The organism is Pleurocapsa sp. PCC 7327, assembly GCF_000317025.1.
Classification (GTDB): Bacteria; Cyanobacteriota; Cyanobacteriia; order Cyanobacteriales; family Microcystaceae; genus Hydrococcus.
Genome location: NC_019689.1, coordinates 3,926,572 through 4,157,257 on the forward strand (window position 1 = coordinate 3,926,572; position 230,686 = coordinate 4,157,257).

Consider the following 230,686-nt stretch of genomic DNA (forward strand, 5'->3'; position numbering starts at 1 on the left):
TCAGCGTTTTGTTACTTACGACAATTGTCCGCTGCCATGAAAATTGAAATAGGCTCAATAATCAGCGCGATAGTTCTCATGCCGATTTTACAGGAGTGCGCGTACAGGGGATAGATACCTATGTTTAAAACCGTTTTGTTTCCCGTCGATCGAAGTCGAGAAGCCCGCGAGGCAGCCAAAACCGTTGTCAATATCGTCAAAACTTACAACAGCCGCTTGGTGTTACTTTCTGTCGTAGAAACAACCCCGGCAGGAGAAGCCCCACCCCATGGCGGCACGATGGCTTCGCCTGAAGAAGTTGCCAAATTGCTGCAAGCGGCACAGAAACTTTTTGCCGACCAAGGCATTGAAGCAGAAGTCATCGAACGGGAAGGTATGCCGTCTTTTACTATTTGCGACGTGGCCGATGAGATTAACGCAGATTTAATCGTGATGGGGTGTCGAGGACTGGGATTGACGGCAGAAGGGATGGCAGAAAGCGTTACCAATCGGGTCATTAATTTATCTCCCTGTCCGGTTTTGATCGTTCCATAAATATCATTGACTAGGAGTCATCAGGTAGAGACGCTTCCATTTCGCTACATCCGCCCTCAAAAGGCGGATCTTGTCTATGTAAGAGCTTGTCTATGTAAGAGTTAGAAGGAAGCGCTTTTCCTCGCTATCTTAATTGACTTATAGGCATTGTTATGTCTCCGAGCTTATCGCCCGCGATTCAAAGTTATACGCGAGCTAGATACTCGCGCTCTGAGATCGATTAAGACTGCTATATTGGCTCGAAGTTTATCTGTAACCGATTTATAGTTTGACTTATGTTATATTTGTATGAATATTTTCTTACTAACTAATATCTCAAAGATGGCTTTTTTGCTCTATTTCAGAAGAAATGGAATTTGTCCTAAAAGCCAGATTTCCTAATGAAGATTTAACCGTTAATTCCTATCGATCGAGCCGCAACAATAGTGACTGCACAAACATCCTTGACTCCCCAAACCCTAGAGGCTTTGCCGACAAAGCCTCTCGATTCCACTATCAATCGCCAAATGATAGCGATTCTCGACTTTGGCTCTCAATATTCTGAGTTAATAGCCCGTCGGATTCGCGAAACCAATGTCTATTCAGAAGTTCTATCCTATCGTACCAGTGCCGAACAACTGAGAAACTTAAGTCCTAAAGGAATTATTCTCTCTGGGGGTCCTAATTCGGTTTATGATGAGGGCGCGCCTCACTGCGATCCGCAAATCTGGCATCTAGGCATTCCTATTTTGGGCGTTTGCTACGGAATGCAACTAATGGTGCAACAGTTAGGCGGGAAGGTAGAACGAGCCAAGCGAGGGGAATACGGAAAGGCTTCTCTGTATATCGACGATCCGACCGACTTGCTGACCAATGTTGAAGATGGTTCGACGATGTGGATGAGCCACGGAGATTCTTGTACGATGCTGCCAGAAGGATTTGAAATTCTGGCGCATACTGAAAATACTGCCCGCGCCGCGATCGCTCACCACGAAAAGAAACTCTTCGGCGTTCAATTCCACCCGGAAGTAGTGCATTCCGTCGGCGGCATTGCCCTGATCCGCAATTTTGTCTACCATATCTGCGAATGCGAACCGACTTGGACGACAGAAGTCTTTGTCGAAGAATCAATTCGGGAGATCCGAGCCAAAGTTGGAGACAAGCGGGTATTGCTTGCGCTATCTGGCGGCGTAGATTCATCTACCCTAGCCTTTTTGCTCCATCGCGCCATCGGCGATCGCCTTACTTGCATGTTTATCGATCAGGGTTTCATGCGTAAAGGCGAGCCAGAACGATTGATGCAGATTTTCAACGAACAGTTCCACATTCCCGTCGAATACGTTAATGCTCGCGATCGCTTCCTTGCCCAACTTCAAGGCATAACCGATCCCGAAGAAAAGCGCCGCCGCATCGGTCACGAATTTATCAAAGTCTTTGAAGAAGAATCTCAACGTCTAGGTCCCTTTGATTATTTAGCTCAAGGCACGCTTTATCCCGACGTAATCGAGTCTGCCGACAGCAACGTCGATCCCAAAACCGGAGAACGAATAGCCGTCAAAATCAAAAGCCATCATAACGTCGGCGGCTTGCCGAAAAACCTTCGCTTTAAACTAATCGAACCGTTACGCAAACTCTTCAAAGATGAAGTCCGTAAGGTTGCCCGTGCTATTGGCTTGCCCGAAGAAATCGTCCGCCGCCATCCCTTTCCAGGACCCGGTTTAGCCATTCGGATTATTGGAGAAGTCACCGCCGAACGGTTAAACATTCTCCGCGATGCCGATTATATCGTCCGCGATGAAATTAGCAAGCGCGACATGTATCACGATTTTTGGCAAGCGTTTGCCGTCCTGCTTCCCATTCGTAGCGTTGGCGTAATGGGAGATAAACGAACTTACGCTCATCCTGTTGTCCTGCGCCTAATTACCAGCGAGGATGGCATGACGGCTGATTGGGCGCGAGTCCCTTACGATTTACTAGAAACCATCTCCAATCGAATAGTCAACGAGGTCAAGGGAGTCAATCGCGTCGTGTACGATATTACTTCTAAACCCCCCGGCACTATCGAGTGGGAGTAAGATTAAATCCGAGCGAAGGCTCGTAATATTCGTAAGGGAGGGTTTGAAAACCTTCCCTTATACGTTTTATGGTCATCGAAATGTAAAGTAATATGAAGTTAGAAGGCTATCGAGATGTTTCCAGATGCAGCAAACTGCTCTCAATCTGATTGCGATCGGCGTTTTTATCATAACCCTTTCTTCGTTATTGGGTCCCATTTTGAACATTTCACCCGTAATTCCAGCGGCGACGACTTTAGGGATTATGGGACTTGCTACTCTAGATAATCTCACTTGGAACGGCAAAGCAACTACTCTGTTCCTAGATCTTTTTTCCTCACCTCAACAGCGTCAGCGCGTCGTTCATCACGAAGCAGGTCATTTTCTCGTTGCTTACTTTTTAGGCATTCCCGTTGTAGGTTATACACTTAGCGCTTGGGAAGCTTTTAAGGAAGGACAGCCAGGATTGGGAGGGGTCGTTTTTGACACAAATTTATTAGAAAAGAGTGCGGATCTTAGAGAAGCGCCGATAATTCTAGAGCGGTTTTGTACGGTTTGGATGGCAGGAATTGCCGCAGAAACCATTGTATATGGCAATGTTGAAGGGGGAGAGAGCGATCGCGAGAATCTCAGAGAAGTTTTGAGATTCGTCGGTCTTCCCGAAAGCGTTTATCCCCAAAAAGAACGTTGGGCATATCTCCAGGCTAAAAGTCTTCTTGAAAAGCATCAGAAATCCTATGAAGCTTTAGTTCAGGCAATGGAAAAACGAGCTTCAGTCGAAGAATGTTTGCAGGCGATCGGACGGAATGCTCAGGGCTGAGTATGTCATCATAGCTCATAGGTAAGCTCGCTGCCTGTGGCGCCAAGCTTGAGGCGTAGTTCCATGATATTGGCGAAACTGACGGAAAAAATGACCGGGATTGAGATAACCTCTTGTTTCGGCAATCTGTTCTACTGAGTAGTTCGTATCCTCAAGCAAGGCTTCTGCTGCTACTATGCGCCGTTTAATAATCCAGCGATTGACTGTTTGCCCAGTTCGACGTTTTACTAAATCGGTTAAATAAGCTGGCGAATAACCAACTGCCTCAGATACATCGATTAAACCAATAGATTGATTATCGATGGCATTTCTAAACTGCGGGTGGCTGGCGCTGAAGAACGGGCTTTTGCCGCCTGGAGTAAAAACTACAGTCGGCAAATTAAACTCAAACTCAGCACGCAATTTGTTGAAGACACGGTGACACTTTTTAACGCGGTGATGCCTACCCTGACTTCTGGAGTGCTTTTCTGGTTTGCAATTCAGCTACTCGCCAAGGCTCAGACTGTAGGAGAAGCCGGATTTAGTGTTGGTACTTTTCTGGCTTTCGATACCGCGTTTAACACGTTTATCAAAGGGGCTACAGATGTCAGCAATACAATTATCGATGCTTTACAGGTCGTCCCGCAGTGGGAACGCGCCCAGCCAATTCTCAAAACTATACCTGAAGTGGAACTGAGCAAGGCAGATCCGGGTAAGCTCATCGGTAGAATTGCCCTAGAATACGTATCTTTTCGCTACCGAGAGGATGCTCCCTTAATTTTAGAGGACGTAAGCATTCATGCCGAACCAGGAGAGTTTATCGCGCTGGTCGGAGGATCTGGAAGCGGTAAATCGATCATATTCCGATTGTTATTGGAATTTGAGACTCCCGAAGACGGAAGCATCTATTACGATGGTCAAGACTTGTCTGGATTGGATGTTAGTGCAGTGCGCCGACAGTTGGGCGTTGTTTTGCAAACTGGAAAAATTATGTCCGGTTCCATTTTTGATAACCTCGCTGGTGGCGCTCAGATTACCCTGGATGAAGCCTGGGAAGCAGCCCGCATGAGCGGTTTTGCCGATGATATTGCCGCCATGCCAATGGGAATGCATACAGTGATTAGTGAAGGGGGTGGCAATCTCTCTGGAGGACAAAGACAGCGGCTTTCGATCGCTAAGGCTTTGGTCTTGAAGCCGCGCATTTTACTATTTGACGAGGCAACCAGCGCTTTGGATAACCGAACCCAAGCAATTATCAGCGAAAATTTAGATAAGCTGCAAGTCACCCGCATCGTCATCGCTCACCGACTTAGCACCATTCGCAACGCTCACCGCATTTACGTGTTACAGGCAGGCAGGATCGAACAGCAGGGGAGCTTTGAAGCGCTAGCTTCTCAGGAGGGACTGTTTGCTGATTTGATGTGAAGACAGATGGGATAGTTAGAGGATGTCCGAGGCGTACAAAATTTGACTATACTGCCTAGTTAATTTTACAATACCCCAGAACGCGGCTTTTTCCGCTCCCTCCTCGCTTCAATCTCTCGATTGAGGCGCTGGATATATTCGTGTACTATCCCTCTGGCTGTGGGTGAAACTTCATTCAAAATTGTCAGGTAATGCTTTTGCATTTGTATCAACTCGCAGTAGTTCTTAAGGCGAATTGGATGAACTTTCACGATTTTTTCTCCTCAAAGCCGTTTTCTGTCGCTGGTTTGCGCGATGTTATCGATTCGAGCCAACGAGTAGTTAAGCTCCCGTTTGTCTGCCAGCGTTAAAATACTCGAACGCAAAGCATCCTTTAAAGGTTCCGAAGAGAGCTGCGATCGGTAACATAAATAAATATTTGTTTATATTCAACGCTTAAATTGCTACCTGCGGGTAAATTTTCCGAAATTTGCGAGAACCGACATGAAGTCAGAGATCTAGCTCGAATTTCAGCAGAGCGAACTGAGAATTTTATAAGAACTTTATATATTTGTTTTTCTTCCGTAGAAGTAGTGAAACACGCGTTTAATCTCTCATTCAAGTTCAGTAGTAGTACAGATAATAACTAAAACATTGAAAAGTACGATATTCTGAGAACTTAATAAGAGGATGACAAACCATGGTATTGAGGAAAAAGGCAACAACTATTAAGCAAGTAGTAGCAGGTATTTTTTCCTTACTTTATTTAGGAGTAGGAGTTAATAATGAAGTGCTAGCTGTCGCCTTACAAAATCCTGGAGAATTTTCTCTTATTTTAAAAAGTGAAGAAGATCTGTATATAAATGCAGCCTATAATTATTTAGTAAAAGAAGGAAAGCTAACAGAAGCAAATTTAATCAAAAAAACACCCGATAACCAAATTAAAGTTGGCAAAGCTTATTGCTCTATGTTGAGCGCGGGAAAAACATTAAATGAAGTTGTCGATCGCTACAGATATCACATCCATGAGATGAAAATCGGTGAATCTAGAGAAAAAGAATTAATAAATTTAAACGATGCGTTATTAGCTTCAGCTATCACTTATCTTTGTCCTGAGTTTAATCCTTCTAATTAAAATATTCGATTGATTTCTTCATGATGTGTGGGATCCTCGTTACAAACAGCTTGATGCCAAAACTTGAGAATTTGCCTGGCAACTAACTGAGGATGGTAATAATGGAAAAAATGATAACCGTGGGGACATTCCCAAATGCGATCGCTTTCTTTCATCCAAGCTTTCCATCCTTTTAAAGCCATCGGATCGACAATGAGATCGTCTTGACTCCCGCAGACCATCAATGGGACAGATACTCCGCCAGGGGAAATCGTTGCTTGTTGGTAAAGAGAATGGGGTGAAGGAGAGAAATTTAAATCTTGTTCTAACAGTTTGATTAAATTTTGTGTGCAATTTCTCTCTTGATGACCAAACAAATTCTGAACCAATTTAGCAAGAATCATGTTACGAGTGCAAGGCAAAAGCTGATACATAACATAATAATGTGCTTGCCAGTTAATGGCGGGATTGACTCCTACAGCTAATAAAGTCAACGATTTAACCCTTTCTGGATATTGGCGAGTATAAAGCAATCCCAATAATCCGCTGGTACTATGACCGATTAAATGTATGGGTCTTTGGCAAGATTTTAAATAGTCGTGAAGCAGTACTAATGCAATATCTAAAGAACTCGGTTCGTCTGGGTTTTGGAAATATTCCCACTGTGCAATAGAGACTTGATGCGATAGATGGCGAATCAAAAAGCGATCGAAGCGTTGCAAGCTAGGGCTAATATTTATCCAAAGAGCATGGGGTTGTACGGACATACTAACTCTCCTCAAAAAGCTGAGATAGATTTTTGGCAGGATGACTTCTGCAACTCGAACAAGTTAGCGTATGAGATTTAAGTTCAAAATCCCGACAGTTTATCGCTTCCTCTGACAGAGCTATCAAAGGATTGACGGTACATTTTAAGCGATAGTCTCCCGTAAAAAAAACACAACGACTGCAAGGAATTTGGTGCATTTTTTTGAGATGCGCTATTCCCTCTTTAGCTGTTCTCCAAAAACTGAAAAATAGCGATCCAATTAAGAGCCAAGCAAAAGTGCCTAATAGTAGCTGTGGTATCATTAGCTAACACCTCTCGATCTATCTCAATAATGTATTTATTAGGGCGAGCATTGCTCGCCAAACTCTCTAGATTTCAAACTCGCTCTTTAATTGAGTCACCCATTGCTTGATTCGCTGTTCGGTTAGTTCGGATTGATTGTCTTCATCCAAAGCAAGTCCAACAAATTTTCCATTCTTGACGGCTTTAGATTCATTAAAATCATAACCATCTGTTAACCAATAGCCCACTGTTTTACCACCTAGAGAAGAAATTTTTTCTTCTAATATTCCCATGGCATCTTGAAAGTTATCGGCATAGCCAATTTGATCTCCCGTACCAAAATAGGCAACTTTTTTGCCACTAAAGTCGATCTCGTCTAACTCATCATAGTATCCACTCCAATCAGCTTGTAATTCTCCAATATCCCAAGTCGGACAAGCAATAATGATATTCTGATATTTATCAAAATCACTAGCTTCAACTTCCGCAATATCGTATAAAGTAACAACAGAGTCACCGCCAAAAGCTTCTTGAATCATTTCTGCTGCTGACTGAGTTTTTCCAGTGGTACTGCCATAGAAAAGACCAATTTTAGACATATTTTCTCCTATTAATTGTTTGGATCTTGACAAAAATATTTTGAATGGATAACTGATATCTTGTGTTCTAACGACTGACAAATCACTGGCATTTCTTGCCGACAATAAGGACAAAACCAGTAAATGCCCGTTCGGCTAATTTGACGGAGTAGCTTATCATTGCAACAAGGGCAATAATTCATAATTAGTCACTGCTCCTACAATTATTGAGAAATGGATTAATTCATCTCAGAAAAACTAAGTAATGGCTAATATCTTTAGGAAAATAAGAAAGGTATCACCAATCGTCGCTCCTTTTTCTTATTGCTACCTTTCTTAATAAATAATGGGTTAGGCTACGAGAAACTCCTAACCCCAAGATCGCAAGAGGAGGAAAATGCTATAAAATTAGATTAAGATAATTGAGATTAATTGTCAACTATTTTTTTCAAAAAAAAGATAGTTTGTTAACAAAAGAACAATTAGCTGTCAGCTATCAGTTGAAATTTTCTTGCTTAAATAACTTAATTTCGTCAAGAAATCAATTTGGTTCAAAACTAAAGTCTGTTGCAATTCAGTTTTGGCACTATTCTCAACAACCGCTCTTGTAAAGAAGACTAAATAGAAATTTCATATCAAGTCTGCTTGAATAGTCGTCAATAAGGTTGACGCTCCTGACATGGGGACGGGGAGACTTGATATCAGTCTATTTTAATAGATTTGAGCTTTGAGCCTAGAACTAAAGTTCTAGGCTTTGATGCCAAAGGTGCAAGATCTTAGTTAAACGGACTTTAGCCTCTCAGACCGAGAATTTATTCTCTGTTGCTAGATTTTTCCAGTTGCTATTGTTTGCAAAACTCCCAAATTATCTAACAGCAAATAAGCAAAAATTGCCCCACCAACACCCCCGACTAAAAACGCACCAGAAAATTGGCTCCATCCATCGACAGTCTTAAGAGAATCGGGGACGTTTGGAACAGAGGTTGAATAAGTTAATCTATCTTTTGATAACTCTTTTTTAAAAGAAACCGTGCCATAGATAGACAAACAAATTGTCATAATGACAATTAAGGTACAAGCAGAAATTAAACCGATTAAATTAGCTTGTTCCGTATCGCGTAGCGGTCCTAACTTAACAAAAGGACCGAGGATAAAATATCCGTGTGCCATGCCAATTTCTAATCCCCTAGCGAGAGTAGAAAGACCAGCCCGATAAATCGGTAAATTCTTCAGCAAAAAGAGCGTAAAATCGGAGGAATTCACTGGAGTTGAAAGATTGCCCGTATAGGGACTACCTGCAAGTTTAATTACCGTATCGCCCCTCTGAAAATCAAATCCTGCTGCTTCCCCTCTGGCACGAATAGCGTGCCAAATATGACCAAAAAGAAACAGAACTGCGAGAACGAAATGAAACGTTGCCAACCAACCGCGTGCCGAGATATTTCCAGTACTGGTTTCAATTATGCCAACAGATCCATAAAAGACTTCAGGATAGACGGTATTATTGACACTGACAAAGTAGGCGGCTAAAAATCCCATGTAAGCGATCGCGCCTAAACTATAAGATAGATAAGCTTCTCCAGAATAAATCAACACTCGACGCGCCCAAGCTAGCGGTTTCGTTGCAATATGCCAGAAGCCACCCAGGATGCAAAGCAAACCAACCCAGAAGTGACCCCCGACGACATCTTCAAGATTATCGACGGCTGCCATACCTTGGGCGCCCGATGCACTAAACAAATAGCCAAAAATCTTGATGGGATTAATCGTCGGGTTAGCAATCATTCGCACCTCGCCAGCAGCACCCGCCCAGGGGTCGAATAGTCCGCCCCAAAACATCGCTTTAAACACCAACAAAAATGCACCGATGCCGAGAAAAATGAGGTGAATACCAATGATGGTCGTCATTTTATCCCCATCTTTCCAATCGTAACCAAAAAATCCGGCAAAGGTGGGATTTTCCTCCAGCACGTCTGGTCCCAACAAGGCATGGTAGATGCCGCCAGCACCTAATACAGCCGAAGAAATTAGATGCAATACCCCGATGACAAAATAAGGATAGGTGTCAACAATTTCACCTCCTACACCTACCCCAAAGCCTAAAGTCGCTAGATGAGGCAATAATATTAACCCTTGTTCGTATATCGGCAAGTCAGGATTGTAGTGAGATATCTCGAATAGGGTCATCGCTCCTGCCCACAAAACAATTAAACCTGCATGAGCGACATGCGCTCCTAACAACTTACCCGATAAATCCACAAAACGGGCGTTTCCAGCCCACCAGCCCACATTGGGAATTCGCCCGCGATAGGGACTTTCCTCAATCACTGCCGTCATTTGTTTTAACCTCCTTCGTGTAAACTTCTGCGATTGGTAATAAATCTGCTTTTGTTAACGATTTAGCCCTCACCTTCGGAGAGGGGTGCCCATTAGGGCAGGGTGAGATAAAAGAGGATTTGACATTAATTCGTCGGTTCATAGTTAACCATCGTCGGATTGACTCGACCTTTCTGAAAATCGAAACCAGCCGCCCGCAAAGCGTGCCAAATATGTCCTTGCAGGAAAAAGAACGCTAACCAAAAATGAGCATTTGCCAGCCAAGTCCGCGATGAGACAACTTCAGGATTGTCGAGAGAAAAATAAGGAAAAAGACTCAACTTAACCGACAGTGGCGCACCGTAGAATACCTCTGGATAAACCGTCGTATTGATAGAAACAAAGTAAGCAGCAATAAACCCCATCAGTGCCAGCGCACCTAAACTATAGGAAAGGTAAGCCTCTCCCGACCACACAAACAGCCGATGCGTCCAGCGAAAAGGTTTAGTAACGATGTGCCAGATACCCCCAGTAATGCAGATTGCACCTATCCAGATATGACCGCCAATAACATCCTCTAAGTTATCAACGCCAGCAATCCAGTTTCTCTCAACCACGCCGAAGAGATAGCCAAAAATAACACTTGGATTGAGAGTGGGATTGGTGACTCCTCGCACGTTCTCAATTGCTGGGTCGTAGATGCCCCCAAAAAACATCGCTTTCGCTACCAATAGCAGCGCCCCCAATCCCAACAAGATTAGGTGAATGCCAAGAATAGTAGTCATCTTGTTGCTGTCTTTCCAGTCGTAACCAAAAAACGAAAATTGGGTTTCTAGATATTCTGGTCCAAACAAAACGTGAAAAATCCCGCCAAATCCTAAAAAGGCGGAGGAAATTAGATGTAACGAACCAATGACAAAGTAAGGATAAGTATCGACAATTTGCCCTTCTTCTCCAACACCGAAACCTAATGTAGTCAGGTGAGGAAGAAGGATTAATCCTTGCTCGTACATAGGTCGTGCGAGGTCAAAACGACTAATTTCAAATAGCGTCATCGCTCCCGCCCAGAAAACAATTAAACCTGCATGGGCAACGTGAGCGCCTAGCAATCGACCCGAAATATCGGCAAAACGAGCATTTCCCGCCCACCAGGGAATATCGTTATTAATCTGCTTCAGCAAGCGCGAACTCTCAGAAACTGCGGTCACGGCAATAGATCTCCTTTTCGGTATTAATTGAGAAATATAGTCAATAACTCTATTCTTCTAAGCTTATGGCATTCTATTAATTATTGAAAGTTATTTTCGTTTAAATTAGTAAAATTGATAAACTTAACTTTAATTAACAAGACAAATTAATAGCGCTAACTTCGATCGCGTAACAATTATCACAGATATCACAGAAGATGTCGGTTGTAAAAAGACGATCGAATTTACCTCTACGAGCGATCGCGCTCCTAGAAATTCTGATACCTTATTAAGAATAGTTACTAATAACTTTCGATTTCAATTGCAATAAGGCACAATCGATCGATGTAACTTAACCTTCTTGTTGAAGGTTTGTAACAAATTTAACCAAATTGGAGGTACACTCTTGCAGGCATACGGAAATCCCAATGTCAAATATGACTGGTGGGCTGGTAACGCCCGCTTTGCTAATCTTTCTGGTCTTTTTATCGCTGCCCATGCCGCACAAGCTGCTTTAATTGTCTTTTGGGCTGGGGCATTTACTCTCTTTGAAATCTCCAGATATTCTCCCGACGTACCGATGGGAGAACAAGGATTGATTCTTCTCCCTCACCTGGCGACTCTAGGCTGGGGTGTCGGTCAGGGAGGTCAGGTAGTTGATACCTATCCTTATTTTGTTGTAGGAGCAATACACCTCATTTCATCTGCCGTTCTTGGTGCAGGGGCACTATTCCACACGTTTAAAGGCGAAAGCGACTTAAAGCAAGCCTCTGGTAATGCGCGTAAATTCCACTTCGAGTGGAACGACCCCAAACAACTTGGTTTGATTTTGGGACATCATTTATTATTTCTCGGCGCAGGTGCCTTGCTGCTCGTTGCTAAAGCCATGTTTTGGGGCGGACTGTACGACTCCACCATCGGAGAAGTTCGCGTCGTCACCGACCCGACTCTCAACCCCTTAACTATCTACGGCTATCAGACCCATTTTGCATCAGTCAATAACCTGGAGGATTTAGTTGGCGGTCACATCTATGTCGGCATTCTTTTGATTGCTGGCGGGGTTTGGCATATCATTACTCCTCCTCTGGAATGGGCGAAGAAGCTATTAATTTTCTCTGGCGAGGCAATTCTGTCTTATTCTCTCGGCGGCATTGCTTTAGCTGGATTTGTAGCTGCCTACTTCTGTGCGGTCAATACTCTAGCCTATCCGCCCGAATTTTATGGTCCCGTTCTCCAAATCAAATTGGGAGTCGTCCCCTATTTCGCGGATACAGTGGACTTGCCTCTGGGCACTCATACGGCACGCTGTTGGCTAGCAAATGCTCATTTCTTCCTGGCATTTTTCTTCCTGCAAGGACATCTGTGGCACGCACTGCGGGCGATTGGATTCGACTTTAGACGAATTACTCAGGCGCTAGATAATATGGGAACTCCCCAAGCCGGTTCTCCTGTGGTTAGCAAGCCAGCATCTACTCCAGCCGCGGCTTCGGCTGAAGGTCGATAAGCAATTTTTCTCACATCCTAAGTCAAGGGGGCAAATTGCCCCCGTTTCTAGCAATCAATAAACAAGTACTAACGCGAGGAGGTATATACTTGTGACAACAACTGGAATGCGTGCATCCGGAGCGCGCGATTGGAGTTGGCTATCGGGTAATGCCCGTCTCATCGATCTGTCAGGGCAATTGCTGGGCGCGCATATCGCTCATGCTGGCTTGATTATGTTTTGGGCGGGTTCAGTTACTTTGATAGAAGTAACCAAGTTTGTTCCCGACAAAGCCATGTCCGACCAAGGATTAATTTTACTTCCCAATTTAGCCAGACTCGGTTGGGGAGTAGGTTCCGGTGGGGTGATTACAGACACCTATCCCTATTTCGTTATTGGAATTCTTCATTTAGTTGCCTCGGCAGTTTTAGGAGCAGGCGGTCTTTTTCACGTCTTTAGAGGACCATCTATCTTAAAAAATGGGGGAGCAAACGCTAAGAAATTTCACTATGAATGGAGCGATCCCAAGCAATTAAGCTTAATTTTAGGGCATCATCTCATTTTTCTCGGTATAGCGGCGCTTTTGTTTGTCGCCAAAGCGATGTTCTTTGGGGGAATTTACGATCCTGCTGTGGGAGAAGTTCGTCTTGTCGCTAACCCAACTATCGATCCGTTTACCATTTTCGGCTATCTCTTTGGTTTTGCCGATGGACGGTGGAATCCGCTAGGAATGGCGGCGGTCAATAATTTAGAAGATGTCATCGGCGGTCATATTTGGATCGGTGCGATGTGTATTGCTGGTGGTGCATGGCACATTACAACCGAACCTTTTAAGTGGATTAAAGGCATTTTTACTTTTAACGGACACGGAATTCTTTCCTACAGTCTCGCAGGAGTAGCGCTGATGGCGTTTACGTCTTGCTATTTTGTGGCTTTTAACGATACCGTCTTCCCACCTGTATTTTACGGTTCGGATCGCACTCAGTTTGCTTTCGTTCAGTTTGCACTGTGTCTCACTTTCTTGGGAGGTCACATTTGGCACGCTTTCAAAGCGCGATCGCAAGCTATCGATCTGCGCGATAACTTTTATGCGTTTCTGGCAGGTTTTCTCGGACTCGCTATCCTAGTTATCTCATTAGTGCTGCTTTCTTTTAGACCCTAACTATAGATTGTCTGTGCCTAGAAATCCTGATTTCTAGGCACAAATTGGCAAGATGTCATGAATAAAATCCAGGTTAATCTAGGCATTACCCAAGAAACGCTATTAATTTAATTTATTAATTATTTTATTAGCCGCCCTTCCCGCCAAGCTATAACCGTGCGATAGGCTCTGCCGCTGCCCAAAGGGCGATCGCGCTAAAAATTTCCTTAACCCAAACCCAGCATCTCGCACAACAACTAGATGAGAAGCTTTTTAAACAACAAAAAGGTTGTTTAAAGCAATGAGTACCGATTCTCTCTAAGTTTTGCGATCGAGATGTTAAATTAATCTCAAGATTTTCTAGAAAAATTATATAGCTTATTTAGAATTATTAGCAAGTAGTTGTTAAGTAAGGTCTGGCATGGACGACGACCCAAACAACCGACCCAGAAAATCGCACAAAAATCGCCACGGTTGGGAATTTACCTTCATAGAAGAAACCTTAGACATTGAATCCGAAACAAGTGAGTCGGTAGAACTTGCGCCGGAGTTTAGCGAGAGCAACTCAGCGGTCGAGCAAGTCTTTCCGTTAACGACCACCCAAGTCGGCGATCGCATGTGGATTGTAGGCTTTAGCGGCAAAGGTGGAATCAGTCGCCTGCTCAGTTTGGGATTGATTCCAGGAGCCGAAGTGGAGGTAATTAGTTGTACTCCAGGCGGATCGGTCATTGTCAAATTTCAGAACAATCGTCTCGGTTTAGGAGCAGGGATGGCAAATCGAGTCCTGGTTACGGATAATCCCGTTTTTAAAACTCGGAGGAAGGAACGTCAAATAAGTGCGGACACCAGTATCCACTTACAGGATCTACCAGTGGGGGCGAGAGGTCGCGTCGTCGGTTACGAGCAATCGGGTGGCGGCTATAAAAGAAAACTGCTGTCAATGGGACTGACACCGGGGATAGAATTTAAAGTCATTCGTCACGCTCCCCTGGGCGACCCCGTAGAAATCGAGGTGCGGGGTTTTAAACTCAGCCTTCGCAAACAAGAAGCCGATGCTTTGATTGTAGAGGAGGTAGACAATGCCTGAGACAAAGACCTTGACCATCGGACTGGCGGGCAATCCCAACTGCGGTAAAACGACCCTCTTTAACGCCTTAACGGGAGCCAATCAGCGAGTAGGTAACTGGCCGGGGGTAACGGTCGAACGCAAAGAAGGGAGCTATTGCTACAACGGCAACGCGATCGCGGTTGTTGACTTACCTGGGGTCTATTCCTTAGATGCAGAAGATGAAGAGACGAGTTTAGATGAATTGGTGGCGCGAGATTATCTTTTGTCTGGAGAAGCCGATTTAATCGTCAATATCGTTGATGCTTCTAACTTAGAGCGCAATCTTTACCTGACTACTCAGATGCTGGAAATGGGCGTGCCGATGGTAATCGCGCTTAATATGCTCGATGTTGCCAAAGAGCAAGGGATACGGATCGATCCGTCAGTGCTATCAGAGCGTTTAGGCTGTCCCGTTATCCCTACTGTCGCTTCGCGGGAAGAGGGCATAGAAATTCTCAAGGAAATCATCGCTCGCCAGGCGAACAATCCCAGCCGTCTCGAACGCTACGTTGCTTATCCAGCCGTCATCGAAGAAGCGATCGCTTCTCTAATTCCTTTGCTAATGGAATGCAGTCCTCAAGGGACAGTCGCACCGCGCTGGCAGGCTATCAAACTCCTGACCTACGATAATACAGCCATCCCCGCTGCCGGAGGCAGGGAGTTAGAAAAGCTAGTGGTGGAACACCGCCGCCAGATCCATCAAGTACTGGGAGAAGATATCGATATCATCATTGCCGATAGTCGCTATGGCTTTATCCATCAGATTGCGACAGGAGCGGTAGAACATCCCCAGGAAGCAAAAGCTCATGTTTCCGACCAAATCGATCGCGTTGTCCTCAATCGTTGGTTGGGCATTCCGATCTTTTTGTTCGTCATGTATTTGATGTTCCTGTTTACGATTAATATCAGCAGTGCTTTTATCGATTTCTTCGACATTGCAGCGGGGACGATTTTTGTCGATGGCTTCGGTACATTGCTAAGCAAAATCGGCACGCCAGAATGGTTGAAAGTTTTGCTAGCAGATGGGGCTGGCGGTGGCATTCAGACGGTTTCTACCTTTATTCCCGTCATCGGGTTCCTTTTCCTGTTCCTCTCCTTCCTAGAAGACTCCGGTTACATGGCGCGAGCGGCTTTTGTCATGGATCGATTCATGCGTTTTATCGGTCTTCCAGGCAAATCTTTCGTGCCGATGTTAGTGGGATTTGGTTGCAACGTGCCTGCGATTATGGCGACTCGTACCTTAGAAAATCAACGCGATCGCTTGATGACAATTGCCATGAATCCCTTCATGTCCTGCGGCGCGAGATTGCCCGTCTACGCGCTTTTTGCCGCCGCTTTCTTCCCCGTTGCCGGGCAAAATGTTGTCTTTGGTCTCTACTTGATTGGCATTGCGATCGCGATTCTTACGGGGTTAATCCTCAAAAATACCCTCTTCCAAGGACAAGCATCGCCTTTTATTATGGAACTGCCTCCTTACCATCTCCCCAGACTCAAAGGAGTACTCTTGCGTACCTGGGAGCGACTGAAAGCCTTTATGGTGCGGGCGGGGAAGGTCATTGTTTTAATGGTAATCGTACTGACCCTATTAGGTTCTATCGGGACTGACGGCTCCTTTGGCAACGATAATAGCGAAAAATCCCTTCTCAGTTCCATAAGCCGTTCGATTACGCCAGTTTTTGCTCCGATGGGATTAGAACCAGACAACTGGCCCGCCACCGTGGGAATTTTTACGGGGGTTTTGGCAAAAGAAGCAATGGTGGGAACTCTGAACTCAATTTATGGCAACCTGGCCCAACAGAATGCAATCGCGACCGGTCAAGCGCCTGAAGCAGAAACTTTCAACATCTGGGGCGGGATCGGCAAAGCTTTCGCTACAATTCCCACTAATTTAGCAGCAGTTCCTGCCCAGCTACTCGATCCCCTTGGTTTAAATATTGGCGACGTGCAAGATGTCAACGTGGCTGCCGAAGAGCAAGAAGTGGCAGTAGGAACCTTTGGCGCGATGGTGAAGCGTTTTGACGGAAAAGTAGGTGCTTTTGCCTATCTTTTGTTCGTACTGATGTATTTTCCCTGCGTTGCGGCGACTGGGACAGTCTATCAGGAAACCAACTTGCAGTGGACGCTATTTGTGGCGTTCTGGACGACGGGGTTGGCTTACTGGAGTGCGACGATGTTTTATCAAGTGGCAACTTTTTCGCAACATCCTGGTTTTTCTACAGCTTGGATCGTCGGACTGGCGGTCGTCATGGTCGGTACTATTGCTGCGCTGAGAATAGCGCGACCCCTTTGTTGGCCGATACCTCAAACTCAGAAACGCGAGCGATCGCTTGTCAGTCGTCGATAGCAAGACGCAAACTATGATTTTGACTGAAATTCAGGAATTTATCTGCCAGTCTCGCCAAGTTTCTTTGGCAGACATGAAACTTCATTTCCGCATGAATGAGGAGACTCTCCGACCAATGCTCAAAAAGCTGCTTAAAAAAGGACGAATTCGTCAGTTACCGATTCCCCAGAGATGCGATGGCTGTATTTGTTGCCATCTCGATACCTTGGAAGTTTACGAGTGGGTCGGCATAGACAAATAATCAGTAGACCGAAAAGTTTTGCGATCGCTCTAAAAGCTTCTAGTTTATCTAGTTCGGGAAAACACTAGCGTCAATATCCTAGTTATAGCAGTTTTCAGTTAGATGAGAAACGGGCATTGGTCGATGGAGGAAAGGGGAAGCCGACGCACACGCGGGAGCGAGCAACCCCCCTTATCAAGGGGGGATAGCGAAGCTTCTTTGAGCATCGAGGGGAAGGGGGAAAAAATACTGTATTCTATTCACTTGCCAATTGCTGTAACTGACAAAACTCAAATCGCCCTCACCCCAACCCCTCTCCCAGAGCGGGAGAAGGGCTTTCCACTTAAGACTTTGACCTGAAGTCCCTTCGCCCCTTGGGGGAGAAGGGATTTAGGGATGAGGGGACAAAGTCAACCGCCAGGAAATTAATTTCCTGGCTGATAGTATAAGTCCGTTAAAATGGACTGAAATAATCGTAGATAGTCATCTTTAGATGACTTTGGCTATTAGCCCCGAATTTATTCGAGGGCTTCCGTGTACTTTGTCAATAAAGCTTAAAAGCATGGCGAGCCGACTCAATTGGGTGAGATGATAGAATTAACGGCCCAATAGACCTTCCCCTGTCTCAACTATCCTTACGTGGATCGCTTCTTTAGGTTGATAGGACTTCCAGGAATGACTGTGGGGTCGTTGTGATGGCTAGTAGCAGTCGGAGGTCACGGGTGATGGGAGAGGAAGCCAGAACTCGAACGGTTAACTATCGCATCGTTCATTTCATGCCGGGACGAGTGCGCTTTCGCGTGCCCAGATTAGCAAGAGATCCCGACTATGCTCGTCGCTTGCAAAGATTAATCGAATCCGATTCCCACGTCACCCAGGTACGCCTACAATCTGCTGCCGCTTCCATCGCTATCCGCTATCAAACTCAATTGGCATCCGAAGCAAAGGTGAGAGAGCATTTAATTTGCCTGATTCAAGCCGCAGATGTAGATGAAGGTTGTCCGTCAGCCGCTCCCTCAACAGAGACGGAATCGGGCGATTGGTCTGAGTTAAAATTACCTGCCCTCGCTACTCTCCTGGCACTATGCAAAGAAGTATGGCGATTGCCCATTCCCCAATCGATGGTGTCTGCTTCGGTGGCTGTCGCCGGGTTGCCCGTTGCCAAACGAGCGACTCAGAGCCTTGTAGGGAAAAAAAAACTGAATATTGACTGCTTAGATTTAATTGCCCTCATCCTGTCATCGATGCAGGGGCGATGGCTGACTCCTGCTCTATTATTACTGCTGCACGAATTGGGCGATCTCATCCGCGATCGCACTGCCAACTCTTCTACCCGTCGAGCAGCCAACTTACTCTCTAGTATCGGTCATTTTGCCTGGGTAGAACGCAATGGCAAACAACAGGTTCCCATTGAAGAAGTGCGAGTCGGCGATACCGTTATCGTCTATCCCGGCGAACAAATTCCGGTTGACGGTCGAATCCTCAAGGGAACAGCCATAATCGACGAGCAAAAACTGACAGGCGAATCGATACCAGTCGTTAGGGAGACAAGACAATCGGTTTATGCCTCAACCCTGGTGCGCTCTGGCGAAATCTATATCCGGGCGGAACGAGTGGGCAACCAAACCCGTGCGGGAGCTAGCGTCGAGTTAATTCAGCAGGCTCCCGTTTACGACACGCGCATGGAAAATTATGCTGCCAACATTGCCGAGGTTGCCGTCCTTCCCGCCTTGTTCTTAGCCGGAGGCATTTGGGCAGTTACCCGCAATCCTGCTAGAGCCGCTTCTATCCTAACCCTGGACTTTGTGACGGGAATTCGGGTGTCTCTGCCGACAACTTTTTTAGCTGCCCTTAACCATGCTGCACGGCACGGGGTTTTAATTCGTAGCGGACGCGCCTTAGAGAAATTAGCCCAAGTCGATACCTTGGTCTTCGACAAAACGGGAACGCTGACTCAAGGCGATTTGCAAGTGGTCGGGGTAAAAGCGGTAACGGGCAGGATGTCAGAAATGAGAATCCTAGAACTGGCGGCAGCAGCAGAACAGCGCCTCACCCATCCCCTAGCGGAAGCGATCGCGCGCTATGCTCAGTTACAGAAAACACGGATTTTGCCGCGCGGCGAGTGGAATTACGAGCTAGGTTTGGGGATACGCGCAGAAATTGATGGCGAGACGGTTTTGGTTGGTAGCGCTCGCCTTCTCAAACAAGCCGGAATTCATCTAGACTGCTTCTGGGAAGACCATTCCTGCTTGCTGGAGGATTGCCAGAACTATCCCGATTGCCCGATTTCTGCCGATGCTTCTCTCATTTACGTCGCCAGTCAAGGTCAATTCCAAGGCACGATTCAATATGCCGATCCCCTCCGTCCTGAGAGCCAGCAGGTCATTCAAACCCTGCTAGACCAGTATGGCATGGAAGTATACGTGTTGACGGGAGATAACCCCAAACGCGCCTTGGCTGTCGCCTCTGCTTTGGGAATTCCCCCAACGCAAGTTTGTGCCGAGGCTTTCCCCGAACAGAAAGCCGAGATCGTCCGCCAGCTGCGCGACTCTGGCAAGACGGTTGCTTTTGTGGGGGACGGACTGAATGATTCGGTGGGGTTGGCTTATGCCGATGTCTCGATTTCCTTTGGCAATGCTTCAGAAGTGGCAAGGGAAACCGCCGACGTGGTATTGATGAATAACGATCTCAACGGTTTACTCGACGCGATCGCTATTGCTAGGGAAACCAAGCAAGTCATTGGACAAAATATTAATTTATCCGTCATTCCCAATGTAGCTGCCTTGTCGCTGGCTTCTACCGTCGGACTGCACCCGCTTGTGGCTACAGTCGTTCACAATGGTAGCGCGATCGCGGCTGGCTTAAATGGCTTGCGCCCTCTCCTACAACACCATTACAGCAATTGAGAGCGTTTTTGACGACTAACTGGCGGATTTAGCTGCTGTTATTTCTGCTGAGATTAGAGAACGAGCAAAACGATCTTTATTGTAATAATAATCGTTTTTATAAAAGATGAAGTTTTGTAGAGTGCGATCGCACAAGCCTAACTTCGCGATCGCCTATTCGGGGTTTCCCTAAATCGAGAAGCTATGATGCTCGCTTTTCAAGCCGTTCGGCAATCCAGACTTTGATGATTGATTGGCGGCTCACGCCGAGACGATTCGCCTCTCGATCGAGGGCATCGATCATCCAGACGGGAAAATCCACATTGACTCGTCGTTGCTCGTGTTCGGGACGACGCGCTTGACTGAGTTCGAGGAACTCGGTGATGTTTTCGTTGTTATCAAACTTCTCGTCAAACTCATTTGCTTTCATAAAGCTCAACCTCCTCTGTGCGAGCGCGTCGAACTGAAATAATGCGAATATTTTCTGCCCGATAAGTAATGATGGCCGACCAGTGCTTGCGTCCGATCTTGCCAATCACTAGAAATCGCGGCTCATCGATGACTTTCGCAGGGATCTCGATCCGGTCGAGGTCTTGAAAGATCGCCTGTGCCTCCTCAAATTCGAGCGGCTCTTGTTCTCGTCAAATTCAAAAGCTATACTGTATCTATATTATAAGCATACCAAAAATATAGTGTTTTTGCAACCTCTCTAAGTAGTAATTTACCGAGATCTAACGAGGTACGAAATGGGACTAGCTTTGCAATTGGAATACCTCGATTTGAGATAACAATTTCTTCTCCAAGTTCCACACGAGATACTAACTGAGAGAGATTTGTTTTGAGATTCCTCTTGCTATTTGAGAATTGATTTCAATTAACTCTTATGATACAGTTGAGACGAGCGAGTAATTGCTACTAATTATCAATTGCTGAGGAAAATTTGAGCGGCGATCGCTAGCTCTCCCTTCTGTCTTACCTTTGAATTGAAAGAATTTTATGGAGCAATGGGCTAATCTATTAGTGCAAGTAGCCAAACCCGTCGTCAAAACCTTAGTCTATGCTGGCACGAGTAGCTTGTTAGACAAGGTTCAAGCCGAAATCAAAAACGAGCAGCAAAATCAAGTAAGAAACCTACTGAATTTTCTAGGAATTGAAGATTTTATCGAGATTTTTAGGAAATTAAACGAATTTACTGATTCAGATGCCCAAGAGCAACGCTTAGAATCAGAAAATCTAGCGTTCCTGCAAATTGCCGAGCGATCGCGACAGACAATGCTCCAACTGCCGGAAATTTACAAAATCCTCGAACATTGGCCCCTGCGACTATTGCCCGCCCAACTACTTGACGCTTCTCATCCCAATGGTCTCCTTCCCCTGAGAATTTTCCTTTCCCCGCCACAGTTTCCCTCAGATAGATTAGAAGCGCGAGAAATCGAACAAAAATTAGCGCAACAACTGCGAGAATTTCTCAATCAATACTATCCCTTGCACAGTCAAGATCGACCCACAGAATTTTTAGACGGTGTTTGGAAGAGTCAAGGGGTTCGGGGAGAGTGTAGCGTTAAAGTGCTGTTTTGGATGCTTAGAGCGGCTCCTAGCTTAATTTTAGAATCAGAAGTAGAGGGAGATTTTCTTAACGTTCGCCTAGCTTATTGGAGTTCGCAACAGGAAAACTATTACTACAAAACACTCCTAAAACTCCCTTACAAATCCTTGTTAGAAGAGTCTGCCAAAAATCGCGCCAGAACGTGGAAAAATACGAGAAACCGACTGCTAGCGTTAGGAAAAAATGCCGAACAAGTCAAGCGTCTTGGCGGCGATAATGCAATTAACCTAGCCATTCTCGAAGAAGCGGAAGCTTTGCAAAGTGCGGGAATCGCGCTTGGGGAATTAAGATTCCTTTACCAATTGAATCGAAAAGATTGGGAAGATCTGTGTCAATTGCTAGGGATTTGTTACTGTTCGATCGCTGGATGGGTAGTCGATCTTCACTATCTTGTCAAAGATGATATTCCCCCCCGTTTCCCTGAGTGGCTGCCTCAATTAATCCAAGAGGCTTCTGGGCTACCTAGCTTTCAATCTGCCATCCAAGCAACAATCTCAATTTATCCCCAGATTTTAGAAGAGATCGGCAAAAATTGTCCCGAAACCATCCCAGAACTGACGTTACAGCTTGCTCGCAGTTCGATCCACCTTGGCGATCGCGATTTGGCAAAAGAGCAAATTAGTTACTCCCTCGCACGATGGCTACAGTTGCATCAATTGTCTCGACTCGAAGATCTCCAAGAGTCGGAAGCCATACCGCCAACGATGACGGGGAGAGACATTAACTATTTAAAAACTCTCAAATCCTGTCTGTCAGATATTGGCGACGAATGGGGGGGTGTTCGACTAGAAGAGCTTTTCAAGGCGATCGCACAGCAAGGCAATAACCATCAACTCAATCGACAAACCAGTTTTGTTCTGAGCCATACTTTTACGAAGTGGGAGGAGGATCCGCCATCAAAAGGCAGAGTATCTCCCATTAGCGCGGCGGACAAAGTCGCGTTCCTTGGCATTAGTGCTGATGGAAAATATCTAGTCAGTAGCGGTAATGACAAAACGGTTGAGTTGTGGCAGCACGAGCGAAAAAGTTGGCAACCTTATGTCAGTCAAACGCTGACGGGACAAGAAGGAGAAGTGTTGGCGTTCGCCCTCAACTGGGACGGACAGATCCTCGTCAGTAGCGAGAAAACCCAGCAGAGAAGCTACATCAAAATCTGGAATCTGCTAACGGGAAAACTTCAGCGAACGCTATTGGGTCACAAACAGCCAATTCGCGCCCTTGCCATCAGTCCTTGGGAAAACGGCAGCGATCGCTATTTTATTGCCAGTGGCAGCCATAAAATTAAACTTTGGGACTTACATACGGGAGAATCCTTTCAAACGCTTTTTGGACATCGAGCTTGGGTTTACGCGATCGCCCTGAGTGCCGACGGTCAGTTTCTTCTCAGTGGCAGTGAAGACAGAAGTATCAGAATTTGGCGACTGCCGACCGGAGAGTTAATCCGCACGCTGACAGGTCATCAAGGCAGCGTAAGAGCGCTGGCAATCGCGCCAGATGGACGAAGGTTTGTCAGTGGCAGCGACGATGGAACCATTAAATTGTGGGATTTGCCAGCAGGAAAACTGCTGCATACTTTTACAGGTCACTCAGGTGCAGTCAACGCTGTTGCCCTCAGTCCTCACGGTCAGCATCTCATCAGTGGCAGCGAGGACAAGACGATTCAGATTTGGGATTTTCAGACTGGGAAACGGCTTCAGACGCTCGCGGGTCATCGGAGAGCGGTTCGGGCGATCGCTGTCAGTCCCGATGGACAGACCTTAGCCAGTTGCAGTGAGGACAAGACGATTCGGATTTGGCAAGCTAAGTTAGACATTTTGTGCGATAACGAACTTCGCTCCGCGATCGCAGCTTCCTAAAATTAAATAGAACTTGCTATCGCTTATCTGCCCTGCGATTCGATAGTTTTTGTCAATCTTTCTATTGCGCTAGTCAGTCTTTCTTGAGACTGTAGGGCAGGATCTAGCGCTGGTTCTTCTTGTGCTGCTACTTCTTCTTGTCGTTTGAATCTGGTAATGGCGCGAATGGCTAAGAACAAGACAAAAGCAATAATAATAAAGTCAACGACTGCGCCAAGGAACCTACCAATGGCGATTCCTGGAGGAATGGTTATCGTTCTCCAGTCCGCTCCAGCCATTGCCGCAAGTGGATTAATCAATGGCATGATGATATCTTCTACAAAAGAGGTGATTATCTTGCCAAAAGCGCCGCCAATAATGACTGCGATCGCCAACTCGACCACGTTGCCTTTGAGCGCGAACTCCTGAAAATCTCTCATGAATCCGCCGACCCTTCTTCTTACCATAGTTTTATTCCTTAAATTCGTTAAGCTAAAGCTTAAACTATGAACCGACGAAGAAATAGACGATTTTTTAATTTAAATTGATTCGCGAATTTTATTGACATCCCAGACTCTCTCGCGTCGAGATGCCCGTGACGGGATTAACGCCATCGGCACGATCGCACAATAGCTTAACTTGGTAGCGATCGAGTACCGCCCCAGAAAAATCTGCCCCTGTAATCGTCGTGTCGTAGAAACGAGTCCGAGTAGCGATCGCATCGACAAAAATCGCATTGGTCAAATCGGCAAAATCTAAAGTCACCCGATCCATCAGAGAATTTGTCAGGTTCGCGCCCTTCAAATTAGCGCCCAAGAGGACTCCTTCAGTGAGAATCGTATTGGAGAGATCGGAATCCTCAAAATTAATGCCTCGCATATCGGCGGCAGCAAAAACCCCACCTGCCAGATCTTTGTGGGAAAAGTCTTGATTTGCCAGTTGAGCGTAGGTGTAGTTAACGGCTTTATCTTGCGCTAAGACGGGGCTAGCATCCAACAGTACCCACAATCCTGCTAGCAGCAACAGTCCTAGCAATTCTAGCAAACGCCAAATTAGGGTTCCGATCGTCATCGATCTAATTAGTTTCCGATTTCTTGAGGAAGCTGTCACCTACAAGCAACTGTTTGGCATCCGCTCCAAGGCGAATGGTTAAGTCAGAGTCGAGATCGCCTGTAGACGATGCTTCTACTTTACCGATCCCCAAGTTACTTTTCAAGATGCTCGCAGCTTCTAAATTTCCCGTTTGGGCGATAATTTCAGTTTTTCCCAACAGTTCTGGCGATCCCTCCGTCAAATAAACCTTTTGAAACTGTTTCTGAGCCAGATAGTCTAGAAAGCGATTGGCTAAACCAGGATCGTTCGTGGCATTTTGAATGGCAATTTTGACTTTATAGGGGTCGATCGCTGCTAGTGGAGATTGGGCGGCGCGATCGAAGTATTCATCTACAATGCGATCGCGTTCCTTGTCGGCAATAATCCAGTAACTCTCGGCATCGGATTTCTTTTGCTGGCTGAAACTTCCCGGCAGCATAACCATTCTGAGATTTTCTTCGTTTAAATCCCTCCCAAAACTGACTAAAGCAAGCATTTCTTCTAGAGAGAGATTGGTGTCGATCTGCTGTTGCAGGATGCGCATCGCCTGGGGAAGGCCAGGGAGTACGGAAGGATTGTAAAGGCGTTTTTTCAATGCCTTTAAAAAAATTTGCTGTCGCTGCACTCGTCCGAGATCGCCGCCGTCGCGATCGCTTCGAAACCTGACAAATTCTTCTGCCTGCTTGCCATTGAGCGTTTGCCAGCCTGTTTGCAAATCGACCTCCAGATTTTGCGCTGTATCTCGGTAGGACATCGAATAAGGCACGTACACCTCAACCCCGCCAACCCAATCGACCAATTCCCGCAACGCATCGGTCGTAATTCGCACGTAGCGATCGATCGCTACGTCGTTGAGCGATCGACTGACGACTCTGGCGGCTAAAGCAGAACCGCCATGCAGATTCGCCTGGTTGATTTTGGTAAAGCTAGCGTCGGGAACTTTCACGCGGCTATCCTTGGGAATCGATAGTAACCGTAGCGAGCGATCGCGGGGATCGACGCGCAGTAGCAGCATGGTATCGCTATAACCTGAAAAAGATTCTGGCGTGCCCTTGGGGGCATTGGGAACGCGATCGATCCCCATGACTAGAATATTGATGGGGCGTGACAAACTATGTTCCAGGAGCGCTCGCCAACTTTCATCGGGAGACGGATTGGTTGCTTTAGCTAGGGGAAATTTGGCGTTTTGGACGATGCGAACGAGATTGAGAGAGGAAGGACTCACTAAAGCGATCGAAGCCCCCACGATAGCAGAAACAGCTGCTATGAAGCTAACCATTCCTCCCCAGAGGATTCCTAGATAAAAGGGAGACAATCGCTTCGGTTTTTGAGGTGGAGTGGGATTTTTTTGTTTTTGCGATCGCGCACCAGAATTTCTAGGAAATCTTTCTACACTATTTCCCATGTTTACCTCACACCCCTTAGCCAGCCTGCTCGCAATGCTGGAATGATGACATTTAGATCGCTAGAAGCAAAAAATTCTGAAAAGTTCCGTTTGTTTGTCTTTTGTTATTGGTCATTCGTCATTTGTCATTTGTTAGTGGTTAGTAGTTTGTCTTCTTCCCCTGCTTCCTTGTCCCCCTATCTCCCTTGTCTCCCACCCTCCCCACACTTCTCTCTTAGAACGTGAGACGATAGACAAAGCGAGCAAAAGTTTCTCCAGCGATCGGAAATCGTCACAGGTTACACTGTTATTTATGTAACTTATTTCGATTGCGATCGCATCCTGCACTGCAACCTCACCCAGAGCAAGTCTTATACCGAGACTCGCTTTATTTTTCCCAAAATATTCCTCAGATAGACTAATTTTAGCTATTTTTCTCAAAAAATTATATGAGTGCTCAACAACAATCGACCAATCTAACTGTTGAAGAAGCTCTTACAATTCTCAAAGAATATAGTTGCGTTCAGCTTAAAGCAGTCGAGTCACAGGCTGATAGAGAGCAACTTCGTCAAGCGTTACTGCTAGTGACTAGCTTATCGGAATACGAAAATTTAGGCATTTGTGCCGATAATGCTAAAGAAGGTTTTGCCGCCCTATCCAGTTATTTAAAAGCGTTGGGTTATGACACAAATTTTGAACTCACTTCCATTCCTGAAACTCAAGGTGCAATTTATCTCAAATTCAATACACAAAAAATGTCTTATTACCTCGACTCCTATACAGGAAGCTATCGAGGAGTTCTCGTTTCTTGTCAATCCGAAAATGATACCCTAGTCGGAACTTACGGTCATTTTCCTTTGGATTTATTTAGTAATTATTGAGGAATTATGGTTCATCAAGAGCAGATTTCTCTCTCTACCAAACCGAATGGAGATATGCACGATCTGACCGATAAAGTCGATCGCATCGTGAAAAATTCAGGGATTAGAACGGGGATTGCTCATATTTTTAATATCGGCAGTACGGCTGCCATTGGCACAATTGAATTTGAACCAGGACTACAAAAAGATTTACCAGAAATCCTCAATAAACTCATCCCACCCAGTCGGGAATACGGACACGAACAAACTTGGCATGATGGCAACGGACATTCTCACCTGCAAGCAACAATCTTAAGTCCTTCTCTAACAGTTCCCGTGCGAAATGGAAGACTAGAATTGGGAACTTGGCAGCAAATTTTTCATCTGGAATGCGATGTAAAACCTCGTCAGCGTCAAATTATTGTCACGATTTATGGAGAATAATAAAACGCGAGTTCGACAGATTGGTTCGAGAGGCATTCAGAAATAGGGAAAGGGAAAAAGGCTTCGCCCCTGGGGGCAAGGTTAAAGGAGAAAGGGAAAACTTTTATATATTTTTCCCCTTTTCCCTAACGCGAAGCGTTCCCCCTTGCCTCGATCGCTTTAAAACACTATCATCAAACTCGCGTTAAAATATGCGCGTCTGGCGTCGCTCCTCGTACAATTCTCTAACCATCAATTCAAAACAGTAACATGTCGCAAACAGTCTGGATCGCAAGGCACGGAAATCGCTTAGATTTTGTCACTCCTGAATGGTTTAAAACAGCCAAACGCCCTTACGACCCACCTCTTTCTGAAGATGGAGTAGTCCAAGCCAGAGAACTCGGATGGCGACTGAAATGCGAGAATATTGCGCATATTTTTGCCTCGCCCTTTTTAAGAACGATACAAACAGCCAATCAAGTTGCAGAAATTCTGAATTTACCGATTAAAATAGAAGCCGGATTGAGTGAGTGGCTAAATCCCTATTGGATGACAGAATCACCAGAAATTCATCCACAAGAATTTTTAGCCGAACGCTACCACCGAATCGACTGGAGTTATACTTCGAGAGTAATTCCTCAATATCCAGAAAGCGAAGAAACTGTTTTAAAACGCGCGGCAGAAACAGCAAGAAAACTGGTAGCAGAATTTTCTGAAGATATTTTATTAGTCGCTCATGGAGCGTCAGTATTAGGAATGACAAGGGGATTGGTAAGCGGAAATCCAATCGTTAACGCCTCTCTTTGCTGTTTGGTGAAAATAGTACGCTGTCACGATGAATGGAAGATAGAATTGAACGGAGATACTTCCCATCTGAGTCAAACAGAAAGTCAAGTTCGATTTAACTGAGATCTTGCATCATTCTCAACAACTGTTCTTGTAATTTCTAACGAAGACCCGATAAGAATTTCAGCTCGATTAAAATCGAGCTGAGCTTTGAGGATCTCCTTAGCGCGATCGTCGCTGAAGTACAATCTCAAGTTCAATCGCTATCGAAAATTGGCAAAGACCCATTTCAAACAGAGGGGATCGAAGTATTTATTAAATCTTTTGAGCGTTTTTTATCAAATAGGACTTATTTATGGACTGTTACAACAGTACACCTCGTTTTAGCTCTAGGAATTCTCTATATTTTGTGGTCTAACAAGTTTAAAACAAGCCAAAACAAAAGAAATAGTTAATATTTATAACTTGGCAAAGCTTTTGCTCGAATGATTTTGTTAGAGCTTATTTATAAAGTAAAACTTAAGAGGTTAGATGACGCAACATAATTCGCGTCATCACAGTGTAAATAGCCGCTTAATTTATTTGAGGTAACTTCTCGTAATCTTTCCTTTTTGTAGGTAATGGTTCGTATTTGATTAAAGATGCGAGAATAGAGCAAACAATCGTTCTGATAGCAACTGATAACTGGTTAGAATTTACCTTACGCTACGCAGTTGATTACAAACAGAGCCAAGGCAAAATTCCCATCCTCGATAACTATTCAAACCACTCACTAATTTTAGAGGCATGACGAACGATCGCGAAGTCTATACAAGTGCTTGTACTGTTCCCAAAATTTTTGCGCTTTTGTTTAAAGTACGGAAATAGGAACCTAGCGTGCCAGAGAAACCGATCTCGACTAATCAGTACCAAATTATACAATCATGGTGTCAGGAAAAATAAGCTGAAGCTGAAGGCGAAGTTGATTCTGATGATGCCTCAGCCAGTTTATTCGGTCGATTACGACCTAATGCGATTTAAACAGTTAAAAAATAGTCAAATTTAGGAGGTTAATACGATGGCACTTGTTCGTTGGGAACCATTCCGGGAAATTGACGCCATACAACGGCAAATGAATCGCCTGTTCGACGAACTGCTGCCTATCACCAGAGAAGCGCCAGATGGTATCGCCTTTGTTCCTCCAGCAGAAATGGAAGAAACAGCCGATGCGATTCATCTGAAACTGGAAATTCCTGGTATAGATGCCAAAGACTTGAATGTCGAAGTTTCCGCAGAGGCAGTTAGTATTAGCGGGGAACGCAAGTCGGAAACCAAAACTGAAGAAAAAGGAGTAACCCGCACCGAATTCCGCTATGGCAAGTTCCAACGAGTCATTCCTCTCTCGACTCGCATTCAAAATGACAAGGTACAGGCTGAATACAAAGACGGCATCCTCAAACTGACCTTGCCCAAAGCAGAAGAAGAAAAAAGCAAAGTTGTGAAAGTTAATTTGGGCTAATGCTTCTTTAACCAAGTGAATCGCCTTAACTCAGAAAAGGAGGTTTCGATAGTCATTGAATTATAAAGGGCAATTTTGGCAAAATTCAGCTTATTTACTGCAATAGCATTGCCAATTGCCCTTTTTTAAACAGCCAGTAGAGGGAGTAATGCTCATGAGTTCAGCCTTTGAAAAACCCCCAGAAAAATGTGTTTCTGCTGCCTTTAAAGAAGAGAAAAAGCTAGAAGATGCTATTAAACGCTTGCTCGATCGCGGCGTTCCTAAAGACAATATTTCTATTGTCGGTCGCAACTTTCAATCGGAAGCTCGGATAACTGGTTTTCTCACCAAAAAAGATGTCATTTTAGATGGCATGACTACCGGAGCGATCTACGGTTCGCTGTTTGGTTCTTTACTCAGCCTAGTTACAGGGGTCGGCGTTTTATTCGTTCCCTTTCTGGGCGCTGTCGTAGCGGCGGGACCTTTGGGAGCAGCTTTGTTGGGAGCAACCAGCGGTGCCTTGTATGGTGCTTTGGGAGCCGGATTGGGTTCTGTGCTGATGTCCTTGGGAATGCCTCAAGATAAGGCGGCAATTTATCAAACGCGCCTGCAAGCGGGGGAGTTTTTGCTGGTGGTGGAAGTCCCAGCAGATAAATCAGGCGAAATCTTTTTGTTGTTGCAAGCGGCGGGAGGAGAAGAAGTCGCCATTACCGATATGCAAATTCCTCGTCAGCCCGAAGGGGAATTGACCAGTAAGGAGCAAATTTCGCCAGAAATGAGGGCAAGTCTCTCGGATGAAGCGCAATCAACCTTTGTGGAAACCTATAACCAAACTTTGGGCGAGTCAAAGGATAAAACCAATGCCCTCATTAAAGCTTGGGAAAGGATTAAACATCTGTTCGATCGCGATGAGACGGGCACCTATTCCAACCGTAAAGGCAACTAAGACGGGAAACCTCCTCAGACCCATACTGACCTGAATTCTTTTGCAATAGGATGCGATAGGAGGTGCCGATGGCTGGAAGCGAATTTAAAGACTATTACCAAGTTTTGGGAGTGAGTAAAACCGCCACAACGGAGGAAATTAAAAAAGCTTACCGCAAGTTAGCGCGAAAATATCACCCCGATCTCAATCCGGGTGACAAGGAAGCAGAGGCACGCTTTAAAGAAATTAACGAAGCCCACGAAATCCTATCCGATCCGGAAAAACGTCGAAAATACGACCAATTTGGTCAGTATTGGCAGCAAGCGGCTGTCGGTGCCCCGCCAACGGGTGGCGTTGGCTTTGAAGGCATAGATTTCGGTCAGTATGGTAGCTTTGATGACTTCATTAACGAACTGCTAGGGCGGTTTGGTCGAGGGGGCACCGGACGCAGGGTTTATACTTACCGCACGACTACAGGACCCCAAGGTTTTCGGGAATATGTTGATTTTGGCAGAGAAGATCCCTTCAGTCGGTTTACCGATATTCCTACCCAAGATACCGAAGCTGCAATCGCGCTCACCTTTTCCGAAGCTTTTCACGGCACTCAAAAACGCTTGCAAATCGGGGATGAAACGGTGACGGTTCGCATTCCCCCAGGAGCCAAATCGGGCAGTCGCCTTCGCATCAAGGGTAAGGGACAAATCAGTCCTTTTAGTCAGCAACGAGGCGATCTCTATTTAACCATCGAACTCCTACCCCATCATTTTTTTAGATTTGAAGGGGATAATATTACTTGTGAGATTCCCATTAGTCCAGAAGAGGCAGTACTAGGGGCGCAGATTGAGGTGCCGACTCCCGATGGCAAGGTGAAGCTGACTATCCCCCCTGGAGTAGACTCCGGACAGGCACTACGGTTGCGCGGCAAAGGCTGGCGCAATCCCAAAGGCGATCGCACCGATCTGATCGTGCGGATTAAAATTGTCACCCCCAAAGAGTTAAGCCCCAGGGAAAAAGAATGCTATGAAAAATTGCGAGAAACCAGTAGTTTCAATCCCCGTCGAACCTTAGCGGAGGTGCGCCTATGAGTGCCAATTTTAGTCTGTCTCGGATTGTCTGGTCTCCAGAAGGCGATCGCCTTTACAGTTTTGAGCAAGCTGCTTATCTTACCCAAACTTCTGTTTCCTTACTGGAAAGATTTGCTAGTCTAGGATTGATCGAACCCGTTGGCTCTATGCTGCATCGCCAGGATTTAATTCGAGTGGTAAAGTTGCAACGATTGCGTCGCGATTTAGGTTTAAATTTAGTGGGTGCAGCAATGGTTTTAGATATGGCGGAGGAAATCGCCCAACTCAAAGCCCAATTACGTGCCTATCGGATGGCATCTAAATAGATAGATTAATCAAGAGGAATTAAATCATGAACGAAGCCAATCAAAATCCATCCTCTGAAATCATCATCAGTCCTGAAACTGATGCCCTCGTCGAAAAAGAAATGGCAGACCAAAATGCCGACTTAAAACAAGAAACTAAAGCCCTGATTGAAGCGATTAAAAAACGCGCTCAGTCTGAAATTCAGACGGCTCAAGATCTGACTCGCGAAGGCTATTTAAATGCAGTTCGTCAAGCCAGAGAAGCGATCGAACAAACGCAACTGATCGATCCCGATCGCATCGAACAGTCGGTGCAACTGATTCAACAAGAAGCTCAAAAAAATTGGCAGTCGATTATGGATGAAATTCATCGTCTCGGCGATCGCCTCTCGGAAGCTGCCAAAGCGGCTTGGAGTGCCCTCACCCAACCCAAATCTTCTGATTCCTAGACACAACTATGATTGCGGAAATTGGGAAAACATTAATCGTCCTTGGTACTGGTATCCTGTTGCTAGGAGGCTTGCTCTGGCTCAGTGGCGGAACGCTCAAACACTTTCCCCTTGGTCGTTTACCAGGAGATATTTTGGTGCAAAACGAGCATTTTACCTTCTACTTTCCCTTGACCACTGGCATTCTCTTGAGCCTTGGCTTAAGCGTTTTACTCTGGTTAGGAAGATTCATTACCAGTCGTTAATGTCCCGAATCCTCCCATGGCTATGAAATATCCATCTTCACCAGACCGAGGCTGGAAATCTTGGTTTGAAAGAGATGCCATTGTAAATAATCTGGAGTTTTTCCAGAATTTTATCGTGGTATCTCTATGTATTGGCTTGTTTTGCGTCATGCTGATTCGGTTGGGTGAAATGTTTCTTTCCCTGTTGCAGCCGATTAATTTTCAAGCCATCACTTCCGATATTTTGTTTGTTCTCATCTTGGTAGAAATCTTTCGCCTGTTAATTATTTACCTCCAAGAACAGCGGATTTCCATTGGGGCGGCAGTTGAAGTTTCTTTGGTTTCCGCATTACGGGAAGTGATTTTGCAGGGAGTAGTGGACATTCCCCTCGATCGCTTATTGGGAGTCTGTGCTTTTTTAGTAGTCTTGGGTGGATTATTATATTTGCGAGTCTGGATGTTTCAGCGATTTGAAGCGATCGCGACTGTAAGGAGCGAACCTCTCGCGCAACCAAAAGCTCAAGACCGACCGGACGATCGGCACTTTCAATTGCGTCGTCGTTCGTCATCTATCGAGCAATATCCCTTTTAATTAACCCAACCAAGATGATTTATCTTCCCGTTACCCTGTTACTCTTTTTACTCTTCTTGCTCATCTTTCCCTTTATCTGGCTAGCGATCGCTATAGATGTAGTTGAAGTGGCGGTTGCTAAACTGGGCTTTTCTCCTGGTTTTGCCTTGCTCTTATTTGCTGCCGTTATTTTGGGCAGTACTATCAATATTCCCCTCTATGAGCGCGTCTCTCGCGTCTCCATCATGCCAGACTTGGCAGAACTCTGGATTGCCCGATTTTGGGGCATTCCCCTACGGAAAATAGAGCAAAAAACTATCGTTGCCTTAAACGTCGGTGGAGGACTGATTCCTACTTTGCTGGCACTCTACGAATTTACCCGCTCCAACCCTTGGTTGATTCTGGCAGTAAGCACGGTCGTCACCATAGTGAGCTACTATTCAGCCCAGATCGTTCCTGGGATCGGGATCCAAATGAATGCCCTCGCTGCTCCCCTCACCGCCGCCATGATGTCTCTCTTATTGACCAATGGGGATGGCGCAGCACCGATTGCTTTTGCTGGAGGGGTCTTAGGCACTTTAATTGGAGCCGATCTCCTCCATCTGCGAGAGATCGAACGCATGACTCCTGGCGTGCTGAGTATTGGCGGGGCCGGAGTATTTGATGGCATTGCCCTTTGTGGATTATTTGCCCTGTTGTTAACTTGATCGTTGATTTGAGGAGGAATTGAATATGTTCAACGTCATTCGCCGCAGTCAAATCGTTGGTTTAATGGCAATGGATAGTAGCACTGCCACCCGCTATGGTACTGTGGAAGAAGTTTGGATCGACGATAGCGGTCGAGTCGTCTACTTTGCTAGCGATGCAGGCTATACGCCATTTGAGCAAATTGCTACCATCGGGCCTGATGCCTTGCTCACCTACTCAGAATTAGCACTTGCACCACCGCCATCCCTGCGCCGCCTTCACCGGATGGCAATCCGCACGCCTTCTTTAAGTACTCCCTTGGGTTGGGTAGAGGATTTTCTCTTTGATTGGGAAACGGGCGATATTGCTGCTTATATCATAGTTGGGGAGATTGCAGCACCGTTTGGTGGTCGAGCGGTTTTATTTCCCGATGATGTGGAAGCGATCGATGCAGAAGTAATCGTGATTAAAGAGGAAGCCAGAGATCGTCTGCAAAGTGAATCGGAAGGATTACAAGGCTTTTTGAGCGAAAAATCTCAACAGGTGAAGAATTTGGTCAAACGCATGGGCGATCGCTTGGCAAAGCTCCTTTCTCCCCAGGAGCGACCGGAAGTTGTCCGCGTCAAAATCAAAGAAGTAAGGGATGAACTAGCTCAGTCGGGGCAACATGACAAAAATGCCTTAGAAGAAGCCAGTGAATTTTTGCAAGACAAATGGGAGGACTTTCAGCATAGCCTCAGTCGCACTGGAAAACGAATGAAACAAGCGATCGATTCAGCTTGGAAGCGATTAACCCATTCATCTTGAACCCAATAAAAATACTGGATAAGCAACAACTAGCAACCAACCTGCTTTTCTACTGATTCGCTGTTTCGGGATTGCTAGCAAAATGACCAATACTAATGCAAGTAGCATGGCGATCGAGGGCTTGTGTAAAAGTGTGGCATCAACAATGGAGAGAGGACGAATCATCGCCGCAGCACCGAGTGTCATGGTAACGTTATAGGCAAAAGAACCTACAACTCCAGCGACTACTACCTCTGTAACGCCCTTCCTAGCAGCAGACCAGCATAAAATTACGAGTTCAAAGGCAGTGGCAAACCCAATGAGAGTCAGGGATAGGGTCGTTTGCATTTCTTCAACATTGCTAATCTGGCGCACGGCTTCCACCAACATAACCGAACCAACTGCCATTGTCACTAAACCTACACCCACTAATAGTAATTCCGTTCCGAGGCGACTTTTTAGTTCTCCGCGATCAGAAAGTTCTTCGGCTGCTTCTTCTAAAACCCCTGTTTCTCCCATTGCTGGGGGTTTGCGTTCCACCATCCAGATAATGCCGATATAAAGGAGATAGAATGTCAGTAAAATTGCTCCTTCCAGGCGATTAACTCGACCATCCCAAATAAAGCCAACGGCTGCTACCCCAATCGGAAACCCAAACAGAGCATAGCGCATCGCTTGTTTGCCAAAGGGGAGAGGGGCGACAATTGCACCCACGCCCAACGCTACCAGATAGATAGCGATATTTGCTCCAATGACATCACCAAACGCGATCGCTGGAGCATCTTTCAAGGTGGCTGCAATAGTGGTTGCTAGTTCTTCTGGTTCTGCTCCTGCTAATAATAATGCTAAAGCAAAGTTACTCACCTGCAATCGCACGGCAGCTTCTCCTAAGTTTTTGACAAAAGTCTCTGCTCCCCAAACGATGGCAGCAACTCCGATAATAATAACCAATATCCAGAAAACGATCGGCAATGATTCTCCGAACAGCATCCAATGCATCGAAGAAGAACTCGTGGTTATATGGAAGAGTAATCGAAGCGTCAGTCATCACTTAAAATTAATGGCGAGCCACTAAATTTGTGGAGAGAATGAATTAGGATAAAGTTGCCTCTTCTAGACTCACAGAAGCTTCTGGCAAGTACAATCGCTCTTCGGTAGCATCATACTCGAATAACTCTGCATAGCGTCCCCAATCAACAGCCGTAGAAAACTGTCTTTCTGCCTCTTGATGGGGAAAATGTTCGTCCAGTAAATCTAAGAAAAAATCCGCACGCATCGACCCATTTTGTTTTTCTCGCAAAGATTGCACCATACTCACAATTATCGGTACATTAGCTAAAACTTGTTGCCTAAATAAGTCTTTACTGCGGAGAATGGTAGTAGTCGCAAAATCTTTACCAATTTCTGTCAGGGTAATATCCCCCTGAGCAACCTTAGCAAAACCGAGCAATACCGCTGCATCGACAATGGGCAGTAAATCATCAACTTCCAACTGTAACCGTTCCGCTAACTTGGGCAAATCCTCTTTGGCATCAGGTTTTTCTACCAATAACTCTAACAGACCGCTAATTCCTCCAGCCCTAGCGTGAGGCAGTGCTTGAGCAAAGGGAGAACGAGCAACTTTGGGAGGTGCAGCAGCAACCCCTGTCATTTCCTTTTCGGGATTGGTCATAATCGTATAAATATAGTCCACCAGTTGTTTGAAGCGATCGCTGTTGGTAGGATGGGGACGAGGCAAGTCAATTTTTACTTCTCCGCGAATCCTTCCAGGTTTCGAGCCTAAAATGACCACTCGATCTGCTAAAAATACTGCTTCTTCAATGTTATGAGTGACGATCGCGATGCTTTCAGACGGAAATTTTCCGTCATTCCAAAGGTCATCAATTTCCCCCCGCAGGTTTTCGGCAGTTAACACATCCAGCGCACTGAAGGGTTCATCCATAAATAAGACTTTTGGTTGCAGTACAAATGCTCTAGCAAAACCTACCCTCTGCTTCATCCCTCCAGAAATTTCCTTGGGATAGGCACTTTCAAAGCCGTCTAACCCCACGAGGTCGATTGCTTTTAGTGCCCTTTGTTGTCTTTCTGCTCGGCTAATACCCCGTGCTTCTAGACCTAATTCGACATTTTCTTGTACCGTCAACCAAGGCAATAAGGCAAAGCTTTGAAAGACCATTGCTACATCCTGGTTGGCTCCCCGCAACCGTTTGCCATTGCTAATAATCTGTCCGCTACTGGGAGGAATTAAACCTGCCATAATGCGTAAGAGGGTACTTTTGCCACTACCACTGCGCCCTAATAAGGCTACCACTTCGCCCCTTTGAACCGTAAAATTGATGCCTTCAAGAACCGTAAATTCGCCTTTGCCATCGGGTAGAGGAAAGCTTTTGTTAACTTGTTCGACGGCAATGAGGGTATTAGACACATTTCGAGCGATTACCATACTTCTCTCCCGATTAAACATGATATTTGGTTTCTGCTAGTTCATACAATCGTCGCCAAAAGATGCGATTGAGTCCAACCACATACAAACTCATCATGCCAACGCCGAGGGTAATTCTTGCCCAATCCCCTACTTCAGTTGCTTGGGCGATGTAACTTCCTAAGCCATTGGCAGTCAAAGTTGTTGAACCCCAAGAAACAATTTCTGAGACAATGCTAGCGTTCCATGCTCCCCCACTAGCAGTAATTCCCCCTGTCACCCAAGCCGAAAGAATGCCAGGAATAATTAATTTTTGCCATTTTTTCCAACCTTTTAACCCCACATCGTCTGCCATTTCTCGTAAATCGGTGGGGATACTTTGTGCGCCTGCAATAGAATTAAATAAAATGTACCACTGCGCTCCCAACGACATCAGTAAAACACTGCCCCAATTAATATCGATGTTGAACTTGATAAATAAGAGAGTAGCCAAGGGAAAAATAAAGTTAGCGGGGAAAGAAGCGAGGAATTGAACGACTGGTTGCAATAATCTGGCTAATTTTGGATTAAAACCAATTGCCACGCCAATGGGTGTCCAAATAAGGGTAGCAACAATAAGAAGAATTGTAACTCGTCCAAGGGTTAATAAGCCTAGTTCAAAGGCTGTAAAAACTTCTCCCGATCCGACGGTGGTTAAAATGAAGTGGAGTCCCGCAGCAATTAATCCGCCGACAATCAGCAGTAAGATAAAGTTATAAATGCGATCGCTCTGATTCTGCATCATAGGATCGACGACAATCGCAGAGCGTTGCGGAGTCAAACTTGCTAAAACACGGTTAATCGTATCAGTCAAGGGAGTCAAAGCTTTACCTACTAACCGAGGTATCCGTGCCGTTTGCAGTAAATCTAAAACCCAAGATTCGGGCGATTCGGCTGCCTGAGTTTGTTCTAGTCGAAATTTGTCCGACCAAGCGATAATCGGTCGCCAGAACAATTGATCTACCAAAATGATAATAATAGCAATGGTTAACAATGCCCAACCCAGGGCTGAGAGATTTTCCCGTGCGATCGCTTCTGCAACATAAGACCCTAAACCGGGTAAAGTATAGCTTTGGTTGAGAACGCTAATTGCTTCACTAGCAGCCACAAAAAACCAACCACCGCCAAAACTCATCATGGCATTCCACACTAACCCAATCGTGGCAGATGGGACTTCCAACTTGACAAATCTTTCCCAACCAGACAGATGATACAAAGTGACTGCTTCATCGAGTTCGCGAGGGATAGTCCGCAACGACTGATAGAAAGAAAAGGTCATATTCCAGACTTGGGATGTGAAAATCGCGAAAATAGAAGCAGCTTCTAACCCCAATAAACTGCCTTTAAATAAAGCAATAAAACCCGTTACCGTAATCGATAAAAATCCTAAGACAGGAACGGATTGCAAAATATCTAATAAAGGGATTAAAACTCGTTCCGCTCGACGACTGTGGGCGGCGATATATCCATAGACTAAAGTAAAAATAAAAGAGAAGAATAGGGCAATAAACATCCGCAGGGTAGAACGCCCCGCATAATAGGGTAAATTGCGTATATCGAGTTCAATACTGGGCACTACATCAGGTGGCTCGAAACTAACTAATGCTCCGGCACCAATCCGAGAAACGACGGCTAGTAGAACTAAAGTCCCGAAGATTACCGCTATATCTGCTAATCCAAAGGGAAAGCGTCGTAAAGCTTCTGGCGTGGGAAAGGTTTTCATAAAGGGCGATCGCGTTTATAAATCAAGAGGATGTCATTCGGCGAGGTCGATCCTACTTCTGCCAATAATAGCCCATATCCCTCCAGCCATATAGCTTGGCATAAGTTTTCCAGGGCAATTGAGCGGGAATGCGATCCCAAAGAGAACCTTTAAATCAAGTCAATTTGACAGCGAGTCGCTAGCTCAATTGAAGGGCAAACTGTTAAAAACAGTATAGAACCAGCAACATCAGTTCAAGTTAATTTTGGAAAATTAATATGTTCGATCTGTTTTCAGATACTGTAGCTCTGTCGCGCCTGCAATTCGCGCTCACTGCTATTTTTCATATGCTCTGGCCCGTTTTAACCACAGGAATGGGGATTTATCTGGTCATCATCGAGGGGTTATGGCTGAAAACTAAAAACCTCGATTATTACCACCATGCTCGCTTCTGGTCGAAGTTATATGTTTTAAACTTTGGCATTGGCGTTGCGTCGGGTTTACCCATGGCGTTTCAGTTTGGCTTGAACTGGGCGCCGTTTTCTGAATCGGTGGGAGATTTTTTCGGGACAGTGCTAGGCTTTGAAGCAACAATGGCATTCATGCTAGAAGCCAGTTTTCTCGGCATCATGCTCTTTGGATGGGAGCGAGTCCCGCCCCTGATTCATTGGCTATCTACCATATTGGTGGCATTTGGGGCAAACCTTTCGACGTTTTGGATTTTATCGGCGAATTCCTGGCTGCAAACGCCTGCGGGGGGAGAGTTTGTCAATGGCAAGTTTGTGGTTCAAGATTACTTTCAGGCGATCGCCAATCCCTTTATGGTCAATAGCTTTCTCCATATGTTCTTTGCTACTCTAGAAACCTCTCTGTTCGTCATCGGGGGAATCAGTGCTTGGTACGTACTCGATCGGCGTCACGCCGAGTTCTTTTCTCGCTCCCTGAAAGTCGTACTAGCCCTAGCGATCGCAGTTGCTCCCTTGCAAATTTTCGTGGGACACCTGAGTGCCGAACAAGTCTATCACTATCAGCCCGCTAAGTTAGCAGCAATGGAAGCTCAGTGGGAAACCATTCCGGCTGGACAAGCAGCAGATTGGAGTTTGGTAGCGCTTCCGAGCGAGAAAAACGAACAAAATCTTTGGGAAATCAAAATTCCCGGTGCATTGAGCTACTTACTGGAACTAAAACCTACCCTAGATGAGCCAGTCAAAGGCTTAAAAGAATGGGAACCCGCTAATCGCCCTCACCTGGTGGGTTTAATTTACTACTCCTTCCGCATTATGGTCGGCATTGGCTTATTCTTAGCTGGATTGATGCTGATGAGCGTGGTGCAATGGCTGCGGGGTAAGTTGTCAGCGATCGCCATTACCGAGCAAAAATGGTTAATGCGTGCCTGGATTTTTGCTGCGCCCCTAGGCTACATTGCTGTAGAAACGGGCTGGATCGTTCGCTGCGTGGGACGACAACCTTGGATTGTTTATGGGGAGTTGCGTACCGTCGATTCTGCCTCCCATCTCCCTGCCGGAGAAGTCTTATTCTCTTTGCTAGGCTTGAGTAGTATCTATATCGTCTTTTTGATTGCCGCCCTTTACTTTGGCAGTCGCATCATTCGCAAAGGTCCTAACCTAGAATTGCCAGCTCCGCAAGCGATTAGTCAGCCCATTCTCAGTCTGCAACCCGCGCAACACGAACGCGATCGCCGTCCGGCAGAAGCCCAGCAGGAAACTCAAGTATAGGAGGTAGCAATGGAACCCTTACAACCGTTACAACAGTTCCTCCCCCAAGTCTGGTTTTTCATTCTGGGACTGTTTCTTTTTCTCTACGTTTTACTCGACGGTTTTGATTTAGGAGTTGGCATTCTCTCTCTAACCGCTTCGAGTGAAGAACGCCGCAGTATTTTGATGACCAGTCTCGGCAACGTTTGGGATGCCAACGAAACCTGGTTAGTATTGATGGGAGGGTCGCTTTTTGGCGCATTTCCCTTAGCCTATGCCACAATTCTCAATGCACTGTACTTGCCTGTGGTTATTATGGTGGTCGGCTTGATTCTACGGGCAGTTTCTTTTGAGTTTCGGGAAAATGCCGATCGCAAGTGGCTCTGGAATGCCGCTTTCGGCGTGGGCAGCTTTTTGGCAGCCTTGGGGCAAGGATTTGCGCTGGGAAGCGTCTTTGAAGGCATTAAGGTAGATGCCGACGGACATTTTGCTGGGGGGATTTGGGATTGGTTAACCTGGCGATCGATTCTAGTCGCTCTTACTTTAATTCAAGGATACGTGTTGATTGGCTCCACCTATTTAATTCTCAAGACCACTGGGGAGTTGCAAAATACTCACTACAAAACGGCAACCATTGCTACTTGGACAACGTTAGCTGGGGCGATTTTTATCACCGTCAGCACGCCGATCTTTTCCGAACAAGCGCGATCTCAACTATTTAGCGCCCCACTGGTCTATATCTTCGCAGCCATTCCTATCTTGGGAATCTGCGCGATCGCATTGTTATTACGAAGTCTCAAACGAAGGGAAGAAAATACGCCTCTGATTTGGACTTTTGTAATCTTCGCCCTTTCATTCATCGGTTTGGGGTTTATCATCTTCCCCAATATTATTCCTCCTAGCGTCACGATTTACCAAGCAGCAGCATCTCCTAGTTCGCTTGTTTTTATGCTCACCTTCGTTGGCTTTTTGATTCCTATTTTGTTGGTCTACAACATCTACAACTACGTTGTATTCCGCGGCAAGATTGTCGGTGAATCCTATGGCGAGTCCTAGATCCTTATAGCGAGGTTCTCTTTAAATAACTAAATCACTATTTAGTTTTATTATAAATAAAGAAATCGATCTCCGCACGGGACAAAAACCCTGGTGGGTTTAGTAGGAAAAAGAAGGTCGGGTTCTAGTTGATTTCAATCTAAGCAATCTATTTCCAAGAGGTTTTTATGACATCTACTTCAGCTTCGGCGCGATCGCGCATTACTCATCTATCCCCGAAGGAATTTACTAAATTACCGAACCCGCCTCTGCTCATCGATGTCCGTAGCCGATGGGAATATGCCATCGGTCATGCCCCCACTGCTCTCAATCTCAGCTTACCGCGCCTACTCTTGGGAACGATGCCTCTGTTTCGCCGTTGGCTGCTGCCCCAGTGGTTTCGAGATTTATCCAAAGAGCGAGCGGTTGCCGTCATCTGCTTAACCTCTCACCGCAGTCTCATTGCAGCTAACGCTCTAGTCAAAGCAGGTTTTAGCCAAGTGTTTAATATTACTGGCGGCATGATGGAATGGCAGCGATTGGGGCTAGAGACTCGCACGGGCAAGTAATTTCACCCATCTCATCTAATCGATCGCGTTAACCGAGAGAAAGAACATGAAAAAATACTGGTTTTAGGCGGCGCTCTGGGCAGAGTCGAAACAGCGATCGCGCGATTTAATTATAGGAGTTAAATTTCTATGGCAGCGCACAAACAAACCACCTCAAACTGGTTAAAACGTCTGTTTGCCTGGGGCTTAGAGCAGAACTTAAATAATCGAACATAGTTAGACAATCCTAGACATAATTTTAGGCTATAAGCCGATTATGTCCAATTTATTAACGGTTACTGAAGCTGCTCAACTACTTGGCGTGTCTACCAAGACAATAAGGCGTTGGGAGAATGAAGAGAAAATCAAAGCAATTAGAACCGAAGGAGGACATAGACGCTTTGAAGTCTTTTCATTACTAGGTAATAAGCACGATGCTTCTTTAACAGTGGCTTATGCGCTTAGTTTCTAGCTCTGACCAGAAAGAAGACCTAAAAAGACAAGTGTTGGTGTTAGAAGCTTACTGTGCCGAGCATGGTTGGTCTTATGAAGTTAATGAACTACACCCGACCCGTCTACGACCTCAGTCGGGGTTTCTGTCGTCTCATCGTAGATGCTTGCTTGAACCCTCCACAAAATGTAGGGGTTGAAGTAGAGGCTTCTACTCCACGATTATAGAGGCTGGTTCCCAACCCCTTTGCATAATTAAGCATTACTTGAGCCGCAGCAACATCTCTATCGCAGATATAACCGCAGTTAGAGCATTGATGCACTCGTTCGCTCAATTCTTTTTTCTTTTTATGACCGCAAACCGGACAAGTTTGACTGGGTGCAACTTGATGAGTTGGAACTTCGACAAAAACCCCTTGACCCTCATCAAGTTTGTACTTAATTAGCGACAAGATATTTCCGATTCCAACATCTAACAAAGAGCGATTTAAACCAGTTTTTTGAGCTTTTCTTTTACTGCCTTTCTTAGCTCTAACGGTCATTCCTTTTATGTTGAGCTTTTCGGTCGCCACCAGGCTATTACGGCTGACTATCTGTGCGGCGACTTGATGTTGCCAATCTTCTCTCTGTCTGGCTACTTTTTGTTGAAGTTTACTAACTTGTTTTCTAGCTTTCCTCCATCTTTTCGATGCCTTGATTTTTTTCTTGAAATTTGGCGAACGTTTCTTTCTTAACTTCTTAGAAACTTTTCTAACTTTCTGTTGGATTGAACCTAGAAATCTAGGATTATCTATTATCGTGCCATCGCTACAAGCAACCCCATGATAAGTTCCAAAATCTAAACCAACTGAATTAATATCTGTTTCTCTAACTGGCTGACAATCGACCGTGATAGAAGCGTACCATTTTTCTTGCTTCCAGATAATTGTGCAAGTTGACGGGAGCCCCCAAGTCCTAGCTTTGCCTCGAAGGGGGATGGCTCCTAAATTAGTTAAAACTAGATAACCGTTTTCTCCATTTGTTGAAGCTTTCCAACCAGATTTACACGGATATGTCCAGCCTCGGTAATCACGAGATGACTTAAATTTTGGTCTACCCCCTAATTTCTGAAAAAAGCGTTTATAGGCAAAATCGACTCTTTTTACAGTCGCTTGTCAAGCATGGCTACCTAGCTCTTTATATTCCTGCCAACACTCTTTAAAAGCTGGCAGAACATTTTGCTGGTCGAAATAATTAATTGACTTTCCAAACCGCTCGTATTCTACCTTTCTTTGATAGAGGCAAGCATTGTACAGTTCCTTATGGAGCTTCCTCCAATAGTGGAGTTTTTTCTCCTGTTTTTTATTTGGATAGAGTCTAAATGTTACTCGCCTGATTGCCATGTATGTATCGACCAACTATACTAAGAATCTATTTGAGCGAATGTAAGATGTCAAAATAAAGCCTAGAAAAGGTTCTCACAGCGTTTTTAGTGTACGGTTACACTTTGTCTTGGTCACTCATTACCGTAGGAAAGTAATAACCCCTCCGATGTTGAAGAGGTTACGAGAAATGTTTTGGCAGGTCTGTAGAAAGATGGATTGCGAATTGATAGAATTCTCTGGTGAATCAGACCACGTACACGCCCTAGTAGATTTCCACCCTAAGAACTCTATTTCTGCTGTCGCTGGCTCTCTCAAAAGTTCTTCTGCTAGAACTATGAAAAAAGATTTTCCAGAAGAAGTCTCTAAATTTTATGATGGCGTTTCTTTTTGGTCTAATTCTTATTATGTCGCCTCAACTGGTGGCGCACCTATTGATAAGCTTAAAGAGTACATTAAGTCTCAGGAAAAGCCAGTAGATTAATTGGATGTTCCGCTTCGCTACACATCCGTGCTATCCTTCCCCAATTTCAGCGAAGCGAATTTGGGGACTGCCGCACTCTCGTTCATGGGGTAAACCAAGATTGTTCTCACGCCTTTAAGGTTTGGGTTTCGCAGCAAGTCGTCAACGATGGGAACGACGTAACTCAAGCTTTTGCCCGAACCCGTTCCTGTGGTTAGTACATAAGGTTGATTCTGTCGGGCGCAGCGAAAGGCACTTTCTTGATGATGATAGAAATTAAAATTAGGAAAATAAGATCGGCAATCGGGATGCAGGATTCCTTCAGAAACGAGAGTATCGATATCGGCACTCCGTTTGTAGGCGGGATTGATTTGGATGAGGGGATCTTTCCACAGTTGCCCTTGGTCGAGTTCGCTGGCGACAAACTCTCTGACTTTGCGATCGCGAATTTTGAGAAAACTTTCGAGGTAGCGGCGGTAGTCGCTAATTACTTCGTCTCGGAGGTTGAATATATCTAGCGTATCGCTTTTGGCTTCGGCTTTTTTCTCTTGAGGGTGGATGCTTGCTTGGTGTTTTTCTCTTCCCAAACGGCGATCGATCCAATCGACAGTTGTTGGGCAAGGGACTCGCTGACGGTATCGGGGTCGATAATGTCTCCGAACTTGTCAAAATCCCAATCCTGGGGAATGGCAGAAAATAAAGCCTCAAGCTGTTCGTTACTGAGAGATTCTACTTCTTGACAGTCGAGTTTGGCTATTCCCATTCCCATGAGAGTGCTAGTCGCCGCGATTGCTTTTTTGTCTTGTTTGAGTAAATCTTGCAACCTAAAAACTGCCATTTATTTCTGCCTATCTCCCTTTGTTCGAGCCAATTGCCAATAATTTTCGTCGAGATGTTCTAAAAACTGACAACTCGTTTTCGTCCCAGAAACCATCAAAGCGCGCATGGCGCGAGAACAACCGACGTAGAAGAGACGGCGCTGGGCATTGAGCGCGATCGCGATTTCTTGGGGCGGCAGATTCTCCTCTATTTGTGGAAACGTACTTTCCGATAGTCCGACGACGACAAAAGGAAATTCCAACCCTTTTGCCGAATGTAGCGTCATTGTCTTAATATAAGGCGCTCTCAGGTCGATTTCCTTGCTCCCGACAAACTTGGCTTTGAGTCCTAGCTGGGTTAGTCTTTGGGCATATTGTTTTGCTCCTTGAATACTGGGACATAGAATCGCGCTGCCGTGTAGGGGCAAGCGATATCTTTTGGCACAGGTAATAAAAAAGTCGCGAATTTTCAAGATTTCTTCTCGTTCGTCGTCTCCTTGCCAAACTAAAGGCAAATCGCCGTGGTGGGGCGAGGGATATTGGCGAACGCAGTCTTCATCCCCCGCTTCTGTACCTGCTAGGATTTGAGCGCAGGCAGCGCTAATCTGTTGGGTATTGCGATAGTTGCGTTTGAGTAAGAGAGTGCGTCCGGCAACTTTCAAGTCGGCGTGGATTTGCTTCCAGCTAAACCCTTTTTGATAAAGCGATTGAGAAGCGTCAGCCGTCAAATATACGCTGTCAACCGAGGGGATTAGAGATAAAAGAAATCGCAAGGCAACAGGAGAGAGATCTTGTGCCTCATCGATAATGACAGCTTGGTAAGGCGGTGTAAAATCAGAACAAGAGACGACAGCCAAAGCTTTTCGGCGCAGTTGTTCCCAAGTCAGCGCGCCGTTTTTTTCCATCAAATCAGTCCAGGTTTGATAGGCTGCCCAAATGGCTTCGCGGAGGTTGGCTTTGAGTGGAATGCCCCGTCCGTTGCGAGAGGTGTTTTGATAATCTTCTAAACTGTTAAGCCCTCTCGATTCGATAATTTCTAAAATTTCTTGTAGGAGATAGGTAAGTCCTAATTTTTCTAAACTTTGGCAGCGAACTTGCCGATCGAAAACGTTTTTAGCGGGAATTTCTACGGTTTTGAGCGCGATCGCCAAACAATCCAAACATTGCTCTTCGCTGGCAAAAACCGTCTTTCCATAGGTTTTGACATAGTAGACCTCCTGCAAAAGTGTTACGCGATCGCATAATTGGAGTGGGAAAGAAGTTCATAATTATAAATGCCAGCAATCAAATTAAATCTCAACCCAAACCGTCTTCTTCGGTTGCGATATCGACTTGAAAGAATTCTGAATATTTTTAGACTGCGATGAATATTTTCAATTACAATCCTTTCACTTGCTAACTTACGATTAAACTTCTTTTGCTCTAGACTTAACTGTTGATTGCGCTTTTTTTGTTGGGAATTCTACTGTTGGGATGAAGTTTCTGAATTCCTTGATATCCTTTATCAGCCAAACATTCTATCTGTTGTTCGATTCCTATTTTACTATTTTTCCAAATCTTAAAATCATGACTTTTTCCCTTCTCATGAGCAATACAAAGAATTTGTCTCGTTTTTGCGTCAGCTAAAACTTGCGATTTTATCGTGTGACACTTTTGCCGACCACTGTAGTAAGCTTTTTGTTTTTTTCGGTCTTTCTATTTCATGTTCTGCTACATCTACTACGACAATTTCAATTTCTGTATTTTGGGGTTGAACAGCTTTTTTCCCAGGCAGATTGAAAAGTCCCGATTTCATTAAAATATCTTCTACTTTTCTGGTGATTCGTAAAGCCGTTGTCTCGTTTATTCCCCAGCTAGTTCCGATATGAAAATAGGTGCGATACTCTCGCCAATATTCAAGAGTCATTAAGATTTGGTCTTCTGCGCTTAATTTATTTGGTCGTCCTGTTTTTTTTGTAAGACTTTTTCGGCTTCTAGAACTTTTACCATCTCTTTAAACGTCTCTGGATATACTCCACAAAGCCGTTTAAACTCTGTCGGTTTTAAATTTTTTACTTGAGAGTAAGTCATAACTCGAATTGTAATTTGGTTTTATTTTACCTAACTTACTCTGACTTTTGCTGGAGGTCTAGTATTTATAAACGAGCGAATCAACTGTCGCCACTTCTACGCCCATTGCTTCGGGAGAGTTTCCCAACAGTTGTTCGAGGAGTTGTTGGGAATAAGTCACCAGGGCATTGGTGTAGGTGGTAAAGAGAATGGGTTTTATTCCCCATTCCAACAAGGTTTTCACTCGATAGAGGGCGAGGGTAGATTTTCCCGTGCCGGGACCGCCTTTGACGAGTGTGGAACCGTTACTGCCAAAAGAGAGCAATTTCTCTTGTTCGGGGTCGAGTTTGAGCAGGAAAGCGCTGATATCGCCACTGAAAAAGCGATCGAGGTCTTCGGGTTGTGCCAGGAGATATTCGGGTTGATTTTGAATCTCTTCAATGGGGCGGGGAAAGAGATTGTCGAGGATGCGACTGAGAATTTTATCGGGAATAGCTAAAGCAATTAAATCGTCTTCAGTTTTGACTCGGCATAAATCGTCCCAATGCTGTTGGGGTATTTGCCATTGTTGAAGTTGCTCTTGGGTCAAGATAAAGGGAAGAGGGCGACTGGCGATTGGCGAGCTAGTTGGGATAGAGTTGGAAGCAGTAGAATCTTCCCAGTTTTCGATCGCACGAGGAGAGGCAACGGGAAGAGCGAAGGCAGGAACTTTGGTTTCATAGGTGCGATCGTCCCGCTTGCGAATGCTTAACAGCTTAACCCAACCATCTCCAAAGCTGTAAAAAAGCCGATAGTCGCCTAAACGAACGCGATAGACGTTTTGTTTGTATCCTTTGAGCTTTTTCGCGTCCCCTTGGGCAGAAATTGGGTCTTTTTCGAGAATTTTGATTTTTCCTGCCACTTTTTTGCTAATGGCGTGGGGCAGGTTGAGTAGTTCGTTGAGAAAGGTATCAGTAACCAATACAGCCCTGGCTGTCATGTCGCTTCGCTCCAATTTACAATTTGCAATTCACAACCGTCCTGTACGGAGCGAAGGGAGTAGGAGTGGGGAATTAAAGATTGTTCTGGTCATGATAGGGAAAACGCAAACGTTAATGTAGTTTTAGTATTCCCAAGAGATTTGAAGAACTATCAGATGGCTTGCAAATTTAAAACAAAACCGAGCAAGACATTTTCCCCCGATAAGGTAGCAGGATTGTCTAAAACTTCTTTATCTTGTCCGATACGATATTCAATAATTATTTCTGAGTTTTGGCGGCTGGTTTCTCCTCCGGTTGGCGGCATAATAATTAATTCTCCTGTCGCGGCGCGCTCGAATCTGAGGTCGCGATTTGCCGAACAAAGTTGATAAAATTGTTCGTCGCTAAGTCGAGCCGTAGGTGGAAAATTTAGAGTTATCGCTGTCATATTTTTTTCTACCCTCGATTAGCAAGTCGAATATTCAAATATTATTGAATCTCAATGGTCTGCTATTTCTAAAGACGCGATCGCAGTTCCTTGATCGTGATGAATCTTCTGATTTTTGACATAATCAACCGCTTGTTGGAGCTGTTTGCTCCCCAAAGAAAATCCCCCATATCCTTCTTGCCAGTATAACTTGTCAGCCGATAAATTCTGATTCCAATAATGAGAACTACTACCTTTAATTTTTTTAACGAATTCTGCGATCGCTAAATGGGGAGGAATTGAAGCCTCAAAGCTTAATTCTCTTAAAAGAGAATCGCTCGACCTTAACACCATTCCCAACAACCAATCGATTTCAATCGATTTCCGCTATCAGACAGAGAATTCATTCTCTGGCTGTCTAATCGATTTTAATCAATTTTCGCGATCGGAGTAACTGACGGTAGTAATCGGCGGCACTTAATTGGTTAGTCGCGATCGCATCTCGCAGCAATTGATTGCTGGGGTGCTGGAGAAATCCCGTTCCTAAGAAAATTAATGCCTCCTTGACTCCATCGCGCAGGCGATCGCGTACCCGTTCCCCGTGCTGAATGGCTTCTTGATGATAAAATTCCAACAGGCACTTGTCGGCATCATCTACTCCTTCCGGTAGGCGAGAACGGTGGAATAGGCGATAAAACAAGCCAAACTCGGCAAAATTCTCTCCTTCAAGAATCTGTTCCAGATCGAACTCGATGTAAGTCAAGCGCGTCATCAAGGAAGAATCTCGCAGCAACCGCTAGCGCAAACCATTAGTCACAATGCCCCAGAGGTGTTCGGTGCGGTTGAGATATTCCTGCATCAGCGCGTGGGCAGATAGTCGCGGATTGCCCGATGGAGGACGTTCTTCTAACTTCAACCGAGAACCGATAATATGGATGGGAGGCTTATCTTCTCCTGATGATGCTCGGTGAGAAATAGCGTAAGTTTGCCCGTCTACGACCTCAGCTTTTGCCTGGTAAACTAGATGGTAGCCCAACAGTTCCAACAAAGGCACTGCCCAATATTCCCTTGTCAGGCTAGTAGCCGCATCCCCGTCTTCGAGTCGCGATAATCGTCTCTTAAAAGCTGCCCAATATGCTTTGGCATCGCCCCAGGCACAAGCAATCTCGTCTTCTAACTTATCGGTTTTCTTTAAACCAAAGTCTGTTGGGGATTGTCCTTTAAAATCGCCAGAAGACAAATCCGCAGTCAAATCGGCAGCGATTAAATTTCCTTCGATATAAAGCATAACGATCCGCAATTTAAGTAATTAATCCGAATATCTTGGAACCCAAATGGAAGTCCGTTTAAACGGACTTAAGCCATGAGACAGAGAATTTATTCTCTGGCTCACAATTGAGATTTTATAAAGGTTGAAACAGGTAAACGCCGAGAATGTCCATCGGTAATTGAGGCTTGACGCGAACTTGTCCTTCTTGCGTCATTGCTCTTACTCGTCGATGGGATTGTAAGAGAGATTGCGATCGCGTTTGGGCAATTTGTTCTAATTGAGAATCTAAATCTGGCAGGTGCGACAGCAGCCGTTCGATCGCTATTCGCTTGCGCTGTAAGGGCAAATCGTCTACAGGTTCTACTCGTTGCAGAAGTGTTAAAACTTCATCGTCGGATAACCATTGAGGCTGAGAAGGCGAACCCGTAAAACCCACAACTAAACATTCCTCTGCTAGTAAGGTCGAATGCTTGTTGCTTTCTAATAAGTACCGCAGGCGCAGTAAGAGAATCGAGGTTGGTACGGCTACGGCATCGGTGACTGTCACTCCGCATCGCGCCGCCGTCGGAGATTCCCGGTTTTCTAAAGCGTCTTCGAGTAAATACCGCGCCAATCCTTCTACTAGCGGATGGTTGCGTCCTACATACTCAACTCCTTCTGGTGCGGGATGGGAAAAAGTAATGAGACGCGGTTGATTTCCCAATGTAGGAATTAAGCAATGAGGAATATTGGGCAAATACCAGCCGTTTTTCTGTTTGATTAGGTAAGCTTTCAAGCGATCGCAAGCTTGCTTGACAAACTGCTCTACATCTGCATCATTACCTAAAATCCGGTCGGATTCGAGTAATTCCCGTTCGACTTCTTCGGGTTTAATCGATCGCTGGGCAAAGCGAGTGCGGTTTTGCTTCTCTCGCTCCACTGCCCTGTCCCAGTTTTGATGTACGGTAGCGACAGGGGATTGAGTATCTTGCAGCAAATCGAACAGACTTAGCTGACAATTAGCGGGGACTTTCTCAAATAAAGACTTGAAGACGGCTTCCTGTACCGTGGCACTATCCATCGGCACGGGAACAGTAATTCCTAACGTGCGGTAAATGGTGACGGCTTTGCGGATCAAGACTTCCAATACTGCCCCATCGACGGGGTTATCTTGTCCGTAGAGCAAGATGCACTTGACAGTGGGCAAGGGTTGACCGTAGCGATCGATCCGTCCTTCTCGTTGTTCTAGACGATTTGGATTCCACGGTAAATCGTAGTGAATGGCTGCGGTAAAATGCTCTTGTAGGTTCACCCCTTCGCTCAAGCAATCCGTCGCTACCATTACCCGTTGGGGAGAGGCTTTTAATTCATCCAAGCGGATTTCTCGTTCGTCTTTCGAAAGTCCTCCAGTAATGGCAATGACTCGGACGTTGCTGCCTTTCTTCTTCTCTAGTTCATCTCTAAGCGATTGGGCGACGTAGTTAGCAGTGGCAATGTAGCGACACCAGACAATCGGGTTTAATCCTTCTTTGAGTAAGTCTTTAACAAGAGCAATAAGCTGTTGTAATTTAGCATCTTTGCTTCCTTTTAGTTGCTCGGCAGCTTTGACAAATTCTCTTAACTTCCGTTTTTGGGATTCTCCATAACTCTGTTGTCCTTGTTCGACAACGACAGTGGGGGACACGTCGATCGCCATTTCTTGCTCGGTAGGATTGTAAACGTAAGTCGCTGCTAATTCCTCGTCCAACTCCCCAGCTAAAGAATCTGCACCTGCACCTTTGCCACTCAGACGAGATAAAGTTGCGATCGCAGCGGCGGGAGATGACATCACGCACCGGATAATTGCCAGTGCCGACCAGTAGCGTCCTCGCCGTTGGGCCTAGCTGAGACTGGCATCGGCTGTGTTGACTAATCCTCGTGCCAAGTCATACACCTGCTCGAACAAGGCGCGATACTCAGCAGAGAGTTGGTAAGGGGATTCCGATGATTCTCGTTGCGGAAAAGGTGTGTCGTTGCCCAACCAATTTTTGACATCAGCCCGACGACGTTGAACGAAGTGACGCGCCAATTCGATACGTTGAGGTTCCGTTAAAGCATTCAAATCCAACTCTTCAAATTCGGGTTTGAGTAACCCTAAAATAGACGTGAAAGAAGCCTCGATGTCGCTATGGGGCGTAGCAGTGAGTAACACCAAATGGCGATCGCCTTTTTGGGCAATTTCTTTAACTAACTGATAGCGCTGCTGTTGGGTGGCGCGATCTCCCGTCGAACTCGCTGTATGCACCTCATCGACAATTATACAGTTGCGGAGGACATATAGACTTCCCCGTTCAAATTCCGAATTATTTGCTTATTTTCGCGGAATTTTTCCCGTAAAAACGATCTATATCCATCCGCACTTTTACCGAAACCCGAATTTTGGCGATCGCACCTTTGACACTTTCTACGGTAGGATTGCTGCGATAGATGCGATCGCTGTCATACTTAACCTCTTTTTGACAACTCACGCGCCTAATTTCACTTCATAAGACTGGTGGCAGCTTCTTGTCTAATGACACTGCTAGGATGTTCCAGCAGCATCTTGAAAGCAGTCTCCTTTTCAGGACTATCTGGTAGTTTTCTCAAGCTCCGAATAATTTCCATTGCTTGCCAGACATCAATTGAGTATGTCAGCGCACATTCAGCTAACGGAATCGCTGCCTTGGGATTTCGTAGATTTCCCAAAGTAATAATACATCCCATCCGGGCTTCGGAAATGGGATGTTTTAGACTCTGAATGAGTTTGTCTAAATAACTGTGTTGCTGCTGCCAGGACTCAATATTAATTCCGCAATTGGGACAAACTACTGCTGTTGCAGGAAGCTTGATGAAACAATTAGGACAGAAGAAAGTAACCATTATTCACTTTCTACACGAGAGAACGGGCACAATGAATCCAGATGACAACATACTGCAATTACTCCTAAATGATACTTTTAGCACCTTCGATCGCGTCCTGGCAGGTCTGAGAATGGAACTGAAATCCCAGGAAATCGGCATTGTTCGCTCGGTCGGTCACGGCATTGCCCGCGTATCGGGTTTGCCCGGGGTGCAGTCGGAAGAAGTCGTGCTGTTCGAGGGCGATGGGTTAGGCATGGTCTTCAACCTCGATCCCGACGAGGTAGGCATTATTTTACTCGACAAAAGCGATCGCTTGAAAGCTGGATGCGAGGTGCGCCGTACCGGACGGGTGCTAGACGTACCCGTAGGCGAGACGCTGCTGGGGCGGGTAATCGACCCGCTGGGTCGCCCGCTAGACGGACGGGGAACCGTGGGAGTGGCGCAACGCTATCCGGCAGAACGGCAAGCCCCTGCCATTCGCGATCGCGCTCCCGTCACCGTGCCCTTGCAAACGGGGCTGAAAGTCATAGATGCCTTGATTCCCATCGGTCGGGGACAGCGGGAACTGATTTTGGGCGATCGCCAGACGGGAAAAACCGCGATACTCCCGTACCATCCATTTGGGGTTGCAAGTGGTACTGAAAGAACGCGCCCGGGCGGAAAATGCTGGCTTCAAAGGGATTGACTGGGCGGCAGCCGAAAAGCAACAGCGATTGGGCGCGATCGTCTTTGGTTCGGATCGGGAATGTGCGGTCAGTTCAACGAACAAATTGCCCGCTACAGCGTCGAGTGCCTCAACCGTCTCGCTCCCCAGCCAGCCGAGCGAACTGTCTTAGTCGTCGGCACTCGGATCGTTGCGCCTCTGGAAGCGCGGGGAGTGGCGATTGCTGCTAGCTTTCCCATGCCCAGTTCTCTGGCAGGCATTACCCCAATGGTTCAAGAACTGTTACTATACCTCGAAGCCTGGCGCTCCCAAGAGCAAATCGGTCGTATTGTCCTCCTCTACAACCAGCCTCGCTCTAACACCGCTTGCGAACCTCACCTCCATCATTTATTCCCCCTCGATCGCGCCTGGTTGGATCATTTGCAGCAGGAGCGATGGCACTCCCGTACCTTACCCACCTTTACGATGGACTGGACTCAGTTATTGGCTGCGCTAATCCGCCAATATTTTTTGGGAGCATCCACTTTTGGAAGAAACACCCAATCAGACAGCAAGTAAACCATTAAGATAAGCACAACGAACAGAGAGGATGTGATTGACACTTTCAACATTCCACTGTGCGCCAGAAATTTTGATCCTTAAACCAATTTGTTTAATTGCAGATTCAACTGCCCCTGAACCGATAGAACATAATTGTTCAGCCTGATAATAGCTGTAATTGACAATGCGAGGGAGATGTTTTTCCAGATAAGCGATGAAATTTTTAGCTTGTTTACCTCGGCAATGATTAAATAGGGTCTTGGCCGCTTCTACCTGACCTTGCCACAACAGAGTTTCCGCAGCTTTGAGTCGCTTTAAAGAACCACCAACTTTATAAAGATTTTCCTTCAGGTGATACCAATCCAAAATTTCACAGCGAGAAAACTGGTCTTGTCCAAATTCTCTCACCAGATTCCAGACACCATCATGTCCATCTCCCAAGCAAACAAGAGGGTCTAACAACTGTTGGCTATTGACATAATCAATTAATGATTGGTTGTCATCAAAAAATGCACCATAGTAAATCCCTTGCAGACGAACGGTTTTATAGTCTCGCCAGTGGCAGCCTGCTTTCGGTTTACCCCTGAGTCGGACTTTTCCTCCATCTACGCTGACTTCTGAAACTGATTGTTTAGCAAGTGGTAGTTGAAAATCTTGTGACAGCACTAGTTGTTGTTGTGTTGAATGACCAACTTTTACTCCTGTCAATGCCTCAATCTCGATTTCTGCTTTTTGGTATGATTCGTTAGCTGATAACCTCAAACAGCACTTTTGAAGTAATGGACTTAGGCGAGTTCTTGGCTTTAAACCTAGTCTAATAAGCTGTTTGGCTTTTAATTTCAGTTCCCCTACTAGGCTTTTTATTTTCCTAGTTTTACCTACTTTTGTTCCAGTTTTTGTTCGATAAAAAAAGGGCTATTTCTGGGCTGACTAGTTCTAATACTTGACTGCGAACTGTTTTTTCTATGCCTTCAAGGTCTGTCAGCTTACTTTTGTCTGCTTCTTCATACAGCAGTGTTGACAATTCTTGTAAGCAGGCTTTGATCCGTTCTTGTTTCTCTTGGTTCATTGTCAGCGATCGCACAGGATTATTTCCCTTTACATTTTCCCATAAATGGTAAATCTTCCAAAACTGGATGCTCCCTATTTTTTCGTCTGCTTGTATCGCGCTTTCGCCGAATCGCTCAAGAGTGAAAACGCTAGCCGTCTCGCCTCGATGCAGGTAGCCGAGCAAAACATCGAAGAGCGACTGGCACGATTGAACGCTCAATTTCAGCACGAGCGTCAGACGCAATTACTCAAGAGATCCTGGAAATTGTCGCAGGGGCTGAAGCGATCGCGCAATCTTAATGATACTAATCATTAATTAGGAGCGCATGGCTGCTTCAACCAATTCGGGAACGGCTTGAATTTGCTCCTGAGTCACCATCAAGTTCGTAACTGCTCGCAGCGAGTGCGAACCAATGGCTAAAAGCGCGACTCCCTTCTCTTGAAGGTTCTGCGCTAAGGTTTCTGCTGGAATCGCTTTAGTTTGAAAAATAACAATATTGGTTTGCACATCTTCGGGATCGATCGCAATTCCATCAATTTGTTGCAATCCCTTCGCCAAAATCTTGGCGTTAACATGGTCTTCTAGCAATCGTTCTCGATGGTGTTTTAGCCCGTACAATGCCCCCGCCGCAATAATCCCTGCCTGCCTCATTCCGCCGCCAAACATCTTGCGAAACCGCCGCGCTCGTTTTATTAACTCTTTAGAACCTACCAATGCCGAACCTACGGGTGCTCCCAATCCTTTTGAGAAACAGACGCTGACGGTATCGAATGGCTTGGCATAATCGGCTTCTGAGATACTTGTTGCCGCGCAGGCATTCCACAAGCGCGCTCCGTCGAGGTGCAGCTTGAGATTGCGCTCTTGACAAATGTGAGCGATCGCTTCAATCTCGGATAAGGGAAAAATCCGCCCTCCCCCGCGATTGTGCGTATTTTCCAGGCACACCAACTTGGTCTTGGGAAAGTGATAGTTATCGGGACGCAACACCCTTTCTACATCAGTTGCCGAAAAGATCCCTTTATTGCCCTTAATTAACCGACACATTACCCCCGACAATGCGGCTGGCGCACCACCTTCATAGTAGTAAATATGGGCTTCAGACTCCAGAATAACCTCATCTCCCGGTTCGGTATGAACTCGCAAGGCGACTTGATTGGTCATGGTGCCAGAGGGCATATAAACCGCTTCTTCTTTGCCCAAGAGTTCGGCGACATAGGCTTCTAGGGCATTAACTGTTGGGTCGTCGCCAAAGACATCATCCCCAACCTCTGCCTTCGCCATTGCTTCGCGCATGGCGGGGGTGGGTTTGGTAATCGTGTCGCTTCTAAGGTCGATTATCATATTATTAAAATTCGTTGTTAGTCGTTCATTGTTAGTGGATAGTATTTCTACTTTCTACTAACCACTAACTACTTGATGGGTAGCCGACTGAAGAACAGAGGGATTAAGAACTTGATTGAGCTTGCCACTGCGATAGCCTTCCAAGTCTAGGGTAACGTAGACAAATCCATAGCTTTGAAAAGTCGATACCAGTTGAGGTAAGTCGGTAGTGAGAACAAACTCTTTGATTTGCTCTGGCAGTAATTCTATTCGGGCGGTATCGCCTTCGGAACGAACGCGCAGATTCTTCCAGCCTAACTTGCGCAAATAAACTTCTGCTCGACCGACTCGTTGCAGTTTGGCAATGGTGATTTCTTCGCCATAGGGAAAGCGAGAACTCAAACAGGGTTGGGCGGGTTTGTCCCACCAAGACAGTCCCAATTGCTTAGACAGTTGACGAACTTCTGCTTTAGCGATTCCTGCTTCTGCTAGGGGCGATCGCACGCCTCTTTCTTTTGCTGCTTGAATTCCCGGTCGATAGTCTTTGAGGTCGTCTGCATTGACTCCATCGACGACGTAGGGATAGCCTCGCTCTAGGGCAAGCGGTTTTAGGGTGTCGTGGAGTTCGCTTTTACAAAAGTAGCAACGGTTGACGGGGTTGGCAGTGTAGTTGGGATTTTCCATTTCGTGGGTTTCTACCAACTCGTGGCGAATGCCAATTTCATCCGCCTGGATTTGCGCGTCATCTAGTTCTTCTGGCAGCAGCGAGGGAGAAACTGCGGTTATGGCTAGAGCGCGATCGCCCAAGACATCATAGGCAATTTTAGCAACCAAGCTGCTATCGATACCCCCAGAATATGCGATTAACGCCCGCTCCATTTCGGCAAAAATAGCTTTGAGTCGTGCTAGCTTTCGTTCGAGCATTTTGGATCGATCGGCAGTTAGTCGGTATTTATAATCGATCTTATCTCTTTCGTCGAAACCAATGGCTAATAACTAATAACTAATTACTAACCAACGCTTAAATCGGCAAATGCAAGGTAAAACAGCTTCCTTTACCTTCTTCTGAAACTAGGGTGATATCGCCGTTGTGGAGTTGCGCCAGCTTGCGGGAAAGGGTTAATCCTAAACCAGTGCCTTTATGTTTGCGACTCAAAGGATTGTTAATTTGTTGAAACGGTTGAAATAGCTTTTCTCGATCGGCTGGCTCGATCCCAATACCAGTGTCGATTACGCAAAACTCCAGCCTATTTTCCTGGCGCTGAACTTTGAGCGTAACCGAACCAACTTCAGTAAACTTGATAGCATTAGAAAGCAAGTTGACTAAAATCTGCTTAATGCGACGGCGATCGGCGTGGCAAAAATCGACGCCGGGGCAGATTTCTAGTCGCAAGTCTAACCCTTGTTCTCTTGCTCGCGACTCTACCATAGAGAGGGAAGCGATACACAAATCCTCAACTGGTAATGTTTCTAGAAAAAGTTCTTCGCGATTGGCTTCAATTTTTGCAATATCTAAGAAATCATTGACTAAAGACAATAAGTGTTCGCCAGAAGCCGCAATAGCACTTACGTATTGCTGCTGTTTTGGATTGAGCGACCCATAAATTTCATCTTTTAACATGCGAGCAAAGCCTAAAATTCCCGTTAAAGGCGTGCGTAGCTCATGATTAATATGAGAGAGAAATTCACTTTTTGCTAGATTGGCAGCTTCAGATTGTTGCTTTTCTACTTCTAGGTTTTTAGCGCGTTCTTCCAGTTGTTTCAAGGTTTCTTGAGTTTGAGCGATATAGAGAGCGATCGCAATTTGTTCGGCAATAGATTTAAGAATATTAATTTCTTCAAACGTAAAAGTTTTTCTAGAAATCGATTTTTGTAGGGCTAAACATCCAAAAAGTTGTTCTTTAATAAAAATAGGAACGTTGGCGAAAGAAACTATTAGTTCGTTCAACTTGCAATTGAATTGGCCGACCTTACCTCGTTTTTTAAAGGTCGGTATTTTTAATTCTTCCCACAGAGATATGTTTAAAGTTGATAGAAGAGGAATTTTATCGCTACTGCACCATTCTTTTTCAATTTGACTGGTCTTTTCATCTAGTCGGAAAAGAACGACGCGATCGACCTGAAAGTTTTCACCTACTAAGGCAAGCGTTTCTGCTATGGCGATGTCTGGAGCGAGATTAGAGTTTAGTTTTCGCTCGATTTGCCAAAGTAATTCTTGTCGTAATTTCTGCTGTCGGATTTGCCGCTCTAACTGGGATTGAACGATTTCGATCGCGCATCGCTCGACTAGAAGGCGTACTAACTCTAATTGATGTTCGCTCCATTGACGATCGCGATCGCACGAATAGAGAAAAATTTCTCCTAAATAGGAATACTGATAGATGATGGGAACGAGTAAAAGCGAACGAATTCGCTCCGTTTTAACGGGATGTTGCACGAATAAAGGAAACAGGCAATCGCGATCGTAAAAAACGATCGGTCTGCCTTGGAGAAGTATCGGTTGATAATCGTCTACAATTCTCTGGGAGAGATCGAGCAAGTTGTCCGATACGAGTGTTGCTTGCGAGCGGTAGCAAAGTTTACTATTTTTCTCGCCATCAAAACACAACATCAAACAGTAACTAACCTCAAAGGTTTCGTTTAATAAATTGACTAGACTTTGAAGGCGTTCGTCTAAACCTTGGAGGTCTTCTGTTATTTCATCTGGCGAGTAACTTTTAGATTTTTTCTCAACTGGAGCCGCTTGCATTTTAGTCTTTTCTCGGTTAAAGATAAAGTTTTAAGAAGTTTGTGGAAGCGCGATCGAGAATTTCATTTTCACAAGTTCTTATTCTTCCGCTATGTAATTTAGAGTATTCTGGAGCCTTAAGCAAGAGAGTATTGCTTTAAAATTCTCGTCTGGAAAATATCAAGATTGCAATTGATAAAAGGAGTGCTGCATACAAAATTCCGTATATAGCGTTACTTACCAGTTCTTCAGAACTGGGCAACAAGCCATATACGGCTTGATTTTTGAGGTTTAATCGCTCAAGATCTGGCAGAACTAAGTAAATCGCTTTAGTAATCGATTCTACTGTGACATTTTTACTCAAGGCACCGAGTTTGAGTAAATTACTGCTAATATGTCCCATTAAATAGATGCCGAAGCTAAAAAGCGTTGCCAAAATCGAACTGGTAAACGTGCCAAAAAGTATGGCAACGGCAATAAGTAACGCTAATTCGACTAATAAAAACAGTTGGGATACCAGAATCGTGCTTAAGGGATAGGAAATTTTCGATAGGCTCAAAAGTGCTAAATAAATAACTGTCATGATGGCTAACATGACAGTCAATACAGCAGATAGTCCCAGGTGTTTGCCAAGAATTAATTCTGCTCGACTGAGAGGTTTTGGAATCAACACTAGGACGGTGCGCTTTTCAATTTCTTTGTTGATTAGTCCCGTACCAACGAAGATAGCGACAATAGCACCTAAAAGCGCCATAGCACCGAGTCCCAAATCTAGGAAAATTTTTTCGTGGGTGCCGACAGAAATTTCTGGCAACAAACGGAGGGCGATCGCGAGCAGCAGGGCAAAAAATCCCACAAAATAGAATATGCGATCGCGAATCGTCTCTCTAAACCCATTATTGGCAATCGTCCAGATTCTTGCTAAATTCATAGGAATTTAACCGACCTCTAACCCAATCGTTTTTGCGTTAATTAACTTTGCTTCTATCTTAATCCCAAAAGTAACGAGTTTTTGGGTTTGTCATGAAAAGTGAATTAGTTAAAGTTCAATTGAAGCCATTAGCAATTGTTTCGCTTAACGTTTTTTCGCTTGCATTAGGGATAAAAACTGAGCTGAGGCAAGCCCAGAGTTTCCTGCCACCCCATCATTAAGTTCAAGCATTGTACCGCTTGTCCCGACTGACCTTTAATTAAATTGTCAATAGCAGACAAAACAATGACGCGATCGGTGCGGGGATCGACTTCAATGCCGATGTAACAGAGATTTGTCCCGCAAGCCCACTTAGTTTGAGGATATACCCCAGTGGGCAATACTTTGATAAAGGGAGACGAGCGGTATGAGGCAGTATAGATCGTAATCAGATCTTCTCGAACCAATCCCGGATCTCGCATCGTCGCATAGACGGTTGACAGAATGCCCCGCACCATCGGAATCAGATGGGGAGTAAACTGGACTCTGAGCTCGTGTCCGGCTAACTCGCTGCAAATTTGCTCGATTTCCGGGGTATGGCGGTGCTTGGTCACGCCATAAGCCCCCAGAGAATTATATGCTTCTGCTAGCAATAAATTCGTTTTTGCCTGACGACCGCCGCCAGAAGTGCCGGATTTAGCGTCGATAATTGCCGTTTCTGGGACGATTAGCCCCTGTTTGAGCAAAGGAGCTAATGCTAGCAGACTGGCAGTGGGATAACAACCGGGACAGCCAATCAATTGCGCTTCTCGAATTTCGTCTCGATATAATTCTGGCAAGCCATAAACTGCCATAGCTGCCGTAGCGCGATCGCTGCGTTCTTTTTTGTACCAAGCGCTATAGGTTTCCAGATTGCTAAAGCGGTAGTCAGCCGATAAATCCAGGACTTTACAGCCTTTTTCGATCAGTGTAGGCGCTATCTCGCAAGCAAGACCGTTAGGTAAACCAAGAAAGACAACCTGGCAGCGAGAAGCAACCTTATCCAAATCGATCGGCTCGATGGTTAAATTGAAGCAGTGACCGAGATGGGGATAGAGTTCGGAATACGGCTTCCCAGCACTGCTATCGCCCCCAAGATAGACAATTTCTACCTTGGGATGATCCAGCAACAGCCGCACCAGTTGCACGCCACCGTATCCAGAAGCCCCGATAATTCCTACTGCGATTTTGTCTGAATCCCTCATAGTTCCGACTTCCTAGTCACCGCCCATATAGTTTAGCGTTGGCTGCATTTTAGTATCAAATCAAAACTTAAAATCGAAATTTTTTGATAAGGTTTAGCGATCTTGGCACAAGTGAGAACGCTTGGTAAATTTGGGGGTATTCGACCAGTTTCTTGCCTCAAAAGCGATTTGCCAACGAGAAGCGACACTAACCACCTGTGACGTTCGTCACTGCGCTTTTTCCATCTCAATGTTTGCGACTCTCTACTAATTGATCCGCCTCCTAGAGCTACAATCAGAGGTAGAAATCTCGAACAACCTTCAGTTTTTGGTATAGCAGACCCATTATTAACTCTCCTGCTTCCTAAAACTGATAACTGATTACTGACAGCTGATAATAGTGGAAGCGCTTCAAAACATCCCCATTGAATTCGACCCCATCGACGCAGCGATCGCAGACATCAAAGCGGGGCGTATGGTCGTCGTTGTTGACGACGAAAACCGAGAGAACGAAGGCGATCTCATCTGTGCTGCCCAGTTCGCCACGCCGCAGACGATCAATTTTATGGCAGTGGAAGCGCGGGGACTGATCTGTCTGGCGATGACGGGAGAACGCCTAGACCAACTAGACTTACCCCTGATGGTCACCAAAAATACCGATAGCAATCAAACCGCCTTTACCGTCAGTATCGACGCTGCCCCTCATTTGGGAGTATCTACGGGAATTTCGGCAGAAGACCGCGCCCGCACCATTCAAGTAGCTATCAATCCGGCAACGCGCCCGGAGGATCTGACTCGTCCCGGTCATATCTTTCCCATCCGTGCTAAGGAAGGGGGTGTCTTGAAACGGGCAGGACATACCGAAGCGGCAGTGGATTTGGCAAGACTGGCGGGGCTGTACCCGGCAGGAGTCATCTGCGAAATCCAAAACTCCGATGGTTCGATGGCGCGATTGCCCCAGCTATTCGAGTATGCCAAGAAGCACGATCTAAAACTGATTAGCATTGCCGATTTAATTAGCTATCGTCTCAAACACGATCGCTTTGTCTATCGAGAAGCGGTGTGTCAATTTCCCAGTCAGTTCGGCACTTTCGTGCTTTATGCCTATCGCAATACCCTAGACGGGACGGAACACGTTGCGATCGTCAAAGGCGATTCGTCTCAATTTCAAGACCATCCGGTAATGGTGCGGATGCATTCGGAATGTTTGACGGGCGATGCCTTGGGATCGCTGCGCTGCGACTGTCGCATGCAATTACACGCCGCCCTAAAAATGATCGAGAATGCTGGTTTGGGCGTAGTCGTCTACCTGCGGCAGGAAGGACGCGGCATTGGCTTGATTAATAAGCTGAAGGCGTATTCCCTGCAAGATTTGGGCTTAGATACGGTGGAGGCTAACGAGCGCCTCGGCTTTCCAGCAGATTTGCGCGATTATGGTATGGGAGCGCAAATGCTCAACGATCTGGGCGTGAAAAAAATTCGCCTGATCACCAATAATCCTCGAAAAATTGCCGGGTTGAAGGGGTATGGGTTGGAAGTGGTAGAACGAGTGCCCCTACTAATTGAGGCTAATGATTATAATTCTGGTTATTTAGCCACCAAAGCCCAAAAGTTAGGTCATTTGCTATTGCAAACCTATCTAATTACAGTAGCGATCGAGTGGGAACCGGAAGTGCGATCGATCGCACAACGGTATGAAAGGCTAGAAAAATTGCGCTATTTAAGCCAATCGGCGCAGTTGGTGCTACAAGAAGAAGTCAGACCAGTCGCGATCGCGCTGTTTGGCAATCCTTCTCTTATTTTTCACTTAGGTTTCGATCGCGCTCATCTCGTCGCCCCAAATTGGTACAAAAATAGCCGTCATCCTTACGTACAAGCAATTAACAATATTTTGGATAATTTAGTCAGCTGGGAGCAAATTAAACGCCTTGAATTTCTAATTTCTTCAGGAGACGATCCCATGATGGGATTGCAAGTCAAGTTAGACCGACATACTTTTTCCCTCACTCAAAAACCTTCCGAACTTTGTTCTCAATTAGAACTGCAAACAATTTATAGTTTTGCTCGGTAAATCGAACGGCAAGTTAAATCATCGAAATATCTGATTCAATTTATGGTTAGATAATGAAAAAATATTTAGATCGCGAAGCAAAAACTTTTGGCGACTGGGCATACTTAGCGATCGCCAAACACTTTAATAAAATCCTCAAACACGAAAATGAAGTTCTGAAAGACAAAGATCCAGAAGAATTACATCAAATGCGGGTAGGAATGCGACGCTTGAGAAGCGCGATCGCTGGATTTTCTCCTGCTTTAAATTTCCCCCAAAATGCGGATGAAAAAAGGGTCGGTCAAGTCGCGCGAATCTTGGGACAATTGCGAGACATTGATGTTTTAGGAGATCTTCTCAAAAATTGGTATCGGTCAGATTTACCCCAAAAAGAACAAAAACAATTAGATAAAGCCTTAGAGGTTTTGGAAAAGCAACGAAAATCTGCTTTCAAACAAGTTAGAGAAATTTTAGAAGATCGACTTTATATTAACCTCAAAGAAGCTTTTCAAAATTGGTTAGAAAATCCTACCTATCAAGAAATTGCCGAGATTGATATCAATAATATTTTACCCGATCTCTTACTGCCTCAAGTTAGCAAACTGCTACTGCATCCAGGTTGGTTAGTAGGGATAAAATTTCAAGAAGGAAAAGTTCAATTTCCTGATGAATGGGACAAGAAACAAGTAGAAGAAATTTTAAATCGTCAAGGTACAACTCTCCATGATTTGAGAAAAGAAGCCAAGCGATCGCGCTACAATATGGAACTATTTACTCAGTTTTATAGCGATGCTTATCAAAATTATGTCAAAGATATCAAAGATTTACAAACTGTGCTTGGCGATATGCAAGATAGCTTTGTTTTAGCAGAGTTTCTCACAGAAGTATTTGAAAAAGATTATTCTACTAAAATGCCCACTCTTACTGAGAAACTAGCAGAAATCCGCCATCATAAATGGCAAGAATGGAAAGAATTGCAGCGGAAATTTCTCAATCCTAAAAATCGAAAAGATTTACACCTAACTGTGCTGCGATCGAGCCAAGAAACCACTTAATAATAAGGAGAGTAGGTCAATGGCGAGCGTTACTTCATGATTTCCCTCATTTTCTTGTCAGTCTTTTCGGTAAAAACAGCAGACAAGCTATTTTCCAAGCTATCTAGATAATTCTCCAGACTCCAGGCAAGCTTGCAACCTGCCGATCTTAGCTCGATGCCACAGATTAAGTCCTCTATCGTCTCAAACCGCAGCCTGACATCGTTAGGTAGCTGTTCCCGCAAGACCTGGGTAATAGCCTGTCGCGAGGCTTCTGGGAGCGCAAAACTATTTGCTTGCTACGATTACCTCGGCGACGTTGTGGTTTCTGGGAGAAGCAACGCTACAAAGTGCCTGTCGCTCTTCCCCAGTCAGTTTCTGGAATGCGCCGCAGGAAAACCGCGATCGCCCGTTGCTCTAGATCGGCATCGGCTAAGTCCCGCAAGGCTTGGCGGATTGCGGTCTGAATCTCCTGAAGCGCGCGATAGCGCAACTCTCGCAGAAAAGCACTTTGCTGGCGTTGGCTCGTCTCCTGCCAGCGAGATTGCCTGGCATTGACTTCCTCGCGGACATTTTGTAACAAAACCTCTCGCATTTGCTCTACTTCAGCTTTCATCTGGGCGATCGCGGCTTCTCGCTGTTCGACAAAAGCTTGTTGCAGTTGGCGATAGCGATCGCTTTCTTGTTTGGCAATCCGTACTTTCTCTCGCGCTTCTTGCATGTAGCCAGCGATTTTTTGCTCCCGTCGCTCCATCGCTCGCACGATCGGACCGTAAAGAAAGTGCTTGAGCAGTGCCAGCAAAATCAGAAAATTGACGATCTGGGCGACCAAGGTAATACCAATTCTCTAAACTTCGACGACAGATAAAGCCTCAAGAATATAAGCCCGTCCCGTAAGCGATCGCTTCTTTAGCATTGACTTCTAGCTGGTGGCACTTTTTACAACCCGTACTTAAAATCTCAACTTTAATAGGACTCATGGTTTGGGATCTCCCACGATTCAGCTGATAGTTGAAAAAGCTGCTAAAATGAACAGCTTGTAACTTCAAAGGACAGATAATGTATGTAGTGCGGTGCGGCAGTACCCGCAAAGCGGGATCGCTAGTTTATTTCATCCTGGCGGGACTTTGTGAAATCGGAGGCGGTTATTTAGTTTGGCTGTGGCTGCGGGAAGGCAGAAGTTTCCATTTTGCGCTTCTGGGTTGGGTAATTTTGATGCTCTACGGCATTGTCCCCACTCTGCAACCCGCACACTTTGGGCGAGTTTATGCTGCTTATAGCAGATTTTTCATTCTCTTGTCTCTTCTGTGGGGTTGGCAGATCGATTGCATTCCTCCCGATCGCTTCGATGTTATCGGCTGTGCGATCGTCTTGTTAGGCGTGGGAGTTATTATGTATTTCCCCAGAGGGTAAAAATTGATTGACCACCTGACGGACATTCGCCAAACAGCAACTTCCCTGGGGATTGTTGATTTCACAGGCGCAGCGTCCGGCTTTGACGTGATGGCGGATGGAGGTTTCTGCGCTACTGTAACCCGTTTGCCTGATTTCTCGCTCGATCCGTTCCTTCGTCCAGTCAAAACAATAACAAACGGGTACATCTGAGGAGGCGCACTTTTGAAAAACGGGAACTTTCACTTGCTCAGTCTTGAAAACGCGACCGTTTGCATCAAAGTAAACAACCTGACAATCCGGTGCGGCGCAGAAAAAAGTAATCCGTCTTGGGATTGAGAGTTGCTAATGCCCTCGGTTTGAGCAAACTTTTCAGGGTAATGGTTGGCACTTGCCTGCTTTTGGTCCCACTAACAGGACAAGTTCTGTTGCCAGAAGTTGACAAAGATGGACAACAACGAGTCTCGGTCATGGTTTTTGCCTCTGGTAATAAGCGGTTAAATATCTAAGCTGCTTGGCATCAAGTGAATGGGGAAGTCGGGAGTGTGGGAAGTGTGGGAAATACTTATTTTTGTTGTCTTCATGGTAAACTTTATACCTGGGTATAAGGTCAAGGGTTGGCAGCGAATTATGCTAATGTAAATTGCAGATTTGGCAGATCGATTCGTGTAATTGCCTGATGAGAGTCGTTTCCTAATCTAAAATCCAAAATCTAAAATGGCATTAAGGCTTTTTCGCCTCGTCAATCGTGCCAATCGCGTACGGGGATTTCTCTGGATAGTCAAAAAACTCGTCGTTGAGGATGGGATCGCGCCCTGCCAATGCCGCCCCCAGTTCCGCTTTTTCCCAGCATACGGCAGCCCGTGAGCGCTCTGTCGCAGCGTAAACCAAAAAGGATGATTTTGACAGTGGCAGCGATCGCGCCAAGAAGAAAGAACAGTTAGTCCCAGCATGACGACTTAGGAGAATTTCTCGCCGCCGTAGCTTCTTCCAGCACTACGCACTCTTGAGTGAGTTCGGGGCGATCGAGATTTTGGCGACAGCGATTTAATAGCGGTAAAAGTTCCTGGCGCAACGCTTGTAAATGGCGAATATTTTGGTCGATCTGCTCTAATTTCTTCAGGAGTCGCTCGTAGAGTGCTTGACAAGTCAGCGCTCGCCCGTTTTTGAGAACCAGAATCTCGCGAATTTCCTCCAGAGTTAAACCCAGGGACTTAGCGCGAGTAATGAAAGCAAGGCGATCAACATCCTCTTGACTGAAGAGACGGTAGCCCGACTCCGTACGCTGTGGCGGCGCGATCGGCCCGATCCGCTACCAGAAGTAGATAGTTTGGCGATTCAATCCCGACTGGCGGACGACTTCACCGATGCGTAGCATCTTAGTTGGATACTTATTTCTGTTGTCTTCATGGTAAACCTTATATCTAAGTATAAGGTCAAGGGTTGGCGGCAATTTATACCAAGTTATTTAAATTGCAGATTTAGCAGATTGATTCGTGTAATTCCCAGTTCCGCTTTTTCCCAACATGCGACAGCCCATGAATGAGACGCGATCGCTCTCCCTGCTGACAAAATTATCTATAATTCCTGACAGACTAGGAAAGGAGTTCGATCGCATCAATTGAAGATTAGAGAAATAGACATAAATATTCAAGCTAAGCCTTTTGTTAAATGGGTCGGTGGTAAAACTCAACTACTGAGCGAACTAACAGCAAGAGTTCCTCGCGATTTCTCTCGATATTTTGAACCGTTTGTTGGTGGCGGGGCATTATTTTTTCATCTTTTGCCAGAGCAGTCTGTTCTCATCGATATCAACGAGGAATTGACCTTAACTTACAGAGTAATTAGAGATCGAGTTGAAGAATTGATTGCCGATCTAAAGCAACACATTTACGAAAAAGACTACTATTACCAAATCAGGAATATCGATCGCACTGACGAATATAAGTCTTGGTCAGCAGTAAAAAGAGCAAGCCGACTGATCTACCTGAATAAAACCTGTTTTAACGGATTATACCGCGTGAACTCTAAAGGTCAATTTAATACGCCTCTAGGGAAGTATAAAAATCCCAAGATTGTTGACGAGACTAATTTGAGAGCTTGTAGCCAAGCACTTCAAAAAGCTCAGATTATCACTGGTTCATTCCTTGAAGTTGAAGAAAAAATTACCAGGGACGATTTTGTCTATTTCGATCCTCCCTATGCCCCGCTAAACGAGGGGCTGTCACCTGAATCGCATTCAGGTGCTTGTAAGCCCCGTGCTACGTCTAACTTTACAGGATACAGTCAGGATGGGTTCGATTTAGTAATGCAGTCGAGCCTGCGAGATTTGTGCGCTCGCCTTGATGCTAAGGGCGTTCGATTTATGGTTTCTAACTCCAATGCCCCACTGATTCTCGATCTCTACGACCATTATAAAATTGAGTTTGTCTATGCAACCAGAGCGATTAATTCTAAAGGTCATCAGCGAGGTAAAATTCCTGAAGTGATAATTACCAACTATTAAAGGGAACCATATCATAAGGTAGGGCGATCGCGCTCAAATCGTTTTTTAAACCGACATAATCTGCTCGGGGCAGTCGATTTGCAAATGGCGATCGCCGAAAGGAGCATCGACCAATGCACAATGATGGGGGCGATCGCTATTGGGATAGCGATTGGGCTGGAAAAAACGGCAAGTCACGCACATTTTCGCAATGGGAATTTGACCTGCCTCTTGCAGCTTGCGAATCATTTTAATCAGTCCCCGCAAGAAAACTGTTTGCTCCAATTCAGATAGTTCTCCCACAGCATCTAGTAACAAGTCAGACCAACAAGCAGTTTGAACGGCTAGCTGCTGTCCTTTCGGAGTCAGGGTAATCGCGATCGCCCGTTTATCTTCTGGCGATGGGGTTTTTTGCACCAAGCCTTTTTCTACTAATACCCGTACCGCATCACTAGCAGTCGCTGGCGTTACGGCTAAACCTTCTGCTACGGCAGACAAACCCATTCCTCCAGCTCCTTTGGCTTGTAACAACGAGAGAATTTGAACTTGAGTTGGGGAGAGTCCATACCGTCCGGCATCTTGCCAAGATTGACTTTTGAGGGCAAGACTCACTTTAGATAGCCCGACTAGAATACGTTGTTCCGCAGAGTCGTGACAAAAGTCAGAAGGGTTGCCAGATTCATTTGTACTCATAGGGGTTGGCAGTCATGAACTATTCATAACCAATGTCTGGGATAGCTTCTACCAGGTGCTGTGTTATTGAATACAAAAGTCCACAAGACCATAATAACGGAGCCAACAAACACGGGAATAAACAAAAAACTCCAAGATGCATTGCTCATTACACCCACCAAAGTAACCGCGCCACCTGGTGGGTGAAGGGTTCTCGTTAGTTTCATCAGCTTGATAGCCGTTGCCACGGCTAAACCCATAATCCAAGGCTCCGAACCACAATTTTGGACTAACACGATACTCACCAACGCTCCCAGACAATTCCCGCCAATCACGTTACGGGGTTGAGCTAGAGGACTTTCAGATATGCCATATACTAGAACTTCTGAAAAACTTATTCTTCCTTTTGCTCGAAGGAGTTGAGGTTTGGTGGGGGATCGGGCTTGGTTGCTGACTGAGTGAAGAAAATTTTGATGGCAGACTTTTCAAGTGCTGCCGTAACACAGATAAAAAATTAATTTCCATTGTTTTCGAGCAGGCAGAAGCTCTAAATCTTAATTATGTCTCCACTGGTTTTAGGATCTCAGATGGATAATCTGCACCCTCCAACATTAGTTGGGTTACACTCCCGTAGGCATCAATCCAAGCTTGCTTCAGTTCAGGTGTCCAGTCACTCCCCAACAACGCCTCAAATGTTTTTAGCAAAGCACCACCTACCATTGGATAGTGCTGCGGTAGCACGCCATATTGTACGTGACGAGTTCCTAATCCTTTCAAAGCATTCTCTAATACCTCTGGTTTGCGCAAAGCATCAACTACTAATACCAGAGAGGCAAAGAGTTTTTTGCCTTGTTCTTCCATGTGAGTATTAGCAAATAGGGGTTTAACGATTGGGTAGTCGGAGAATAGGTTGGCATAAAACTGAGTTGTGAACTCTGCTTCCCTTTGTTTGACTGACTCGAAACTTTGCTCTAGCAGATCGATTTTTAAAGACATAGGTTGCAATTAGAGAAGTAGTAGTTGGTATCTTATCTATAAAGCTTTGACATCCTCCAAGGATGCACCAAAGTTGATGTGAAAGGGCTTGCCCTCAATTACTAATGCGGGAACAGACTTGACCTCTTGAGCTTCGGCTTCAGGTACTCGAGACTTATCCACGCCCAGATGAACCACTTCAACTTGATATTGAGTCGGATCGAGCGCACGCACAAATTCGTTTTCCGCAGCAGCGCAAACGGCGCAGCCAGCATGGTAGAAAACTGCTTTTTTCATACATCCTTTGGGATAATAGTTAGGACTCCTAAATATTATTCAGATTGTTGCTACTGTGTCAAGAAGTCACTGGCTTGTTTGACAACGCCTTCTTTTCCATTAAGTTTAAGTAATGAAAAATATTAGCTCAAAAGCTTAAAATGCGACCCGTGTTAAAAAACGGTAAGAGAAATTCAACTCCTACCGTTTTTAAATTAACTATTAAGGTTAGGCTTGTAGCTAAAAGCGCGATCGCAACCTCAATCAGTTGCTTGAGCTAAAAGCTGCTGCCTTTCGCCAAGAACGATCTTCACCTTGCCTTCCTCGTCGATATCGGCGACAGCTGTATCTCCTTCCTGGATGCGACCGGAAAGGATTTCTTCAGCCAGCACGTCTTCTAACAGACGCATAATAGCTCGACGTAAGGGTCTTGCCCCATAAGCGGGGTTGTAACCTTCTTCGACCAGACGTTCTTTGAACTTCTCGGTCACTTCTAGGTTGATATTTTGTTCCGTCAGTCGTGCAAAGACCTGCTTGAGGAGGATATCGGCGATTTGCTTGACCTCTTCCTTGGTCAGTTGACGGAAGACGATGATTTCGTCGATCCGGTTGAGGAATTCAGGACGGAAGTACTGTTTGAGTTCCTCGTTAACTAAGGAGCGAATCCGATTGTACTGGGCTTCGGCTTGGTCTACTTCAAACTCGAATCCCAAGCGATCGCCGCCTTTTTCAATCACCTTCGAGCCGATGTTCGAGGTCATGATTAGCAGCGTATTCTTGAAGTCTACCGTCCGACCCTTGGCATCGGTCAAGCGACCGTCTTCGAGAATTTGCAGCAACATGTTGAAGACATCGGGATGCGCCTTTTCGATTTCGTCGAAGAGGACGACAGTATAAGGACGGCGACGCACAGCTTCGGTAAGCTGACCGCCTTCGTTATACCCGACATATCCCGGCGGCGAACCGATCAGCTTGGATACGGTATGGCGTTCCATGTACTCCGACATATCCAAACGGATCATTGCCTCTTCAGAACCGAAGAAGTAGGCAGCCAACGCCTTGGTCAGTTCTGTCTTACCGACTCCCGTGGGACCGGAGAAGATGAAGCTAGCAATGGGTCGGTTGGGGTTCTTCAGACCGACTCTGGCGCGACGAATAGCGCGAGAAACGGCTTTGACGGCATCTTCTTGACCGATGAGACGCTGGTGCAAGGTATCTTCCATGTGCAGTAGCTTCTCGGATTCGGTTTCCGTGAGCTTGTTAACCGGAACGCCAGTCCAAGAGGCGACGATGTTGGCGATTTCTTCTGCGGTGACGACGGGTTCGTCTCCTTCGCCTTCGTTCTTCTTAGAAGAGGCGATCGCCCGAATTTGTGACTTGATTTCCATTTCGCGATCGCGCAGCTCTCCCGCGCGATCGAAGTCCTGCGCCCTTACTGCATCGTCTTTTTGCTTGAGGATCTGACGCAGTTCTTTATCGAGTTCCTTAGCGGCTGGCGGCAGTTGCGAGTTGATCAAGCGCACGCGCGATCCGGCTTCGTCGATAAGGTCGATCGCTTTATCTGGCAGATAGCGATCGCTGATGTAGCGATCCGAAAGCTTGGCTGCTGCCTCTAAAGCCTCGTCCAAAATCTTCAGCTTGTGGTGTTGTTCGTAGCGTTCTCTTAAGCCGTAGAGGATTTCGATCGTCTCTTCTACGGTAGGTTCGCCCACCATCACTGGTTGAAAGCGACGCTCTAGTGCTGCATCGCGTTCGATGTGCTTGCGGTACTCGTCGAGGGTAGTCGCGCCGATGCACTGCAATTCTCCTCTTGCCAAGGCGGGTTTGAGGATATTTGCCGCATCGATCGCGCCTTCGGCTGCACCCGCACCGATGAGGGTATGAACTTCGTCAATTACCAGAATCACGTTTCCGGCTTGACGGATTTCGTCCATAATTTTCTTGAGGCGTTCTTCAAATTCCCCGCGATACTTGGTTCCGGCGACCAGCAAGCCGATATCGAGCGTGACGACTCGCTTTTCTTCCAAGATATCGGGAACATCCTTGTTGGCGATGCGCTGTGCCAGACCTTCTGCGATCGCGGTCTTTCCCACCCCCGGTTCGCCAATGAGAACGGGATTGTTTTTGGTACGGCGACCTAAAATCTGAATGACGCGCTCGATTTCTTTTTGCCGTCCTACAACGGGATCTAGCTTACCCTCGCTTGCCATTTGAGTGAGGTTAGAGCCAAATTCGTCCAAGGTTGGCGTTTTCGTGCGTCCTTGAGCGCCCGGTGTCGTCGAAACCTCAGCCGTTTCGCCCAGCATCCGAATCACCTGAGTCCGAACTTTGGCGAGGTCAACTCCTAGATTTTCCAAAACTCTAGCGGCAACCCCTTCTCCTTCCCGAATCAAGCCGAGAAGTAAGTGTTCTGTGCCGATGTAGTTGTGACCGAGTTGACGAGCTTCTTCGAGGGAAAGTTCGAGAACTCTCTTGGCTCTTGGGGTGAAAGGAATTTCCACCGCCACGAAACCGGACCCGCGACCAATGATCTTTTCGACTTCAATCCGGGCATCTTTGAGATTGACCCCCATGGATTTTAGAACCTTGGCGGCAACGCCAGTCCCTTCGCCAATTAACCCAAGAAGTATTTGCTCCGTGCCTACGAAATTATGTCCCAAGCGACGAGCTTCCTCTTGGGCGAGCATGATCACCTTTATAGCTTTTTCTGTGAAGCGTTCAAACATAACCTATATCCATCACCTGCTGCTTGCCCGTGTAAGCTGATTTTAGCAAAAGTCTTTTGAAAAATCTGTTTGTTTATTATTTATCGGCGAACTCTCGTTAATAAATCGTTCTCCGCGAACAGTTAGTTTTTAGTTATTTCTCTTAGTTTCTCCGTTGTCTTTACGTTTCCTCCTTAAGTGTCCAGTGGTTTTGAGCGAGGCGAGTGCTAATTCGTTCGTGCCATATTTCTAGTTCTTTAGAGAATTCTGGTCGGTGCAAATCGCCTCGCCAGAGAATTAGAGCATCTTCCCCTGTTTTTTGATAGTAATTTTTGCGTCGTCCCGCTACTTTAAAACCAAATTTTTTGTAAAGAAATATGGCTACTTGATTGGATACTCTAACTTCTAATGTAGCGCGTTCCAGTTTGCGCTTGCATGCGTCTTTTAGCAAAGCGTACAGAAGTAGTTGTCCCAGTCCTTGTCCTTGATAGTCTGGATGAATCATCAACAGGGTAATGTGAGCTTCTTCTAAAATTGCCCAAAAGCAACCGAATCCGATTATTGATTCCTCAGAGGCGATTGTAGATACAGAGGAAGAGGAGGATGAAGAGACAGGAAGACAGGGAGATGAGGATGCTAAGGTATGGGATGATAAAAGAGCCTTATCTGCTTGTCTTGCGCGATCTAGGACTGATAAGGCTATTAGGCTGCTATTAGGACTGGCTAATTCTCGCTGATATCCTTCTAACGTCCACAGTCCGCCCAAACAAAGTTTATCCAGTTCGAGTACCTGTATGAGCTGTTCGGTTTGAGGAGGCTTAAGCTTGAGTTCCATCGATAACGCATTTTCCGGTCAATATTCTCAGTACAATTGTACTTTAAAGTTTTTAGAAGAAGTAAGTAAACGAGTCCGATCTACAGCTCTTTTGAGTAATTACATGTCTTATAAAAAAACATCGACTATCGAAAAATTACACTATTCTTCGATTGAAATTACGAAATTATATAAATATCATTTTTTATCATTCATTTTTTTATAACAAAAATAAAATTTTAAATTCTTAATAAGCTCTCTATAAAAAACCTATTATTGTTAATAAAAAGTAAATTAAAAGATAAATTAAATATAAAAAAATACTGCGATGAGAATTTTACTAACAGGTTTTAAATCAAAAAATGACGGGAGCGATTCATCAGAGATAGTTATCCCACTCTCCCAAAATTTATATTTTAAGCGAACAAGCACGTGGTCACAGCAGAATGACTTTGGAAAGAATGGCAAAAAATTAACAAGTTGTCCCAAAAGTATAAAATGTCGTGTCGAGCGTCGCGATCGCGAAGCGAAACATCTTAGCCTATCACTCCCAACAGATATTCTTCATTACGTTCTCCTGCACTCAGAATGATAAAATCGATTTTTCAGATGTCCTCTAAAATATTTTGTAACTTTTGATAGAGCAGGCAATGCTTCAAGAAAAGAAAAAATCTTAGCGGATGGTCTTGTTAATTATTAGAGTACTCGATCGGGGCAAGAAAGCTTACTTAGTCTCATTATTAATGAGATATAATATCTAGCCAGAATTTCTAATGATTGCGGAACACATTTTTGCCATCAAATCTTTGACCACTGTCTTCGCTAGGGAAAACGCATAATTCTAATATGAAAGTTGGCTTGATTCACCTTGCAGTTTTATCAGAGCAAGTCATAAAATCTCGGTTGGAACTGCCATTTATACTGATAGATATAGTCAAAAAGCTCTTTTACTAATTCTTGGTAGACTGCTCTAAATTTTAGAGATAGTTTGATTGACTTAAAGTTCGGTCGGGATGGAACTATTTAAGCTGTTTTTCTGTCTCTTACTAAAAGTGGCGATCGCATAAAAATAGAAATTATCTATACGCTCTATCCTTTTTAATTCTTATGATTTTGCCAAGAGAGGCAAGGTTCAATTGTACACTAAAGAACGGGACACTCTCTGTCTCCCGACTGTCGGTCGCGAATTTAGCTGCTCGCCGCTAACCGACCGATAAAAAATTGCAATCGAACACTAATCGACTGACAAGATTATCCTATGATATCAACGGATCTCGGAACGCAGAATTCTGGACAACGATACTTGCCACAACCAACGGCAGAACTAATATCAAGATCGCCTAATCAAGAATTACTACCTCTCACTGCCAAAGTCAACAGTCGTGACTGTCTAGAAATCGGCGGCTGCGATCTCATTACCTTAGTAGAGCAATTTGGTTCTCCTTTGTACGTTTTAGATGAATTTACTCTAAGAACCGCTTGCCGTCAGTATCGAGATGCCTTCAAACAGTATTATAGTGGCGAATCTCAAGTCATTTATGCATCTAAAGCTTGGAGTTGTCTAGCTGTTTGCAGTATCGTCGCCAGTGAGGGATTGGGATTCGATGTAGTTTCGGGGGGAGAACTGTATACAACCCTACAGGCACTCGAACAGATGGGCATAAAAGAGCGTGCTGGAGATAAAATTTACCTGCACGGAAATAATAAGTCGGTTGCCGAACTAGAGTTTGCAATCGCGACCAACTGCACAATTATTATTGATAACTGGCTGGAATTAGAAACACTGGTCAAATTGGGCGTAAATACCCAAAAACCGATTTGCGTGATGCTGCGGCTGACACCCGGAATCGAGTGCCACACCCACGAGTATATTCGTACCGGACACCTAGATAGCAAATTTGGCTTCGATCCCAACCAACTAGAAGCCGTTTTTACCTATGTGAGCCAGCAACCTAAGCTCGATTGTATCGGCTTACACGCTCATATCGGCTCGCAAATTTTTGAGCGCCAACCCCATCAAGACTTGGCAGAAGTCTTGGTAGAGTGGTCGAAAAAAGCAAGCGAATATGGCTTGTCCGTCCGAGAATTAAACATTGGCGGAGGATTGGGAATTTGCTACACAGAAGCAGACGATCCCCCCAGTATCGAGGAATGGGTTAAAGCTGCCGCTCAAGCAGTTGAGAAGGCTTGCAAAGTCCAGCAGTTGCCCTTGCCAAAATTAATTGCCGAACCGGGACGGTCGCTAATTGGTTCGGCTTGCGTCACGGCTTACACCATTGGCAGCCGCAAGGAAGTTCCCGAAATTCGCACTTATATAGCCGTCGATGGCGGCATGTCGGACAATCCGCGTCCGATTACCTATCAGTCGCTCTATCGAACTGTTGTAGCCAATCGGATGTCAGCGCCTTGGGAAGAAACTGTGACTATTGCTGGCAAACACTGCGAATCGGGAGATATTCTGATTAAAGATGCTCGACTGCCCAAGACGCGATCGGGAGATATTCTGGTCGTAATGGGCACGGGAGCGTATAACTATAGTATGGCTTCCAATTATAATCGCTTGCCTCGTCCGGCAGCCGTTTTGGTCAATGAAGGAGAAGCCAATCTAATTCTTGAGCGAGAAACTTACGAGGATCTCATTCGACAAGATCGCCTACCAGCCAGATTGGTGGAAGATACTTCGTCCGCGAATTTTTAAGGGGAAAGGATGGCATGCGCTTCCTAGAAGCATACTTTCAGATCTCCTCGTTGGGAAATATCTCCAGGATCGGGCGATCGATCGCACTCCTCCTACTTCGCCAACCTTTACTAATTCATAATTCATTCTCTAAAATTCATCATTACCCATGTCGGGTTCTGCTCCTGGTCAAAGCTGGATTGTATCTTGGCTAATCCATAACGGTCTCGATATTGGATTAGTCCTAGTACTCACTTATCTAATGCTTCTCATTATTGGGGAGCGGCGAACCCTATGGATGGTGCGAGGACTAATTGTTTTAATGTTGGCAGCAGTACTCAGCGAGCGACTCAAGCTAGAACTGCTCAAGTTTGTGCTAGAGAAGCTAGTGCTGGGAGCGGCTGTCGCCATGGCAGTGATCTTCCAGTCAGAATTCCGTCGATTTTTGGAGTTGTTAGGACGAGGACAGATTCTCCAATTGTTTCAGCGCCAGCGTTCTCTACCCAAACCCAATAATGTAATCGATGAAATTGTCGATGCTGTCAAAGAACTCTCGCAAAATCGAACCGGAGCTTTAATGGTTCTGGAAACATCGGGAACTATCGATATGCGAGTATTTGTCAATCCGGGAGTAAGTCTCAATGGTGAAGTTTCTAAAGAACTTTTGCAAACCATTTTTCAACCCAAAACCTTACTCCACGATGGAGCCGTTTTTATTCGCGGCTCTCGCATTGTTTCGGCTGGCGTAATTTTACCGCTGTCGGAACGTACTGCCTCGCGGCAGTTGGGGACGCGCCACCGCGCAGCGATGGGAATCACCGAGCGAGTTGAAAATTGTATTTGTGTAGTTGTATCGGAAGAAACGGGTTCGATTTCTTTAGCAGAGAGAGGCAATCTCAACCGACCCTTAACTAGCAGTAAACTCAAGGAGCTATTAGAGGAGAGATTTTCTCCATCAGTAGAGAGAGAAGTCGTTGTTGCGCCTAGTTTGGGCGTGTTAAGCCGTACAATTGGCTTACAAGGACGAATATTATTAGAGCGTATATTTCATCTTCCGTCATCGAAGTCAAAAGAACAGAAGAAATGACAACTAAGCCAATCGCGTTACAAGAATTACCTGCCGATCTCGATAAAAGTCGTTTGCCTGGGCACGTCGCAGTCATTATGGATGGCAATGGTCGCTGGGCAAAGCAGCGAGGACTCCCCCGCATTATGGGACATCAAAGGGGGGTAGATACCTTAAAGGATTTGCTGCGTTGCTGTAGGGATTGGGGCGTTCCAGCGCTCACTGCCTATGCATTTTCAACGGAAAATTGGGGACGACCGCTCGAAGAAGTCGAGTTTCTTATGACGCTGTTCGAGCGGGTGTTGCGCAAAGAACTCAAGGAGATGATGGAAGAAAATGTGCGCATTCGCTTTGTGGGAAATTTAGAATCGCTACCGCCATCGCTTCAGGCAGAGATCGAGCGATCGATGGAAGAAACGAAAGATAATTTAGGAATTCAGTTTACGGTGGCGACTAATTATGGCGGACGGCAGGAGATCGTCCAAGCTTGTCGGGCGATCGCGGCTAAAGTCCGGCAAGGAGCGATCGATCCCGAAGCCATTGACGAAGCCTTAGTTGAACGCCATCTCTATACTTGTGGTCTTCCCTCTCCAGACTTACTTATCCGCACGAGCGGAGAAATGCGCATCAGCAATTTCTTGCTCTGGCAAATGGCTTATGCCGAAATTTACGTGACGCAAACCCTTTGGCCCGACTTCGATCGCGCTCAATTTCACCAAGCGCTATCGGCTTATCAGCAAAGAGAGCGCCGTTTTGGGAAAGTTTGAGGGAATAATCTAGAAGAAGCGAGAAAAACTCAATAACTGATGCTGACATCCCGAAAAAAAACAGTAGACGTTCCCAAACGCCTTCCCGTTCTCTCAGAGGAAGAACTTATGGAACAAGAGCGCATGCGAGACGTTCTCGTGTTGCTGGAGCATTTAGTAGAACGAGAGGAGACCACCCTTAAGCTTATCATAGACCGTCTCTATGATGTGGGTTCAGTTAATCTAATCAACAAAAAGTTTCCCAATCGACCCCGCCAGAGAAGGATAATGAAATCTATAGCTCGCATATTCAAGCCAGTTGCGAAAATCTATGCCCTGCGGTGGGTTAAAAAAAACTGTCCGCGACTGGTTACTAATTGGTTACAAACGAAGGTAAGATTCTAGCCGCTAGCGATAGCCATTAGCCCCAAAATGCATCTCAGTCCAAAAGTTCAAAAGCGCTTACTTCCAGAACCGGACCAATCATCGCCACTGTCATTACGTCATCTCGCACTCGACCTTCGACTTTGACCTTGGCTCGATCTTGACACAACTCCTGCGGGGGGTCTTTGAGTTCGTAGGTTTCGCCAGCTTCGGTGACTATAGCCCAAGTTCCGAAACCAAAGTCTTGCCGCGCGATCGTGCCTGTAATGGTGATGCTCATGCGAGTCGTTTTTCTCCTTGACTTGCTAAATAGGCTAACCCAAAGCAGAGTAGGGCATTAACGATCAGGAAGATGCGGGCGATGGCTCCCGTCCCCAACCACAAAACAGCCGGAGACATAACAGCACTCACCGCCAGACAAGAAGCAACGCCGAGGGTCGTTCCGATGGCAAACCACTTCCACTGGGGATGTCCCAACAACAGAGCGATTAGTAGGAAGGGAATCAAGGCGCTGGCAAAGAGGGGATTCAGCATCGGAGAGCCAACAATCGTATTGCCCAATTCTGGAATCGAACTACTCGCCAATCGGAAGGGCCATTGAGGGAGATCGAGGATATATACGCCTCGGAGAAAGAACAATCCAGAACTTCCTAAAATCAGTCCGCTATTGAGCGCCCAATTCCAACCCAGGTAATTGCGCAAAAACCAGTAAAATAAATAGGATCCTATCACCATCAGAATTTTAGGCAACAGCGCCACCACCCCGCCATCAATCCAAAAACGGGGATTGAGATAGCCATTATCGCGAAGCCATCGGAAAAAGTCTTTCCAAGTTATTTTGCCTTTCAGAGCTAATTTGACGGCTGCCGTACTATCTAAGTGACCTGCCCCAAAATGATTGAAAGGATCTTCCGAGACGGTTCGAGCCGACTTTTGGAGGACACTTAGGACTTCATCGGGGTTGGAGATGCCAGAAGCTTTAATCAAAGCTGCGACCCCAGCGACGTGCGGGGCTGCCATACTCGTTCCCTGAAAACCCATAAAGACGGGTTGGTTGGTTCTGGGATCGATTGTCTCTTGCAGGATTTTACCGTCATTGCTGCCGCCAGGAGCTGCGATATCTACCGCTGCTCCATAGTTGGAATAAGGGGCTTTTTTCCCAGCTAAATCGGTGGCAGCAACGCCGATAACGTGAGGATAGCGAGCGGGATATTCTGCCGCATTGCGGTTGGAGTTCCCCGCTGCCGCCACGATAACTACACCTTTTTGATGGGCATAGTCAATAGCTTCTTTCATCACCAGACTTTCGCCACCGCCACCCAAGCTCATATTAATTACGTCGGCACCCTTGTCTGCCGCAAAGCGAATGGCTTCAGCAATATCTGAGATGGTTCCGCTGCCGCCAGCCGATAGAACCTTGAGGGGCATAATTTTGGCTTTATAGGCAATCCCTGCTACTCCGTAATTGTTGTTGGTGGATTGGGCGATGGTTCCTGCTACGTGAGTGCCGTGACCGTTGTCATCTGCAGCATTAACTTTGTCATTTACGAAGTCGTAGCCTTCGACGAATTCCGTTTGCTGCAAGTCGGGAACGCGGCTGACTCCCGTGTCGATGACAGCAACGGTAACGCCCGCTCCTTTGGTGTCTTCCCACGCTTGTTCTATGTTAATGCTGCGGAGATTCCACTGCTTGCCGTAGTCTGGGTCGTTGGGAACTTCAAAGGCTCGATAGATATAGTTAGGTTCGATATGTTTGACAAATTTTTTCAAGGGAGAATGCCGCAAGGCTTTTAGTAATTGCTCGTCGCCTTCGAGGGTGTAGATATTGTCGCTGACAGAAAAAATGCTGTTAAGCGTTGCAGTTTTGTTATATTTTTGCGCGATCGCTTGTAATTGCTCGCTAATCACTGTTGTTGGCAGATTATCTCGAAAGTCGAGCACGATCGAGCTATATTCTCCTTTATTGGCTAATCCCTTAAAGTTTGAGAGCGCAGCCCATAGCCCGACGAGAAATAAAACCAACAACAATAGCCTTCTCATACGCTTTTTTGCCTGCTACCAAAGCGCCAGTTCGACCATTAGCATAACTCATCTGTTTGCCCAATGGTATGTTCTGTGTCTCGATTTTACTGTTTCTTTACTTTATTATGAAATGGTTTTCCATTCGATCGCTATTTTTTAACGATCCAATGCTGGGTCAAAAACTGAGTGGCTTCCGTGTCGCTCAATGGCTTGCTGAATCGATACCCCTGTATCTCTTGACATTGAAGTCGGCGCAGTAAGTCCAGTTGCTGTTGGGTTTCTACGCCTTCTGCTACTACTCTTAGGTTAAACGCCCGTCCCAAAGCGATCGCAGCAGAAATTATCCCCGTCTTCTTCGGGTTATCTTTGAGTTTGTTGACGCACGATTGAGCAATTTTGAGTTTATTGAAAGGAAATTCTTGCAGATAGCCAATGGCAGAATACCCAGTACCAAAATCGTCGATGGCAACGGGAACTCCTAGCTGGGATAATTGATGGAAAAGCTGGCGAGCCAAGTTCCCATTTTGCACGATCGCCCCTTCTGTAATTTCTAACTCCAGCCAATAAGGTTCTAACCTGGCTTTGTCTAACACCTGGGCTACCATCTGCGTCAAATTGGGCTGTTGAAATTGTCGGGGAGACAGGTTAACCGACATGGGCAGACGAGGCAACCCAGCAGCTTGCCAAGCGCGATTTTGACGGCAGGCTGTCTGTAGTACCCACTGGTTAATGGGGACGATGAGAGACGTTTTCTCTGCCCAAGGGAGAAATTGATGGGGATAAATTATTCCCAGCTTGGGATGGTGCCATCGCATTAAGGCTTCCATGCCATAGATTTCGCCCGTGTTGATATTGACTTGGGGCTGGTAATAAAGAGAGAATTCACCTCTTTCAAGCGCTTTGCGCAACAGCGATTCTACCCGCAACAGTTTGGGATCGGTTGGGGGAGTGCTGGGCGATCGCCTGCCATTGCTATTCTGCTTTTTATTGTCGTCTAAATTGTGTTCTGCGGTCTCGATCAGCGTTGCGCTATCTTCACCATTTTGGGGATAAATGGCGATCCCGATATGACATCTGAGATAAACTTGATGTTTTTCGATGGTAAAGGGGGCTTTGAGCGTATTGAGAATTCTCTGACTGACTCTAACGGGATCGTCTGGAGTCTTAATCTGCCTCAGAAGAACTGTAAACTCGTCGCCTCCCCAGCGAGCGACGATATCGCCCGCGCGCAGGCAGTCATGCAATCGTTTGGAAAACTCTTTGAGTAAGCGATCGCCAACAGAATAGCCGAACTTGTTATTAATCGTTTCAAAGTGTTCTAAATCAAGATAAATGACGGCCAGTTGCTGTTGTTTTTCTCTGGCATTCGTCAAGGCGATGGAAAGGTGTTCGTTGAATAGGGTGCGATCCGATAGCCCTGTCAGCCAATCCTGATGCGCGGGTTTGAGAACGGTATCTTCTCCGTCCGAGGTTTCTGGTAAAGTATCCGATAGCCTTAGCGTTGCTTGGTTGTGACGGCTTTGAGCCAATTGACCATGTATCCCCGTCGCGATGCCATCGAGAGTAACAATCTCTTTGGGGTTGGGGGCTGAATTTCCGGATGCAATAACGTGATAGCTAGCATTAACATCCCCGCCAAAATTAATTAAATCTCCATCTTGGAGTTCGTGAAATAAACTTTTTTTCCCATTGACAAATATGCCATTATGACTTTGATGCCCTTCTCCGTCTCCATCAATAATAAAAAAGGAATTTTTATCGGGATTGCCATGTTTTTTTAGAATTAAAGTGGCATGTCGGCGGGAAATTTGTTTGGAATAAATAACAATTGAATTGCTGGAATGACGGCCAATCGAATAGTGAGACTCTTCCAAAGGAATGCTCCGCCTTCCCTGTAAATCTTCAACAATCAATATATGACTAACTTGTGGGACTCGCTCCGATACCATCCCAGCCTCCTGAGTGCTGATTTTAACTTATTAGATAAACAATAAAAATCTTGTTATGCTAATTTATTCAATCGTAGAGAATTTTGCGTCAATTCGTAAGAGCATACTGAGGTTTTTACCAAATCTTTAAACTACTACGCCAATTTTTTAAATTTCTCATGAAGCTGACTTCAGTTACTTAAGTGATTGCGTAAAAATACTGAGATCGACGAGAATGATTTGGAGTAAGTAGTTATATCGTTTTGAGAAATTCTTGCTGCAAATCCCCTTTTTTTCTCCCACACTTCTTACTCTCCCATCTCCAATCGTCTGTAGCAAGGATTAGACCTATTGCTTTAAGCAAAGATGCTAATCCAAATACAGGGAAAGGTTAAAGAAAGCCAGAGAATAAATTCTCTGTCTAATCCCTTAAGTCCTATAAGACAGACTTAAATTTTGAGCCAAGAAATTCATTTCTTGGTTAACTGCTTCTGCAAGAAGTCTATTTATGTAATTGATATAGCGCCAAATTGATTACGCTTCCACCCGACTGTGGACTAAAAATTGAGTGGCATCTTCTGGCTTCAAAGGGCGGCTAAACCAATACCCTTGAACTTCTTCGCATTGCAGGCGTTGTAAGATTTCGAATTGTTGGAGATTTTCCACCCCTTCTGCGACAATTCTCAAATTAAAGCTGCGTCCCGAAGCAACGATCGCCCTAACCATTGCGCTATCCTGGGGATTGTCCTTTAGGATTTGGATGAGAGAGCGATCGATTTTGAGCGTATGAAAAGAAAATTTTTGCAGATAGTTAAGAGAAGCCTGCCCGGTGCCAAAATCGTCTAGAGCGAAGCGAATGCCTATCTGATGCAACGCTTGAAGCGTCTGAAGAGCATAATCGGAATTGTGCGCGATCGCGGCTTCTGTAATTTCTATCTCCAGCCACTGAGGCTCCAATTTCGTTTCTTCTAGGGTTCGCATCACCATTTTGACGAAATTGAGTTGATGAAACTGGCGAAGCGAGAAATTCACGGCTACAGGCACCAATTGCAAGCCCGCTTCTTGCCAAAGGCGATTTTGCTTGCAAGCAGTCTGTAAAACCCACTCGCTCAAGGGTACGATGAGGTCGGTTTCTTCAGCTAGAGGGATTAATTTGACCGGCGAAACCTGTCCTAATTCGGGATGAGACCAACGCAGAAGCGCCTCCATCCCTGTCAGCGCATTGGTTTTGACATTTGCCTGAGGTTGATAGTGCAAAGATAGCTCGTTCTTGTTTAGTGCTTGGCGCAGTAGGCCTTCTAGTTTCAGCAGCAGAGAGGCTTTGGAAGCCATGCTAGAACTGTAGAATCGATAGCGATCGCGACCTTGTTCTTTAGCGCGATAAAGGGCAACATCGGCACGTTTGACGAGGGTTTCTGCGTCTTGACCGTCCTGGGGATAAAGCGCGATTCCGATGCTACTTTTGATGTATATTTGATTTTCGGAGATCTCGAAAGGCAGCTTTAATTCGTTGAGAATTCGTTGGGCGAGTTTGATCGTATCCTCGGCGCTGCGAATTTGCGGCAGCAGGATCGTAAACTCGTCACCGCCCCAGCGAGCTAAGGTATCTCCTCCCCGCAAACAGGCGCTCAAGCGTTTGGCAAAGCTTTGCAAGAGGCGATCGCCAATTGTGTGACCGAGCGTATCGTTAATATTTTTAAACCCATCGAGATCGAGAAACATAACTGCCATCAGGTTGCGATTCCGTTTGGCATTGGCAAGAGCGATCGCGAGTTGTTCGTTAAAAAAGGCTCGGTTGGGCAGATTGGTAAGCGAGTCGTGAAAGGCTTGATACTGAAGGTTTTCTTGGGCGCGTTTTCGTTCGGTGACATCGAACAGATAACTTCTAATTAGCTTGTTTTCCGAAAGGAAGTGAACGTATTGTTCGTAAACTTCCTCCCCAACTTTTACCTCTCGCAACAGCAAGTTCCCCTCAACATTGGGCGCTTGAGCGAGCAAGCCCATCAAAATCGGATGTTCGAGACTTGCCCGCTGCATGTTGCTAAATTTGATGCTGGCGGCTGGGTTGAGATAGGTGAGATTTCCCTCATAATCGATCTCGATAATGGGATTGGGACTTAGTTCGGGAAAAGAAGCCAATCGCATCAGGTCATCGCGATCGAATTGTTCGAGCTTTTCGGATTCGATCGCGGTCGATTTACAATTATCACTCCAGGAAATCGTTGCCTCGCTCAACGACTCTACCTTGGCAGATTCGATGGGGTTGAACAAAGCAATGTCTATAGCATTAGACAGGATATAGTAACTCAGTTTTGCCTTGTTGCCGAGTAAAATGACATCGCCATGTTTGAGGTTATGGGATTCACAACGCTTTCCATTAATAATTAAGCCATTTGTACTTTTATTTCCTTCTAAATCCCCGTCAATAATTCGATAGAAATAGCTATCGTGACGGGGAGATTTTTTGATTCGTAATAAAGTGGCATGATGGCGAGAAACAATGCGATCGTAAATGACAATATCGTTGCTTGACTCCCGACCGACCGAATAAGTCGATTGCTCCAGAACAACGATACGCCTAGCCTTTTGATCTTCGATGACTAAAACATGGCGGAAGGGCTGTAGACTTTCCATCGACGACAGATGAAGGGGAAGAGAAAGGGGTTGTCTATAGAATTCCCGGAACTGATTTCAATCTATCACTTACAAAGTTAAACGGGTTTATACTCTGGATGCACTGCCCCGATCAGCAATTGAGTTGCTTCGTCTTTAGGCAGGGGACGACCGAACCAATACCCTTGCACTTGTTCGCACTGAAGACTGCGCAACAAATCGAGTTGCTGCTGTGTTTCTACTCCTACGGCAACCACTCTCAAATTGAAGCCGCGTCCTAGCGCGATCGCTGCCGAGATAATCCCGCGTTCCTGGGGATTGCCCCTGAGATCGCGAATGAAGGCGCGATCGATCTTAAGGGTACGGAAAGCAAATTGTTTGAGATAGCCCAAGGATGAAAAGCCCGTGCCAAAATCCTCTAGGGCGATGCGAACCCCTAGGTTTTGCAGATCTCGCAGCGTCGTTTGCGCGACTTCTAGATTTTCTCTTAGCCTGACTTCGGTAATCTCCAACTCCAGCCATTGGGGATCGAGTCCGGTTTTGTCAACGATTCTGGCAACGACTTCAGCAAGATTCGGCTGTTTTAATTCCCTGGCGGAAAGGTTAACGCTGATGGGGATGGGAGGCAAACCCGCCCGCTGCCAAGCCAGATTTTGCTCGCAGGCAGTTTCGATTGCCCATTTGCCGATGTGGATCATCAGGTCGGTTTTTTCCGCCAAGGGAATGAATTTAGCGGGAGAGACAACGCCCAATTCAGGATGCTGCCAGCGCAAGAGTGCCTCCATGCCAGTCACTTCGCCCGTCGCCAGTTGCACTTGAGGCTGGTAGTGCAGATAGAATTCTTTGCGCTCCAGAGCTTGATACAGTAGGGTTTCCAGCTTCACGATCAGGGAAGCTTCGGAGGTCATGTTGGGATTGTAGAACTGATAGTGATTTCGCCCTAGATCCTTGGTGCGATAGAGGGCAGCATCGGCATTTTTCAGCAGCGTTTCTGCATCCTGCCCGTCTTGGGGATAGACGGCAATCCCGATACTGGTTTTGATATTCAGTTGATGCTTGTCTATTTCAAAAGGCTTCTTAAGAACGTCAAAAATTCTCTGGGCCAGTCTGACGGTATCGTCGGCACTTCTGATTTTTGGCAAGAGCACGGTAAATTCATCTCCGCCCCAGCGGGCGATGATATCGCCCTCTCGCACGCACGATTCCAGACGCTGGGAAAAGTTTTGTAGAAGGCGATCGCCGATGCTATGACCGAGGGTATCGTTGACGTTCTTGAAGGAGTCGAGATCGAGGAACATGACTGCCATCAGTTGCTCTTGTTGTTTAGCGCGCTCGATCGCCGCAGCTAATTGTTTTGTAAACTGAGTACGGTTGGGGAGATTGGTCAGCGCATCGTGAAAGGCTTGATAGCGTAGCATTTCTTGCGATTTTTTCCGTTCGCTGATATCCCGCACGGCGAAGCAGAAAATCTCTTTATTGTCGTAGTTGTCGGTACGGCTGATATTGGCTTCGACGCTAACGAAAGAACCGTCTTTGCGACGATGCTCGGACTCGGCTACGAAATGGGGTCGATCCGAACCGATTTGCTGAAGTTCGCCTTCTAGAGTTTCGCGATCGCCGCTAACGATATCGTATAGTGTCAGGTTAGACAGTTCTTCTGGGGGATATCCGAGTAAATTACAATAAGCCGGATTGGCTTCGATAATTTGTTTGGTTTGAGCATCTACTACGAAAATTCCTTCTGATGCTCGCTGGACTATGAATTTGTATCGTTCCTCGCTATTTTTGAAACCGACTTCGAGTTTTTTATACTTAGTAACGTCAAAAATGTAGCTTCTAATAACTTTATTGTCGATTAAATAGTGAATGTGTTGTTCAAAAATTTCGCGATCGACTCGGACTTCGCGAATTAGGGAAGTGCCTTCTCGATACTGAGATTGGGTGAGAATGTCTTTGAGAATGGGATGTTCTAGTTGTCGTTCTTGAAGGTCGGGAAACTTGACGCTAGCAGACGGATTGAGATAATTAATTTTTCCTTGAAAATCAATTTCAATAATCGGATTGGGGCTAAATTCTGCTAGAGAAGATAATCTGGCTAAGTCTTTTTGATGGACGAGTTCGGAGGGATGGGATAAGGCAATCGTCTTTTTTGCATCGATGTCATCGCTTTGGGTGTCTCGGCTAAAATTTGCGATCGGTGGCTTAGGTCTTTCAGCTTGTTCGCCTGCTTTAAGCAAGTAAAGTTCTGAAGCGGTAGAGATGATATGATAGCTCGCTTTTGATTTATTGCCAAACCAAATTAAATCTCCGTGTTTTAAGTCGTGAGAGAGGCAGCGCTTGCCATTAACGCTGATTCCATTCGTGCTTCTTTTTCCCTGCGAATCGCCGTCAACTACTCGATAAAAATAGCGATCGCTATCTTCAAGGTCGGCTACTTGAACGAGCGTGGCATGATGGCGAGAGACTTGGCGATCGTATAAAACAATGGCACAGTTAGGGTCGCGACCGATAGAATAAGTTTCGTCTTTGAGGGAGATAATGCGTCTCGACTTCTGATCTTCAATAACCAGGATATGACGAACTTCCTGCGGATTAGTCATCTTAGATTAACGGCGAGCAAGGATTACAATGATAGAGTTCCCTAAAATCCTCGGTCTATAACACTATAGAGTAGCAAAATCCTGAAGTTTTTCTTCACAAAGCCGATCCATCTGCCAAGACGATCCGAGTTTACCGGACTTTCTACCTATCGCGATAGATATGGACAATTCCAACAGCTTTATCTTACAGCTACTCGGCGTTTCCAATTTACTGGAGGAGCAAACCGATCTAGAGCAGGGTTTGCGAGAAGTTGCCTCTCTAACAGCCCAAATACTCGACGCACAACGCTGCTCGATTATGCTGCTGTCCGAGTCGCCAACGCAAGACAATGACGGCTACCACCTGCGAGTTTTTACTCACTATGGCAACCTGCCTCAATCGGCTTACCAACAAATAACGTCGCTCAATGAGGGAATTGCTGGCTACGTCGCCGCTACGGGCAAACCGCTATTGATTGAGGATATTACCCAGTCGCAATTTGTTGAGGCTGCCCGCTATCTAAATGAAGCGAATAAGAGTTTAATTTCTGCCCCCATTCCATTTGGAGAGCAGACCATTGGCGTCATTAATGTCAGCATTCCGTTAAATGGAAAAAGTTTTAAAGAGCAAGATTTAGAAACCCTCAAACTTTTTGCTTTATTTATCGGAAAATCCATTCGCATTGCTCAGATGCAAGCAATCTTGCGTTCTAGATTCGTCGAGAGGGCTGTCGTTCGAGAATTGGCAGAAATTTCCTCAGAAGAGGCGATCGCGATCGCTCCCAATCCCACAAAATTAGCCAAAATCGTAGCCAAATCCTTTTATAAGGAACTCACTAAAGCGGGTTTTGGAGCCAATCAAATTATCGAAATCGCCACCGAAGTCCTCGATTTACTGCAAAAGAATATCGACCAGTATAAAAAGAGACTTTCGCGGGAGTGACCAAAACAGTTATCAGCAATCACTATTTACTGATAACTGTTGACCGAACGCTGCTAATAACTCGCCATCTTGCGGTGAACGATCGCGGTAACGCCGTCGGATTCGATTACGTCGCCTCGACTGATAGTGGCGTAGACTAACCAGCGATCGCCGCATTGCATCCGATTTTGTACCGTGCATTCAAGATAGGCAAGTGCTTCGTTGAGAATGAGACGGCCATTTTCAGCTGTTTGCGTGTCAAGCTGAGCAAACGGGTTTTCTCCTGGCGTAGCGCGATAGGAGAAGTGCCGTCTGAGGTTGCGTCCCTCTTTGAGAATGTTGAGGACGAAGCGATCGCCAGGATGAATCATCATCTCGGCATTTTGGTCTTCGGCGACGGCAAGCATCAAACCTGGCGGATTGAAAGTGGCTTGGGATACCCAAGAAGTGAGAATCCCATGGTGAGTTTCGCCGCGTCGGGTAGTAACGACGCACAAAGACCCGATGATACGCGCGACTGCTTGTTCGGTGCGATCGGCTTGCGCTTCGCTTAGCCCCTGACGAGGAGTCTGTAGCTTCTTCGTTTTCTTCAGCTTCTGAGCAAATTCTGCTCCTGCATCTTCGCACTCTTGCAAAATTGTCGGCGTGGGACTAAAGCGAACGCGGATGGTTTCAAAGCCAAAGCGATAATTGGCATCTCGCAGCTTGCCCTCAATCAAGTCGATCGCTTCTCCACTCCAGCCATAGGAGCCAAACACCCCAGCTAGCTTAGTTTTTGCCGCTGCCGCCAGCACGATCCCCAGCGCCGTCTGAATTTGGACTGGGGCGTGACCGCCTAGGGTGGGAGAGCCGATAATAAAAGCATCGCAAGCTTCAACAGCACGAGTAATGTCGGCGGGATCTGCCAGTTCGCAGTTAATCGACTCGACTGCTACTCCACCTTGCAGGAGTCCTTGCGCGATCGCGCTAGCAAGGGCAGTCGTATTGCCATAGGCAGAAGCGTAGAGCAAGGCAACCCGCAATTCTCTAGTTTTCTGTTGCTGGCACCAGTCGCGGTAATCGTAGGTAAAGCGACTAAGGCTATAGCGAACCAGTGGTCCGTGACTGGGAGCGTAGCACCTCGCCGAGAAAGATGTCAATTTGTCTAGTGCCGCCTCTACTTGTTTTGCCTGGGTTGCATGGAGGCAGTCGAAGTAGTAAAGCCTATCTTCGTCTAGCTGCTTCCAGTTTTCATCCCAGATAGCATCGTCGCAGACGTGAACGCCAAAGAACTTATCGGTATATAAAATGCGGGTTTGGGGATCGTAAGTGCATAGTCCATCTGCCCAACGGGGAGTCGGCACGGTGACGAACTGTAATTCATGTCCTCGTCCCAAGTCCAGGCTATCTTCCGAACGAACGATCTCAATTTTCGACTCCCAGGCAGGAAAAGTGGCTTTGAGTGCGTTGGCACCCGGTCGAGAACCAATCAACTTCGCCTGGGGCGCTTCATCGAGCAAAACTTTTAGGGTTGCCATGCGGTTGGGATTGACGTGACCGAGGATGACATAATCCAAAGCGGCTAAATCCAGATGCTGCCGCAAGTGTTGCAAGTAAATTTGGGTAAACGATTCTCCTGGGGGGTCGATGAGGGCAGTTTTTTCGGAACGAATGAGGTAGGAATTTGCCGTCGTTCCCCGTTGGCGAGCATATTCTACTTCAAACTTGAGGCGATCCCAAGTACGCGATCGCAAAACGATGGTTTCTTTAGCGATTTCGGCGACTTGAACGTCGCGAGGACGAGTTGTTGTAGTCGATAAAGTTTGGGAGGACATCATGATAATTTTGGATTTAAGATTTTGGATTGGGAGGTTTGATGGTTGACAGCTGATGGCGGCTTATACCTTTTCTAAAAAAGAACGCTACAGATGCTCGAGGAAAAAGCCTTGCACCCAGAGCTGCTAACTAATTGCGAACTGATAATTGCCAACCGACGCGGACTTCCACGAAGTGGAGGAGCATCGGCGAATTGGCATTAGTCTTGGTAATGCCTGTTTGATTCGATCATTTCCTTCATTTCCTTCGCCATGCGCTTTTTATGGCGTTTGGCGATCTCTTGCTCTGGGTCGATTCCATCAAATGTTGGTGGCAGCCAAACCCTAACTATCAGCAGTACTCCTAGCACGAGTAAGAAAGCACAAGTCGCTAAAACCTGGCTCCAATTGGTTTCCAGTACGCCTCGCACGATAATTTCTCGCAGAACCGAGACAATAGCGACTTCTACGGCAACGCCGATGGAGACTCTCTGTTCTTTGAGGTAAATAATCAGCAGTCGGAATAACTCGACCAAAATCAACAAAAATAAGATATCGGCAGTAACAGCCTGAAACTCTAATGGTGGCAGCAAGGAGACAAACATCTCCCTTATCTCTAGCACCATGAAGCTAAACAGACCGATGCACAGACAAATAACAATCAAGTCTTGAACGAGTTCGAGGGCGAAGACGATGCGACTCAGGCTCAACCAGCTATACCGTTGCATTGACGAATTTTTGAGGTTTTCGTGCATGATGAAAATACAATAAATGACCAATGACCAATGACTAATAGTGGTTTCCGACTTTGCGATGGTGGACGGCAGTCAGGGCATCTGGTTTCGCCACTCGTCCGGTTGTCACAGTGCTGTAAATAACCCAGTGGTCGCTGCACTCCATGCGACTATTCACTTCGCATTCCATATAAGCAAGGGCATCTGCCAAAATCGGGGCACCATTGCTGGCAGGATAGGTTTTGAGGCCAGTAAAGCGATCGCTGCCGGAAGGTAAGCGCTTGAGAAAATGTCTCATCAGTTTTTGGTAATTGCCTTCCTCTAGGACATTGAGAACGAAGCGATCGCCTGCGTGTAAGATTGACTCGATGGCGCGGTCTTTAGCGACTGCAATGGCGACTCCCAAAGGTTCGAGACTGGCTTGCATTACCCAAGAAGCAACCATAGCGCTAGAAAGATCGCCTTTTTTAGCGCTAATAATGTAAAGTCCGCTGCTGATTCGTCCCAGGGCACGCTCTAAATGGTTATCGAGGGATTTGATTTGCTTGATGGTACGATCTCTTGTCAGCGACTGACCTAAATGGGTTCCAGCTTCTTCGCAAGCTTGCTCGATGATTGGATTGGGCGCTTGTTTGAGCAAAATCGGCGGAAACGCTTCTGTTAATCCAATTTCCTGAAACTTGTTGCGCAGGGGAAAAATTGGCTCGTCTTCGCCGCCGCCGGACTCAAACAATCCGACAGATTGCTTGCCGTGCGCGGCAGCTAAAATCGTACTCAGGGCGGCGTGGGCTGCGATCGAAGACTGGGGAGGCATGCCGATGACCAATCCCTTCGCCTGGTTGACTAATTCCCGCACTTCATGGGGGTCTACTTCATTCAAATTTACCAGCTCTACGGCTACCTCAGTCCTGGTAATGCCCTGGGCGATCGATCGCGCGACGCGATCGCTAAAGCCGTAATCTTCGACATAGAATAGAGCCACGAGCGTATCCGTTTTTGCCTGCTCTTGACTCCAGCTTTGATAGCGCTCTACCCAGTCTGGGATGTGATGTTGCAGCAGCGGTCCGTGTCCGGTGGCGATCGTTGCTAGCTCCAGTTTTTCTATCCGTTTTAAGGCGGACAGCACCGAACGAGCATTGGGACCCATTAGGCAATCATAGTAATATTTAAAGTCTTCTTCGATAAGATCTGGCTCCTCGTCAAACGTATAGTCGTCGCAATAGTGCATGCCAAACACGTCGCAGGTGAAGAGGATTCGCGTCTTGGCATCATAGGTAAAGATTGTATCGGGCCAGTGTAAATTGGGGGCAGAGACGAATGTTAACTCGTGTCCGTTGCCTAAGTCGATGCGATCGCCATTCTTAACCATCTGGTATTTGAAAGGCTGATGTACCATGTTTTCTAGAAACTGAATCGCCACTTTTGCCCCGACCACGGTAACGTTTGGCGCTAGTTGCAAGATTTCTTTTACCAAGCCGCTGTGGTCGGGTTCGGTATGGCTGACAACGAGATAATCTGGGGTAGCAGGATCGATTAGCCCACTCAGGACATCCAGGTACAATTGCTCGAATTTGCGGTGAGAGGTATCGATGAGAGCAGTTTTCTCTCCCCTAATCAGAAAGGAATTGTAAGTCGTTCCGTTCCGCAGACCGAATTCGATGTCGAAGCGATCGCGATCCCAGTCGAGCGAGCGAATGGCGATCGTTCGGTCGCCGATCTCGACGGTTTGCATCGTCAAGCGACTTGACGGACGAGTACTTTGAGAACGCGCAGTCAGTGCAACCATAAAGTGTTGTCTCCAAAACTTGAACGAGCGATCGTAAGTTGGCTTAATCTTTCTTTATCCTTGCTTAGAACACTGAATTTGTAAAATGTCAATTCGTAAAGATAATTATTAGCAAAAATTATATATTTGCAGGCAATAGTTGCTTTTAAGTTATCTATAGATCTAAACTTGACAAACGCGAGTAAGACAGCACAAGCTTAAAGGAAACTTAAAAATGGTGAATTTTCGGGTTAATGCTGCCCCTACTCTCCTCAGTCATAATCGCTCAAGCTGCTACACCGCCATCCTTAACGCAGCAGCAATATATCATACAATCCCAGGAGATCCGCTCCTTACCCGGACAACTGAATGACGTTTTAGTCTTCAACAGCAACAGTCCCGAAGTCGTCCAAGCTAAAGGCATTCTCTTATCCACCTTTCCATTGGCTGGCATGCAATTTCCTAGCGCTCACCTAGGACTTACCCTAGAAGGACGTTTCGATCTCTTTACCCATCACATCGCCAGACCACAGGAACAGAGGCGGACGCTCTATCAAGGCGTTATCGTTTACAACCCCAGCGAACAACTGGTAAGGCTGAGAGTTTTGCAAGGGGCTAACTATCTGACCGAACCCGATGCGCCTTTCATCAATCTCCCCGCTATTGTTGAGGATCGCTGGGGTCGAGTGTTTTCCGGACCGGGATCTAGATTGATGGGAGATATTTTGCGAGGGATCGGGCACTCGAATTTTCCCACTCAAATCTTGATTCCTCCCTATCAGACTCGCATGCTCTTTAACTTGCCGATTACGACTGGTAGCGCCCGTTCTACCTTCATGCGCTTGGAAAGCGACGGTCCCATATACATGGCAAATCTAGCCATGTACCAGGTTCCCAACCTTCCCGAAACGGCATCCAAGACCAAGGATAGGAGCAACGCCCGCACGATTTCTTTCCGCGCCCCGACTTTAGAGGAATGGCAGAAAATCCTGGTTGAAGGAAGATTAGTCGTCCCCAGAGACAGACCGCCAACGCCACTACACGCTATAGACGATCCGAGGATCGAGAAAATCATTTACGGTCGCGTGGCTGGTATCTCTGTCGGTTCGGAATGGATAGGCACGTTAGTCGATCCGGGTACGTCCAATCTGAGCATCCCCGAACGAGGAAAAGCCTTTTCCTATCCCCTGAGTACGGTCAATCGAGGCACTCACGGAACTCGACAAATACAAAGCGCCCCAATGCAAGTACGCTATCCCGATACAGCTTTCCGCGCTCACGGCAATTATGCAGTGCACTACAATTTGACCCTACCGCTAATTAACAACACCGATAAACGGCAAACCGTAGCGCTATCGATACAAACGCCGCTCAAACAGGATAAGTATTCGGATCGCCTATTTTTCCTAAAAGCGCCAAGAGGACAAGTATTTTTCCGAGGAACGATACGAGTTGAGTATAAAGGCGATAGCGGGCTAATCGAACGACGATATTTCCATATCGTCCAGCGACAGGGACAGCAAGGACAGCCATTCTTAACTCTGAATTTGCAGCCGGGAGAGTCGCGCGAAGTGAATATAGACTTACTTTATCCTCCCGATGCCACGCCGCCCCAGGTATTGACGGTGCAAACGATGGATTACTTCATGGCTCCCCTGCGTCGATAATCTAAGATAGGTCTAATTTATTCGCTCTTTTGTTCGTCAATGACTCGTTTGAGCGAATTTTTGTTGAAAGCTGGAAAAATTAGAAAGGGGAATTGTTCTTTTGCCGTCCGTAGCTCGTCAAAAATCGGATTTTCTAGTCCTGTCACTACGCACCAAACGCGGGCGCGAGTCATAGCAACAAAGGCTTCGTTGCGCTTTTGCAGTTCGTTTTCTTTCTTCCATGCCGAAGGCTGAGTAGCGCAGTGGAAGCGACAGGCATACACTTTCCAAGCTTCATTCCCTTTAGCGCGATAAATGTTAGCAATCGTGACGCAATCCGGTTTGCCGAACTCGCTGGGGTCGCTATCCGTGCCGACAATGCAACTTTTGACGCCGTAATATTTTAGAGCCTCTTGCAGGCGACAGAAATAATCCTGCTCTTTTTCTGCGGCGATCGCTGTTATCATTAGGTCTGACGGAGCGAGTCCCGCTTGCAAGTCCTTGGCAACCTGCTGGGCAATCCATTCCTGTTCTTCTGACTCGTCATGAAAAGTTTGGAGCGCGAGCAGATCTTTTATTCCTTCTCGAACTTCAAAATTCTCGCGATCGATCGGATGAGGGCTTTTCTCAACTTGACGTTCGATTTTGACTTGTTTTCTGGCTTTGACGCTGGCATCGCTAAAGTCACCTTCGAGTACGTTATAGCCTAATTTTTTCCACTCTTGCTGATTGCTAACTCCCTGCAATACGCCTCCTTGACGCAAAAGTCCCATATTGACGGCATGGGCAGCCATTAGTAACGATTTAGGCGTTCGATAGCACCGATTTAAATTTTCTGACTTGCGGATATTCGTTCCTTCATAAAAGAAGGAACCGTTACTTGCCAATCCCAGATCGACTACGGGAGTCCCGTCGGGATTGCGACCGAAAATTTTAGTGGCATCTGGAACGATTAAAGAGTCTATTCCTTGAGCTTCATCATACGCCCAATAGAGTCGTTTGGGTTCGCTCAAAGTATTGCGAGCGAGTCGATAAAATGACGCTGGTAAATCTTGAGCTTCATCGATTAAGATAACGTCGTAGAGAATAGGAAAATTTGTAATTTCTATTTCGAGAATATTACAAACATATTTAAAAGCTCCTCCAGGAGAAACTTTGCCAATTTCATTTTCAACATCTTTGACGGTTTTGGGCTGCATTCCACACTCAATGGCTAACCGCCGATAAAAACCATCTCGTTCTTTGCCTCCCCAGGCATGTAAGACTTTTAAATTATCCCAATTGGGTTCTCTTCCCTCGCTGAGTTCGCCATAATATGTACTAATGCGTTCTTTGATTTGGTTGTAAAGCGATCGCGTAAAAAAGACAAAAGCAAGTTTCCAGTCGGGATGTTCGTAATGGATTTTGGCTGCGCGTTTGACTAAAAGAATCGTTTTCCCCGTTCCTGCCAATCCTCGAATGCGCTGCGGCCCATCGGGATATTTAGAAGCAATTTCTTGTTGCTGCTCGTCTAATATTTTGAGGGAAGATTCGAGATAGCAAATGACTCTAAGTGGACTATCAGCAGGCATTCCTTCTGGGATTTGACGAGAAGATCCGGAAGGTAGAGTTTCCGCAACAGTATTCTCAACCATTTAATTTCTCCGTATAGTGTTTCCTCTAAGTATTCCCAACGAAGAGCAAGAAATTACTATTTTTGGAAACAGATTCGATGCCAAATGTTTTGTTTGACAAAGCTCCTCGATAGATTTCATGGATAATATGAATTCCCTAAGAGTTAAGTTATTCAAAACTCAGGTTAAACTACTTGTTTTTTGGCTGATTTTTAGCTTGTTCGAGAGCAATTTCTTTAATAGCCTCGAATGAATTGCGATTGGAAGCACCTTCAATCGCTTTAACTGCCAAATCTTGTACTTGTTTGAGTGCGGCATTGAGTTGTTGAGACAAGTTTTGAATTCTAGCCTGCTGATTTTGAATAGTTTGTTCTAACGCTCCAATTCGCAGTTCGTAATTGCGTTTTTCTCCTTCAATTTCTTTAGCTCGCAAATCGGCTCTCACTTTGGCTTGATAGTTGCCAATACCTTTTCCTTCTCCTTGAGCTTGTTCGATCTTTTTCTTGAGTTCTTGCTCGAAAGCTTCTACTTTTTGTTTTGCCTCGGCATATTGTTTTTCTTTCTCGATAATGCTTTCTTCTCTTTGTTTCCACTGCTTTTCTTGTGCTTGACGAGCTTCGTCTAATTCTTTGTAGAGATTTTTCTTTTGCTGCTGATATTCTTCTTCGCTTAAATCTCTTTCCAACTCCAAGTTATACCAATATTCTTCTTCATCTCGCTGGCGTGCTTTTTGATAAAATTCATTGCGTTCTTTGAGCTGACGAGCATAAGTTTCTTGCTCTTTTTGCCAAGCTTTTTTTAAGGCTATAATTTGTTGCTCTAGCGTCTCTCGCTGCTGGCTAATTTCTTCTTCAAATGCTTTTGCACTTTCTTCATAGGATGCAACTAAAGTATCTAAAGTGTCTTCTTCGACTGATTCTATCTCGTGTAATTCTTCTAATTTTTGTAGTTCTTCGGCTACCTCAGTTTGCAGTTCTTCAAGGAATGAAGCTTCGGCGATAAGTTGTTCTGATAAATGACTAACTGCGCTACCAAATCCTACTTGTAGTTTTTCTAGATTTTGAATAATTTGGTTAATGTTATTTTGGGTTATCGAACTCATAACTTTTTGTTTTTCTTCTTTATCTTTATATGCTATTGAAGATTCTTGAGATTCAGTTTTTCTTTCTCGTTCGATTTTTTTGAGTTGCGATTCTAGGGTTGTTTTTTCTTTTTTTAATTCTTCAAAAGCTTCTATTAATTCAGCTTTTGTACTCTTGGACGTTACTTTAGCAACCATCAATAAATCTCCTAATGAATGTTAATTAAATTAATTAGCAGAGGTTCCATTGCCTTGAAATGCTCTTATTGCCAAGTTCTGTGCTTGAGTCGTGACTTTTTGTAATTCGGCAGTGAGTTCAGCTATCTGTTCGATTTGTTTTTGAATGGCGGCATCAAGAGATTGAATCTTGAATTCATATCCTTGTTTAGTTAATTCCCACTCTTTTTCAAAGAGATCGGCTTTGACTTTGGCATCTCTTTCTGCCTCTTTAATGGCTTCTACTCTGGCTTGATTGATTTCCTGTTTAATCGTTTCTTCAAAGCCTTCTATTTTTTTTTGATTGACTTTAAATTCTTCTTCATTATCTGCCAAGAATTTTTCTCGCTCTTGCCAAACTTTTTCTTTGTCTTGATTAGCTTCTTGCAGTTCTCTTTCTTGTTGTCGCTTGGATTCTTCGTACTCATTCATTTCGATCTTGCGATCGCGTTCAATTTGATATTGATAATCGGACAATTCTTGTTCTCTTTGTTTCGCAATTAATTCGGCTGCTTCTGAGACTCTTGCCTCGAATTCTTGCTGTTCTTTTTCCCAAGCTTTGCGAGTTTGAGTTATTTCTTTCTCTAGGGATTCTCGCTGGCTATTGGTCTTATTTTCTAGGATTTTTAGCTGTTCTTGATGCTCTTGTCTTAAAAGATACAATGCATCAGCCACTAAACGCACTTTATGAACTTGCTCTAACTGTTCTTTTTTGACTGCTATAGCTCGCTTGAGTTCATCTAATTTAGAAGATTCCTCGACTAAGCGATCGGAAAGATTATTAATAGTACGACCAAAATCTAATTGCAGAGAAGCCATTGTATTGACTATGTTGTCAACTGTATAGTCAGTAGCTTTTTCTAGTAGTTGTTTGCTCTTTTCTTTTTCGGCTTCTTCTTCTTTGGTCGCGACTTTCGATTCAACTTTTTTCTGTTCGGATAACAGTTTGGCAAAAGCTGCCATAATTTGCTCTTTGCTCTCTTTGGGAGCAAGGTTACTCATAAGGATAATTCTCCAAAAATTGTCAAAAAATTTATTTTGCGGGCAATCTTTTTGATTGCTACGATTGACTGAAAATGAATTGCAGAGCTTGCTTGATTTTTTCGTCAACAAAACTATTATATCTCTTGTTGATTTTTTCGTCAAGCAAGATTAAAATAAAAAATAGATTAAGGAAAAAAACGTGAATCAAAGCTTTGGTCATCTTATTCGTCAAGCACGAAAAGACAAGGGATATAGCCAACGGGAACTAGCCGAAAAATTGGGGCTAGATTTCACCTATTTATCCAAACTAGAGAACAACCGAGCCGATTATCCGCCAAAAGAAGAGGTAATCAGAGCGCTAGCAACTCATTTAGATTTAGATGCTGAAGAATTAATCTTCTTGTCCGGACGCATCCCCCAAAACGATGAAGAAGTTCTCAAACAACACTATAAAAACATGCCTACTCTGTTTCGGAGAATGCGAGAAAACCCTGAATTTGCCCAAAAGGTGTTTCAAGCAGCGCAAGAAGCAGACCAATAGGAGTTACTATGACAAACATCTTCAGACCGTATCGTTTCATTCCCAAACAAGAGATTGAAGCTGAGGCAACCGAGATTTTGCGCAGAATGCAGCAAACGCCTAACTATTCTCCCAAATGGGCTTTAGATGCGAGTCGAGTGGCTGAATTTCTGGGATTAGATGTAGTTTGGGACAGCATACCGAGCGATCGCGATGGTACGATAGCAGCAAGGATTCTCCCCCTAGAACGCCCGATCGAAATTAATGAAGATATTCCTAAATTGCGAGGAGGGTTTGGGGAATCCACCATTGCCCATGAAATCGGACATTGGGTGTTGCACGTCAATCCAGAAGCGATAAAACGGTGCTTAGAGTTGCACGAGCAAGGAAAAGACATAAGAGTAGAACCGTTATTGTGCCGCAGTGATACTCATCTGAACGGCATAGAGTGGCAGGCGCAACATTTTGCCAGTTGCCTGTTGATGCCGCAATACAAGTTAGAAGAAGTTAGACAAGGGCGAGATTTAACCAAATGGTCGCATCTATACGAAATTGCCGAAGAGTTAGGCGTTACCATTTCTAATCTCATCCATCGTTTAAAAGATCTGGACTGGATTTGTCTGTCCGAACATTCCCGTCAAATCGAGTTAGGCGAGTCAAAGTTGCCTAGGAGAAAGAGAGTGAGTTTAACAGGGTAGGACAGCGATCGCAATTTCGCTCGAAACGCTGAGCAATAGGAACATCTCTACGGCAACCACTGAGGACGAAAGCCCCGCATCGGCAACTCCTCTAATTTGGGTTCGGCACCGCCAGGTGCATCCGCAGGGGGAGGAATCAGCAACCAAAGACGACTCTCGCGCATCGTTTCTCCTGAACTGGTTATTAATGGGTCGGCTGAATGGGTACTATTGGCGGTAACGATGCGATCGAAAAGAATGCCGAGTCCATCAGGGGCAAGACTAATTTTCATATCCCGATAATCGGGTAAAGCTACTAGGGGTATGACTTGAGAGGTCTTGATGTCGATTTTGGCAAGGTAGGGTTCTTCCCGATATTCTTCTCCTTCGATTAACTGAGTTAACAAGCAGAAGAGATGGGTATCTGTGGGATCGAACTGACAATCGAGAATCGAACCTTTGATATTGAGGAGTTCTTTTTGTACGCCTTGGTTGTTAACATAAAAAAGCGATCGCGTGTAGCGCAATTTAGCATTATCCATATTAAAATTCACCATCGCCGCCGCCGAACCATTCCGCGAAAAGCTGAGAACTTTACCAAATTTGGGCAAAAACTCGATCGCTTGAGCGTCCGATTGCAAGGGAATAATGCCAATTCCCTGTCCTTGTGCCACCGCTAGCGTTTGTCCGTCAGGCGCAATCAGAAATTCTCCGCCTGGGGCATTGAGGCGTTCTGGATTTCCCGCTTTTTTGAGTACCCACAAGTCAAAATCCGCTGGATTTTTGCGATTGACTCGCCCAACAACGATGGTTTTTCCATCGGAGGATAAATCGAATTGATTATTTTGATAGTCTTTGTTGTCTAGGATTAACTCTACTGGTTGAGAGCGTTCGGAGGCATTCTCCCGTATCTGAGTAGATACGCGATAAAGTTGCAGGTTCCTTAAGGTGTCGTTGCCTCGATGGCGTTGGGCAGCTGAAAATAAAATGCGATCGCCTTCCGGATAGAATTTAAAATCCGCTACCACTAAATCGCGAGGGGTAAGGATCGCTTTTTTGTTTTGAGTTAAGTTGTAGAGAATTAATCTGCCCCGTTCGTGCCCCAAAGTTCCGATGTAAGCAAAAGCGCGATCGCGACTGCGAAATTGACCGACGAAAGGCTTTATTTCTTGTCCCGCTTCCTCTTTGCCTCGAAAATGCTCTCTGGCATTCTTGAGCTTAACTTGATAGGCTTCTCCGTAGGGAACGGGTGCGTCTAGGGTATAGGCAAGTCTTCGTCCTGCCCAGCTTATCTTACCCGGTAGCGGAGGATTGATGACGAGATTTTTTTCGACACTTTCTCGATCCATCGGGCGATCGAAATCCAGGATAAATGCTCGATCCTCTGCCCCGACTGTTTTATTGTGCCAACTAAACTCGCGCACTCGCGGTTTCATTCCGAAAACACAATTCGTTCCGCAAGCTTGCCCTCCCAAAACCACTCCGCCGATGACTAGGGTGAGAATTAAAATTAGGGTAAGTGCAATCTTATCGATCGGTTGTAAGCTTTTCCACATCTAATCAGTTATCAACTATTCGTTAATTAGTTACTAGTTATTAGTTAGTAGTTAGTGGTTTTTCCTCAGATCGCTTTCGGGCTGTTTCGAGCAATCTCGGTCAGCAGGGAAAAATTCGAGCGCGATTTGTTGTTATCCGAGGTTCTTCTTGACGCGATCGCTTCTGTGGATATTGTCTCAAATTTTTCTGCAATAGAAACGATTGAGGCTAAATTTACATGAGGATTTAACCTAAATATTGTTTAAGCATAAAGAGGTCATAGCAGTTGCCAATTAAAATTGGAGAAATTGGGGAAAGGCTTTTCCTATGAGATTTAATTGGCTTAACCGTGCGGTTTTGCATCGATTTCTAGAACGGCTGCCTCGCTCAAGAAGAGTTTCTCAAGCAACGCCAGCATTCTCTACAGCACTATCAGCAAAACTTCTCGATATTGCTCGTCAGGATGTTCCCACTGTCTTGCGATCGCTCGATACCTCTCCAGACGGTTTGACTGAGGAAGAATCCCGCGATCGTTTAGAGGAATGCAGTTTAAATGAGATTGCCCGCGAAAAGCCCCCCAAGTGGTACATCCAGTTCCTAAAAACGTTTCACAATCCCTTAGTCATTCTCTTGATATCGCTGGCAATTATTTCTTGGGTGAAAGGCGATCTCGAAGCATCAGCCATCATCTTAATGATGGTGATTTTCAGCGTAATTCTGCGTTTCTCTCAGGAGTTTCGCTCCAGCCTTGCGGCGGAAAAACTGCGGGAAATGGTCAGAACAACTGCAACTGTAAGTCGGAGAGAGTTGAGTCCGGATATTTCCTCAGAAGTCCTGCAAAAATACCAAGTCGCGCTCCATTCACGTCCTCCAAAAAGAAAAGAAATTCCTATCAAGTTCTTAGTTCCTGGGGATATCATTTATCTGTCCGCTGGAGATATGATCCCAGCGGATGTAAGGCTTATTTCAGCCAAAGATTTGTTTATCAGCCAGGGAGCGCTGACGGGGGAGTCTCTGCCAGTCGAGAAACAGCCGACCTTACCTGATAGTCAAACCCAGATCGCAAACCCATTGGAACTTGCGAATATTTGTTTTCTAGGCACCACTATTGTTAGCGGTACGGTTACCGCAGTGTTAGTAGAAACGGGGAGCAATACATACCTGGGTGCGATAGCCAAAACCGTTGTCGGTCAAAAAGCGATGACAAGTTTCGATCGGGGGGTGAATGATGTTAGCTTGCTGCTGCTGCGCTTCATGCTGGTAATTGCTCCTGCGGTTTTTCCGACGATCAATGGTTTTCTCAAAGGCAATTGGACTGAGGCATTCTTTTTTGCCCTCTCAGTTGCCGTGGGGTTAACGCCGGATATGCTCCCCATGATTGTAACGGCTAATTTAGCGCGAGGCGCGATCGCCATGTCCGAGAAAAAAGTCATCTTCAAAAACATCGACTCCATTCAGAGCTTTGACGCAATGGATATCCTGTGTACCGATAAAACCGGAACCCTCGCTCAAGACCGGATCGTGCTAGAGATGCACCTGGACATTAATGGCGAAGAAAGCGAGGAAGTTCTGGAGTTGCTACAGTGCTGCTCCAATCGAGTAGAGGAGGTATGACATGAGCAACTGGTACCAATTAGAGATTTCAGAAGTTCTGCAAAAACTGGACAGCGATGCATCCTATGGACTGAGCGCAACAGAAGCCAATCGTCGTTTCAAGGAGTGCGGTTTCAACGAACTCATCGAGCAAGGACTAAAGAACCCATGGCAAATATTGTGGGAACAATTAACTGAGGCGCTGACGATTATCTTACTCGTTGCTGCGGTTATCTCGGTTTTTTTGGGCGACTACAAAGATGGCTTGGGCATTATTGCTATTGTCGTACTTATTACTTTCTTGGGGTTTAGCCAAGAATATCAGGCGCAAAAAGCGATCGCTTCTCTCAAACAGCTAGCAGTACCTGCGGTTAAAGTTCGCCGCAACGGTTGCATGCAGGAAATTTCAGCTCGTTATTTGGTGCCGGGAGATATCGTGCTGCTAGAAGCTGGAGAGCTAGTGCCAGCCGACTGTCGTTTAATCGACAGCTTGAGCTTGCGAGTATCTGAATCTGCCCTCACTGGCATACCCGAACCAGTAGACAAAGACCCAGAAGCCCTCCCAGGAAAAGACTTGGCACTGGGCAAGCGGCGCAACGCGCTCTATATGGGGACTGCCGTCACCTATGGGCGAGGAGAGGCAGTCGTCACTGAAACTGGTATGGCGACTGAGTTGGGTCGCATTGCCAGCGCGATCGAGACCATAGAGCCAGAACCAACTCCGCTACAAAAGCGCCTGTCTCAGTTGGTTCGGGAATTGGCGATCGCATCCCTGGTTCTTGTAGGAGCGATCCTCTCTCTAGGACTACTGCGGGGAGAGAACGCGCAGTTAATGTTCCTAACTGCCGTAACCCTGGTAGTAGCAGCTTTGCCCGAAGGTTTGCCAGCCGTAGTAACCATTGCGCTGGTGCTAGGAGCACAGAAGATGCTCAAACGGCACGCTCTCGTCCACCACCTACCCGCTGTAGAAGCGCTTGGCTCGGTCACGACCATTTGCTCTGGCAAGACGGGCACCCTAACTCAGAACCGCATGACCGTGACCGTACTTGACGTGGCAGGGCATCGCTTAGACTTGACTGCCCGTCTGCGCTCTTATTCCCCGATGCTGGATGCCGAAGAACGGCCTTTTCTGCTGAGCCAGCCGCCAGCGCTATCCTTTCTGCTGGCTGGCGGGACGTTGTGTAGCGATGCCCAGCTAGAACCCGACCCGGAAGAGCCACGCTGCTTTCATGCGGTGGGAGATCCGACCGAGGGAGCTTTGGTGATGGCTGCCGCTCGTCAGGGACTTTGGAAAGCCGAACTGGAACAGAGCCTTAAGCGCGTGACCATGGTGCCTTTCGACTCTAGACGGCAGCGAATGACTACCGTTCACCAATTCCCCGCCGCCCTTTCTCAAGTCCCCATCGCTTTGGAGATGGTCTGGTATTGGAGTCGAGCGATCGAAGCAGCAAACTATGTTGCCTTTACCAAAGGCAAGATCGGCAGCTTATTAGAAGTCTGCGATTGGGTTTGGGTAGAGGGGGGAGCGATGCGACTCGATGGCAACTGGCGCGAACGGATTGACACGGCCAAGCACCAACTCACCCACAAGGGATTGCGCGTTTTGGGCATTGCCTTTCGACTTTTGCCGTCTTACCCAGTCGATGGCTGGGAGGACTTGGAGCGAGACTTGATATTCATTGGCTTGGTGGGGATGAATGACCCGATGCGACCAGAAGCCAGAGTTGCTATCGAAACCTGCAAAAAGGCTGGCATCCGTCCGGTGCTGGTTACAGGCGATCGCCCCCGAAATGCTTGGCATCTCGCCCAGGAGTTAGACATAGCGAGCGATCGCCGTCTCCTAACCGATAAAGAGCTTAACTGCCTGTCCGAGCGCGAATTGGAAGACTTGGTAGAACAGATTTCCATTTATGCGAGAGTTTCTCCACAACAGAAGTTTCGCATCGTTCGAGCAATGCAAAAACAGGGGCACATCGTCGCCATGACTGGCGATGGCGTAAACGATGCACCCGCTCTGAAGGCGGCTGATATTGGTGTAGCGATGGGCATTAGCGGCACTGACATTGCCAGGGAGGCAGCGGATCTGGTTTTGCTAGACGACAATTTTGCTACCATCGTGGCCGCCGTGAAAGAGGGACGAGTAATTTACGATAACATTCGCAAGTTTATCAAGTATCTCTTAAGTAGCAATGTTGGCGAACTCTGGGTAATGCTACTAGCTCCCTTTTTAGGAATGCCCTTGCCACTGATGCCCCTCCAGATTCTCTGGATTAACTTGGCTACTGACGGTTTACCAGCCTTAGCTTTGGGCTTGGAACCGGCAGAGCGAGAGACCATGAATCGTCCGCCTTACTCTCCCAAAGAAAATATTTTCGGTCGAGGGATGGGAAGGGATATTATCTGGATCGGGTTGTTGATGGGGCTGGTATCCCTCGGCACGGGCTATTGGTATTGGCGTGCCAAACGCGCCGACTGGCAGACCATGCTGTTTACCGTCCTAACTCTTTCGCAGATGGGCAATGCCTTAGCAGTTCGATCGGAACGAGACTCGCTTTTCTGCATTGGATTGCTGTCCAACAAGCCGCTTTTGGGAGCAGTTATTCTGACGCTGGGGCTGCAACTGGCAGTCGTCTACATTCCCTTTTTTGAGAAGCTCTTTGCGACAGTAGCTATGCCCGCAATAGACTTAGCCCTCAGCTTAGTTTTGAGTAGCGTGGTTTTCTGGGCTGTGGAGTTGGAAAAATGGTTGCTCCGCCGCGCTACAGTTAGATTATCAATATAAGATATGACGCTAAATTTAGAACGATCGCTTTTAACGACTGCGCGATCGCAATTTAAATTTTTGATCGCTTTTTCAACATACCATTTCTCCGATTTTCCCGGATATTTAGCTCTTGCTTGAATCAACACGCGTCTGGCTAGTTCTTTGTTGCCGCTAGCTGCCGCTAGTAAATTGCGATCGATTCCATCAATCGGTTTTGAATTGTTCCAAATTAACCAGATAATGAATATAGTTAATCCAATTAGCAGTGCAATTTGAATAGAAGTCACGTTCAAGCCTCGCGTATTTGAGTTTACATTCTTAGCATTCCCAGATAGATCGATCGATTTAGCATGGCCCGATCTCGGATTCTGGATTGGGATTTTCCAGAATCTATTATAGGTTTGTTTGGCTTAAAATCCAACGAGTTACTGCGCCTCGATCTTCTGATAAACTGCGTTTAAGGGTGTCTTGAATAAGCTCCATAGTTAAACCTGGTAACTCCTGTGAAGTTTGGATGGACTTGCTACCTCGATCGGCAATAGCAAAAGCTGTTATTTCATCTCGATTAACAGCTACTACCCAATATTCTTGGACATTCATTTGCTCGTAAAGAAGTGGAATATTAGCTCTTTAATTGTCTTTAATATTTGAAAAATAAATTGAGCCTAGATAAGTTAGATATTCAAGAAGATTATCGTAGCGATCGCGATAATCTCATTCAAGATTTTTATATTCCTTGTTTAGAACGCACAACTGTTTATAGTCGGGCAGTTGGCTTTTTTTCCAGTTCTTCTCTCATTGCTATTTCAAAAGTACTTACCGCTTTAATTAGATCTAGGGGAAAGATGCGGTTAGTAGCTTCTCCCTATTTAAGTCCAGAAGATATAGCAGCGATTGAGATGGGACTGAAACAACGAGAAGAAGTCATAACCAAAGCGATTTTACGGGAGTTCGATCGAGAGTTTGAAAAGGTTGTTGAAGATAGATTAGCTTGTTTGGCTTGGTTGTTGAGTCAAGGAATCTTTGAAATCAAACTCGCAGTTCCCCAGAAGATCGACGAACAGGGACTTTACCACGAAAAATTTGGGATTTTTAGCGATTCTATCGGGAATTGCGTTGCTTTTATCGGTTCTGCCAATGAGAGTTTATCGGGGTTTGCCAGCAATTTTGAATATATTGAAGTGTTTCGTTCTTGGAAGGAAGGCGAACAGACGCGAGTTCAACGGAAAGTCGAAGATTTTCAGAGGTTGTGGTCAAATAAAACCTCGAAAGTAGAGGTAATGAACTTTCCCGAAGCTGCAAAGCGATCGCTTTTAAGATATCGTCCTAGTAGTCCGCCGAAGTATGAAGAAATAGACGCGGGGATTGGAAAAGGTTGGCGGTTCAAAGAGACTGGTGAGAATTACAGGATACAGAAAAATGCCCTTAAAGTTGAGTTGCGTCCCCTTCAAGTTGATGCAGTAGACGCGTTTGAGAGGGGAAATTATCGCGGCATTTTGGCGATGGCGACGGGGACGGGGAAAACTTTGACGGCGTTGGCTTGCGCGACTCGTTTGGATAATCTAGATTTGATTATCATTGGCGTACCGACCAAGGAATTGGCAAATCAGTGGAGGGAGGAAATAGAAACAAAAACTAGCTTTCGATTGCCGATTATTGCAACGGGCAAGGCGCAACATTAGCGAGAAATCCTGTTTCGGAAGTTGCGTTTGATTTACCATCAAGAATTACCTCGCGAACGACTTCCCGTTATCGTTGTCGGTACTTATAGCGAACTGTCTAAATCGACAGTTGCAAATTTAATTAGCGATGCGGGAGGATTGCCGGAACGATCTTTACTAATAGCGGATGAAGTTTACGCAACGGGGGCAGAAGTTTATCGGCGAATTTTACGAGGGGACTTTTGCTATCGTCCGGGACTGTCGGCGACTCCCATTCGTTCCTACGACGAAGAGGGAACGGGAATTGTCTTGGGCTATTTTGGCGGAATTGTTTATGAGTTTATTTTAGAAGATGCGATCGCAGCAGGAATTCTCTGCGAATACGATTACTATGTCTATGTCGCGGCTTTAAGTGAAGAAGAACACGAAAAGTTTTAGCAGTTAACTGCAAAAATTGCTGCTTTACTCAATCAAGACGATCGCGAGCGCACTCATCATTTAACGATACAACGAGCAAAAATTATCAAGTCTGCGACTGCCAAAATAAATATCCTAGATCGCATCCTGACCGACCATCCGCCGCAGCAAGCGATGATTTATTGTGCGGACATCGACGGGGCAACTCAGATTAGTTACAGCTTAGCCCAACGCGGATTTAACGTTGCGCGTTATTCTTCCCAAGACAGCGATCGCAAGAAAATCTTAGCAAATTTTGCCAGTGGCTATCTGGATGCTTTAGTAGCGGTGAAATGTTTGGATGAAGGGGTAGATATTCCATCCGTCCATCAGGCGATAATTCTAGCCAGCGATGCGACAGAACGCCAATTTATCCAGCGTCGGGGAAGAATTCTCAGGGTTACGCCTAAAAAATCAGTAGCCACCTTAATTGACGTTCTCGTCGTTCCTCCTTTAGGAGACGAATCGGTAAAATTGATGGAATCGGAGATTCAACGAATCAAACACTTTGCCCGTTCCTCCCGCAATCGCACTTCAGTCATTATCAATTTAATCGAAGAACTGAAACACTACAAGATTACTTATTCAGATTTAACATGAAACCAACTACCGTTTATTTACCAGAAGAAACAGAAGCTAACCTTCAACAACTTGCTAAGAAAACCGGGCGTTCTCCAGAAGAACTCATTCAAAAAGCTATTGAAAACTACTTGGCTAAACAGACTTTCTCGTTACCAAAATCTGTGGGGATGGGTGCAAGCGGTATGTCAAATTTAGCCGAGAGAAGTGAGGAACTGCTGTGGAAGGAAGAATCATAGCCGATACCAGTGGAATTATCGCTTTTTTAGACCGAGATGACCGACCTGGTTGAGCAACAAAACTCAAATCGCCCTCACCCCAATCCCTCTCCCAGAGCGGGAGAGGGGCTTTTAACCTAAGACTTTTGTCTGAAGTCCCTTCGCCCCTTGTGAGAGAAGAGATTTAGGGATGAGGGGACAAAGATTTGTCAGTCAACCAGGATGACCGACACCATACAACAGCAGTTGAAATCGTCAGAACAAGAAAGATTGTGATTCCAGTTACTGTCCTTGCTGAAGGATACTTGGCTTATCTTTCTGTAGACTTAAAAGATTTAACTAGAACCGATCGGATAATGAAACGTTATAGAGACTTTCCTTTGGGTCTAGTTGATACTAGCCTAGTTGCTTTAGCAGAATGTTATCAAATCAAACAAATTTTAACCATCTAGAACTTTTGCCGTAAGTCATAAGCGATTGAGTTGAGTGAAGCGCGATCGCATAGTTGTTGAGAATACTATTGAAATTATGATGGAAATTGAACAAAAACTAAAACAATTGGCTAAGAAACATAAAATTCCAGAAGAATTATTAAAAGAAGCGATCGCCCTAGAAAAAGAAAGAATCATGTACGCCAATCGCCAATGCGTCCCTAAACTTCTCAAAGCGATCGCGCGGTACGCAGAATAAACCTCCTTAGCGTCCTCTTTTGCGCCTTTGCGTGAGAAAAAACAAACCTATGTAATTGATATAATATGGGACTGCGCCTCAAACAAATTCGCCTTAAAAACTGGAAATGCTACCGCGAACAAATTATTCGATTTAATCTAAATACAGATAAAAACATTTGGATTATTTTTGGACAAAATGGCTATGGAAGAACCTCGCTTCTGGAAGCGATTATCTGGTACTTGTATGGAAACGAAGGTGTTTTGACTAAAAAATTACCCGATTATTTCAATCGAATCGCTCTCAAAAAACGAAAGCCATTAGAATTATTAGTCCAACTAAACTTTGAAGAAAATGGGAAAATTATTTTATCAGTCGAGAGGCAACCTGGAGTTTGCGAGGAATGACTCCTAATGTTGTGGTAAGCGAACCGACCTTTTATGAAGATGGAACGCAGAGAAAAATCCATGGGAATATATAGATAGTTTATTACCCAAGTCGTGTAAAGAATTTTTCTTCTTCGATGGGGTAGAAATACAACGCTACGCACAACTAACGCAAACAGAGGAAACTCGCAATGCGATCGAGCAGATCTTAGGAATTCCCGAACTGAAAAACCTGCGAGACGATGCCGACAAAGCTTTACACCAGATAGAAAAAGACTTAAATAAAGCATCGGTAGCGAATCAAGATTTGAAGCAAAAAACCGAACGACTGGAGAAGCTTCAAGAAGAGATCGAACTAACAACAGGTCAACTTCAAATTGCCAAAAAAAAGCCTTACAGAAGCTATTAAAATTTATGAAGACTGTCAAGAAAGGGCACGGCAGATAGAAGATTTACATGACAAATTACAAGAGATCGATAAAAAAGAACAAGAGAAACGTTATTTAGAAACAAATCTTGAAAATGCTGAAAAAGAAGTTGAAAGTGCCTTCAGAAAAGTTTCCATTCCGCTAATGCGAGAATTCGTTCAGGAAGTTTATGATGACCTGCAACGAAAAAGTATTAAAAAGACAGGATTATCGTTTTCACTCAAGCAACTACGCGACCTTCTCAATAGCGATCGCTGTTTGTGCGGTCGGTGTATGGACGACCAGTCTCGCGATTACATTCGCCAGCAGCTGGAAGAGTTAAAAAACATAGGAAATTTGACCCAAGAAATTATCGAACACGATGAGTTACGGAATCGATTATCGGGATTGTTACAGGATCGACCTCTCGATCTGGATGGGTTATTGTTGAAACGCGATCGCATTCGGGACGATTTAGACGAACCCAAACAAAGCATTGCCAATCTTAAACAGGATACCAATGGACTAAAACGATCCGAAGTCGAGGAAACTTGGCGCAGAGTTGGCGCACAAGAAAAAAATGTCGAGGCAATTGGGGAGAGAATTAATCGCCTCAGCAGAGAAATCGAACAGAAAAAACAAGAAGCGGATCGCCTGCGTCGAGAAATAGAAACGCTAGCGGATCGCGATCGAGAAACTGCTACCTTAGTCAAACAGGTTAGATTAGCTGAAGGACTGCGCGATGCCGAGAACGAACTGATTGAATGGTATATCGATGACCGCAAGCAAACGATTGAAACTCAAACCTCCGATCTTCACCGTCAAGTGACAAATAAACCAGATGAGTATCGAGGAGTCGCGATCGCGCCTAATTATACTTTAAGAGTCAAGACGGTTACAGGAGAACTCCTCAACCCAGAAAGTTTAAGTGCAGGCGAAAAAGAAGCTTTAGCTTTTGCTTTTATTACTGGGTTAAATTTAGCCTCAGAAACCGCTGCGCCATTGATTATGGATACCCCCTTTGGTCATCTGAATATACAGCATCAAAAAAACATTATTAATGCGCTTCCCAACATTCCCTCTCAGGTGATAGTGTTGGCTACGGACAGAGATTTACCCGACTATCTGCTACATGAGTTGCGTCCTCACGTGGCAGAAATTCTCACGATTTCCCGCAATGCGATGGAGGATATGTCAATTGTAGAGGTACGAGAATGAAGCGGATAGACCCCGCAACAACTATTCGTCCAACGCCTGAAGCGAATGGATATCTCAAGGTACTCAAAAATAATGGTGCGTTTGGTCGCATGGTGGATGCGTATTTGTTTGCTGCTGCTTACGCGATTAAAAATAATGTCGATGTTGCTTCAATACCGTCTCAAGGTCGCCAAGATCTAATTAATACAGGCATTGTAGATGATGAGGTTCGTCTTTCTTTAGAGGCGGGAATTCATGCGATTTGCAAGCGCAACAGTCGATCTGAACCTACAGATAGTCGAGAAATAATGGAAATTTTGACCCAGTATGCAGAAGCGGGACTTAAATTATTAAAGCAGCGCTGGGAAGGCAAAGTAGGGATTCAAATACAGGATGATGTTCGGAGGATTATTAATCACTCATGAACATACGTACTCTCTACATACCAAAAACTCTAAAAATTACTCAAGAACAATTTGAACAACTCGCCAGAGAAAATCGAGACAGACATCTCGAAAAGTCGGCGACTGGAGAACTCATTATTATGCCACCGATGAGAGGGAATACAGGCAGACGGAATATAGAAATTGAAGGACAACTTTGGTTTTGGAATCGACAAACAAAATTAGGCGTTGCTTTTAATTGTTCGACAGCTTTTCATCTGCCAAATGGTGCTGACCTTTCTCCTGATGCTGCTTGGATTAGTCAACAGAAGTGGGATACACTGACTCCCGAACAACAAGATACTTTTCCTCCTCTGTGTCCCGACTTTGCTATAGAGTTGCGATCTAAAACAGATAATATGGAACCTTTGCGTCAAAAAATGCAGGAGTATCTAGATAATGGATTGCGTTTGGGATGGTTAATCGATACGAAGAATAGAAAGGTGAAAGTTTCTCGTCAAGATCGACCTGTAGAAGTGTTGGAGAATCCAATAAGTTTATCGGGAGAGGATGTGCTTCCTGGTTTCAGTTTGGATTTGCAAGGGGGGTGGAGTTGAGGGAGAGGAAGGCGCGATCGCGTTTAATAAAGATATGATTCTGCCAATAGGAGTTTGACCAAACTGAGAGCTTCAAGAAGGATATTGTTGCGATCGCAACAATATCCTTCAGGATTTTTATATTCCTTGCTTGGAACGAGCAACAGTAATTACCTAAGTTCAAAACGAATTATTAAGCATTGGTTGGCGGTGGGGTAAATGTACCTCATCGTAGAGCGCGTGATATAGGGTTTCTAAATAAATCGTAAAATCATTTTATCGTGCGACGACCAACAGGAGTCGCGAGCGAGACGTTTGCGCAAAGCGAAGTGCCGAAAAGGTCGGATCGCACTACTTTTTACAAATCAAATAGACTTGCTATAGAACGCAGCAGATAAAATGAGCTTGTTGGTAATGGTATTTTGAAAAGTAAATGAGGACAACTGCGTTGTTATGGTGTTGCTTTCAATTTAAAGAAATTGTTGTGTCTTTCTCCTGCATATCCGATATAAAGCGTAAGACTAAATTTTAGGAGTTTTTGGACATGACGGCAACCCAACCATCTCTATTTCCGTCTCGGACTGTAACTGAGTTGGTAGAAGATATCAAGAAGCTGACTCAAGAAATCCAGGAGTTGTATTGTCAAGATGCTATTCCCTGGATTATAGGAGTGTCGTGGGGAAAGGATAGCACAGCAGTCTTACAACTTGTCTGGAATGCGATCGCCGCTTTACCAATAGAAAAGCGACATAAATCTATTCACGTTATAACCACGGATACTTTAGTAGAGAATCCGATTGTTGTTGCCTGGGTACGTAAATCAATACGGCAACTTAAAACAGCAGCAAAAAAACAACAAATACCACTAGAAGCTCATTTACTTTATCCAGAGGTTAAAGATAGATACTGGGTAGGTCTAATTGGAAAAGGTTATCCGGCACCACGCTTAAAATTTCGATGGTGTACTGGGAGACTAAAAATTAATTCGTCTAACCGATTTATCCGTGATGTTATACGTACCTGTGGCGAGACGATTCTTATATTAGGCACTCGAAAAGCTGAAAGTTCCAGACGTGCTGCCGTAATGGAAAAATTAGAAGCAAAGCGAGTACGCGATCGCTTAAGTCCTAATGCCAGTCTTCCCAATTCCCTGGTTTACAGTCCTATTGAAGACTGGCGTACTGATGAAGTTTGGTTGTACTTAATGCAATGGGAGAATCCTTGGGGCAATAGCAACAAAGATTTACTTGCCATATATAGAGGAGCAACAGCAGATAATGAATGTCCTTTAGTTGTAGATACTTCAACTCCGAGTTGCGGCAGTTCTCGATTTGGTTGCTGGGTTTGTACACTGGTTGATAGTGATAAATCTTTATCAGCAATGATCCAAAATGACGAGGAGAAAGAATGGTTACAACCGCTAGTAGATCTTCGTCTTGAACTAGATATAGAAAACGATCGCGATAAAAGAGACTTCCGTAGAATCTACGGTAAGGTAGAACTATTTGAACGGAATGTAGAAGGTGAAATATCTATCGAACCCATTCCCGGTCCTTATACAAAATACTGGCGGGAACATTGGTTAAGACGAGTCCTCGAAGCACAAGTTAAAGTCCGTCAAAATGCACCTGAAGAATTTCAAGACATTACCTTAATTACTCCAGAAGAATTGAGTGAAATTCGACGCATCTGGTTAGAAGAAAAACACGAATTTGATGACAGCTTACCTCGCATTTATGAAGAAGTGACAGGCGAACCTTTTCACGATCGAAGACCTGGAGCAAGTACTAGCTTATTAGGTAGCGATGAATGGGATGTATTAGAAGAAATTTGTAGCGACGATGCCATGCACTTAGAATTAATGGCAAGACTCCTCGACACCGAACGCCAATATTACACCAAATCTCGCCGGGTCGGAATTTATGAAACTCTAGAAAAATGTTTTGAAAGCAGTTCTCGTTCAAAAAAAGAAGCGATAGAAAATGCACATTTAAAACGGAATTTGAAATCTGCTGCGGGTGAGGGAGATATTAATAAGGTAAAGCAGCTTACCTGGGCAAATATTAAATTCTCGAAGAAAGAGAAATAAACCTGCTGCTAGGGATTTAAATCCCTAGCTAATAGCAAAAGTCCTCTTAAGAGGATTTAAACGATTACAAAATTTTAGTCCATTTAAATGGACTTGCACTATTAGCCAAGAAATTAATTTCTTGGCGAGTGATGAAACAAACTAGAATTCTAGTGCTTAGGAGGATCGCCTTGATGATTATCTTCTTCTAAAGATGCGATCGCTGTTTCTGATTGATGATGTTCTTTCTGATTAAGAATATAAGTCAACTCCCGCTTGGGAATTAATTCCCACGCTTATCGCAAAAGTCCGCTTAAGAGGACATCCCAAAAGTCTATTTTGTCGATCGCGAAATAGTCAATAGTCATTTATCCTTTGCATTTTTGCCAATAACGAATGACCAATGACAAAGGACAAATGACCAATTGATTAACTAGCTAAAACCAAGTTAACATCATTCGTTCCTTCGGTTTCTCCCTGACCCGATTTAATCTGTTTGCCATTGACTTCGACGGCAAACGGCGTGTTAGCCAGGTTGATATTATAATCCGTCTTTTGATCGGTGTAGCCAACGCTAGCAATCATATCGCGTCCCGATTCATTGTAGATGAACGCTAACATCTGGTTCTTGTTTTGTTCGTTGTCGCGTGCCCAGATAACCATGTAATCTTCTCCCTGATATTCAAAGACTTTGGGCGGACGATTGGCAACGTAACGACCGGGTTTACCAAAGCTTTTGTCGAGAAAGTCCTGTACGGAACTGGGTTCTACTACAGCATAGGCAACCTCTTGGTTAGAGGTTGCTTGTTGGTCTCCTTGACTTTCATCGACTTTTTCTTCTTGACCCCGATTGCGTAGATAGTCAACAGCGGCTTTTGTTCCGATGGCACCGACGGCTGCTATACCTGCGCCGATGAGTATGTTACGAAGTTTATTACTCATGATTTTTCCTCAAAATTCAGCAATTACGGCGGTATTAATTTTCTATTACTTCACAATCTTCTAACTTCTTCCCAAAGATATATCAGCTTACGCAGCAGAACACAAGACTGTTAAAGGTTTGCGATCGCGCTTTTGAAAAGCTTACCTTTAAAATTGAGATAATTAATATCTACAAGCCAAATCGTGATAAAATTCCTTTTACCATTTAAGAAAAAATTGTTGGAAAGGTAAATAGATAGATGGAAGCTGCAATGCTGTTAGCAAAACTACCCGAAGCTTACCAAATTTTCGATCCTCTGGTAGATGTTCTGCCGCTCATTCCTCTGTTCTTTCTGTTACTTGCTTTTGTATGGCAAGCTGCTGTTGGATTCAGATAAACTGTTGCATTCGATGAAAAGATTGGGGCATCCGTCGAGGGTGCCCTTCTATTCTTCTTCAATTTTCTAAAACAGAGAAAGCCTCTTCGTTTTCTGTTTTCTCCCTATAACTGGTAGGCTTCTGCCTTCAATCTTTGTGAGTGCGCTTTGAGTTAAAGAGAAGCTGACGGAATGCTAAATTAGTGCAATGGCGATCGATGCTCAATAGTCATGGTAATTGACGAAGAAGTAAAATCCCTAATTCAAGCAGTCGATAAAGCCGATTCTGCTGAGGGATTATTAGAAGCTGTAAAAGCGTTGGTGGCAGTTCGTCACGAAGCAGCCATTCCCACGCTGATTGAAGTTCTCGGTTATAACAATCCGGGTGCAGCCGTTGCCGCAGTAGAGGGATTGATCGATATAGGAGAAGCTGCTGTCTCTCATCTGTTAGAAAAAATAGATGGCTACAATTATGGAGCCAGAGCTTGGGCAACTCGTGCTTTAGCTGGGATTGGCGACCCACGCGCTCTCGATCTCCTATTAGATGCAGCCAGTAATGATTTTTCCTTAAGCGTGCGTCGGGCAGCAGCAAAGGGACTCGGCAGTATTCGTTGGTCAAATTTACCAGCCGAGGAAGTTTTACCTGCCCAAAATAAGGTTCTCGATACTCTCTTGCTCGTTTCTCAGGATGTGGAATGGGTAGTGCGTTACGGAGCGGTTGTGGGATTGCAATCGCTTTCTAGTGCTACGGCTAAAACTCTGCCCCATTTTGAGAAACAAATTTTAGCTCGATTTGAACAGATGCTGGAAATAGAGCCAGAATTGATCGTTCGCGTCCGCGTGCAGTTAGCCTTACAGCAGATTGAGGAAAAGACTGGGAGACGGGGAGACGGGGGGAAAGACAATGCAGGGGGGAAAGGGGAAGAGGGAAAGGGAAAAGATCTATATCTATAAACATTTCCCCTTTACCCAAAACCCCCTTTCCCAAACCTTTGTGTTTCTCATGTAACCTTTTACCCTAATCCCAATAACCAATGACAAAGGACAATTGACTAATCTCCAATCCTTTTATCCAAAAGGGTTTCTAATTAAAAATGCCCGCAAGCTTTAGCCTGGGGCGATTGATTGAAAAAATTTTGTTCATTAGGTTGCTATTGCTTGAAATTATTCAACCATTCTCGCAATTGTTCGCTTGCTAACTCTCTTCCTCCCAAACCGAAGGCGAGCGCGATCGCAGCAGCAATACCGCCAACCAGTATGCCAAAGGCTAAATTGACAATATTGGGAGCAATTCCCATTTGTTGTAATGCCATTGCCGAAACTAAGACGACAATACTAATTCGAGCCGTCTGTGCGACAAACCTCGCCTGACGAGTTCCGCCGCTCGCAATCAAATTAAAAGCGAGATTTGCCAGATATAAGCCGATCGCAAATACCACCACGGCAACGAGAACTTGACCCGCAATCACTAGCAAACCGCCGACTAACGCTTGTAGCACTTGTATTTGTAGGATATCTACCGCCGTCAAGGTAGCGATCGCCATAATTGCCACCAAGACAATAATTCCTACCAATTCTGATGGCGTGCGCCTTTGGGGAGGGACAACTTCTACGCCAGGTTCGGGTGGAGGGGGTGAAAGCGCGGCAAGACCCAACCATTGAAAAACGTTATTGAAGCCGATGCTAGTGAGGATGTTAGTAACTATCTCAGCGATATACCGTCCGCCAACATAAGCAAGCGCTAAAACCACTGCGGCTGCAAAAAGCCTGGGCAAAAGGTTCAGAACCTGGTTGAGCATTTGCGTGGCTGGCGCGGAAATTGCTTGAATTTGAAGGGCATCTAAGGCAGTAATAGCAACGGGAATCAAAATCAAAACATAGACGATCGTGCCTAGAATCTGAGACAAAGGCTGGCGGCCAGCCGTCGCCGATAGTCCAAATCTCTCTCCAACTCGATCTGTGCCTACAGCAGCTAAAAGATTTGTCACCACCCGGCGCACTATCTGAGCAATCAGCCAACCTACCGCACCAATAAGGATAGCTGCTAAAACATTGGGCAGAATTGCCAAAATTTCATTGAGCAGCGACTGTATCGGAACTAGCGTTCCCTCTAAGTTAAGAGCGCTCAGAATAGATGGCAAAAAGAGCAAAAAGATAAACCAATAAAGCGCGTTAGCGATGGTTTCGCTCAAGGCAATCTGGTTTTGTTGAGTCTCATCGCTGATTTGCTGGTTTAATCGCTCGTCGATTCGCAATCCCGTAAGGATTCTTACGACTACGAATTTAGTTATCGTCGCCAGTATCCAGGCAATGCCTAACAAAATTACTGCCCCTAACAGTTGCGGCAAAAAGCTAGTAATCCTTGCTAGCAGAGAATTAAGAGGTTGGGAAACCGCCTCAAGCTGAAGGGCATTTAAAAAAGCAACAATGGCAAAGAGAAGGATCAGCCAAAACACTAGATCGCCTACCCATTTTTCTACAGGCAGGGATTCTCCTTGCTGCCTTCCACCTATCCAATTGGCAATTTGGTTATCAATCTGGGTTCGATTGAGAAGTTTGCGAGTGATTCCTCTAGCAATTAGAGCCACCACCCAACCAACGATTAAGATCAGAATCGCTTTAATTAGGGTGAAAACGTCTTGCCCTAATATTTGAGAAATTTGTGCGTTCAATGGTAATGGTTGCTGATTCTGTCCGGATATCTGTGCCAGGATAATCGGCATTAGTATTAGTTTGGGTGCTATGAAGCCTGTTAGGTAAGTCATTTCTCCCAAAGTTTATTTTGGCTTTAATATACCTGGTTTGATTGGGTTAGGCAAAATTTTGCCAAATTAACTCTAGATAGCAATAATTTGTATTATCCTACACAAAGAAGCACTTACAGATCTCAGTTTGAATGATACAAAAATTTACTTGCATTGGAGGGAATTAATCCGTTCGGCAATCGCTAGTTATTTTATAGTATCTCTTTTTCTTCTTTTAAACCTTCAAGAATTTGGCATACTTCCGATTGTATTGGTGTTAATAGTACTTGTAGTATTTTTGATTACCACTATTTGCCAAGGTCTAGGAACAGGGATATGAGTAGGGATAGTGGCATTAACAGTAACTATACTGATAGCAGTGCTAGCGGTATGGGGGGAGCGAAGTCCGGGGCATTAGTAGTAGGAATTATTGGAACGGGTGCGCTACTCGATCTTGCTTGCCTTAGAACAACTTATCTTCAAAACGCAAAATTAAGGTACTTATTAATTACTGGTAAAGGACAGAATAAAAACTTCAATCGCCAAGGTTTGCAAGGTATTAATCTACAGGAATTTGAGCTAACAGGCGCTAGTTTTGTAGATGCAGATCTTAGCCAAGTTAACTTGCAGGAAACCAAATTATTTGAAGCAAAGCTAGTACGAACAAATCTAGACCAAGCTAACTTAAGTAATGCTCGTCTTACCGGAGCGTATATTGAAAACTGGGGAATTACGAGGAAAACTAGATTTGATGGAGTTCGATGCGAATACGTTATTAGCCCATTCAGCCTGAAAACCTGAGATCTTGTAGTAGTTGCATCATCCGCCGGGGAATTAATTCCCCGTCTCGTATATCAAGTCCATTTTAATGGACTGAAACACTTCTTTAGTCGTCTTGAGACGATTTTATATATGAAGCAGCGATTTTAATCGAGGGACGGTCATTGACCAATAGTACAAGACTCAGTTGTCGGCGTTAAAGGGCGAAGATGATAAACATCTCCACCCCAACAATTGTCAGCTAGTGAGCAACGTCTAAGAAGGATTTAATCTTTCAGCTTAGTATCGCTTCGAGTAGTTGCTATTGCTACGACCGTTGTCGCCATTGTTTTCGCGAGGTTTCGCTTGATTGACTTTCATCTCGCGACCGTACCACTCAGCCCCATCGAGGGCTTCAATGGCAGATGTTTCTTCAGCTGCCGTTTCCATTTCTACAAAAGCAAAGCCGCGCATGCGACCCGTTTCGCGGTCGGTGGGAATGTGAACTCGTTTGACAGAACCATATTCCGCAAATACGGAATTAAGATCTGCTTGTGTAACCTCGTAAGATAAGTTACCTACAAAAATAGACATAGATTGTCTCCTAGATCGGAAGGTGTGTAGAGATTGAGATTTCGGAGAGAATCCTGCCAAGACTAAATCAGAAAAACCTGTCAATACTAATAACAAACTCTGCTACCGATATTTTTCTCAATTGATATTATCATCATAGCACTAAATTTTTGTTTTGCTCCTGAGCGTAAACATCAAGAATTTTCTGGCGTAAATCAATCGAATTACAATCCAGGCTCTAAGAGGACATCCCAAAAGTCCATTTTGTCATTTCCAGTGCAGTAAAACGTAACGAAGAATCTCTGTTTGGAGTTGGTCTACTCAGATGTTTCGCTTCGCGATCGCTACGCTCAACATGACGAAGTGCTTTTCAGGCTCCGCCGTCTCGCGGCGGAGTACCTTGCACCTTCTATACTTCTGGGACAACCTCTAAACAACGTACTTGGCAACTAGAAAAAGCAAAAGAAATTTTGCTTGGCTAGCGATCGCTCCAAACTCCAATCGTACTGGCACGTAATTTAGGCAGAACGGGACAATCTATTGAGGTAAAAACTCTCGCTCGGTTAACCAAAGAAGATGTCAACTTGCAAACAAAAGTTAAGCGATCGAAGCGCCCAAAAACTTCGAGGCAAGATTTTATATCGTTTTGATATTATACGGCTTGGGAAAACCGATCGCTTTGCTGAGTCCTAAGATAGATATCGAACACGGATGCAATGTTTCTAATCAGCAACCGTCCCGCCGGAGTCACTCGAATGAGATCGCCTCTGAGTTCGAGCAACCCGTCTGCCTCTAGCAAGCGTAAATTATACCGTTCTTTCAAGAAATACTCTTTCCAGTCGAGGTCAAAGCCGAGATGATATTTGTCTTCAATATCATCTGGTGAAAGCTGAAATTGACACATTAACTCCATAATCGCGGTTCGACGAATGATGTCGTCTCGACTGAGAGTGACTCCCCTTTCGATTGGTAATTCTTGTGCGTCGATCGCTCGATCGTATCGCTTTAACCGTTTATGGTTTTGCACGTAAACATCTTGCAACATACTAATGGAAGTCATGCCAAAACCAAGTAAATCGGATTCTGGCTGGGTGGTGTATCCTTGAAAGTTGCGATGCAATTGCCCGTTTCGCTGGGCGATCGCTAGTTCGTCATTGGGTTTGGCAAAATGATCCATGCCAATGAATACGTAACCATTCCCAGTCAATTCCTCAATGGTCATTTTGAGAATATTCAGCTTTTCGGCAGACTGTGGCAAAGCTTCTTGAGGAATGCGCCGTTGAATGGGTTTCATCCAAGGCACGTAAGCAAAATTAAAGACGGCAATGCGATCGGGATCGAGGTCAATCGTCTTACGAACCGTGTCCTTAAATGTCTCTAAGGTTTGATAGGGTAACCCATAGATTAAATCGACGTTGACACTCTCAAATCCTGCTGAACGAATCCAATCCATTGCCCCAAACAACATTGCTTCTGGTTGAATGCGGTTGACGGCTTGTTGCACTCTGGGATTAAAGTCTTGAATCCCGAAACTAATGCGGTTAAATCCTAAGTTTCTTAAAAAGAGGATATAGTCTTTGTCTAAAAAACGAGGATTAACCTCGATGGAAACTTCGGCGTTGGGAGCGAATTGAAAATATTGATTCAATGTCGTCCAAAGGGCTTCAATCTGTTTCAAGGAAAGGTAATTGGGCGTACCGCCACCCCAATGAAGTTGGCAAACTTGGCGATCGCGATCCACGAGAGTGGCCATTTGTTGAATATGGCGACTGATGTAATTGAGATAAAGCTCCGCTATCTGCTTGCGTTGGGTAATAACCGTATTGCAACCACAGAAATAGCAGGCGGTCTCGCAAAAGGGAATATGACAGTAAAGCGATAGAGGTGTCTTTTTGCGATTCCCCACAGCGATCGCCGCTCTAAAATCAATTTCTTCAAAGGCTTCTTTCAGTTCCGTTGCGGGTGGGTAGCTAGTATATCGCGGCAAGGGGCGATCGTATTTTCTCAGTAAATTTGGCTCGAATTCGACGACTTGGGATAGCAGTTTCATGTTCTCCTATTCGGCTTTAACAAGTTCAACTGATGTATTACCCGGCGAACGCTCCGTACTACCTGGCTTGTCTTGACGGGTGAGTAGCTCGAAAATGCGATCGCCAATAGCAGCTTTCACCTCCGGTTCTAGTTCGCGAACCACGTCGCGATTCAGTTCAAAGGCATAGTTTGCCTCGTCCACAATCTTTTGAGCTAAAGTATCATCAACGGGTAAGGAATCTAAAGTATCGCGGTATTTCTCCTTAAAAGCGCGTTTTGCTGCGACGGTTGGCAGGCGATCGAATTCATAAAATGCCGTTCCCTCGCCTGCTGGCAAATTCATCGCCGAACGGACAATATTTTTCAATGCCTGACCACCAGAAAGATCGCCCATATACCTAACATAGGCATGGGCGATGAGAAGTACGGGTTCCGTTTTAGCAACCTGACGAATGCGAGCAACATAATCTTGACCGACTTGAGAGGGAGCAATTTGCTCTCGCCAGTTTTCGCCGTAGTAAAAAGCCAAGTCTTTCTCCAGATTTTCTTTGCGATTCAGTTCGGGGAAATAAAGCAAACCGACGACAGGATGATGGCGATGGCGATGGAACTCTTCTTCTATGGCGCTGTAGACGAAATACAAATTGGCGATGAGCTTGCGGAAGGGTTCTTTTTCGACAATGCCTTTGAGAAAACATTTCATAAAGGCTGTATTTTCCGCCATTGTATGAGACTGTTTCGTTCCTTCCCGTAACTTGTTGGCTAAATGACTACTCATAGTAAATTCCTCATGGCTAAAGAAAGATGGATGTAGCGATCGCGCTCTTATATCAAGTCCGAGCAAACAGTTATGAATAACTGGTAAACACTTGGACGCACGAAAAGCGAATTTAAATCGACCAGTCTTCAACAGACCAATTGACCCAATCTTGGGGTTTGAGAAAGACTTCGTACAGTTGTGCTTCCGGCGTTCCGGGTTGGGGTTGGTAATTATATTCCCATCGCGCTAGCGGCGGCAGGGACATCAAAATCGATTCCGTTCGTCCGTTGGTTTGCAAGCCAAAAACCGTGCCGCGATCGTAAACGAGATTAAACTCTACATAGCGTCCCCGACGGTAAAGTTGGAACTGACGCTCGCGATCGCTATACTGGGTGTCTTGCCGCCGCTCTACAATTGGCAGATAGGCTGGCAAAAAAGCGCGACCGCAACTTTGAACGAAAGCAAATAGCTCCTCCCAACTGCGAGGAATCGTCCCAACTTGACGGCTATAAATAGCTGCCTCACCCTCTGGGTCGGGTCCGCAATAGAGCTTCCCGCGAGCATCCTGATAATCAAAAAAGATACCTCCAACTCCTCGCGCTTCCTGGCGGTGTTTTAAGTAAAAATATTCATCGCACCAGCGTTTAAAAGCGGGATAGTATTCGAGGTGGTGAGCGTCACAAGCGTTCTTAATCGTAGAATGGAAGTGAATGACATCCTCGACAAAGGGATAGTAAGGCGTTAAATCTACGCCACCCCCAAACCACCAAATCGGTCCTGCCTCAAAGTAGCGGTAGTTGAGATGTACGGTGGGAACGTAGGGATTTCGGGGGTGGAGAACCATCGAAGTTCCGGTGGCATAGAAGTTATGTCCTGCCGCCTCTGGACGCTGAGCGAGAATAGAAGCGGGAAGACTATCTCCCCAAACCTCAGAAAAGTTTACCCCGCCTTGTTCAAATACTCGACCGTCTCGAATAACGCGGGTACGTCCGCCCCCACCTTCTGCTCGTTCCCAGTTATCTTCTTGAAAGCGTGCTTTACCGTCGAGTTGCTGTAGCGCTTGGCAGATTTCGTCTTGTAAGTCCTGTACGAACTGCTTGGCTTTCTGACGAGAATAGGCAGAAGGATATGCTGGTGGGGTTTGTTCCCTAAGTTGATTGGCTAAATGACTGTTCATTTTTCTATTTCTGTTTAGTTTTTACGCTTAATAACCATCGCTTAATAACTATATAGATATATAGACTTTAATCCAATCTAGATTTTTCAAAACTTAATAATTGGAGTCAATTACACTTTTATATTTATAATTTCATATAGCTATTTAGTTAAGTAATTGCACTTATGGTCAATACCTTATCAAAACCCGCCACAGAAGAACCCAAGTCCAATCCTCAAGCCCTTATTCAGGAAACAATTCTCGCGCCTCGGTTTTATACGACAGACTTTGAAGCCGCAGCCAACTTCGATCTTTCCCTTCAGGAAACCGCGCTCAAGGCGATGCTAGATGAGATGCGAACTGACTACAACCGCCGCCATTTCGTTCGCGATGAAGCATTTGAGCAAACTTGGGACGATCTTGACGAAGAAACGCGCAACTCTTTTATCGATTACCTGGAACGCTCCTGTGTCTCAGAATTTTCTGGTTTTCTGCTGTTCAAAGAGTTATCTCGCTCTCTCAAACAGCGCAATCCCCTGCTGGCAGAAATTTTTCACCTGATGGCGCGGGATGAGGCTCGTCATGCGGGATTCCTCAATAAGGCGATGGGTGACTTTAACCGCTCTTTAGACTTAGCACGACTGACCAAAACTCGTACCTATACGTTCTTTCCGCTGGAGTGGGTGATTTATACGGTTTACCTGTCCGAAAAAATTGGCTACTGGCGCTACATTATTATTTACCGTCACCTAGAAAAGCATCCAGAGCATCAGTTTTATCCATTATTTCGTTATTTTGAGAGTTGGTGTCAGGATGAAAATCGTCACGGAGATATTTTCAAGGCACTGCTGCGATCGCAACCCAAACTTTGGAACAATTGGAAAGCTAGACTCTGGAGCCGATTTTTCCTATTATCCGTCTTTGCCACCCACAGTCTAACCGTCCAAGAACGAGCAGGCTTCTATCATTCACTAGGACTCGACGCGACCGAGTTTGACGAGCAAGTGATTCGCAAAACCAATGAAACTGCGGCACGAGCATTCCCCGCTGTCTTAAATGTTGACCATCCTGAATTTTTCCCGCGCATGCAACGGTGTGCAAAGCGAAATCTTAAACTAAAAGCGATTAGCGAGAATAACTTCCCTAAGGTAGTTAAGTTTTTGCAAAAACTTCCTTTATTAGGAGGAATTTTCTGGGATTTGTTTCGTCTTTACCTGATTAAACCCATTGATGCTGAAGCTTTGCGGGGAACGGTGCGTTGAAAACATAAGATAGGCTCTTATTTAACTTTACGAGCCGTGATGGGTAAAGCCCCTGAATTCTATTCAGGGGATATAAGCGAACAGGATGAATTTATTCATCCATGATGGGGGTCATTAATGTATTCCAAAACTTTCTGAGTACTAATTTTTCCAGTCGTATCAAACATATAAGAGTGCGTCCACAAGCTAGGCAATCTTAACAATTCTGGAAACTCTTGTCTTAGTATTCGTGACGATCTCCCCTTAAAAGCTTTAACTACTTGAGAGATTGAATGATGCGGATCGTATTCAACTAATAAATGGATGTAAGCTGGAGCAACTTCTAATGCCTTGATAATCCATTTCTTGTCATTGGCAACAGACTGGAATATCTCAATACATCGAAGCTTCAAGGGTTCATTGCTAGCAAAAACCCTTCTACGTCTACACGGTATCCAAACCAAATGAACAGTAGCTAATCCAACAGCGTGATTGTAGTGATTATCAACAGTTCTCATGTAGATGATTATTGATTATCTACATAACTAATGGTATCATACCCCTATGAAGACACTGAAGTTTAGAGCTTCTATCAACACAAGCGGAACAGATACCTTAAGCGAATGATTAATGCGGCTGGGGGAATCTACAACCATTGTATTGCTCTCCACAAACGCTACTACCCTATGTGGGGCAAGCACTTAAACTGCTCAAAACTTCAGTCTCATATTGGAATGGCACTAAGATAAGGGGAACGCCTTGCGCAATCAACATCGCAGACTTTGTAAGTGCTGAAGTTAGAATGCGTCGCGCGTGCAATGACGATCCAAAATGTTTTCAATTGGGAGAAAAAGCTTTCAAGCCCGTAAAATACTTTTTTGGAACTTGAAAGCCAATTGGAATAATAATATTGTGACAAATCGTGTCAGAATTCTTCAAGAAAAATTTAGGCAGAGTCTGGGACTACCGTTTGAGAATTTATTGCCGTCATGGGAGATTCAAAAAGTTATCGATGAATTAAAAGTTAAATATCGTCGGCGATTATTTGACCCAATAGTAACTCTGTGGACTTTTCTCTCTCAGGTTTTAGATGTTGACAAAAGTTGCCACAATGCAGTGAGCCGAGTGATTGCTTATTTAGCTAATCAAAGAGTAGAAATTCCTAGCTCGGATACGAGTGCTTATTGTCAAGCACGGTCTAGATTACCAGAAAATCTCTTAGAAAAACTTTTTGGTTCTACGGCACAAAGTTTAGAAGAAAAAGTGACAACCCAATATTTGTGGTGCGCTCGCCATGTAAAAGTGATAGATGGAGCTAGCGTGTCGATGCCTGATACGATTGAAAATCAGAAATCTTACCCTCAACCGAGTAGTCAAAAACTAGGGTGTGGTTTTCCAATCGCGAAAATTGGTGTGAGATTTAGCCTCGCTACGGGTGCGGCTATTGCTTTAGTCATCGATGTTCTCAACACTCACGCTCTGAAATTAGCCAGAAAATTGTATCAATTTCTCAAGCCTAATGACATACTTTTAGGCGATCGCGCTTTTTGTGCCTATGCGGATTTGGTGACTCTAATGAACCTTAAGTGTGATGCAGTATTCCGTAAACATCAGTCCCGCCAGATGTCCATGCGTAGAGGAAAACTTTTTGGAGACTGTGACAAACTTGTAATTTGGCATAAACCTAAAAAATGCCCCAATGGATTAAGTGAAGAGGAATTTTTGGCTCTGCCTGAAACTTTGATTGTCCGAGAAATTTCTTACTACATTTTTATTCCTGGATTTCGGACTTCATCTGTTAGCTTAATCACAACTTTACTGGATACAGAAACTTATCCTACATTAGAACTTGTTAAACTTTACGATTGCCGATGGGATGTTGAAGTAAATTTAAAACATCTGAAAACTACTTTGGGCATGGAAGTTTTACGAGGTAAAACTCCCGCTATGGTAGGTAAAGAACTTTATGTTTATTTGCTTGCCTACAATTTGTTACGTACCTTAATGTGGGAATCTGGTACGACTTACGGTGTGCCACCAGTACGCTTATCATTACAAGGAACTCGTCATCACTTGCATAATTTTATTCCTCAATTATTAGCTGCTTCATCCGCACAACTTCATCAAATTTATCGGACTTTACTAAAAGTTGTTGTTCACAAGTCGGTGAGCGATCGCCCCGGCAGAAGTGAACCAAGAGTTCGTAAACGTCGCCCTAAAGCTTATCCTTTGATGAAGCAGCCTAGACATCAGTACGCCGAACAATGGCAAACTGCTTGAATGATAAGTGTTTCCACTTATCTTAGTGCCATTCGGGTAAAGTCATTGCGCCGATCGGCAAATCTGGCTGTGGGAAAAGTACGCTAGTCAAATTAATTGCGGCTTTGTACGCGCCAAAATCTGGCAATATTCGCTTCGGGATTTATAATCAGCAAGACCTCTCCTTAGACTGTTTGCGGCAACAAGTGGTGTTAGTTCCCCAAGACGTTCACTTTTGGGGTCGTTCGATCGTGGAAAACTTTCGCTTGGGATCTCCTTACCTGACGTTCGAGCAGATTGTCAAAGCTTGTCAGATTACTGGGGCAGATGAATTTATCAGTCAATTACCGGAGAAATACCAAACCGTTTTAGGGGAATTTGGTGCCAATCTCTCTGGCGGACAGCGGCAACGGCTAGCGATCGCGAAGGCGATTGTCAATGACCCGCCTATCCTGATTTTAGATGAATCGACTGGCGCTCTCGATCCGGTCAGCGAAGCAGAAGTGCTAAATAACTTATTGCGCCAAAGGCAGGGCAAAACCACCATTCTCATTTCTCACCGCCCCAGAGTCATGCAACGAGCCGATTGGATTGTCATGCTCGATCGCGGTCGCTTAAAACTACAAGGGTCAGTGGAGGCGTTATGTCAACAAACGGGAGATCACCTGGATTTCCTGATTCCTTGAAGATTTCAGGAGTCAAAAGCGAGATGGCTAGTTTACCTAAGCAATTAGAGAACGGGAAGAGGACGGAACGAGAAAGACCGGGAGAAAATCAAGCCTCTAGTTCCTCTCCTCCGACTGCTTCGCCGCTTTCTGTTTTGCCGTCAGTGAGAGAAAATGAATTTCTGCCATCGGTCAGTCGTTGGATGACCTTGGGAGGGCTTTTTATGGTCGCTACGGTGGGGATAGCCCTTGTCTTGGCTGGAGCGATCGAATACAAAGTTACCGTTAAAGCGCGGGCTACTATCCGTCCTGCTGGCGAATTGCGTTTGGTTCAAGCTGCCACCGAGGGATTGGTGAAGGACATTTGGGTGCAAGAGAATCAACCCGTCAAAAAAGGAGATGTCATTGTTACTCTGGATGATTCCCGCCTGCAAACTCAAAAAAGCCAATTGCAGAGTCAGAACCAACAAGCTATCTTACAACTGACTCAACTTAATGCCCAAATCCGAGCGATCGATACTCAGATTTTTGCAGAAACCAATCGAGCCAATCGTGCTGTAGCTTCTGCTCAAGCAGAACTAAGCCGCAGGCAGAGAGAGTATCGAGACCGGCAAATTAGCACTCTGACCGAAGTCCAAGAAGCTCAAGCCAACTTCAAATCGTCCCAGAATGAATGGCAAAGAGCGCGGGCGGAGTTAAAGTCAGCTGAGGCGAATTTAAGATCGGCTGAAGCTTCTTTAAAAGTAGCCCGCAAGAGGCGCGCTCGCTATGAGAAAGTCGCCCGCGCAGGAGCTTTGTCTCAGGATCGATTAGAGGAAGCTCAAATCGCTGTCGCACAGCAAGAACAAGCGGTTGAGATCCAAAAAGCCACGATTGAGGCTCAAAAACAAACGATAGAACAGCGACAACAAGCAGTTAGAGCCTCTATTGCCAGACTGCAACGCGCCAAAACGACCCTCAATCCTACTCAGGCAGAAGTCGCGATCGCCTCCGAACGGGTGGCTCAAGAAAAAGCTACGGGCGAAGCCGCCAGCGCTGCCTTGAGGAGAGAACGAGAAGCTCTGCTCCAGCAACGAATTGCCATTCAAAAACAGCTAGAACGGGACGAACGTCAACTCGAACAGATAGAAATCGACCTCAGAAACATGACGATTAGTGCGACAGCAGACGGGATCGTTGCTAGGCTAAATTTACGCAACTCCGGTCAAACCGTGCGTTCTGGGCAGGAAATCGTTCAACTCGTTCCCCAAAATACTCCCTTGGCGATCAAAGCTGCTGTGTCGCCATCTGACATTAGCAGCGTCAAAGTTGGTCAGCAGGTGCAAATGCAGGTCTCTGCCTGCCCCTATCCAGATTACGGCACTCTCCCAGGTACGGTCAGCAAAATTTCCCCCGACACCATCAAATCTTCAGAGGTTAGTGGCAGCAATCCCGCTACCACGGTCAACCAGAGAACCGCTTTCTACAGGGTGATGATTGAGCCTAAAAGCCTGGTTCTTGGAAAAGGCAAAAACAAATGTACCATCCAATTAGGGATGGAGGGTAGAGCGGATATTATTTCTAGAGAAGAACCTTTTCTCCAATTCCTACTGAGGAAAGCAAGACTGCTTGTGGACGTTTAAAGTGCGATCGGGTTTTCGCTATCGCGTTCTCTTCGTACCGGGAAGCCTCTTGTCCGAGGGAGCTTGGGAGATAGCATTAGGAGATAGCTGCTGTCGTCCGTTGCGAATCACCTGCAACATTTCGCCAAGCTGGTGTTCGATATTACTCAGGACGCGATCGGCATATTCGTCGGCACCATTTTGGATCTCCGCACATTCGGCTTGCGTCCGCTTCAACATTTCCTGAAATTCTTGCTGGGCTGCGCGGCGCATTTGCTCGATTTCAGCAAAAGTCTGTCGTTGCAAGGCTTCGCACTCTTGCTGAACTTGCTGTCGGATTTGATGGGCTTCCCCTTGTGCCCGTTGCACAATTGCCATCTCATCCTCAATTTGTGCTGCCCGTTGGTGAGCCGATTGAATGATCTGTTGTGCGTACTCTTCTGCTTCCGATAAAATTTCCTGCCTCTGCTGAAGGATTTCCATCGCTTTCTCAAAGGCTTCAGGCAAATTCATTCTCACCAAATCTAATTGATTTAGCAATCTATCCTCATCTACCAACGTTCGACGACTCATAGGAACGCGAGGACTATCAAGAATTATCTCTTCGAGTCGGTCGAGTTCTCGTTGAAGATCGAAATCCATAGCACGACCGGGCTTAGACATATTAATCTGTTCGAGTGGACCGTCTTTAGATGAATTACCTGAAGATAGATCTGAGCGAAACATAAAATGATAAATATTTTTCTTTAACAATAGCTTATCAATGAATTTAGAATCTCTTTTTAAGAGTAATATTGATAAATGTCTCTGGCGACATTCTCTGGAACTAGGTGAGCGACGGAACCGCCAAATTTAGCAATTTCTTTAACAATACTGCTACTCAAAAAACTGTACTCTTTAGCCGTTGCTAAAAACACCGTTTCGATTTCATCTCGCAATGTTTTGTTGGTGTGAGCCATCTGTAATTCTTTTTCAAAGTCGGAAAGCACTCGCAGTCCTCGCAAGAGAACTCTAGCGTTACGCAATTTAGCATACTCCACTGTCAGCCCGAGAAAACTATCAACTTCTACATTCGGAAGATGTTGAGTACAGTGACGAATTTGTTCGAGTCGTTTCTCTACTGAAAACATTGGTTGCTTGCTAGTATTACACAACACAGCAACGATAACCCTCTCAAATAGTTGTCCCGCTCTTTCGATGAGATCGAGATGACCCAAAGTAATCGGATCGAAGCTACCAGGATAAATTGCAATCACGAGTCAATTATATATTCCAAATTTGTCTGAGAGTTATTATTCTCTGTTTGCTCGCCTAAAAGCAAGCCCTAATTGTAGACTATTCTTTAGAGATAAAGTCTAAAGAAACTATGAACCCTGGAAAACTTCTCGTACTTGCCGCTATAGCGATTATCGTCCTCAAGTTCGTTGCCTCCCTATTCGGCAAAGGAGATCTCCTTATCTTAAATAGATTGGTTACTGTTCTACTCGCTCTGTTCGTTACCGTTGAGCTTGTTAAGTTAGGGCAAATCCTCTGGGAAAGATTTGTTTAAGCATAAAATTAGAAGCAGGTAGTCCAAACTAATAACTCTTTTGCCTATCTAACATTGACAAGAAAGAGATAGGTTATTGTTTAAACTTGTCAGTTTTTGCTCTAGACATTTTGTTGTTCTATTGAGAGTTAGTTAATTAAAAAAAGGAACGTACTTTAATCAATCGCTCGTTCCTTAACTAATTCCTCCTATTACATATTTTTGCCACTCTTGATTGAGATTGCCCCTAGTGTGTTTGACAATTTCAAAGTGAAGGCTACTGTAAGGTTTTCGCGGTTGATGCCTCAGATGCATGCCTGCTTCTTTTGGGGTGCGATTGCCTTTTTTGACATTGCAACGCACACAAGCCGTTACTAAATTTTCCCAGGTATCTCCACCACCGCGCGAGCGCGGGATCACATGATCTAGGGTTAATTGCTCTCCTTTGTAATTACAGTATTGACAACTGTGACGATCTCGTTCGAGAATATTGCGGCGGGTTAGGGGAATTTCTTTGTAGGGAACGCGAACGTAATGTCGCAGTCGAATGACAGAAGGAAGCGGAAAGTTGGCATACACTTGTTGACCGTTATGTTCTAACTGCTCTGCTTTGCCTTTGAGTAATAAAACGACCGCCCTTCGCCAACTGGTGATATTGAGCGGTTCGTATGAGGCATTTAACACCAGAACCTTGCCCATCGATATCGAAGAGTAAATAATTTTATCCCAGATGGTAGCATACTTGACTTTAGACTGTCTGCTATGGCAAGCAAGAAAAAGGCAATCTTCGCAATTATTTCCCCGATCGCGAATTGATAATTGAAAATTGTGCTTCAAAAACTGGGTTTTTCATAATCATGTTCCCTTGGTTTTTCTCGATTGGCTTTTCGATCTATTCCCTAAGTTAGATCGACGCGCAAAATTTTTCTTTGAGTTTCTTTCGTCTAATAGATGCATAACCTAGGAGAAACTTGTTCAAATAGCAATGAAGTTACACAAAAGATCGGGATAAAAAGTAAATGCCTGAAGAATACCCAACAGAACGCACGATTACCGCCGTTTTTAAACAAGAAAGCCAGATTAATGACGTAATTAAGCGTTTGTTAGACAGAGGAGTGTCCCGCGACCATATCTCCGTTATGGGCAGAAATTTTCAGTCCCAAACGCGCATTACTGGCTTTATCACCAAAAAAGATGTCATTCTCAGCGGACTCAAAAATGGAGCTATTTTCGGGTCTTTATTTGGTTCTTTTCTGAGTCTGCTAACAGGAGTTGGAGTCCTATTTATCCCCTTCGTCGGTTCGGTAGTTGCCGCAGGTCCGATTAGCTCGATTTTACTGGGAGCGGCAAGCGGCGCGATCGCTGGAAGTGCAGGAGCTGGCTTAGCATCAGCACTCGCTACCCTCGGCATGCCACAAGACAAGGCAGCTATTTATGAAACCCGTCTAAAAGCCGGAGATTTTATCGTCATAGTGGAAGTTCCTGCCGATAAATCCGGGGAATTTCAACTCTTACTCGAAAGCGCTGGCGGAGAGGAAATTCACACCACCAATGCTCCCTTATCTCGTGTTTGTCGCGGTCGTTGTGGGGCAGCCCAGAAGACTTATCGCCCGAAGTTCGCTCCCATCTCTCACCAGCTGCTCAGAAAATCTTTATCGAGCGCTACAACGCCGTTTGTGATGAGACCAATGACGAAATCCAGGCAGAGCATGCCGCTTGGGACAAGATTCGCCAAGAATATGAGGAAGACGAAAACGGCATTTGGTCTAAGGCTAAAGTAGCAGTTTAATCTTCCTCTTAGGGTTTGGCATTGCCAAACCCGTACCTCGTCCATTGAAATGGACTGTGTATAATAGTCCTCTTGAAGAAGACTTGGGCTGTTAGCTTGGGATTTGAATCCCAAGCGAGTCTAAGGTCGGGCGGGGGGTTCGCAGTGCGCAATTTTTCGAGAGTACGAGCAAGTACCGATCATCGTAATTGCGAATTGCCTTTGCATCACCTACTAGCAAACCCGAAGGGTAACTGATAAATTGTAGTTATCCCCTCATCGCAACCGATTGAGAACGATGAACTATCTGATTGCCGTACTACCCGATCGCACTAAGGCAGAAGCTGCCTACACCGCACTCGAAAAAGCTGGCATTCCCACCGAGCAACTAACGATTCTCGGTCAAGGCTACAAAACGGCAGACGAATTCGGTTTAATCGATCCTAAAGAGCAAGCCAAGAAACGAGCTATCCTGATGGCATACTGGCTAGTTCCCTTCGGTTTTGCTGCGGGTTATGTATTTAATCTGATTACTGGTTTGGATACCTTTGACTGGGCAGGAGAACCGGGCAACCACATTTTAGGCGGACTTGCAGGCGCAATTGCGGGCGCAATGGGAAGCATCTTCGTTGGCGGTGGCGTTGGTTTGTCATCCGGTAGCGGTGATGCCCTCTCTTACCGCAATCGCCTCAATGCAGGTAAATATATTATCGTGGTGAAAGGATCGGAAACGATTAAAAATCAAGCAACTGCTATTCTCCGCGAGTTTGAGCCAGAAAATCTCCAAGGTTACAAAGAATCTTGAGATTGGTCATTGGTCATCGATCGTCGGTCATTAGCCTTAAATTAGCCTTAAATTAAGGGACGAATGACAAAGGTAAAATATGCTGCCAAGAGAAGAATTATTAAAAGGGGTCGAGAATCGAGAAGAAATTGCTCGCATCGTCGATAAAGCCGAACAAGCTCTCAGAACCTGGGAAGTGGCTTTAACGGACTTTCTCTCGCCCCCCGTTTTGGCAGAAGCGCAGCAAATTTTTGGACGTTTGACCGAAATCGAGTATATTGCTTGGGGAGGCTATCCGCAGGCAGAACGCCAGCGAATCGGAATGGCGCGATCGGACATTCCACTGGATCTTTCGCAAATTCAAATAACTGCTCTCGATATTGCAGGAAATTTCCTCTTCGATCCCGCCAATCATCGAGATTTTTTAGGCGCGATTTTAGGAACTGGAATCGTCCGCGATAAGGTAGGAGACATTATCGTTTTAGGAGAAAGAGGCGCACAAGTTCTCGTCGTGCCAGAAATAGCAGAATTTTTGGAAACATCTTTAGTGCAAGTGCGTTCCGTGCCCGTCAAGACTCAGCGCATCGATTTGAGCGAACTTAAGGTATGTCCGCCTCAGAAAAAAGAGATAACAACGGTTGAAGCTTCGATGCGACTAGATGCGATCGCTTCGGCAGGATTTGGGATGTCTCGCAGCAAGATGGCAGACGCGATCGCGGCGGGAGAGGTTAGAGTCAATTGGAAAGAGGTGACACAAGCTAGCTATACGGTCAAAATGGGAGACTTAATCTCGGTGCGGGGGAAAGGGCGCTTGCAAGTCAATGAAGTCGATCTCACCAAAAAACAACGCTATCGCGTGCAACTAACCCGTTTTATTTAGCTTAAACCGCGATTCTTCTAAACTTTCTATTCTTAAAAAGTTTCCAGATTTGAATAATTAATAATGGAATTGTACTCATTCCCAAAATTAATCCCCATTGCTCTAAACTGGGAGGATCGATTAGTAGTACTTGTGCTATGAAGGGAACATAGACAGCTATGAGAATCAGTCCCGTACAAATCAGTAGCGCTAACCAAATAAAGCGATTTTGAGTTATCTCATTGCGGAACAAACGAGAGTCGCTATCGCGCATATTGAAGACGTGCCAAAGTCTTGTAAAAGCTAGGGTAAGGAATGAGATCGTAACCGCCCTGCGTTCCTCCAAACCCAACACCCTAAGAGAGAAAATAAATACGCCGAGAATGGTAGCAGCGATAATAATTCCGTAACCCGCGATCGCGCCCCAGTGACGGCGAGTTAAAATTGGCTCGTGACTGGGACGAGGAGGATGCTTCATTTGTTGGGGATTACCCTCTCCAACTCCCAAGGCTAGGGCAGGGAAAACATCGTTAACCGCATTGATAAAAAGAATTTGCAAGGGAAATAAAGGTAAAGGCAGGTTAGCGATAGAAGCTACGGCTACGGCAATAATTTGTCCGGTATTGCCAGAAAGCAAATAGAGGGTAAACTTGCGGATGTTGGCAAAAATTGCCCGTCCCTGTTCGATCGCGGCAACGATGGTGGAGAAGGCATCGTCCTGAAGCACCATATCTGCTGCTTCGCGGGCTACTTGTGTACCGCGCTTGCCCATGGCAATGCCGATGTCTGCTTTTTTCAAAGCTGGAGCATCGTTAACCCCATCTCCCGTCATGGCAACTACCGCACCTGCTTGTTGGTGAATGGCAATCAAGTTGAGCTTTTGTTCGGGACTGACGCGGGCAAAAATCGGAACTTGTCGAAGTTGAAGTTTTTCTTGGTCGGATAACTCGTCTGGATTTTTCAATTCTTTGCCCAGTCTCGCTTCTGCTTCTTGCTCGCTGGTCAAACCTACCGCTAATCCAATCTGTCGAGCGGTGATCGGTTGGTCTCCCGTCAGCATAATTACTCGAATTCCCGCTTGCTGACATTCTTTAATCGCAGCTTTGGCATCCTGTCGCGGGGGATCTAGGAGTCCCAAAATGCCGAGGAATGTCAGTTGCTCGTAAGCAGGGGCATCGGGATTATCGACGGTTTTCTCTGCCAAAGCCAGAATCCGCAACCCATCTCGCGCCATGCGATCGCCTCGTTCTTGCCAGTAGTCGCGGTCTTGTTGGCTCATCGGTTGGGATCCCTCTGGCGTTAGCTTGTGGGTGCAGGCGGGAAGGACGGACTCCGAGGCACCTTTGACGGCAAAGTGATAACCATCTCCAGCTTTGTGAATGGTCGCCATCATTTTCGTCTCCGACTCAAATGCCACCTCGCGCACTTCGGGAAACTCACTGAGCAGTTCCTCTTTGTGAATTCCGGCTTTTGCCCCAGCGACTAACAGCGCCACTTCCATCGGATCGCCGATCGCATTGTCGTTGCTGCTTTCGGGTAAGTGAGCGTTATTGCACAGAACGCCTACTTCTAAAGCCGAACGCAAGATCTTCTCTTTTAACGGATCGATTTTCCTGCCTTGGCGGGTAAACTCTCCTTTCGCTTCAAGGGCTTCTCCAGTAACCTGTACTTCTCCCGATTCGAGGACAATCTGGGTAACAGTCATGCGGTTTTCGGTGAGAGTACCCGTTTTATCGGTGCAAATGATGCTCGTCGCCCCCAACGTTTCCACCGCCGAGAGGCGATTGATCAGGGCGTTGCGCTTCGCCATGCGCCACATTCCCCGCGCCAAAGCTACGGTAGCGACGATTGGCAGTCCTTCTGGAACGGCGCCCACTGCCAGGGCGACCGCCGTTACTATCATTAAATACAAATCTTTGCCGCCGAGAATCCCCGCGATCGCGACCAACACTACAATAATCGCAGTTACCCAAATCAGGTTTTGACCCAATTTATCCAGCCGTTTTTCTAAGGGGGTGATTTCTTCTTTTGCTGAGGCTGTCAGGGAGGAGATATGACCCAACTCCGTGTTCATTCCCGTGGCTACAACTACCCCTTCTCCAGTCCCTCTAGTAATTGCCGTCCCCTTGAACAACATGTTGGTGCGTTCTGCCAAGGGTAAATCTCTCTCTAAAGTGTCTGCGGTTTTACTGACGGGAACCGATTCGCCTGTCAATGCAGATTCATCGGCTTGTAATTTAGAAGCTTCTAGGATGCGCAGATCGGCAGGAACTAAATCGCCGCCTTCAAAGACAACGATATCTCCGAGAACTATTTCTTCAGAGGGGATTTCCTGCACTCTGCCATCCCTGCGCACTTTGGCATAAGTGCGACTGAGTCGCTGCAAAGACTCCATCGAATTGACAGCTTTCACCTCTGTCACAAACCCAATACCGGCATTGAGGAGGATGGCAATCAAAATCGCAATTCCCTCAACCCACTCTTGAAAAGAAAACGAGAGAATTGCCGCTACTGCTAGCAAGCCAACGATCGGGCTTTTAAACTGCTCGAGCGCAATTTGCCAATTACTGCGACGCTTTAGCTGCTGCAAGCGATTCCAACCATATTGCTGTCGTCTTCTCTCGATTTCGGATGCTGGCAGTCCGCGATCGCGATCGACTGACAAGATTTTGAGAACATCTGTTATTGCATGGGAACTAGCTTCTACGGAATCTAATAAATCTATGTTTGCGTTAGTCATGTTCTCAATTTCCGATCGATCGGTTCGACATCGGCAATGCTTTTTATACTAAAGCGAGTTCATCAATTTATCCTCTGCCTTATTGTAGATTTATTCCTTCGGTATCGGTTAGATTTTGGTTCAAAATCTTTACAATTTAAGGCTTCTTCCGACAGGAATTCAATTGGATGAACGGGACATTTAAGAAGATAATCCCTGGTACAATAAATGCAGTCGGAACAGGGAATTTGATGCTTTTTTAGCTAGTTGATATTTATTTTGCAAATTTTCCAACTTTTCCATACCAAAAACTAAGAAGAGATGAAACATGATTATTTTTTCTATATTAAACTCAATTTATTTTTGGGAGTTTTAAAAATAGGGAATTGTAAATTAATATTTATCGATAATGATCGCTGACCACTTTTCATATCTTGCATCAGTATGTTATTGTTAAAACCTCCTGATAACAGTAGGCAGAGTTATTTCATTCTGACTTGATTTCGCCAATAAATTTATTTCTTAAAACCCAAATATCAAGTCCTATAAGGCGGACTTTAGCTTCTTGGACAGGGAATTTCTTCTCTGGCTGCTAGAATGAAATCTCCTTGTAACAGCAAGTCGAGTCCGGAATTAAACTCCTTTCTGAAGCTAGTCTCTTTCACCCCTTCTGCCTTACGGAGTAAATATCTCCATCAACCTTTCTATCTAAAGATAAAATCAATTTTTTTAGTGACCCAATTTGCTCAAAATCTATATAATTAGTCAGAGCGAGTTCAATCGTTAATCTATCTCATTAGTTAGATGAAGAAAATTCCTGCGATCGCTAAGTTAGAAATATCAACTTTGCAAAAAAGAATAAGAAGAATTCAGGGAGAAAATTCCATGGCATTAAGAAAAATTGGCGATTTATATCCTAACTATAAAGAGGATATTTTTGGCGGCGATGATATCAAGAATTTTTCGGTTTACAGCGACAACGACAAAAAAATTGGTTCGGTTCAGGATCTCCTCGTCGATGAAGGAGGACGATTCCGTTATTTAGTCATAAATACGGGTTTTTTGGGCTTAGGAAAAAAAGTTTTACTTCCTGTAGGTTCAGCCAAGATCGATTACAGTCGCGAGCGAGTTTATGCATCAGGCTTTACTAAAGAGCAGGCAGAAAACTTGCCCGAATATAACGACAATATGACCGTTGACTACGACTACGAAGAAAGGGTCAGACATTCCTACAGAAGACCAACTACTGCAACTGCTGGCGTTGCTGGAACTGCTACCTCAGCTTACGATCGCAGCAGCTACAGTTACGATCGCGATCCCGAATTGTATCAAATGAGCGATCGCGAACACGGACGGTTCGGACAATACCAAAATCGTCTGATGTCTTTCAAAGATCGCTTCCGGTTCGGTAACAGAACGGGAAATAATCATCTGTACAAGATTGGCGATCTGTACCCAAACTATAAAGAAGACATCTTTGACGACGACGATATCAAAGGCTATTCAGTCTACAGCGACACAGATGAACGAGTTGGTGGCGTTTACGATATTCTCGTTGATGGAACGGGTTATTTTCGTTACTTTGTAGTTAATACAGGCTTCTTAGGCATTGGCAAGAAGATCTTGCTACCGATTGGCAGGACGAGAATCGATCGCGATCGCAATCGTATCTATGCAGCAGGTTTTACTAAAGAGCAAGCAGAAAACTTGCCCGAATATAACGACGATATGACCGTTGACTACGACTACGAAGAAAGAGTCAGAAATTCCTACAGAAGACCAACTACTGCAACTGCTGGCGTTGCTGGAACTGCTGCCTCGGCTTACGATCGCGATGCCGACCTCTACAATATGAACGAACAAAATCATCAACAGCTCAAGCTGTATGAGGAGCGTTTGATTGCCAATAAACACCGTTTCAATACTGGTACGGTAACAGTTGGCAAGCGGGTAGAAACCGATACCGCACGGGTTTCTGTTCCAGTAGAAAAAGAGCGCGTCGTTATCGAACGCAAAGAACCCACGAGTACAACTCCAGTCAATTCTGATGCTACTGCTTTCAAAGAAGGCGAAGTTGCTCGGATGGAAGTCTATGAAGAAACAGCCGACGTGCAAAAACAAGCCTATGTCCGCGAAGAAGTCAACATCAGAAAAGAAACCGATCGCGAAACTGTAGAAATGCAAGATACAGTGCGTCGCGAAGAACTGGAAGTTGATGCTGACGGAAACCCAATTATTCGCTCGGATAGCGAAAACCGTCGCGATCGCATCTAAAAGATTGAGGTCTACTCACTTTTACTAAGTAGAAGAAAGCTCCGCCTTACAATGGCGGAGTTCTCTAAAATCGTTCAAAGTTCACCAGAAAAGAGGAAATTAATATTACTAGGAAATCTGCGATCGGGAATTGGCTTAAAACCGTAGTTGCTGAGGAAATATTAAAATGAGTGAAGTTAAACAAACCCCTATGGCAAACGATCGCTTCGATAAAAAACAAGAGGCAACAGAAGACTTGTCGGTTTCCTTATTGGAAGAGAAATTACTGGTTAATCGCAACAAACGAAAAGTTGGTGAAGTAGTCATTCGCAAACAAATCGAAACTCGTTTTGTGCAAGTTCCAGTTCGATGGGAAAAATTAATTGTCGAACAAATTGGAGCTGAAAATGAAAATAAACAACTTGCAGAAATCGATCTCGGACATGGAGAGGTTACTGGAGTCGATCTCAAACAACTGCCTGCTCCTGATTCGAGTTACACGGTTAGGGGTGAATTTGTCTCGCTGAAGGCGGCTAGCAATCTTCTAGAAGCGATCGCTCTAAGATCGCCACATGGATGTTCTAAAGTCAGAATAGAAATAATAGTCAGCGATCGCGAAAAACAAGCAGTCTATCAGGAAACGATCGATCGTTGTTCGGTAAAAAAGTTAAATAATGGGAAATAGCCTAAATTTCATTGACTAAAAAAGCTCGCTCATCTCATTCTAACGCCTACGACGCTTGACAGAACTAGCTCTACGGCGAGGGGACGGAGCATCTTCGCCAGAACCACCTAACTCGCGACTGACTTGTAGAAAGACATCTCGCCGTAAATAAGGATATTCGCCTATCCAAAGATCGTTTTTGGGGAGATAGACATCGGTAATCTTGTCAATTCTATATAAATCGGGTTGCTTTGATAAAACCAACATCTCAGCAACTTGACCGGGGGTAATTCCTTTATGAATGCGACGCAAAGGCGCTTGCACGGTAGCGCGAAATCCCTCATTATCTCCTACTTCTAGGTTAATTCGTTTCTCCTTATTTTCGATAATAACTAACTCGCCCCGTTTGTTAACTGTTTCTTCCTCGCCAATGAGTTCTTCAGTAATGTATACATCTAGTACCTGACCTCGCCAAAAACCGCTATAGGGATAGCGACGGTAAGAATTGTTGCGCACGCTTGCCCAATAAACCGGACTCCACAACCAATACAAACCTGCAATGATATCCAGAATCAGTTTAATGGCAAGCCATCCCTCGCCAAAAAGTTTTCCCAATAACCAAAATGTCGTCAAAGCAACCATAGAAATCAATAGCCGCCTGATAAAGTCCGATGGCTTTCCCCAGTAATAGGCATACTGAGGTCCTGTAGCAATCAAAGGAATAATTTCTTCAAAGGTTTGACGAGTAAGGGGTACTAACATGAATTTTGTCTTTTCCAGACTCGGTTACCAAGATAAGGCAAGGCTATTTCCAGCATATCTGTTAGACACCAGCTTTTCCAAGCTTAACAAAGATAAAATGCTTTTAAGAGGACATCTGAACAGTCCATTTTGTCATTCTGAGTGCAGTAGAACGTAACAAAGAATCTCTGTCTGGAGTTGGTATACTAGATGGATTTTCGAGTGAGTGGAATACAGGATTTTTTCTTTTTCTCCTTTCCCCCAACCGACAAAAATTTTGTCTCTCATCTAATCTGAAAAGTGCTATAAGATATTTCGCTTCGAGATCGCTACGCTCAACATGTCATTCTGAACGAAGCGTTAGCGAAGAGAAGAATCTCCAAAAGGTATGTTGTTGTGAATCAATACTACGTTTCTCTGTACAGGACAAAAAAATGAGAGTAGAGGTTGCAATAGGTGACAGAAAAAGGGTCTCATAGAAAGTTACCACACAATCGTTGAACCCCTATGAACCAAGTTAACCTACTGCGAGACAGTTTGAAACCCCTTCTCCCATGGCACGGTGCTCGACTCAATTTTCTGGCTTTGTTTTTAATTGCCCTCATCAGAGTTAAAACAATAAATTTGGTAGAGTTAGCGGTAGGGTTTAGGAGCGAGGCGAAAACTGGTTCAAACTATCAGCGATTACAACGGTTTTTCAAAAAATTCGACCTTGATTATTCTTTGATTGCTAAATTGATTGTTGCCTTAAGGAAAATTCCGCAGCCTTGGGTATTAAGCATTGACCGCACAGAATGGTCGTTTGGGCCAACTCGTTTTCATATCTTTAGGCTGGGAATCTTGCATCAAGGAGTAGCTGATCCGATAGTTTGGACGATGCTGTCGAAGAAAGGCAACTCTAACAGTGATGAGCGGATGGATTTAGTCGATAAGTTTCGGGAAATATTCCCCGATGCCAAAATTGATTATCTATGTGGAGATAGAGAGTTTATCGGCCAAGAATGGTTAATTAATTATTATCTCGGATGACTCGCCCACCACAGCTATTACTGACTATGGTAAGCGTTGGAGCGTTGAAACTTTATTTGGGATGTTGAAAACCAGAGGCTTTGGTCTCGAATCGACTCATTTGACTGACTCACAGCGTTTAAGTAAACTGTTAGCTTTGATGAGTTTGGCTTGATGTTGGGCTATTAAAACCGGAGATTGGTTATCGTCTCATCGTCCTCTCAAGGTTAAGAAACATGGACGACAGCAAGCTAGCGTTTTTCGTTATGGCTTTGATTATCTTCGCTCTATTTTCACTGATTTGGATTTGAAATCCGACGACTTTCTCTACTCTTTACAATTTTTGTCCTGTACTTAGCAGAATGACATTTACTGTAGTTAGGTACTTTAGAGATTCTTTGCTTCGCTCAGAATGACATTTTACGTTGTTCTTGGTTATAAAAAAGAGTTTTTGACTACAATATCTTTTCTAATCCATAGACTAGGGATTTGAGTTGCGTTACTTTGCGGATGGCGAGGAGAACTCCAGGCATATAGCAAGCTCGATCCATCGTATCGTGGCGCAGGGTATAAATTTGACCGGGGGCGCCAAAAATGACTTCCTGATGGGCAATCAAACCGGGAAGGCGAACGCTGTGGATGCGAATGTTTTCTCCAGTTAATCCACCTCTTGCACCTGTAATCGTTTCGGTCTCTTTAACTGAAGTAGGATTGTAAGTTTTACCTAACTCGGAGAGCATTTCGACGGTTTTAATCGCGGTTCCGCTGGGGGCATCTGCTTTTTGATTGTGGTGCAGTTCGATGATTTCTACGTGGTCGAAGTATTGAGAAGCTTGGATGGCAGCTTGTTGCAGTAAAACTACACCAATACAAAAATTGGGGATAATTAAGCAACCCGTACTGGCTTTTTCGGCAAAATCCGCGAGATCCTGAATTTGCTCTGGCGTGAGTCCGGTAGTTCCTACGACGGGACGAATTCCATAGGCGATCGCGCTGCGCACGCTATCATAAACGCTATTGGGATGGGTAAAATCTACCATTACCCCTTGTACTTTCTCCTGGGTGGCAAGTACTAAGACACTCTGTAAGTCATCAACGATCGGCACTTCTAACTCGCCGCATCCTGCGACTTTTCCAGCATCTTGCCCCCGATAGTCGGGATTGCGGTCTACCGCCCCGACTAAGATCATATCCTCAGCATTAGCAACGGCTTTGATAACCTCGCGACCCATTTTGCCTGCCGCACCGTTGACGACGACGGGGATAGGAGATTCATTTGCCATCATTGTTTGAGATATCCTTTTGTTATGAACATGAGCGCGAAAAATTGACACCCACTCCAGTCATCTTATGGCGATCGCTGCATTCTTACAAGGCGTATTAGGTGCTTCCAGTTTAGCAATCGGGGCTTGCGTTGGCGTTAGTTGGCAACCCAAGCAAGCGTTTTCTGCTGCGATTATGGCGTTTGGCAGTGGAACTTTGATTTCTGCGATCGCGTTTGAAATTACGCCAAAAGTGTACCGAGAGAATGGGTTTCTCCCCCTCGCGCTCGGATTTGCAATCGGCGGGATCTTATTTACCAGTTTAAGTCAATATATCGACGAGCATGGGGGATTTTTGCGAAAACCCGCTTCGAGTCGTCGCTACTTGTTGGAACATCAAGCAGAAGAAACGGATGTTTTGAAACGAATCGCTCGCGTCGAGGTGATGCAGCACCTTCCTGGATCGGAAAAAGAAGCTCTAGCGGCTCTTTTGAGTCCTACCTACGCTCAACCGGGAGATATATTATGCCGAGAGGGAGATCCGGGAGATTACTTCTACATGATTGTATCGGGAGAAGCAGAAGTTCGTAAGGGACGCTCGGTTCTAACGACTTTGGGCGAGGGAGAAATTTTTGGAGAGATGTCGCTGCTAACTGGAGAAGCGCGATCGGCTACTGTAGTGGCTCGCACGCCAATGGAATTATATCAATTAAATCAAGAAAATTTCGGTCGAGTCTTAATGCGCTCTCCTCATCTCGCTTGGGCGTTGAGTCGTACTTTGGCGCGTCGCTTGCGCATCTCAAACGAGTCACAAGTCGCAGCAGAACGCCATTTAGAGCGTTGGCGACAACAGTTGATGGAACAGGTAGAACTCGATCGCTTGCTACGAGAAGATCCCGCGACGATCGCCGGATTGGTCAAGCGTTCTGCCCCTATAGCCATTCTCATCGGTACGTTATTGGACAATATCCCCGAAGCAACTGCGATTGGTATGAATGCTGGAAACAGTCAAATCGGCTGGTCGTTTCTGCTGGCGGTGTTTATTTCTAATTTTCCCGAAGCTTTATCGAGTGCGGCGGGAATGCGCCAAGCAGGAACCTCTAAGCATCAAATTCTCGCTCTCTGGATAGGGGTAGTTATTTTGAGTGGATTTGTCGCGATCGCAGGGTATTTTTTAGAAAATAGCATTTCCGATGTATTCGTTGCGATCGCAGAAGCCATTGCAGGCGGCGCAATTCTAGCGATGCTGGCTAGTACCATGATGCCTGAAGCCTTCGAGTTAGGCGGCAGTTCGGTGTCTTATTCCACCATTGCCGGGTTTTTGCTGGGTTTTGCGATCGCATCGATTGGGTTTTGAGATTTGCCGATCGGCAGAAAAAAATCTAGCAAAATAGTATATGCTGGCTCAGTTATTGGTTCGCGAGCTGAGATCTCGCACCTTTGGCAAAAGCTCAACTCTATTAAAATAGACTGAAATTCCTATCGGGTCTTCTTTATTAGCCAGGAAATTAATTACAATCATGGCTCAGTCCCAAGCAAATCGAAATCAAAATACTATCCGCATCCGCGGCGCAAGGCAACACAATCTCAAAAATATCGATCTAGAGATTCCCCGCGATAAACTGATCGTCTTCACGGGGGTTTCTGGTTCTGGAAAATCTTCTCTGGCGTTTGATACGATTTTTGCCGAGGGACAGCGACGCTATGTTGAATCCCTCAGTGCCTATGCGCGTCAGTTTCTCGGACAATTGGATAAACCCGATGTAGATGCGATCGAGGGGTTAAGTCCTGCCATTTCCATCGATCAAAAATCCACTTCTCATAACCCGCGTTCTACGGTTGGAACGGTTACGGAGATTTATGATTATCTAAGACTGTTATTTGGTCGTGCGGGAGAACCTCACTGTCCGATTTGCGATCGCAATATTGCCCCGCAAACCATCGATGAAATGAGCGATCGCGTCATGGAACTTCCCGATCGCACCCGCTTTCAGATTCTTGCTCCCGTCGTTCGCGGCAAAAAAGGAACGCACAAGCAATTGTTATCGAGTTTAGCCTCTCAGGGATTCGTGCGCGTCAGGGTTGATGGAGAGGTGAGGGAACTTGCCGATGCGATTGAATTGGATAAAAATCATAAACACGATATTGAAATCGTTGTCGATCGCTTAATTAAAAAATCTGGTATCGAAGAACGTCTAGCCGACTCTCTGGCAACTTGTCTCAAAAATTCTAGCGGCGTTGCCGTTATCGAATTGTTAAACGATCCTCCGTCTACAGAGACAGCAACAGAATCAAATAACGGTAAAAAACCCCAACCCAAGACACAAGAAATTATCTTTTCAGAAAACTTTGCCTGTCCCGAACATGGGGCAGTTATGGAAGAATTATCCCCTAGATTATTTTCCTTTAACTCTCCCTATGGCGCTTGTCCCCACTGTCACGGATTGGGAAGTTTGCGAACTTTCTCGCCAGAATTAGTCATTCCCGATCCCACACAGCCAGTTTACGCCGCGATCGCGCCTTGGTCGGATAAAGATAATTCCTATTACCTTTCTCTAATCTACAGCATCGGACAAGCCTATGGATTTGAATTACAAACTCCCTGGAATCTACTCACACCCGAACAGCAACACGTCCTTCTCTATGGCAGTGAAGAACCGATCTATTTTGAAGATGATTCCCGCTTTCGAAAAGGCAAGGGATACTATCGCAATTTTGCTGGCATTCTTGCCATGCTCGAGCGCAATTATCAAGAAACCAGTTCGGATGTTATCAAACAAAAATTAGAGAAATATATCATCAATCAACCCTGTGATGTTTGTCAGGGGAAAAGACTCAAACCCGAAGCCCTTTCAGTTAGATTAGGACAATATCGAATTACCGATTTAACCAACGTCCCCATTCGAGAATGTTTGGAAAGGATCGATCGCTTACAATTAACCCCCAGACAAGCCATCATTGGCGATTTAGCACTGAGAGAAATTAAAGCGAGATTGCAATTTTTAATCGATGTTGGTTTAGATTATTTAACCCTAGACCGTGCCGCCATGACCCTTTCGGGTGGAGAAGCGCAAAGAATTCGTTTAGCAACTCAAATTGGAGCGGGATTGACGGGAGTACTTTATGTCTTAGACGAACCCAGCATTGGATTGCATCAGCGAGACAATGGACGCTTATTAAATACTTTGAAAAAATTGCGAGATTTGGGCAATACCTTAATCGTTGTCGAACACGATGAAGAAACGATTCATAGTGCAGATTATCTCATCGATATTGGACCCAAAGCAGGGATTCATGGAGGAGAAATTGTCTGTCAGGGGGATTTAAAAACTTTACTCCAAACTGAAGCTTCTTTAACGGGAGCATATTTATCGGGAAGACAAGTTATAGAAACTCCTGAAATCAGAAGAGAAGGAAATGGATTTTCTTTATTTCTCAAAAATTGTCACCTTAATAACCTCAAACATATCGATGTCGAAATTCCCCTCGGTAAATTAGTTAGTATTACTGGGGTTTCTGGTTCCGGAAAGTCTACCTTGGTCAACGAACTTTTATATCCTGCCTTACAACATCATCTCACCCGTCAAGTTCCTTTTCCTAAAAAATTGGGAGAAATTAAAGGACTTGATGCTATTGATAAAGTCATTGTTATCGATCAATCTCCGATTGGGAGAACACCTCGTTCTAATCCGGCAACTTATACTGGAGTTTTTGATGTTATTCGCGATATTTTTGCCGAAACAATTGAAGCAAAAACAAGGGGTTATAAACCCGGACAATTTTCTTTTAATGTCAAAGGAGGACGATGCGAAGCCTGTGGCGGACAGGGAGTGAATGTTATTGAAATGAATTTTCTCCCCGATGTGTACGTGCAATGCGATATATGTAAAGGCGCAAGATATAACCGAGAAACTTTGCAAGTGAAATATAAAGGAAAATCCATTGCCGATGTTTTAGATATGACAGTTGAGGAAGCTTTAGATGTTTTTCAAAATATTCCCAGAGCTTTAAATCGTTTGCAAACATTAGTCGATGTCGGATTGGGTTATATTAAGCTAGGACAACCTGCTCCTACTTTATCTGGCGGAGAAGCACAACGGGTAAAATTAGCCTCGGAATTATCTCGTCGCGCCACAGGAAAAACCCTTTATTTAATTGACGAACCGACGACGGGTTTATCCTTTTATGATGTTCATCATTTATTAAACGTATTGCAACGTTTAGTAGACAAAGGGAATTCGATTTTGGTCATCGAACACAATTTAGATGTGATTCGTTGTGCAGATTGGGTAATCGATTTAGGACCAGAAGGCGGCGACAGAGGCGGAGAAATTATTGCAGTTGGAACGCCAGAAGAAGTGGCAGAAAATCCTAATTCATACACGGGTCAGTATTTAAAGCAGGTGTTAAAGCAGCATCCACCGAAAGCGATCGCTTGAAAAAATAGCTTTTAGCTGACAGGTTGTCCCAAAAGTATAAAATGCGTCATGTTGAGCGTAGCGATCGCGAAGCGAAACATCTCCCAATTAGTAATTCGCAATTAGTCAGCAGCTCTGTGTGCGATCGCGGAATCCATAAAGTTTGTACGGACGGGTAGGGGCAGGTTTGATAAAAAAGAATAAGAATAAAATCTAAAAGTAATTAGCTAAACCTGCCCCTACAATAACCAATCGAATATATTTTACGCCACAAAGATTAATTAAATTTCTACTTATTTCTACTATTTTCCACTTTATTATTCGGTTAAATATACAACTGACTAATAATTTCTATTTAATCTGGGACTGACATGTAAACTCTTTACTAATACTGTTAAGTTACGGCAGTTATGATTGCTAGTAATATTCCAAAATCATTAGAAGATGTTTGAGTTAAATCAACAACAGTTAACTCAAATAACCTGCAAGAAGAGCTATATTTTTCAGTTCTAAAAGCTCTGATTTTTAAACAATACTCTCAATTTTTGGAGATTGTAAAGATGAATAGACTTTTATTTTTCAGTAGTATGTTTCTGCTTAGCTTTGGTTCAAATTTGCCCGCGATCGCACAAGAAATTACATCAATAGCTTCTGTAGATCAAACGGTTCTTATCGCTCGTGCTGACAGAGTTTATCTTACAGAAGATGAGGATGGCAATCCCTGCCTTGAAGATAAATATGGCAATAGAGTTTCCCTTAGAGAAGATAAAGATGGCACCTACTTTAAGGATGAGGATGGCAATCGCGTTTATCTTGAAGAAGATGATGATGGCGACACCTATTTTGAGGATGAGGATGGCGATCGCGTTTATGTTGAAGAAGATAAGGATTTTGGCAGATCGTCCATCGATCGCGATCGCAACATTGAAGTCGAAGAAAATGAGGATGGCAGAGATATATATATCGAGACAAGATAATGTCTCAGCTATCTTATATTAAATCTCTAAGGGGTGGTTCGCGAACTACCCCTACTAATCTGGGGTAAGATCGACTGCAATCGCAAGTATTAGCTAGCAAAAATTTTAAAAATCTCTCGCTCAAAGTTCAGTCGAAGTTTCCAACTTAACTTTAGTACCCAAAGATAAATTTACCTGCTTTCTTAATTCAGAAGATTTAGGAATAAATTGCACTTTTCCTGCTCCAGGAATGACAGTTTCTTTAGCAGGATTTCCCAAGCGATCATAAAATTCATTTAAGCATTTTTCTGGAAATCGTTCTATATACAAATTAATACCAGCAAAGTCATTAAACTTGAAAAAATCTGTCAAGAAAGACCACTCAGCCTCATTAAAGCAGCGCGATTGACGAGATTGTGTATTATCTGGAAAGAATAGCTTATCCCAACCTGCCTCAAGATAGGGTTTAACCTGACTGGGATATAAGCGACCAAAATACTGTCCCATAACTTTTTTTTCATGAAACCTTCGCAGTGCAAAAACTCCACTGTTGTAGCCGTAATATGGGCATATACCAGGTCTAGCACCGCTTCCTGCAATACAGAAAAACAAATCTAAAACCGCTTCCCCTGGCTGTTTTTTAATATATTCCATGTAAGTGAAAAAACTTTGGTCGAGTGATGCAGGTTTATAATCCAGTCTGTAGGAGTAAGCAGTGTACAGTTCGATAGAGGCAACTAAAATAAGAAAACCTGCGAGTAATTGCCTCTGACGAAAATGCAGCCAATCAAAGTTGATATGTAAAGCAAAAATACTGAGTATGACTGGATAAATAAAAGTACTGCGGCCGCCGACGCGATTGAAAGCATACCAAGGAAATATTTTCAGAGTCGGAAACAGTAATGGATGATAAAAAAGGCAAAGTAAAAAGACAATTAGTAGAGGAATAAAAATTGTAATTTGTCTGCGAGCTTGCCACAATCCTAAAGTTCCAAGAATGACTAAAAACCAACCAGGGCTACTGTCGCCTACGCTTTCTGGTACATCCGAAAAAAATTGTTGATAGTCCATTCCTGGATTAATAAAAGGAAAAAATGGAACTAATAACCTTAGAGGATTAGCCCAAAAGGTATCAAAAGAGATGTCAGTAAAATCAAAACTTTTAGCTTCTTTTCCAATCTGAAATGCTAGGGAAAAATAAAAATAGGCAGTCAGAAGCGTTAAACTTAATAAAACCAAGCAGGTACGAGGGTAGGATCGAAAATCATTTTTATAAGTTTTTAATGCCCTCTGAATTCCTTGAATTAATTTCAGTTCTCTTTTCAAATATCTATTAGTTATTAAGACGGCAATAAACAATAGAGAAACTGTAAAAGACATAAGCGAAAAGCCAGCCATATATCCCAAATCGTGTCCAAACGATAAAAATAACAGGCAGGCTCTTACTAAAATAAGTCTAAGAGATAAATGTTGTTTGAAAACGATTCTTTTAACAATAAGAAAGTCAGCAATTAAACTCAAAACTATCCAATGAATAACAGCATATTGTAGATGATGGGGATATTTATTAATCGCGTAGAAATTTCCGAAGGAAACGATAAATCCTATTCCGGCAGAACGAGCAAAACCATAATCTCGAAGCAGTAAAGCAAAAGTCCCTATCGCATTAATTAATACCGTTAATAAATAATAAATTTGCAACCAGGGACCAGTACCAAAAAATGAATATAAAATCGCATAAAAATAATCTTTTTCTAACGACCAAGGTTGAAAGACACTGTTCGTTCCATAGGGATAGAAAGATTGATTGTTGAAGAGATCGAGTTGAGGAAAAGGAGCAAAGCTTAAATTTTTAGCTAAATAGTAGCCTGTATATTCTTGAAGATCTACATAGTCATAATTGAGCCAACCGAAAGATCCTATGCCTACCCAACCAGTTAAAGGATAGGAAAAATCTTGAATAACGATAGAACTAAAAGCAAAAGAAATAAGTATGAATAGTATAATTATTGAAATACATTTGGAAGCGAATTTCTGGTTTCTAACTACTTTCATCCTCAAAACTTTTTCCTGCCGACTAGAAGAACCGATTTGCCAAAACTATAGCCTATAATGGGATCTAGCTTTCTAGATATGGGAACCATAAATCGATCCCAAACTTTTATTTGTTTCAAAGTTGGCTGGCTTTGTTTGAGTACCAATTTATTTCCCAAACTCGCTAGCAAGCCAACACAATCTAAATAGTTAAGTTTAATAATTTCTATATCGTCTGGTAAGACTGCCTTGAGAGTTTGTTTATTATAGCGACGGTAATGTCCTATTGCAGTATCAAATGGGGTAAATAACCATTGATGAGCTGGTGCTACAATAATTAAATTTCCATCGGGTTTTAGATGTCGAGAAGCTTTAATGACTTCTTCGCGATCGCGTTTGATATGCTCTAAAACATCCAGGTATAAAATAGCATCAAATAGTTGCTCCTCGTGCAAACTATCAATCTTTCCGTTACTAGCAAAACAGTCAATTATGTTATTCGATCGAATCGAATTTTCTAAATCTTGAAATAGTTGAGTATCCGGTTCTAAACAGAGCCATTTTTGATACTGAGATCGACAGAGTAAACGAGTATTGCTTCCGATCCCCGCACCGACTTCTAAAACGTCACCTTTTATATATCGTCTTAATAAAACCCTTAAATAGTCCTTCCAATTCTTGGCTTGAGCAAAAAGTTCTAACTCGGTTCCGACATAGATAAACTGACTCATGGTTTTAATTGAAAGCACTCCTCAACATAATATTTATAGTCGCGCATTGGGATAAAACCTAAATTATTGCGTGTTGATAAAATTATCATGCTGAATACGGTACCCAATATAACCAGTTGCAACAAAGAAACAACCAGCAATCCTGATACATAAGTTGCCCAGCCTGGAATTGCCCACTTGGTCAAAAATTTAACTAGAAAAACCAAACATAATACTATTAAAAACAGAATTAACAAAACAATAATAGATAATAATATTCTTGTCCCCACTACATCTCCATACACGGCAATAGAACTTAAACCATGTGTCACTAATGACACTAAGTTCATCTTAGGTTTTCCGGCTAGTCGCCTTGCGCGAGGGATATTTACTTCAAGGTAAGGCAGTCGAGAACGATAAATCCCCGATGAGTAATGATTCCAAATTTCTGAAATTGCTACTATATTTTTTAATAAAGAAGCTGGTAATAAGCTAAAGTTGCCGACATTAATTTCTCTGCCTATTAACAATCGATAAACAGTTTTATAAATCCAATAGAAGAACTTAAATGTGTTACCTTCAGAACGCTGACTTCGTCTGGCAAAAATAATTTTATTATTTCCTGTATCGTCGGATACACTCAATAAGCGGTTGATTGCCAAAGGACTATCTTCACCATCTCCATCCATGACCACAACTAAATCGCAATTTATATTGTGATAGAGATAAGATAAGCCTATCGCTATAGCTCTTTGATGACCGAGATTGCGACGAAGCCGAAGGACGTTAACCTTTCGTATCTGACGATATTGTTGACAAATTAGCGATTCTGGAATTGGCTGGGTTGAGTAGTCATCAACGATTAAAATTTCTATTTCGATCGCTTGAGCTAAAATAATTTCATCTATGAGTAACAAAAGCTTCTCTAAAGGTTGCCAGTCGTTAAACGAGGGAATAACAACTACTAGCTTTCTCTTCTGGTGAAATTCGGCTTGATGCGATCGCTCTTGGGTTGACAGTTCATCGAGTTGGGAGTCTAGTAGCTTTAAATTCCCGACTATTTCCTCAACCAACATTTTGACGCTGGCTGGAGTTTTTTCCCAATCTTGGGGCGTAATTTGCTGACGAAGGGATATTTGCTGTTTCTTCATACTGGTTTAAGCTTCCAGATAAGGAGCAATTTCCACGTCAATCCTTATTATTTTCTCTGGTTGGCATAATCTAGTTTGCCTAGTAGGATAGCTAAAGCCAAACCACCATGCAACTATTTTTTCTACGGGGCTAGAATTAAAGGAAATTATATTATATTAATTTATTTTTTTAATTTCTACTTACTTCTACTATTTTCCACTTGATTTGGGACTGACATACTCTAGCTAGACTTTTACGCTTCAATTAAAGAATTAATAATCAACTGGATTGGGTCAGAAATGCCAAAGCAAGTTAGTCAAATCGGTTTTATAGGTGCCACAGTAGTTGGATTAACCTGTTTGATGACTCCAGCTAACTCGGCAACGATTCAAACTAGCACGCAAAAAGCTTTGGTAGTTGGCGAAAATAACCGAGTGACTCAACTCAGTCAGCAAACGAGTCTCGATCTATTCTTTTTCGATCTTCATCTAGATAGGAAAAGTTTCTTAGACGAAAGTCCGATTAAAAATTTTATTAACTCTGAAATACTCGAATTTATCAATGATTTCGGCGAAAATATTTTAGAAATCGACCAATCTATCAGTCAAATAGCTCGTCTTTCTGGCAACAATAATCGAGTGACTCAAATCAGCGCTCAAAATATCTTCGATGTTTTCTTTTTAGATCCCGAATTGAGAGTAACTATGGGGGAAAATACCACCTATACTTTACCAGTTTTTGATATTAGCCAAATTTTAAGCGATCGCGTTGCAGCCCAACTCCCGGATATCGAGCAATCCGTTATTCAAGAAGCTAATGTCTTTGGGAGTGATAACCAAGTCAGACAAGTTAACGCTCAAACTGTTATTGACTTCTTCTTAATCGACATTAAATTTAGTGCGCAGCTAGTCGATATCGTAGTTCGTAGAACTGATGATAATTTGGATAACTTAGTTAATTTTGAACTCTATAATTTTCTCGACGATCTCGAAACTTTACTTCCTTTTCAAGAATTACCAGATAGCTTTTTCCAAGATAATAACCCCATCGTATTAGAAAATAGAAACTATAGTATTAACGAGGTACAATCGATTACCGTCCCAGAATCCAGCTCTGTATTCGCTTTATTAAGCTTAACTGCCATAGGATTGGGTTCGGCGATACTTCGCAAATACAAGTAACTCTTTGCTATCTCTCTTTGCGCCTTTGCGCGAGATTTCACTCCTCGTAATCCGTATAAATTTCAACGTCCAATGTCTCCTCATCCACTTGTACGTAAAGAACATTAGGACGACAGCAAACCTGACAATCTTCTACGTAAGATTGCTGCATTCCGGCACTCAAATCTACAAAAGTCGAATTGGATTCGCCACAGAAGGCACAAAAGTATTCTGTCGTTGTTTGCCTTTTGTAAAAATTTTCCGATCGATTAAGAAGAGACAAAGAAGATACTAGATTTGACGGAGACAGGAAAAAATTTTTCCTTGTCTGGCTTGTCTTCTCTATCTTCCTTGTCTCTTAAAAAAATAGAGTGAGAAGTCTTTCTAGACTTTACGGTCGATCTTATCCTTCTGACTGATAAAGATCAGTCCAACCGTTACTGGAATGACGACAATAACAGCACCCCAGACGAGGCTCCAGAGAAAATTAGCTAACGACGGAGTCATAAACCTTATATCCCTTTTTTATTTTTGATACGCTTCGTTACCCATTCTATAGGGTTTTTTAAACATTTCTCAGATTTTGCTAGCGTTCGATCGCGCTTGGCTCGCAATCGAACTCAAGCATGGCTGCAATGACCTTACAATAATTATGCGATCGCACTTGAGAATTCCCATGACACAAACTACTACCATTGACTGGTCTAACTTACTGCAACAGTTGCTCGACAGACAATCCCTCTCCCAAACTCAAGCCGCGCAATTAATGCAAGGTTGGCTCAAGGAAGAAATTCCACCCGTGCTATCGGGAGCCATTTTAGCCGCTATCCAAGCTAAAGGCGTTTCTGCCGACGAATTGACGGGTATGGCGCAAGTCTTGCAGGCGCAATCTTTACAGCAAGCTCCGATTCAACATGCCCAACCCGTCATCGATACCTGTGGCACGGGAGGAGATGGGGCATCGACCTTTAATATTTCTACTGCCGTTGCTTTCGTTGCGGCTGCGGCTGGGGTAAAAGTCGCCAAGCACGGAAATCGCTCCGCATCGAGTAAAGTAGGCTCGGCTGATGTTTTAGAATATTTGGGGGTCAATTTATCCGCACCGTCAGAGAAAGTAGAAGCCGCTCTCTCGGAAGTAGGAATTACCTTTTTATATGCTCCCGGCTGGCATCCGGCGATGAAGAGCGTTGCTCCCTTGCGACGGACGCTAAAAGTACGAACGGCGTTCAATCTCCTCGGACCGTTAGTCAATCCTCTACGTCCCACCGGACAAGTGATTGGAGTCTACGACGCGCAATTTTTAGAGCCGATGGCTCACGCCCTAAAACAATTGGGAACGCCCAAAGCCATTATTCTCCACGGCAGGGAAAAGCTAGACGAGGCGGGATTGAGCGATGTAACCGATCTAGCATTACTGAGCGATCGCAAAGTGGAATTGAGTCAATTGCAGCCCGAAGTTTTGGGATTAACCCCCGCACCGATTGAGGCTTTAAGAGGGGGAAATGTGCAAGACAATGCAGAGATTCTGCGGAACGTCCTCCAAGGAGGCGGCACGCAGGCACAGCAAGATGCAGTGGCGTTGAATGCCTCGCTTGCGCTTCAAGTTGGCGAAGTTGTTTTCTTTGAAGATCGTCGTCAAGGCGTAGAAAAGGCAAAGGAAATTCTCAGAAGCGGTGCTGCTTGGTCGAAGTTAGAGGAGTTGGTTCGGTTTCTGCGCTAATTATCCGTACTTGAGGTAAGTTGGTAGAAGCGCCAGACAAAAGCCCCAGCTGCGACTGCCACGCCGATGGACGGACTGTCCTATCCACAGTCCAATGCCGCTCAAACCGAGGTGAAATCCCAACACATAGCCGCCGCTCAATCCAATTCCCCAGAAGGTCAGGAAGCTCAACAACGTCGGCACGCGAGTATCTTGGAGTCCGTACAGTGCGCCCATCGCTATCTTTTGCACGCCATCTACCAATTGAGCCAAAGCCGCAACGACGAGCATAGGCATTGCCAGCTTTAGTACGTTAGCATTTTCTGGGTTGCTAAGATCCAAATATAGCCCGATCGCTTGCTGGGGAAAAGCTAGCAGCGCGATCGACATTATTATCATAAACCCCACCCCAATGCCGATCCCGACATATCCCGCCCGTCGTGCCCCCTTGAGGTCTTGCCGTCCGAACCATTGACCGACGCGGGCGGTGCGGCAAACGACATTCCCAGAGGTACCATGAAGATGACGATGGCGGTTTGCAACACGATTTGGTGCGCTGCCAGCACGTCGGTTCCCAGAATGCCCATCAGATAGGTAACAGTCGTAAATCGCCCCGTTTCCAAGGCAGCAAAAACGCCCATCGGTAAAAGCTTATCACAAGAGTCATCTCTAAGAATTTGGTTTCGTGCGATCGCGCTCGGCAGCTACCAGATTCGATTACTATTATGTTAATTGCGATACGCACGATTAACTCGACTGCGGTAGAATCCGATCGCGTCTCCCACACGATACCCTAAAATGTTTCTCTCAAGCTCCCAATGAATGGAGACATCCTATCTCAATTAACTGCTTCTAGTGGTTATATCGTTTTTCTTGTAACTTCTGCCGGACTGTATAGCCTATTTGCTCTCGGACTCAATTTGCAATGGGGTTTAACGGGACTGATTAACTTCGGTCACGTGGCTTTTATGACCGTTGGAGCCTATACCACTGCGCTGTTGACTCTTCAAGGCGTTCCTTTAATTATTGCCGCGATCGCTGGCGCTGGACTAGCTGCTTTACTCGGACTGGCGATCGGTACTTCTACGCTACGATTGCGGGAAGACTACCTAGCTATCGTCACGATCGGGGTTTCAGAACTTTTGCGCCTGGTGGTACTCAATGAAGAGTGGCTGACTAGAGGGTCTTTTGGGGTACAGCGCTATCCTCTGCCATTGAATGTTCGCTTTAATCCCATCGGCGAGCTACTCTTAATTGGGATCTTAACCCTGTTGGCTATCTTTGCTGGATGGCAACTGTGGCAAGGTTTAAGGCGGCAGTGGAATGAAAGTCAATTAATCAAAGACAAAAGACCGACAAAACGAGTTAGTCTCATTATTTGGGGCATTATTGCCACGGCTTTAATCTTGGTTATTTATGTTAATGGCGTCATCGCGCTCTCTAACTACACCTACAAAGCTGGATTGATGCTACTGGTGTTGCTGGTTTTAGCGCTAGTTTATAATGCCCTAGAATTTTTAGCGCGATCACCTTGGGGGCGAATTCTCAAAGCTATCCGAGAAGACGAAGAAATTCCCAGAGCCTTGGGCAAAAATGTCTTTTGGTATAAACTACAAGCATTTATGTTAGGCGGCGCGATCGCTGGTATAGCAGGTGCCTTTTTTGCTTGGCAGCTGACCACTATTTATCCGACCAATTTTGAACCGCTACTGACTTTTAATGCCTGGATTATAGTCGTATTAGGTGGGGCTGGCAGTAACGCAGGCACCCTATTAGGAGCAGTAATTTTCTGGGCATACGATACCCTGACTCGCTTTCTGCTTCCCCAAATAGGCATTCAAATAGGCATTACTAACGAAGCTCAATTGGGAGGCTTGCGAATAATGATTATTGGTTTAATTCTCATGATGCTCATGATTTGGCGACCGCAAGGTATTCTAGGGAAAAAAGAGGAACTTACATTGGGTCGGTAATTAGTTAGTAGTTAGTGGTTAGTGGCAAGCAAGAACAATTGACAAATGGCAAATGAAGAACAACCAACTACCAATAACATACTTTCAGCGACTGGATTAAGCAAAAGTTTTGGCGGGCTGAGAGCGGTCAATGAGGCTAAAATCTGCGTTAAGAAGGGAACGATTACGGGACTGATCGGACCGAATGGGGCAGGAAAAACCACATTATTCAACCTGCTGTCGAATTTTATTCGTCCCGATAAGGGAGAAGTGATTTTTGATGGCGAGCCCATCCATCATTTACAACCCTATCAAATTGCCTTACAAGGCTGCGTTCGTACCTTCCAAGTCGCACGGGTTCTCTCTCGGTTGACCGTGCTAGAAAATATGCTATTGGCAACTCAAAAACAAACTGGAGAGAATTTTATTCAGCTTTGGTTTCAACGAGGACAAGTCAGACAGGAAGAAAGAGAAAATAAAGAACGGGCAATGGAAATTCTCGAATCTGTCGGACTGGCGGCTAAAGCGCAAGATTATGCGGGGGCATTATCGGGAGGACAGCGAAAGCTGCTGGAAATGGCAAGGGCTTTAATGACCCGTCCCAAACTAATTTTATTGGACGAACCCGCAGCAGGGGTGAATCCCACGCTCATCGGTCAGATTTGCGAGCATATAATGAATTGGAACAAACAGGGAATCTCATTCCTGATTATCGAACACAATATGGATGTAATTATGTCCCTGTGCAACCACGTCTGGGTGTTGGCAGAAGGAACGAATCTCGCTGACGGAACGCCAGAGGAAATTCAAACGAATCCAGAGGTACTGGAGGCTTATTTAGGGGAATAATACTCGCGCAGAGGCGCTCCAGACGCAGAAAAGTATACTAAAGGACAGTATTTTTTCTGAACTCCGAATTTAGAACTCACGTGATATTATGTCCCTGTGCAACCATTTTTAAGCGCTTGCGAGGGAACTAATCTTGCTAATAAGCGCTAAAGAAAATATGAAGGTATTTGTTAATTCTCGTTTGCCATAAGAAAATAGGGTTTGCATATGGCAAAATCTAAAATCCAGCAATTGCTTGCCGAGCGCGATCGCGATAGTTCCCAGAGATCTCCAAAAAAGATTTCTCCTCTGCTTGAATATATATCGATTTTTTTCTTAATTTTCGGTATCTTCGTTCGCCTCATTCAATACGTCAGCAATCGCTCTCTTTGGGATGATGAGGCAGCACTGGCAATCAATATCGTCAACCGTTCTTATCTAGAATTACTCAGTCCTTTGGAGCGCAATCAAGCAGCACCACCAGGATTTCTCTGGATAGAAAAGCTGTCCATTCAACTCTTTGGCAACAACGAGTATGCGCTCAGGCTGTTTCCTTTTATCGCTAGCATTGTTTCGCTGTTTGCCTTCTACCAGTTTACCCGGCGCTATATCTCCGCGCTTGCCGCTCCCATTGCAATCGCGCTATTTGCCTGTCTGAGCTACAATCTCTACTACGCCACAGAAGTCAAGCAGTATGGCAGCGATGTGATGTTAGCGCTGCTTTTTTTCTTAATTCTCATTCCCCTTCGCCAGCAAATTCTTAAAGCAAGACAGATTCTGTTGCTCAGTCTGGTGGGAGCAATTGGGATTTGGCTCTCCCATCCATCGATTTTCGTCCTATCGGGAATAGAATTGAGTTCTCTGCTGACTGCTCCTGCGCAGAAAAAACTGAGCATTATCCTCAATCGATTGCCAGTGTATCTCGTTTGGCTGTCGATTTTTGGCGTGCTGTATTTTTTGACAATTAGCGGCGCCATGCAGAATGAAGCGCTACAAGGTTCTTGGGGTGCCAGCTATCCCGATTCTCTTTTCGAGCTGGTATGGTTGTTCGATGCTTTTGGCAGATTGTTCTATACTCCGTTAGGTTTTGTCAGCATCACCGATGGAGTCGCTATGTTCGCCTTTGTGTGCGGATGTGTTGCTTACTATCGAATTAATAGAACTAATTTACTCTTTATAACTTCTCCATTCCTAACAACTTTGTTAGGGAGTTATCTGCACAAATATCCTTTTCGCGATCGCTTGATTCTTTTTCTCATACCATTTGCGATCGCTATTATTGCCGAAGGCGTTGTTTTTTTACTCGCTCAATTCCAAGGGCGGCGTAAATATTTCGCTATTTTAGGAATTATCGTTGCGATCGCTTTGCTTGCTCCTCCTGCACTCCAAGCGAGTCAACTGGTTATTCGTCCAGCCCTTAAAGAAGAGATTAAAGGGGCGATCGAATATGTCAAGTCTCGTCAGCAGCCAGAAGATAGTTTTTATATTTATACTAGGGCGCAGAATGCCTTTACTTACTATGCCGAGAAATATGGCTATTTCAAAGGAGATTACGTTATCGGAGTGCGAGTCTTGCCTAACGATGGCAAAGGAACGCAGGAAGAATGGAAGCAATACAAGCGCGAAATCGAGCGCTTTCGAGGCAAACGACGCGTTTGGCTACTCTATCGGGCAAACGATCGGGAACGTCAGGAAATCACCTCATATCTAAATCAAATCGGTCAGCAAATCGATTATTTCAGTCAGCCTGGTATATTTGTCTATTTGTACGACTTTAGTCGATCGTCTTTGCAATCTAGTAAGACTGGTATATTTGTCTATTTGTGCGACTTTAGTCGATCGCCTTTGCAATCTGGTAAGAGTAATGACGCTAATTTTAACCAATGACGACGGAATCGATGCCCCCGGCATTCGGGCACTGCAAAAAGCTTTAAACGGTCGAGGCATTATCGTTGCGCCAAAAGATCATTTATCCGGTTGCGGACATAAAGTTACCACCACGCGACCAATTCATCTGCAAAAGCGATCCGATAGCGAATATGCAGTCGATGGAACGCCTGCCGATTGCACTCGTTTAGCTATTACCCATATTGCCCCAGAAACGAAGTGGGTATTATCTGGCATTAACGCAGGCGGGAATTTGGGGATCGATACTTATATTTCGGGAACGGTTGCTGCGGTGAGAGAAGCGGCAATCCACGGCATCCCTGGAATTGCTATCTCCCACTGGATTAGAAGACCGCTAATCGTCGATTGGGATCTTGCCTCGGTTTGGACGGCGAAAGTGTTGGCAGAGTTATTCAATCGTCCCATTCCCCCCAAAAGTTTCTGGAATGTCAATTTGCCTCATATCGAACCCAATTCCCCCGAACCAGAAATTGTGTTTTGCGAACCGAGTACGCAACCTTTACCCCTTAAATATCGCATCGAGGGCGATTTATTTTATTACGAGGGAGAATATTCTAAACGCGATCGCGCTACTGGAACCGATGTCGATGTTTGTTTTTCTGGTAAGATTGCCGTGACGTTGATTCAACTTTGAATCTAGTTTTTATTTAATACATTTGAGCGTTCGTATAGTCTTTTTTTTAGAAGAGAAAATAACCTCAGATCGTGAAATTTTCCTTTCTGCGCGACCAGGTATCGGTGTCTAGATACTTAATTGGTTCTGGTTTACCTACTCCTTTGAATGGGTCTTTCATAACCGCTTCAACTAAATCGAGGATTTTGTAGGCTTTCTGTTTATCGGTTTTGTACCACCAACCAAGATCTTCTCGAAAACGCTCTGAAAAGACTGGAAAACGAGAAACCTGCTGAATATTCTGGTCAAATGGCGAGTTCTGCTTTTTCTTTCTTTCTTTCAATGTCTAATTCGGAGCATAATTCATCAATCGTGTGAGGAAGGGGAGATTCGGTTGCATCCCATTTTTTTGACTCCTCTAGCGTATCTAATAGACGACGGGCATTGGCTGGCGATCGCAGCAAATAAACAGTCTCTAATAGACTAGATAGTTCGTCGGCTGCCAATAAAGCGATATCCTTATGACCGCGACGTTTAATCACGGCAATCGTGTTTTCATTTTCGATTTGGTCGAGTAAGGTAGCTAAATTTTCCCGTGCCTGAGTATAGCTGGTTTGAAGCGCAAACATTTCGTTGAATTACTGGACAGTTATTCCGTACATATACTCTAACACTTTTGGGCACAGAGAAAATCAATCGAACCGACTAGCGATCGCAAACAGCTACAAATGCGCGATTTGCATTAAAAGAATTCATAAGCAGTAATAGATGGCACAAATTGTATTGAAAATTACAGTTTATTAAGAAAAATATCAAGACCATCTAGTAAAAGCGCCAGAAAGAAAGTCTTCGTTATCTTGCCATACGAGCGAAAATCTCAAGTTCTATGACTGACTCAGTAAAAACCCTCTGTCCCTATTGCGGTGTTGGATGCGGATTAGAAGTTTCTCCGCCTGCTGCTGCGGGACGCGCGACTCATCGAGATAGTCAAGGAAACCCGATTTGGAAAGTGGTCGGCGATCGCTCTCACCCCTCCTCTCAAGGCATGGTTTGCGTCAAAGGGGCAACCATTAGCGAATCGCTAGACAAAGATCGCCTCAAATATCCCATGATGAGGGACTCTTTATCCGATCCCTTTCGTCGAGTCAGTTGGGATGAAGCCTTAGATCGCATCGTCGCTCGCATCCGAACCGTTATCGCTACGCAAGGTTCCGATGGCATTTGCTTGTATGGTTCCGGTCAATTTCAAACCGAAGACTACTACGTCGCCCAGAAACTGATCAAAGGCTGTTTGGGCACCAATAACTTTGATGCCAACTCCCGCCTTTGCATGTCCTCCGCCGCGGCGGGTTATATTCAAAGCTTCGGTTCTGACGGATCTCCCTGTTGTTATGACGACTTGGAATTGACCGACTGTGCCTTTCTTATTGGCACCAATACCGCCGAATGTCACCCCATCGTTTTCAACCGCTTGCACAAACATATCAAGCGCGATCGCAAAGCCAAACTGATCGTCGTCGATCCCCGCCGAACGAAAACCGCAGAAGCAGCCGATCTCCATCTCGCCATCAATCCCGGCACCGATATCGACTTGCTCAACGGCATCGCCCACCTGCTGATGCGTTGGGACAAAATTGACACTCTCTTTATTGATGAATGTACCAAAGATTTTCCCGCCTACGCGGAAGTCATCAACCACTATTCTCCCGAATTAGTTGCCCGCAAGTGCGGCATCCGCATCGACCATCTAGAACAAGCGGCGCGTTATTGGGCAGAATCGGAACGAGTTCTCTCTCTGTGGTCGATGGGAGTCAATCAGTCTTCTGAAGGAACGGCTAAAGTTCGCACCATTATTAATCTACACCTGATGACCGCCAATATCGGCAAACCGGGCGCGGGACCCTTTTCTCTCACCGGACAGCCAAACGCAATGGGAGGACGGGAAGCAGGCGGACTCGCCCATATTCTCCCCGGTTATCGATCGGTCACAAATTCCCAACATCGCGCCGAAGTGGAACGACTCTGGCAACTTCCCGCCGGACGAATTTCCCCCAATCCAGGTCGAGATGCTTGGAGTATGATAACGGGTTTGGAAACGGGCGAAGTGGGCTTACTGTGGATTGCGGCAACCAATCCAGCCGTCAGCATGCCGGATTTAGAACGCACGAAAGCTGCGCTACTGAAGTCGCCCTTGACCGTCTATCAGGATGCCTATTACCCGACAGAAACGGCAGCTTATGCCCATATTTTATTGCCGGCGGCGCAATGGGGCGAGAAAACGGGAACGATGACCAATTCCGAACGGGTAGTAACGTTGTGTCCGCAGTTCCGTCTCCGTCCGGGAGAAGCCAAAGCCGACTGGGAAATCTTTGCAGAAGTGGGGCGTCGCTTGGGGTTTGTCGAACAGTTTAACTTTCCCGATTCGGCTGCGGTACATCGGGAATTCGTGCAAGCAACCCGCAATCGTCCCTGCGATATGACGGGAATTAGCTACGATCGCTTGCAGCAAGAAGGCCCCATTCAATGGCCCTGTCCCTTGGACGGAGGGGGAGAAAATACTTCTACTCAACAATCTGGAATTCTCTCTCATTTATTTAAGGGGAAGGAGGAAAAACCAAAAGGCAAGCGACTTTATACGAATTGGCGATTTAATACTCCCGACGGACGGGCGAGGTTTGCTGCTTATCATTCCAAGGGATTGGCGGAACCAACCGACGAAGCTTATCCTTTTGTCTTGACGACGGGGAGATTATACGGTCATTGGCATACTCAAACTCGCACGGGACGAATTGAGAAAATTACTAAGATGCATCCCAATCCCTTTGTTGAAATTAACCCCCGCGATGCAGAAAAATTAGGGATAAAGGATGGGGATTGGATCGAAGTGCGATCGCGTCGCGGCAAGGCACGTTTTCCCGCTAAAGTTACCAAAGCGATCGCACCTGGTACGGTTTTCGTTCCTATGCACTGGGGCGCACTCTGGGCAGAGAATGCAGAGGCTAATAGCCTCACCCACCCAAAAGCTTGTCCCGATTCTCTCGAACCAGAATTAAAAGCTTGTGCGGTTCAATTAGTGCCTATTGCGGCTATCTCCGAAGCTGGTACCGAAAAACCCGTCCAAATCTCGTCAGTACCAGAATACGTATCCTCACCTAGCTGAATGACTAGAATAACAAATGACGAAGAACGAATGACCAATGACCAATGACTGATTTTTTTCAATTCGAGGCAGATTTTGTCGATTCCTTGCGCTGTATTCCCATGCAAGTGAGAATGAAACTCGATACTTGTGGAGTAAAACTCAAGCTATTTCATTGGAACCAGTTCAGTCAAGAAGAACGACAAACCCTTGTTGCTTTGCCATGCACAACTGTTGAAGAAAGTCAAGTCTATCGAGACTATTTACAAAACCTCGTCAAAGAAAAAACGGGCAAACCTGCTGGCGAACTCGCGATCGAGCCCCATCCACCTTGGCTGGATGCTTCGACGGTGCCTGCCCAAACTCAGGAAAAAGCCGCAGAATTCGGCATCGCGATTACGGCACAGCAGTGGGAAAATCTCACTCCCGCCCAGCGTTTTGCCCTTATTAAACTCAGCCGTCCCGGTCATGAAAATCAAAATTTTTTTCCAGCGCTAAAAGAATTTAAACTTGCATAATTAGCGCTCGCTGAGTGGGAGCGAGTCGATCTAAGAATGCTGTCCTTAAAAAAAGTATAAGCCTAGAGCAGTTTTCCACGATGATAATGCGACAATACCCAGATGACCTCTCATCTAACAGGTTGTCTGAAAAGTATAGAATGTCGAAGATACTCCGCCAAGTCATGTTGAGCGTAGCGATCGCGAAGCGAAACATCTTAGCCTACCCACTCCAAACAAAGATTCTTCGTTACGTTCTCCTGCACTCAGGATGACAAAATGGACTTTTCAGATGTCCTCTAAGGTCTGTAAAACATCTGGGGGATAAAATTTATGAAACTATCATCGCGAGTCGGTCAAGTAACGCCATCCCTAACATTAGCGATCGATTCCAAAGCCAAGGCAATGAAGGCGGAGGGAATTGATGTCTGTAGTTTTAGTGCGGGAGAGCCAGATTTTGACACGCCACAACACGTTAAGGAAGCCGCCAAACTGGGGCTAGACCAAGGAAAAACTAAGTATGGGCCTGCATCTGGAGAACCAAAACTCAGAGCGGCGATCGCCAAAAAGCTATACGAAGACAATCATTTAAATTATCAAGCAGAAAATATTATTGTCACCAATGGCGGCAAACATTCTCTGTTCAATTTGATGCTCGCCTTAATCGAACCAGGCGATGAGGTCATTATTCCAGCCCCCTATTGGCTGAGCTATCCTGAGATGGTGAAGATAGCAAGCGGTACGCCAGTTATTGTCGATACGCCTGAAGAAAACCAATACAAGATTACTCCCGACCAACTCCGTCAAGCCATTACTCCTCGGACAAAACTATTTGTCCTCAACTCCCCTTCTAACCCAACGGGAATAGTTTACACGCCCGATGAAATTCGCGCTCTAGCTGAGGTTATTGTAGAACGCGACATCCTCGTTGTCTCCGACGAAATCTATGAAAAGATTCTCTACGACGGTGCAGAACATTTGAGTATTGGTGCTGTTAGCGAAGAAGCTTTTAAGCGGACAATTATTAGCAACGGTTTCGCCAAAGCTTATTCTATGACGGGCTGGCGCGTCGGCTATCTAGCGGGACCACTAGAGCTAATTAAAGCCACAATTACCATTCAAAGTCACAGTACTTCTAATGTTTGTACCTTTGCGCAATACGGCGCGATCGCGGCTTTAGAAGGCTCTCAGGATTGCGTGCAACAAATGCTCGCTGCTTTTGCCAAACGGCGACAGTATATGTTAGAGCGCATCAGTGCCATTCCCAACCTCAGTTGTCCCAAACCCAATGGCGCTTTTTACGTCTTTATAGACATTAGCCAAACGGGAATGGCTTCCATCGATTTCTGTAAAGCCTTACTGGAAGAGCATCAAGTAGCCGCCGTTCCTGGTATTGCCTTTGGCGCAGATCGATGCATCCGTCTTTCCTATGCCACCGATATGACTACTATCGAGAAAGGATTGGACAGACTCGATAAGTTTGTGCGATCGCTCTGAAGGGAGGAGTGTGGGGAGAGGAGGAGACGGGGAGCGGTGGGAGACAATTAACCACTAACCACTAACTACCAACCATTCTTACCGCCCCAAATCGTGCATAGCATTGATAACAGCGGCGCACTTTTCTGTCACTTGCTGTAATTCTTCTCGTTTGGTCGAGGATGGGGAAGCGATTAACTCCCCGATTCTAACTGTGACGGGTACGGGGTAGGGAAAAGGCGAACCTTTGCGTAAGATTTTCTCAGTGCCCCACAAACTTACGGGTAAGAGAGGGACTTGCGCTTTAGCCGCGATCAGCGCTGCTCCTCGTCTAGGATTAGTAATACGACCGTCAGGAGTTCGAGTCCCTGTCAAAAAAATCCCCGCTATCCAACCTCCTTCTAGGGCAGTGAGTGCCGCTTGGATGGCATCGCGATCGCTCGTTGCCCGTTTGACGGGATAAGCTCCATATAATTCGATCGCCTGCTTAAATACAGGAATTTTAAATAATTCTTCTTTTGCCATATAGGCTACCGGACGGCGCAGACAGTTTGATACGATTGGCGGATCGAAATAACTGCCGTGGTTGCAGACGGCAACTAGAGCACCTTTTTGAGGAACATTTTCTGTCCCATAAATACGAACCCGAAAATAAACGTGCAGCATGGGACTAACGACCGACCACTTGAATAAGTGATAGAGCACTAAATTAGTAAAGGGTTCTCGTTCTCTGGGTTGATTGTCATTAGTCATTTGATGAAAGGATTTTAGATTTCTAAGTCATAAATCTGGCGACGCGGGATATTGGTGAGTTGGGCTAACTGACGGCTGGCTTGCGATCGCGTCATTCCTTGCTCGATTAGGCGTCGCAGTTCGGTTTTGAGTTCCTCTTCCGATAAAATGAGATTTTCTTGCGTTTGAGTCCCTGCGACGACAAGGGTAAATTCTCCTTTCGGTTCGCGGTTAGTCGTATAGAGTGCGATCGCATCTCGAATTGTCCCTCGCCAAAATTCTTCATGTACTTTGGTTAATTCTCGTGCCAATACGATTTGTCTATTTTCCCCTAAAACGCTGGCTAGATCGCTTAGAGTTTCAAGCAAGCGATGGGGAGCTTCGTATAAAATTAGAGTACGAGTTTCATGTTTCAAAAAATTGAGGCGATCGCGCCTTTCTTTTCCTTTTATAGGTAGAAACCCTTCAAAAACAAAGCGATCGGTTGGCAAACCCGATGCCGCTAACGCAGTCACCGCTGCCGTGACTCCCGGAATGGGAATGACCGAGATGCCAGCATCGATGCAAGCTTTCACCAATTCGTAACCCGGATCGGAAATTCCTGGCATTCCCGCATCCGTTACTAGAGCAATTGTTTCTCCTTTTTGGAGACGAGCTAATAATTCTTCCTGACGCGATCGCTTATTGTGTTCGTAATAGCTAATCTGTGGGGCAGCAATCTGAAAATGTTGTAATAATTTTCCCGTGTGGCGAGTATCTTCAGCCGCAATTAAATCTACTGCTTGTAAAATTCCTATTGCCCGAAAGGTGATATCTTCCAGATTTCCTATCGGCGTTCCGACTAGATATAGCGTTCCCGGTTTTAAGTCTTTTGACATTCAAATTCTTGATGGCGACAACTTGACTACGATCGCCATTAACAATTTTAATTAGGACTTACGCATTGACAAAGTGGTATAATAGGTCTTTGAAAAACAAGTGTCGTCTACACGCGGGGAGCGAATAATTAGAGAAATCAGCTAGCCTTCAACCGCACCATTTTTGTTATCAAACTCAAACCAGGTCGGATGCTGTAGATTAGCCCAAACCCTTAGCCCAAACCCATGGATAATTTTAGCATGATAGCGTAAATCTAGTAGCTTCTGTGGTAAGGGATAACCGCTCTGAGGTTCGCAAAGTTTTAATTCTTACCCTGCTTCTCAATCTTTTCGTTATGGGACTCAAAGCAGTGGTAGGATTTCAGGCGAATTCATTGAGTTTGCAAGCAGATGCCTTACACAGCGTCACCGATAGTGCAAATAACATTCTCGGTTTAATTGCCAGTCGCTTGTCCTCTCCAATTCCCGATCGCGATCATCCCTACGGACATCAAAAATATGAAGCACTAGGCGCATTGGGAATCGCCGCTTTTTTAGGAATTGCTTGTTTTGAAATCCTTAAAAGCGCAACCGAACGAATTTTGGAGGGAGGAAGTCCCGTTCGCATTGCTGGCGCCGAATTATCGCTACTGATCGTCGTGTTGGGGGTGAATATTTTTGTGGCTTTTTACGAACGGAAAATCGGCAGGAAAGTCGGAAGTCCGATTTTGATTGCCGATGCTTACCACACCATGAGCGACATCTGGGTGACGATTACGGTTATGGCTGGATTGGTCGGCGTTTGGCAAGGACGGGTGTTAAATTTACCGCAACTGCAATGGCTAGACGTAATTTTGTCTTTCCCCGTCGCTTTGTTGGTATTTTACAGCGGTTGGACGGTATTAAAGGCAAACGTGCCTTGGTTGGTAGATGAAATGGCGATCGCGCCCGAAGCAATCCATCAAATCGTCATGGAGGTTCCCGGCGTTATCAATTGCCATGATATAGCCTCCAGAGGATTGTTGGGACGACAAATATTTATAGAAATGCACTTAGTTGTAGAGGCAACCGATGTGGAAAACGCCCATAAAATTACAGAAGAAGTAGAAATTCGCTTGGCAGAACAATTTAGTCCCGTGCGAGTAATCATCCATGTAGAACCTCCCGATTATCAGCACGATCGCATTACTTTTGAGTCAGAAGACTCTTAATTGCGCGATCGTTTTTTCCACAGATAAGTGCAATTTTCCACAGATTGCCGCTAAGTTTTCCACAGAAAATAAAGAAACGATTATTACCGAGTTATCTCAATTTAAAAAATGTTGGCGACAGACTATAGCAGTTTTCAGTTTGGACACTTGAGATGGAGCGATGAGTTAAACAACAAGATACACGAGTTCTGCAATGTAGCTCTCTAGCGAAACTACTCCTCGTGTAACGCGATCGCGCTTTGGCATTTTCTTTTGATCGCCAGGGTTGTTATCTTGGAGAAGAATACTGCTGTCTTGTTTGAAAACCCCATATTCTGCATCGTCCCGATCCACTGGTCGCGCGGAGTTTCCATTCCTTTGACTGGTTTTTGTAAAGCTTTGGCAAATGCTTGTGCAACATCGAGCACAAAATATCTTTCTGGTCCTTCGATGTTGTATCATCCTGTATTCTCTATTGGCTCTGTCATCAAACGCGCTGCCAACTGACCAATATCGCGCGGAGCGACCATCGACAAGACAAAATCGGTTGGAAAGAAGGTATTGATTCCGCCATTGTGTTTAATGTTTTGTAGAGAAAAGTCCCAATTACTCATGTAGTAGGCAGCACGAATGATACTAGATGGTATGGACTGAGCAGCGAGTTGCTGCTCCATTTCGTAAAGCACTCCAAAATCGCCAATTTGAGAACCGAGTTGCGCTCCATAATGAGAAGCGCAATGTTGTACTCAAGCAGCTTGATGACCCCGTTCACCCGCCCTTCTGGATAAACGTATCGCGCTTTATTATAATGATAATCATTATAATAAAAATACTCTACCAAAAAAGTTAGCGAAAATAAATAATTGTTACTCAGGAACTAATTCTATGAATCGATTACTGATTCGAGAACAGCCAAATTGGGGAATACCCGTTACGATTATCACTGGTTTTTTAGGCAGTGGCAAAACCACCTTACTCAATCAAATCCTCCAAAATAAACAGGATTTAAAAGTTGCAGTCTTAGTGAATGAATTTGGAGATATTAGTATCGATTCTCAACTTCTCGTCTCTTACGATGACGATATGGTGGAATTGAGTAATGGCTGTATTTGTTGCACCATCAATGATGGATTGATTGAAGCAGTCTATCGGATTTTGGAACGCGATGAGAAGGTCGATTATCTGGTCATTGAAACAACGGGAATTGCCGATCCTCTACCGATTATTTTGACCTTTGTCGGAACAGAATTTCGCGATTCAACTCGTTTGGATTCTATTATTACAGTGGTCGATGCCGATTTGTTTGATGCCGACCATTTTAACAGTGAAGCGGCAATGAGTCAGATTGCTTACGCCGATATAGTTTTACTCAACAAAATCGATCTGGTTACCCCAGAAAAACTAGCAGAGTTAGAATCTCAAATCAAAACTTTTAAACAAGGAGCGAGAATTTTACAGACTCAATATTGTCAAGTACCACTAGGACTCATTTTGGACGTAGGATTAACACCCATTGAAGCTTATAAAAACGAGGAAGAATCCGATCGTTATCACGACCATAAATATCATTCCCATCACTTAGAAAATGATGGATTTGTTTCAATGTCTTTTACCAGCGATCGCCCCTTTGATGTTTACAAGTTTCAGAAGTTTTTAACCGAACAAATACCAAATGAAGTATTTCGAGCTAAAGGAATTATTTGGTTTGATGGAAGTGAACTGCGTCATGTTTTTCAATTAAGCGGTCCTCGCTACGATATGAAATCCGATCGTTGGACAGGTTTGCCGTCTAACCAGTTAGTTTTTATCGGTCGTCATTTAGATACCGATAAAATTCGACACTCATTAAATGACTGCTTAGTTGCTTCTGTTGCTGTTTAATCACTAATGAGTTAAAAGTCGCGATCGCAACTTTTGATCAAACAATCATTATTATCAAAAATACTCGATATGGTCAGTCAGTCAACCCAATCTCAAAGCGACAATCCCCTGCAAGTTTCCAATCTGCAAAAATTAGATCGCATTCGCCACACTTGCGCCCATATCATGGCAATGGCAGTACAAATCTTATTTCCAGAGACAAAAGTTACCATTGGACCGACTACAGATACGGGTTTTTATTATGATTTCGAGCGCCCGCAACCTTTTACTCCTGAAGATTTAATCAAAATTACCAAACAAATGCGCTTAATTATTAAAGCTAATTTGCCGATTATTCGGGAAGAGGTAGCTAGGGAAGAAATTAAAGTCGAAATCGAACAGCTAGGCGAACCCTACAAACTAGAGATTTTAGACAGCATTCCTGAAGGAGAAACTATTACTCGTTACTATATCGGTAGTCCTGACGGTGGTAGATTGCCTAATATCGGAGAAAAGCTGAAAGCTGCCTTACCAGAACCTTCTTTAATTAAACCCGTCAAAATTCCTGCTACTGTATCTTGGTGGGATTTGTGCGCAGGACCTCATGTTAAAACTACAGGAGAGATTAACCCAGATGCTTTTGCCTTAGAAAGCGTGGCTGGTGCATACTGGCGCGGAGATGAAACCAAAGCCCAACTACAACGCATCTACGGTACTGCTTGGGAAACTCCCGAACAGTTAGAAGCTTATTTACAAAAAAAAGAAGAAGCCAAACGCAGAGATCATCGCAAACTAGGCAAGGAGTTAAAACTGTTTAGCATTCAAGAAGATGCTGGTGGTGGTTTGGTATTTTGGCATCCTCGCGGTGCAACTATGCGCTGCATCATTGAAGATTATTGGCGTAAGGCACATTTAGATGCAGGTTATGAACTTCTCTATACACCTCACATTGCCAATTTAGAATTATGGAAAACATCGGGTCATGTTGATTTTTATCGGGAAAATATGTTTGACTCGATGAAGATTGAGGAACAGGCTTATCAAATCAAGCCAATGAACTGTCCGTTTCACGTTCTTATCTATAAAAATGACCTCCATTCCTATCGAGAATTACCTTTGCGTTGGGCGGAATTAGGAACTGTATATCGTTATGAACGTTCTGGTGTCTTGCATGGTTTAATGCGGGTGCGGGGCTTTACTCAAGATGATGCCCATATTTTCTGTTTATCCACACAAATTGCAGGGGAAATTCTCAGTATTCTTAATTTAACGGAAAAAATTCTTTCGGATTTTGGTTTTAAAGACTATGAAGTCAATCTCTCTACTCGCCCAGATAAGTCAGTCGGTACAGATGAAGGTTGGGAATTGGCGACTAATGCTTTAGTAGAAGCTTTGAAGACAAAGGGGTGGGATTACCTGGAAGATAAGGGTGGTGGTGCTTTCTATGGTCCAAAGATCGATATTAAAATTCAAGATGCTATTGGACGTACTTGGCAATGTTCGACTATCCAGGTAGATTTTAATTTACCAGAACGCTTCGATCTCGAATATGTAGCAGCTAATGGTTCTCGTCAACGTCCCATTATGATTCATCGGGCAATTTTTGGGTCTTTAGAGCGTTTTTACGGGATTTTAATCGAAAACTATGCAGGAGATTTTCCTTTATGGTTAGCACCGATTCAAATACGTTTATTACCAGTGAGTGAAACACAAAGAGAGTATGCTGAATCTGTTGCTGCTAATTTCAAACAAGCTGGTTATCGGGTAGAAATAGACTGCACGGGGGAACGTTTGGGTAAACAAATCCGCAATGCTGAGTTAGAAAAGATTCCTGTGGTAGCAGTGGTTGGTAAACAGGAAGTAGCCGAGCAAACTTTAAGCATTCGTACTAGAAAAGAAGGCGATCTCGGTGTCATGACTGTCGACGAGCTACAAAGGCGAATGCAAGGGGCAATAGAAGCAAAAACAACTATTTAATAGTGAGGAGATAGCTATGATAAATCGCGAAGTATCTTGGTATTTTGCTTTAAAACTGCTGTGTCAACAATTAACTTCCGCGATCGCTTTTTCTTTACTCCTTGCTTGGGTTAGTTGGTTTCTTACTATCGGTAGTTAATGATGATGTATTAAACTCCAAACGTGACAAACGATGCTATAATAATGATAATCATTATTAAAAATGGAGTGCCGATCGCGTCGGTGCAAACCACTTGTCAAAAGTTAGCTTTATAACAGTTATTCCTCTGCATTCCTACCTAATTTTTTGTTGTTTAGATTCATCTATATGACCTTATCTAAGTCCGAACCTACTGCAATCAAATCGACTAAAAGTTCCTTCCCCAATCTGACTACCGAACATCAATCTCTTGTTTCAGAAGAGGATATGATCCAGGCGGTACGGACTTTACTGTTAGGATTAGGAGAAGATCCAGATCGCGAAGGGTTAAAAGATACTCCCAAACGAGTCGTTAAAGCCTTACAATTCCTGACGTCAGGGTATCATCAATCTCTCGATGAATTGCTTAACGGAGCAGTTTTTCATGAAGATACCGACGAGATGGTATTGGTGCGAGATATCGATCTTTTCAGTTCCTGCGAACATCATATCCTACCCATTTTAGGTCGCGCTCACGTCGCCTATATTCCTGATGGAAAAGTAATGGGACTCTCAAAAATCGCGCGCATTTGTGAAATGTATGCCAGACGCTTGCAAGTGCAAGAAAGATTAACCGCACAAATTGCCGATGCCATACAAGGATTATTAAAACCAAAAGGCGTGGCGGTTGTTATCGAAGCAACTCATATGTGTATGGTGATGCGGGGAGTACAAAAACCCGGTTCTTGGACTTCTACCAGTGCCGTGAGGGGAGTCTTTGCAGAAGATGCGAAAACTCGTCAAGAATTTATGAGTTTAATTTGTCATAATCCTACCTTTCATTAACTAAATTCCAAGTTAAACAGCGTGCCATAAGTAGGGATGAGTTATTTCTCATCTCTACTTTTCCGGAGATAAAAACATGAATCAAGATTTTCTTTGGATTGAACGATTAAAATTTAACGAGCAAGGATTAATTCCTGCCATTGCTCAAGATTATCGAGATGGCGCTATCTTGATGATGGCATGGATGAATAGAGAATCAATTCAGCAAACTTTGATGACAGGAGAAGTATATTATTGGAGTCGCTCTCGACAAGAATTATGGCACAAAGGGGCAACTTCCGGACATATTCAGAAAGTGAAAGAATTTTATTATGATTGCGATGCTGATACCTTGTTATTAAAAATCAAACAGATTGGAGATATTGCCTGTCATACGGGTAAAAGAAGTTGTTTTTTTAATTTGGTTCCTATCAATTCGTTTCATCAGATCTAGGTTAATTTTTATGAGCTAATTTCTTCAAATCTAATAATATGAATAGTCTCAATATCTCTCTTTCCGATTCTCTGCCTACTCTTCCCAAAAGGGGAATGCCAGTAACTATTATCACTGGTTTCTTGGGCAGTGGCAAAACAACTTTGCTCAATCATATTCTAGAAAATAGACAAGGGTTGAAAGTTGCTGTTTTAGTCAATGAATTTGGCGATATTAATATCGATTCTCAACTTCTAGTTTCAACGGAAGAAGATATGTTGGAGTTGAGCAATGGTTGTATCTGCTGTACGATTAATGATGGTTTAATCGAGGCAGTCTATCAAATTTTAGAAAGAGAAGATAAAATCGATTATTTGATTATTGAAACGACAGGATTAGCCGATCCTTTTCCGATTATTTTGACTTTTATAGCTACTGAGTTAAAGTTTTTAACCCATCTGGATTCGATTATTACGTTGGTCGATTCGGAAATTTTTACTCCCGAACATTTTGAGAGTGATATCGCTCTTCGTCAGATCAAATATGGCGACATTATCATTCTCAATAAATTAGATAGAGTTGATGAGAGAAAAATCAAAGAGTTAGAAGATTTTGTTCGAGGTAATAAAGAAGGGGTGAGAATTTTTCATAGTCAATATGGGAAGGTTCCGCTAACATTACTTTTGGGAGTAGGATTAACTCAAGAAGATATTTATATCAGTCAAATTAGAAAATTTCGGCGCGATCGCGAATCTTCTGGTTATCATATAGAAAATGATGGATTTGTAGCAGTTTCTTTTGAGAGCGATCGTCCTTTTGATTTACAGAAATTCGAGAACTTTATTGTCGAGCAAATGCCTTATACTGTCTTTCGAGCTAAGGGAATTCTTTGGTTTGAAGAAAGCAAATTGAGACATATTTTTCAGCTTAGCGGCAATCGTTACGAACTCGAAGCAGATGAATGGCAAACGCAACCTAAAAATCAGCTGGTTTTGATCGGTCGGAATTTAGATACTACGCTCATTCACGAGCAACTAAAAACCTGCTTGATTTCTCATTCTACTGACGATTAAACTTTTTCTGCTCGGAACCTAACTTTTGGTTTCGCTTTTTTTGCTGTTAGGATAAATTTTTTTGAATTCCTCGATCTCCAAAAAGCCAGTTGCGGGATTTGAACCCGCGACCCTCGCATTACGAGTGCGATGCTCTACCACTGAGCTAAACTGGCATAGGGCAAAGTGAAAATTACAAATCGATGCTCTATCACCGAGCTACTTCGACACTGCCAAGGTTATAGTATAACGCAGAAGTTAAACAATATACTATTCGGCGAACTAAAAAAACATGAAGAATTCACGGCTAGACCAGCGCAGTAGTAAGGCGACAAACTCCCTTAAGCAGCGCGATCCCCAAAAATATGCGCGATTGATGGCTGAAGCGCAAGCTCCCTACAAAGGGTTAAGAGCGTTTATCTATCTAGCTTTTGGGTCTTCTGGTTTGATTGGCGCTCTAGTTTTTCTCGCTCAGTTAGCAGCAGGAAAGGATGTGACTTCAGCTTTACCCAATTTTGCGTTGCAAGTTGGCTTAGTTGCTTTGATGGTCTGGTTATTTCGCTGGGAAAAAGATAACTGAGGTTTGTTATTCGTCCTTTGAGCTTTGTGTAGTATAATATATTACTAATATGAATTCTATTATCGAACAGCTAAATAATCGTTTTAGCGAAACATTAGTTGCAGTTTTTGGTTCTAATTTGGCAGGAGTCGATCCGCTGATTTTTCCTGCCAGCAATCCTAAATTTGGCGATTATCAGTCTAATATTGCACTATCTCTAGCCAAGCAATTAGGTCAACAACCGCGAGCGATCGCGCAACAATTAGTCGATAATTTAAAACTTGCCGATCTCTGCGAAAACCCAACAATTGCAGGTCCTGGTTTTATTAACCTTACCCTCAAACCAGCTTACCTAGAAACTCAGCTTAATTCCCTTCAAAAAGACTTTCGTTTAGGAGTAGAAAAAGCAAAACAATCCCAGCGAGTTATTGTTGACTTCTCCAGTCCAAATATTGCCAAAGAAATGCACGTCGGACACCTGCGTTCTACGATTATTGGAGACTGTATCGCTCGCATTCTCGAATTTCGAGGACATGATGTATTGCGTCTCAATCATGTAGGCGATTGGGGAACCCAATTTGGCATGTTAATTGCTTATTTAAGAGAAGTCTTTCCCGATGCTTTAACGACGGCAGATGTACTAGATATAGGAGACTTGGTAGCGTTTTACAAACAAGCCAAAATTCGCTTTGATGAGGATGAAAATTTTCGGGAAGTAGCTAGACAAGAAGTTGTCAAGTTACAAGCAGGCACAGAAGATAGCCGACATGCGTGGCAATTACTATGCGATCAATCTCGTCGCGAATTTCAAGTTATCTACGATCTCCTCGATATTAAACTAACCGAACGAGGAGAATCTTTTTATAATCCTTTGCTACCTGAAGTTGTTGAAGATTTAGATAAGCAAGGTTTGTTAAAAGAAGATGCAGGAGCAAAGTGCGTTTTTCTCGAAGGATTTATCAATAAAGAAGGTCAGCCGCTACCTTTAATCGTCCAGAAATCCGATGGTGGTTACAATTATGCGACCACTGATTTAGCAGCTATTAAATATCGCGTGCAACAAGATGGCGCGGAAAGAATTATTTATGTTACCGATGCCGGACAATCCCATCACTTTTCTCAAGTTTTTCAAGTAGCAAAACGTGCTGGATTTCTGCCGGATAATGTAGAAGTCGTTCACGTTCCTTTTGGCTTAGTTTTAGGAGAAGATGGGAGAAAGCTAAAAACTCGTTCTGGAGATACAATCAAATTAAAAGATTTATTAGATGAAGCAGTCGATCGCGCTCGTAAAGATTTGGAACAAAGATTAGAACAAGAAAATCGAAAAGAATCAAAAGAATTTATCGATCGCGTTGCTCAAGTAGTCGGAATTAGTGCAGTAAAATATGCCGATTTAAGTCAGAATCGCACGAGTAATTATATTTTTAGTTATGACAAAATGCTTTCCCTTCAAGGAAATACAGCTCCTTACATGCTTTATGCCTATGCCAGGGTAAAAAGTATTGGTCGGGAAGGAAATATTGATTTTGAAAGCATAGCAGGAGATTCTAAAGTTATCTTAGAACACGAAACCGAGTTAGCTTTAGCAAAAGCGATTCTACAGTTAACTGAAGTGATTAAGTATGTAGAAAGAGATTTGATGCCTAATCGTCTGTGTGAATATTTGTATGAGGAAGTGAGCAAAAAATTTAACAGATTTTATGAAAATTGTCCCGTTCTTAAAGCAGAAGAACCTATACGGACATCTCGATTGATTTTGTGCGATTTAACGGCACGAACTTTGAAATTAGGGTTATCCTTATTGGGAATTCCAGTATTAGAACGGATGTAAGATAAACTCAGTCAGCGATGTTCTCTCGCTGCCTCATAATAGAATGTCATGTTGAGCGTAACGATCGTGAAGCGAAACATCTGAGTATACTAAGAGCTTGCAGCAGGAGCGATAACCGCCGGGGAATTCATTCTCCGTCTCATAGATTAAGTCCATTTCAATGGACTAAAATCCAAACAGAGATTCTTCGTTACGTTCTACTACACTCAGAATGACAAATTGGACTTTTGGGATGTCCTCTTAGCTATCGTTTCGTAAGTACGTTTACAGACTTGCAGACAAAGCTGTTTGTATTTTCGCAACTTTGGCGAAATGGCATCAGCTTTAGTGTAAGGTAATTAACAGTTTGCTCGGATGGTTTTGAACTAACGGTCGGTCTGCCGATTTGTAATGACAGATAAAGCAAAACAGTAGAAGTAAAAGCAAGTAATAATCTTTCCCACATCTCACACCACCAAAATTAGAAGACTTGCTTAGTTCCCTCTTCGTTGCGTTTCGCCTCTCTTTGAAGAGGAGAATTTAAACTTTAGAATAAATCTAGGTCTGCCAAACGGTAAACGTCTCTGTGACAGTATTTAAATTGGCGCAGACGCGCCTCTTACCATAAAAAAAGAACTTTGTCAAGTACTCGTAATAATCTCTTCGGTAAATCTTGTAGACCTATGACGACTATAACTCCCACTCAACTCCCTATCCCTTCCTTTTTCGATCGCAAAAAAGTCGGTGAAGTTTGGCGAGTTCCCTACCAACAGAGGGCAGCAGAAGCTAAAGCTTGGGCAAAACAGCACAATATTAAACCGGCTGCGGAGGATAAAACTCGCGTTAGTTTAGTATTAATTGACGTGCAAAATACCTTTTGTATTCCGGAATTCGAACTATTTGTCGGCGGGCGATCCGGTAAGGGTGCAGTTGAGGATAATATCCGTTTGTGCGAGTTTATTTATCACAATCTAGATGTCATTACAGAAATTGCCGCGACGATGGATACGCATACCGCTATGCAAATTTTCCATCCCATTTTTTGGATAAATGATACGGGAGAACATCCGATTCCGGCGGCAACGACGATAAGTCTTGAAGATCTTGAAAAAGGCTTGTGGAAGGTTAATCCAGCTGTTGCTGCTAGTATTGCTGGCGGCGATTATTCGACATTACAAAAACACGCACTGCATTATGTTAAAAAACTGAGCGAAGCCGGAAAATATCTCCTAACAGTATGGCCCTATCACTCCATGTTAGGAGGGATCGGTCATGCCTTAGTTTCTGCTGTAGAAGAAGCCATCTTTTTCCACAATATTGCTAGAAATAGTCAAACTATTTTTGAGATCAAAGGAAACAATCCTCTAACAGAAAATTATTCGGTATTGCGCCCAGAAGTTTTAGAAGGTGCAGACGGAGTTGCGATCGCGTTCAAAAATACTCGTTTTCTAGAAAAATTACTCAACTTTGAGGCAATTATCATTGCAGGGCAAGCTAAAAGTCACTGCGTTGCTTGGACGATTGACGACCTATTAACGGAAATTTTGGCACGAGATCCCAGCTTAGCTAAAAAAGTTTATTTACTAGAAGATTGTACCTCTCCCGTCGTCGTTCCCGGTGTTATCGATTTTACCGAACAAGCCGATGCTGCCTTCCAACGCTTTGCCAAGGCAGGAATGAAAATTGTCAGCTCTACAGACGCGATCGCGAATTTCCTGAATTAATAGCATCAAATTACTGATTACTGATAGTAGCTGCTGGCAAAATTAACATCGCATCGCCAAAGGAATAAAATCGATACCTCTCCTGTACGGCTTCGCGATACAAAGCCAAAACGCGATCGCGGCCAATTAGCGCACTCAGTAAAATTAATAAACTAGAGCGGGGCAGATGGAAATTAGTAATCATTCCCTCTACTATTCGCCAGCGATAGCCGGGATAAATAAATAAATCCGTCTTCCCGCAAAATGGACGTAAAAACTCTCCACCAGCTTTTTCGGTTTCCTGGGCAGCGCCTTCTAACGCTCGTGCTACTGTTGTCCCGACAGCAATAATTCTCCCGCCCTTAGCTTTGGTTTCCTTTATCTTCTCCACCGTCGCTTCAGGAACCTCTAGCCATTCCTGATGCATGACGTGTTGGGTAATATCTTCAACTTCTATGGGACGAAACGTGCCAACGCCGACGTGAAGCGTTATATAAGCTTTTTGAATGCCTTTCTCTTCCAGGCGTTGAAACAGTTCTTCGGTAAAATGCAATCCCGCCGTCGGTGCCGCAACCGAACCGGCTTGTTGGGCATAAATGGTTTGATATTGGTCGGGTAAGGCTTGAGAGTGTGTCACGTAGGGAGGAAAAGGAATTTGACCGAATTTATCTAATAAATCCCACAAAGATTGACCGGGGGGCAGCTCAAACTCTAACAATCTTCCGCTCGTCGCTTCATCCCTAGCGATGACCTTTGCCTTGAGAAAAACCCCTTCTGGTAGCTCTCCTGAGGCGGGATGAAACAAAATTTTCGTTCCTATTTTGAAACGCTTGCCCGGTTTGACTAGCGCCAGCCAACAATTCTTTTGTGTTTCTTCTAAGAGTAGGATCTCGACAGGAGAACCAGTCGATTTGTGTCCATAGAGTCGTGCGGGGATGACGCGAGTGTTGTTGAGAACCAGTAAATCTCTGGGTTGCAGCCAGTCTGGTAAATCGCGAAAAATGCTGTGAACGTGGGTTGTAGGGGAGTTAACCACTAACAAGCGCGAATTATCTCTAGGCACTACTGGATTTTGGGCAATTAACTCCGTTGGTAGCTCATAGTCGTAGTCCGACAATAATTGATTGGCGGTTTGTTCTGTGGGATCGGTCATTGCTTCTCGTTCATTGTTGACTAACAATAAATAATTAACAATAAATAATAAAATTGGGTAATTTCCCCCATTGTAAATCGAGTGGATCGGGGGGTTTTCCCCTAGAAAATAGAAGATGTTTCTTGCAACACTAAAGATAAGGCATCTACGAGGGGAGCTGGCGGCAAGTATGGATTACGTCTATTTTTTAGCTAACGCTAGCCTGACATTGCGAGTTATAGAGTATCTTCGCACGATGAATTATCAGTCTGCTTGTTCGATGACGGTGATTCATCAGATTAACGGTTGGATTGTCAGAATTAAGTTCAAGCAACCTCTTTCGCCCTACGAGCACGGAAATTTTCGGGCGTTTATGAATGAATTGGGCATTCCCTACCAACCAGAAATTCGCATCCAAATGGTCTTTTGGAGTTTAGATACCGCTCAATCGACCGTTGACGTAATGCGTCGCTATCAAGTCGCGATCGTTTCCCACGGTACTCCAGATACGAGCGATATCGAAGCGTTTCGCGAACAGTTCACCAATGGTTTGGGATATTGCCCGGAAACTTTGGCTTAGGAAATCAACCCGATTATTAATTTTATCTGCGATCGCGCCGCTAGGGTATATCTTTTGAATATTTTAGAAAGTCTCAAAATGGCATCCTCGACGCTAGTTGCTAATAAACTTCGTAGCGGCTTGACGATGCTTGGAATTGTGATTGGCAACGCTTCGGTGATTGCGATGATAGGCGTGGGACAGGGAGCGCAAAAACTGGCAGCCGAACAATTTGAATCGCTCGGACCCAACGTGCTTTTCGTCGTTCCAGGTTCCGAGCAAGCGCGTCGCACGCAATTTAATTTGCCAAAAACGCTAGTATTGGCAGATGCAGAAGCGATCGCCACTCAAGTGCCGACAGTCAAAGCAGTCGCTCCCCAAATCAATCAAACAGCGGTAATGAGCTATCGCGATCGCAATGCCAACGATACGGTTATTGGCACGACCCCCGCATTTTTAAGCGTCAGAAGCTTCAAAATCGATCGCGGACGATTTATTAACGAAATCGATATTAAGCGCAACACTCGCGTCGTTGTTCTGGGTTCGGAATTGTCTGAAAAACTCTTTGGCGATCGCGATCCGATTGGCAAACGGATCAGAATCAGAAATGTTACGTTTGAAGTCATCGGTTTGATGAAAGCCAAAGGCTCTTTCATTGGAGACAATCAGGATAGAAAAGCCTTTATTCCCCTCACAACCATGGCAAATCAAATTGTCGGACAGACATCTCCCTACGGTCTAGAAGTGAGTTGGATTAACGTAACGGCTAAAGACGAACAAAGCATTCGCGCCGCTAAGTTTCAGATCGAAAATTTACTGCGATTGCGCCACAAAATTACCGACGAGGACGATTTCGGCGTTCAAACCCAAAAAGATATTTTAACCATCGTCGGTACGATAACGACCGGACTAACGTTCCTGTTGGCAGCGATCGCGGGAATTTCTCTAATCGTCGGCGGCATCGGCGTGATGAATATCATGCTAGTTTCCGTGACGGAACGAACTCAAGAAATTGGACTGCGCAAAGCGATCGGAGCCAGGGAAGGAGATATTCTCGTCCAGTTTCTCATCGAAGCGGTGATTGTCTCGGCAGCTGGAGGAATTTTAGGAATCTTGATTGGCATTGGCGCAGTTACGCTGACAGGAGCCGTATCTCCTCTCAAACCTAGCGTCTCGCCAACCGCTATTTTGCTATCAGTCGGGGTTTCTGGCGGCATTGGTCTATTCTTTGGCGTGGTTCCCGCCCAAAGAGCAGCAAAACTCGATCCCATCGTGGCATTGAGAAGCATTTGATAGATTAGCATAGAAATATTGACGCTAGCGATTAGCGACCCAGGAGACTACCGTGAATGACAATTTTCCAAAACTATTATGGTTAAATGATTCGGGGTTAAGCTGCTTGCTGACCCTACTGCTATTGGGTTTGTTGTTAGGGTCAGTTGGGTTGGGCTGGATAGTAAATAGCTTCTTGATTCTGTTAGCCCTGCTGCTGTTTTTGCCCATCGTTGCTTTTTGGGGGTTTCGTTGGTGGGTAAAAAGCAATCTGGTTGAAGACAAATGCCCGGTATGCAATTATGAATTTACTGGATTTAATCGCACCGAATGCCGATGCCCCAACTGCGGCGAACCTCTCAAAGTCGAAGCGGGTCGCTTTCAGCGCTTGACTCCGCCGGGAACGATCGATGTAGAAGCTATAGAAGTCTCGGCACAACAGCTAGAAGATTAGGAGAAGAGAGTTGGGAGAGTGGGAGACGAGGAGACGGGGAGACAAAGGAGACAATTAACTACTAACCACTGTACGGGCGAGTTTATCTAAAAACGCTAGAAATTTACCTACACTTACTGCAAAAAACCCATCCCTACGACTAACACCATTTCTAAAAAAGAACGCTACAGATGCTCAAGGAAAAAGCCTTACATCCAGAGCTGCTAACTAATTGCGAACCGACGCGGACTCCCACGAAGTGGAGAAGCATCGGCGAATTGGTACGATCCCCAATCCTTTCATCCTTCCATCAAACAACTGCTTTCTGTTACAGAATTTGAAGTTCTACTATCTTTTGTATGAGGAAATTCAGTCCCTGGGGTAAACTAGCCCATAATCCGGAATCTTAATAACAAGGAGAACACTCGGTTAAGGAGCCGATATTCAATGTCTCATAGCGTTAAAATTTACGATACCTGCATCGGTTGCACCCAGTGCGTTCGGGCTTGTCCCCTAGACGTTTTGGAGATGGTGCCTTGGGATGGCTGTAAAGCTGGTCAGATTGCCTCTTCTCCGCGTACCGAAGATTGCATTGGCTGCAAGCGATGCGAAACGGCTTGTCCTACAGACTTTTTGAGCATCCGTGTCTATTTGGGAGCGGAAACCACTCGAAGCATGGGACTGGCTTATTAAGAAAAACGCGGTTTAAGCGTGTAGATTCTCAGTACATTGCAAATGCCTTTAACATCCTAAAAAAAGAGAGAGCGTTTGGCTCTCTCTTTTGTGTTAGTCAAATCTCTACTAACTGACCAAACAAACTGCCGCACCCAGTCCTGCCATCATTTCTTCTGCGGTGATCTGACCGTCGCGATCGACATCTAACGCATCGAATACGACATCGGTTCCCGCCCATTCTTCGCGGGTAATATATCCATCCCCATCTAAATCGTAGATGCGGAAAAGATCGGCGGTGGTCGTACAAATATCGGCTTGACCTTCAAGGCGGGCTAAGCGATCGGCTAGTAGCGTCTCTAAGACTTCTAACGCTTTGGTAAACCCTGCAATGCCTTCGGCTAGTTTTTCTGATGCCATGCGGTCTTCGGCGTGCATCTTGTCAAAGGTTTCTTTGTCCATAGAAATCTTCTCAATGTCTGCTTTCGCTGCCAGTTGGGGGTCTAATTTGCGAGGCAATTCTCCCTGGGTCGATTGCAATTCATTTAGTAAAGCTGGAGAAATGGTCAGCAAATCGCAACCTGCTAGTTCGGTAATCTCGCCAAGATTGCGGAAGCTTGCTCCCATGACCTCGGTATGGTAACCGAATTTTTTGTAGTAGTTATAAATTTTGGTGACGGATAGCACGCCGGGATCTTCGGCGGGGGGATAGCTATCGCGTCCCGTTTCTTTTTTGTACCAGTCTAAAATTCGTCCGACAAAGGGAGAGATTAAAGTAACTCCTGCTTCCGCACAAGCGATCGCCTGATGGATGCCGAACAGCAGCGTTAAATTGCAGTGAATTCCCTCTTTTTCTAAGACTTCAGCCGCTTTGATGCCTTCCCAAGTGGAGGCAATTTTAATCAAAACGCGATCGCGCTTGATGTCCGCTGCTTCGTACTGAGAGATGAGGTAGCGAGCCTTGGCGATAGTTGCCTCGGTGTCATAGGATAATCTTGCGTCTACCTCGGTGGATACCCGTCCGGGAATAATCTGCAAAATCTTTAAGCCAAAGGAAATTGCCAGGCGATCGAATGCCAATCTCACCACTTCGGAAGCGTCGGCACCCTTGCCGAGTTCCTTCCTTGCCTTTTTGAGCGTCTCATCGACAATGCCTTGATACTGGGGCATTTGTGCGGCAGCGGTGATGAGAGAGGGATTAGTCGTCGCATCGCGAGGCTTAAATGTTTCGATCGCTTGGATATCTCCCGTATCCGCTACCACGATCGTCATTTCCCGCAGTTGTTCGAGTAAATTCCTTGCCATTAGTTTTCTCCGGTCGAATTAACTTTGAGAATTTATCATTCATCATTCATAATTCCCCAACATTGTTGGGCGATCGCCCAATCTTCTTCAGTATGAATGACTAACACCCTCACAGTCGAATCTCGTGTTGCTATATTCTCATCTACCGGGCGATTGTCGTTCTTTTCTTTATCTAACTTTAATCCTAAAAATTCGAAGGCTTGACAGGCTTTTTCTCTCACGCTGGCTGCATTTTCTCCCACGCCTGCGGTAAACACTATGGCATCTAAACCGCCAAGAGAGGCAAGCATCGATCCGATACAGGCTCTCAGTCTATGAATATAAATATCAACAGCAAGTTGGGCGCGTTGATTTCCTTGGGCGATCGCGGCTTCTATTGCCCGCCAATCGGACGAAACTCCCGATACGCCCTTTAAACCCGACTCCTGGTTGAGCATTTCATTAACGCGATCGGCATCAAAATTGTATTCCCGCATCAAATAAATGAGAATTGCCGGATCGATGGAACCGCTGCGACTTCCCATCATCAATCCTTCTAGAGGCGTAAATCCCATCGTGGTATCGATGCTGATGCCGTTTTTAATGGCAGCAAGGGAACAGCCATTCCCCAAATGACAGGTGATGAGTTTTAGCGATTCTAGCGGTTTGCCGAGGAGTTGGGCTGCTCGTCGGGCACAATATTGATGGCTAATGCCGTGAAAGCCATAGCGACGGATGCCCCTCTCAAACCACTCATAGGGAATGGGATAAACGGCTGCTTGAGGTGGCATTTGGCTGTGAAATGCAGTATCGAAAACGGCGACTTGAGGAATATCGCCCAATACCTGCGCGATCGCGTCAATTCCTTCTAAATGCGCGGGGTTGTGTGCGGGTGCTAAAGGAATGAGGCGGGCGATCGCCGCTTTGACGGCTGGCGTGACTTGGGTGGCTTGAGTATAGTCGATTCCGCCGTGTACGACGCGATGACCGACGACATCGATTTCTGAAAACTGTTCTATGACTTTAGTTTCTCCCCGCACCAGCGTTTCTAGCATTCGTGCGATTCCTTGGGGGCGATCGCTTGATTCTAACTCGATCTCTATTGTCGATCTCTTAGCTTTTACGCTTAAAACGCCTCTATCTGCCGTTGCCGTCCAATCGATACCTGCTTTCCATAAGGGTTCGCTTGCTCGCTCTGACAAAGTTTCTCCTGCGATTTCGTACAGGCTACTTTTGTGAGTGCTAGAACCCGCATTCAAGATTAAAACTTTCATGAGATTGGGGGATGAATTGGGGCTATCTACTACCAATTTATTTTTATTAACAGCTTTGTTGGCAAAGGACAAAGTTTAAAATTTCATTTTCTTTGGCTTGGCAAGAGAAAACCAAGAAAGCACTTCGAGATTTAAAGTCAATAAATTCTTAAATTTTTACAGGGTTTACTGAAATTGCGATCGCAATTAAAGAGAACGCGATCGACCTCAACTCAATCCAATATCTTAAATTGCATAAAAATGCAATGGGCAAACTAATTATTAGTTTAATCCAAAACAAACTTAAATAAGATTGAGATTTTTAAACATCCATGCAATTTAAGTTTTTTGTTTTAATTTTTATGGTTTTTTGGCATTCAACTGCTAATATAACGATGAGATAATGGGAATTATAATTACCTTTTTCAATCTATGACCAAGGATCGCCAAGCTCGTGCTGCTTTCAAAGAAAGAATCAGAATTTACGAAAATTCTTATCAATTACCCGTTTTATTTAGCCCATTTTTTTTAGAACTGAAGGAAAATATTAAGGCTAGACAAAAATTAGTTCAACAAGGAATTCGATCGCAATCTCAGTGGTTTGGGTTAGTCAAAACTGAAGAACTAATCGGCTTTGAAGAACGTTTCAGCGAACTGGAAAAGCTAGTTCGAGACTATGATAGTATCATTCATCTTCTAAAAAAATATCAAGAAGCTTATCAACTCTTCTTCGTACAAGTAGTTGACGAACTTAGAGCTTTTGTAGGCAAACAATGTCAAGAATTAGCCGAGGCAGAACGAGAAAGGTTAGAATTAGAGAGAAGCGTTCAAGACAATGAAAATCTTCTCTCCTTCTTAAAAAGCCAAAAGCTACAAATTCTTAGAAGTGCTTTCCTACTCCATCGAGCCGCTCAATTAGTCTTAAGAAAAGTAGAACTGATTGAAAATAGTATCAAAAAACTCGCCCAAGAGCAAGAAACTCAAAGAGCCTTGCTTGAAAAAATGATGGAACGTCTTAAAAACTACGTCAGAGTTTCTCGGCTTCAACAAAAAATTAATTGGATAGAAGAAAATATTAGAAACTTAGCAGATGTAGCCATCAACTTTGAAGATTACTTAAAAAATTATTTTGGCGCATTTCAGAACGTAATCGAACAAGTTATTGAGATCGATAATGAGCTTTCTAGCAAGGTTGATGAAATTAGGATTTTAGTTGAGGACATTCGCAATCAAAACTCTAAATCTTTTATTCTAGACGAGTCAGAAAGCTTGTCAGAAAGCCTTTTGAATTTCTTGGTTAAAAGCAATATCAAGCAAGAAAAATTGAGAGAAACCTTTGAAAAAGTTCGAGAAGAAAATTCCATTAATTTAGATCGATTTGACTTACCCGAAGAGGTATTGAAAAAAATCTCTGTAGTAGCTGCTCTCGACTCGATTCAAGGTCGCGTTAATACTCAGCTCATACAGCGAAGTTGGGCTATACTTTGCCTTGTTGTTTCCAAGCAAAGTAATGGCGACTATCAAACAATTCAAGAAGCTATTAATAATGCGCGATCGGGAATGCGAATTCTAGTCCGTCCCGGTTTATATTTAGAAAGCCTTGTCATTGATAAACCATTAGAAATTCTCGGAGATGGAAAAGCTCAAGATATAATAATTCAAAGTCCCGATCGCGATTGCCTTCTCATGCAAACCGACTACGCAGTAGTCCGAAACTTAACATTACAGGGAAGCGCAAGACACCCAGGCGATAAAGATTTTGTAGTAAATATTCCTCAAGGTCAACTAATTGTTGAGGATTGTTATCTTACCTCTGCTTCTTTATCTTGCATTGCCATTCATGGCGATAAAGCTAACCCTATTATTCGACGTTGTTTTATTTCTTCTGGAAAAGAAAGCGGTATTTCTGTTTATGAGAATGGTCAAGGAATAATAGAAGATTGTAGTATCTTTAGCAATGGTTTAGCAGGAGCGATCATTCAAAATGGCGGAAATCCTATTATTCGTCGCTGTAAGATTTTTAAGGGAGATAGCAATGGGATTTTAGTATATGATAGTGGTCAAGGAATTATCGAAGATTGCGAAATATTTAACAATATTAATACGGGAATAGAAATTAGAGAGAATGGTCATCCAATTATCCGAAATTGTAAGATTTATAAAGGAAAAACAAGTGGAATTTTTGTGCATTCCAACGGTCAAGGTATCATAAAAAATTGTGAGATTTTTGGAAATGGTTTACAGGGAATAGCGATTGAAGAAGGCGGCAATCCAGTTATCTATCAATGTAGAATCTATCAGGAAAAAGAATCTGGAATTCTGATTTATCAAAATGGTAAAGGAATCGTAAAAGATTGTGAGATATTTGATAATTTCTATACGGGAGTCGAAATTAGAGAAGGAAGCAATCCGTTTATTCACCAATGTAGAATTTACCACAATCAAAAATGCGGCATTGTAGTTACCAAGAATGGAAAAGGAATAGTCAAGGGTTGCGATATTTTTGACAATACTTATGCCGGAATAGCAGTAACAGAAGGAAGCAACCCATTGATTCGCAAATGTAAAATTTACCAGAGCGGAAAATATGGCGTTCTCTTTGAGAAAAATAGTAAAGGAACGGTAAAAGATTGCGAAATTTTTGACAATACTTGTGCTGAAATAAAAATTAGAGAGGGTAGTAATCCATCGATTCAGCAGAGTCAGAGCAAATCGCTAAAAGAAAAGAAACATCCAATTTCATCTCAATTTCATGCAACTATAGATGAGATGATGGGAAAATTTATCTACAAAGATAGTTTATGAAAAGACAGGCTTTAGAAGAATAGAGAGTGTCATTATCGGGAAGATATAAAATATAGTGTCTAGAGCGCTATAACGAAAGAAAAACCAGAGAAAAGACCGATGAGTTCTCAAAATTCTACCGATTTGGAAGCGATTATTGTCGCTGAAGGCGTTGAAAAATGGTACGACAATAATTTTCACGTTCTCCAAGGAGTCAGTCTCAGCGTCAATAAACAAGAAGTTGTTGTAATTATGGGACCTTCGGGTTCGGGAAAATCAACATTTATTCGCACGTTTAATGCCCTAGAACCCTACCAGAAAGGAAGTATCGTCATCGATGGCATAAAACTTTCCCACGACCTTAAAAATATCGATGCGATTCGTCGGGAAGTGGGAATGGTTTTTCAACAATTTAATCTTTTTCCTCATCTCACAGTACTCGATAATGTAACGCTAGCCCCCATTTGGGTGCGCCGTTGGAAGAAGCAGAAAGCAGAAGAAGTGGCAATACAGCTACTCGAGAGAGTAGGAATTTTAGAACAGGCGCACAAGTATCCGGGACAACTGTCGGGAGGTCAGCAACAACGAGTTGCGATCGCGCGCGCTTTAGCGATGCAGCCCAAAATTATGCTATTCGACGAACCCACCTCAGCGCTAGACCCAGAAATGGTTCGGGAAGTCCTAGACGTGATGCGCACCCTAGCTAATTCCGGAATGACTATGGTTTGCGTGACTCATGAAGTCGGTTTTGCCCGCGAAGTCGCCGATCGCGTCGTATTTATGGATGGCGGCAAGATCGTAGAAATCGCCCCGCCTGACGAATTTTTCAACCATCCTAAAGAAGAACGAACCCAAAGATTTCTCTCGCAAATTTTGTAAAGTTTGCGGCGCGATTTTCGCTAATCGATCTATACAATCTATCCAAAATCCCATGCTTCGCCCGATTAATCTTTTCGAGTACGAATCGCTTGCCAAGCAAAATCTCTCTCGGATGGCGCTAGATTACTATAGCAGTGGTGCTGGCGATGAATTAACTTTACGATACAATCGCGCTGCTTTCGATCGCTATCAATTTCGCCCTCGGATGTTGGTCGATGTCAGTCAACGAGATTTGAGCGCGTCTATTGTGGGTCAATCTTTGCCGATGCCGATTTTAATTGCGCCGATGGCATTTCAGTGTTTGGCGCATCCTGAGGGAGAATTGGCAACCGCGAGAGCAGCGCAGAAGTTGGGTGCTGTAATGGTTTTGAGTACGCTATCGACCAAAAGTTTGGCGGCGGTAGCAAGCGAGAGAAAAAATATTTTCCAGTGGTTTCAGTTGTACGTTCATAAAGATCGCTCTCTGACTCGAACTCTGGTAGAAATGGCTCAGGCAGCAGGTTTTAGCGCTTTATGTCTGACGGTAGACGCACCTTTTTTGGGAAAACGAGAACGGGACTGTCGCAATCAATTTGCCCTACCGCCAGGAATGGAACTGGCTAATTTAACTTGCATGGCAGATTTAACTATTGCCAAAACCGCTGGCGAGTCGGGGTTATTTGCCTATTTTACCCAGCAAATCGATCCCAGCGTCACTTGGAAAGACTTGGAATGGTTGCAGTCGATAACCCGCTTACCCGTCATCGTGAAAGGAATTTTACGGGGAGATGATGCCAAAACAGCTGTAGAATATGGCGCGAGGGGGATTATTGTATCCAATCACGGCGGGAGACAATTGGATGGTGCGATCGCGTCCTTGGATGCTTTACCAGAAATCGTAGAAGCTGTCGGAGGTAAAGCAGATATCCTCTTAGATGGCGGAATTCGGCGAGGAACAGATATCCTCAAAGCTTTAGCTTTAGGTGCAAAAGCGGTTTTAGTCGGTCGTCCCATTTTATGGGGATTAGCGGTTGGCGGAGAGACAGGAGTCTGCCACGTCTTGGAATTGTTGCGCGATGAGTTGGATTTAGCGATGGCGTTAAGTGGATGCCCAACCATTCAAGCTATCGATCCGAGTATCGTTATCAAATCGCGCGATCGCTATCTATAAAGTTTTTCATTTTCAACTTTGATAACGATTTGAAATTTCGTTTTTCCTAACGCCAACGATATTGTCTCTGGCTTGATAATTGCCGGACAAAAAGGAGAAATTAACTACGGTACGAGGATGTATCGCAGAGTTCAAAGTACTATCCAATTGCTTCGTCGCGGTAAAAGTTTAGAGCAAGCTACTGCTTTATCTGGCATACCGACTTCTGTCATCGAGCGGTTAATCGTCTGGGGACAAAATCGTCGTGCTGCAAGTCAGGCTGAAGTGGTAACTTCTCCAGTTACTAGGGAGTGAAGGATCTAAAGAGGATGTTCCAGACGCAACATGCCGCGTCTGGAAAGCATTAAATGTCAACTATTTGCGGTGCTCGTAGAAGAAGCGTATCATTTCCTGCGAGGCATCGGGTCCCTTGGCATCGGTAAACGAGCCACTAGGACTCCCTCCCGACCATGCATGACCTGTACCATGTACCAGCCACTGTTCCATGACCGCACGACCGCTAGCGTCGTGGTATATAGAGCGGGTATAGGCACGACCGTTGGATACCTGTTGCTGGGTCGAGGTTAGGAGCAGGTTTCTGCCTGCTTCGCTCGTCGTCCACTGCGCGATCGCCTGGTCTCCGTTGCACGGGTGAACTATCGTATCGCGATCGCCGTGGAACACGATTGTAGGGACGAGTTGGGTGCATATATCTGCTTGTCGTGGGGGAATCTGTCCTCCGTGCTGCATCGCAGCGAACGCTGAGGGGAGGTCTTTAGCAGCTCCATAGGCGAGACCAGAATGAATGCCAATGGCGGCATAGAGGTCGGGATAGCTCATCCCCACGATCGCAGCCATCGCTCCGCCCGCCGACAGTCCTGCCACATAAATCCGCCGAGCATCGATTTGGTAGGTACTAATAATCTGATGTGTAATGCCAGCAATAATGGACGGTTCGCCACGACCTCGCTGCTGGTCGGTCGGTTTGAACCAATTCCAACACTTGGACGGGTTGGCGGAAGTTGCTTGTGCGGGATAGACGACAAAGAACGGTTTCTTTTCTGCGATTAGATTCATACGGCTGCCAACAGCGAAATCGTCGGGGTTCTGCATACAGCCATGGAGCATGACGACCAGAGGCAAGGCTTGTCCGCTATATCCACTGGGGATGTACAGCTTGTAGGTGAGGTTTCCAGCTTGGTTGGTATAAGACCCATCGATAAACTGCCCCCCTACCCAAGTCTCGCTGCGTTCTCGGTTTGGCATGGGTGTGGATACTGTCCTGCCGCGTCCACTCCCGGGAGGGCGAAGTGTCAAACTCAGGCTTGTAGAATGCTTAGGTACCAGCGGTGTGAACTTGGTTCGTTCGCTATCCGTGCCCGGGATGGTTGTGTGTGCCCCAGCGTGCCGCTTCTCACCAGGGTTCGGTCGGGCATTGGTTGGCTTGGTGTATGCTCTCTTGTTCTCCTGAGACGATCCTCCTGTCACGTCAAGCGGTAATAGCCTTGCTACTGAGGAGGTGTTGTTTTGACGAGTCGACCCCTCTGCATGCCTTGGTTCTGCACCGATAACCTCGAAGCTAACATCAATTGGTTCGTCACCGGGACGGTTGGTAGTGTCTGACGAAGCTTTCGGCGAGCACATTCCTTGGAGTGTTTGCTGGATAAGGGCGGTTGCCTCCATGAGCTTGCCCGCGCGGGTGAGTCGAGTAGCTTCCGTTATTCCAGCGAGCATTCTATCATCCATACCTATAAATCTCCCTTATTAGTAACGATTACCAGTAACTTGTGGCAGGAGCTGGAATCCGACCCGCAGCTTCGTGCTTCGTTATTGGGCAAAGCGCCGAGAAGCGACACTACCACGCGCAGCGTCCCCTTAGTGAATTCGATCTGCTAAGGCAGCTTTGACTTCTGCGCTCGCCCGAAAGGCTCCCAACACGACGAGAGAATCAATAGTAGCCAGAGCCAGTTCGGGGGACACGTCATCGGCAACGATCGCTAAGCCCAGCACCTTGATCTGGAGCTTTTGTCCGGTCGCCCGCACCGCCTCAAGGTCTTGACGGGTATAGTGTTGTAGACCGAGCACGAGAGTCTTACGCGCTACCGTTTGTTCTATCGTCTTTGCATGGATGGCGAGTTGATTGCGGATCGCAGTTCGGATAAAGTCCGTGCGGTTGGAATAAAAGCCTTCCTGCACCAACAGATCGATCTGTCCGAGATCGACAAAGCCTAGGTTGATCGTGATCTTTTCTGTCTCCCCTGCTTTTACCATCTCATCACCATCTATATAGATGTTATTTTCTGCTAGAAAGCAGACGCTGTCAAACGAATTCACAATTCTTAATTGAGAATTGTGAATTCGCAATTCTTTCGCTTGCCTGTCGCTTCAAAATAGATCCATATCCGTCACTGCACCGAGACTGCTTGATGATACCAATTTGGCATATTTTCCCAAAATTCCTTTGGTATAACGGGGTTTTGGAGGTTGCCAATTAGCACGACGGCGGGTTAATTCCTCTTCAGGGACGTTTAGTTGCAACAATTTTTGCTCTGCATCTATGGTAATGCTATCTCCTTCTTCTACCAGAGCGATCGTACCGCCTACTGCTGCTTCTGGTGCAACGTGACCGACGACCATGCCATAGGTGCCGCCAGAGAAGCGCCCGTCGGTAATCAGTCCCACGGAATCTCCCAAACCCGCACCGATAATCGCAGAAGTCGGCGCGAGCATCTCTCGCATTCCGGGACCGCCTTTGGGTCCTTCATAACGGATAACGATTACGTCCCCAGAATTAATTTTTCCTGCCAGAATTGCATCTAAACATTCTTCCTCCGATTCAAATACCTTCGCCGGACCCGTAATTTTTGGATTCCTAACCCCGCTAATTTTGGCAACAGCCCCTTCGGTAGCTAGATTGCCTTTTAAGACGGCGAGGTGTCCTTCTCGGTAGACAGGGTTATTCCAGGGACGAATTACGTCCTGTCCCTTGGGGGGTTCGTTCGGCACGTCTACCAACACTTCTGCTATGGTTTGTCCGCTAATGGTTAGCGCATCCCCGTGCAGGAGGTCATGTACCAGCAGCATCTTCATTACTTGGGGAATGCCGCCAGCTTGGTGTAGGTTAGTGGTGACGTATCGCCCGGAGGGTTTGAGATCGCACAATACCGGAACGCGATGGCGGATGGTTTCAAAGTCGTCTATTGTAAGTTCTACGCCGATGGTACGGGCGATCGCAAGCAAGTGCAAGACGGCATTAGTCGATCCTCCTACCGCCATAATGACGGAGATGGCGTTTTCAAATGCCTTGCGAGTTAAAATCTGACTGGGCAAGATTTGCTTGTGAATCGCCTCAACCAGAACCGCAGCAGATTTTTCGGCACTCTCTGCTTTCTCTGGATCTTCTGCTGCCATCGTAGAAGAGTAGGGCAGACTCATTCCCATCGCTTCAAAGGCGGAAGACATGGTATTGGCAGTAAACATTCCGCCGCAGGAACCTGCCCCCGGACAGGCGTTGCGTTCGATCGCCATTAATTCGGCTTCGTCAATTTTACCCGCGCTATACTGTCCGACTGCTTCAAAGGCACTGACAACGGTTAAATCTCGTCCGTTATAATGTCCCGGCTTAATTGTACCCCCATAGACAAAAATGGCAGGGATATTCATGCGAGCCATGGCAATCATCGCTCCCGGCATATTTTTATCGCATCCGCCAATTGCCAAGACTCCATCCATACTCTGTCCGTTACAAACGGTTTCGATCGAATCGGCAATGACTTCGCGGGAGACGAGAGAATACTTCATCCCCTCGGTTCCCATCGAGATTCCGTCGCTGATAGTAATCGTCCCAAACATCTGCGGCATCGCCCCAGCATTTCTCGCACCTGCTTCGGCGCATTTGGCTAATTCGTTAATCCCCATATTGCAAGGGGTGATAGTGCTATAGCCATTGGCAATTCCCACGATGGGTTTGCTAAAATCGCTATCGCCAAAGCCTACTGCCCGCAACATGGCACGGTTAGGAGTGCGTTGCGTGCCTTGGGTAACAACTCGACTTCTAAAATTATCTGACATTAATTTGTTCTCCTTGCGATCGCTCCCAAACCTCTATTTTCCGCTTTCTGGTTCCCTAAGGAAAGCAAAATCTTCTAAATATTTAATTTCACAACAGTTCGATCGATCCGGCTTCCTATTAATCATGAAAGTTCATCTAAAAGATAACATTTCTATCATTAATTCTAAAGGCGGCTCTATCGTTCGCAATAGCTATTTTTGGGCATTAAAATCTATCGCTTGCTATTCAGGAAAAGGATGCGATTGGGAATTCGATCGCGAGGTGTGGATTGCTTTATCCCGAATGTTACTTGCTTTTAATCAATCGGGATATCTAGGGGGTTCTGAAACTGTATTAGAATTCCCAGCCGATACGCAAATTCCCGAAGAATTGCGTTCCGTTTCGACTTGGCAGTAACCCTATTTTTAGTCTTGCGAGTTTGACCATAAAAGTTTTACTGCCATTAACGCAAATCCAATCGCTGCAACCGCTTTTAACACTTTTTCTGGCAGGAGTTGAGCTACTCCGCCACCAGCGATTACTCCGAGCGAGCTAGCGAGGATCAACGCAGTAATAGAGCCAAAAAAGACGGCACGAGGCGATTTAGAACTTCCGCCAAGAGCGATCGCCGCTAATTGACTTTTATCGCCAATTTCTGCCAAAAATATCGTTAGAAAACTCAGTCCGAACAGTTGCCAATCCATTTATCAGTTACCCGTTCTCAGTTATCAAGTATTAATTCTTAACTAGCTAATCACATCCCCGATCAATAAACCTGTAATTATTAGCAGTAGCAGAGCAACTGCAAAATTTAGGGTGTGAGGAGATAATCGCCTAGCAATCCAGCAACCGACTAGAACGCCTAGTAGACTGGTTGCAATTAAGGCGGCAGCAGCTCCGGCAAAGACAATCCACGGGGATTGGGACTCTGCACTCATTAACAAAGTAGCTAACTGAGTCTTGTCTCCTATCTCGGCTACAAAGATGGTCAAGAAAGTCGAGCTAAAAACTGTCCAGAAGCTCCAAGTCTCTCGGTTTTCCCTAGGCTCGGTCGATTCGACAATAGTACAGGGGGGTTCTACTTGAGCTTGTGTCTGTTCGACTCGTTCTCTTTGGACTGACCTAATTGATGTCATGCAATTTTTGGAGTAACATTTTTCATACTCTTTTCATTTTTACCAAAAATTGGACGGAAATTCCAATTGCCCGTCATCAGTCACGTATCTTTGGTTTATTTACTTACCTCTCCGTTATAGCGATGCATTTCTAAACCATTTTTTCCGTATACGCCTTGAATTTGTTGGCGACAGCATTCAATGGCAAAATCATTAAACTCTGCTACGTCTACACTATACATCTGCTGGAAAATATCTGGCTTGACGCGACAAAAACGCGGTCGCCGTTCGTAAATAGTACATTCTCGCGTACTGCGATCGAAGTGATTGCACCATCCTCCCTCTCCGACCATACTCAAATATAGCTCTAATTCTTCTGGGGATAAATACTTATCTAGATCCGGGCGATCGCGGGGTTCTAGGTGACAGCAAGCCCCACAAAATTTGACACATCGCCAAGTTGCCATGATTTCCAACTGCCTTTCTGAAACAAAAGTTTATGTATTTTTGTATCGTTGCTGAAAAAGAGCGGATACTTGACCCCTAAGATCGGGTATGATTCCTTATTATGTAATATGCAGCTACTCGATTGACTTATAAAACTGGGAGGAAAAATGGATTTTCTAACGAACCTGCTCGATCCTGTAACAAGCCTTAATTGGGAAGTAATTTTTAATTTGGTTTTTGTATCTTTAATCATGCTTGCTGGTCCGGCGGTTATCTTTTTATTAGCTTTCCGTGGCGGCGATTTGTAAGAGCAATTACTTATCAAATTTGCGTTAAAAAAATACCTTCCTAGCAATTAGGAGGGGTATTTTTACTAATCGTTTAAGGCAGCAAACGCAATGTGAATTAGTTGAGAGTAATGAGGTCGAGTCAGATCGACTTGTTGAGTGCATTCGCAGCTATCGCCCAGTAAGCCTATATTTTGTCCTTGACTAACGGCTAATACTTTGCCTTGTTCGTTTTGAATTCTCAATTCATTTAAAGTTTCCCACCAACTACAAACATAAGTTCGTCCTTTATATTCAAAAATCGCTTTTTTCGTAGCGGAATTAATAGCAAAAATAAAGTTAGGATCGGGAAGTCTTACACCAACAAGTTCTAATTCAATATTTTTGTTTCCATTCCAAACATTTTCTTGCAATTTATAGGCAATATCCAATCGAGATGGTAAGGGAAAATAATCGCCCCAACGCCAAGCGATCGCTTTCATTTCACTATGATCATCTTGAGCTAGAGTCAGCTTTAGATGACTCTGATTTTTTCCTACAGGTTGCTGTTCTTTAACCCTAACATTGCGCGTCCAAAAGATAGGAAAATCGTTACCAATTCCCCACGGTTGCAAGCTATCGATTTGTTGGTACAGACAGGGAGTCAATTGAATAAAATTCGCCTCGGCATCAATTTTAATGAGAGGTTTGAGATGTTCTAATTTGAGGCATCGATGGGCAAAAGCGCTGAGTTTTTGCTTGAAAGCGTCCAAATTTTGTGCGGGTAAACTAAAGCCGCCAGCCGCTTTATGTCCCCCATATTTTCCCAATAAATCGCGACAGAATTCTAAGGCTTCAAAGACGTTAAATTCTTCAATGCCTCTTGCCGAACCGCGCAAGATAGAAGCATCTTCTTCGTAAGTGCTAATAAACACCGGAACGCCATAGCGTTCGACTAAACGAGAGGCAACAATGCCGATGACCCCATGATGCCATTCGGGTCGAACGACGACTAAAACGCGATCGCGTCTCCAGTCGATAGGAGTTTCTTCGATCAGCGCGATCGCATCTCGTTCGATTTGTTCGCACAATTCCTGGCGCTTGCGGTTGATCTGCTCGCATTGCATCGCCCTTTCTAAAGCCAGTCCAGAATCGTCAGTCGTCAGCAATTCGATAACCATTTGCGGATCGCCAATGCGTCCGACGGCATTAATCCGGGGACCCAACCTAAAACCGATATCGTCGGGTTTCAGTTGCTTTTGCGCGTCGCTAACCCCTGCCATCTGCATTAACGCTTGAATTCCTGCTAATTGGGATTTGGGTAACTGGCGCAATCCCCGTTTTAACCAACGGCGATTCACTCCCACCAAAGGCGCGAGATCGGCAATCGTCCCCAAGGTGAAGAGTTCTAGCAATCGATCCGTCAATTCCTCTTCTTTTCCCAGACTTCGAGCGAGAGTCACTGCTAAAATATAAGCCATGCCAACGCCTGCAAGTCCGCAATAAGGAGAGGATTCTGGAAGTAACTTAGGGTTGAGAATCGCATGAGCGGGAGGGAGTTTTTTTGGGAGATCGTGGTGATCGGTAACGATAACGCTCATACCCAACGCGATCGCGCGCGCAATCGGTTCATAGGCAGAAATACCATTGTCAACCGTTAAAATAATGCCTACGCCTGCACTGGCAAACTCTTCAACAATACGCAGATTGACGCCATAGCCATCTTTCATGCGACTGGGAATGGCATAGTCTACCTCTGCCCCCAAATATCTGAGAGTGCGTAATAATAAGGCAGTGCTGGTCATCCCATCGGCATCGTAGTCGCCGCAGATGGCTATTTTGTCTTTGGTTGCGATCGCTTCTGCTAATAACTCGACGCTAAGTGCCAAATCGGAGAATTCTTCTAGCGGCGACGGCAAGAGTTGTGATTCTGGATCGATATATACCTGCGCTAATTTCGGGGTGACGATCTCTCGATTCACCAACACCTGCGCCAGAAGGGGAGAAAGTCCCGTACTTTTTACCAGTTCGTCTATTTGTTCGGGGTTGGTAGATGAAATAAGCCATCGCTGATTTGGCAATCTCATGTTAGCGATCGGTTCATTGTTGACTAAAAAAGTATCGACGATTTAAAGGAAACTTGTTGTTGATATTCTGAATTCAACCAACTTTGAAAAAGATCGTTGAGGATTCGCCGCCGCATTGGTTCGTCAAGTTGAGCAGATAAATATTTTTCTAGCCGGAGAACGATCCACCAATCTCCGATGCGGGCAGGCGGGATCAATTTTCCGGGTTGATTGGTAGATAGCAATTGGGCAATTTTGGGATGGGGTACGTTTAGTTCGACTGGTCCGATTAATCCTCCGGTTTCTGCTTCCGCTCCTTCAGAATATTGTTTGGCAAGTTCGGTAAAGGTGGTTTCTCCTTCTTCGATCCGAAAATACAGTTCTTGAGCGATCCCAGCATCTTTGCTGCGGATCAAGGAATAGACGACTCGATCCAACTGCCGCTTGTTCTGCAAAAAGTGCGATTCTATTTGGTTTCCCCAGGTTTGTTGTTTGAATTTTTCCAGTTTTATATCCCGAAGGATCAAACGGTCTAGTTGCTCTGGGGTCATCCCATGATACTTTAACCAGAGCTTAACTTGCGCTTCCCCAGTTAATTGATATTGCTGATAGAATCTTCGTTTAGCGATCGCTTCTTCTTCGGATGTACATTCTATATCGGCGATCGCGCGATCGATGATGATTTCTCTAGCCAACTGCGGCAGCATTTTATGCTGTGCCAACAATGGAAATAAATCTTCATCTGCGATCTCTAGCTCGCCAATTTGTATGACTACACTCATGTTTACATTTCCCGGCTATTCGAACTCTTCTAGAATTCTCTCAGATAGCTAATAAATTATAAATTACTTTCTAATCTTTGACTATTTTGCTTGGTTTAACTTATTGTACTTGTTTAAAACAATCTCTATAAAACACTTATCACTATTAATCGATAATTTAAAATAAATTTATTTTTACTATCAAAATTTCTTAATAAAAAGTTAAAAATAATTAGTTATGTAGAAGAAAAACCAGCGATCGCGAACTTTTAAATCTGCATCAATAATAGCCGATTAAATGAGTTAAGGCGGATTATTCAGTCGATTTCACGACTGATTTTGCTAAGATAGCGATCGAAAAGCTATAAAAAAAAACAAGTATTTTACGGAACGCTTAACTGTTGTTTTAGAACTATGAAGCCTTCAAAATTGCTACGCCAACTTGGTAGCCATCTCCTCTCGTTCTTGCTAGGCGTAATCCTATGTTTTAGTAACTTCCACCTATTATCCTCTCTGGCAGAACCCATTGCCGAGGCCCCCTTAGCCCAAAATCAAAGCCAGTCAGATTCTACTGGTGTGGCATCGGTTCCGATTCCAAGCGGTCCCGATAGTTTCGTGGCAGCAGCAGTAAACAGGACGGGTCCAGCAGTCGTCCGCATTGACACAGAAGCGATCGTTACGCGACGGATCGATCCTTTTTTTGACGATCCCTTTTTCCGAGAGTTTTTTGGCGATCGCTTTAGAATACCACCCCAGCAACAGCGCCTGGTAGGTCAAGGTTCGGGATTTATCATCGATCGCAGCGGGATTATATTAACTAACGCTCACGTCGTCAGCAATGCCGATAAAGTTACAGTAACGCTTAAAGACGGACGGACTTTTAATGGAGAAGTTAAAGGAACCGATGAAGTAACCGATTTAGCAGTCGTTAAAATTAATCCCAAAGGAGCTGACCTGCCAGTCGCGCCGTTAGGCGATTCTTCTAAAGTTCAAGTAGGCGATTGGGCGATCGCAGTAGGAAATCCGGTAGGACTCGACAATACCGTCACCCTCGGTATTGTAAGCACGATGAGTCGTTCGGCAGCTAAGGCAGGCATTCCCGACAAACGATTAGATTTTATTCAAACTGATGCGGCGATCAACCCCGGTAACTCTGGCGGTCCGTTACTAAACGCTAGAGGAGAAGTCATTGGCATCAATACTGCCATCAGAGCAGATGCCATGGGGATCGGTTTTGCGATTCCAATTAATAAAGCTAAATCGCTGATAAGTTTCTTAGCTGCCGGAAAGCAAGTCCCTCACCCCTACATAGGAATTCAGATGCTCAACCTGACTCCAGAATTAGCCAGAGAAAACAACAGCAATCCCAATTCTCCTTTCATGGTTCCAGAAGTTGAAGGCGTTCTCGTCGTGCGCGTCTTACCCAATACTCCTGCTGAGAAAGCAGGGATTCGCATGGGAGATGTCATTCTCTCGGTTGACAATCAACGGGTAAATGATGGGGGTCAGTTGCAGTCAATCGTTGAAAACGCTGGGATTAATCGCAATCTGAAGCTCAAAATTCAACGAGGCGATCGCGTGATAGATCTGACAGTTCAAACCGAACAACTTGCCAGCGCTTCCTAAGCATTTAACCCTCAGCGATCGGCACTTGGAGCCGATCCGATCGCTTTTTCAAAATTTTCAACTATAATGGATAGTCCAACGCTGCGGTCAACTCCTCCATAATTCCCTCGATCGCCACTTCAATCCGCCGCCAATCGGGAATAAAAGGCGAACCAAAAGGATAATGATGAAAATCCTCAAAAGCATTGTCGAGGGCGTGGGCAAAAGTTTCTACTGCCGTCAGTTCGTTATGTAGATCGTATTGTTCGAGATCGTGCATCTCGGCAAATGCCTCGTATACTCCCACGACACTGCGAGCGTGAGTGAGGTAGGTGAGCTTGAGGGTGCGGAAGAATTCGTGACTGAGGACGATTCCCTGAGAAGATAATTGGGCAAAGAAAGTGCGAGCGATGTCGGCGATCATCTTTTGCAGTCCTGAGTGCGGATCCGTGCCGAGTTGTTGGTGCTTGTGGTCGTAGCGATTGGTTAACTCTACCTGGCAAATGCGAGGCACCCGAACGAGACGATAAATTTCTGAGAGAATGCCGACTTCGATCCCCCAATCGGAAGGAAACTGCATTTCTCTGGCGATGCTGGTGAACATAGCAAATTCCCCAGCTAGGGGATAGCGAAAGTCTGCCATGTATTCCAAAAAGTCTAGGTTTCCTAGAATTACCCGCAGAGAACGCACGAAGGGAAAATAAAACAGACGTACCGCGCGACCGTAAAGGCGATCGCCGTAGCGAGCATAGAATCCTTTGGCAAACTGATAGCGTAGCTGCACGACTGCGTATAAAAGACGCACCAGAAAAGTGCGATCGTAGGTCAGGATATCAGCATCGTGAAAAGCTAGAACGGCAACTTCTCCTTTAGTCAAAATATAGCCGAGTGCAGTCCAAACCGCTCGTCCTTTGCCACGGGGACCGAGTGGAAGTAGATCGTCAATCTTTTGAATGACGGCTTGCACTTGCGGATTGTCATTCCAGAGCAAGCACCCTTTATCTTTTAGAGGAGCAACAATTTCTTTTGCCCGACGAAAATCTTCTAAATCTGCACGATCTAAACTGATATAAACTCGCCCAACGAATTGCATCTGAGTGAGTTCTTGGATGATATTAGCCATTGCAGGACTGGCTAGGTCGCTGTAGAGAGCGGGAATTAAGACTCCAACGGGAATGCGAGTCGAAGCCTGCAAGAGCCGTTCTTCCATTGCAGCTAACGTCTCTTTTTGCAAAAGCGTGAAAGTCGGAACGTAGTTTAGGTGAAAATCAGGCATCTTGCTAGAGTGATAAGGTACTACGTTCGTAAAATTTTATATCTAAAATCGAATCGCATTCAAAAAGAAAAACCGAAACCCGTTCGGCGCGCGATAGCACCTCGTTATAAATCGGTCGAGTTCCTCACAATTTCCTCAAATTTAGATTTTATTGTTGAAAAAGTTAGTAATGGAATTATAGATTCAACAACTGCTTATGTTTTTCTTCTTCTATTCAGTATCATTTTCTGTCACACCAAGCTTTTTTTTTTCAAGTTGGCTATAGTACCCACACGAGAGAGGAAAAACCCGTAGGCATAGGCGATGTAACTTGCCGATATAATGCCTGTTCGCCATTGCTTCGATGTGCTGTCAAGCCTAATGGGCCTTGTCGTTGCGAGCATTATCAACCGAAAGAGATTTAGGATCGTCTCGCGTTTAAAAAAACTGTTTTTCAAAACTAAACTTATTTACTCGTTTCTATCGTTATTTTTTAAGAATGAAAAGCACGGGATTACGGTGCTTTTCATGCTCGGAGCTTATTTTTTCAGTTCTCGAGCCATTTTGCGGAACATGTCCATGCTATTATCGCTAGAGCGACGTTCTGGTTGAGCTTGAGTCGCTTGAGTTGCTGGTGTCGTTCCATTGCTACTAGGAGCAACCGGAGCAGATCCGTTCCCCATAATTTTGGCTTTTTCCAAAGAGGAGATCTGCTCAATTGATTCTCCTCCTTGAGAGCTAAGCGTTTTTGGAAAAGTTCTTTTAATAACTTTCGCCTTACGCATAAACTCGACATTGCCAAGACTTTTAGCGTCGTCTGAATCGAGGAAGAAGGCTTCGCTTTTTTGAGTTGACTGTCGATCTGTTGCTGATATTTCGTCTACATATTTGGCTTTATTGCCAAATAATCCAAAGAATCCTGCCATTTACGGTTGCACTCCCAATATTTTGTTAATTTATGTTGAATATTATAAAGAATTATGACTTAAAATTTTCTAATAATTAAAAAAAGCACGGGATTCCCGTGCTTTTCTAAGGAATAGTACTAGCGATCGCAGCTATTTGTTCAATTCGCGAGCCATCTTGCGGAACATATCCATGTTGCTGTCAGCAGAGCGACGTTTGGGAATCTCGACAGAGACGCGAACGCTCGACTTAGATTCAAAAGGTTTGCGATCGATTTCTGCTTTACCCGTGGACTTGACTTTGCCAAGACTTTTGGCATCCTCTGGATCGAGGAAAAAGGGTCTACCTTCTTGAGATGGCTGGCGATCTTCTTCGGTTACTTCATCGAGATATTTAGCTTTCTTCCCAAACCAATCAAAAAATCCTGCCATTGCTCTTGCACTCCCAATCTCGTAAATACCTTGCGTTATTTATTATAAAAACTTATATAGATAGATAAGCAAAGTTGTTATTTTTCCCAGAAATGCAAGAAAATATTTGAAATCAGGCAAAAATTTTAGGTGCTTATCATAGAGATTGGGTCTGTTTGAGCGTTTCTAAATCTAACTCTAATAAGCCTTGATAGGCTCGCTCGATGACTCCCTTGCCTCTCAAAAATCCGGTATTGGCACCGGGACAGATATAGTGAAGGGTTTCGTGACTGTAGCGATCGCGCAACGCTTCTATGCTTCGTAATTGCCTATACCAGTGAAAGGTTTTCGCCGTTCTCAACGGGACGGGTTTTCCCTCGCGATCGGGCAGAAGATGCCGTCCAGAGAAAAGAACTCCTCCATGATAACTCCAGTAGAGACAAGAAGAACCGGGAGAGTGACCGGGAGTCCAAATGGCGTAGCAATTCGGAGAAAGAGAAAATTCTCGCTCGAAGCTTGTCACCTCAACTTCTGGCAATAGATAAGCTTCCTGTTCCTGGATTAATACTTCACATCCCAAAACGGCTTGCATCTGCTTAACTTTTTGACCGATACCGCCTCGATGAGTCACAAACAACCAGCGAACGCCTCCTTTTTCTCGAAGAAACCGCAAGTTCTCTTCATCAGGAGCCGGGCAATCTATCAGTATATTGCCAGCTTTTTCTACAATAAAGTAGGCACTCCCACCCAAAGTTTCTCGGTTGGGAGGAAATGCAAACAAGCTCTCTAATATGACTCGCGGGGGTTTAGTCGGTCTAGAGCCTTCTTGAGACATTTTTGAGAGAGGATAATATGAACTGGACATGTGGTGTTCGGGCGATTTGCTCGTATCTTTGTGGCTATGTCTGTCAATCGTCGTAAGTGCCAATCTCAACTTTCAACATCGGCAGTTTCAAATTGTTTGATGCTCTTGTAGAAAAATTAGGCTTTCTTAAGATGGAACTTTTACTGCTCCTTATTGTACTAGGCACAATCACATACTTGATTGTTAAGCGCAGTGTTGCCACTATTACACGAACACCAATTTGGTTATTCTGGCTAGTGATGATGGCGCCAGCACTAATTTGGAGCGGCTGGTGGTTAATTTTTGGACAAGATGAGCCAATTCCAATTCTCCTAGTCATTGCTCCGTTTATTCTTTGTCCTTTGGTTTACTGGTGGTTAATTCAGATAGGCAGACCGACCTCCGAAGCCAAAGAAACTGCTCTCGAAGCGCGAGGATCTGGCGATCCAGGAATGGAGAAACCGACACAAGGATCGTCTCAAGTGCATCCGATTACGCCAAGCGAAGAAGCGACGTTGCGCAATTGTTTTCCTTGGAGCATTTATTATCTGCAGAATATCGATTATCGCCCGCAAGCGATTCTCTGTCGAGGAAAGCTGCGATCGGTGCCAGAAGTGGCTTATAAAACGATTAAGGAAAATATTGAAAAGGCCTTTGGCGATCGCTTTTTACTCGTTTTCCAAGAAAGTTTTCAGGGTCAGCCTTTTTTTGCCTTAGTTCCTAACCCCTGGGCAAAATCTCAAGACAGATCCGAGCCAGAAAAGCTCGCTCGTCCTGTTTTTGCTTTGAGTTTGTTGTTAATTACGTTATTAACGACGACAATGGTCGGTGCGAGGATGAGCGGTCTTCCCGCTGGAGAAATATTTTCTAGTCCCCAAGCGTTTTTTAGAGGACTGCCTTATAGTTTAGGAATCATTGCTATCTTAGGAGTCCACGAACTGAGTCATTACTTTACAGCGGTTTATTATAAAATTCGGACTACTCTGCCTTATTTTATTCCTTTTCCCGATTTTTTGGGCACTTTTGGCGCATTTATTCAGATGCGATCGCCAGTTCCCCATCGAAAAGCTCTTTTTGACGTTGCGATCGCAGGACCGTTGGGAGGACTTGTCCTGACCGTACCTCTACTGATCTGGGGACTTTCTCTGTCCAAAATCGTTCCCGTTGCAGAAAATACTAGCTTGTTAAGCTTTCAATCTCTCGACCCAAGATTTTCTTTTCTCTTTGCAGTTTTCGGCAAATTAGCTCTGGGGAATCAATTAGTGCCAGGAACGGCAATTCATCTTCATCCTCTAGCCATTGCTGGTTATGTTGGGTTGATCGTAACGGCTCTAAATTTGATGCCAGTGGGTCAGCTGGATGGAGGACATATCGTCCATGCCATGTACGGACAGCGTACCGCAGCGATTATCGGTCAATTGACTCGACTGTTCGTGTTAGTTCTGGCATTTATCAGACATGATTTTTTGCTTTGGGCGATTATTCTGTTTTTTATGCCCGTTATCGACCAACCCGCTCTTAATGACGTAACAGAACTCGATAATAAGCGCGATTTTTTGGGTTTACTCTCTTTATTTCTGTTAATTAGCATTCTTCTCCCGTTACCGGGAATGGTGGCTGCTTGGTTGAATATATGACATCCTCCCGTCTCGTAAATGCAGACAAGGGTCATCTGTCATGAGTCATTGGTCATTGGTACAAGTAACAAAACGTGAGTTCGATAAGGTTAAAAGACGGCAGGAGGAAGGGCTGGTAAGCCTGAGGGTTCTAAATCGAGAGAAGGTTTTTTGGGTAGGTAAGTGTAAGCTATCAATCCAGCTAAGAGATTGACTAGAAAATTCCAAACACTTCGGTGTCTCGAATGCTCGATTTGAGAAATGTTCTTGAGTTGGTCATTGACGGTTTCAATCAAGGCTCGTTTACGCAACAAAATTTTGTCGATTAACCGCACTAACTGCTGTTTCATCTTTTTCTTGCGTCGTGTAATCAGTTCGAGTCCTCGCTGGTAAAGTTGCTCAAATAGCTCTTGAGAAATATAACCGCGATCGCCAAATAACTTACCAATCAGATCTTGAGTTAAGTCAGGTACAGGCTTACGGTCGTCAGTATTACCTGGGGTTAACTTAAAAGCCAGCAACTCGCCTCGTTGGTTAATAATTAGGTGCAGCTTAAACCCATAGTGCCAACCGACAGAGTTTTTGCCCCAGCCCACCAAACCTTCAAACACACGATGGCTCTTGGAACGGCAAGGATGACATACCTCGATTGGGGTCGAATCAATGAATGAAATGCCAGTTACTTCTCCTCGACGGGTCTGTACAAAGTAGCACAACAGCATCAACGACCAAGGCATCAATTCCACAAAACGAGTATAACTGACCAGATGAGGAAAAGCTTTGCGCCAGCCCGGTAGAACTTGTCGTAGGTAAAATTCTTTGAAGGTACGATAGCCAGAGCCATGAAAAGCAATCACAATCGTCATTACTTCACTCAAGCTTAAACGAGAGCGACACAATCGTTCCCCACTCTGAGCCGTCAATAGAGGGATTGAAAGCCAATGTCGTTCAAAAGTTTGATAGAAGTCGTCTACCTCACAAAATATTTGAGTAATATCGAGACGAGATACAATATCTGTCATAGCTGAGATGTCTATAGAGTAAGCATTTTGAGTTTACATCTCAGCTTTTCTTTTGCCTAGATTTTTCCGTCGAACTCACGTTAACAAAGGACATTTTGGTTTAGATTGGTTTTAACTATTGATAATTAACAAAAATACTCACCATCAATAATTTTAGCCAAAGCGATCGCGGCTTCTAAATGTAAATTATGCCCTCCAGAAACGATAATTCGCGTTGCAGAAGGCATGGCTTTTTGTTGTTCGGCTAAGTCTTCAGGACGATTAAAATCGCTCCTATCGCCATAAACAAGCGTAATGGGCGCTTTAAGCTGTCGTAGAAGTCCGAGATATTTAGCGCGATCGATTCCATTGAAACCGATACCCGTGCGGGTACGCAACAGAGGATCCCATCGCCAGCGCACGCCGTCTTGGTGGGGTTCGGTAATGCGTTCGGCAAGTTGCATCGCCAATGACTCTGATAGGGTTGGAGTAGTTAGACGCAAGCGTTCGGCAGCAGTAGCAACGTCGGGAAAAATTGTATGTTCTCGAGGAGAGGCAAGATAGTCCAAATGAGTCGTTAGCTGTTCGACGGCATCGTTGTCTTGGACTTCTGTTGGCAGTACGGTTTCTACCAGAATTAGGTTTTTGACCTTTTCAGTTCTGATGCTAGCGAACATTGCAGCCATAACCGAACCCAGAGAATGTCCAACCAGAGTAAAGGGTTTGTCGGTTAGTTGCTCTGCAATAGCATCGATATCTGCCAAGAAGTCTAGTAAATTATATGACCCTCCTTGACCGACGCGATCGGAACGCCCATGCCCTCGTAAATCTGGTGCAACGACGCGATATCCTCTTTCTGCAAGGCGAACTGCGACTTCATGCCAAGCGGCACCTTGTTCCAGGATACCGTGGAGGCAAAGAATTAGAGGGTTGTTTTTCTCTCCCCAACTACAAAGACATAGATTTAGTCCTCGGATGTTTACATAATTTTCACTCATCAGAGAGAGGGAAAAGGGGAGATGGGGAGACTTTTGACTCGAGACTTCTAACTCCTCTTCATTTGGTAATTCATAGTCCAGGGATAGGGCAATATGACGAGTTGTTTCTCCCAGTTTATGGGGAAGTTTGATGTCTCTCCAAGCGTCTGCTAGGGTGGGATCGATTTGATTTCGTTTGAGGAAATTGGGATCGCCAACAGACATTGATTTGTTGTAGACTCCATCTATCATCCGCTGTCCTTCATAGGGGTTTAATAGCGAGGATTCAAAAGGAATTTCCAGAAATTCGCATAACTTTTCTGTAACTTTAGCCGGTTCTTTTACCAAGTCTTCGTAACGGATTAGGTGAGTGCGATCGCGAGCGATTTTCTCAAAGAAATCGAGAATATTTTGGTTACTTTTTGTCCAAATTTCTTCAGCTAATTCATAGGGATTTTCTTTGCCAGAACCGACTAATTTATCCATCCGCATTCGGCAGAATGACTCAATTACTGAATAAGGATGGCGTACTAAATGAATGTATTTTGCTCCTGTAAATAGAGCTTCTGCTCTTTCTAATGTTTCTCGATGAAAAGCATAAGTTGGCGATTTATCGACTAACAGGCGTTTGCCTGCTAGTTCTTGAAGCATGGCATAAACTTCATAGATAGAGTTATTTTGCTTGACTAAATTGGCAACTAAATTTTGGGCTTCTTGGGCATCAATTCCTTTTAATTCCATGAAAGCGCGCGGCAACCCTTCGCCTAAATGAGATAACGCCAGTTCTTTCTCTCGTTGCGCGATCGTATCGAATGGCAGTAAATGTAATTCAGGCGGAGAACATAAATCTGGGTGTCCTGCGAGCATTACCCTCAATAAAGTAGAACCCGCACGAGGACTGGAAAGAACAAACGCAATTTTTGGAAGTTTTTTGTCAATTTTTAGTGGCTTTGTGTTAGTCGTTAGTAGTTGGTTGTTGGTGATTGGGTTACTAATAACTGACGACTGATGACTAACTGCTAAAGATTGACTATTTCCATAGCTTTTTTCAAATTCAGAGGCTAGATATTTGGCTAGGGCATCAATTCTGGGACGCTCATAAAATTCTCTGGGATATAACATTAACTGAAGATCGCTTTTAAGCTGATTAATTGCCTCCATAACCATCAGAGAATCCATGCCCAAATCTAGCAAACTTTCCCTAGGAGAGATTGACTTTCCATTCAACTGCATTATTTGCGAAATGGAAATTTGTAAATAAGAAATTAAATATTTCTCTCGCTGAATGGGATCTAGATTCAACAGTTGTTCAAAAATAGGTATTTGTTGTTTGTTAGTTGTCAGTTTTTCTGGATTTGCGAGCGACAAATTATTGACTATCTCTTGAAAATAGGAAGATTGAATTAAGTAAGGAAATTGTTGACTCAATTCTTTCCAGTTTATAGAAATTACTCCAATTTGAGTCATATTCTCTGAAAGTATTTGAGGTAAAAATGCTAAAATTTCTTCTATTTTAATAAGATTAAGTCCTTTGACAGCTAATCGTTTTGTTGTTGCCATTCCATCTGACAAAGAACCCAAATTGATACTTAAAGCAGGAAGTTTTTGAGCTTTTCTGTAGTGCGCGATCGCATCTAAAAATGCATTAGCAGCTGCATAATTTCCTTGCCCAGGCGAACCTAATAAAGATGCTGCTGACGAGAACATTACGAAGAAGTCTAAAGGAATATCTTGAGTTAGTTGATGCAGATTCCAAGTTCCTCTGACTTTAGGAGCCATAACTTTATGAAAACGTTCCCAAGAAATTCCCTGAAGAATTCCATCATCTAAAACTCCTGCTGCATGAATAATTCCTTTTAGCGGTGGCAAAGATGCTTGGATTTTTTCTAATACTTTGCGAACATCTCGTTTGTTAGAAATATCGGCTTGAGTTACTAAAATTCTAATTCCCAAACGTTCTAATTGTTGCAAAGTATGAGCAACATTTTCTAAAGGTTTATTTCGTCCAACTAATACGAGATTTTTGGCTCCCTGTTGCACTAACCATTGGGCAACTTTTAATCCTACAGCTCCTAACCCACCAGTAATCAAATAACTGAACTCTGAATCAATTTTTGTCGGGGTATTTCGCGAAATGCCCCAATCGCTAATTCCTTGCTTGAGTCTGGCAACATATCTTTTTCCGTTGCGAAAGGCAAGATAATCTTCTCCGTCTGAATTGAAAATCTCTTCGATTAATTGTGCTACTTCTTCTGAATCTGGATTAGATGATAAATCGATCATTCCTCCCCAGTATTCGGGATGTTCCAAAGCAATAACTTTCCCTAGTCCCCATAGCGGAGATTGAGCAACTGAAAGGTTATGTGTTTGGGAGTCTACAGACTGAGTTGACTGCGTAACTAACCAAAGTCGAGAGGATATTGATTGTGTAAATAAGGTTTGGATTAAATGCAGTATACTTTTACAACCTAAACTTTGTGCTTTCTCTAAATCTGAAAGAGTTAACTGTTTGGAGGATGCTGTTTCTAAACCCCATAAATGAATGATGCCTTTTAATGAAGGGGTAATCTTGGATAAACCTTCTTGAAACAGATGCTGAAAATCTTCAGGATTAGCCGGATTAATTTCCCATGCTAAGGTATTTTTCTTGGTTTTATGAATTTCCTTATAACCGTTTCCAGGATAAATTAATACACAGGTTTGACCGGATTGCTTTAACTGTTTGGCAACAGTTTTTCCGATTCCTTTTCTATCGGCAAAGATTAACCAACTATGTTCGGAGTTTGGAGTTCGGAGTTCGGAATTTGGAGTTCTAGATTTAGCTTGCCATTTGACTTGATAGAACCAATCTGGATGAATTATTGGTTGGTTGTGAGTTGTTAATTGTTTTGCTCCTGTCTGTTGAATCCAATATCGTTGGCGTTGGAAAGGATAAGTAGGTAAATTCCAGACTCGCTGTCGTTGATAATCTTTATCAAACCCAACCCAATCGATTTCAATTCCATTAACAGATAAAATCGCTAAGCTGGTGAGGATTTGTTGCCAATCTCCTTGTCTGGGACGCAAACTGGGCAACCACAAATTAGATTTTGGATTTTGGATTTCAGGTTTTGGATTTGCTAAAACCGTGCGTGCCATGCCTAAAAGGGTGGGTTTGGCGCCAATTTCTAAGAAGATTTGATAATTTTGCCTCTCTAAAAATTCAATACTGGCGGCAAATTTAACGGGTTGTCGCACGTGAGCAACCCAGTATTGCGGCGTGGCAATTTCTTCGGTTGCGAGTTTTCCCGTCAGGTTAGAAATAATATCGATCCGGGGTAAAGCATAAGTTATCTCGCTAGCAACTCGTTCAAACTCCGCTAGCATCGGTTCCATTAAAGGCGAGTGAAAGGCATGGGAAACCTGTAATGGTTTCGTTTTTATGCCCTCAGATGCGAACCCAGAGACTATTTGTTGAATAGCTTCTGTTTCTCCAGAGATTACGATACTCTTGGCACCATTAATTGCCGCGATCGCAACTTTTTCTGCATAGGGTGCGATCGCTTCTCTTACCGTTGTTTCATCTGCCAAGACCGAGACCATTGTCCCCGTTTGTGGCAAGGCTTGCATGAGTTTCCCGCGATAGGCGATCGATTTCAACCCATCTTCTAAACTGAATACCCCAGCAATAGTTGCGGCAACGTACTCGCCGACACTGTGCCCCATGACGACAGTGGGTTCTATGCCCCAAGATTGCCATAATTGCGCGAGGGCGTATTCGAGGGCGAATAGTGCGGGTTGGGTGTAGGCAGTTTCGTCGATGGGCGAAAATGTTCCCTCTTGGGGGTATAAAACTTCAAGTAGTGGCTTTTCTAGATAGGGTTGCACAATTTCGGCGCATTTATCTAAGGCGGCGCGGAAAGTCGGCTGGGTTTCGTAAAGTTGACGACCCATGCCGACATATTGGGAACCTTGACCCGTAAATAAGAAGGCAATTTTGCGCTCGATTCCCGTGTCTGCCGTGCCTGTTATTAGTCCGGGGGCTTCTTGTCCATTCCCAAAAGCCACTAACTGCGATCGCAATTGTTTGACAGAATCGGTTACAATCGCAATACGATAGTTAAAATGCGATCGCCCCGTATTCGCCGTAAAACAAATATTTTCTAATAAAGTTTCTGGATGATTTGTCAAGTATTCTTCATAAGACTTAACTAAATGGTTGAGAGCGGTTTGGCTTTTTGCTGAAAGGGTCAGAATATGTAGAGGACGTTCAATGACTTCTGACTTGTGTACGGACGGTTTTTGAACACTAACTGTCGGTAAGTCGGTTGAGTTTCTAGATAAACCCGCTCCTACGACTCCTGACTCCTCCAAAACAACATGAGCATTCGTTCCTCCAAAGCCAAAAGAACTGACACCAGCCAAACGAGGCTGTTCTCCTCGATTCCAAGGTTGACGTTGAGTAGGAATAGAAATAGAAGTCTCTTGCAGGTCGATATGAGGGTTTAACGCATTCAGATGAAGATGAGCGGGAATTTCTTCGTACTGAAGACAGAGAATGACCTTAATTAAGCCTGCAATTCCTGCCGCCGCTTCTAAGTGACCGATATTAGTTTTGACAGATCCCAACCATAGCGGTCGGTTAGCAGAACGTCCCTGCATCAGAACGGTTTTGAGGGAGTTTACCTCAATCGGATCTCCTAGAGAAGTCCCCGTTCCGTGTGTCTCGATATAGCTAATCTCTGCGGGATTTACGCCAGCATTGTACAAGGCTTGATGAATGACGGCTTGCTGGGCAAGTCCGTTTGGTGCGGTCAATCCGTTGCTACGCCCATCTTGGTTAATAGCAGAACCGCGAATGACTGCTAGGATATTATTGCCATCTCTTTGAGCATCGCCAAGGCGTTTGAGAATGATAACGCCGCAACCTTCTCCGCGCACGTAGCCATCCGCACTCGCATCAAAAGTTTTACAGCGACCGTCAGATGATATCATCCCTGCTTGGGTAAAAGTTTGGGTTAATTCTGGGGATAAAATGAGATTGACCCCACCAACGAGGGCGCGATCGCATTCCCCATTTTGTAAGCTTTTCGCTGCTAGGTGAACGGCGACTAAAGAAGAGGAACAAGCCGTATCTACCGTCAGGGAAGGTCCTCGAAGATCGAAAAAATAGGAAAGACGATTCGCTGCAATGCTATGAGCATTTCCCGTCCCAGCATAAGCATCCGGTTCTAATTGATGCCTCAGTCGAATCTGAGAATAATCGCTGCTACTGATGCCAACAAAAACTCCTGTTGCGCTACCAGCTAGTTGATTGGCGGCTATGCCTGCACTTTCTAGAGCTTCCCAACTCACCTCTAACAGCAATCGTTGCTGAGGGTCCATTTCATGTGCCTCGCGGGGAGAAATGCCGAAGAATTGCGGATCGAACTGGTCAACTCGTTCTAAAAATCCTCCCCAGTCATTGCCTTCCCAACGTCTATTTACTTGAGTAATAGCATCCTTACCTTCGCATAACAGCTTCCAGAAGGCTTCGGGATTATTAGCGCCAGGAAAGCGACATCCAATGCCGATAACGGCGATTGGGGATTGTTCGATTTTGGTGAAGCCGCCGCATGCTACCGGCAGCGGTTCCAGGAGAACGGCGGATTGGGAAATCTCTTTTTCTCTCTGTCCCCTTGTCCCGGAGTCCTCTTGTCCCAGATACGCTGCCAGGGTTGCAATGCTGGGGTAATCGTAGGCAAGGGTAGGAGACAATTTTCGTCCCAACCAGTCTTCTAATTCGGCTGACAGACGAACGGCTTGCACAGAATCTAAACCATAACTGGCAAACGGTTCTCGAACGTCGATTTCCTGGGGTGAAATTCCCAATCGCCCGGCAATATTTGAAACCAACCAGGCTTGAATTGCTTGTTGCTGGTTATTGGCTAGTTGTTGTCGGTTATTGGTCTCCCTTATCTCCCTTATCTCCCTTATCTCCCTTATCTCCCCATCTCCCTGTCTCCACTCTCCTAGTGTCTCTAAACTTCCTTCTAGGAAACCTGCTTTACAAGCGTGACGTTGGATTTTGCCGCTAGAAGTCTTGGGAATGCTGCCCGTTTTGAGGAGAACAATAGCAAAGGGCTGTAATTCGTGGTTTTGGACGACTGCTTTGCGAATAGCACTGGTAATTTCTTCTAGATCGAGCTTCCTGATATAATGGCGCTTGACTTCGCAGGCGATCGCAAGGCGCTCTTCTCCATGCACATCCACAGAGAAAGCCGCCCCAGCAGCTTCTCGGATAGCCTCATGGCTTTTTTCTACCGTTAATTCAATATCTTGAGGATAATGGTTGCGACCTCGAATGATAACTAAATCTTTTAGGCGACCTGTAACAAAGAGTTCGCCATTTTGTAAAAAGCCTAAATCTCCGGTGCGCAGAAAGGGACCTTCTTGAGTGTCTGCGACATAGGCATTAAAGGTTTCTTCTGTTTGCGTCTTGCGATTCCAATAGCCTTGGGCAACACTTTTGCCGGATACCCAAATCTCGCCAATTTCATTGGAATGGCAACGTTTTAAAGTCTCAGGATTAACAATAAGGATTTTTTGATCTTCGACGGTTTGTCCGCATCCAACTAAAGTAATACCGCCATTCTCCGATGGACTCGTGTTAATAATTCGATTTTGTTTTATGGCTTTCCCATCAAAGGTTTTTAAAATCGGCGCTGCTTCTTTTAATCCGCCAGAGACAATCAGGGTTGTTTCCGCCATCCCGTAACAGGGATAAAATGCCTCTTTACGGAAGCCGCAGGAAGCAAATGCCTCGGCAAAGCGTTCTAGGGTTTCGGCGCGAATGGGTTCGGCACCCGTGAAAGCCAATGTCCAACAACTGAGGTCGAGGGTTTCCCTCTGTTCGGGCGCAATCTGAGTAACGCATAGTTCGTAAGCGAAATTCGGTGCGCCACTGGTTGTCGCGCGATCGCGCGAAATTGTCTGCAACCAACGCAAAGGACGCTGGAGAAAGGCTACGGGAGGCATCAGCGCCTGGGAAGCACCGACATAAATCGGTTGCAAGATCCCGCCAATAAGTCCCATATCGTGGTAAGGAGGCAACCAAGAAACGCCTTTACTCTCAGCAGTATCTCGAAAACATCGATTGATTAAGCTGGAATTGTGAACTAAATTGCCGTGACTGACCATTACCCCTTTGGGCATTCCGGTGGAACCGCTGGTGTATTGTAAAAATGCCAGGTTATCTTCGCTGGGGTTAATGGGTTGCCATTGACTGGCTGAGTGAGAGTCGATATTGTCGGTCGTAAGGCAGCGGATGGCTTCTGTAGAGAGATATTTGGTTAGCCGTCCCTCGATCGTGCTGACTAATGCCTCTGTGGTAAGAGCAAAATTTGCTTGGGCATCGGAAACAATTGCTTGTAGGCGTTCGAGAGAACGATTGGCGCGAGGCGGATAGGCGGGAACGGCAATAACTCCCGCATATAAACAACCGAAAAATGCGCAAATAAACTCTAGACCTGGCTGATAGAGTAATAATGCACGTTCGCCTTGAGCGTTAAGGGATTGAAGCGTTGCTGCGATCGCTTTTGCTCGTTCGTCTAACTGATAATAGGTAAGGCTGTCGCTTACTCTTTCCCCGTCGCCTAGAAAGGTGAAAACGATTTTTTCAGATTGTTTCGAGGCTCTATAGCTTAATAGGTCTACAAAATTGGAGAAGTTTCCGCTCATTTATCGATTATCGTTAGGTGTTAATTATTAATTAGATATATAGATAACCTATAACCCCTTTCTATGTTACTAGGTTGGCGATCGCTCCCAGCATCGCTGTTTCCTCTGTGAAAGGATAACCGATAATCCTTTCATTTAAACTCCAAAATTGTTTTGGTCAATGATTGGATTCTCTAATAATTTCTCTAACATGCTTATCCTTCTTCGTTTGGTCGAAACATGCACCAAACATCTATATTGTCAAGTCGAGTCTTGGCAGTTACGCGATAGCCAAAATGACTGAAGCGCCAATCGCCATTGGTAGCTGAGACGGAAGAAAGCAGAAATTCGGTTGAGATCGTCGCTCCCAAGAAAATAGCGCATGAGAGGATAATTTTGGAATGAGAGGGCAAGAATTTCAACCGCTTCATCAATGCGATCGCCCGAAATAAAGTGTAGAATCATTATTTTAAGCTCCTAAATCGATTTATCGACTATACTTCCGACTCCATTTTGACCCTGCGCAATTGGATTCGCTACGAAACTGAGCGATCGGCTTGGTGCGAGGAAGCGATCGCAATTCTGAATCTGATTTCAGATGAATAACAGAAAATGCCGACTAGATCCTGCACACAGGTAACGCCAAGGCGGATCGCGTTTTGGCTATCTTTATGAGAAGATAGCCAATTATGTCATCTACTCCGCCGGAAATTAATGCGTTAATAAAGCGTTTCAATAACGAGTTAGATTGGATTGAAGGGAAAGCAACAGAAGGATTAGAACTTACCAGAATCGTTCTCGAACTTTTTCCCGAAAACCCTACGCTAGTTCGCCTGTTCGCTTTTTTGAATAATGCGATATTTTTTGTCAATATTCAAAGAAGTAGACTTCAGATAATTGTTAATGAGATTAATGTCATAGACGTGGCAACTTATGAAGAATTTAAAGAGGTAGCAGGAAAATTAGATCGCGAATTAGAGCTAATTTTAGAAACTAAAAGCATTTTTTCTGGCATAATTACAGGTTTGAAGAAATTAAAGTGAAGCGACCAGATTTCCAACAAGAGCCACTAGAAATTTTAAAAAAAATTGACGATCTAATTGCATTGGGCGAACAAAAATTAGAAGAAATAGACAATGAAATGTCAAATATTGAGAAAGAATTGAAGCGAAAAGCAAAAACCAAGCCAAAAGTAGAACAGCCTTCTCGATAAAATTTTCAGAGGCGATCGCAGTTTTGAGCGCTATTTTAGAGATCGAGTCATTAAACCTACATAAAGCTTTCGGCATTAGTCGTACCAAGAACCTATACAATGATCTGGGTTTAATTTCTCTCACTCAACGAGACACATCCTATGCCACGCCGCGACGATATACGTAAAATCCTGCTTCTAGGTTCGGGTCCGATTGTTATCGGACAAGCCTGCGAATTTGACTATTCTGGCACACAAGCTTGTAAAGCGCTTCGAGAAGAAGGCTATGAAGTCGTGTTGGTCAACTCCAATCCCGCTACAATTATGACCGACCCGGAAACGGCAGATCGAACGTATGTAGAACCGCTAACGCCAGAAATCGTTGAAAAGGTCATTGCCAAAGAAAAACCAGATGCTTTACTGCCGACGATGGGGGGACAAACGGCATTAAACATAGCCGTGGCATTGGCAAAAAGTGGCGTACTGGAAAAGTATAACCTTGAGTTAATCGGGGCAAAGCTGGACGCGATCGAAAAGGCAGAAGATAGGGAACTGTTTAAAAAAGCCATGCAGCGCATCGGCGTTCCCGTCTGTCCGTCAGGAATCGCTAACAATATTGAGGAAGCAAAAGCGATCGCGCAAGAAATCGGTTCCTATCCTTTAATTATTCGTCCTGCTTTTACTCTCGGCGGTACTGGCGGCGGCATCGCCTACAACCAGGAAGAATACGAACAGATGGCGCAATACGGAATCGATGCGTCTCCCGTCTCGCAAATTTTAGTCGAGAAATCCCTTCTAGGTTGGAAAGAATACGAACTAGAAGTCATGCGCGACTTGGCAGATAATGTCGTCATTATCTGTTCGATTGAAAATATCGATCCGATGGGCGTACATACGGGAGATTCGATTACCGTCGCCCCCGCCCAAACTCTGACGGATAAAGAATATCAGCGCCTGCGGGATTATTCTAAAGCGATTATTCGGGAGATTGGCGTAGAAACGGGCGGATCGAACATTCAATTCGCCGTCAATCCCGTCAACGGCGAGGTCATCGTCATCGAAATGAATCCCCGCGTGTCTCGATCCTCTGCCCTAGCATCGAAAGCGACGGGATTCCCGATCGCTAAATTTGCAGCGAAGTTAGCAGTGGGCTATACTCTCGATGAAATTCCCAACGATATTACCAAGAAAACCCCAGCTTCCTTTGAACCGACCATTGATTACGTCGTCACCAAAATCCCCCGTTTCGCCTTTGAAAAATTCCCAGGCGCACAAGCTATCCTGACGACTCAGATGAAGTCGGTAGGCGAGGCAATGGCAATCGGACGCACCTTCCAAGAATCTTTTCAAAAAGCCTTGCGATCGCTAGAAATTGGTCGTTTTGGCTTCGGTTGCGACAGACAGGAAACCCTCCCTTCTCTCTCCCAAATTCGGGCAAATCTGAGAACGCCCAATCCAGAGAGAATCTTTACCATCCATCACGCCTTCCATTTGGGAATGACGGTGGAAGAACTTTACGAACTTACCGCGATCGATCCTTGGTTTTTGGACAAAATGCAGGAACTTGTAGAAACCGAGAAGTTTCTCAAGCGGACTCCCCTGCACGAAATTACCAAAGAACAAATGCAGTTTATCAAACAGCAAGGATTTAGCGATCGCCAAATCGCCTTTGCGACGAAAACCTCAGAAGACCAAGTGAGAGGTTATCGCAAGCATTTAGGCGTTATCCCAGTCTACAAACTCGTCGATACTTGCGCGGCAGAATTTGAAGCCTTCACGCCTTATTATTACTCTAGCTACGAACCCGAAGAATCGGAAGTCAGATCCTCTGAGAAGCGCAAAGTCATGATTCTCGGCGGAGGACCAAACCGCATCGGACAGGGAATCGAGTTTGACTACTGCTGCTGTCACGCTTCCTTTTCTCTGAGAAATGCAGGGTTCGAGACGATCATGGTCAACTCTAACCCAGAAACTGTTTCTACCGATTACGATACGAGCGATCGCCTTTACTTTGAACCCCTCACCAAAGAAGATGTCCTCAATATCATCGAAGCAGAACGTCCCGAAGGCATTATCGTTCAATTCGGCGGTCAAACGCCCCTCAAATTAGCCGTTCCCTTGCAGGAATACCTAGATGAAAGAGAAGCCAATGGGGCTGATTTCGTGCCCAAAATCTGGGGAACGTCACCGGATTCGATCGATATCGCTGAAGATAGGGAACGATTCGAGCAAATTTTGCGCCAATTAAATATTAGCCAACCGCCTAACGGAATCGCCCGCAGCTACCAAGAATCCCTCTCAATCGCCGGACGAATTGGCTATCCGGTGGTAGTACGTCCTTCCTATGTCTTAGGCGGACGGGCAATGGAAATCGTCTATTCTGACGACGATCTGCAACGATACATGACCTATGCAGTTCAGGTAGAACCCGACCGCCCCATTTTGATCGATAAGTTCCTTGAAAATGCGATCGAAGTCGATGTCGATGCGCTATGCGATTCTACGGGGAAAGTCATCATCGGCGGCATTATGGAACACATCGAAGAAGCGGGGGTTCATTCTGGCGACTCTGCCTGTTCGATTCCTTTTACCTCTTTAGCCAATAGCGCGATCGATACCATTCGTCAGTGGACAGTCAAACTCGCCCAGGCGCTCAAAGTGGTAGGGTTGATTAATATTCAGTATGCCGTACAAGGGGAACGAGTCTATATTCTAGAAGCCAACCCTCGCGCCTCTCGTACCGTTCCTTACGTTTCCAAGGCGACGGGGATTCCTTTAGCCAAGTTTGCTTCTCTCGTCATGTCTGGGAAAACCCTAGAATCGCTAGGCGTTACCTCTGAGTATATTCCTCACCATATCGCTGTTAAAGAGGCTGTATTGCCCTTCGAGAAGTTTCCGGGGACGGATACTCTACTCGGTCCAGAAATGCGGTCTACGGGCGAAGTAATGGGCATTGACAGCGATTTTGGCAGGGCATTTGCCAAGGCAGAAATTGCCGCGGGCGTTCGTCTCGCTACAACAGGAACGGTATTTGTTTCGATGAGCGATCGCGATAAAGTAGCATCGGTTCCTGTCGTTAAGAACCTCATCGATTTAGGATTTAGAGTAGTCGCGACAGCGGGAACGCGCAAAGTCTTGCTAGAAAATGGAATCGATAATGTGGAATTAGTCCTCAAACTCCACGAAGGTCGTCCCCACGTAATTGACTGGATCAAAAACAATTGGATTCAATTCATCATTAATACTCCCAATGGAGAAGAATCCCACACCGATGCGCGCCTAATTCGTCGCACGGCATTGGATTATAAGTTGCCAATTATCACTACTCTCGCTGGTGCCAAGGCAACTGTAGCAGCTATTCGTTCTTTACAGTCCGAACCTTTAGACGTAAAGGCGTTGCAGGATTATATCGCTGGGAACGGTCAATCTGTGGGATAAGCGTTGCCCATCTTCCCGCATCTTATGGTTTTATCGATCTAATATCGGGAATTTCTCTTCCGTCGGAGTGACAACAGAAGAGAAATTCCCGATCGCTGTAGGCATTATACGCCTATTAACTTATCGGCTAAACGTAATTGAAGGAATTACTTTCAAGAGAAAGGTTGCTGGTATTTTGTACCACGGCAATCAGTTCGTCTTGACCCGTCGTTTTTAGGTAAATTGCCGTACCTGCGGGCAATCCTTGCGGAGCAGATCCCAAGGCATAATTACTCGCACTACCCTTAAGTTGAATGATATCACCCTCAGCTTGGCTAAAATCTTGAATCAGAGCATAATCTGCCTGACCCAGAGTATTATTTTGACCGTCGTTGTAGTAGACATTATTGCTATCGCCTAGCCTGAAAGTGTCAGCACCTGCACCGCCTGCGAGCGTATCGATTTCGCCTCTCCCTGGTTGTTGGTTGGTAGCGACACCGACAAGTGTATCCGTTCCATCCCCACCGAGGAGCATATCTTTACCAGAACCGCCGGAGAGATAATCGTCTCCTCCATCGCCATAAACGCGATCGCTACCCGAACCAGCGAATAGTCTGTCGTTACCGCCTTGACCTCTAAGGGTGTCATTTCCTCCATAACCGTAAATGGTTTGAGCAGAAGAGTCGCCAGTCAGTTCGTCGTTTCCGTTGGTGCCCTTAATTCCCCCGGAACCTTGAGTTTCTCCAGAAGGGTTAGGATTGGGGCTAGGCGATGGAGTCGAGGAACCGTCACTCTGAGCTGTGTAGGTGCCTGGGTTGGGATCGCCTGCACCGAATACTTGAGTCCAGTAGCGCTGATAATTGATGCGTCCGCTATCGTTGGCTAGGTAGGCATATCCTACTCCTAGATGAGTGTAGTTGGGATTGAGAATATTCGCACGGTGCCCGGAACTATTCATCCACGCTTGCATGACGGCTTCTGGACTTGTTTGACCGGCAGCAATATTTTCTCCCACAGTTGTCCACCGATAACCCGCTTGAGTAGCGCGATCGCTCGGTCTTGACCCATTACCCGGATCGACGTGACTGAAAAAGTCGCCATTCGCCATACGACCGGAATGACCATCTGCGGCAGCATCTAATTTTTGGCTGAGGCTTAAGGATCTTAAGCCCTGCTTAGCGCGTTCTTGGTTTACGAGTCCGAGTATTCTTTGGTCAAATTGGTCGGTTAGAGTCACAAGTTTCTCCTTTCATTAAAACAACTTAAAGCTGCATTCAGCTCTCATTAATGCTTAGTGCATTAGTTACATTTTTGAATAGTCATTCGCGTTGCAAAGATACACTATAAAATGTAAAAAAATAGATAATCAATTGAAGTGTAAGCTATTGACTATTCCGCGCATTAACTATCTATAAAAGGGTCTAAGCCTTTTTGTTAAAAATATTTAAGCATAGATTTTGAGTCAGTAAATACGCGAATTTACCGATCTTTCTATTTGCAAAGGAAATTTGCGATCGGTATTTTTATCGACTGATTAAATTTACTAATTGTGTTTTTGTTCCGGATCGATTTTTTTTATATAATCTTGACTGTTGTCTACAATATATGAAAAGCATCATGTCGCAGAGTCTAAAACATGAAACGACATGGACTATTTGTTGGCTTATCTACGTTAGACTTCATCTATCTAACTAAAAATATCCCAGAAACTAATCAGAAAATTGTTGCTTTAGACCAAACTATTGCAGCTGGAGGACCTGCTACTAATGCTGCCGTAACGTTTAGTTATCTGGGCGATCGCGCTACATTGCTAAGTGTTATTGGCAACCATTCTATTAGTCAGATAATTCGCTGCGATCTAGAAACTTATTCGGTCAAAATTGTAGATTTAGCGCCAAATCGCACGGAATTACCTTCAGTTTCTTCTATTATCGTCACCCAATCGACAGGAGAACGAGCGGTTATTTCTGCTAATGCTACTAAATTTCAAGCGATTCCCGAACAAATCCCCTCAGATATTTTACAGGATATCGAACTCATTTTAATTGACGGGCATCAAATGGCGCTTAGCGTTGCGATCGCTCAACAAGCTAGAGTAAGAAATATTCCAGTCGCGATCGATGGCGGAAGTTGGAAATCGGGTTTTGAAGAAGTGTTGCCTTTTGTCGATTATGCAATTTGTTCGGCTAATTTTTATCCTCCCAATTGCTATAATCAGGAAGATGTATTTATCTATCTTCAACAAATAGGCATTCCTCACATTGCGATTACTCAAGGTGAAAACCCCATTCAATATCTCTCTCAAGGAGAAAAGGGAGAAATAGAAATTCCTACGATAAAAGCCATCGATACTCTAGGTGCTGGCGATATCTTTCACGGTGCTTTTTGCCACTATATTCTTCAAAAAAATTTTATTGACGCGCTTTCTTGTGCGACTCAGGTTGCCTCTTATTCCTGTCAATTTTTCGGGACTAGGCAATGGATGCAATAAGCCTGTAAAACAGCCAAGTTTATTTCATTCTGACTTTATTTCGCCATGAAATAATACCGTTTTCAAAAATGCCCGCTACAAATCTCTTATTTAATCCATCCACACTTTCCACACACCTCCTTCTCTCTTTATCTGTAGCCAGAAAAGAGGAAATTGATATAAATTTCTTGTCCCCCAAATCTAAAGTCCGTTTAAACTCAAGATTTTGTTCCTTTGGCATCAACGCCTAGAACTATAGTTCTAGGCTCAAATCTCAACTCTATTAAAATAGACTGAAATTCCTATCGAGTCTTCTTGAGAAGACTTTTTTATCAGTCAGGAAATTAATTCCAAGAGTAGTTGTTGAGAATGATACAAGATCTTAATTGCAACTTTAGCATCTCGGACAGAGAATTTATTCTCTATCTACTGATAGGGTTAAATAGCTATCAGAAACTTTGACGTTTTGAGGATACTGAATAGACTGTTTCCCGTGTTTTGATTTGAATCTTGGATAGTTAGCTCTTTTTTCAAAAAAATTATTAAAAGCTACTCTTAGCATATTAGAGTAAACAACGTTCGCTACAAAAGAGGATAGCATAGCATTAAGCGATCGCTTTGAAATTTCTGTAACGCTTATGATATTCAATAGACATGGAGGTGAAATTATGACCGCAGCCTTGCCCAAGCTACTAACCTTCGATGAATTTATTGAACGGTATCCCAACGACGGTAAACGCTACGAACTGCATCAAGGAGTAATAGTTGAGATGCCCCCACCATCTGGCGACCATGAGGATGTTGTCGGTTTTTTGACACGAAAATTAGCAGTCGAAATTGAGCGGCTAAATCTTCCTTTTAATATTCCAAAAACAGGTTTTGTTAGAACCAAGAGTGCTGATTCGTGCTACTTGCCCGATGTATTGGTACTAAACCAAAATAATTTGAAAAACGAGCCACTTTGGAAAAAAGAATCTACAGTTACTCAATCCGAATCAATACCATTGGTAATTGAAGTTGTTTCAAATAACTGGCGGGATGACTACCACAAAAAATATGCCGATTATGAGGAGATGGGCATTCCCGAATATTGGATTGTTGATTATGCTGCCTTGGGTGCGCGTAAGTTTCTCGGAAATCCCAAGCAGCCGACTATTTTCGTGTGCGAGTTAGTAGATGGCGAGTATCAAATGACTCCATTTCAGAGCAATAACCTAATTGTCTCCTCAAATTTTCCCCAATTAAATTTAACCGCGCAACAGATTTTTGACTCGGTTGGCTAAAGTTCAAATAATGAAAAGTGCTATAACTTTTCTTTCAAAGCTAAAGCCTCTTGATAAAAAACAAGGTTTTGACGAGCGATTTTTGCCCAACTATATTGTTGTGCAGTACTATAAGCATTACGACGCAACCACTTTAAATAGGAGCGATCGCAAATTAACCTTTTTATAGTCTCCTCGATCGCGACATCGTCGCGGGGTGGAATAATTAAACCATCATATTTGAGTTAATCTCACTACTGGAATGGGATCGCAAGGCGAGCCTTTCAAGTTCGTCCTCTTTTAACTGCTCTACTGGCGGACAAGATATGAGCTATTACTTGCTTAACTTTTGCTGAATTCGAGACACGATAATATCAACTTCTGGCAACCTTAACTGCATTACTAATAGAACAAAAACTCCCAAGGCAACGCTTGCTGATAGACAAAATTGTAATAACAAAAGCAACAGATTATTACTATCTAAAAGTTTTTCCCATCCCCAATTTACGCCCGAACTTGCTATAGCCGACACGATAGTAATTGCTGTTAACTGTAATAAAGCCAATCCCCATTCACCCAACGGCAAGCCATTAAGTCGGCGGTTTAAAATCCACAAAAATGCTCCCATGGAAGTGATATTAACGCCAACAGTAGCTAAGACTAATCCTGGAGTTTGAAAAGATTGAATCAATAAATAATCTAATCCGGCATTGAGAAAAATATTAAAAATACTGACGCGAAAGGGCGTTTCTCCATCGCCCAAAGCATAAAAGACTCTAACTAAAACATCGCGACCTAAATAAAAGAACATTCCAAATCCATAAGCCATTAAAACGGGAATGACCATTTGAGAAGCTTCCAGATTAAAAGAGCCACGTTCGTAAATTATCCGAATAATTGGAGTGGCTGACGCAATAAAAATTGCTGTCAGAGGTAACATCGTGAGGGCAGTTAATAATAATCCCTGACGAATTCTAAATTTTAATTCTTGCCAATTTTCTGGGGCAGCGAGTTGGGAAAAGACGGGCATAAAAGGCACTAAAATCATATTAGAAATAATGCCCAATGGCGTTAGCACAATGAAATTAGCGTAGCGCATTGCGGCTGCCGCACCTTCAATATAAGAGGCAAAAAATAAATCGGTATAAACGTTAATATGTAACATTCCAGAAGAAAGGGAGGCGGGGATCATGACTCTCATAACATCTCCTACGCCAGGAATGCGCCAATCAAAGCGCAACCGCAACTTACCCATCCCCGACTGAATCTGGGCGTTTAACTGTGCCACCCATTGCAAAAGTCCGCCTGCTAGCGTTCCTCCCGCTAGCACTACTCCCCCTAATTGCAGGTATCGAGAATCGTTAATTTGCTCTCCCAGCAGCCAAGCGAGAACGGCGACACCAATGACGACAGTTAAGCTGGAAAAGAGAGGACTGATACTTGGCAACCAATATTGGTTCGAGGCATTTAGCGTACCGAAACCAATGCCGATCAATCCGGCAAATACGGCTAGCGGTGCCATAATCCGTAGCTGTAGAATAGCGCTAGCTCTTGCTATCCCGTCTAACCCTGGCGCAAGGATATCGATAAACGTTCCGGCAAAGACGACTAGAACGACGGTAACGAGTAACAGGACGATACTGATGAGGGTTGTTACCGTTTCCACGATGGGGGCGGCTTCGGACTTGTTCCGCTTTGCCAAAACACTCACTAAAGCGCTGTGAAAGGGACCGTTAATGCCGCCGAGCAAGATCAGCAGAAAACCGGGAATGACGTAGGCATAGGCGTAGGCGTTGACAACGGCTCCCACGCCAAAAGCCCATGCGATCGCCTGTTCGCGAACTAAGCCAAAGATTTTACTGATCAGGGTGGCAATGGCGACGATGCGCGCGATACCAGCTAGAGAGCGAGGGGATTTTTTCTTCTCAGACACGCCAGTTTCAAAATAACTGCTTGGTCTATTATTTACTCAATTTGGGCGACGGCACAATTGCGACCTTGTTCCTTAGCTCGATACAGTGCTTGGTCAGCCGCCTCAATTAAATTTTTAGGCGACAGCTGTTGAGCCGGTATCTGAGTGGCGATGCCCAAACTCATGGTGACATACTCTCTTACAGGCGAAGATTGGTGGGGAATTTGGAGTTGTAGTACTGCCTTGCGGATTGATTGTGCCACTTGTATCGCTCCTGTAGCGGGAGTGTTGGGCAAGATAATGGCAAACTCCTCTCCCCCGTAACGAGCCACTAAATCCGCCGGACGATTGACAACGCGATCGATCGCTCTCGTCACGGCTTTTAAACAATCATCTCCCTCTAGATGACCATAAGAATCGTTGTAGGGTTTAAAGTAATCGATATCCCCTAAAATTACCGACAAAGGCAATTGTTCTCTTAACATCCGCCGCCACTCTTGTTCGAGATGTTCTTCAAAACGGCGGCGATTGGCTACTCCAGTTAAGCCGTCCGAATTAGCTAGGCGGTGTAAGGTTTGGTTGAGTTGATAGAGTTCCAAGTTCATTTGCTGGAGCGAGGATTGATACCTTTGTCGCTCTTCTTCCACTCGTTTGTATTCGGTAATGTTTGTTTGAACGGCGATGTAGTGAGTTACTTTTCCCGCTTCATCTCTTATGGGAGAAATCGAAATATCATTCCAAAATAGCGTTCCATCTTTGCGATAGTTACGCACGGTGACCCGGCACTCTTTTTGTTGTCGGATAGCTTGTCGGATGATTTCGAGGGCGGGTTGCTTTCTATCTTCTCCCTGCAAGAAGCGGCAGTTTTTTCCTATGGCTTCTGCCGATGAATACCCTGTCATGCGTTCAAAACCTGGATTGACGTAAATAACCGGGTTATAGGGCGCGTTTGCATCGGTAATGACAATGCCGTTAGGAGTAGCAGCGATCGCGCGATCGAGTAGTAGTAAATTAAGCTGAGGTTGGGGATGAAATCGATGGACGATCTCGTTGAGGCGGAGTTGCTCTTCTAGTTTGGCATCTTTTTGGGCGAGTTGTTTTTGCAGGGCACTCAATTTGAGTTGCGTTTCTACCCGCATGATTACTTCTTCGGGTTGGTAAGGTTTAGCAATATAATCTGCTCCTCTAACAGCAAACGCTCTCGCTTTATCAAAGCTTGCGTCTAACTTGCTTAAGAAAATTACGGGAATTTCTTTGGTTGTTTCTATCGTTTTTAGTTGCTGGTAGAGTTCGTAACCGTTCAAACGCGGAAGCTTAACATCGAGTAAAATTAAATCGGGCGGCATTGTCTGTGCTGCCATGATTGCCATTTCTCTATCGAGGGCTTGTCTGATTTGATAGCCGCGCTCGACGAGCAGGCTTGACAGGACGCAAAGGTTGCCTACTTTATTTTCAACTACTAAAATATCTGCCTTATACTCCTGCTCAAAAATAGAAACATTAGGACTCAGCCATGACAATCGGTAGCTTGAAAGATAAAGTTAACGTTCGCGGGGTCGAGCATTATTATGAATGGATTCGCCAGCCTCAAACTTCCTCCAAACCCGTGATGGCGTTCGTTCACGGATGGGGAGGATCGTCGCGGTATTGGCGCAACACGGCAAGGGCACTCAGCGATCGCTTCGATTGTTTGCTATACGATCTTAGGGGATTTGGACGTTCTTGCCTCCCCCACTCCTCAACCGAGAGTTCGTCGTTCAAACTAAGTTACGAACTTGAAGAATATGCCAAAGATTTAGGGGTTTTACTCGATGCTTTACATGTAGATAAAATCTATCTTCACGGTCACTCAATGGGCGCATCGGTAGCTGCTTGGTTTCTCACATTATATCCCGAACGAGTCAAACGGGCAATTTTAGTCTGTAATGGCATATTTGAATACGATGAAAAAGCTTTTGCTGCTTTTTATAAATTTGGCGGTTACGTTGTCAAATTTCGCTATAAGTGGTTTTTAAATATTCCCTTTGCCGATCGCGTATTTATGTCGCGATTTCTTCATCGTCCCATTAGTAAACAAGATCGGCGAGCTTTTTTAGAAGATTTTCTCTTAGCAGACTATGAAGCAGCTTTAGGAACGATTTACACTTCCGTCAGTAAAAAAGCTGTAGAAATTATGCCGCAGAAATTCGCCCAAATTAGCGTGCCAACTTTGTTAATTTCTGGCGAGAAAGATATCATCATTCCTACCGTTATGGGCCGTCAAGCTGCTGCTTTAAATGAGGCAATTGAATATGTAGAAATTCCCAAAACCGCTCATTTTCCTATGTTGGAAGATGCCGAGACTTATCTGTCGAGAGTGCGAGAATTTTTAGAAAATGAAAATTAAATTAATAGTTAGTAGTTATTAGAATTTTTTTAATAACTAACCACTAACCAATAACAAAATTACAATGGTCTATAAACTCGGTAATTAATCTTCGGGAAAATATTGTCCATCGCTTCTACTTTTGCCAACCAACCCGAATCGATTTTTTCTGCTTTAATGTCTTCATAGAGTTTATTAAAGCGCAGCAAGTGCGATCGCGTCCGGCGTACCGCATAGGGCACCATCGTTCCCGTGCGCATGATAAACGCCCAGTCCGACGATTGCGCCAGCAGCAACTCCCGCGCTGCTTGATTGAGGGCGCGTTCTTCGAGTTCGTCTGCGGCTTCTCTTCGACTCAGTTCGATCATGCGTTCTGTGGCTTTGTGCAGGTGGGGATAAATCCAAGCATTGGTATTGTTGAGCCAATATTCGTGAAATCCCTTATGACCCCAACTTGACTGAGAGGGACGGCACACCTGTTGCGTGGGATGGCGACGCAAATAATCTGCTAGGTGAGTCATTTCATAAGTACTTTGGTCGTACCAAGACTTGCGGAACAAATAATCGATAAACCAAGGTCCTTCGTACCACCAGTGCCCGAACAGTTCGGCATCGTAGGGCGACACCACAATTGGCGGACGCTGCATTATTGCTGCCAAATGTCCGACTTGCTGCTCCCGATTATACATGAAGTTACCTGCGTGTTCTGCCGCCTTTTCTCTAGCCCAGTAAGGATCGTACAGCGCTTTGTCCGACAAACCCGCATGACGACTGGTGATCTTGTGATACTTGATCCCGATGTTTTTCCGCTGACCGTTGGGCATAATGTAGGGCTTAATGTATTCGTATTCCGCTTCCCAGCCCAAATCTTTATAAAACTCTCGATAGACGGGATCGCCAGGATAGCCGACCTGAGACGACCATACCTGCTGGGAAGATTCGTGATCGCGACCGAAGGCAGCAACCCCAGTTTCGGTAAAAATAGGCGCGTAGTTACCAAAGCGGGGACGGGGGCGACCGTAGAGAATTCCGTGTCCGTCAACGAGAAAATAGCGCAGATCGGCATCGGCTAGCATGCGCTCCACGCCTTCATAATAGGCGCATTCGGGCAACCAAATTCCTTTGGGCGGGCGATCGAAATGTTCTTGGTAGTGTTCGCAAGCCACCTGGATTTGTGCCCACACCGCTTGAGGATACATTTTCATCAAGGGCATATAGCCGTGAGTCGCGCCGCAGGTAATGATTTCCAGGTTATTGCTATCGAGAAATTGTTTGAAGGCGGCAACTAAATCTCGGTCGTAACGTTCCCAAGTCGTGCGAATTTCATGGAATTCTTTAGCATAATATTCTGCTAAGTAGCGAATATGCCCATTATGTTCGTTATGCTTGATTTCTTTTTGAACCAGTTCTTCTAACTTGGCAAGGTGTTGATCATAACGATCTTGTAGCAGGGGATCGCGCAACATCGACACCAAGGGAGGTGTCATGCTCATGGTCATCTTGAAGTCAATCCCATCTCGCTTTAGCCCTTCAAAGACGTGCAAGAGAGGGACATAGGTTTCTGTAATGGCTTCATAAAGCCATTCCTCTTCTAAAACATAGTCACTTTCTGGATGTCGGACGAAAGGCAGATGGGCGTGGAGGACGAGAGCGACATAACCGAGAGCCATAGGAGTTCTGTAATCTTTACTTAATATTTAGGTGAATAATGCTGGATATGAAGTTTAGTAAATTTTATACTATCTTAATGATCTTAAAATGAAAGAGATCGTAAAAAAGATCCTACCTTTTGTAGGAAGGTCATAGAGTTTTAGTTTCGATTGTCGAACGGACTTTGTAGCCGACATCTTTACAATTCGAGACGCGATCGCCCATTTAGCATGCTCACTCCTGACCTATCTAATACTAAATCATCTGTGTTGCAACTACCTAACATGCAGGCAGCCCCAGGACAAGACACTCCGACACCCGTGTCGATCCAGCTTTTGCTGTTTGTTGACGAGCGTCCCAGTTCGCAAGAAATGATTGGGCAGATCCAAAATTATCTCCAAAGCCTAAAGACAGATTATTCTATTGAGCTGCAAGCGATCGAGATTGGAGAACAGCCGCATCTGGTCGAGCATTTCAAATTGATCGCGACTCCGGCTTTAGTGAAAATTTTTCCAGAACCCAGACAAACGCTTGCGGGCAGTAATATTGTCGAACAACTAAAAAAGTGGTGCCCTCGCTGGCAACTGGCTTTCGAGGAGCAAATAGCCAACACTTCCAAACGAAATGGTTCTAGTAGTCAAACTCTGTCCCTTAAACTCGACGATGTAGGGTACGCGGCAGAATTTATCCGGCTTTCCGATGAAGTCTTTCGTCTCAAACAAGAAAAAGAAGAACTCCTCGATCGGTTGAAATTTAAAGATCAGGTATTAGCTATGTTGGCTCATGACCTGCGTAGCCCTCTCACGGCGGCTTCGATTGCTGTAGAAACGCTGGAGTTAACGCAAACTCAAGAGAATAACGAACGAACCGCAAAGCTTAAAGACCAACTTTACCAGCAAGCTCGCAAACAGTTTCGCGTCATGAACAGAATCATTACCGAGATTCTGCAAGCGTCTAAGACCATGAATGCCGAACTGCGAGTTCAGCACGGTCGCATGTACCTACAGTCGTTGTGCGAAGAGATTTTGGCTCAGTTTGCCGAGCAGTTTCAAGCTAAGTCTCAAAAGCTAGAGAAAGATATTCCTCAAGATTTACCTCCCGTTTATGCCGATGCCGAGTTAATTCGCCAGGTCATTGTCAATCTTTTAGACAATGCCTGCAAGTACACCCCAGAAGGAGGAAAGATCCAAGTTTCTATTCTCCACCGCACCACGCAAAAAATTCAGGTGAGCGTTTGCGATACCGGACCCGGCATTCCCGAAGAAAAACGAGAACGGATTTTTGAGGGGCATTTTCGTCTCAAGCGCGACGAATCTAAGGAAGGTTACGGTTTAGGGCTTTCGATGTGCCGTAAGATCGTCCGCGCCCATTACGGTCAAATCTGGGTAGATAGTATCCCAGAATGCGGTAGCTGTTTCCACTTTACTTTGCCAGTTTATCGGTAGTTGGGGATTGGTCGTTTGTTCTTTGTCATTAGTCCTTTGATGAAAGGATTGGTGAGAGTTAGTAGTTAGTAGTTAATTGTCTCGGAGTCTCAGAAGTCCCCCCACACTCCCCATCTCCTATCGGGGCGACTCGGCAAATTGCATCGAGTACAGGCGGGCATAA

The 230,686-nt window shown here is 44.7% G+C and carries 206 protein-coding genes, 1 tRNA gene and 16 pseudogenes (1 of these 223 cut by a window edge); 114 read left to right on the forward strand and 109 right to left on the reverse strand.

Annotated elements, in window-relative coordinates:
* The first annotated feature begins 120 nt into the window (after positions 1-120).
* The 3 genes from PLE7327_RS17735 to PLE7327_RS17745 all read left to right on the forward strand — a co-directional run bounded on the left by PLE7327_RS17735 (position 121) and on the right by PLE7327_RS17745 (position 3,387).
* Positions 121-534, forward strand: coding sequence for a universal stress protein (locus tag PLE7327_RS17735; protein ID WP_015145175.1), 414 nt, complete (start codon positions 121-123; stop codon positions 532-534).
* A gap of 425 nt (positions 535-959) precedes the next feature.
* Positions 960-2,588: a glutamine-hydrolyzing GMP synthase gene (gene guaA, locus PLE7327_RS17740; protein WP_015145176.1), complete on the forward strand. Its 1,629-nt coding sequence runs from the start codon at positions 960-962 to the stop codon at positions 2,586-2,588.
* Positions 2,589-2,712: 124 nt separating this feature from the next.
* Entirely contained in the window at positions 2,713-3,387 is a 675-nt protein-coding gene (locus tag PLE7327_RS17745) for a hypothetical protein (RefSeq protein ID WP_015145177.1), read from the forward strand.
* A gap of 15 nt (positions 3,388-3,402) precedes the next feature.
* Here PLE7327_RS17745 and PLE7327_RS24085 read toward each other — a convergent pair whose 3' ends face one another.
* Positions 3,403-3,789, reverse strand: coding sequence for a helix-turn-helix domain-containing protein (locus tag PLE7327_RS24085; RefSeq protein WP_371265025.1), 387 nt, complete (start codon positions 3,787-3,789; stop codon positions 3,403-3,405).
* Between PLE7327_RS24085 and PLE7327_RS17755 the strand changes: the two are divergent.
* Positions 3,682-4,791: pseudogene (locus tag PLE7327_RS17755) on the forward strand (ATP-binding cassette domain-containing protein); the annotation flags it as partial. The gene PLE7327_RS24085 and the pseudogene PLE7327_RS17755 sit on opposite strands and share 108 nt — an antisense overlap.
* A gap of 65 nt (positions 4,792-4,856) precedes the next feature.
* Here the strand turns inward: PLE7327_RS17755 and PLE7327_RS24495 are convergent.
* Positions 4,857-5,042, reverse strand: coding sequence for a hypothetical protein (locus tag PLE7327_RS24495; RefSeq protein ID WP_144266137.1), 186 nt, complete (start codon positions 5,040-5,042; stop codon positions 4,857-4,859).
* Positions 5,043-5,470: 428 nt separating this feature from the next.
* Here PLE7327_RS24495 and PLE7327_RS17760 point away from each other — a divergent pair, with 428 nt between their 5' ends.
* Entirely contained in the window at positions 5,471-5,905 is a 435-nt protein-coding gene (locus PLE7327_RS17760; RefSeq protein WP_015145179.1) for a DUF732 domain-containing protein, read from the forward strand.
* Here PLE7327_RS17760 and PLE7327_RS17765 read toward each other — a convergent pair.
* The 4 genes from PLE7327_RS17765 to PLE7327_RS17790 form a co-directional block, all read right to left on the reverse strand.
* Complete coding sequence (locus tag PLE7327_RS17765; RefSeq protein WP_015145180.1) at positions 5,902-6,651, reverse strand: alpha/beta fold hydrolase; 750 nt, start codon at positions 6,649-6,651, stop codon at positions 5,902-5,904. The two genes, PLE7327_RS17760 and PLE7327_RS17765, sit on opposite strands and share 4 nt — an antisense overlap.
* Positions 6,652-7,021: 370 nt before the next feature.
* Positions 7,022-7,534, reverse strand: a complete 513-nt coding sequence (gene fldA / locus PLE7327_RS17775) for a flavodoxin FldA (protein ID WP_015145182.1) — start codon at positions 7,532-7,534, stop codon at positions 7,022-7,024.
* 804 nt (positions 7,535-8,338) lie between these two features.
* A complete protein-coding gene (locus tag PLE7327_RS17785; protein ID WP_015145184.1) occupies positions 8,339-9,850 on the reverse strand; it encodes a chlorophyll a/b binding light-harvesting protein in 1,512 nt (503 codons plus the stop codon).
* Positions 9,851-9,975: 125 nt separating this feature from the next.
* Positions 9,976-11,037 (reverse strand): chlorophyll a/b binding light-harvesting protein, encoded by a 1,062-nt coding sequence (locus PLE7327_RS17790; protein ID WP_015145185.1) that lies wholly within the window; start codon positions 11,035-11,037, stop codon positions 9,976-9,978.
* 385 nt (positions 11,038-11,422) lie between these two features.
* Between PLE7327_RS17790 and PLE7327_RS17795 the strand changes: the two genes are divergently transcribed.
* The 6 genes from PLE7327_RS17795 to PLE7327_RS17825 all read left to right on the forward strand — a co-directional run bounded on the left by PLE7327_RS17795 (position 11,423) and on the right by PLE7327_RS17825 (position 20,218).
* Positions 11,423-12,520: a chlorophyll a/b binding light-harvesting protein gene (locus tag PLE7327_RS17795; RefSeq protein WP_015145186.1), complete on the forward strand. Its 1,098-nt coding sequence runs from the start codon at positions 11,423-11,425 to the stop codon at positions 12,518-12,520.
* A gap of 106 nt (positions 12,521-12,626) precedes the next feature.
* Positions 12,627-13,661 carry a chlorophyll a/b binding light-harvesting protein gene (locus tag PLE7327_RS17800; protein WP_041392304.1) on the forward strand — a complete coding sequence of 345 codons (1,035 nt, stop codon included), beginning with the start codon at positions 12,627-12,629 and terminating at the stop codon, positions 13,659-13,661.
* 400 nt (positions 13,662-14,061) lie between these two features.
* Positions 14,062-14,727: a FeoA family protein gene (locus PLE7327_RS17805; RefSeq protein ID WP_015145188.1), complete on the forward strand. Its 666-nt coding sequence runs from the start codon at positions 14,062-14,064 to the stop codon at positions 14,725-14,727.
* Positions 14,720-17,092 (forward strand): Fe(2+) transporter permease subunit FeoB, encoded by a 2,373-nt coding sequence (gene feoB / locus PLE7327_RS17810; protein ID WP_015145189.1) that lies wholly within the window; start codon positions 14,720-14,722, stop codon positions 17,090-17,092. The genes PLE7327_RS17805 and feoB overlap by 8 nt, the downstream gene beginning before the upstream one ends.
* Before the next feature lie 13 nt (positions 17,093-17,105).
* Positions 17,106-17,333: a FeoC-like transcriptional regulator gene (locus tag PLE7327_RS17815; protein ID WP_015145190.1), complete on the forward strand. Its 228-nt coding sequence runs from the start codon at positions 17,106-17,108 to the stop codon at positions 17,331-17,333.
* Positions 17,334-18,007: 674 nt separating this feature from the next.
* Positions 18,008-20,218: a heavy metal translocating P-type ATPase gene (locus PLE7327_RS17825; protein WP_041392309.1), complete on the forward strand. Its 2,211-nt coding sequence runs from the start codon at positions 18,008-18,010 to the stop codon at positions 20,216-20,218.
* Between the two features lie 181 nt (positions 20,219-20,399).
* Here PLE7327_RS17825 and brnA read toward each other — a convergent pair whose 3' ends face one another.
* The 3 genes and pseudogenes from brnA to PLE7327_RS25435 all read right to left on the reverse strand — a co-directional run.
* Positions 20,400-20,627 carry a type II toxin-antitoxin system BrnA family antitoxin gene (brnA, locus tag PLE7327_RS17830; protein ID WP_015145192.1) on the reverse strand — a complete coding sequence of 76 codons (228 nt, stop codon included), beginning with the start codon at positions 20,625-20,627 and terminating at the stop codon, positions 20,400-20,402.
* Positions 20,614-20,855, reverse strand: a pseudogene (locus PLE7327_RS17835) (BrnT family toxin). Before PLE7327_RS17835 ends, brnA begins: the two are co-directional and overlap by 14 nt.
* Positions 20,852-21,037, reverse strand: a pseudogene (locus PLE7327_RS25435) (type II toxin-antitoxin system Phd/YefM family antitoxin); the annotation flags it as partial. The pseudogenes PLE7327_RS25435 and PLE7327_RS17835, both read right to left, overlap by 4 nt.
* A gap of 156 nt (positions 21,038-21,193) precedes the next feature.
* On the opposite strand from PLE7327_RS25435, the gene PLE7327_RS17840 reads away from it, so the two are divergent.
* Complete coding sequence (locus tag PLE7327_RS17840; protein ID WP_015145193.1) at positions 21,194-23,659, forward strand: WD40 repeat domain-containing protein; 2,466 nt, start codon at positions 21,194-21,196, stop codon at positions 23,657-23,659.
* Positions 23,660-23,682: 23 nt separating this feature from the next.
* Here the strand turns inward: PLE7327_RS17840 and mscL are convergent, their stop codons facing one another.
* From mscL to PLE7327_RS17855, 3 genes are all read right to left on the reverse strand, one after another.
* Entirely contained in the window at positions 23,683-24,105 is a 423-nt protein-coding gene (mscL, locus tag PLE7327_RS17845) for a large conductance mechanosensitive channel protein MscL (RefSeq protein ID WP_015145194.1), read from the reverse strand.
* Between the two features lie 91 nt (positions 24,106-24,196).
* A complete protein-coding gene (locus PLE7327_RS17850; RefSeq protein ID WP_015145195.1) occupies positions 24,197-24,709 on the reverse strand; it encodes a pentapeptide repeat-containing protein in 513 nt (170 codons plus the stop codon).
* Positions 24,710-24,713: 4 nt separating this feature from the next.
* A complete protein-coding gene (locus PLE7327_RS17855; RefSeq protein ID WP_015145196.1) occupies positions 24,714-26,135 on the reverse strand; it encodes an LCP family protein in 1,422 nt (473 codons plus the stop codon).
* A gap of 428 nt (positions 26,136-26,563) precedes the next feature.
* Between PLE7327_RS17855 and PLE7327_RS17865 the strand changes: the two genes are divergently transcribed.
* From PLE7327_RS17865 to PLE7327_RS17920, 12 genes are all read left to right on the forward strand, one after another.
* On the forward strand, positions 26,564-26,995 hold the full coding sequence (locus PLE7327_RS17865; RefSeq protein ID WP_015145197.1) for a DUF1824 family protein: 432 nt from the start codon (positions 26,564-26,566) through the stop codon (positions 26,993-26,995).
* A gap of 6 nt (positions 26,996-27,001) precedes the next feature.
* Complete coding sequence (locus tag PLE7327_RS17870; RefSeq protein ID WP_015145198.1) at positions 27,002-27,418, forward strand: secondary thiamine-phosphate synthase enzyme YjbQ; 417 nt, start codon at positions 27,002-27,004, stop codon at positions 27,416-27,418.
* 249 nt (positions 27,419-27,667) lie between these two features.
* Positions 27,668-28,306 (forward strand): histidine phosphatase family protein, encoded by a 639-nt coding sequence (locus tag PLE7327_RS17875; protein WP_015145199.1) that lies wholly within the window; start codon positions 27,668-27,670, stop codon positions 28,304-28,306.
* A gap of 934 nt (positions 28,307-29,240) precedes the next feature.
* Positions 29,241-29,681, forward strand: a complete 441-nt coding sequence (locus PLE7327_RS17880; protein ID WP_015145200.1) for an Hsp20/alpha crystallin family protein — start codon at positions 29,241-29,243, stop codon at positions 29,679-29,681.
* Positions 29,682-29,835: 154 nt separating this feature from the next.
* Entirely contained in the window at positions 29,836-30,606 is a 771-nt protein-coding gene (locus PLE7327_RS17885; RefSeq protein ID WP_041393531.1) for a ChaB family protein, read from the forward strand.
* A gap of 68 nt (positions 30,607-30,674) precedes the next feature.
* A complete protein-coding gene (locus PLE7327_RS26280) occupies positions 30,675-31,670 on the forward strand; it encodes a DnaJ C-terminal domain-containing protein (RefSeq protein WP_015145202.1) in 996 nt (331 codons plus the stop codon).
* A complete protein-coding gene (locus PLE7327_RS17895; RefSeq protein WP_015145203.1) occupies positions 31,667-31,975 on the forward strand; it encodes a chaperone modulator CbpM in 309 nt (102 codons plus the stop codon). The genes PLE7327_RS26280 and PLE7327_RS17895 overlap by 4 nt, the downstream gene beginning before the upstream one ends.
* A gap of 26 nt (positions 31,976-32,001) precedes the next feature.
* Positions 32,002-32,403, forward strand: coding sequence for a hypothetical protein (locus tag PLE7327_RS17900; protein WP_015145204.1), 402 nt, complete (start codon positions 32,002-32,004; stop codon positions 32,401-32,403).
* An 8-nt stretch (positions 32,404-32,411) separates the two neighbouring features.
* Positions 32,412-32,648, forward strand: a complete 237-nt coding sequence (locus tag PLE7327_RS17905; RefSeq protein ID WP_015145205.1) for a DUF2905 domain-containing protein — start codon at positions 32,412-32,414, stop codon at positions 32,646-32,648.
* Positions 32,649-32,670: 22 nt separating this feature from the next.
* On the forward strand, positions 32,671-33,219 hold the full coding sequence (locus PLE7327_RS17910) for a phosphate-starvation-inducible PsiE family protein (RefSeq protein ID WP_041393533.1): 549 nt from the start codon (positions 32,671-32,673) through the stop codon (positions 33,217-33,219).
* Between the two features lie 14 nt (positions 33,220-33,233).
* Positions 33,234-33,905: a DUF1614 domain-containing protein gene (locus PLE7327_RS17915; protein ID WP_015145207.1), complete on the forward strand. Its 672-nt coding sequence runs from the start codon at positions 33,234-33,236 to the stop codon at positions 33,903-33,905.
* A gap of 25 nt (positions 33,906-33,930) precedes the next feature.
* Positions 33,931-34,692: a PRC-barrel domain-containing protein gene (locus PLE7327_RS17920; RefSeq protein WP_015145208.1), complete on the forward strand. Its 762-nt coding sequence runs from the start codon at positions 33,931-33,933 to the stop codon at positions 34,690-34,692.
* On the opposite strand, the gene PLE7327_RS17925 is transcribed toward PLE7327_RS17920, so the two are convergent.
* The 3 genes from PLE7327_RS17925 to PLE7327_RS17935 form a co-directional block, all read right to left on the reverse strand.
* Entirely contained in the window at positions 34,684-35,670 is a 987-nt protein-coding gene (locus tag PLE7327_RS17925; protein WP_015145209.1) for a sodium:calcium antiporter, read from the reverse strand. The genes PLE7327_RS17920 and PLE7327_RS17925 overlap by 9 nt on opposite strands.
* A 94-nt stretch (positions 35,671-35,764) precedes the next feature.
* Positions 35,765-37,114: an AAA-associated domain-containing protein gene (locus tag PLE7327_RS17930; protein ID WP_015145210.1), complete on the reverse strand. Its 1,350-nt coding sequence runs from the start codon at positions 37,112-37,114 to the stop codon at positions 35,765-35,767.
* 13 nt (positions 37,115-37,127) lie between these two features.
* Positions 37,128-38,855 carry an ABC transporter permease subunit gene (locus tag PLE7327_RS17935; protein ID WP_015145211.1) on the reverse strand — a complete coding sequence of 576 codons (1,728 nt, stop codon included), beginning with the start codon at positions 38,853-38,855 and terminating at the stop codon, positions 37,128-37,130.
* A gap of 257 nt (positions 38,856-39,112) precedes the next feature.
* Between PLE7327_RS17935 and PLE7327_RS17940 the strand changes: the two genes are divergently transcribed.
* From PLE7327_RS17940 to PLE7327_RS17955, 4 genes are all read left to right on the forward strand, one after another.
* Positions 39,113-40,570, forward strand: coding sequence for a cytochrome ubiquinol oxidase subunit I (locus PLE7327_RS17940; protein ID WP_015145212.1), 1,458 nt, complete (start codon positions 39,113-39,115; stop codon positions 40,568-40,570).
* Between the two features lie 9 nt (positions 40,571-40,579).
* Entirely contained in the window at positions 40,580-41,605 is a 1,026-nt protein-coding gene (gene cydB / locus PLE7327_RS17945) for a cytochrome d ubiquinol oxidase subunit II (protein WP_015145213.1), read from the forward strand.
* A 167-nt stretch (positions 41,606-41,772) separates the two neighbouring features.
* Entirely contained in the window at positions 41,773-42,153 is a 381-nt protein-coding gene (locus PLE7327_RS17950; protein WP_015145214.1) for a rhodanese-like domain-containing protein, read from the forward strand.
* A 256-nt stretch (positions 42,154-42,409) separates the two neighbouring features.
* The gene (locus tag PLE7327_RS17955) at positions 42,410-42,604 is read left to right on the forward strand and encodes a helix-turn-helix domain-containing protein (protein ID WP_217523196.1); all 195 of its coding nucleotides are present in this window, start codon (positions 42,410-42,412) and stop codon (positions 42,602-42,604) included.
* Positions 42,605-42,707: 103 nt separating this feature from the next.
* Here the strand turns inward: PLE7327_RS17955 and PLE7327_RS17960 are convergent.
* Positions 42,708-43,964 (reverse strand): annotated as a pseudogene (locus tag PLE7327_RS17960) (RNA-guided endonuclease InsQ/TnpB family protein).
* Between the two features lie 55 nt (positions 43,965-44,019).
* Here PLE7327_RS17960 and tnpA (PLE7327_RS17965) point away from each other — a divergent pair.
* The gene (gene tnpA, locus PLE7327_RS17965; RefSeq protein WP_041392318.1) at positions 44,020-44,427 is read left to right on the forward strand and encodes an IS200/IS605 family transposase; all 408 of its coding nucleotides are present in this window, start codon (positions 44,020-44,022) and stop codon (positions 44,425-44,427) included.
* 17 nt (positions 44,428-44,444) lie between these two features.
* On the opposite strand, the gene PLE7327_RS22850 is transcribed toward tnpA (PLE7327_RS17965), so the two are convergent.
* From PLE7327_RS22850 to PLE7327_RS18015, 13 genes and pseudogenes are all read right to left on the reverse strand, one after another.
* Complete coding sequence (locus PLE7327_RS22850; RefSeq protein ID WP_051036464.1) at positions 44,445-44,993, reverse strand: DEAD/DEAH box helicase; 549 nt, start codon at positions 44,991-44,993, stop codon at positions 44,445-44,447.
* Positions 44,921-45,244 carry a hypothetical protein gene (locus PLE7327_RS17970; protein ID WP_051036465.1) on the reverse strand — a complete coding sequence of 108 codons (324 nt, stop codon included), beginning with the start codon at positions 45,242-45,244 and terminating at the stop codon, positions 44,921-44,923. Before PLE7327_RS17970 ends, PLE7327_RS22850 begins: the two co-directional genes overlap by 73 nt.
* The gene (locus PLE7327_RS17975) at positions 45,245-46,447 is read right to left on the reverse strand and encodes a 3'-5' exonuclease (protein ID WP_051036466.1); all 1,203 of its coding nucleotides are present in this window, start codon (positions 46,445-46,447) and stop codon (positions 45,245-45,247) included.
* A 5-nt stretch (positions 46,448-46,452) separates the two neighbouring features.
* Positions 46,453-47,294 (reverse strand): annotated as a pseudogene (locus PLE7327_RS23640) (IS5 family transposase).
* A 58-nt stretch (positions 47,295-47,352) separates the two neighbouring features.
* The gene (locus PLE7327_RS17985) at positions 47,353-48,252 is read right to left on the reverse strand and encodes a UvrD-helicase domain-containing protein (RefSeq protein ID WP_041393537.1); all 900 of its coding nucleotides are present in this window, start codon (positions 48,250-48,252) and stop codon (positions 47,353-47,355) included.
* 152 nt (positions 48,253-48,404) lie between these two features.
* Positions 48,405-48,680, reverse strand: coding sequence for a Uma2 family endonuclease (locus PLE7327_RS24090; protein ID WP_041392320.1), 276 nt, complete (start codon positions 48,678-48,680; stop codon positions 48,405-48,407).
* Between the two features lie 51 nt (positions 48,681-48,731).
* Positions 48,732-49,013 (reverse strand): transposase, encoded by a 282-nt coding sequence (locus PLE7327_RS17995; RefSeq protein WP_083888309.1) that lies wholly within the window; start codon positions 49,011-49,013, stop codon positions 48,732-48,734.
* A 64-nt stretch (positions 49,014-49,077) separates the two neighbouring features.
* A complete protein-coding gene (locus PLE7327_RS25440) occupies positions 49,078-49,431 on the reverse strand; it encodes a hypothetical protein (RefSeq protein ID WP_041392322.1) in 354 nt (117 codons plus the stop codon).
* Positions 49,432-49,455: 24 nt separating this feature from the next.
* The gene (locus PLE7327_RS25445; RefSeq protein WP_041392324.1) at positions 49,456-49,947 is read right to left on the reverse strand and encodes a hypothetical protein; all 492 of its coding nucleotides are present in this window, start codon (positions 49,945-49,947) and stop codon (positions 49,456-49,458) included.
* 115 nt (positions 49,948-50,062) lie between these two features.
* Positions 50,063-51,736 (reverse strand): helicase-related protein, encoded by a 1,674-nt coding sequence (locus PLE7327_RS18010; RefSeq protein WP_051036467.1) that lies wholly within the window; start codon positions 51,734-51,736, stop codon positions 50,063-50,065.
* A gap of 51 nt (positions 51,737-51,787) precedes the next feature.
* Positions 51,788-52,192, reverse strand: a complete 405-nt coding sequence (locus PLE7327_RS25450) for a hypothetical protein (RefSeq protein ID WP_051036468.1) — start codon at positions 52,190-52,192, stop codon at positions 51,788-51,790.
* Positions 52,193-52,250: 58 nt separating this feature from the next.
* Positions 52,251-52,415, reverse strand: coding sequence for a hypothetical protein (locus PLE7327_RS24950; protein WP_186005334.1), 165 nt, complete (start codon positions 52,413-52,415; stop codon positions 52,251-52,253).
* A 10-nt stretch (positions 52,416-52,425) separates the two neighbouring features.
* Entirely contained in the window at positions 52,426-52,806 is a 381-nt protein-coding gene (locus tag PLE7327_RS18015; RefSeq protein WP_041392326.1) for a HEAT repeat domain-containing protein, read from the reverse strand.
* Positions 52,807-52,837: 31 nt separating this feature from the next.
* Between PLE7327_RS18015 and PLE7327_RS18020 the strand changes: the two are divergent.
* A pseudogene (locus PLE7327_RS18020) lies at positions 52,838-53,392 on the forward strand (F0F1 ATP synthase subunit alpha); the annotation flags it as partial.
* Positions 53,393-53,533: 141 nt separating this feature from the next.
* Entirely contained in the window at positions 53,534-54,010 is a 477-nt protein-coding gene (locus PLE7327_RS18025; RefSeq protein ID WP_051036469.1) for a F0F1 ATP synthase subunit gamma, read from the forward strand.
* Here the strand turns inward: PLE7327_RS18025 and PLE7327_RS18030 are convergent.
* Positions 53,996-55,061 (reverse strand): ISKra4-like element ISPle1 family transposase gene (locus PLE7327_RS18030; protein ID WP_144266138.1). Its coding sequence is split into 2 segments (ribosomal slippage): positions 53,996-54,905 and positions 54,904-55,061, totalling 1,068 coding nucleotides; the frame shifts between segments, so codons are not numbered across the junction. The genes PLE7327_RS18025 and PLE7327_RS18030 overlap by 15 nt on opposite strands.
* A gap of 45 nt (positions 55,062-55,106) precedes the next feature.
* On the opposite strand from PLE7327_RS18030, the gene PLE7327_RS18040 reads away from it, so the two are divergent.
* The gene (locus PLE7327_RS18040) at positions 55,107-55,358 is read left to right on the forward strand and encodes a F0F1 ATP synthase subunit gamma (RefSeq protein ID WP_041392330.1); all 252 of its coding nucleotides are present in this window, start codon (positions 55,107-55,109) and stop codon (positions 55,356-55,358) included.
* Here PLE7327_RS18040 and ltaE read toward each other — a convergent pair whose 3' ends face one another.
* From ltaE to argC, 5 genes are all read right to left on the reverse strand, one after another.
* Entirely contained in the window at positions 55,359-56,384 is a 1,026-nt protein-coding gene (gene ltaE / locus PLE7327_RS18045) for a low-specificity L-threonine aldolase (RefSeq protein WP_015145218.1), read from the reverse strand.
* A 57-nt stretch (positions 56,385-56,441) separates the two neighbouring features.
* Complete coding sequence (larE, locus tag PLE7327_RS18050) at positions 56,442-57,287, reverse strand: ATP-dependent sacrificial sulfur transferase LarE (protein WP_015145219.1); 846 nt, start codon at positions 57,285-57,287, stop codon at positions 56,442-56,444.
* Between the two features lie 97 nt (positions 57,288-57,384).
* The gene (locus PLE7327_RS18055; RefSeq protein WP_015145220.1) at positions 57,385-59,112 is read right to left on the reverse strand and encodes a GAF domain-containing sensor histidine kinase; all 1,728 of its coding nucleotides are present in this window, start codon (positions 59,110-59,112) and stop codon (positions 57,385-57,387) included.
* Positions 59,113-59,248: 136 nt separating this feature from the next.
* On the reverse strand, positions 59,249-60,022 hold the full coding sequence (locus PLE7327_RS18060) for an ABC transporter permease (RefSeq protein ID WP_015145221.1): 774 nt from the start codon (positions 60,020-60,022) through the stop codon (positions 59,249-59,251).
* Between the two features lie 164 nt (positions 60,023-60,186).
* Entirely contained in the window at positions 60,187-61,245 is a 1,059-nt protein-coding gene (argC, locus tag PLE7327_RS18065) for an N-acetyl-gamma-glutamyl-phosphate reductase (RefSeq protein ID WP_015145222.1), read from the reverse strand.
* 379 nt (positions 61,246-61,624) lie between these two features.
* Between argC and ribBA the strand changes: the two genes are divergently transcribed.
* Both ribBA and PLE7327_RS18075 read left to right on the forward strand, forming a co-directional pair.
* Positions 61,625-63,295 (forward strand): bifunctional 3,4-dihydroxy-2-butanone-4-phosphate synthase/GTP cyclohydrolase II, encoded by a 1,671-nt coding sequence (gene ribBA / locus PLE7327_RS18070; RefSeq protein WP_015145223.1) that lies wholly within the window; start codon positions 61,625-61,627, stop codon positions 63,293-63,295.
* 53 nt (positions 63,296-63,348) lie between these two features.
* Entirely contained in the window at positions 63,349-64,329 is a 981-nt protein-coding gene (locus PLE7327_RS18075; protein ID WP_015145224.1) for a CHAD domain-containing protein, read from the forward strand.
* A gap of 322 nt (positions 64,330-64,651) precedes the next feature.
* Here PLE7327_RS18075 and PLE7327_RS18080 read toward each other — a convergent pair whose 3' ends face one another.
* Positions 64,652-65,140 carry a hypothetical protein gene (locus tag PLE7327_RS18080; protein ID WP_041392332.1) on the reverse strand — a complete coding sequence of 163 codons (489 nt, stop codon included), beginning with the start codon at positions 65,138-65,140 and terminating at the stop codon, positions 64,652-64,654.
* A gap of 64 nt (positions 65,141-65,204) precedes the next feature.
* Positions 65,205-65,288 (reverse strand): annotated as a pseudogene (locus PLE7327_RS26715) (thioredoxin family protein); the annotation flags it as partial.
* A gap of 79 nt (positions 65,289-65,367) precedes the next feature.
* Here PLE7327_RS26715 and PLE7327_RS18085 point away from each other — a divergent pair.
* A complete protein-coding gene (locus tag PLE7327_RS18085; protein ID WP_015145226.1) occupies positions 65,368-65,721 on the forward strand; it encodes a YnfA family protein in 354 nt (117 codons plus the stop codon).
* Here the strand turns inward: PLE7327_RS18085 and PLE7327_RS26720 are convergent.
* A pseudogene (locus PLE7327_RS26720) lies at positions 65,683-66,172 on the reverse strand ((2Fe-2S)-binding protein). The gene PLE7327_RS18085 and the pseudogene PLE7327_RS26720 overlap by 39 nt on opposite strands.
* Before the next feature lie 245 nt (positions 66,173-66,417).
* Between PLE7327_RS26720 and PLE7327_RS24955 the strand changes: the two are divergent.
* Positions 66,418-66,567 carry a hypothetical protein gene (locus PLE7327_RS24955; RefSeq protein ID WP_186005335.1) on the forward strand — a complete coding sequence of 50 codons (150 nt, stop codon included), beginning with the start codon at positions 66,418-66,420 and terminating at the stop codon, positions 66,565-66,567.
* A gap of 73 nt (positions 66,568-66,640) precedes the next feature.
* On the opposite strand, the gene PLE7327_RS26725 is transcribed toward PLE7327_RS24955, so the two are convergent.
* Positions 66,641-67,009: a MerR family DNA-binding protein gene (locus PLE7327_RS26725; protein ID WP_217523468.1), complete on the reverse strand. Its 369-nt coding sequence runs from the start codon at positions 67,007-67,009 to the stop codon at positions 66,641-66,643.
* Here PLE7327_RS26725 and PLE7327_RS26190 point away from each other — a divergent pair.
* A complete protein-coding gene (locus PLE7327_RS26190; RefSeq protein WP_256377702.1) occupies positions 66,953-67,075 on the forward strand; it encodes a hypothetical protein in 123 nt (40 codons plus the stop codon). The two genes, PLE7327_RS26725 and PLE7327_RS26190, sit on opposite strands and share 57 nt — an antisense overlap.
* A 246-nt stretch (positions 67,076-67,321) precedes the next feature.
* Positions 67,322-68,206: a DNA adenine methylase gene (locus tag PLE7327_RS18095; RefSeq protein WP_015145227.1), complete on the forward strand. Its 885-nt coding sequence runs from the start codon at positions 67,322-67,324 to the stop codon at positions 68,204-68,206.
* Positions 68,207-68,251: 45 nt separating this feature from the next.
* Here the strand turns inward: PLE7327_RS18095 and PLE7327_RS18100 are convergent, their stop codons facing one another.
* From PLE7327_RS18100 to rimI, 6 genes are all read right to left on the reverse strand, one after another.
* A complete protein-coding gene (locus PLE7327_RS18100) occupies positions 68,252-68,878 on the reverse strand; it encodes a MarR family winged helix-turn-helix transcriptional regulator (protein WP_015145228.1) in 627 nt (208 codons plus the stop codon).
* A gap of 23 nt (positions 68,879-68,901) precedes the next feature.
* Positions 68,902-69,255: an HPP family protein gene (locus tag PLE7327_RS22860; protein ID WP_083888312.1), complete on the reverse strand. Its 354-nt coding sequence runs from the start codon at positions 69,253-69,255 to the stop codon at positions 68,902-68,904.
* A gap of 160 nt (positions 69,256-69,415) precedes the next feature.
* Entirely contained in the window at positions 69,416-69,853 is a 438-nt protein-coding gene (locus PLE7327_RS18110) for a globin family protein (protein ID WP_015145229.1), read from the reverse strand.
* Positions 69,854-69,889: 36 nt separating this feature from the next.
* Positions 69,890-70,129 carry a thioredoxin family protein gene (locus PLE7327_RS18115; RefSeq protein WP_015145230.1) on the reverse strand — a complete coding sequence of 80 codons (240 nt, stop codon included), beginning with the start codon at positions 70,127-70,129 and terminating at the stop codon, positions 69,890-69,892.
* A gap of 239 nt (positions 70,130-70,368) precedes the next feature.
* A complete protein-coding gene (locus PLE7327_RS18120; protein WP_015145231.1) occupies positions 70,369-72,834 on the reverse strand; it encodes an ATP-dependent Clp protease ATP-binding subunit in 2,466 nt (821 codons plus the stop codon).
* Between the two features lie 160 nt (positions 72,835-72,994).
* On the reverse strand, positions 72,995-73,648 hold the full coding sequence (gene rimI, locus PLE7327_RS18125; protein WP_015145232.1) for a ribosomal protein S18-alanine N-acetyltransferase: 654 nt from the start codon (positions 73,646-73,648) through the stop codon (positions 72,995-72,997).
* A gap of 1,237 nt (positions 73,649-74,885) precedes the next feature.
* Between rimI and lysA the strand changes: the two genes are divergently transcribed.
* The 4 genes from lysA (at position 74,886) to PLE7327_RS18145 (ending at position 78,521) form a co-directional block, all read left to right on the forward strand.
* Positions 74,886-76,325, forward strand: a complete 1,440-nt coding sequence (lysA, locus tag PLE7327_RS18130) for a diaminopimelate decarboxylase (protein ID WP_015145233.1) — start codon at positions 74,886-74,888, stop codon at positions 76,323-76,325.
* 148 nt (positions 76,326-76,473) lie between these two features.
* Positions 76,474-77,391, forward strand: a complete 918-nt coding sequence (cdaA, locus tag PLE7327_RS18135) for a diadenylate cyclase CdaA (protein WP_015145234.1) — start codon at positions 76,474-76,476, stop codon at positions 77,389-77,391.
* Complete coding sequence (uppS, locus tag PLE7327_RS18140) at positions 77,388-78,137, forward strand: polyprenyl diphosphate synthase (RefSeq protein WP_015145235.1); 750 nt, start codon at positions 77,388-77,390, stop codon at positions 78,135-78,137. The genes cdaA and uppS overlap by 4 nt, the downstream gene beginning before the upstream one ends.
* Positions 78,138-78,176: 39 nt before the next feature.
* Positions 78,177-78,521, forward strand: coding sequence for a hypothetical protein (locus PLE7327_RS18145; RefSeq protein WP_015145236.1), 345 nt, complete (start codon positions 78,177-78,179; stop codon positions 78,519-78,521).
* Between the two features lie 34 nt (positions 78,522-78,555).
* On the opposite strand, the gene PLE7327_RS18150 is transcribed toward PLE7327_RS18145, so the two are convergent.
* The 5 genes from PLE7327_RS18150 to PLE7327_RS18170 form a co-directional block, all read right to left on the reverse strand.
* The gene (locus tag PLE7327_RS18150) at positions 78,556-78,780 is read right to left on the reverse strand and encodes a hypothetical protein (RefSeq protein ID WP_015145237.1); all 225 of its coding nucleotides are present in this window, start codon (positions 78,778-78,780) and stop codon (positions 78,556-78,558) included.
* Positions 78,777-80,540, reverse strand: a complete 1,764-nt coding sequence (locus tag PLE7327_RS18155; RefSeq protein WP_015145238.1) for a S8 family peptidase — start codon at positions 80,538-80,540, stop codon at positions 78,777-78,779. The genes PLE7327_RS18150 and PLE7327_RS18155 overlap by 4 nt, the downstream gene beginning before the upstream one ends.
* Before the next feature lie 131 nt (positions 80,541-80,671).
* Positions 80,672-82,471 carry an EAL domain-containing protein gene (locus PLE7327_RS18160; protein ID WP_015145239.1) on the reverse strand — a complete coding sequence of 600 codons (1,800 nt, stop codon included), beginning with the start codon at positions 82,469-82,471 and terminating at the stop codon, positions 80,672-80,674.
* 513 nt (positions 82,472-82,984) lie between these two features.
* Positions 82,985-85,084, reverse strand: a complete 2,100-nt coding sequence (locus tag PLE7327_RS18165; protein WP_015145240.1) for an EAL domain-containing protein — start codon at positions 85,082-85,084, stop codon at positions 82,985-82,987.
* A 77-nt stretch (positions 85,085-85,161) separates the two neighbouring features.
* Complete coding sequence (locus PLE7327_RS18170; RefSeq protein WP_015145241.1) at positions 85,162-87,663, reverse strand: EAL domain-containing protein; 2,502 nt, start codon at positions 87,661-87,663, stop codon at positions 85,162-85,164.
* Between the two features lie 160 nt (positions 87,664-87,823).
* Here PLE7327_RS18170 and PLE7327_RS18175 point away from each other — a divergent pair, with 160 nt between their 5' ends.
* Positions 87,824-88,585: a GAF domain-containing protein gene (locus tag PLE7327_RS18175; RefSeq protein ID WP_015145242.1), complete on the forward strand. Its 762-nt coding sequence runs from the start codon at positions 87,824-87,826 to the stop codon at positions 88,583-88,585.
* 53 nt (positions 88,586-88,638) lie between these two features.
* On the opposite strand, the gene PLE7327_RS18180 is transcribed toward PLE7327_RS18175, so the two are convergent.
* The 3 genes from PLE7327_RS18180 to PLE7327_RS18190 all read right to left on the reverse strand — a co-directional run bounded on the left by PLE7327_RS18180 (position 88,639) and on the right by PLE7327_RS18190 (position 92,877).
* Positions 88,639-90,378 (reverse strand): diflavin flavoprotein, encoded by a 1,740-nt coding sequence (locus tag PLE7327_RS18180; RefSeq protein ID WP_041392337.1) that lies wholly within the window; start codon positions 90,376-90,378, stop codon positions 88,639-88,641.
* A 200-nt stretch (positions 90,379-90,578) separates the two neighbouring features.
* A complete protein-coding gene (locus PLE7327_RS18185) occupies positions 90,579-91,112 on the reverse strand; it encodes a phosphate-starvation-inducible PsiE family protein (protein ID WP_015145244.1) in 534 nt (177 codons plus the stop codon).
* A 34-nt stretch (positions 91,113-91,146) separates the two neighbouring features.
* Entirely contained in the window at positions 91,147-92,877 is a 1,731-nt protein-coding gene (locus tag PLE7327_RS18190; RefSeq protein ID WP_015145245.1) for a diflavin flavoprotein, read from the reverse strand.
* 233 nt (positions 92,878-93,110) lie between these two features.
* Between PLE7327_RS18190 and PLE7327_RS18195 the strand changes: the two genes are divergently transcribed.
* Positions 93,111-94,523: a DUF3370 domain-containing protein gene (locus tag PLE7327_RS18195; protein WP_015145246.1), complete on the forward strand. Its 1,413-nt coding sequence runs from the start codon at positions 93,111-93,113 to the stop codon at positions 94,521-94,523.
* A gap of 17 nt (positions 94,524-94,540) precedes the next feature.
* Here PLE7327_RS18195 and PLE7327_RS18200 read toward each other — a convergent pair whose 3' ends face one another.
* From PLE7327_RS18200 to PLE7327_RS18210, 3 genes are all read right to left on the reverse strand, one after another.
* Positions 94,541-96,136, reverse strand: coding sequence for a DEAD/DEAH box helicase (locus tag PLE7327_RS18200; RefSeq protein ID WP_015145247.1), 1,596 nt, complete (start codon positions 96,134-96,136; stop codon positions 94,541-94,543).
* Between the two features lie 169 nt (positions 96,137-96,305).
* Positions 96,306-97,394 (reverse strand): hypothetical protein, encoded by a 1,089-nt coding sequence (locus tag PLE7327_RS18205; RefSeq protein ID WP_015145248.1) that lies wholly within the window; start codon positions 97,392-97,394, stop codon positions 96,306-96,308.
* A gap of 30 nt (positions 97,395-97,424) precedes the next feature.
* On the reverse strand, positions 97,425-98,414 hold the full coding sequence (locus tag PLE7327_RS18210; protein ID WP_015145249.1) for a hypothetical protein: 990 nt from the start codon (positions 98,412-98,414) through the stop codon (positions 97,425-97,427).
* A 181-nt stretch (positions 98,415-98,595) separates the two neighbouring features.
* On the opposite strand from PLE7327_RS18210, the gene PLE7327_RS18215 reads away from it, so the two are divergent.
* Together PLE7327_RS18215 and PLE7327_RS18220 are read left to right on the forward strand one after the other, a co-directional pair.
* Positions 98,596-98,937 carry a helix-turn-helix domain-containing protein gene (locus PLE7327_RS18215; protein ID WP_015145250.1) on the forward strand — a complete coding sequence of 114 codons (342 nt, stop codon included), beginning with the start codon at positions 98,596-98,598 and terminating at the stop codon, positions 98,935-98,937.
* 8 nt (positions 98,938-98,945) lie between these two features.
* Positions 98,946-99,614 carry an ImmA/IrrE family metallo-endopeptidase gene (locus tag PLE7327_RS18220; protein ID WP_015145251.1) on the forward strand — a complete coding sequence of 223 codons (669 nt, stop codon included), beginning with the start codon at positions 98,946-98,948 and terminating at the stop codon, positions 99,612-99,614.
* Positions 99,615-99,661: 47 nt separating this feature from the next.
* On the opposite strand, the gene PLE7327_RS18225 is transcribed toward PLE7327_RS18220, so the two are convergent.
* Positions 99,662-101,149, reverse strand: a complete 1,488-nt coding sequence (locus PLE7327_RS18225; RefSeq protein ID WP_015145252.1) for an Ig-like domain-containing protein — start codon at positions 101,147-101,149, stop codon at positions 99,662-99,664.
* A gap of 307 nt (positions 101,150-101,456) precedes the next feature.
* Here PLE7327_RS18225 and PLE7327_RS18230 point away from each other — a divergent pair.
* Positions 101,457-102,704, forward strand: a pseudogene (locus tag PLE7327_RS18230) (cation-transporting P-type ATPase); the annotation flags it as partial.
* A 40-nt stretch (positions 102,705-102,744) separates the two neighbouring features.
* Positions 102,745-105,504, forward strand: coding sequence for a cation-translocating P-type ATPase (locus PLE7327_RS18235; protein ID WP_015145254.1), 2,760 nt, complete (start codon positions 102,745-102,747; stop codon positions 105,502-105,504).
* Positions 105,505-105,879: 375 nt separating this feature from the next.
* Here the strand turns inward: PLE7327_RS18235 and PLE7327_RS18240 are convergent, their stop codons facing one another.
* Positions 105,880-106,086, reverse strand: coding sequence for a hypothetical protein (locus PLE7327_RS18240; RefSeq protein WP_041392339.1), 207 nt, complete (start codon positions 106,084-106,086; stop codon positions 105,880-105,882).
* Between the two features lie 59 nt (positions 106,087-106,145).
* Here PLE7327_RS18240 and PLE7327_RS18245 point away from each other — a divergent pair, with 59 nt between their 5' ends.
* The 10 genes from PLE7327_RS18245 (at position 106,146) to dndC (ending at position 114,127) form a co-directional block, all read left to right on the forward strand.
* Entirely contained in the window at positions 106,146-107,168 is a 1,023-nt protein-coding gene (locus tag PLE7327_RS18245) for a DEAD/DEAH box helicase family protein (protein ID WP_186005336.1), read from the forward strand.
* Positions 107,169-107,195: 27 nt separating this feature from the next.
* Positions 107,196-107,585, forward strand: a complete 390-nt coding sequence (locus PLE7327_RS18250) for a DEAD/DEAH box helicase (RefSeq protein WP_144266139.1) — start codon at positions 107,196-107,198, stop codon at positions 107,583-107,585.
* Between the two features lie 111 nt (positions 107,586-107,696).
* A complete protein-coding gene (locus PLE7327_RS18255) occupies positions 107,697-108,203 on the forward strand; it encodes a helicase-related protein (protein ID WP_256377740.1) in 507 nt (168 codons plus the stop codon).
* Positions 108,200-108,421: a ribbon-helix-helix protein, CopG family gene (locus PLE7327_RS18260; protein WP_015145256.1), complete on the forward strand. Its 222-nt coding sequence runs from the start codon at positions 108,200-108,202 to the stop codon at positions 108,419-108,421. Before PLE7327_RS18255 ends, PLE7327_RS18260 begins: the two co-directional genes overlap by 4 nt.
* A gap of 507 nt (positions 108,422-108,928) precedes the next feature.
* Positions 108,929-109,090, forward strand: a complete 162-nt coding sequence (locus PLE7327_RS24960; protein WP_186005403.1) for a hypothetical protein — start codon at positions 108,929-108,931, stop codon at positions 109,088-109,090.
* A gap of 65 nt (positions 109,091-109,155) precedes the next feature.
* A complete protein-coding gene (locus PLE7327_RS25455; RefSeq protein ID WP_217523198.1) occupies positions 109,156-109,476 on the forward strand; it encodes an AAA family ATPase in 321 nt (106 codons plus the stop codon).
* A gap of 356 nt (positions 109,477-109,832) precedes the next feature.
* Positions 109,833-111,080, forward strand: a complete 1,248-nt coding sequence (locus PLE7327_RS25460; RefSeq protein ID WP_015145258.1) for a hypothetical protein — start codon at positions 109,833-109,835, stop codon at positions 111,078-111,080.
* Positions 111,077-111,484, forward strand: a complete 408-nt coding sequence (locus PLE7327_RS18280) for a hypothetical protein (protein ID WP_015145259.1) — start codon at positions 111,077-111,079, stop codon at positions 111,482-111,484. The genes PLE7327_RS25460 and PLE7327_RS18280 overlap by 4 nt, the downstream gene beginning before the upstream one ends.
* Complete coding sequence (locus PLE7327_RS18285; protein WP_015145260.1) at positions 111,481-112,059, forward strand: Uma2 family endonuclease; 579 nt, start codon at positions 111,481-111,483, stop codon at positions 112,057-112,059. The genes PLE7327_RS18280 and PLE7327_RS18285 overlap by 4 nt, the downstream gene beginning before the upstream one ends.
* Positions 112,060-112,582: 523 nt before the next feature.
* Positions 112,583-114,127 (forward strand): DNA phosphorothioation system sulfurtransferase DndC, encoded by a 1,545-nt coding sequence (gene dndC, locus PLE7327_RS18290; protein WP_015145261.1) that lies wholly within the window; start codon positions 112,583-112,585, stop codon positions 114,125-114,127.
* A gap of 408 nt (positions 114,128-114,535) precedes the next feature.
* On the opposite strand, the gene PLE7327_RS18295 is transcribed toward dndC, so the two are convergent.
* Positions 114,536-115,048 (reverse strand): hypothetical protein, encoded by a 513-nt coding sequence (locus tag PLE7327_RS18295; protein WP_015145262.1) that lies wholly within the window; start codon positions 115,046-115,048, stop codon positions 114,536-114,538.
* A gap of 239 nt (positions 115,049-115,287) precedes the next feature.
* Here PLE7327_RS18295 and PLE7327_RS23670 point away from each other — a divergent pair, with 239 nt between their 5' ends.
* Positions 115,288-115,425 carry a photosystem II reaction center protein K gene (locus PLE7327_RS23670; RefSeq protein WP_071880619.1) on the forward strand — a complete coding sequence of 46 codons (138 nt, stop codon included), beginning with the start codon at positions 115,288-115,290 and terminating at the stop codon, positions 115,423-115,425.
* Positions 115,426-115,635: 210 nt separating this feature from the next.
* Positions 115,636-116,358, forward strand: coding sequence for a HEAT repeat domain-containing protein (locus tag PLE7327_RS18300; RefSeq protein WP_015145264.1), 723 nt, complete (start codon positions 115,636-115,638; stop codon positions 116,356-116,358).
* Between the two features lie 197 nt (positions 116,359-116,555).
* On the opposite strand, the gene PLE7327_RS18305 is transcribed toward PLE7327_RS18300, so the two are convergent.
* Positions 116,556-118,169: a mechanosensitive ion channel gene (locus PLE7327_RS18305; RefSeq protein WP_015145265.1), complete on the reverse strand. Its 1,614-nt coding sequence runs from the start codon at positions 118,167-118,169 to the stop codon at positions 116,556-116,558.
* A gap of 315 nt (positions 118,170-118,484) precedes the next feature.
* On the opposite strand from PLE7327_RS18305, the gene PLE7327_RS18310 reads away from it, so the two are divergent.
* A complete protein-coding gene (locus tag PLE7327_RS18310; RefSeq protein WP_015145266.1) occupies positions 118,485-118,949 on the forward strand; it encodes a pentapeptide repeat-containing protein in 465 nt (154 codons plus the stop codon).
* Positions 118,950-119,207: 258 nt separating this feature from the next.
* On the opposite strand, the gene PLE7327_RS18315 is transcribed toward PLE7327_RS18310, so the two are convergent.
* The 4 genes from PLE7327_RS18315 to hemF form a co-directional block, all read right to left on the reverse strand.
* Positions 119,208-119,501 carry an RNA-binding protein gene (locus PLE7327_RS18315; protein WP_015145267.1) on the reverse strand — a complete coding sequence of 98 codons (294 nt, stop codon included), beginning with the start codon at positions 119,499-119,501 and terminating at the stop codon, positions 119,208-119,210.
* A 631-nt stretch (positions 119,502-120,132) separates the two neighbouring features.
* Complete coding sequence (hemN, locus tag PLE7327_RS18320; RefSeq protein WP_015145268.1) at positions 120,133-121,530, reverse strand: oxygen-independent coproporphyrinogen III oxidase; 1,398 nt, start codon at positions 121,528-121,530, stop codon at positions 120,133-120,135.
* Between the two features lie 6 nt (positions 121,531-121,536).
* Positions 121,537-122,289, reverse strand: a complete 753-nt coding sequence (locus tag PLE7327_RS18325) for a heme oxygenase (biliverdin-producing) (protein WP_015145269.1) — start codon at positions 122,287-122,289, stop codon at positions 121,537-121,539.
* A gap of 112 nt (positions 122,290-122,401) precedes the next feature.
* Positions 122,402-123,448 carry an oxygen-dependent coproporphyrinogen oxidase gene (gene hemF, locus PLE7327_RS18330; protein WP_015145270.1) on the reverse strand — a complete coding sequence of 349 codons (1,047 nt, stop codon included), beginning with the start codon at positions 123,446-123,448 and terminating at the stop codon, positions 122,402-122,404.
* 164 nt (positions 123,449-123,612) lie between these two features.
* Between hemF and acsF the strand changes: the two genes are divergently transcribed.
* A complete protein-coding gene (acsF, locus tag PLE7327_RS18335) occupies positions 123,613-124,689 on the forward strand; it encodes a magnesium-protoporphyrin IX monomethyl ester (oxidative) cyclase (RefSeq protein ID WP_015145271.1) in 1,077 nt (358 codons plus the stop codon).
* 95 nt (positions 124,690-124,784) lie between these two features.
* Here the strand turns inward: acsF and tnpA (PLE7327_RS23675) are convergent, their stop codons facing one another.
* Positions 124,785-125,186 (reverse strand): IS200/IS605 family transposase, encoded by a 402-nt coding sequence (gene tnpA / locus PLE7327_RS23675; protein ID WP_015145272.1) that lies wholly within the window; start codon positions 125,184-125,186, stop codon positions 124,785-124,787.
* A 46-nt stretch (positions 125,187-125,232) separates the two neighbouring features.
* On the opposite strand from tnpA (PLE7327_RS23675), the pseudogene PLE7327_RS26730 reads away from it, so the two are divergent.
* From PLE7327_RS26730 to PLE7327_RS18350, 4 genes and pseudogenes are all read left to right on the forward strand, one after another.
* Positions 125,233-125,399: pseudogene (locus PLE7327_RS26730) on the forward strand (RNA-guided endonuclease TnpB family protein); the annotation flags it as partial.
* Between the two features lie 181 nt (positions 125,400-125,580).
* Positions 125,581-126,948, forward strand: coding sequence for an IS4 family transposase (locus PLE7327_RS18340; RefSeq protein WP_041393556.1), 1,368 nt, complete (start codon positions 125,581-125,583; stop codon positions 126,946-126,948).
* A 35-nt stretch (positions 126,949-126,983) separates the two neighbouring features.
* Positions 126,984-127,613, forward strand: a pseudogene (locus tag PLE7327_RS18345) (ATP-binding cassette domain-containing protein); the annotation flags it as partial.
* Between the two features lie 23 nt (positions 127,614-127,636).
* Positions 127,637-129,214 (forward strand): HlyD family efflux transporter periplasmic adaptor subunit, encoded by a 1,578-nt coding sequence (locus PLE7327_RS18350; RefSeq protein WP_015145274.1) that lies wholly within the window; start codon positions 127,637-127,639, stop codon positions 129,212-129,214.
* A gap of 18 nt (positions 129,215-129,232) precedes the next feature.
* On the opposite strand, the gene PLE7327_RS18355 is transcribed toward PLE7327_RS18350, so the two are convergent.
* From PLE7327_RS18355 to PLE7327_RS18370, 3 genes are all read right to left on the reverse strand, one after another.
* On the reverse strand, positions 129,233-129,919 hold the full coding sequence (locus PLE7327_RS18355; RefSeq protein WP_015145275.1) for an ATP synthase F0 subunit B: 687 nt from the start codon (positions 129,917-129,919) through the stop codon (positions 129,233-129,235).
* 56 nt (positions 129,920-129,975) lie between these two features.
* Positions 129,976-130,449, reverse strand: a complete 474-nt coding sequence (gene coaD, locus PLE7327_RS18360) for a pantetheine-phosphate adenylyltransferase (RefSeq protein WP_015145276.1) — start codon at positions 130,447-130,449, stop codon at positions 129,976-129,978.
* Between the two features lie 467 nt (positions 130,450-130,916).
* Positions 130,917-131,420 carry an HNH endonuclease gene (locus PLE7327_RS18370; RefSeq protein WP_015145278.1) on the reverse strand — a complete coding sequence of 168 codons (504 nt, stop codon included), beginning with the start codon at positions 131,418-131,420 and terminating at the stop codon, positions 130,917-130,919.
* 320 nt (positions 131,421-131,740) lie between these two features.
* On the opposite strand from PLE7327_RS18370, the pseudogene PLE7327_RS26735 reads away from it, so the two are divergent.
* From PLE7327_RS26735 to PLE7327_RS18385, 3 genes and pseudogenes are all read left to right on the forward strand, one after another.
* Positions 131,741-132,510 (forward strand): annotated as a pseudogene (locus tag PLE7327_RS26735) (ChaB family protein).
* A gap of 277 nt (positions 132,511-132,787) precedes the next feature.
* Positions 132,788-133,294 (forward strand): hypothetical protein, encoded by a 507-nt coding sequence (locus PLE7327_RS18380; protein ID WP_015145280.1) that lies wholly within the window; start codon positions 132,788-132,790, stop codon positions 133,292-133,294.
* A gap of 79 nt (positions 133,295-133,373) precedes the next feature.
* A complete protein-coding gene (locus tag PLE7327_RS18385) occupies positions 133,374-134,153 on the forward strand; it encodes a photosystem II S4 domain protein (RefSeq protein WP_015145281.1) in 780 nt (259 codons plus the stop codon).
* Between the two features lies 1 nt (position 134,154).
* Here the strand turns inward: PLE7327_RS18385 and PLE7327_RS18390 are convergent, their stop codons facing one another.
* Positions 134,155-136,872: a cation-transporting P-type ATPase gene (locus tag PLE7327_RS18390; RefSeq protein ID WP_015145282.1), complete on the reverse strand. Its 2,718-nt coding sequence runs from the start codon at positions 136,870-136,872 to the stop codon at positions 134,155-134,157.
* Positions 136,873-137,736: 864 nt separating this feature from the next.
* On the opposite strand from PLE7327_RS18390, the gene PLE7327_RS18395 reads away from it, so the two are divergent.
* Together PLE7327_RS18395 and PLE7327_RS18400 are read left to right on the forward strand one after the other, a co-directional pair.
* Positions 137,737-139,125: a DUF2382 domain-containing protein gene (locus PLE7327_RS18395; RefSeq protein WP_015145283.1), complete on the forward strand. Its 1,389-nt coding sequence runs from the start codon at positions 137,737-137,739 to the stop codon at positions 139,123-139,125.
* 166 nt (positions 139,126-139,291) lie between these two features.
* Positions 139,292-139,789: a DUF2382 domain-containing protein gene (locus PLE7327_RS18400; protein ID WP_015145284.1), complete on the forward strand. Its 498-nt coding sequence runs from the start codon at positions 139,292-139,294 to the stop codon at positions 139,787-139,789.
* A 39-nt stretch (positions 139,790-139,828) separates the two neighbouring features.
* Here the strand turns inward: PLE7327_RS18400 and PLE7327_RS18405 are convergent, their stop codons facing one another.
* Entirely contained in the window at positions 139,829-140,530 is a 702-nt protein-coding gene (locus PLE7327_RS18405) for a hypothetical protein (protein ID WP_015145285.1), read from the reverse strand.
* A 486-nt stretch (positions 140,531-141,016) separates the two neighbouring features.
* Between PLE7327_RS18405 and PLE7327_RS23685 the strand changes: the two are divergent.
* Positions 141,017-141,875 (forward strand): annotated as a pseudogene (locus PLE7327_RS23685) (transposase).
* A 97-nt stretch (positions 141,876-141,972) separates the two neighbouring features.
* Here PLE7327_RS23685 and dapB read toward each other — a convergent pair.
* Positions 141,973-142,800 carry a 4-hydroxy-tetrahydrodipicolinate reductase gene (gene dapB / locus PLE7327_RS18415; RefSeq protein ID WP_041392351.1) on the reverse strand — a complete coding sequence of 276 codons (828 nt, stop codon included), beginning with the start codon at positions 142,798-142,800 and terminating at the stop codon, positions 141,973-141,975.
* A 67-nt stretch (positions 142,801-142,867) separates the two neighbouring features.
* Between dapB and PLE7327_RS18420 the strand changes: the two genes are divergently transcribed.
* The 3 genes from PLE7327_RS18420 to PLE7327_RS18430 all read left to right on the forward strand — a co-directional run bounded on the left by PLE7327_RS18420 (position 142,868) and on the right by PLE7327_RS18430 (position 148,174).
* Positions 142,868-144,136 carry a cyclic nucleotide-binding domain-containing protein gene (locus tag PLE7327_RS18420; protein ID WP_015145287.1) on the forward strand — a complete coding sequence of 423 codons (1,269 nt, stop codon included), beginning with the start codon at positions 142,868-142,870 and terminating at the stop codon, positions 144,134-144,136.
* A gap of 163 nt (positions 144,137-144,299) precedes the next feature.
* Complete coding sequence (uvrA, locus tag PLE7327_RS18425; protein WP_015145288.1) at positions 144,300-147,218, forward strand: excinuclease ABC subunit UvrA; 2,919 nt, start codon at positions 144,300-144,302, stop codon at positions 147,216-147,218.
* A gap of 539 nt (positions 147,219-147,757) precedes the next feature.
* On the forward strand, positions 147,758-148,174 hold the full coding sequence (locus tag PLE7327_RS18430; protein WP_144266142.1) for a hypothetical protein: 417 nt from the start codon (positions 147,758-147,760) through the stop codon (positions 148,172-148,174).
* A gap of 120 nt (positions 148,175-148,294) precedes the next feature.
* Here PLE7327_RS18430 and PLE7327_RS18435 read toward each other — a convergent pair whose 3' ends face one another.
* The 3 genes from PLE7327_RS18435 to PLE7327_RS18445 are packed head-to-tail and all read right to left on the reverse strand — an operon-like array spanning position 148,295 to position 152,048.
* On the reverse strand, positions 148,295-150,208 hold the full coding sequence (locus tag PLE7327_RS18435) for a hypothetical protein (protein ID WP_015145289.1): 1,914 nt from the start codon (positions 150,206-150,208) through the stop codon (positions 148,295-148,297).
* Positions 150,209-150,210: 2 nt separating this feature from the next.
* Positions 150,211-150,918 (reverse strand): bifunctional 2-polyprenyl-6-hydroxyphenol methylase/3-demethylubiquinol 3-O-methyltransferase UbiG, encoded by a 708-nt coding sequence (locus PLE7327_RS18440; RefSeq protein WP_015145290.1) that lies wholly within the window; start codon positions 150,916-150,918, stop codon positions 150,211-150,213.
* Entirely contained in the window at positions 150,915-152,048 is a 1,134-nt protein-coding gene (locus PLE7327_RS18445) for a glycosyltransferase (RefSeq protein ID WP_015145291.1), read from the reverse strand. Before PLE7327_RS18445 ends, PLE7327_RS18440 begins: the two co-directional genes overlap by 4 nt.
* Positions 152,049-152,327: 279 nt before the next feature.
* On the opposite strand from PLE7327_RS18445, the gene PLE7327_RS18450 reads away from it, so the two are divergent.
* The gene (locus PLE7327_RS18450) at positions 152,328-153,209 is read left to right on the forward strand and encodes a hypothetical protein (RefSeq protein ID WP_015145292.1); all 882 of its coding nucleotides are present in this window, start codon (positions 152,328-152,330) and stop codon (positions 153,207-153,209) included.
* Positions 153,210-153,246: 37 nt separating this feature from the next.
* Here the strand turns inward: PLE7327_RS18450 and PLE7327_RS23690 are convergent, their stop codons facing one another.
* Positions 153,247-153,471 carry a CPXCG motif-containing cysteine-rich protein gene (locus tag PLE7327_RS23690; RefSeq protein WP_015145293.1) on the reverse strand — a complete coding sequence of 75 codons (225 nt, stop codon included), beginning with the start codon at positions 153,469-153,471 and terminating at the stop codon, positions 153,247-153,249.
* A gap of 101 nt (positions 153,472-153,572) precedes the next feature.
* The gene (psbX, locus tag PLE7327_RS23695; protein WP_015145294.1) at positions 153,573-153,695 is read right to left on the reverse strand and encodes a photosystem II reaction center X protein; all 123 of its coding nucleotides are present in this window, start codon (positions 153,693-153,695) and stop codon (positions 153,573-153,575) included.
* 169 nt (positions 153,696-153,864) lie between these two features.
* Here psbX and trpD point away from each other — a divergent pair, with 169 nt between their 5' ends.
* On the forward strand, positions 153,865-154,908 hold the full coding sequence (trpD, locus tag PLE7327_RS18455; RefSeq protein WP_015145295.1) for an anthranilate phosphoribosyltransferase: 1,044 nt from the start codon (positions 153,865-153,867) through the stop codon (positions 154,906-154,908).
* Here trpD and PLE7327_RS24095 read toward each other — a convergent pair.
* A pseudogene (locus tag PLE7327_RS24095) lies at positions 154,909-155,528 on the reverse strand (MATE family efflux transporter).
* 177 nt (positions 155,529-155,705) lie between these two features.
* Here PLE7327_RS24095 and PLE7327_RS18465 point away from each other — a divergent pair.
* The 4 genes from PLE7327_RS18465 to surE all read left to right on the forward strand — a co-directional run bounded on the left by PLE7327_RS18465 (position 155,706) and on the right by surE (position 160,209).
* Positions 155,706-156,860 carry a branched-chain amino acid ABC transporter permease gene (locus PLE7327_RS18465; protein ID WP_015145296.1) on the forward strand — a complete coding sequence of 385 codons (1,155 nt, stop codon included), beginning with the start codon at positions 155,706-155,708 and terminating at the stop codon, positions 156,858-156,860.
* 45 nt (positions 156,861-156,905) lie between these two features.
* Positions 156,906-157,688, forward strand: coding sequence for an ABC transporter ATP-binding protein (locus tag PLE7327_RS18470; RefSeq protein ID WP_015145297.1), 783 nt, complete (start codon positions 156,906-156,908; stop codon positions 157,686-157,688).
* A gap of 207 nt (positions 157,689-157,895) precedes the next feature.
* Positions 157,896-159,554, forward strand: a complete 1,659-nt coding sequence (locus PLE7327_RS18475; protein ID WP_015145298.1) for a glycosyltransferase family 39 protein — start codon at positions 157,896-157,898, stop codon at positions 159,552-159,554.
* Complete coding sequence (surE, locus tag PLE7327_RS18480) at positions 159,532-160,209, forward strand: 5'/3'-nucleotidase SurE (protein ID WP_015145299.1); 678 nt, start codon at positions 159,532-159,534, stop codon at positions 160,207-160,209. Before PLE7327_RS18475 ends, surE begins: the two co-directional genes overlap by 23 nt.
* 85 nt (positions 160,210-160,294) lie before the next feature.
* Here the strand turns inward: surE and PLE7327_RS18485 are convergent.
* Positions 160,295-160,486, reverse strand: a pseudogene (locus tag PLE7327_RS18485) (Txe/YoeB family addiction module toxin); the annotation flags it as partial.
* Between the two features lie 7 nt (positions 160,487-160,493).
* Positions 160,494-160,817, reverse strand: a complete 324-nt coding sequence (locus tag PLE7327_RS18490; RefSeq protein ID WP_015145300.1) for a type II toxin-antitoxin system Phd/YefM family antitoxin — start codon at positions 160,815-160,817, stop codon at positions 160,494-160,496.
* Positions 160,818-161,074: 257 nt separating this feature from the next.
* Between PLE7327_RS18490 and PLE7327_RS18495 the strand changes: the two genes are divergently transcribed.
* The 3 genes from PLE7327_RS18495 to PLE7327_RS18505 all read left to right on the forward strand — a co-directional run bounded on the left by PLE7327_RS18495 (position 161,075) and on the right by PLE7327_RS18505 (position 165,321).
* Positions 161,075-163,348 (forward strand): molybdopterin oxidoreductase family protein, encoded by a 2,274-nt coding sequence (locus PLE7327_RS18495; RefSeq protein WP_015145301.1) that lies wholly within the window; start codon positions 161,075-161,077, stop codon positions 163,346-163,348.
* 44 nt (positions 163,349-163,392) lie between these two features.
* Positions 163,393-163,845, forward strand: coding sequence for a nitrate reductase associated protein (locus PLE7327_RS18500; RefSeq protein WP_015145302.1), 453 nt, complete (start codon positions 163,393-163,395; stop codon positions 163,843-163,845).
* A gap of 312 nt (positions 163,846-164,157) precedes the next feature.
* The gene (locus PLE7327_RS18505; protein ID WP_015145303.1) at positions 164,158-165,321 is read left to right on the forward strand and encodes a pyridoxal phosphate-dependent aminotransferase; all 1,164 of its coding nucleotides are present in this window, start codon (positions 164,158-164,160) and stop codon (positions 165,319-165,321) included.
* A 78-nt stretch (positions 165,322-165,399) separates the two neighbouring features.
* Here PLE7327_RS18505 and PLE7327_RS18510 read toward each other — a convergent pair whose 3' ends face one another.
* Both PLE7327_RS18510 and rsmI read right to left on the reverse strand, forming a co-directional pair.
* Positions 165,400-166,053 (reverse strand): 1-acyl-sn-glycerol-3-phosphate acyltransferase, encoded by a 654-nt coding sequence (locus tag PLE7327_RS18510; protein ID WP_015145304.1) that lies wholly within the window; start codon positions 166,051-166,053, stop codon positions 165,400-165,402.
* Positions 166,054-166,067: 14 nt separating this feature from the next.
* Complete coding sequence (gene rsmI / locus PLE7327_RS18515) at positions 166,068-166,910, reverse strand: 16S rRNA (cytidine(1402)-2'-O)-methyltransferase (protein WP_015145305.1); 843 nt, start codon at positions 166,908-166,910, stop codon at positions 166,068-166,070.
* Between the two features lie 266 nt (positions 166,911-167,176).
* Between rsmI and PLE7327_RS18520 the strand changes: the two genes are divergently transcribed.
* Positions 167,177-168,100: a cation diffusion facilitator family transporter gene (locus tag PLE7327_RS18520; protein ID WP_015145306.1), complete on the forward strand. Its 924-nt coding sequence runs from the start codon at positions 167,177-167,179 to the stop codon at positions 168,098-168,100.
* 212 nt (positions 168,101-168,312) lie between these two features.
* On the opposite strand, the gene PLE7327_RS24515 is transcribed toward PLE7327_RS18520, so the two are convergent.
* A complete protein-coding gene (locus PLE7327_RS24515; RefSeq protein WP_144266143.1) occupies positions 168,313-168,507 on the reverse strand; it encodes a hypothetical protein in 195 nt (64 codons plus the stop codon).
* 30 nt (positions 168,508-168,537) lie between these two features.
* A complete protein-coding gene (locus tag PLE7327_RS22880; protein WP_144266144.1) occupies positions 168,538-168,765 on the reverse strand; it encodes a hypothetical protein in 228 nt (75 codons plus the stop codon).
* Positions 168,766-168,964: 199 nt separating this feature from the next.
* On the opposite strand from PLE7327_RS22880, the gene PLE7327_RS18530 reads away from it, so the two are divergent.
* From PLE7327_RS18530 to PLE7327_RS18550, 6 genes are all read left to right on the forward strand, one after another.
* Positions 168,965-169,960, forward strand: a complete 996-nt coding sequence (locus tag PLE7327_RS18530) for a GTP-binding protein (RefSeq protein WP_015145307.1) — start codon at positions 168,965-168,967, stop codon at positions 169,958-169,960.
* Positions 169,961-170,029: 69 nt separating this feature from the next.
* Positions 170,030-171,916 (forward strand): threonine--tRNA ligase, encoded by a 1,887-nt coding sequence (gene thrS / locus PLE7327_RS18535; RefSeq protein WP_015145308.1) that lies wholly within the window; start codon positions 170,030-170,032, stop codon positions 171,914-171,916.
* Positions 171,917-171,932: 16 nt separating this feature from the next.
* Positions 171,933-172,055: a hypothetical protein gene (locus PLE7327_RS26195; protein WP_015145309.1), complete on the forward strand. Its 123-nt coding sequence runs from the start codon at positions 171,933-171,935 to the stop codon at positions 172,053-172,055.
* Between the two features lie 168 nt (positions 172,056-172,223).
* Positions 172,224-172,880 (forward strand): GTP cyclohydrolase I FolE, encoded by a 657-nt coding sequence (folE, locus tag PLE7327_RS18540; protein WP_015145310.1) that lies wholly within the window; start codon positions 172,224-172,226, stop codon positions 172,878-172,880.
* Between the two features lie 76 nt (positions 172,881-172,956).
* Positions 172,957-173,313 (forward strand): phosphoribosyl-AMP cyclohydrolase, encoded by a 357-nt coding sequence (gene hisI, locus PLE7327_RS18545; RefSeq protein ID WP_015145311.1) that lies wholly within the window; start codon positions 172,957-172,959, stop codon positions 173,311-173,313.
* Between the two features lie 38 nt (positions 173,314-173,351).
* A complete protein-coding gene (locus tag PLE7327_RS18550) occupies positions 173,352-174,365 on the forward strand; it encodes a GTP-binding protein (RefSeq protein WP_015145312.1) in 1,014 nt (337 codons plus the stop codon).
* 83 nt (positions 174,366-174,448) lie between these two features.
* On the opposite strand, the gene PLE7327_RS18555 is transcribed toward PLE7327_RS18550, so the two are convergent.
* A tRNA-Thr gene (locus PLE7327_RS18555) sits at positions 174,449-174,520 on the reverse strand.
* 116 nt (positions 174,521-174,636) lie between these two features.
* On the opposite strand from PLE7327_RS18555, the gene PLE7327_RS18560 reads away from it, so the two are divergent.
* From PLE7327_RS18560 to PLE7327_RS18570, 3 genes are all read left to right on the forward strand, one after another.
* On the forward strand, positions 174,637-174,924 hold the full coding sequence (locus PLE7327_RS18560; RefSeq protein WP_015145313.1) for a DUF3493 domain-containing protein: 288 nt from the start codon (positions 174,637-174,639) through the stop codon (positions 174,922-174,924).
* Positions 174,925-174,973: 49 nt separating this feature from the next.
* Positions 174,974-176,734 carry an arginine--tRNA ligase gene (argS, locus tag PLE7327_RS18565; RefSeq protein ID WP_015145314.1) on the forward strand — a complete coding sequence of 587 codons (1,761 nt, stop codon included), beginning with the start codon at positions 174,974-174,976 and terminating at the stop codon, positions 176,732-176,734.
* 662 nt (positions 176,735-177,396) lie between these two features.
* Positions 177,397-178,437, forward strand: coding sequence for a hypothetical protein (locus PLE7327_RS18570; RefSeq protein ID WP_015145315.1), 1,041 nt, complete (start codon positions 177,397-177,399; stop codon positions 178,435-178,437).
* Positions 178,438-178,447: 10 nt separating this feature from the next.
* Here the strand turns inward: PLE7327_RS18570 and queA are convergent, their stop codons facing one another.
* Positions 178,448-179,569: a tRNA preQ1(34) S-adenosylmethionine ribosyltransferase-isomerase QueA gene (gene queA, locus PLE7327_RS18575; RefSeq protein ID WP_015145316.1), complete on the reverse strand. Its 1,122-nt coding sequence runs from the start codon at positions 179,567-179,569 to the stop codon at positions 178,448-178,450.
* A 169-nt stretch (positions 179,570-179,738) separates the two neighbouring features.
* Between queA and PLE7327_RS18580 the strand changes: the two genes are divergently transcribed.
* The 4 genes from PLE7327_RS18580 to psaC all read left to right on the forward strand — a co-directional run bounded on the left by PLE7327_RS18580 (position 179,739) and on the right by psaC (position 182,505).
* Positions 179,739-180,128 (forward strand): hypothetical protein, encoded by a 390-nt coding sequence (locus PLE7327_RS18580; protein WP_015145317.1) that lies wholly within the window; start codon positions 179,739-179,741, stop codon positions 180,126-180,128.
* A 54-nt stretch (positions 180,129-180,182) separates the two neighbouring features.
* Positions 180,183-181,400 (forward strand): ABC transporter permease, encoded by a 1,218-nt coding sequence (locus PLE7327_RS18585; RefSeq protein ID WP_015145318.1) that lies wholly within the window; start codon positions 180,183-180,185, stop codon positions 181,398-181,400.
* A gap of 52 nt (positions 181,401-181,452) precedes the next feature.
* The gene (locus PLE7327_RS18590) at positions 181,453-181,833 is read left to right on the forward strand and encodes a hypothetical protein (RefSeq protein ID WP_015145319.1); all 381 of its coding nucleotides are present in this window, start codon (positions 181,453-181,455) and stop codon (positions 181,831-181,833) included.
* 426 nt (positions 181,834-182,259) lie between these two features.
* A complete protein-coding gene (gene psaC, locus PLE7327_RS18595) occupies positions 182,260-182,505 on the forward strand; it encodes a photosystem I iron-sulfur center protein PsaC (RefSeq protein WP_015145320.1) in 246 nt (81 codons plus the stop codon).
* A 108-nt stretch (positions 182,506-182,613) separates the two neighbouring features.
* Here psaC and PLE7327_RS18600 read toward each other — a convergent pair whose 3' ends face one another.
* Entirely contained in the window at positions 182,614-183,789 is a 1,176-nt protein-coding gene (locus PLE7327_RS18600) for a transaldolase (protein ID WP_015145321.1), read from the reverse strand.
* A 35-nt stretch (positions 183,790-183,824) separates the two neighbouring features.
* Positions 183,825-185,042: an acetate kinase gene (locus PLE7327_RS18605; RefSeq protein WP_015145322.1), complete on the reverse strand. Its 1,218-nt coding sequence runs from the start codon at positions 185,040-185,042 to the stop codon at positions 183,825-183,827.
* A gap of 981 nt (positions 185,043-186,023) precedes the next feature.
* On the opposite strand from PLE7327_RS18605, the gene PLE7327_RS22885 reads away from it, so the two are divergent.
* From PLE7327_RS22885 to PLE7327_RS18620, 3 genes are all read left to right on the forward strand, one after another.
* Complete coding sequence (locus PLE7327_RS22885) at positions 186,024-187,826, forward strand: right-handed parallel beta-helix repeat-containing protein (RefSeq protein WP_186005337.1); 1,803 nt, start codon at positions 186,024-186,026, stop codon at positions 187,824-187,826.
* A 99-nt stretch (positions 187,827-187,925) separates the two neighbouring features.
* Positions 187,926-188,684: an amino acid ABC transporter ATP-binding protein gene (locus PLE7327_RS18615; RefSeq protein WP_015145324.1), complete on the forward strand. Its 759-nt coding sequence runs from the start codon at positions 187,926-187,928 to the stop codon at positions 188,682-188,684.
* 52 nt (positions 188,685-188,736) lie between these two features.
* On the forward strand, positions 188,737-189,834 hold the full coding sequence (locus tag PLE7327_RS18620; protein WP_015145325.1) for an alpha-hydroxy acid oxidase: 1,098 nt from the start codon (positions 188,737-188,739) through the stop codon (positions 189,832-189,834).
* A gap of 219 nt (positions 189,835-190,053) precedes the next feature.
* Here the strand turns inward: PLE7327_RS18620 and PLE7327_RS26740 are convergent, their stop codons facing one another.
* From PLE7327_RS26740 to ilvD, 4 genes are all read right to left on the reverse strand, one after another.
* The gene (locus PLE7327_RS26740) at positions 190,054-190,188 is read right to left on the reverse strand and encodes a glycosyl hydrolase family 65 protein (RefSeq protein ID WP_371265041.1); all 135 of its coding nucleotides are present in this window, start codon (positions 190,186-190,188) and stop codon (positions 190,054-190,056) included.
* Positions 190,189-191,559 carry a PHB depolymerase family esterase gene (locus PLE7327_RS18630; protein ID WP_015145326.1) on the reverse strand — a complete coding sequence of 457 codons (1,371 nt, stop codon included), beginning with the start codon at positions 191,557-191,559 and terminating at the stop codon, positions 190,189-190,191.
* A gap of 129 nt (positions 191,560-191,688) precedes the next feature.
* Positions 191,689-192,084: a hypothetical protein gene (locus tag PLE7327_RS18635; RefSeq protein WP_015145327.1), complete on the reverse strand. Its 396-nt coding sequence runs from the start codon at positions 192,082-192,084 to the stop codon at positions 191,689-191,691.
* A gap of 114 nt (positions 192,085-192,198) precedes the next feature.
* Positions 192,199-193,884: a dihydroxy-acid dehydratase gene (gene ilvD, locus PLE7327_RS18640; RefSeq protein ID WP_015145328.1), complete on the reverse strand. Its 1,686-nt coding sequence runs from the start codon at positions 193,882-193,884 to the stop codon at positions 192,199-192,201.
* A gap of 124 nt (positions 193,885-194,008) precedes the next feature.
* Between ilvD and PLE7327_RS18645 the strand changes: the two genes are divergently transcribed.
* The gene (locus tag PLE7327_RS18645) at positions 194,009-194,281 is read left to right on the forward strand and encodes a hypothetical protein (RefSeq protein WP_015145329.1); all 273 of its coding nucleotides are present in this window, start codon (positions 194,009-194,011) and stop codon (positions 194,279-194,281) included.
* Between the two features lie 8 nt (positions 194,282-194,289).
* Here the strand turns inward: PLE7327_RS18645 and PLE7327_RS18650 are convergent, their stop codons facing one another.
* The 3 genes from PLE7327_RS18650 to PLE7327_RS18660 form a co-directional block, all read right to left on the reverse strand.
* Positions 194,290-194,568, reverse strand: coding sequence for a TMEM165/GDT1 family protein (locus PLE7327_RS18650; protein ID WP_015145330.1), 279 nt, complete (start codon positions 194,566-194,568; stop codon positions 194,290-194,292).
* Between the two features lie 42 nt (positions 194,569-194,610).
* On the reverse strand, positions 194,611-195,000 hold the full coding sequence (locus PLE7327_RS18655) for a TMEM165/GDT1 family protein (RefSeq protein WP_015145331.1): 390 nt from the start codon (positions 194,998-195,000) through the stop codon (positions 194,611-194,613).
* 95 nt (positions 195,001-195,095) lie between these two features.
* Entirely contained in the window at positions 195,096-195,446 is a 351-nt protein-coding gene (locus PLE7327_RS18660) for a YkgJ family cysteine cluster protein (protein ID WP_015145332.1), read from the reverse strand.
* A gap of 147 nt (positions 195,447-195,593) precedes the next feature.
* On the opposite strand from PLE7327_RS18660, the gene psb30 reads away from it, so the two are divergent.
* A complete protein-coding gene (gene psb30, locus PLE7327_RS23700; RefSeq protein ID WP_015145333.1) occupies positions 195,594-195,734 on the forward strand; it encodes a photosystem II reaction center protein Ycf12/Psb30 in 141 nt (46 codons plus the stop codon).
* 65 nt (positions 195,735-195,799) lie between these two features.
* Here the strand turns inward: psb30 and recJ are convergent, their stop codons facing one another.
* Positions 195,800-197,779, reverse strand: a complete 1,980-nt coding sequence (gene recJ / locus PLE7327_RS18665) for a single-stranded-DNA-specific exonuclease RecJ (protein ID WP_015145334.1) — start codon at positions 197,777-197,779, stop codon at positions 195,800-195,802.
* Positions 197,780-197,802: 23 nt separating this feature from the next.
* Positions 197,803-198,540: a peptidylprolyl isomerase gene (locus PLE7327_RS18670; protein WP_015145335.1), complete on the reverse strand. Its 738-nt coding sequence runs from the start codon at positions 198,538-198,540 to the stop codon at positions 197,803-197,805.
* Between the two features lie 393 nt (positions 198,541-198,933).
* Between PLE7327_RS18670 and PLE7327_RS18675 the strand changes: the two genes are divergently transcribed.
* Positions 198,934-200,145, forward strand: coding sequence for an HhoA/HhoB/HtrA family serine endopeptidase (locus tag PLE7327_RS18675; RefSeq protein WP_015145336.1), 1,212 nt, complete (start codon positions 198,934-198,936; stop codon positions 200,143-200,145).
* 61 nt (positions 200,146-200,206) lie between these two features.
* Here the strand turns inward: PLE7327_RS18675 and PLE7327_RS18680 are convergent, their stop codons facing one another.
* Positions 200,207-201,400 (reverse strand): hypothetical protein, encoded by a 1,194-nt coding sequence (locus PLE7327_RS18680; RefSeq protein WP_015145337.1) that lies wholly within the window; start codon positions 201,398-201,400, stop codon positions 200,207-200,209.
* Between the two features lie 227 nt (positions 201,401-201,627).
* Here PLE7327_RS18680 and PLE7327_RS26200 point away from each other — a divergent pair, with 227 nt between their 5' ends.
* Positions 201,628-201,804 carry a DUF6464 family protein gene (locus PLE7327_RS26200; protein ID WP_256377741.1) on the forward strand — a complete coding sequence of 59 codons (177 nt, stop codon included), beginning with the start codon at positions 201,628-201,630 and terminating at the stop codon, positions 201,802-201,804.
* A gap of 114 nt (positions 201,805-201,918) precedes the next feature.
* Here PLE7327_RS26200 and PLE7327_RS18690 read toward each other — a convergent pair whose 3' ends face one another.
* From PLE7327_RS18690 to PLE7327_RS18700, 3 genes are all read right to left on the reverse strand, one after another.
* The gene (locus tag PLE7327_RS18690; protein WP_015145338.1) at positions 201,919-202,305 is read right to left on the reverse strand and encodes a hypothetical protein; all 387 of its coding nucleotides are present in this window, start codon (positions 202,303-202,305) and stop codon (positions 201,919-201,921) included.
* Between the two features lie 132 nt (positions 202,306-202,437).
* On the reverse strand, positions 202,438-202,716 hold the full coding sequence (locus PLE7327_RS18695; RefSeq protein ID WP_015145339.1) for a hypothetical protein: 279 nt from the start codon (positions 202,714-202,716) through the stop codon (positions 202,438-202,440).
* A 136-nt stretch (positions 202,717-202,852) separates the two neighbouring features.
* Positions 202,853-203,530, reverse strand: a complete 678-nt coding sequence (locus PLE7327_RS18700; protein ID WP_015145340.1) for a Zn-dependent hydrolase — start codon at positions 203,528-203,530, stop codon at positions 202,853-202,855.
* A 161-nt stretch (positions 203,531-203,691) separates the two neighbouring features.
* Between PLE7327_RS18700 and PLE7327_RS18705 the strand changes: the two genes are divergently transcribed.
* Positions 203,692-205,176 carry a site-2 protease family protein gene (locus tag PLE7327_RS18705; protein WP_015145341.1) on the forward strand — a complete coding sequence of 495 codons (1,485 nt, stop codon included), beginning with the start codon at positions 203,692-203,694 and terminating at the stop codon, positions 205,174-205,176.
* A gap of 89 nt (positions 205,177-205,265) precedes the next feature.
* On the opposite strand, the gene PLE7327_RS18710 is transcribed toward PLE7327_RS18705, so the two are convergent.
* The 3 genes from PLE7327_RS18710 to PLE7327_RS18720 form a co-directional block, all read right to left on the reverse strand.
* A complete protein-coding gene (locus tag PLE7327_RS18710) occupies positions 205,266-206,177 on the reverse strand; it encodes an IS982 family transposase (RefSeq protein ID WP_015143165.1) in 912 nt (303 codons plus the stop codon).
* A gap of 125 nt (positions 206,178-206,302) precedes the next feature.
* Positions 206,303-214,831, reverse strand: coding sequence for a type I polyketide synthase (locus PLE7327_RS18715; protein WP_015145342.1), 8,529 nt, complete (start codon positions 214,829-214,831; stop codon positions 206,303-206,305).
* 240 nt (positions 214,832-215,071) lie between these two features.
* Positions 215,072-215,275: a hypothetical protein gene (locus PLE7327_RS18720; RefSeq protein WP_015145343.1), complete on the reverse strand. Its 204-nt coding sequence runs from the start codon at positions 215,273-215,275 to the stop codon at positions 215,072-215,074.
* Between the two features lie 48 nt (positions 215,276-215,323).
* On the opposite strand from PLE7327_RS18720, the gene PLE7327_RS26745 reads away from it, so the two are divergent.
* From PLE7327_RS26745 to carB, 4 genes are all read left to right on the forward strand, one after another.
* Positions 215,324-215,416, forward strand: coding sequence for a hypothetical protein (locus PLE7327_RS26745; protein WP_217523202.1), 93 nt, complete (start codon positions 215,324-215,326; stop codon positions 215,414-215,416).
* Between the two features lie 83 nt (positions 215,417-215,499).
* Positions 215,500-215,853 carry a hypothetical protein gene (locus tag PLE7327_RS18725; protein WP_015145344.1) on the forward strand — a complete coding sequence of 118 codons (354 nt, stop codon included), beginning with the start codon at positions 215,500-215,502 and terminating at the stop codon, positions 215,851-215,853.
* On the forward strand, positions 215,850-216,023 hold the full coding sequence (locus PLE7327_RS24965; protein ID WP_015145345.1) for a hypothetical protein: 174 nt from the start codon (positions 215,850-215,852) through the stop codon (positions 216,021-216,023). The genes PLE7327_RS18725 and PLE7327_RS24965 overlap by 4 nt, the downstream gene beginning before the upstream one ends.
* A 141-nt stretch (positions 216,024-216,164) precedes the next feature.
* A complete protein-coding gene (gene carB, locus PLE7327_RS18730; RefSeq protein ID WP_015145346.1) occupies positions 216,165-219,440 on the forward strand; it encodes a carbamoyl-phosphate synthase large subunit in 3,276 nt (1,091 codons plus the stop codon).
* Positions 219,441-219,567: 127 nt separating this feature from the next.
* Here the strand turns inward: carB and PLE7327_RS18735 are convergent, their stop codons facing one another.
* Entirely contained in the window at positions 219,568-220,656 is a 1,089-nt protein-coding gene (locus tag PLE7327_RS18735; RefSeq protein WP_015145347.1) for a CAP domain-containing protein, read from the reverse strand.
* Positions 220,657-221,055: 399 nt separating this feature from the next.
* On the opposite strand from PLE7327_RS18735, the gene PLE7327_RS18740 reads away from it, so the two are divergent.
* A complete protein-coding gene (locus PLE7327_RS18740) occupies positions 221,056-221,910 on the forward strand; it encodes a sugar kinase (RefSeq protein WP_015145348.1) in 855 nt (284 codons plus the stop codon).
* A 412-nt stretch (positions 221,911-222,322) separates the two neighbouring features.
* Here the strand turns inward: PLE7327_RS18740 and PLE7327_RS26750 are convergent.
* Positions 222,323-222,448: pseudogene (locus tag PLE7327_RS26750) on the reverse strand (RNA-guided endonuclease TnpB family protein); the annotation flags it as partial.
* Positions 222,449-222,557: 109 nt separating this feature from the next.
* Between PLE7327_RS26750 and PLE7327_RS18755 the strand changes: the two are divergent.
* Positions 222,558-223,172, forward strand: coding sequence for a Uma2 family endonuclease (locus PLE7327_RS18755; RefSeq protein WP_015145349.1), 615 nt, complete (start codon positions 222,558-222,560; stop codon positions 223,170-223,172).
* A gap of 313 nt (positions 223,173-223,485) precedes the next feature.
* Here the strand turns inward: PLE7327_RS18755 and murJ are convergent, their stop codons facing one another.
* Both murJ and PLE7327_RS18765 read right to left on the reverse strand, forming a co-directional pair.
* Positions 223,486-225,084 (reverse strand): murein biosynthesis integral membrane protein MurJ, encoded by a 1,599-nt coding sequence (gene murJ / locus PLE7327_RS18760; RefSeq protein WP_015145350.1) that lies wholly within the window; start codon positions 225,082-225,084, stop codon positions 223,486-223,488.
* A 32-nt stretch (positions 225,085-225,116) separates the two neighbouring features.
* Positions 225,117-226,583 (reverse strand): diguanylate cyclase domain-containing protein, encoded by a 1,467-nt coding sequence (locus tag PLE7327_RS18765; protein WP_217523204.1) that lies wholly within the window; start codon positions 226,581-226,583, stop codon positions 225,117-225,119.
* Between PLE7327_RS18765 and PLE7327_RS18770 the strand changes: the two genes are divergently transcribed.
* On the forward strand, positions 226,577-227,449 hold the full coding sequence (locus PLE7327_RS18770; protein ID WP_015145352.1) for an alpha/beta fold hydrolase: 873 nt from the start codon (positions 226,577-226,579) through the stop codon (positions 227,447-227,449). The two genes, PLE7327_RS18765 and PLE7327_RS18770, sit on opposite strands and share 7 nt — an antisense overlap.
* A 59-nt stretch (positions 227,450-227,508) precedes the next feature.
* On the opposite strand, the gene PLE7327_RS18775 is transcribed toward PLE7327_RS18770, so the two are convergent.
* Entirely contained in the window at positions 227,509-229,098 is a 1,590-nt protein-coding gene (locus PLE7327_RS18775; protein ID WP_015145353.1) for a glycoside hydrolase family 57 protein, read from the reverse strand.
* Positions 229,099-229,344: 246 nt separating this feature from the next.
* On the opposite strand from PLE7327_RS18775, the gene PLE7327_RS18780 reads away from it, so the two are divergent.
* A complete protein-coding gene (locus PLE7327_RS18780; RefSeq protein WP_041393576.1) occupies positions 229,345-230,523 on the forward strand; it encodes a histidine kinase in 1,179 nt (392 codons plus the stop codon).
* Between the two features lie 117 nt (positions 230,524-230,640).
* On the opposite strand, the gene PLE7327_RS18785 is transcribed toward PLE7327_RS18780, so the two are convergent.
* A protein-coding gene (locus PLE7327_RS18785) for an ABC transporter ATP-binding protein (RefSeq protein WP_015145355.1) crosses the window boundary here: on the reverse strand, positions 230,641-230,686 show its 3' end. Its footprint extends 1,778 nt past the window's final position; only the last 46 of its 1,824 coding nucleotides appear in the window; its start codon lies beyond the right edge, outside the window — the gene reads right to left on this strand; the stop codon is at positions 230,641-230,643.

What these genes read in the sequence shown, in the direction of transcription:
- PLE7327_RS18550 (WP_015145312.1), top strand. Translation starts at nt 173,352, where the DNA reads ATGAATAGTCTCAATATCTCTCTTTCCGATTCTCTGCCTACTCTTCCC.
- cdaA (WP_015145234.1), top strand. Translation starts at nt 76,474, where the DNA reads ATGTCGGGTTCTGCTCCTGGTCAAAGCTGGATTGTATCTTGGCTAATC.
- PLE7327_RS22885 (WP_186005337.1), top strand. Translation starts at nt 186,024, where the DNA reads ATGATGGAACGTCTTAAAAACTACGTCAGAGTTTCTCGGCTTCAACAA.
- trpD (WP_015145295.1), top strand. Translation starts at nt 153,865, where the DNA reads ATGACACAAACTACTACCATTGACTGGTCTAACTTACTGCAACAGTTG.
- brnA (WP_015145192.1), bottom strand. Translation starts at nt 20,627, where the DNA reads ATGAAAGCAAATGAGTTTGACGAGAAGTTTGATAACAACGAAAACATC.
- PLE7327_RS18715 (WP_015145342.1), bottom strand. Translation starts at nt 214,831, where the DNA reads ATGAGCGGAAACTTCTCCAATTTTGTAGACCTATTAAGCTATAGAGCC.
- PLE7327_RS18370 (WP_015145278.1), bottom strand. Translation starts at nt 131,420, where the DNA reads ATGGGCAAGGTTCTGGTGTTAAATGCCTCATACGAACCGCTCAATATC.
- PLE7327_RS26195 (WP_015145309.1), top strand. Translation starts at nt 171,933, where the DNA reads ATGATAAATCGCGAAGTATCTTGGTATTTTGCTTTAAAACTGCTGTGT.
- PLE7327_RS18220 (WP_015145251.1), top strand. Translation starts at nt 98,946, where the DNA reads ATGACAAACATCTTCAGACCGTATCGTTTCATTCCCAAACAAGAGATT.
- argC (WP_015145222.1), bottom strand. Translation starts at nt 61,245, where the DNA reads ATGAGGGATTCAGACAAAATCGCAGTAGGAATTATCGGGGCTTCTGGA.
- PLE7327_RS18450 (WP_015145292.1), top strand. Translation starts at nt 152,328, where the DNA reads ATGCCAAAGCAAGTTAGTCAAATCGGTTTTATAGGTGCCACAGTAGTT.
- PLE7327_RS18405 (WP_015145285.1), bottom strand. Translation starts at nt 140,530, where the DNA reads ATGTTAGTACCCCTTACTCGTCAAACCTTTGAAGAAATTATTCCTTTG.
- PLE7327_RS17940 (WP_015145212.1), top strand. Translation starts at nt 39,113, where the DNA reads ATGTTCGATCTGTTTTCAGATACTGTAGCTCTGTCGCGCCTGCAATTC.
- hisI (WP_015145311.1), top strand. Translation starts at nt 172,957, where the DNA reads ATGAATCAAGATTTTCTTTGGATTGAACGATTAAAATTTAACGAGCAA.
- PLE7327_RS18505 (WP_015145303.1), top strand. Translation starts at nt 164,158, where the DNA reads ATGAAACTATCATCGCGAGTCGGTCAAGTAACGCCATCCCTAACATTA.
- rsmI (WP_015145305.1), bottom strand. Translation starts at nt 166,910, where the DNA reads ATGTCAAAAGACTTAAAACCGGGAACGCTATATCTAGTCGGAACGCCG.
- PLE7327_RS18500 (WP_015145302.1), top strand. Translation starts at nt 163,393, where the DNA reads ATGACTGATTTTTTTCAATTCGAGGCAGATTTTGTCGATTCCTTGCGC.
- mscL (WP_015145194.1), bottom strand. Translation starts at nt 24,105, where the DNA reads ATGGTAAGAAGAAGGGTCGGCGGATTCATGAGAGATTTTCAGGAGTTC.
- PLE7327_RS18085 (WP_015145226.1), top strand. Translation starts at nt 65,368, where the DNA reads ATGTATGTAGTGCGGTGCGGCAGTACCCGCAAAGCGGGATCGCTAGTT.
- PLE7327_RS26280 (WP_015145202.1), top strand. Translation starts at nt 30,675, where the DNA reads ATGGCTGGAAGCGAATTTAAAGACTATTACCAAGTTTTGGGAGTGAGT.
- PLE7327_RS17925 (WP_015145209.1), bottom strand. Translation starts at nt 35,670, where the DNA reads ATGCATTGGATGCTGTTCGGAGAATCATTGCCGATCGTTTTCTGGATA.
- PLE7327_RS18195 (WP_015145246.1), top strand. Translation starts at nt 93,111, where the DNA reads ATGCTGCCCCTACTCTCCTCAGTCATAATCGCTCAAGCTGCTACACCG.
- PLE7327_RS18100 (WP_015145228.1), bottom strand. Translation starts at nt 68,878, where the DNA reads ATGAGTACAAATGAATCTGGCAACCCTTCTGACTTTTGTCACGACTCT.
- PLE7327_RS17785 (WP_015145184.1), bottom strand. Translation starts at nt 9,850, where the DNA reads ATGACGGCAGTGATTGAGGAAAGTCCCTATCGCGGGCGAATTCCCAAT.
- PLE7327_RS18075 (WP_015145224.1), top strand. Translation starts at nt 63,349, where the DNA reads ATGAAAAAATATTTAGATCGCGAAGCAAAAACTTTTGGCGACTGGGCA.
- PLE7327_RS18725 (WP_015145344.1), top strand. Translation starts at nt 215,500, where the DNA reads ATGTCATCTACTCCGCCGGAAATTAATGCGTTAATAAAGCGTTTCAAT.
- PLE7327_RS17840 (WP_015145193.1), top strand. Translation starts at nt 21,194, where the DNA reads ATGGAGCAATGGGCTAATCTATTAGTGCAAGTAGCCAAACCCGTCGTC.
- PLE7327_RS17875 (WP_015145199.1), top strand. Translation starts at nt 27,668, where the DNA reads ATGTCGCAAACAGTCTGGATCGCAAGGCACGGAAATCGCTTAGATTTT.
- PLE7327_RS18380 (WP_015145280.1), top strand. Translation starts at nt 132,788, where the DNA reads ATGAACTATCTGATTGCCGTACTACCCGATCGCACTAAGGCAGAAGCT.
- hemF (WP_015145270.1), bottom strand. Translation starts at nt 123,448, where the DNA reads ATGAACAGTCATTTAGCCAATCAACTTAGGGAACAAACCCCACCAGCA.
- PLE7327_RS18400 (WP_015145284.1), top strand. Translation starts at nt 139,292, where the DNA reads ATGAGTGAAGTTAAACAAACCCCTATGGCAAACGATCGCTTCGATAAA.
- recJ (WP_015145334.1), bottom strand. Translation starts at nt 197,779, where the DNA reads ATGAGATTGCCAAATCAGCGATGGCTTATTTCATCTACCAACCCCGAA.
- PLE7327_RS24960 (WP_186005403.1), top strand. Translation starts at nt 108,929, where the DNA reads ATGATGGAAATTGAACAAAAACTAAAACAATTGGCTAAGAAACATAAA.
- rimI (WP_015145232.1), bottom strand. Translation starts at nt 73,648, where the DNA reads ATGGAACTCAAGCTTAAGCCTCCTCAAACCGAACAGCTCATACAGGTA.
- PLE7327_RS18300 (WP_015145264.1), top strand. Translation starts at nt 115,636, where the DNA reads ATGGTAATTGACGAAGAAGTAAAATCCCTAATTCAAGCAGTCGATAAA.
- PLE7327_RS17900 (WP_015145204.1), top strand. Translation starts at nt 32,002, where the DNA reads ATGAACGAAGCCAATCAAAATCCATCCTCTGAAATCATCATCAGTCCT.
- PLE7327_RS18120 (WP_015145231.1), bottom strand. Translation starts at nt 72,834, where the DNA reads ATGTTTGAACGCTTCACAGAAAAAGCTATAAAGGTGATCATGCTCGCC.
- uppS (WP_015145235.1), top strand. Translation starts at nt 77,388, where the DNA reads ATGACAACTAAGCCAATCGCGTTACAAGAATTACCTGCCGATCTCGAT.
- PLE7327_RS18205 (WP_015145248.1), bottom strand. Translation starts at nt 97,394, where the DNA reads ATGGTTGCTAAAGTAACGTCCAAGAGTACAAAAGCTGAATTAATAGAA.
- PLE7327_RS24955 (WP_186005335.1), top strand. Translation starts at nt 66,418, where the DNA reads ATGGCATTAAGGCTTTTTCGCCTCGTCAATCGTGCCAATCGCGTACGG.
- PLE7327_RS17930 (WP_015145210.1), bottom strand. Translation starts at nt 37,114, where the DNA reads ATGGTAATCGCTCGAAATGTGTCTAATACCCTCATTGCCGTCGAACAA.
- PLE7327_RS18145 (WP_015145236.1), top strand. Translation starts at nt 78,177, where the DNA reads ATGCTGACATCCCGAAAAAAAACAGTAGACGTTCCCAAACGCCTTCCC.
- PLE7327_RS17905 (WP_015145205.1), top strand. Translation starts at nt 32,412, where the DNA reads ATGATTGCGGAAATTGGGAAAACATTAATCGTCCTTGGTACTGGTATC.
- PLE7327_RS17800 (WP_041392304.1), top strand. Translation starts at nt 12,627, where the DNA reads ATGCGTGCATCCGGAGCGCGCGATTGGAGTTGGCTATCGGGTAATGCC.
- PLE7327_RS18740 (WP_015145348.1), top strand. Translation starts at nt 221,056, where the DNA reads ATGAAACGACATGGACTATTTGTTGGCTTATCTACGTTAGACTTCATC.
- PLE7327_RS18185 (WP_015145244.1), bottom strand. Translation starts at nt 91,112, where the DNA reads ATGCACGAAAACCTCAAAAATTCGTCAATGCAACGGTATAGCTGGTTG.
- PLE7327_RS18445 (WP_015145291.1), bottom strand. Translation starts at nt 152,048, where the DNA reads ATGAAGAAACAGCAAATATCCCTTCGTCAGCAAATTACGCCCCAAGAT.
- PLE7327_RS18430 (WP_144266142.1), top strand. Translation starts at nt 147,758, where the DNA reads ATGAATAGACTTTTATTTTTCAGTAGTATGTTTCTGCTTAGCTTTGGT.
- thrS (WP_015145308.1), top strand. Translation starts at nt 170,030, where the DNA reads ATGGTCAGTCAGTCAACCCAATCTCAAAGCGACAATCCCCTGCAAGTT.
- PLE7327_RS18465 (WP_015145296.1), top strand. Translation starts at nt 155,706, where the DNA reads ATGAATGGAGACATCCTATCTCAATTAACTGCTTCTAGTGGTTATATC.
- psb30 (WP_015145333.1), top strand. Translation starts at nt 195,594, where the DNA reads ATGGATTTTCTAACGAACCTGCTCGATCCTGTAACAAGCCTTAATTGG.
- PLE7327_RS18580 (WP_015145317.1), top strand. Translation starts at nt 179,739, where the DNA reads ATGGATTACGTCTATTTTTTAGCTAACGCTAGCCTGACATTGCGAGTT.
- PLE7327_RS18155 (WP_015145238.1), bottom strand. Translation starts at nt 80,540, where the DNA reads ATGAGAAGGCTATTGTTGTTGGTTTTATTTCTCGTCGGGCTATGGGCT.
- PLE7327_RS18705 (WP_015145341.1), top strand. Translation starts at nt 203,692, where the DNA reads ATGGAACTTTTACTGCTCCTTATTGTACTAGGCACAATCACATACTTG.
- PLE7327_RS25440 (WP_041392322.1), bottom strand. Translation starts at nt 49,431, where the DNA reads ATGACGCGCTTGACTTACATCGAGTTCGATCTGGAACAGATTCTTGAA.
- PLE7327_RS18770 (WP_015145352.1), top strand. Translation starts at nt 226,577, where the DNA reads ATGACAATCGGTAGCTTGAAAGATAAAGTTAACGTTCGCGGGGTCGAG.
- PLE7327_RS18225 (WP_015145252.1), bottom strand. Translation starts at nt 101,149, where the DNA reads ATGTGGAAAAGCTTACAACCGATCGATAAGATTGCACTTACCCTAATT.
- PLE7327_RS17970 (WP_051036465.1), bottom strand. Translation starts at nt 45,244, where the DNA reads ATGGCAGTTTTTAGGTTGCAAGATTTACTCAAACAAGACAAAAAAGCA.
- PLE7327_RS18390 (WP_015145282.1), bottom strand. Translation starts at nt 136,872, where the DNA reads ATGACTAACGCAAACATAGATTTATTAGATTCCGTAGAAGCTAGTTCC.
- dapB (WP_041392351.1), bottom strand. Translation starts at nt 142,800, where the DNA reads ATGGCAAATGAATCTCCTATCCCCGTCGTCGTCAACGGTGCGGCAGGC.
- surE (WP_015145299.1), top strand. Translation starts at nt 159,532, where the DNA reads ATGACGCTAATTTTAACCAATGACGACGGAATCGATGCCCCCGGCATT.
- fldA (WP_015145182.1), bottom strand. Translation starts at nt 7,534, where the DNA reads ATGTCTAAAATTGGTCTTTTCTATGGCAGTACCACTGGAAAAACTCAG.
- PLE7327_RS18755 (WP_015145349.1), top strand. Translation starts at nt 222,558, where the DNA reads ATGACCGCAGCCTTGCCCAAGCTACTAACCTTCGATGAATTTATTGAA.
- PLE7327_RS18060 (WP_015145221.1), bottom strand. Translation starts at nt 60,022, where the DNA reads ATGAATTTAGCAAGAATCTGGACGATTGCCAATAATGGGTTTAGAGAG.
- PLE7327_RS18470 (WP_015145297.1), top strand. Translation starts at nt 156,906, where the DNA reads ATGGCAAATGAAGAACAACCAACTACCAATAACATACTTTCAGCGACT.
- carB (WP_015145346.1), top strand. Translation starts at nt 216,165, where the DNA reads ATGCCACGCCGCGACGATATACGTAAAATCCTGCTTCTAGGTTCGGGT.
- PLE7327_RS18010 (WP_051036467.1), bottom strand. Translation starts at nt 51,736, where the DNA reads ATGTCATCTCCCGCCGCTGCGATCGCAACTTTATCTCGTCTGAGTGGC.
- PLE7327_RS18650 (WP_015145330.1), bottom strand. Translation starts at nt 194,568, where the DNA reads ATGGATTGGCAACTGTTCGGACTGAGTTTTCTAACGATATTTTTGGCA.
- PLE7327_RS18115 (WP_015145230.1), bottom strand. Translation starts at nt 70,129, where the DNA reads ATGAAAAAAGCAGTTTTCTACCATGCTGGCTGCGCCGTTTGCGCTGCT.
- PLE7327_RS17865 (WP_015145197.1), top strand. Translation starts at nt 26,564, where the DNA reads ATGAGTGCTCAACAACAATCGACCAATCTAACTGTTGAAGAAGCTCTT.
- PLE7327_RS18315 (WP_015145267.1), bottom strand. Translation starts at nt 119,501, where the DNA reads ATGTCTATTTTTGTAGGTAACTTATCTTACGAGGTTACACAAGCAGAT.
- uvrA (WP_015145288.1), top strand. Translation starts at nt 144,300, where the DNA reads ATGGCTCAGTCCCAAGCAAATCGAAATCAAAATACTATCCGCATCCGC.
- PLE7327_RS24090 (WP_041392320.1), bottom strand. Translation starts at nt 48,680, where the DNA reads ATGACAGCGATAACTCTAAATTTTCCACCTACGGCTCGACTTAGCGAC.
- PLE7327_RS18495 (WP_015145301.1), top strand. Translation starts at nt 161,075, where the DNA reads ATGACTGACTCAGTAAAAACCCTCTGTCCCTATTGCGGTGTTGGATGC.
- PLE7327_RS18350 (WP_015145274.1), top strand. Translation starts at nt 127,637, where the DNA reads ATGGCTAGTTTACCTAAGCAATTAGAGAACGGGAAGAGGACGGAACGA.
- PLE7327_RS18055 (WP_015145220.1), bottom strand. Translation starts at nt 59,112, where the DNA reads ATGCAAGCGGCTCCAGTTGAGAAAAAATCTAAAAGTTACTCGCCAGAT.
- PLE7327_RS18695 (WP_015145339.1), bottom strand. Translation starts at nt 202,716, where the DNA reads ATGGCAGGATTTTTTGATTGGTTTGGGAAGAAAGCTAAATATCTCGAT.
- PLE7327_RS18240 (WP_041392339.1), bottom strand. Translation starts at nt 106,086, where the DNA reads ATGAATGTCCAAGAATATTGGGTAGTAGCTGTTAATCGAGATGAAATA.
- PLE7327_RS18235 (WP_015145254.1), top strand. Translation starts at nt 102,745, where the DNA reads ATGAGCAACTGGTACCAATTAGAGATTTCAGAAGTTCTGCAAAAACTG.
- PLE7327_RS18660 (WP_015145332.1), bottom strand. Translation starts at nt 195,446, where the DNA reads ATGGCAACTTGGCGATGTGTCAAATTTTGTGGGGCTTGCTGTCACCTA.
- PLE7327_RS18475 (WP_015145298.1), top strand. Translation starts at nt 157,896, where the DNA reads ATGGCAAAATCTAAAATCCAGCAATTGCTTGCCGAGCGCGATCGCGAT.
- PLE7327_RS17995 (WP_083888309.1), bottom strand. Translation starts at nt 49,013, where the DNA reads ATGGTGTTAAGGTCGAGCGATTCTCTTTTAAGAGAATTAAGCTTTGAG.
- dndC (WP_015145261.1), top strand. Translation starts at nt 112,583, where the DNA reads ATGACGGCAACCCAACCATCTCTATTTCCGTCTCGGACTGTAACTGAG.
- lysA (WP_015145233.1), top strand. Translation starts at nt 74,886, where the DNA reads ATGATATCAACGGATCTCGGAACGCAGAATTCTGGACAACGATACTTG.
- PLE7327_RS17805 (WP_015145188.1), top strand. Translation starts at nt 14,062, where the DNA reads ATGGACGACGACCCAAACAACCGACCCAGAAAATCGCACAAAAATCGC.
- PLE7327_RS18560 (WP_015145313.1), top strand. Translation starts at nt 174,637, where the DNA reads ATGAAGAATTCACGGCTAGACCAGCGCAGTAGTAAGGCGACAAACTCC.
- PLE7327_RS17955 (WP_217523196.1), top strand. Translation starts at nt 42,410, where the DNA reads ATGTCCAATTTATTAACGGTTACTGAAGCTGCTCAACTACTTGGCGTG.
- PLE7327_RS17985 (WP_041393537.1), bottom strand. Translation starts at nt 48,252, where the DNA reads ATGACAGCCAGGGCTGTATTGGTTACTGATACCTTTCTCAACGAACTA.
- PLE7327_RS18015 (WP_041392326.1), bottom strand. Translation starts at nt 52,806, where the DNA reads ATGGTTACTTTCTTCTGTCCTAATTGTTTCATCAAGCTTCCTGCAACA.
- PLE7327_RS18655 (WP_015145331.1), bottom strand. Translation starts at nt 195,000, where the DNA reads ATGACATCAATTAGGTCAGTCCAAAGAGAACGAGTCGAACAGACACAA.
- PLE7327_RS17920 (WP_015145208.1), top strand. Translation starts at nt 33,931, where the DNA reads ATGTTCAACGTCATTCGCCGCAGTCAAATCGTTGGTTTAATGGCAATG.
- PLE7327_RS18670 (WP_015145335.1), bottom strand. Translation starts at nt 198,540, where the DNA reads ATGAGTGTAGTCATACAAATTGGCGAGCTAGAGATCGCAGATGAAGAT.
- PLE7327_RS18720 (WP_015145343.1), bottom strand. Translation starts at nt 215,275, where the DNA reads ATGATTCTACACTTTATTTCGGGCGATCGCATTGATGAAGCGGTTGAA.
- PLE7327_RS18530 (WP_015145307.1), top strand. Translation starts at nt 168,965, where the DNA reads ATGAATCGATTACTGATTCGAGAACAGCCAAATTGGGGAATACCCGTT.
- psaC (WP_015145320.1), top strand. Translation starts at nt 182,260, where the DNA reads ATGTCTCATAGCGTTAAAATTTACGATACCTGCATCGGTTGCACCCAG.
- PLE7327_RS18645 (WP_015145329.1), top strand. Translation starts at nt 194,009, where the DNA reads ATGAAAGTTCATCTAAAAGATAACATTTCTATCATTAATTCTAAAGGC.
- PLE7327_RS25455 (WP_217523198.1), top strand. Translation starts at nt 109,156, where the DNA reads ATGGGACTGCGCCTCAAACAAATTCGCCTTAAAAACTGGAAATGCTAC.
- PLE7327_RS17935 (WP_015145211.1), bottom strand. Translation starts at nt 38,855, where the DNA reads ATGAAAACCTTTCCCACGCCAGAAGCTTTACGACGCTTTCCCTTTGGA.
- PLE7327_RS18180 (WP_041392337.1), bottom strand. Translation starts at nt 90,378, where the DNA reads ATGTCCTCCCAAACTTTATCGACTACAACAACTCGTCCTCGCGACGTT.
- PLE7327_RS18435 (WP_015145289.1), bottom strand. Translation starts at nt 150,208, where the DNA reads ATGAAAGTAGTTAGAAACCAGAAATTCGCTTCCAAATGTATTTCAATA.
- PLE7327_RS18710 (WP_015143165.1), bottom strand. Translation starts at nt 206,177, where the DNA reads ATGACAGATATTGTATCTCGTCTCGATATTACTCAAATATTTTGTGAG.
- PLE7327_RS18285 (WP_015145260.1), top strand. Translation starts at nt 111,481, where the DNA reads ATGAACATACGTACTCTCTACATACCAAAAACTCTAAAAATTACTCAA.
- PLE7327_RS18200 (WP_015145247.1), bottom strand. Translation starts at nt 96,136, where the DNA reads ATGGTTGAGAATACTGTTGCGGAAACTCTACCTTCCGGATCTTCTCGT.
- PLE7327_RS18280 (WP_015145259.1), top strand. Translation starts at nt 111,077, where the DNA reads ATGAAGCGGATAGACCCCGCAACAACTATTCGTCCAACGCCTGAAGCG.
- PLE7327_RS17950 (WP_015145214.1), top strand. Translation starts at nt 41,773, where the DNA reads ATGACATCTACTTCAGCTTCGGCGCGATCGCGCATTACTCATCTATCC.
- PLE7327_RS18510 (WP_015145304.1), bottom strand. Translation starts at nt 166,053, where the DNA reads ATGACTAATGACAATCAACCCAGAGAACGAGAACCCTTTACTAATTTA.
- PLE7327_RS18395 (WP_015145283.1), top strand. Translation starts at nt 137,737, where the DNA reads ATGGCATTAAGAAAAATTGGCGATTTATATCCTAACTATAAAGAGGAT.
- queA (WP_015145316.1), bottom strand. Translation starts at nt 179,569, where the DNA reads ATGACCGATCCCACAGAACAAACCGCCAATCAATTATTGTCGGACTAC.
- ltaE (WP_015145218.1), bottom strand. Translation starts at nt 56,384, where the DNA reads ATGATAATCGACCTTAGAAGCGACACGATTACCAAACCCACCCCCGCC.
- PLE7327_RS18700 (WP_015145340.1), bottom strand. Translation starts at nt 203,530, where the DNA reads ATGTCTCAAGAAGGCTCTAGACCGACTAAACCCCCGCGAGTCATATTA.
- PLE7327_RS18385 (WP_015145281.1), top strand. Translation starts at nt 133,374, where the DNA reads ATGCTGCCAAGAGAAGAATTATTAAAAGGGGTCGAGAATCGAGAAGAA.
- PLE7327_RS17815 (WP_015145190.1), top strand. Translation starts at nt 17,106, where the DNA reads ATGATTTTGACTGAAATTCAGGAATTTATCTGCCAGTCTCGCCAAGTT.
- PLE7327_RS18150 (WP_015145237.1), bottom strand. Translation starts at nt 78,780, where the DNA reads ATGAGCATCACCATTACAGGCACGATCGCGCGGCAAGACTTTGGTTTC.
- PLE7327_RS17885 (WP_041393531.1), top strand. Translation starts at nt 29,836, where the DNA reads ATGAGTTCAGCCTTTGAAAAACCCCCAGAAAAATGTGTTTCTGCTGCC.
- PLE7327_RS17850 (WP_015145195.1), bottom strand. Translation starts at nt 24,709, where the DNA reads ATGACGATCGGAACCCTAATTTGGCGTTTGCTAGAATTGCTAGGACTG.
- PLE7327_RS17880 (WP_015145200.1), top strand. Translation starts at nt 29,241, where the DNA reads ATGGCACTTGTTCGTTGGGAACCATTCCGGGAAATTGACGCCATACAA.
- PLE7327_RS17760 (WP_015145179.1), top strand. Translation starts at nt 5,471, where the DNA reads ATGGTATTGAGGAAAAAGGCAACAACTATTAAGCAAGTAGTAGCAGGT.
- PLE7327_RS18775 (WP_015145353.1), bottom strand. Translation starts at nt 229,098, where the DNA reads ATGGCTCTCGGTTATGTCGCTCTCGTCCTCCACGCCCATCTGCCTTTC.
- PLE7327_RS17870 (WP_015145198.1), top strand. Translation starts at nt 27,002, where the DNA reads ATGGTTCATCAAGAGCAGATTTCTCTCTCTACCAAACCGAATGGAGAT.
- PLE7327_RS18635 (WP_015145327.1), bottom strand. Translation starts at nt 192,084, where the DNA reads ATGGTAAAAGCAGGGGAGACAGAAAAGATCACGATCAACCTAGGCTTT.
- folE (WP_015145310.1), top strand. Translation starts at nt 172,224, where the DNA reads ATGACCTTATCTAAGTCCGAACCTACTGCAATCAAATCGACTAAAAGT.
- PLE7327_RS18570 (WP_015145315.1), top strand. Translation starts at nt 177,397, where the DNA reads ATGACGACTATAACTCCCACTCAACTCCCTATCCCTTCCTTTTTCGAT.
- PLE7327_RS18620 (WP_015145325.1), top strand. Translation starts at nt 188,737, where the DNA reads ATGCTTCGCCCGATTAATCTTTTCGAGTACGAATCGCTTGCCAAGCAA.
- PLE7327_RS23670 (WP_071880619.1), top strand. Translation starts at nt 115,288, where the DNA reads ATGGAAGCTGCAATGCTGTTAGCAAAACTACCCGAAGCTTACCAAATT.
- PLE7327_RS18325 (WP_015145269.1), bottom strand. Translation starts at nt 122,289, where the DNA reads ATGAGTAGTCATTTAGCCAACAAGTTACGGGAAGGAACGAAACAGTCT.
- PLE7327_RS18310 (WP_015145266.1), top strand. Translation starts at nt 118,485, where the DNA reads ATGAGTAGGGATAGTGGCATTAACAGTAACTATACTGATAGCAGTGCT.
- PLE7327_RS18165 (WP_015145240.1), bottom strand. Translation starts at nt 85,084, where the DNA reads ATGGAAAGTCTACAGCCCTTCCGCCATGTTTTAGTCATCGAAGATCAA.
- PLE7327_RS17745 (WP_015145177.1), top strand. Translation starts at nt 2,713, where the DNA reads ATGCAGCAAACTGCTCTCAATCTGATTGCGATCGGCGTTTTTATCATA.
- PLE7327_RS18040 (WP_041392330.1), top strand. Translation starts at nt 55,107, where the DNA reads ATGGTAAATCTTCCAAAACTGGATGCTCCCTATTTTTTCGTCTGCTTG.
- ilvD (WP_015145328.1), bottom strand. Translation starts at nt 193,884, where the DNA reads ATGTCAGATAATTTTAGAAGTCGAGTTGTTACCCAAGGCACGCAACGC.
- PLE7327_RS18615 (WP_015145324.1), top strand. Translation starts at nt 187,926, where the DNA reads ATGAGTTCTCAAAATTCTACCGATTTGGAAGCGATTATTGTCGCTGAA.
- PLE7327_RS18260 (WP_015145256.1), top strand. Translation starts at nt 108,200, where the DNA reads ATGAAACCAACTACCGTTTATTTACCAGAAGAAACAGAAGCTAACCTT.
- PLE7327_RS18160 (WP_015145239.1), bottom strand. Translation starts at nt 82,471, where the DNA reads ATGGTATCGGAGCGAGTCCCACAAGTTAGTCATATATTGATTGTTGAA.
- PLE7327_RS18420 (WP_015145287.1), top strand. Translation starts at nt 142,868, where the DNA reads ATGGCGATCGCTGCATTCTTACAAGGCGTATTAGGTGCTTCCAGTTTA.
- PLE7327_RS18295 (WP_015145262.1), bottom strand. Translation starts at nt 115,048, where the DNA reads ATGAGTAATAAACTTCGTAACATACTCATCGGCGCAGGTATAGCAGCC.
- PLE7327_RS17825 (WP_041392309.1), top strand. Translation starts at nt 18,008, where the DNA reads ATGGCTAGTAGCAGTCGGAGGTCACGGGTGATGGGAGAGGAAGCCAGA.
- PLE7327_RS17910 (WP_041393533.1), top strand. Translation starts at nt 32,671, where the DNA reads ATGAAATATCCATCTTCACCAGACCGAGGCTGGAAATCTTGGTTTGAA.
- PLE7327_RS18690 (WP_015145338.1), bottom strand. Translation starts at nt 202,305, where the DNA reads ATGGCAGGATTCTTTGGATTATTTGGCAATAAAGCCAAATATGTAGAC.
- PLE7327_RS17855 (WP_015145196.1), bottom strand. Translation starts at nt 26,135, where the DNA reads ATGGGAAATAGTGTAGAAAGATTTCCTAGAAATTCTGGTGCGCGATCG.
- hemN (WP_015145268.1), bottom strand. Translation starts at nt 121,530, where the DNA reads ATGAAACTGCTATCCCAAGTCGTCGAATTCGAGCCAAATTTACTGAGA.
- argS (WP_015145314.1), top strand. Translation starts at nt 174,974, where the DNA reads ATGAATTCTATTATCGAACAGCTAAATAATCGTTTTAGCGAAACATTA.
- feoB (WP_015145189.1), top strand. Translation starts at nt 14,720, where the DNA reads ATGCCTGAGACAAAGACCTTGACCATCGGACTGGCGGGCAATCCCAAC.
- acsF (WP_015145271.1), top strand. Translation starts at nt 123,613, where the DNA reads ATGGTCAATACCTTATCAAAACCCGCCACAGAAGAACCCAAGTCCAAT.
- PLE7327_RS18025 (WP_051036469.1), top strand. Translation starts at nt 53,534, where the DNA reads ATGTGCGGTCAGTTCAACGAACAAATTGCCCGCTACAGCGTCGAGTGC.
- PLE7327_RS18355 (WP_015145275.1), bottom strand. Translation starts at nt 129,919, where the DNA reads ATGTTTCGCTCAGATCTATCTTCAGGTAATTCATCTAAAGACGGTCCA.
- PLE7327_RS18630 (WP_015145326.1), bottom strand. Translation starts at nt 191,559, where the DNA reads ATGGATGATAGAATGCTCGCTGGAATAACGGAAGCTACTCGACTCACC.
- cydB (WP_015145213.1), top strand. Translation starts at nt 40,580, where the DNA reads ATGGAACCCTTACAACCGTTACAACAGTTCCTCCCCCAAGTCTGGTTT.
- PLE7327_RS18605 (WP_015145322.1), bottom strand. Translation starts at nt 185,042, where the DNA reads ATGAAAGTTTTAATCTTGAATGCGGGTTCTAGCACTCACAAAAGTAGC.
- PLE7327_RS17765 (WP_015145180.1), bottom strand. Translation starts at nt 6,651, where the DNA reads ATGTCCGTACAACCCCATGCTCTTTGGATAAATATTAGCCCTAGCTTG.
- PLE7327_RS17895 (WP_015145203.1), top strand. Translation starts at nt 31,667, where the DNA reads ATGAGTGCCAATTTTAGTCTGTCTCGGATTGTCTGGTCTCCAGAAGGC.
- psbX (WP_015145294.1), bottom strand. Translation starts at nt 153,695, where the DNA reads ATGACTCCGTCGTTAGCTAATTTTCTCTGGAGCCTCGTCTGGGGTGCT.
- PLE7327_RS18170 (WP_015145241.1), bottom strand. Translation starts at nt 87,663, where the DNA reads ATGACTAATCCGCAGGAAGTTCGTCATATCCTGGTTATTGAAGATCAG.
- larE (WP_015145219.1), bottom strand. Translation starts at nt 57,287, where the DNA reads ATGCTCGAACGAAAGCTAGCACGACTCAAAGCTATTTTTGCCGAAATG.
- PLE7327_RS17735 (WP_015145175.1), top strand. Translation starts at nt 121, where the DNA reads ATGTTTAAAACCGTTTTGTTTCCCGTCGATCGAAGTCGAGAAGCCCGC.
- PLE7327_RS18675 (WP_015145336.1), top strand. Translation starts at nt 198,934, where the DNA reads ATGAAGCCTTCAAAATTGCTACGCCAACTTGGTAGCCATCTCCTCTCG.
- PLE7327_RS18680 (WP_015145337.1), bottom strand. Translation starts at nt 201,400, where the DNA reads ATGCCTGATTTTCACCTAAACTACGTTCCGACTTTCACGCTTTTGCAA.
- PLE7327_RS18110 (WP_015145229.1), bottom strand. Translation starts at nt 69,853, where the DNA reads ATGTCTTTAAAAATCGATCTGCTAGAGCAAAGTTTCGAGTCAGTCAAA.
- PLE7327_RS17915 (WP_015145207.1), top strand. Translation starts at nt 33,234, where the DNA reads ATGATTTATCTTCCCGTTACCCTGTTACTCTTTTTACTCTTCTTGCTC.
- PLE7327_RS18600 (WP_015145321.1), bottom strand. Translation starts at nt 183,789, where the DNA reads ATGGCAAGGAATTTACTCGAACAACTGCGGGAAATGACGATCGTGGTA.
- PLE7327_RS18190 (WP_015145245.1), bottom strand. Translation starts at nt 92,877, where the DNA reads ATGGTTGCACTGACTGCGCGTTCTCAAAGTACTCGTCCGTCAAGTCGC.
- PLE7327_RS18175 (WP_015145242.1), top strand. Translation starts at nt 87,824, where the DNA reads ATGGACAATTCCAACAGCTTTATCTTACAGCTACTCGGCGTTTCCAAT.
- PLE7327_RS18440 (WP_015145290.1), bottom strand. Translation starts at nt 150,918, where the DNA reads ATGAGTCAGTTTATCTATGTCGGAACCGAGTTAGAACTTTTTGCTCAA.
- PLE7327_RS18210 (WP_015145249.1), bottom strand. Translation starts at nt 98,414, where the DNA reads ATGAGTAACCTTGCTCCCAAAGAGAGCAAAGAGCAAATTATGGCAGCT.
- tnpA (WP_015145272.1), bottom strand. Translation starts at nt 125,186, where the DNA reads ATGAGAACTGTTGATAATCACTACAATCACGCTGTTGGATTAGCTACT.
- PLE7327_RS18305 (WP_015145265.1), bottom strand. Translation starts at nt 118,169, where the DNA reads ATGACTTACCTAACAGGCTTCATAGCACCCAAACTAATACTAATGCCG.
- PLE7327_RS25445 (WP_041392324.1), bottom strand. Translation starts at nt 49,947, where the DNA reads ATGCTTTATATCGAAGGAAATTTAATCGCTGCCGATTTGACTGCGGAT.
- PLE7327_RS18490 (WP_015145300.1), bottom strand. Translation starts at nt 160,817, where the DNA reads ATGTTTGCGCTTCAAACCAGCTATACTCAGGCACGGGAAAATTTAGCT.